Raw genomic sequence first — 230,686 nt, 5'->3', positions numbered from 1 at the left:
GGTGCTCTCCGCCTCGGTGGGCTCGTCCGCGTACTCAACGTAGACCGGCTCCGGGCCGGCCTCGCGCTGCGAGACCAGCTCCAGCCGGTGCTGGGCGGCCTGGCCCCTGGCCTGGGCCAGCAGGCCGTTGGCGAGGTGCACCACCTGCGGGGTGGAGCGGTAGTCGCGGACCAGCTTCACCACCGTGGCCTCGGGGTGGCGGGTGCGGAAGTTCAGCAGGTAGTCGGGAGTGGCACCGGTGAAGGAGTAGATGGTCTGGCTGGCGTCGCCGACCACGCAGAGGCTGGCGCCCGGGCCGGTCCACTGGTCGAGCAGGCGCTGCTGGAGCGGGGAGACGTCCTGGTACTCGTCGACCGTGAAGTGCCGGTACTGGGCGCGCACCCGGTCGGCGATCTCCGGGCGGTCCTCCAGGATCGCGGCGGTCAGCAGCAGGACGTCCTCGAAGTCGATCACCGCGCGGTCGCGCTTGGTCTGCTCGTAGGTGGCGTAGACCCGGGCGATCTCGGCCGGGTCGCGCGGGGCCTCGCGGCCGGCCTTGAGGACGGCGGCCGCGTAGTCGTCGGGGACGATCTGGGTGACCTTGGCCCACTCGATCTCGCCGGTGAGGTCGCGCAGCTCGGTGCGCTGGACCCGCAGGCCGCAGCGCCCGGCCGCCTCGGCGACCAGCTGGACCTTGCGCTCCAGCAGCCGGGGCACCTCGCCGCCGACCGCGCGCGGCCAGAAGTACTGGAGCTGGCGCAGCGCGGCGGAGTGGAAGGTCCGGGCCTGGACGCCCTCGGCGCCGAGCTCGCGCAGCCGGCCGCGCATCTCGCCGGCGGCCCGGGCGGTGAAGGTGACCGCGAGCACCTGCTGCGGCTGGTAGACGCCGCTGCGCACGCCGTAGGCGATCCGGTGGGTGATGGCCCGCGTCTTGCCCGTACCGGCGCCGGCCAGCACGCAGACCGGGCCGTGCAGGGCGGTGGCGACGGCCCGCTGCTCCGGGTCGAGCCCGGCCAGCACCGCGTCGGCGCCGACGGGGGCCGGGCGGTCGTCGTCGTACGGGCTGCCGCTCAAGAGGTCTTCCTGCATGCAGTCCATCCTCTCAGCCCGGCGGGGGCGAACGACCGGGTCGCGGGTGCGGCCGGTGCGGACATCCTGGCAGGACGGGGTGACAGCGGCGGAAAGTTGTCCACAGACCCGGTACGACCGGAGGATGATCCCTTCGCCACCCGGCGCGCGTACTCGCGGTCACGCCCGGCGCACACGGAATGACCGAGTCGTTCCGTGCGTTCATCCCGAAGACCGCACGCCCCCTCCCGAAGGAGACCCCACCGATGTCCGGCAGCGTCACGATGTACAGCACGACCTGGTGCGGGTACTGCACCCGGCTCAAGGGCCAGCTGCAGCGCGAGGGGATCGGCTACACCGAGATCAACATCGAGGAGGACCCGGCGTCGGCGACCTTCGTCGAGTCGGTGAACAACGGCAACCAGGTGGTGCCGACGGTGCTGGTGACCCCGGCCGGCGGTGGCGAGCAGATCGTGATGACCAACCCGAGCCTGCGTCAGGTCCAGGCCGCGCTGGCGGGCTGATCCGCACCCCGGAAGTGCCGGGGCCCGCGGTCCTGGACCGCGGGCCCCGGCACTTCCCGCCCCGGCACTTCCCGCCCCGGCACTTCCCGCACCGGCCCCGCCGACGGCGGGCGCCGACCTGCGGCGGGCCGGGTCAGGACACGTCCGCCCGCACGCCGTCGGCCGCCCGCAGCTCCGTCCGGGCGGTGTCCACCGGCGTGGCCGGTGCGGGCAGGGTGGTCCGCGCCCCGAGGTCGCCGATGCCGTAGACCAACCGGCAGCGGTCCGCCGAGTAGCGGGTCTCGATCACCCGGACCGGTCCGCGCCGGTCGTAGGTGACCCGGGTCTGCACCACCAGCGGCACCCCCGGCCCGCCCTGGAACCACTGCGCCTCCTCGGGCCCGGGCATCCGCGCGACCATGTGGTCCACCGCGCCGATCTCGGTGCGGCCGAGCGCGGCGAGCACCGCCTCGTCCCCGCCCTCGACCTGGTCGGGTTCCATCAGCGGGGTGCCGGCGGCCAGCCCGGCGCGGTAGTGGCTCTCCTCGATGGAGTAGGGCTCGCGGTCCAGCATCCGCAGCTGGCGGCGCACCACGATCGCCTCACCGGGCCGCAGGCCGAGCCGCTCCGCGATGTCCACCCGGGCCCGGACGATCAGCATCTCGAAGTCGGACGTCAACTCCCGGCCTGCCTCGGCGGCCTCTTTCGTGTAGATGTCGGTGGGCGCGGCCAGGCAGTCCCGCTGCCCGGGCAGCAGGCTGGGCCCGTAGGCGCGGTGGTCCAGTACGGGGTGCTCCCGCAGGTAGGTGCCCTTGCCCTGGAGCCGGACCAGCCGGCCCTCGTTGACCAGCACGTCCACCGCCAGCCGGACGGTGTTGCGGGCCACCCCGTACTGCTTCTCCAGCTCGCCCTCGACCGGGAGCGGGTCGTCGGCGGTGAACTCGCCGGCGGCGATCCGGCGGCGCAGGTCCGCCGCGAGCCTCTGGTACTTGGGGGATTGGGCACTGCCCCGTGGGATTGTCACCCGAGTGAATGTAGCGATCGGGCTTCGCCGATTTCAGCCGAACCCGCCGGAACCGGCCGATCCGGCGGATTCCCTGATTGCCCGGGAGCGGGCCGGGCAGAACCGGACGGGCCGCTTTCGCGAGGCCGCCGGGGCGATTGCGAGGTCGTTGCCGGTGCCCCGCCCGGCCCGGGCGGGGGCCCGGGGGCGGGGCGGTGACCAGTGCGGTACTCCCCCGCGGGCGCCGGCCGGTCGCGGCCCCGTCCGACCGGCCGGGAAAACAGGCAGGAAATAGGGGCGCTCGGCCGATAGCCTCGCGCCCCTAATTTCGATCACACGCCCCTTCGTGGACAACCGAAGGCGCGATTCCGCCGCCGCTCCCGGCGGGCCGCCCCTACCAGCGGGCCGCCGCCGGCAGCGGTTCGCCGTACCAGAGCTCGACCAGGTGCCGGGCGATCGAGATCCCGGAGGGGGGCAGGATCTCCCCCGCCGCCATGCCGGCCCGCAGCTCCTCGCGGGAGAACCAGCGCGCCTCGGCCAGTTCCTCGCCGTCCACCGTGATCGCGGTGCCGCCCGGATCGGCCCGCCCCATGAAGCCCAGCATCAGGCTGCTCGGGAACGGCCAGGGCTGGCTCGCCACGTAGGAGACCTCGGCGACCCGAACGCCGGCCTCCTCGAAGACCTCGCGGGCGACCGCCGCCTCGATCGACTCACCGGGCTCGACGAAGCCGGCCAGGGTCGACCAGCGGCCCTCCGGCCAGATCGCCTGCCGGCCCAGCAGGCAGCGGTCCTGCTCGTCGGTGATCATCATGATCACCGCCGGGTCGGTGCGCGGATAGTGCTCGGCCGCGCAGGACGTGCAGCGCCGCAGGTGGCCGGCCCCGGCCTTCTCGGTCGGGTGCCCGCAGCGCGAGCAGAAGCTGTGCAGGCGGTGCCAGTGCTCCAGCGCGACCGCGTGCACCAGCAGCCCGGCGTCGCGGTCGGAGAGCATCGCCCCCACCTCGCGCAGCCCGGCCGGCCGGGCGTCGCCGTCGAGGCGCCCCGGCAGGGTCTCGCCGGCCAGCGCGAAGTAGGAGACGCCGTCGTCGTCGGTGCCGAGGAAGTAGCGGTCGCCCTTCTGCGGCGCCTCGAAGGAGGGCAGCAGCACCAGCTCGGTGCCCTCCTCGGTGTCCACCACGAAGGCCTCGCCGCCGGCGATCGGCAGCACCTTGGTGGTGGGGTGGCTCCAGGCCGCGGCGAGCCAGGGCTCGTCGACCCGGTGCTGCGCGGCACGGTCGACACCGGCCCTGGCCAGCGCGAGGGCCTTCGGACGTTCGGTCTCAGGCACGGTGCTCACTTAAGGTTCCATCCCCACGTGAAGAATCGTCAGGTCCGTCACTCGCTCTCGCCGCCCGGCCGCCAGGTCTCCGCCAGGTCGCCCCACAGGTAGGCGGTGGCCTCCACACCCTTGCGCAGCAGGTCCAGCTCGACCTTCTCGTTGACGGAGTGCCAGCCGTCCGAGGGCACCGAGATGCCCAGGAAGAGCACCGGCGCGCCGAGCACGTCCTGCAGGTCTGCGGCCGGCCCGGAGCCGCCCTCACGGGTGAAGAGGATCTTCTTCTCGAAGGCCCGCCCCATCGCCCGGACGGTGGACTGCAGCGCCGGGTGGTCCAACGGGGTCAGGCACGGCCGGGTCGCGCCGGGGAAGACCAGCTCGTACCGGATGCCGTCGGGCACCCGGGCCGCGACCCACGCCCGGACGGCCTCGCGGATCTTCTCGATCTCCTGTCCGGCGACCAGCCGGAAGGAGAGCTTGAGGTGCGCCGAGGCCGGCACGATGGTCTTGCCGCCGGGCCCGGTGTAGCCGCCCCAGATGCCGTTCACCTCGGCGGTCGGCCGGGCCCAGACCCGCTCCAGGGTGCTGTAGCCGGCCTCGCCCTGCGTCCCGTACGACTTGGCGACCCGCAGCCACTGGGCCTCGTCGAAGGGCAGTTCGGCGAAGAGTTCGCGCTCGCGGTCGGTCAGCTCGACGATGCCGTCGTAGAAGCCCGGGACGTCCACCCGGCGGTCCGCGTCGTGCAGGGCGGCCGCCAGCTCCGCCGCGACCGAGGCCGGGTTGGGGACGGCTCCGCCGAAGGAGCCGGAGTGGATGTCGGTGCCCGGGCCGAAGAGGTCGATCTGGGCGTCGGCCAGGCCGCGCATGCCGGTGCAGACGGTCGGGGTGTCCTCGGACCACATCCCGGTGTCCGAGATGATCACCACGTCGGAGGCGAGCCGCGCGGCCTCGCGCCGGACCAGGTCGGCGAAGTGCGGCGAGCCGGACTCCTCCTCGCCCTCGATCAGCAGCTTGAGGTTGACGGCGGGCGCGCTGCGGCCGGTCGCGGCCAGGTGCGCCCGCACCCCCAGGGTGTGGAAGAAGACCTGGCCCTTGTCGTCCGCGGCACCGCGGGCGAACAGCCGGCGGCCGACCACGGTCGGGGTGAACGGCTCGGTCGCCCAGCCGTCCTCCTTGGCCGCGGGCTGGACGTCGTGGTGGCCGTAGACGAGAACGGTGGGCGCGGACGAGTCCCCGGACGGCCACTCGGCGAACACCGCCGGCAGGCCGTCGGTCTCCCAGACCTCCGCCACCGGGAAGCCGGTCTCCCGCAGCTTGTCCACCAGCCACTCGGCGGAGCGGCGGACCTCCCCGGAGCGGCCGGGGTCGGCGGAGACGGAGGGGATGGCGAGCCAGTCGGCGAGATCGGCCAGGAAGGCGCTCTCGTGCTGCTCGATGAAGGTACGGACGACGCTGTCCGGAGTTCTCGTCATACGGACGACTTTAGTTCGCCCGTGCGGGTGCTCGCCCCGGACGTCCGCTCGCTGGTCGGCGCGGGGCCTGTAACCTCCGTCACCTCCCGGCCGCGGAGGGCGACCGGGAGGTGACGGAGGCGGGACGGGCGGGGGCGCTCAGCCGCTGGTCCGCAGCAGGGCGATCCGGGAGCGGGTCAGCAGCGCGGCCAGCGCCACCGCGACGAGCGGCAGCACCACCAGCGTGATCCCCATGGTCGTCCAGGGGAAGACCACCACCGTCCGGTCGACGGCCTCCTGCGGGCCCGCCCCCGGGTAGGACTCGGCCATCCCCTCCACCTTGCGCAGGGCCACCGCGGGCACCACCCCGCAGATGGTCCCCAGCACCGCGCCCATCGCCGCGATCACCCCGCACTGGAAGCCGGAGAGCGTCCGGCGGATCCGCGGGGCCGCGCCGACCGCCGCCAAGGTGGTCAGGTCACGCTGGGAGTCGGCCGCCGCCAGGCCGGTGGCGATGCCGGCCGCGCCGAGCGCGACCAGGGCGGCGAACCCGGTGAGCGCCAGGATGACCAGGTCACCGTCGGCCCGGTAGCCGCGCTCGACCTCGAACTGGACGCCCTCGCTGATCCGGGTCACGGCGGCCAGCGCCTTCTGCTCGGACGCGTCGCCGGGCGGGCTCTCCGGGAGCCAGACCGAGCCGGCGTCGGTGCTGGTCAGGCCGAGCCGCTGGACCACCTGCGGGGCGATCACGGCCTGGCTGTAGGTGATCGGCTGCGGCGAGGTCACCAGCACGGCGTCCACGGTGACCTGGTGGACGGTCGGCCGGACCGGGGGTCCGCTGCGGCCCACCGGGCCGCCGGCCACCGGCAGGGCCGCCGCGGAGGGGGAGGCGGACGCCGACGGGGACGGGCCGGCCGACGGACCCGCCGAGGGGGACGCGGCCGGGGACTGCGTCGACGACGACGGCGACGCCGACGCGTCCGGGCCGGGCGACTCGTCCCGGTACGGCTCGGTCAGGTCCAGCGTGATCTTGCCGTCCTTGAGGTACTTCGGGTCGAAGACCAGTGCCTTGCCGGCCGCCAGGGCCTGCTCGGCGGACTGGTCGTGGACCGCGAACAGGTTGTGCAGCAGCGTGCTGTCACCCACCTGGACCGACCCGAACGCGCCGCCCCGGTAGCTGGTGGCGGTCTCCCGGCAGCGCGGGTCCTTGCGCAGCTCGCGGAACTGCTCCGGCGTGGTCGCCGGTGCCAGGTCGAGATCCTCGGCCGGGCAGCGGAGCTCCTTGGGCACCGACACCTCCACGCTGCCGCAGCCGCCCCCCATGGACGCCTGGCAGTCGCCCATGTAGTTGACCCGCTGGACGTCGGCCCGCTGCCCGAGCCCGCCGAGGTTGCGGTCGACGGCCGTGCGCAGCTGCGGCAGCAGCTTGCCGTCCGCGGCCGGCCCCCAGCCGGCGGCCAGCGTGACCGCCCCGGCCGGCGCCGTGGCGACGTACTCCCGCCGGTTCTGCTCGTCGTTGCTCGCCGCGTAGACGCCGACCGCGACCGACCCGGCCACCGCCGCCATCACGGCGGCCACGGCGGGCGCGGTCCGGCCGCGGTGGCGGACCGAGTCGCGCAGCGCCAGCCGCGGCCCGAGCGGCAGCCGGCCGCCGAGCCGGCCGAAGAGGCCGACCAGCATCGGGGCGAGGGCGACCATGCCGAGTTCGGCGACCATCGAGCCGCCGAGCACGGCCAGGCTGCGGCTGCCGATGCCGGCCGTCGAGCCGAGCAGGGCCAGCGCGGCGCCGCCCGCCAGCATCAGCAGGCCGAGCGCCGCCAGCCGCTTGCTCGGCGGCTTGACCGAGCCGCGGCCGGTGAGCGCCGAGACCACGTCCTGCCGGGAGGCCTGGACGGCCGGGACGACGGCCGCGAGCAGACCGGTGATCAGGCCGATGCCCATCACCGCGACCAGGTCGAGCGGCTGGACGTCGAAGTGCCCGAAGCGCTGGCCGGCGTACTTCTCCGCCCACGGGCGCAGCACGGCGACCAGGCCGACGGCGACCACCAGGCCGGCCGCCGCGCCGGTGATGCCGAGGACGACACCGCCGCCCAGCACTACCGAACGGATGTGCGCGCGTTCACCGCCGCCGGCGGCGAGCAGGCCGAGCTGCCGCCGGGAGCGCCTGGCCCCGACGGCGAAGGCGGGGCCCGCGAGCAGCACGATCTCCAGCAGCGCCATGCCCGCGACGGTGGCCATGATGACCACGGCGGTCCGGTCGAAGTAGTCGCCCCCGCCGCCGCGCTGGTCCATCTGGGCGTAGTAGGGCACCTCGGAGCGGGCCGGCGGGTCCAGCAGGACGGTGCGCGAGGCGACCGTGAAGCCGTACTTGTTGAGCTCCTTGACCTTCGGCCAGTCGAGCACCGCGCCCTGCGGGAGCTTCACCAGCCAGTGCTGGTCCTGCTCGGCGCCGCCGCTCCTGCCGTTCTGGCGGGCACCGGGCAGCGCGCCCAGCGGGGCGACCAGCTCGCCGGGGCGCGCGATCAGGGCGGTGCTGTTGAGCTCGTTCGGGTACTCGACGGCGGCGGTGATGGTGTAGGGCGTCTGCTCCAGTCCGCGCGGGCTGGTGCGGTCGCCGATCTTCAGGTGCGCACGGTCCAGGAAGTCGCGGGTCGCCGCGATCTCGTGGGAGGCGGCGGGCACCCGGCCCTCCAGCACGGTGACCCGGCCCTTCCAGACCGGGTCGGCCAGGTCGGCCTCGCCGGTCTGCACGAGGAGCAGGCCGTCGGCGCTGGTGGTGGAGACGTAGGGGCCGTCGACGACCGGGATCAGGGTGCTGCCGGCCGGCAGCAGCTCGCGGACCAGGGTGGCCGGCACGGTCTCCTGGCTGCGCTTCTGCTCCGCGCCGAGCGGCTTGCCCTGCTCCGGCCCGTCGGACGTGCTGCCCTGGCTGGGATCGGGCGCCTGGAGCACCGTCCGGCCGGCGCCGGACAGCCGGATGTCGGCGTCGGCCTGGCCCATGGTGCGGACCACCCGCTCGCCCGGGTCCAGTTCGGTGCTGCGGAAGACGATGTCGGCCCCGGCGACGCCGAGGACCGGCAGTGCGACCATCGCGACGACCAGGGCGCTGCGGCCCTTGGCGCGCAGGGCGTCGCGGCGGGCGATGCGCAGGGCGACCCGCCAGGCGGTGAGCTTCACTCCTGCACCGGGCCCTTCACGCTGTTGGTCGCCGCCGAGACCAGCAGGCTGGCGGCGTTCTGGCTGACGCTCTCGTCCACCATCCGGCCGTCCCGCAGGAAGACCACGCGGTCGGCCCAGGCGGCGTGCCGGGCCTCGTGGGTGACCATCATGGCGGCGGCGCCCGCGTCGCAGCGGGACCGCAGGACGGCGAGCACCGACTCGCCGGTGGTGGAGTCGAGGGCGCCGGTGGGCTCGTCGGCGAGGACCAGGCGGCGGTCGCCGATCAGGGCGCGGGCGATCGCGACCCGCTGCTGCTGGCCGCCGGACATGTCGTCGGGGAAGCGGTCGGCGAGCTCCGGGATGCCGAGCTCCTCCAGGGCGGCGAGCGCCTCGCGGCGGGCCGCCCGGCCGGAGACGCCGTCGAGCTCGCGGGGCAGCGAGATGTTCTCGGCGGCGGTCAGCGCGGGGATCAGGTTGTAGTCCTGGAAGACGTAGCCGATGGAGCGCCGGCGCACCCGGGCGAGGTCCTTGCGGGAGAGCCCGCCGAGGGCCACGCCCTCGACCAGCACCTGACCGCCGGTCGGGGTGTCCAGGCCGCCCGCCAGGGTGAGCAGGGTGGACTTGCCGGAGCCGGACGGCCCCATCACGGCGACGAACTCGCCGGGGTGCACCAAGAGGTCGACCCCGCGCAGGGCCTGGACCTCGGAGGCCCCCTGCCCGTGCACCCGGGTGACGTGGTCCAGGTGCAGCACCGCTCCCGTCGTGTTCCTGGTCGGATCGGTCACTGTTTCCCCCTCGTGGGTCGGGCTGTGGGTTCGGGCTCGGGTCGGAGCCGGTGGGAGCGCGCCGGCCCGGTGTGGCCGGGCCGCGGCTCGTGCGGTCGGGTGGCCGCGGGCGTCCGACCGGCTCGCGGGCCGCTCGGGGCGGCGGGGCGGCGGGTGCCGGGGCGGCCCGACGGGCGGGCTGAAGGGCGACGGCCTCCGCGCGGGGCGCGGGCGGCCGGCGGTCGCGGCCGGGTTCGGCGATCGCGGCGGGGACGCCGGGGCGGGGCCTCGGCGCCGGGGTCCTTCGTGGACGTGGGTACGGGTGCGGGGTTGCGGGTGCGGGGTGAGGCCCGGTCAGCCTCGGAAGGCGCGGCGGCCGGCGCGGACGGGCGGTGCGTCCTTCGCCGGCGCCGGCCCGGTCCTGGGTTCCTCGGGCGCCGGCCTGGCGGCGTGTGCCTCGGCGTGCTGGGCGAGGCGGGTCTCGCAGTGGTCCAGCCAGCGCACCTCCGCCTCGGCCTGGAAGATCAGTTGGTCGAGGACGAGGAGCCAGGCGAGGTCGGAGCCGTCCTGGCGGCCGGCCTGCGGCCCGCTCTCGCCGGCCAGCGCACGGCCCTTGAGCCGGGTGTAGTCCTGGAGCGCCTTGATGCTGTGCCGGCGCTGGCTCTGGACGACGGCGGGCACGTCCACCCCCGGGACGGTCACCGCCATGGCCAGCTTGATCGCCAGTTCGTCCCGCGGCGGGTTGGTCCTGGGCACCGGGGTGTCGAACCAGTTGCGCAGTTCCGCGCGTCCCTCCTCGGTGACGGCGTAGAACTGGTGGCCCTCCTCGTCCTCACCGGCGGGCACCACCAGGCCGTCGCGCTCCAGCCGTCCGAGCGTGGTGTAGACCTGCCCGACGTTGAGCGGCCAGGTCGATCCGGTGCGCGCCTCGAACTCGGCGCGCAGCTGGTAGCCGTAGCGGGGGCCTTGGTCGAGCAGGGCCAGCAGACCGTGACGAATGGACATACCGAGTATGTATACCCGGTATGCCCTCCGCACTCAAGCCGCGCCCGCCCCCGCCGGCCCGCCACCGGTCCACACCACCGGCCGAACCGAACCGGGCCCCGACCCGGCCCCGGCCCGTCGTCCGCCGATCGCCCTCCCGTCGCCCGCCGATTCCCGGCCCGGCGCACCGACCCGGTAGCGTCGTGCGGTGTGAGCCAGTTGCGCATCGCCACCTTCAACCTGTTGCACGGTCAGCCGCTGGCCCCCGACGGCAGCCCGCTGGACCTCCCGCCCACGGCCGGCGACCCGCTCGCCGAGGCGATCGCCGGACTGGACGCCGACGTGCTGGCGATCCAGGAGGTGGACCGCCACCAGGAACGCTCCGGCCTGACCGACCAGGCCGCCGTCGCCGCCAAGGCGATGGGCGCCGCCGACTGGCGCTTCGCCGCCGCCCTGCACGGCCGCCCCGCCCCGGTGGCCGGCTGGATCCAGGACCGTAGCGTCGGCGGCCTGCAGGTGTACGGCCCGACCGAGGTCGGCACCGCCACCGACCTGCCCTCGTACGGCACGGCGCTGCTCACCCGGCTGCCCGTGCACCACTGGCGGGCCCGCCGCTTCGCACCGGCGCCGTTCGGGCTGCCGCTGCGGGTGGCCGGCCGGCGCGGCCTCACCCCCGTGCCGGACGAGCCGCGGGCGGCCCTGGCCGCCGTGCTGGAGGGCGAGCGCGGCCCCTTCACCGTGGTCGCCGCGCACCTGTCCTTCGTGCCGGGCTGGAACATGGCGCAGCTGGCCGGCATCCGCCGGTGGATCGCCGACCTGCCGCAGCCCTACCTGGTGCTGGGCGACTTCAACCTGATCGGCGCGGTGCCGCGCACCGTGCTCGGCGGGGCCACCGCGCTGGAGCGCTCCGGCCCGCGCCGGATGCGCGAGCTGCGCGCCGCCCGGCGGGCCCGGCCGGCCCTCGCGGAGCCGCGCCGGCGCCGGGGACGCGAGCCCAGGGCGCGACTGCAGGGCTGGCACGACCTGGCCAGGATCCCCACCTACCCCTCGCACCGGCCGGCCGTGCAGTTCGACCACGTGCTCGCGGTCGGCGTGCCGCGCGGCGCGGTCGGGGCCGCCCTGGCACCGCGCACCGCGGTCTCCGACCACCGGCCGCTGGTGGTGGAGGTCGGACTCTGACCGCTGACGGGACGCCCGGTCAGCGGTGCGCCAGCTGGCCGTTCTGGTGCGGGAGCACCGCGGCCGGGGTGAGCGGGTCGTACTGGAGCAGCAGCATGGCGGCGTCGTCGCCGAGCTGCCGGCCGACGTGGCGGACCACGTCCTCGTGCACCCGGTGCAGCACCTCGGCCGGGTGGCCCAGAGCGTGCGCCGGGAGGCGCTCGGCGAGCGGGTAGAAGGCGCCGGCGCGGTCCCGGGCCTCGACCACGCCGTCGGTGAAGAGCAGCACCCGGTCGCCCGGGCTCAGCAGGACCCGCTGCACCGGCGGGCAGACGTCGGCCGGGTCCAGGACGCCGAGCGGCGGGACGGTCTCGTCCAGCCCCAGCACCCGCACGCCCTCGCCCTCCCGCAGCAGCAGCGGCGAGGGGTGACCGCAGTTGGCGATCTCGGCGGTGCCGTCCGGCCCGACCCCGATCAGCACCAGCGTGACGAACTCCTCCTCCACCCCGGTGTGGTCGTTCTCGTGCAGGGCCCGGTCGAGGCTGACGGCCAGCCAGCCCGCCACCTTGTCCAGGGCGGGCTCCTGGTGGGCGGCCTCCCGGAAGGCACCGAGCACGGCGGCGGCGGTCTCGACCGCGTTCAGGCCCTTGCCGCGGACGTCGCCGACCACCGCCCGGACGCCGTGCCGGGTGTTGACCAGCTCGTAGAGGTCGCCGCCGATCCGGGCCTGGGCGGCGGCGGCCGCGTAGTGGACGGCCGCCCGGACGCTGCCGACCCGGTCCGGGACCGGCCGCAGCAGCACCCGGCGGGCGACCTCGGCCACCAGCTGGGCGTCGGCCAGGGCCTTCTCCTGACGCAGGCGCAGGGTGGCGCTGACCCAGCCGATGGCGGCGACCAGGACGATGGCGAAGACGGTGGCGCTGTGCACGGACTCGCCGAGCGAGTCGCTGGAGAGGGCCATCAGGAAGGCCGCCGCCTCGGTGCAGAGCCCGATCAGCAGCGGGTACCAGGTGCGGCGGCTGACCACGGCGGCCAGCGCGGGGACTGCGGTGAGGGCCGGTTCGACCGTCACCCCGGTGTCGGTGAAGTAGTTCAGGGCGACCACCAGCGCCATGCCGATGAACGGCAGCGCGAGCGCCGTCCTCGGCCAGGTGCCGGTACCGCCCGGAGCGGCCCCCGGGGTCGGCCCCGCGAAGCGCTCTCTGATCCATCCGGTCGCGCTCAACTTCGGTCTCTCCAGCAGAAGGTGCGGGCGCCCCGAGGGTTGCCTGCGGTGATGACTGAGGGTCAGGAGGAAGGGGCCTTGCTGGCGGCCGGAGTACGAGGTGACCGGTTACCGACCCCACAATAGGCGCGAAACGCGCATGGAGCACAGGTTTCGCGTGATCGTGTGACGACTTGGAAGCTCTCTGTGACTCATTCTTCACTGTTCCCGATCAGGAGCCGTTCCAACTCTTTTCGGCCAGGAAGTCCTGCCGGTTGTTCGATCCGACCGCTGCGGACGTACAGGAACGAAGCCGTGACCTGCTCCGGCGGGACCCCGGCCTGTTCGGCCCAGGCCACCCGGTAGACCGCCAGCTGGAGCGGGTCCGCGGTCTCCTCCCGGTTGGTCTTCCAGTCCACCACTTCGTAGCGTGACACTCCCGCCGCTCCTGACTCACTGTCATCACTGCGGTACACCGCGTCGATCCGGCCGCGCACCGCCCGGCCCGCCAGCACCAGCTGGAACGGCGCCTCGACCCGGTACGGCGTCCGGCGCGCGTACGGGGTGCGCAGGAACGCCTCCTTGAGCAGCTCCAGGTCGCGTTCGTCCTCGATGCCGTCGTCGTCCGTGCCCGGCAGCGCGTCCGGCTCGACCAGCAGCAGCGGCTCGATCCTCGCCTGCACCCAGGCGTGGAAGCGCGTCCCGCGGCGGGCGGCCGGCTGCGGCGGCCGCGGCATCGGGCGGGCGAGGTCCCGGGCGAAGCCGTCCGGGTCGGCGGCGAGCCGCATCAGCTGGGTGGCGGACAGGGCCGCCGGCAGCGGCACGTCCCGGACGCTGCGCCGGGACCGCTCCAACTCGCCGAGCAGGGCGTCCAGGTCGCGGTCCCAGGAGTCGGTCCGGCGCTGGTCCTCGGGGGCCATCCGCTCGGGCCCGGGCGCCGGCTGCCCGGCGAGCCGGCGGCGCACCACGTCGGCGACCCGGCGCCGGGCGTGCTGGGCGTCCGGGTCCAGCGGCAGCGGCCAGGGGCGCTCCACCGAGGCGGCCAGCGCCGGGTTCTCGGCGTCCTTCGACGGCTCCTCGACCCAGTGCTCGATCTCGCCGTTGCCCGGCCGCTCGCAGTGCCGGCGGATGTCCAGCAGGAACTCGGACGGGCCACGGCGCCGCTTCTGGCTCGGCCCCCACCAGTGCCCGGAGGCCAGCAGCAGGCCGCGCGGGCGGGTGAACGCCACGTAGCCCAGGCGCAGTTCCTCGGTCGCGGCGTGCGCGGACATGGCGTTCTTGAAGGCGGTCATGCTCCGGCCGGTCCAGTCACCGCGCACGTCGGGCAGGGTGGCGGCGTCCCCGCGCAGTGCGTGCGGCAGGACCCGCTTGGTGCTGGTCCAGCGCTCGCGCGCGGTCGAGGACGGGAAGCTGCCCTTGACCAGCCCGGGCACCGCGACCACGTCCCATTCCAGCCCCTTGGACTTGTGGGCGGTGAGCACCTTCACGGTGTCCTCGCCGCCGGGCAGGCTGCTGTCCAGGCCGCGCTCGTACTCCTGGGCGGCGCGCAGGAACCCCAGGAAGGCCGGGAGCCCCGGATCCCCGTCCAGGTCGGCGAAGCCCGCCGCGACGTCCAGGAAGGCGTGCAGCGTCTCGCGGCGACGGGCGGCCAGGGCCAGCGGCGAGGCGGCCAGCTCGACCTCCAGTCCGGTGACGGTCAGCACCCGGTGCAGGACGTCCATCAGCGGGTCGGCCAGCGACCGGCGCAGCTCGCGGACCTCCCGGGCGAGGCGGGCGAACCGGATCCTGGCCTCGGGCGAGAAGGCCAGTTCGTCGGGCTGCTCGGCGTCCAGGAAGGTCTCCAGCGCGTCGGCCAGCGAGACCACCTCGGTCGGGTCGGTGTCGGCGACGGCCGCCGCCAGCGCGTCCACCCCCGCCGGGCGGCCGGTGCGGACCAGGTCGGCCGCGCGGCGCCCGAGCAGCGCCAGGTCGCGCGGGCCGATCCGCCAGCGCGGGCCGATCAGCAACCGGACCAGCGCGGCGTTGGCCGTCGGGTCCTGCAGCACCTCGCAGACCGCCACCAGGTCGGCCACCTCGGGCAGTTGCAGCAGCCCGCCGAGTCCCACCACCTCCACCGGGACCTCCCGCGCCACCAGCGCGGCGTGGATGTCGGGGAAGGCCGCCCCGCCCCGGCAGAGCACCGCGATCCGCCCCGGCGCGGTGCCGGTGCGCACCAGGTGGGCGACGGAGTCGGCCAGCCAGTCGATCTCCTCGGCGTGGGTGGGCAGCAGCGCGGCCCGGACGAAACCGTCCTGCTCGGCGCCGGGCGCGGGACGCAACGCCTCCACACCCTCGTGCATCGCCCGGAGCGGCTCGGCCAGCTCGTTGGCGAAGGCCAGCAGCCGGCCGCCGCTGCGGCGGTTCTCGCTGAGCGAGTAGCGGGCGGCCGGGGTGCCGTCGCGCCGGGGGAAGTGCAGGGGGAAGTCGTCCAGGTTCGCCACCGAGGCGCCGCGCCAGCCGTAGATCGCCTGGCAGGGGTCGCCGACCGCGGTGACCGGGTGGCCGCCCTCACCGGGCGCGCCCGCCGGCCCGCGGCCGAAGAGCCCGGCCAGCATCAGGCGCTGGGCCACCGAGGTGTCCTGGTACTCGTCGAGCAGGACCACCTTGTACTGCCCGCGCAGCACCGCCCCCACCTCGGGCCGTTCCTGGGCCAGCCGGGCGGCGGCGGCTATCTGGTCGCCGAAGTCCATCAGGCCGGCGGCCCGCTTGCGGCGCCGGTACTCCTCGACCAGCCGCAGCAGCTCCTGCCGGGCCCGCGCCGCAACCGGGACGGCCCGCAGGTCGTCGTTGGTCAGCCTCACCCCGGCCAGGGTGTCGAGCAGCGCGGAGTCCCAGGCGCGCAGCTCCGCCGGCTCGGTGAGGTGCTCGGCCAGCTCGCCGTCGAGTGCGATCAGGTCGGCGACCAGCGCGGAGAAGGTGCCGGTCAGCGCCGGGAACGGGCCGCGCTCGGAGCGCAGCACCTTGGCGGCCAGCTGGAACCGGGTGGCGTCGGCCAGGAGCCGGACCTCCGGCTCGATGCCGATCCGCAGCCCGTGCTCCTTGAGCAGCCGCCCGGCGAAGGCGTGGTACGTGGAGATCTCGGGCAGTCCCAGCGGCTCCTCGCCGGGGCCGCCGGTGTCGTCCGGCTCCAGGATGCGGGCGCTGTACAGGGCCGTCCGGACCCGCTCGGACAGCTCGCCGGCCGCCTTGTTGGTGAAGGTCAGGCCGAGCACCTCCTCCGGCCGGACCGCGCCCGAACCGACCAGCCAGACCACCCGGGCCGCCATCACCGTGGTCTTGCCGGAGCCCGCGCCGGCCACGATCACGGCCGGCTCCAGCGGCGCCCCGAGGGCCCGCATCTGCTCCGGGTTGAAAGGGATGCCGAGCAGCTCCTTGAGCTGGTCGGGGTGGTCGAGCACGGCATTCACCCCCCCACGCTAACCGGCGCCGCGGACAGCGGGTGCCGCCCGCCGGGCCGCCCGGTCGGCAGGGTACCGCCGGGCCGGGCCTCCCGACCGGCGGCGCGCCGTCCCGGCCGGGCCGATCGATCGGCCCGGCTACTCGATCAGCTGCGCGCCGTCCCGCTGCGCGGAGCAGCTGCGGCGGAAGGAGCACCGGTCGCAGCCGGTGCCGGTGGCCGGCACGAAGCGTTCGGCGAGGACCCGGCCGGCGGCGTCGGCCAGCAGGTTCTCGATCCACGGCTCGCCGTCCGGGGGTGCCTGCTGCTGGACCTTGGGACCGTCCGGCAGGGCCTTGTCGGCCGCCCGCAGGTGCACCAGCTCGGCCCCGCCGGGCATCGGCGGGCCCGCCTCGAAGCCGGGCAGCTCGTTGAGCGCGCCCGCCCGCACCGCCAGCTGGTAGACGGCGAGCTGCTTGTGCTCGGGCAGCGACTTCTCGGTGGGTATCTGCTTGCCGGTCTTGAAGTCGACGACGTAGGCACGCCCGGCGTCGTCCTTCTCGACCCGGTCCATCGAGCCGCGGATCTGCACCGCGACCCCGCCCACCTCCAGGGTGACGTCGAAGCCGTGCTCGGTGGCGACCGTGCTGCGGCCGCGCTCCAGGACGTGCCAGTTCAGGAAGCGCTCCAGCGCGGCCCGGGCCTCGTGCTTCTCCTGGTGGGACTTCCAGGGGGCGTCGAAGGCGAGCGCGTCCCAGACCGTGTCCAGCCGCTCCATCAGCACGGCGAGGTCCGCGGGGGTGCGGCCGGAGCCGACCTCGTCGGTGAGCGCGTGCACCACGTTGCCGAAGCCCTGGGCGGCGGAGCTGGTGGTGCGCGCCTTCACCTCCTTGTCCAGGAACCACTGCAGGGAGCAGTTCTCCAACTGCTCCAGGCCACTGCCGGAGAGCCGCACCGGTACGTCGGGCCGGCGCAGCGGGTCGGGGGCGGCGGTGGCGTCGTCCAGGCCCCACCAGCGGTCGGGGTGCGCCACCGGCACCAGCGGCAGGCCGTCCTCGTCGGCCGCGGCGGCCAGCCGGGCGAGCCGCTCGGCGGCGGCCCGGCGCAGCTCCGGGGAGCGGTGCGGGTCGACGGTCACCGCGCGCAGCTCGGCGACCAGCGCGGGCACCGAGAGCGGCCGGCGCGGGCGGTGGGTGACGTCCTCCACCACCACCTGCGGGGTGCGGCGCAGCACCCGGCCGGTCCTGGGGTCGAGCTCCTCGCGGTACAGCTCGCGCAGGAACCGGGAGGGTTCGTCGCCGTCCTCGGCGGGCGCCTTGACCGCGGTGACGATCAGCCGCTCCTTGGCCCTGGTCGCGGCCACGTAGAAGAGCCGGCGCTCCTCGCCGAGCAGGGCGGCCGGGGAGAGCGGCTCGGCGAGGCCGTCGCGGCCGATCCGGTCGGCCTCCAGCAGCGAACCGCGCCGGCGCAGGTCGGGCCAGAGGCCGTCCTGGACGCCGGCCACCACGACCACCCGCCACTCCAGGCCCTTGGAGCGGTGCGCGGTCATCAGCCGGACGGCGTCGGGGCGCACCGCGCGGACGGTCAGGGTGTCCGCGGCGATGTCCTGCGCCTCCAGCTCGGCGAGCAGGTCGAGGGCGCTGCGATGGCCCGTGACCTGCTCCTCGGCCCGGGCGGCGGTCTCGAACAGCGCGCAGAGCGCGTCCAGGTCGCGGTCGGCGTTGCGGCCGCCGGCGCCGCCGCGCAGGGCGGCCCGCTCCAGCCGCTCGCGCCAGCGGCGGCTGCCGTCCCAGAGCGCCCAGAGCGCCTCCTCGGCGGTTCCGCCGCCGGCCAGCAGCTCGCGGACCTTGCGCAGCAGCATGCCCAGGTCGCGGGCCCGGCGGGCGTACGAGGGGTCCATCGCGACCAGCCGCTCGGGCTCGGCCAGCGCCTCCCGGATCAGCTCCTCGGCGGGGCGGACGGTGGCGGCCGCCGGGCGGGCGGAGCCGCTCTGCTCGGCCGCGCGCAGCACCTGCCGCTCCTCCTCACGCAGCGCGCGGCCGAGCCGGCGCAGGTCGGAGCCGTCCATGCCGCCGAGCGGGCCGGTGAGCAGGGTACGGGCGAGGTCGGCGGTGAGCGGGCCCTGGGCGGCCGGACCGGCCGCCTGCTCGTCCGTCAGCCCCTCCTTTGGGTCATCCGCCGGACCGTCCTCGGGCCCCTCCTCGGGCCGGGAGTCGTCCTCGTCCTCGCCCCCGGCCCGGGCGGTGTCGGCGAACCGGCTACCGGGCCGGTCCAGCGCCGCCTGTTCCGCGCAGACCCGCAGGGCGAGCAGCAGCGGCGTCACCGCCGGCTCCTCGCGCAGCGGCACGTCGTCGCCGTCGATCTCCAGCGGGACGCCCGCCGCGCTCAGCGCACGCCGGACCCCCGGGATGGAGCGGCCGCCGGCCCGGACCAGCACCGCCATCTCGCCCCACGGCACGCCGTCCTCCAGGTGCGCGCGGCGCAGCAGGTCGGCGACGCTGTCCAGCTCGGTGCCGGGGGTGGCATAGGTGTACACCTCCACCCGGCCGCCCTCGCGGGAGGGCAGCAGGGCACGGTGCTGGGCGAGCTTGTCGGCGGGCAGCCGGCCCATCGGCATCCGGCGGGCCAGCTCCCGGGATGCGGCCAGCAGGACCGCGCCGGAGCGCCGGGACACCCGCAGCACCAGGACGTCGGCCGGGCTGCCGTCAGCCTTCGGGAAGGCCTGCGGGAAGTCGAGGATGCCGTTGATGTCGGCGCCGCGGAAGGCGTAGATCGACTGGTCCGGGTCGCCGACCGCGACCAGGTCGCGCCCGCCGCCGGCCAGCTGCCGCAGCAGCCGCACCTGGGAGGGGTCGGTGTCCTGGTACTCGTCGACGAACACCACGTCGTAGCGCCGGCGCAGCTCGTCGCCCACCTCGGGACGCTCGGCGAGCAGGACCGCCCGGTGCACCAGCTCGGCGTAGTCGAGCACGCCGCGCAGGTCCAGGACGTCCAGGTAGTCGGCCAGGAAGTGGGCGGCGGCGGCCCAGTCCGGGCGCTGCACCCCGTCGGCGAAGCGCTTCAGCTCGGCCTCGCCGAGACCGAGCTCACGGCTGCGGGCGAGCACCGCGCGGACCTCGTCGGCGAAGCCGCGGGTGGTCAGGCAGGCCCGCAGGTCGAGCGGCCAGCTGATCCGGCCGGCGCCGAGCCGGGCGTCCTCGGCGCCGCCGGCCAGCAGCTCGCGGACCATCACGTCCTGCTCGGGGCCGGAGAGCAGGCGCAGCGGCTCGGCGTAGGCCTCCGGGTCCTGGTGGGAGCGGAGGAGGGCGTAGCAGAAGGAGTGGAAGGTGGTCGCCTGCGGCGACCGGAGCACAGGCGCCTGCGGCGACCGGAGCACAGACGCGGGAACCTGCGGCGACCGGAGCACAGGCGCGGGAACCTGCGGCGACCGGAGCACAGACGCGGGTGCCTGCGGCGACCCGGGCGTAGCTGCCTGCGGCGCCCCGGGGGCAGGCGGCGTGGCTGCCTCGGGCGCCTGCCGCGCCGCCGGCACGGTCGCCCGCGGTGCGGCCGCGGCGGTACCGATCCGGGCGGACATCCGGTCCCGGAGCTCCATCGCGGCCTTGCGGCTGAAGGTCAGCACCAGGATGCGCTCGGGGTCGGTGCCCTGCTCGATCCGCCGGGCGACCGCCTCGACCAGGGTGGTGGTCTTGCCCGTCCCGGGGCCCGCGAGCACCAGCAGCGGGCCGCCGGCATGCTCGACCACCGCCTGCTGGTACGGGTCCAGCACGGGCGGGGCGGGCTGTGCGAGCGGGCTGCGCACCAAACGGTAGGGGGAGGTCACGAACGTCCTGGTGGATCGGGCTGCGGGGTCGGGCCGGGGCGGGCCCGCGGGCATGTCGCGACCGGCCGCCGGGGGCCGGCGCGGCCCGCCTGCGGGCAACAGTCGGGACGGGCCCGCCGGGGGCCCGCCCGTATCGAGCCTACGATCCTGCCCCGTCATTCCCGACCACGCACCCGGTTCGCCGAAGGTGGGGGCGCACTGTCGGCGGGGTGCGCCTGGTCACAGGAGTGCCGGGGTGCGACCGGGCGAGGACTCTCCGTCGTGGCCCTCGTCGCTGCCGTCCTACCGCCCGTCCCAGCGGGCCAGTTTCAGATCGACCCTGGGCAGGTCCTCGGCCGCCCGCGAGCCCCGGGCCGGCCCCCGCCCGGCGGTGCTGCGCAGCGGGGTCCCCTCCTCCCGGTAGCGGGCCAGCGCGCGCTGCTCGTGGCCGGGCAGCAGGGCGCCGTCCGCGCGGATCACCCGCCACCACGGCACCGCGCCGCCGTAGAGCGCCATCACCCGGCCGACCTGCCGGGGGCCGCCCTCACCGAGGTACTCGGCCACGTCCCCGTAGGTCATCACCCGGCCCGGCGGGATCCGCTCGGTGAGATCGAGCACCGCCTCCGCGAACGGGGGCAGCGCGCGCTCACCGTCGTTCCTCCCGCTGTCCGTCATCTGCGGCATTCTTCCCCATCCGGGCGATTCGCGGGCCTCGTGAGGGCGATTCGCCGCGCCCGATCCGGCCCCTGTCCAGCGCCGGACGCCACGGCATGCCACCATCTTCGGGGCGGTGAGTCGTGATACGAGGACAAGACCAGATGACGGGGACGGCAGACGTGGGCGTGGACGAGGACTCCGACGAGTCCGCCACCGACATGTCCGCAGGCCACGGCGACGGGTCGGCCGCCACGCCGGAAGTGTCCCTGATCAAGGAGGGTCGGTTCAAGACCCCCCGGCCGCCGAGATCGACGGGCGGCGCGGTGCCCCCGCCGGCGGCGCCGGAACCCGGGCCGGCCGACCTCCCACCGCCGACGATCGAACTGCCGGACCCGGAGGCGGAGCCCACCCAGCCGCTGCCCGAGCCGGAGCCCCGGCCGGAGCAGGAACCGGACCCGCGGCCGAAGCCCCGGCCGGGTGCCCCGGCCCCGCTGCCCGACCCGCTCGACGAGGCGCCGCACCTGGACGTCGACGAGCCGCTGCTGGCCGCCCGCGCCCACCGCCCCTCCGACCTGATCCGCTTCCTCGCCGGGGTCTTCGGGATCGTCGCGCTGTTCGTCCTGGCCAGCGTCGCGACCTCGACCACCAGCGGCATCGAGATCGACATCAGCTCCAACGCGGAGCGGATCTCCCCCGTCCTGTCCACCATCGCCGGGCTGGTCTCCAGCGTCGCGGTGCTGGCCGTCCCGCTGGCCTTCGCGGTCGAGCGCCTGATCAAACGCGACGGCCTGCGGGTCGCCGACGGCGTGCTCGCCTCCGTCCTCGCGTACGGCGTGTCGCTCGGCATCGACTGGTGGGTGGCCGAGGGCGCCTCGGAGACCATCCGCGACGCGCTGACCCGGCTGCCGACCGACAGCGCGGGCACCCTCACCGACCCGGTGCACGGCTACCTCGCGCCGGTCATCGCCTACATGACGGCCGTCGGCATGTCGAGCCGCCCCCGCTGGCGGGTGGCCCTGTGGGTGGTGGTCTTCCTCAGCGGCGCCACCGAGCTGATCAGCGGCTACACGACCCCGCTCTCGCTGCTGCTGACCGTCCTGATCGGCTGGTCCGTGGCGTACGGCACGCTCTACGCGATCGGCTCGCCGAACATCCGCCCGACCGGCCAGCACCTGATGATCGGCCTGCGCAAGGTCGGCTTCACCCCGGCCAGCGCGCACCGCGCGCCGGACGCCCCCGGCGGCACCCGCCGCTACTACGTGGCCCAGCAGAGCGGTCCCCCGCTGGACGTGCACATCGTCGACCGGGAACAGCAGGCCTCGGGCTTCTTCTACCGCGCCTGGCGACGGCTGCGGCTGCGCTCGGTGGCCGTCCGGCGCAGCCCGCAGTCGCTGCGCCAGGCCCTGGAGCAGGAGGCGCTGATCGCGTACGCGGCGGCCGCCTCCGGCGCGCAGGCCCCGCAACTGGTGGCCACCTCCGAGCTGGGCCCGGACGCCGCCATCCTGGTCTACGAGAACGTCGAGGGCCGGCCGCTGGACGACCTGGCGGACGAGGAGATCACCGACCAGGTGATGGCCTCGCTGTGGGAGTCGGTCGCCGCCCTGCACGAGCGCCGGATCGCCCACCGCCGGCTCACCGGCGAGTCGCTGCTGGTGGTGGACGACAAGACGGCCTGCCTGGTCAACCTCTCCGGCGGTGACATCGCGGCGAGCGACCTGACCCTGCGCATCGACGTCGCCCAGCTGGTCACCACCTTCGCCCTGCGGATCGGCCCGGAGCGGGCGGTGAGCGTCGCCAACCACGTGCTCGGCCCGGAGCGGGTGGCGGCCGCGCTGCCGCTGCTGCAGCCGGTCGGCATGAGCCGCTCCACCCGGGTCGACCTCAAGCGCCTCAGCAAGGAGCGCAAGGCCGCCGCGCAGGCCCGCGCCCTGGAGCAGGTCGCCGCTGGCGAGCGCACCCAGCAGCAGGCCGAGGAGGACATCGCGGTGGCCGGCGAGGACCTCCTCAGCCGGATCCGCGCGCAGATCCTGCAGATCGCCCCCGAGGCGCCGATGGAGCCGGCCAAGCTGGAGCGGCTGAAGCCGAAGACCCTGATCATGGTCATCGCGCTCACCTTCGCCGCCTACCTGGCGCTGACCACCATCAAGCCCGCGCAGCTCAAGCTCTCCCAGATGAACTGGGCCTGGGCGGCGCTGGCCCTGGCGGCCGCCGCGTTCAGCTACATCGCCGCTTCGATGAGCCTGACCGGCTTCGTGCCCGAGCGGCTGCCGTTCCGGCGGACGGTCGCGGCGCAGGTCGCCGGGTCCTTCGTGAAGCTGGTGGCGCCGGCCGCGATCGGCGGCATCGCGCTGAACACCCGCTACCTGCAGAAGTCGGGCATCCGGCCGGGCCAGGCGGTGGCGAGCGTCGGCGCCTCCCAGCTGGCCGGCCTGGCCGGGCACCTGCTGCTGCTGTTCAGCTTCGGCCTGATCACCGGCAGCCAGACCAACGGCGACCTCAGCGCCTCCCGCGCGGTGATCATCGGGGTGCTGGCGGCCGCCGTGCTGGCCCTGGTGGTGGCCGCCGTCGGCCCGCTGCGGCGCTTCGTGGTGACCAGGGTGCGCTCGCTGTTCTTCGGGGTCGTCCCGCGGATGCTCGACCTGATGCAGACGCCGACCAAACTGCTCACCGGCTTCGGCGGCATCCTGCTGCTCACCATGAGCTTCACCGCCTGCCTGGACGCCTCGGTGCAGGCCTTCGGCGGGGACATCAGCTTCTCGGCGGTGGCCGTGGTGTTCCTCACCGCCAACGCGGCCGGGTCCGCCATCCCCACCCCCGGCGGCATCGGCCCGGTGGAGTTCGCGCTGATCGGTGCGCTGACGGTGGCCGGGGTCCCGCCGGCGGTGGCCACCCCGGCCGTCTTCCTCTACCGGGCGCTGACCTTCTGGCTGCCGGTGCTGCCCGGCTGGATCGCCTACAACGTCCTGCAGCGCAAGGGCTCGCTCTAGGCGTTGCCCGGCCGGCCCGGGCAACCGCCACACGGAAGGGCCGCCGGCCTCCTGGGGATTCAGGAGGCCGGCGGCCCTTCCGGACGTTCGGGGACCTTCGCGGGGCCCGACCCCGGCCGGGGTCGCAGGGGGCCTAGTAGGCCGGCTTGTGCGGCTCGATCTGGCTGACCCAGCCGAGGATGCCGCCACCGAGGTGGACGGCGTCCGAGAAGCCCGCGGACTTCAGCACGGCCAGCACCTCGGCCGAGCGGACGCCCGACTTGCAGTGCAGGACGATCTTCTTGTCCTGCGGGAGCGTCTCCAGGGCGTTGCCCATGAGGAACTCGTTCTTCGGGATCAGCACCGCGCCGGGGATGTTGACGATCTCGTACTCGCCGGGCTCGCGGACGTCGATCAGGAGGATGTCCTCCTTGTCGTCCTGCCACTGCTTCAGCTGCTTCGAGGTGATGGTCGAACCCGCGGCGGCCTCCTGGGCCTCCTCGGAGACGACGCCGCAGAAGGCCTCGTAGTCGATCAGCTCGGTGACGGTGGGGTTCTCGCCGCAGAGCGCGCAGTCGGGGTCCTTGCGGACCTTGACCTGGCGGTAGTTCATCTCCAGGGCGTCGTAGATCATCAGGCGGCCGACCAGCGGCTCGCCGACACCGGCGAGCAGCTTGATCGCCTCGGTGACCTGGATCGAACCGATGGAGGCGCAGAGCACGCCCAGCACGCCGCCCTCGGAGCAGGACGGGACCATGCCGGCCGGCGGGGCCTCCGGGTAGAGGCAGCGGTAGCAGGGGCCGTGCTCGGCCCAGAACACGCTGGCCTGGCCGTCGAAGCGGTAGATCGAGCCCCAGACGTACGGCTTGCCGAGCAGCACCGCCGCGTCGTTCACCAGGTAGCGGGTGGCGAAGTTGTCGGTGCCGTCCACGATCAGGTCGTAGCCGGAGAAGATCTCCATCACGTTGGAGTTGTCGAGGCGGTCCTCGTGGAGGATCACGTTGACGTAGGGGTTGATCTCCAGCACGGACTCGCGCGCGGACTCACCCTTCGAACGGCCGATGTCGGACTGACCGTGGATGATCTGGCGCTGCAGGTTGGACTCGTCGACAACGTCGAACTCGACGATGCCGAGCGTGCCCACACCGGCCGCGGCCAGGTACATCAGCGCGGGGGATCCGAGGCCGCCGGCGCCGACGCACAGCACCTTGGCGTTCTTCAGCCGCTTCTGCCCGGCCATGCCCACGTCGGGGATGATCAGGTGGCGGGAGTACCTGCGGACCTCGTCGACGGTGAGCTCGGCGGCCGGCTCGACCAGGGGTGGCAGCGACACGGTGACTCCGATGGTCGTCAGTTCAGGTTCGGCCGCGCCGCCCGGATGGATCCGGCGCCGTCGAACGGTGGCATTGCTAGGCCAACAGTGTCATGCCAGCTCTGTATTCCGAGACAGCTCGTCCGATGGGCGAGACAGTGCACACCGGATCGTGGGACCGGGCCCCCGGCCGGGCGTCCGCGGACCGGCGGGCCGCCCCGGCAGGGCCGGACCGGGCCGGTGGCCGGGCCGCGGCGGGCCCGGGACCGGCCCCCGAACGGGCTCGCGGCGGCTTCAGACCCGGCAGGCGGTCTCCAGCCAGATGTCGCCCAGCGACTCCTCCAGCGGCACCTGTGTCCGCCAGCCGAGACGGTCCCTGGCCGTCCGGACGTCCGCCTGCCGCCACGGCACGGGCTCCGCCGCCGGCGAGCGCCCGTCGACCGCCCGGCCCTCGCCGGTGCGGGACTCCGCCGCCCGGTGGCCGGCCAGGTGGTGCGCCAACGGGTGCAGCAGGTGGTCGGCGGCGCCCGCCGACTGAGCCGGGAGCAGCGCCGGCCGGCTCTCCTCCGCCACCGTGCCCTCGAAGCCGGCCGTCCGGACCAGCATCTGGGCGGCGTCCCGGGCCCGGACGGCGTGCCCGCTGCCGATGTTGATCACGCCGGTGGCCGCCGAGACCGCCGCCGACTGGATGGCCCGCGCGACGTCCCGGACGTCGACGAAATCCCGGTATCCCGACAGGTCCGGCATCCGCACCACCGACTCGTCCCGCTCCAGGGCCCGTCGCAGCCCCTCCGACAACCGGCCGAACAGCGAGGCCGTCGGCGCCCCCGGGCCCACCACGTCGAAGACCCGCAGCACGGTGGCGTCCAGCCCGGAGGACAGCACCAGCTCCGTCCCGGCCAGCTTGGACACCCCGTACGGGCCGACCGGGCGCGGCTCGGCGCTCTCCGCGATCGGGATCCCGCCCGGCACCGGGCCGTACTCGGCGGCCGAGCCGACATGGACCAGCCGGGCCGGCTCCCGGCTGCGCCGGATCGCCTCGCAGACCGTGGCGACGGCCAGCGTGTTCGACCTGATCAGCACCCGGGAGCTGCCGTAGGTCGCCCCGGCGCAGTTGATCACCACCTGCGGCGCCACCGCGTCCAGGAACCTGGCCAGCGCACCCGGGCTCCCGGTGGTCAGGTCGAAGCGGATGTCGGCGGAGTCACGCCGGCCGAGCACCGTCACCTGCAACTCCTGGTCCACGAGCAGACGATCGGTGACCCGACGGCCGATAAAACCGTCGGCGCCCAGCAGCAGCACCCTCATCGGGGGCGTCCTTCCACGAAGCAAGGTCTCGGATGACCTGGCGGATCAGATGGGAATTCGGAGGTGGATCAGGGGTGGATCAGGGATGGATCGGGATGGATCGGGATGGATCGCGGGTGGATCGCGGGTGGATCGGGATGCGGCCGCCGGCGCTCGGACGGGAACCGGACGCGGACGGGCGGCCGGCAGCGCGGGCCGGCCTGCCGGGCGGCCCGGCGGCGGCTCGCGGCGCGGGCTCGCGGCAGGTGCCGGCGCCGCTCAGCGGTACGAGCCCGGCCGGCCCAGCACCACCCAGGCGTACGGCAGCAGCAGCGCCACGGCGGGCCCGGTGCCGAGCAGCAGCGCGCCGGCCGGGCCGTGCTCCACGAGCAGCGGCCGGCCGAGGCCCGTCCGGGCCTGGAGCAGCACCAGCAGCGCCGTACCGGCGGATCCGGCCACCAGGGCGGCGGCCGCCGCTCCCGCCCGGCCGCGGTGCAGCAGCAGGACGGCGAGCAGGAGCAACAGCCCCTGTCCGGCCTGGGCGGCCCACTGGACGGCGTCCGCGCGGTGCGCCACGGCGTGCAGCAGTCCGCCGGCCTGCGGCCCGGGCCGGGGCGCGACGGCGGTGAGCACCGCGAGGGCGGCGAAGGTCAGCACGGCCAGCACCGCCAGGTGCAGGCCGACCGCCACCGGCAGCACCGGGCGCAGCCGGGAACGGAAGTCGGTGATCGTCGCGGCCGTCCGCAGGTGTATCCGGCCGACGTGCCGGAACCAGCGGGCGGACCATTCGGCGGCCCCCAGCGCCGCCCCCGCCGCGACCACCATCGCCGCCTGGGCCGGGCCGGTCCCGGCCACCAGCGGCAGCAGCAGGGTGGCGGCGGCCGCCAGGCCGTACCCGAGGACGACCGGCCGCGGCCGCCGCCCTCGCCGCACCGGCCCGGCGCTCCAGGGGCTGACGCTCCACGCGCCGGGCCGGCCCGCCAGGTACTCCAGTCGCTCGGGGTCCCCGGGCTGCGGCCGGCTCTCCGGGCCGCCGGGCGGCGCGTACCCGGTCGCCCGGTGCCCGGCCGGCTCCGGCCCGGCCGGCGCGCGCACGGCGATGGCGGCGAGCCAGCCGCCCGCCGCCACCGCCACCAGCAGCCCGAGGGCGCCGGGCGGCCCCGGGCGCACGGCCCGGACGGCGGCCAGGGCGGCGCAGGGGAGCGCCGCCGCCAGGGCCGTCCACAGCGCCGCGCCGGAGCGCCGCCGCCAGGACTCGGCCGGTTCGGCGGCCCCGGGGTCGGGCGGGCGGCGCGGCACCCGGGCGTACAGCTCCTCGGCCAGCGAGAAGACGTCCGCGTGCCGGTAGCGGGCCGCCGCCCCCGCGCCGAGGCCGGCCTCCTCCAGACCGGCCGCGATCTCCAGCGGGTCGACCGCCTGCTCGCACAGGGCGCGGTGGCGCGTCATCAGCTCACGCACCGGGTCGCCGCCGCCCCCGGGCCGGCCCGGGGGCGGGGCCTCTTCCCCCGCCGCGCACCCGTCCGTCGGCGGGCCGGCGGGCGAGGCCACGGCCGGCGACGGCTCCTCGGACGGTTCACCGAACGGCGGCCCGCCCGACGACGGTCCGCCCGCAGGCGGTCCACCCGATAACGGACCGCCCGAGGCCGGCCCGTCCGGCAGCCGGGCGCCCTGGTGCCGGGCCCCCGGCACCCGCCCGCCCGGCGCCCGGCGGACCGTGGCGGGCGGCGCCCCGCGCGCTGGTTCCCGGCCGGTCATCAGACCACCTCCGCCAGCGCTTCCGGTTTGGCCTCCGGCTCGGCGCCGGCCGAGGTCCGCGGCTCCTCGGCGACCGCCCCGCCGGTGCCGGCCGGACCGGCCGCCATCCAGTACTCGGCGGGCCGGGCGAACGGCCGCAGCCGCTGCCCCGAGGCGCCGCTCCGGCCGTCCGGGTAGGCCGGCCAGTTCGAGACCAGCTCCAGGTAGATGTCGCGGAAGGCGGTGACCACCGGCTCCACGGCGAAGCGTTCCTGCGCGCGCAGCCTGCCCGCGAGGCCCAGACGCGAGCGGCGTTCCTCGTCACCCAGCAGGGCCAGGCAGGCGCCGGCCAGTGCCTGCGGGTCCCTCGGCGGCACCAGGAGTCCGGTCGGCCCGACCACCTCGCGGGCCACGCCGGTGTCGGTCGAGACCACCGCCCGGCCGCTCAGCATCGCGTCGGCGAGCAGCAGCGGGACCCGCTGGACCAAGGCCGTGAAGACCAGCACCGTGCCGCTCCGCCAGGCCTCGGCGGCGGAGGCCGGCCGGCCGGCGAACTCCACCGACCCGGTCAGCCCGAGCCGCCCGGCCAGCGCCTCGCAGTGCGCGAGGTAGCCCGGCGCCGCCTCCTCGCCGTGGACCAGCAGCCGGGCCGCGGGCAGTTCCGCGCGGATCCGGGCGAAGGCGTGCAGCATCAGCTCCGGGTCGCGCCCGGGCTCCAGCGGGCCGGCCCACACCACGGTGGGTGCCTGCGGCTCCGGCCCGGCGGCCGGCCGGGCCACCGCCGGGGTGCCCTCGTGGACGACCCTGGTGCGGGCCGGGTCCGCGCCAACCCGGCGCTGCCACTGCTCGTCGTGCGCGCTGCCCGGGGTGAGCAGGGCGGCCTGCCGGTAGGTCTCCTCGGTGAGCAGCCGGAAGAAGGTGAGCAGCAGGGCCCGGACCGGCCAACGGTAGGGCGCCTCCCGGTAGCCGGCGTACTGCTCGCGCAGGTGCAGGCCGTGTTCGGTGACCACGAACGGCACGCCGTGCAGCTGCTTGGCGACGAGCGCGGGCAGCGCCGCGGGGCCGGTGCCGATCACGTGGCAGACGTCCGCCGCGCCCAGGCCGCCGGGCCCGGTGCCGTACCAGGGGGCGGAGAGCGGCCGCAGGCACTGCTCCAGCAGATCGGCGGCGACCAGGACGTCCCGGACCATCGGCTGTCCGGCCGCGGTGTCGGCGCCGGGCGATCTCCAGGCGCGTTCCAGCACCCGCTGGGCCCGGCCCGAGGCGAGGAAGGCGGGCAGCGCGCCGTCCGCCCGGGCCAGCTCGGCCAGCCGCTGCAGCCCGGGGCCGAAGGAGCCGCGCTCCCGCGGCATCACCAGGGCCCGGACCAGTTGCTCGTACGCCCGCAGGTACTGGCGCCGGCGCAGGGCGGCGGGCCCGCGCCCGGCGGGCCGCACCCCCCACATCGGCAGTTCGTGGACGGCGTCGAAGCGCCTCTGGACGCCACCCGGCCCGCCGCCCGCCGCCGTGCTCCGGCCGGCCGGGCCGGCCAGCACGTACAGCTCGAACTCGTGCTCGCGCAGGCCCTCGGCCAGCCGGGCACTCCAGCCCGGACCGCCACGCTGCGCGTACGGCCGGGCGCCCTCGGTGAGCAGTGCGATGCGCACGAAGACCTCCAGAGCAGAGCGGATCAACGGATTGCTTCAGCAGTCGAGGGGCTGAGGAGCCGGATCGGCCGGCGACACCGCGATCCCGGAGGGGCACCGCTCATGGGCGGCCCGGACGTGCCGCCCGACGGGCCGCACGCCGGCCCGCCGGGCCCCCTCTTCCAGCCGCCCCCTGAGCACCCCGGCGGCTGCTGCTCCCCCACACCTGTTCGGTCCGACACCGAAAAGGTAGGACGGACCGCCGACGATCCATCGGCCACCTGCCCGCTTGCCACCTGAACGAGTGAACGGGCGTGACCAACCCTGATCCGGGGCGTTAGGCGCTCACGTTCTCGACGCCTCCGTCGACCTCGTCGTCCCCGCCTCCGACGGCCCCGCCTCCGGCGGCCTCGCCACCGGCGGCTCCGTCGACGCCGCCGGCCGGCTCACCGGCCGCGGCCCGGGGCCCGGCCGTCGCCGGCCCCGCGGACACCTCCGCGAGCAGCTCGCGGGCGGCCCGGGCCACCCGCGCCGGGTATTCCATCATCGCCACGTGCCCCGACTCGGGCAGCACCAGCAGGCGGGCGTCGGCGAAGGCCGCGCAGGCCCGCCGGGCGGAGCGGTACGAGACCAGCTTGTCCTTCAGCCCGTACACCAGCAGCACCGGCACCCGGACCTGCTCGGCCTGCCGCCAGAGCGACTGCTCGCCGCGCTCGGTGTAGGCGGAGACGATCCCGCGGGCCGAGCCGACCATCACCTGCATCGCGTACGGCAGCCCCGTCCGGCGGCGGTACTCGGCGACGGCGGCGGCCCGGCGGGCCTCCGGCACCGCGGCGACGTCCCCGTACACCAGCCGCAGCAGGCCCTCGGTGGCGTCCTCGACGCTGCGGCCGTTCGACGGCATCCGCCGCATCAGGGCCGGCACCCCCGGCACCGCGAGCAGGCCGGTCGGCCAGGCGGTGCGCTGCGGCGGCAACTCGGGCAGCGCCGGGGAGATCAGCGTCAGGCTGAGCACCAGGTCGGGGCGCAGGGCGGCGAGGCGGACGGCGACGGCCCCGCCGAGCGAGTTGCCGAACAGGTGCACCGGGCCCCGGCCGGAGGCCTCCAGGTAGCCGATCACGGCCCTGACGTGCCCGGACAGCGACAGGTTGCCGTCCGCGGGCGGGGCCGAGCGGCCGAAGCCGGGCAGGTCCAGGGCCTCCCCGTCGACCAGGTCGGAGAGCTCGTCCATCAGCTCGGTCCAGTTGTCGGACGAGCCGCCGAGCCCGTGCACGAACAGCGCCGGCGGCAGCTGCCCGCCGTCGCGCGAGCCGGTCCCCGCCGGCCCGCTCACCGCCAGTACCGCCCCGGGGATCTCGACCGTCCGGACCTCCGCGCGCGCCCGCGTCCCGCCCTCGGCCATCGGCTCCACCTGCTGCTCAGCGCTCATGGAGGACGATGGTAGTGAGCCCCGGGAAGGAAATCCCAGGCCCCGGGAAGGTACCGTTCCGGGACCGCACCACTGCCAACAGCCGTGGTCAGACCCGTATTGTGGGCTCTCCACAAGGGGGTTCCGTGCTTTTATCGGCTTCACCCGGCGCGGATGTGGTTACCCAAAAGTAGAATCAGTCACCTTGCCCGTGCTGTAGATCCCGTGAAGTGAGGAGCGCCGTGACGGCCATCCAGGAGGCGCAGGAGCGCCCGCGCGGTGCCCGCCTGCCGCGAAGCGCCCGCCGTGAACAACTGCTCGGCGCCGCCCAGGAGGTGTTCGTCGCCCAGGGCTACCACGCCGCGGCCATGGACGACATCGCCGACCGCGCCGGGGTCAGCAAGCCGGTGCTGTACCAGCACTTCCCCGGGAAGCTGGAGCTCTACCTCGCGCTGCTCGACAAGCACTGCGACGCCCTGGTGGAGGCGACCCGCACCGCGCTGTCGGCGACCACCGACAACAAGCAGCGGGTGGCCGCGACCATGGAGGCGTACTTCCACTACGTCGCCAGCGAGTCCGGTGCGTTCCGGCTGGTCTTCGAGTCGGACCTGACCAACGAGCCGGCCGTGCGCGAGCGGGTCGACCGGGCCGCCGACCTCAGCGCGACCCTGGTCAGCCAGGTCATCGCGGAGGACACCGACCTGCCCGAGGCGGAGGCCAAGCTGCTCGCGGCCGGCGTCTGCGGGCTGGCCCAGATCACCGCCCGCTACTGGCTCTCGCAGGGCCGGGAGATCCCGCACGACGAGGCCGTGCGACTGGTCGCCAGCCTGGCCTGGCGCGGTCTCAAGGGCTTCCCGATGCACCCGGGCGAGCAGGGCTCCGAGCCGGGCTCCGAGGACGACGCCGGGCCCGCTGCCGAACAGGCGATCTCCTGACCTTCACCTCAGCGCGCAGCGCGTGCTCTATGGTGAGGCTGTACGGCGCGGTGGCCACGAACGCCTGTTCCAGGGCGGTCCGGCTCCCGCGCGTGGATGGCTGCAACCCCGGAGGGACGGAAGCCGTGGAGGTCAAGATCGGCGTGCAGAACGCGCCCCGAGAGATCGTTCTCGAGAGCCCGCAGACTGCCGATGAGGTCGAGAGCGCGGTCGCGAAGGCGCTGGAGGGCACCTCGAAGCTCCTCACCCTGACCGACGAGCACGGCCGCCGCGTCATCGTCCCGGCCGAGCGCCTGGCGTACGTGGAGATCGGCGAGCCGACCGTCCGCAAGGTCGGTTTCGGCACCGTCTGAGACGGTCCACCGGTGCCCCGCCCCTCGTCGAGGGGCGGGGCACCGGTGCGTTCCCGGCCGGTGGCCCGGCTGCGGACCGTGCCCGTGCGGACACCGGGTGTACGAGCGTTCGCTTGCGGGTACGGGCCCGGGCAGCCGCACACCGCGATCCCAGGAGGCAGCTCTTGCTCGTCGAAACGGTCGCCTTCGTCCTGATCGGCCTGCTGGTCGGCGCCTTCGCGCTGGCCGGCCTCCCGGAGTACTTCCCGGCCTCGCGCACCCTGACCTTCGGCACCGCGGTGGTGGCCGCGCTGGTGAGCGGGGTGATAGCGCACTACGCCCTGGGCGGGGCGCTGCCCGCCGTGGTGCTGGCGATCTCGGCGACCGGTTCGGCCCTGCTGGTCTCGGTGCTCGCCCGGCCGGAGCGGGCGGCCCACCGCGCCGGTGCGCACCGCCACGGCGCCGCGCGGCACGCGGGCCGACGGCGAGCGGCCTGAGCGGCGCCGGCCACCCGGACCGGCCGGCCCCGGGCGGGGCGGCCGGCGGGCCGGTCAGGAGCGCACTCCCGGCGGCGGTGCGGGGTCAGGAGGCCAGGCCCAGGGCGGCCATCCGCTTGGTGTGCGCCTCGGTGATCCGGTTGAACATCTTGCCGACCTCGACCAGGTCGAAGCCCTGCACCTGGGCGCCGCCGACCAGCAGGTTCGACAGCGCGTCCCGCTCCGCCACCACCCGCTGGGCCTGGCTGAGCGCCTCGCCCATCAGCCGCCGGCCCCAGAGCGCCAGCCGGCCGCCCACCCGCGGGTTCTCGTCGATGGCCTGCCGCACCTTGTCCACGGCGAACTGGGCGTGGCCCGTGTCGGCCATCACGCCGAGCACCAGGTCGCGGGTGTCGTCGTCCAGCCGGACGGCCACCTCGCGGTAGAAGTCGGTCGCGATGGCGTCCCCGACGTAGGCCTTGACCAGGCCCTCCAGCCAGTCGGAGGGCGCGGTCAGCCGGTGGAAGCCCTCCAGCGGCTCGACGAAGGGGGTCATCGCCTCGTCCGGGTCCGCGCCGACCGCGGCGAGGCGGTCGTGCAGCAGCTGGAAGTGCTGGAACTCGGCGGAGGCCATCCGGGCCAGCGCGGCCTTGTCGGCCAGGCCGGGCGCGAACTTGGCGTCCTCGGCCAACCGCTCGAAGGCGCTCAGCTCGCCGTACGCGAGGGCGCCGAGCAGGTCCACCACCGCCGCCCGGTACCCCGGGTCCGCCGAGCGACTGGCCCAGTCACCGATCGAACCGGCCCCGACGTCGTGGGTCTCACCTTGGGTCTCCATGGCTCGCCACCTTAGCCCGCCGGGGCGGCGGCGGGCGGACGGCGGAGCGGTGTCCGCGCCGGGGTCCGGCCCGGCGGCGGACGGCGCGGACCGGGCCGCGGCGGACGGCGGCGCCGCGGGCGGGGCGGCCCCCGGCCGGGCCCGGCGGCCCGCGGCCCCGGCAGCCGTGTCACCCGCGTCACGTGTTCGAGTCGTCGCGTGACTGTATGGTGGTAGGGAGGCCCGTAGTGCTCGCATGGTTCCGCCGCTTCCGGCGGACCGGGCGAGCCCGCTCCGAACGGATGTCGTCCTTTCCGGACACGTCCCGCCAGGATGCCGGGCGCTCACGTACGCGGATGCCCGGTCGGAGAGCCGATCGGCTCCGACCTTGGCTTGGACCTCAAGCCTTGGCACCGCATCAGTGGCCGAGCGAGGGCCGCCGCGGACCGCGCCGAAGGCGCAGGTCCCGCGCCGGGTCCCTCACGGGAAATCCTCCCCCACGCCGCCGGGCGACGCGCCTTCACGGGCCGTCCGACCTCGGCCGGCCGCAGGGACCGGCGCGGTTGTGCGTCCACGCAGCTGTGACTGGGGCCGACCCGGCCCCGACGCAGCCGCGCGGCTGCCCGCCGCCCTCTCGCTCTCGGCCCTCCCACATGGAAGAGGCAGCACCCTGTCCACCACCGCTGAACCCACGAAGACCACGTTCCGTGAGCTCGGAATCCTCCCGGAGACCGCCGAGGCCCTGGAGGCCGTCGGCATCATCCACCCCTTCCCGATCCAGGAGATGACCCTCCCGGTCGCCCTGACCGGGCACGACGTCATCGGCCAGGCCAAGACCGGCACCGGCAAGACCCTGGGCTTCGGCCTCCCGCTGATCGAGCGGGTCGTCGTCCGCGCCGACATCGACGCCGGCCGGGCCACCGAGGACCAGCTCTGCGACAGCCCGCAGGCGCTGATCGTCGTCCCGACCCGCGAGCTGTGCACCCAGGTCACCAACGACCTGCAGACGGCCGGCAAGGTCCGCAACGTCCGCGTGCTCGCCATCTACGGCGGCCGGGCGTACGAGCCGCAGGTCGAGGCGCTGAAGAAGGGCGTCGACATCATCGTCGGCACCCCCGGCCGCCTGCTGGACCTCGCCGGGCAGCGCAAGCTCGACCTCTCGAAGGTCCGCGCCCTCGTCCTGGACGAGGCGGACGAGATGCTCGACCTGGGCTTCCTGCCCGACGTCGAGAAGATCCTGACCATGCTGCCGGCGAAGCGGCAGACCCTGCTGTTCTCGGCCACCATGCCGGGCCAGGTCATCAGCCTCGCCCGCCGGTACATGAGCCAGCCGACCCACATCCGGGCCGCGGCGCCGGACGACACCGGCCACACCGTGGCCAACACCACCCAGCACATCTTCCGCGCCCACTCGCTGGACAAGGTCGAGATGGTCTCGCGGATCCTGCAGTCCGAGGGCCGCGGGCTGGCGATGATCTTCTGCCGCACCAAGCGCACCGCGGCGGACGTCTCCGACCAGCTGACCCAGCGCGGCTTCGCCGCCGGCGCCGTCCACGGCGACCTCGGCCAGGGCGCCCGCGAGCAGGCCCTGCGGGCCTTCCGCGGCGGCAAGGTCGACGTCCTGGTCTGCACCGACGTCGCCGCCCGCGGCATCGACGTCGAGGGCGTCACGCACGTCATCAACTACCAGTGCCCCGAGGACGAGAAGACCTACCTCCACCGGATCGGCCGCACCGGCCGGGCCGGCGCGTCCGGCACCGCCGTGACGCTGGTGGACTGGGACGACATCCCGCGCTGGCAGCTGATCAACAAGGCCCTGGACCTGAAGTTCCCGGAGCCGGAGGAGACCTACTCCACCTCCCCGCACCTCTACGAGCTGCTGAAGATCGCCCCCGGGACCACCGGCGTGCTGCCGCGCGCCGAGCGGACCCGGGCCGGCCTCGGCGCCGAGGAGGTCGAGGACCTCGGCGAGACCGGCGGCCGCGGCTCGCGCTCGGCCGGCGGCCGGGCCCGGGGCGGCAAGCCCGCCGGCGGCTCCGGCCGCGGTCCGGCGGCCCCGGCCGCCGAGGCGGCCGAGGAGAAGCCCGCCCGCAAGACCCGTGAGCGTCGCCGCACCCGCGGCGGCTCCGCCTCGGCCGACGCGGTGGCCGACGCCGCCGTGGTCGAGGCCGTCGCCCCCGCGACCGCCGACGCCCCGGCCGCTGCCGAGGGTGAGGGCGCCCCGCGCCGTCGTCGCCGCCGCCCGCGCAGCGCCGCCGCCGGTGAGGGCACGGCCGCCGCGGTGACCGAGGGCGCCGCCGAGGCTCCGGCCAAGGCGGAGCCGACGGCCACCGCCGCGAAGGCGGAGCCCAAGGCGGAGGGTGAGGCCGCCCCGCGCCGCCGCACCCGCACCCGCCGTCCCGCCGCCGGCGGCGAGGCCGCTCCGGCGGTCTGATCCGGCTCGCACCGGGGCGGGCCGGCCCTTCGGGGCCGGCCCGCCCCGGCCCGTTCCCGGCGCCGGGCAGCGCCCCGCTGCTCCGTCCGGCGTACCCGCCCGCCCCGCCGCCGGCCGGGCCGCGTCGGTACGACCGCGCCGCCCGGCCCGGTGGCTAGGCTCGGAAGGTACTGCGACCGGCCCCGCCCTGGAGGAGAACGCACGATGAGCACCCCGCCGTTCCTGACCCTGCCCGGCTGCGCTCGCTCGCTGCGGCTGACCACCGCGCGCGGGGAGTTCGCCGCCCTGTGGTCCGACCCGGCCGGCGAGCCGCTCGGGACGGCCCTGCTGGTGCCCGGTTTCACCGGCAGCAAGGAGGACTTCGTCGCCCTGCTGGAGCCGCTCGCCGAGGCGGGCTACCGGGTGGTGGCGGTGGACCAGCGCGGCCAGTACGGGAGCGGCGGTCCCGACGACCCGGCCGCGTACGCCGTCGGGGCCCTGGGGGCGGACGTCCGGGCGCTGGGCGGCCTGCTGGAGGGCGGGGGGCCGCTGCACCTGCTGGGGCACTCCTTCGGCGGCCTGGTGGTCCGGGAGGCCCTGCTGGGCACCGAGGGGCCACTGCCCTGGAGCTCGCTGACGCTGCTCTCGACCGGCCCGGGGGCGATCGAACCCTCCGAGGCCGCCCGCACCAAGCTGCTGGTGGACGCCCTGCAGACGATGGACCTGGAGTCCATCTGGCAGATCCTGCAGCAGATGGAGGAGGGCAGCGGCGACCCGGCCCGCCGTCCGGCCCCGGACGTGGCGCGGTTCCTGCACGAGCGGTGGCTGGCCAACGTCCCGCAGGCGCTGATCACCACGGGCGGGCACCTGATCTCCGGCCCGGACCGGGTCGACGAGCTGGCCGCCGCCACTCCGGGCCTGCCCAAGCTGGTGCTCTCCGGGGTCCGGGACTACGCCTGGCCGGTGGAGGAGCAGTCCAGGATGGCGCTGCGGCTCGGGGCCCGCCGGGTGGTCATCGACGACGCCGGGCACTCCCCGAACGCCGAGCAGCCGGCTCGCACGGCCGCGGCGCTGGCCCAGTTCTGGTCCTGACCTGCACGGATCCGCCCCGGCGGATCGGCCGGAGCCCGTCCGGGAGCGGGGTGGAGCGACAGCTCGCGGACGGTTCCGCGCTTTCGCACGGGACAGAATTCGTTAGTTCCGGTAATATTTGAGTCTGTCCGGGAATCTTCGAGCATCCCGAGCCTGTTGAACCGACGACGGCCTGTTGGACCGACGGCCGTCGGTACGACTGCGCCGATCCACGCCAGTCAGCCGAAACCGGGACTTCACGGGCGGGCAACCACCCGGAATCAGCACCGCGCCACAGTGGTCCATGAGGTGCCGGCAGTCCCGGCGACCAGGGGGGCACGCTTGCAGCAGCAGACCGCCGAACGCACGACGCGACAGACCTTGAAGGGGCTGATCCCGACTCAGCCACAACCGCCCCGGTCCCCGGGGCCAGGAAAGGAGAGGCCCATGCGCTTCGAAATTCTCCGACTGGACGACGCCCAGGGCGCCGCCACCGACCGGCTGATCGCCGATGCCGAGACCGTGAACGAGCTGGTCCAGGCCGCGGCCCGGACCGGCGAGCGGCTGCTCATCCGCCCGTGCAAGACCATCTGACGCCGCCCGGCGCAGCCCCGGCCGGGGCCCCGGAGGCCGCTCCGGAAACCTGCGAAGCGCCCGCGTCCGACGTTCCGATACCCCACTGACGCCCCGTCACCGCACAGTCGATGACGGGGCGTCAGTGTGTTCCGGGCCGGGTCCGCGACGTTTGCCGCCGCCCGCCGCTGGACATCCCCTAGCCGGGACCGCCCGCACAGCCCGCCAGCGCGGGCGGCCGACGCACCGGCAGATGACGCGACGCACTCCGTACGGGTGATCGTCCTTGACGCGGCGGTCCGGAGGGAGGAGCGTTGTCGGCTATGAGGGGCGAGCCAAGCTGCCCGAGGTGCGCCGGTCGGGTCCGCGCCCCCGGTCTGTTCTCAGACACCTGGCAGTGCGACCGGCACGGAGCGGTGCACCCGATGCAGCCCGTACTGCCCCCGAGCGTGGAGGCACTGGGCGTGGCCGTGGCCCGCTCGCAGGTGCCCGTCTGGCTGCCCTGGCCACTGCCGGTCGGCTGGCTCTACACCGGGATCGCGCACGTCGGTGACGACCTTTCCGGGGCCAGGGCCACCGCCGTCGCCTGCGCCGGGCCCGCCCCGCTGGGCGGCTTCGGCGAACTGGTGCTGGTGGCCGAGGAGCTGGGCGTCGGCCTGGGCGCCCGCTACGCCGGACTGCCCGGCCCGGACCCGGGCGACTCGGTCTCGCTCTACAAGCCCGCCGACGCCAAGCTGCTGGCGGCCGGCCGGCCGACCCCGATGTTCCACGTCCCCGACGCCCCGGCCGACCGCGCGGTGTTCGCCGGCGAGGCCCGCGGCCTGTGGCTGTGGGCGATCGCCTGGCCCGAGCAGTCGGCCCTGGTGATGTACGACGAACTGGTGCTCACCGACCTGCGCGAGGCCGGTGCCGAGCTGGACCTGCTGCCCTGCGGCGCGCTCACGCCGCGCCTGCTGGGCTGACGGGCGCGCGTCCGCGGGCCCCGCCGGACGCGGCCGGCCGCCGGCGGGCGCTGACTATCCTGAGGCGGACCAGGCGAGCGTCGACCTCCAGGAGCCCTGACACCCGTGCGCATCGATCTGCACGCCCACAGCAACGCCTCCGACGGCACCGACAGCCCGGCCGAGCTGGTGGCCGCCGCCGTCGCGGCGGGCCTGGACGTGGTGGCGCTGACCGACCACGACACCGTCTCCGGCCACGCCGAGGCCACCGCGGCCGTGCGGGCGCTGCCCGCCGGAAGCCGGCTGGCCCTGGTGCCGGGAGCCGAGCTGTCCTGCCACACCGACGGCATCAGCCTGCACCTGCTGGCCTACCTGTTCGACCCGGCCGAGCCGGCCTTCGCCCGGGAGCGCGAGCTGGTCCGCACCGACCGGTTCCGGCGCGGCCGGGCGGTGGTCGAGCGCTGCCGGGAGCTGGGCGCGCCGATCACCTGGGAGCAGGTGGAGCGGATCGCCGGCGCGGGCTCGGTGGGCCGGCCGCACATCGCCAGCGCGCTGGTGGAGGCCGGCGTGGTGGCGACCGTCTCGGACGCCTTCACCGCCGACTGGCTGGCCAACGGCGGCCGGGCCGACGTCCGCAAGCACGAGACCGACCCGGTGGAGGCGGTCCGGCTGGTCCGGGCGGCCGGCGGCGTGCCGGTCTTCGCCCACCCGGGTGCGGTCAAGCGCGGGCGGACGGTCTCGGACGGGACCATCGCCGGCCTGGCGGCGGCGGGCCTGGCGGCGCTGGAGGTGGACCACATGGACCACGACGAGGAGACCCGTGCCCATCTGCGCGGCCTGGCCGCCGACCTGGGCCTGCTGACCACCGGCTCCAGCGACTACCACGGCAGCCGCAAGACCGTCCGGCTCGGCGAGCACACCACCGCCCCCGAGGTGTACGAGGCGCTGCTGGCGCAGGCGACGGGGGCCGTACCGGTCACCGCCTGACGTCCGGTCGGTCCACCGCTCGACGCGAGGCCGGGTCCGCGACCGCGCGCCGGCGCGGGCCCTCGGCGCGACCGGGACGGCGCCCGCCTGCCCGCGCCTCCGCGCGCCCGCACGAAGTCCGCCCGCGCGCCGTCAGGGCCTGCGGGTGCAGCGGGCGTTCCGCAACCGGACAATTCGGGCATGAGCTTCTTCGACGTCACGACGTTCGGGTCGTTGTTCGTCACCCTTTTCGTGATCATGGACCCGCCGGGCACCATCCCGATCTTCCTGGCGCTGACCTCCGGCCGGGCCCACAAGGTCCGTCGCCGGATGGCCTGGCAGGCCGCCGCCGTGGCGCTCGGCGTGATCACCGCCTTCGGCCTGTTCGGCCGGCAGATCCTGGACTACCTGCACGTCTCCGTCCCCGCGCTGCAGGTGTCCGGCGGCATCCTGCTGCTGCTGATCGCCCTCGACCTGCTGACCGGAAAGATCGAGGAACCGACGCAGACCAAGGAGGTCAACGTCGCCCTCGTCCCGCTGGGCACGCCGCTGCTGGCCGGCCCCGGCGCGATCGTGGCCGTCATCCTCGCCGTCCAGGCCGCGGACACCGGCGGGCAGGAGCTCGCGGTGTGGTGCGCCATCGTCGCGATGCACGTGGTGATGTGGCTGACGATGCGCTTCTCACTGCTCATCATCACCGTCATCAAGGAGGGCGGTGTGGTGTTGATCACTCGGCTGTCGGGCCTGCTGCTCTCCGCCATCGCCGTCCAGCTGACCGCCGACGGCGTCTTCGGGTTCATCGCCGAGCAGGGCTGAACGGCCCGCGGCGCGCCGGCCCGGGCCGGGCCTCAGTCCAGCGGGACGGCGCGGCGCTGCGGGTCCCGCAGGTCGGTCCCGTGCCGCAGCCAGAGCTCCTCCAGGGCGGCCGCGCCGTGCACCCGCTTCCAGCCGGCCTCGTTGGGGGTCATCGGCAGCAGCGGCAGGAACCGCACCGGGTCGGCCGGCTCCTCCAGCTCCAGGTCCGGCACCAGCCCGCCCGGCTCGGCCGCCAGCACCGAGGTGAACGGCGCGCCCGCCCAGAGCGGGGAGCCGAGGTCCAGCGAGCCGCCGGGCGCCACCACCAGCCCCTCCACCTGCGGCGTCGCCGCGAAGGTGGCCAGCGCCCTGAGGACGTCGTCGCGCCCGCCCCGGACGGTCAGCACCAGCTCGGCGCGGGGCCCGCGCACCGGATCGGCGACCACCGCGGTCGGGTCCGCCATCGGCGTCGCCGCCATCCCCAGCGTGGCGTAGCGGACCAGCCCCTCGGCGTCCGGGCCGAAGCGCAGCACCTCGATCCGGTCGGTGCCGAGGAAGGTCACCGCCGCCCGGCCGCCGGGCTCGCCGAAGGTGGTCAGCAGCCGGGCCTCGACGGCGGCCAGCACGGCCTCACGGGTGTGCCGGCCGGGGCCGTGCGGGTCACTGGACGGGTCGCCGAAGAGCGGGAAGTCGTGCGCCATGCCGGTGAGCGTAACCCGCCCCCGGGGACCGGCCGGTGAACACCCCAGCGGCCGGGCCCGGTCAGCTGTTAATGTGAGCAGCTGACCACCGGGGACTTCTGTCACCCGGGGCAGCGGCGTGAAGGAGGTGGTTGCGGTGGATACCAGCCGACCATGCAGTACCGGCAGCTCTACCCGGCCCGGACGCCTTCCCCGTACCCCTCACCTCTCCAGCTGAAACAGCTGCGTCTGCCGAGGTGACTGAGGCGGCGTCACATCGGGCCGGGAGAGCACCCTCCCCGGAGCCTCGTCGTCCCGCATCGCGCCCCAGCAAGGCCGAGGGCCGACCGCAGGCACCGGATTCCATCGGTGTTCCTCGCCGCCGCACCACGGCCCCTCCGACGTGCCGCCGTGCGACGGCTCCTGCCCAAGGAGCCTGCCATGTCGATGATCAACAACCTGCGTGCCGCCGTCCGTCCGCACCGCCGCCGCCCGGGCGACGACGCGTACGACTCGATCCACCCCGGCCAGTCGCCCTCGGCGGTCGTCGACTGCGCGGTCTACCAGGACGGCAAGCGGCACGGCGAGACCTGCAGCCCGCGCGAGGCCGCCCGCCGGGTCAAGGCCGCCAAGCAGCTCCAGGGCACCCCGGGTTCGTTCAGCTGGATCGGACTGCACGAGCCGACCGAGGCCGAGTTCGAGGGCATCGCGCAGCGCTTCGGCCTGCACCCGCTGGCCGTCGAGGACGCGGTGCACGCGCACCAGCGCCCCAAGGTCGAGCGCTACGACGACGTGCTGTTCGCCGTCTTCAAGACCATCCGCTACGTCGAGCACGACCAGCTCACCCCGACCAGCGAGGTGGTCGAGACCGGTGAGCTGATGGTCTTCGCCGGCCAGGACTTCGTGATCACCGTCCGGCACGGCGGGCACAGCTCGCTGCAGGAGCTGCGCCGGCGGATGGAGCAGGACGTCGACGGCGCGGACGGCACCGCGCTGCTCGCCAAGGGCCCGTCCGCCGTGCTGCACGCGATCGCCGACCACGTGGTGGACAACTACCTGGAGGTCGCCAACCGGCTGCAGAGCGACGTGGACGAGATCGAGTTCGACGTCTTCGCCAACAAGGGCGGCAAGGGCACCGACGTCGGCCGGGTCTACCAGCTCAAGCGCGAGGTGCTGGAGTTCAAGCGGGCGGTGACCCCGCTGCTGCGGCCGATGCAGCAGCTCTCCGAGCCGCTCCAGCGGCTGGTCGACCCGGACATCCAGAAGTACTTCCGGGACGTCGCCGACCACCTGGCCCGGGTGACCGAGCAGGTGCACGGCTTCGACGAGTTGCTGAACTCGCTGCTCCAGGCCAACCTGGCGCAGGTCTCGGTGGCGCAGAACGAGGACATGCGCAAGATCACCGCGTGGGCGGCCATCTTCGCCGTGCCCACCATGATCACCGGCGTGTACGGGATGAACTTCGACTACATGCCCGAGCTGCACCACAAGTACGGCTATCCGATGGTGCTGCTCGGTGTGGCGACCATCTGCGTCGGGATGTACCGGGGCTTCCGCCGCAACGGCTGGCTGTAGCCGCGCCGGACGGCGCGCCGCCGTCCGGCGCCGGGCGCGGACCCGCCGCGCCCGGCCGTCCGGGGCGGCAGCGGCAGCCCGGCCGATGTCCTCCGGGATCGGTGCGGCGGCTCAGCGCCGGCCGCCGCGGGCCACCAGCACCAGCCCCAGCAGGATCAGCGCCACCGCCGGGTAGGCGGCCACCGGCGGCCACTGGCCCAGCCAGAGGGCGGCGATCAGCGCGGCGCCCGGCGTCTCCAGCAGGATCGCCGTGGACGTCACCGACGGGCCGAGGGTGTTCACCACCCGGTTGCTCAGCGAGTGGCCGAGCAGTTGCGCACTCACCATCAGCGCCACGATCTGCCACCACACCCCGCCGGACCAGCCGGCCAGCGGGGTCCCCGCCACCAGGCAGATCGCCAGCAGGACGACCGACGTGGTCGCGTAGCAGACCAGCGTGTACGCCGTCGTACTGACACTCTTGCGGACCTCCGCGCCCAGCAGCACGTACCCCGCCGCGGCGAGCCCCGCGCCCAGCGCCAGCGCGTCGCCGAGCAGCGCCCGCGGGGAGAGGGAGAGGTCGACGCCGGTGAGCACCAGGACGCCGGCGAAGGCCACGCACATGCCCGCCCACACCAGGCGCGGTGCGCGGACCCCGAACACCCGCATCAGCAGGATCGTCCAGAGCGGCGTGGTGGTCACCAGCGCCGTCGCCGAGGCGACCGAGGTCATCCGCAGGCTGGGCATCCAGAGCGCGAAGTGCACCGCCAGCAGCGCCCCCGCCGCCATCGCGAGCAGCAGCGCCCGGCGGCCGATCCCCCGCAGCTCGGCCCGGTGGCGCAGCAGGGCGTACGGGCCCAGCACACCGACCGACATCAGGTTGCGCCAGAGCGCGATCGCCAGCGCGGGCGCGGCGGTCGCGCTGATCAGCGGGGCGGAGAGCGAGATGCCGCCGATCGAGACGGCGAGCAGCAGCAGGTCGGTCCTGGGCAGGGGGTGGCGGCCCGGCGCGGTGGCGGTGGTGACGGGAACGGCGGTGTCGGCGGCGTCGGACCGGACGGCTGGCACGGCTCTCCTCTGGTGGTCTGGCCGCGCGGTGGGTGGTCGCGGGTGACGGGGCCGGCGGTCGGCCGGACGTCACCAAGGTAAGGCCCTTTCCGGCCGGACGGAACTGTCGTCCTGACCGCTGAGACACCCGGTGGGCACCAGGCCGTACGCTGTCCGCCATGGACCGCACGCCTGCCGCCGCCGCGACCGCCGCCGACTTCCTGGACCGGGCCCTCCTGGAGGAGGCCGCGAAGAAGTCCGGGCTGCTCTGGGTCCGCGCCGAAGGGCAGCAGCAGAGCCGGGCCCTGTGGCACGCCTGGTACGACGGCGCGGTGGTGGTGGTCGGCGACGGCGGCGAGCAGCCGCTGCACGGTCTCACCGCCGGCGGCGCCGCCGAGGTGACCGTCCGCAGCAAGGACAAGTGGGGCCGGCTCACCGGCTGGACCGCCCGGGTCGCCGAACTCGCGCCCGGCAGCGAGGGCTGGCTCGGCGCGGTCGAGGAGCTCAAGGGCAAGCGGCTGAACGCGCCCGACACCGACACCATCGCCGACCGCTGGGCCCGCGAGTGCCGGGTGCTGCGGCTGGAGCCGGCCGGCGCCGAGGGACGGCAACTCACCGAGCAGCCCGGCTCGATGCCGGAGGGCTCGCTGGCCGCCGCACCGATGCCCTCGCCGGTCACCACCCGGCTGCCCATGCCGGCCGGCCTGCCCAAGCTGCTGCTCCGGCGCCGGGGGCGCTGACCCCGGCGGACGCCCCGCCATCGCACCCCGGGGTGGCGCCCCGTCACCACCCGGCCCGAGCCACGACGGCCGCCGCCGCGCCGTCACCACCAACGCGGTCACCGCCGGGCCGCCACCACCGGGCCGTGGCTCGGCGGGCTGCGCCCCGCCCGCCCGGGTAGCCTTGGCCGCGGGCGTCAGGGTGGGCGCCGCACGGGCAGCGAGGGAGTCGAGGAGCCATGGCAGGGGCAGGCAGCCGGGTCTTCATCTCCCACCTCTCGGGCGTGGCGGTCTTCGACCCCAACGCCGACCAGGTCGGCCGGGTCCGGGACGTGGTGGTCTCGCTGCGGATCGGCGGACGGCCGCCCCGGGTGCTCGGGCTGGTCGTGGAGGTGGTCGGCCGGCGCCGGATCTTCCTGCCGATGACCCGGATCACCAGCCTGGAGTCCGGCCAGGTGCTCACCACCGGCGTGATCAACATGCGCCGCTTCGAGCAGCGCCCCTCCGAGACCCTCGTCCTCGCCGAACTCCTGGACCGCCGCGTGGTGCGCACCAGGACGCAGGAGGAGGTCACCGTCCTGGACGTGGCGATGGTGCAGACCCGGGTCCGCGAGTGGGAGATCAGCAAGGTCTTCGTCCAGGTCGGCCGGCCCAGCCGGCTGCGCAAGGCCAAGGGCGAGACCCTCACCCTGGACTGGCACGACGTCACCGGCTTCTCACTCGCCGAGGAGGACCAGGGCGCCGCCAACCTGCTCGCCACCTTCGACCAGCTCCGCCCGGCCGACCTCGCCAACGTGATGCACCACCTGTCCGCCAAGCGCCGCGCCGAGGTGGCCGCCGCCCTCGACGACGAGCGGCTCGCCGACGTCCTGGAGGAGCTCCCGGAGGACGACCAGGTCGAGATCATCGGCAAGCTGAAGGACGAGCGGGCCGCCGACGTGCTGGAGGCGATGGACCCGGACGACGCCGCCGACCTGCTCTCCGAACTGCCCGGCGACGAGGCCGAGCGGCTGCTCCAGCTGATGGAGCCGGACGAGGCCGCCCCGGTGCGCCGGCTGCTGACCTACGAGGAGAACACCGCCGGCGGTCTGATGACCACCGAGCCGATCGTGCTGGAGCCGGACGCCACCGTCGCCGAGGCCCTCGCGCTGGTGCGGATCGCCGACAACAAGCCGGCCCTGGCCGCACAGGTCTTCGTCTGCCGGGCCCCGAGCGAGACCCCGACCGGCAAGTACCTGGGCACCGTGCACTTCCAGCGGCTGCTCCGCGAGCCCCCGTACACGCTGGTCGGCTCGCTGGTGGACGACGACCTGGACCCGCTGCCGCCGGACACCCCGCTCTCCCTCATCACCAGCTACCTGGCGACGTACAACATGGTCGCCGCCCCCGTCGTCGACGAGTCGGACCACCTGCTGGGCGCGGTCACCGTCGACGACGTGCTGGACCACCTGCTGCCGGACGACTGGCGCGACGCCGCCCTGCACACCCCCGACGACGGGACGTACGGCGGCGTGGACGACCACGGGACGTACGGCGACCGGGACCACGAGAGGCAGGCCACCGGTGGACGCTGACCGCAAGGGCCGGCGGGAGGACACGCCGCGCCAGCGCCTCCAGGGCGAGCTCCGGCACCTGCGCCAGTTGCGCGAGAAGCGCGCCCGCGAAGGCAGCCGGATGCAGCGCACCGAGAGCGGCAGCAGCGGCACCGCCGCGCGCAGCCGGCTGGACCAGCCGCGGACCGCCCGGCCGGGCCTCATCACGCTGCCCGCGTACGACCCGGAGGCGTTCGGCAAGCTCTCCGAGCGGATCGCGCGCTTCCTCGGCACCGGCCGGTTCATCGTCTGGATGACGGTGGTGGTCATCGTCTGGGTCGGCTGGAACACGGTGGGCCCGGTCGCCTGGCGCTTCGACGACTACCCGTTCATCTTCCTCACCCTGATGCTCTCGCTGCAGGCCTCCTACGCGGCGCCGCTGATCCTGCTGGCGCAGAACCGCCAGGACGACCGCGACCGCGTCAACATGGAGCAGGACCGCGCCCGCAGCGAGCGCAACATCGCCGACACCGAGTACCTCACCCGCGAGGTGGCCGCCCTGCGCCAGGGCCTCGGCGAGGTCGCCACCCGCGACTTCATCCGCTCCGAGCTGCAGTCGCTGCTCAAGGAGATCGACGAGCGCCGGGAGCCCTCCGAACTGCTGTGACCGGTGGCACGCTACCGGCGAGTCGGGCGCCGCCGCGGCGCGCCGTACCATCAAGGCATGGCCAACGAGACAGAGGTTGCGGCCGGCGTCACGGACGAGTCCGTACGGGCGGCGCTGGCAACCGTGAACGACCCGGAGATCAACCGACCGATCACCGAGATCGGCATGGTGAAATCGGTCGAGATCGCCGAGGACGGCGCGGTGCGCGTCGCGGTCTACCTGACCGTCTCCGGCTGTCCGATGCGCGAGACCATCACCACCCGGGTGACCGAGGCGGTCGCCGCCGTCCCCGGCGTCACCGCCGTCGAGGTCGAGCTCGACGTGATGAGCGACGAGCAGCGCAAGGAGCTCTCCACCCTGCTGCGCGGCGGGGCTCCCGAGCGGGAGATCCCGTTCGCCAAGCCGGGCACGCTGACGCGGGTGTACGCGGTCGCGTCCGGCAAGGGCGGCGTCGGCAAGTCCTCCGTGACGGTCAACCTGGCCGCCGCGATGGCCGCCGACGGCCTCAAGGTCGCGGTGGTCGACGCCGACATCTACGGCCACAGCGTGCCGCGGATGCTGGGTGTCGAGGGCCGTCCCACCCAGGTCCAGGACATGATCATGCCGCCGTCCTCGCACGGCGTGAAGGTGATCTCGATCGGCATGTTCACCCCGGGCAACGCCCCGGTGGTCTGGCGCGGCCCGATGCTGCACCGCGCGCTCCAGCAGTTCCTGGCCGACGTGTACTGGGGCGACCTGGACGTCCTGCTGCTCGACCTGCCGCCGGGCACCGGCGACATCGCGATCTCGGTGGCCCAGCTGGTGCCCAACGCCGAGATCCTGATCGTCACCACCCCCCAGATGGCCGCCGCCGAGGTCGCCGAGCGGGCCGGCACCATCGCGCTGCAGACCCACCAGAAGATCGTCGGCGTGATCGAGAACATGTCCGGCATGCCGTGCCCGCACTGCGACGAGATGATCGACGTGTTCGGCACCGGCGGCGGCCAGACCGTCGCCGACGCGCTCACCCGCTCGGTCGGCGCGACCGTCCCCGTCCTCGGCTCGATCCCGATCGACGTCCGCCTGCGCGAGGGCGGCGACGACGGCACCCCGGTGGTCCTCGCGGCCCCCGACTCCCCCGCCGGCGCCGCCCTGCGCTCCGTCGCCGGAAAGCTGGGCGGCCGCCAGCGCGGCCTGTCCGGTCTCTCGCTGGGGCTCACCCCGAAGAACAAGTTCTGATCGGGTAGCGGGCTGGTCAGCGGCCGGGGATAGCTCCGGTGCGCTGGCCAGCCCCTATCCCGTCGCCAGTTGTCACTGTTGCTTGGCGCTGGTTGACCTCACACGGCCCAGAGACGGCCCCGGGATCCTTCCCAGGACCGTCCCTGGGCTCTCGCTTGCAGTCGCAGGCTCGCCTCCCTGCCCAGTGCCGACATGAGCCGATAGGATATGAGCCACTGTCAGAACAGGGGGGTTCGTGAGAAAGTACGGCACAGAGGTAGGCCTCACGATTGTCGTTAGTCCACAGCTAGTGGGGCGACAAAAGGATCTGGAGACTGCAGATGTTCCCAGAGATCCCGCCTGCCATATTTACGTTGTAAGCCAAGCGAACCGAATCTCGATTCTTCCCGAGTCGGTCACCATCGCCAATGGAATCTGCAAAGCCACAGCGAGAAGGCAAGTCGAGGGGGCATTCAACCCACACGAATTCAGCTTTGCATGCACCGTCGAAGGCTTCAGCGGAGAGATCTCCTGGCATGCCGAGTACCCCTATGAGGATTTTTCCCTTGCGGACGCCGCAACGGGAGAAACGATCATCACCGGAAACGTGCACACCCTCCTGGTCGCACTCGGCGTCAAGCCCGAGTGGACCCAGCAAGAGATCCTCTACATTGGGCAGGCTTTCGGAAAAACCGGCGAGCGGCAAGCCTTTGACCGCCTCAGCAGTCATAGCACGCTGCAAAAAATCTACTCCGAACAGCGACCCGACCGCGAAACATGGCTGACCCTCTGCGCCATCACGGACGTTGCAACCCTATCCAGCATGCATCCAACGGACCCCGGCGTCGTGTCACACGAGGAGGATATGAATCACCTAAGCCGGATATTTAAAAAAGTAATTAACAATAAAGACTTCAATGGCCACGAAGGTGTGGCAATTGCGGAAGCTGGGCTAATTCGACACTTTCAGCCCAAATATAACATCATCTTCAAGAATAATTTCCCAGACCCGCAGCACGTCTCCCTTTCCGAATGCCTTGACCTAGAAGTCAATATGATCATCTTGGAATTCCATGGCATCAATGTGCACACTGCCTACGGATCCCCCACCGTCAATCCATCGGGGCTCCACTTTCCCCAGTACCCGCTTTTTGAGGCCGATGGTCGAGCCTCCCTTTTGGACTTCATGGAGGACCTCTAAATCGGATGAGCTGGGCACTGGTAGCCGATCTCATCGAAAAACCTAGCGACTCGTCGATCCCTCGCCGTAGTCCCAGCTTTTTCCAGTCCCCCGATACTCGGACACGGGAATTGGCATAGCCCCGCCGCGCATTCTCGCCGTGTAAAGAACGCCCTCAAGATGATCGATTTCATGAGCCACAAGCCGGGCCACGCCATCCTCGAAGATAGTGATCCGGCGCTGGCCGTCGATGTCCTGGTGCTCGACCGTGATGACACGCGGCCGCGGCACCATGCCGCGAACGTCGAAGAAGCTCCAGCAGCCTTCGTACTGCTCGTCGATCTCGGTAGACTCTTCGATCACGCGCGGGTTCAGCAGGGTGATGGTCTCGCCATCTGCGGTGCGAGCGATGGCCGCCGCACGGTCGATGCCGATCTGGGGCGCTGCCACGCCCAAGCCCTTGCTGAAGTTGTGGATGCCCGCAGCTCGCTCGGCGGCTGCGTTGAGCTCGGCAACCACGCGGCGGACGTCCTCCGACTCTGTCGGAAGGTCGAAGGGTCGGGCCTGTCCGGTGAGGATTGGGTCGCCGGCCTGGACAACTCCGATCGATCGCATCTTCTCGCTGGCGGTGTTGGCGGACACGGGCGCAGTCTCCTCAGGGTTGGGCCGGGCGCGGAACTTCTACTCCAGGCGGTACCGGGCGTGCAGTGGCGGGTCATCGGTGGTCCACGAGAAGACCTGCCGGTCCCCGGACGGGTCCCGACGGATCGCGGTCCGGAGGGGGAAGGCCTCAGCAGTCATGGTCGTCTCGGTGCCCCAGACGGCGGGGTCCAGCTCGGTCGGGAAGTTGAGCCGGACGCTCAGCCGCTCCGTGGGCAGCCGGACCGCGCGCTGGAACCAGGTGCCCCACTTGTCGTCGCTGACGGTGTACGAGTACTCGATCCAGGTGCTCTCTCCCGGATAGAGCGGGTACCGGCCGTCCTCGTTCTCGAACAGCAGCCAGAGTTCCTTGAAGGCGTCCCGGTCGTGTTGGACGCGCCAACCGACCGGCTCGTTACCCACCCGCGCACTGAGGTCGATCTCCTCCCAGGTGAGGGGGTTCTCCCGGTAGAGCCGGTTAGAGCGCTCCGGGCTACCTGGGTAGCGGTCGACCGAGATGCGAATCAGGTATCGGGCGATCGGGTCCGGACTCGCGTTGTAGAGCAGGCGGCGCTGGGTGGCACGGTAGGTGTGGCCGTCGTAGTACAGCTCGGCATCATCGTGCTTCACGATGACGCTCGTTGGCTGATTGTCACCCGCCACGGAATCCGGGTCCGCAGGATGGAGGCCCACCGCTTCGAGCCGGGCGGGCGGCTCGATCTCCCTGAACGCCCGGCGGAGCGCTCCGCCGGCGTGCAGCACCCGGTCAGCCTGTTCAGCGAAGGGTGCAGACGGCTTCTGGTGGCCGCTCTCCACCTTCGAGACGTAGGACGGCGTGTAGCCCACCGCCTTAGCCAACGCTGACTGCGACAGGCCCCGTACGTCCCTCCAGCGCTTCAACTCCGCGATGAATGGCTCTGCTCCTGGCGTCTCGCTTGGCATCTCGTCCCCCCCTGAGAACTGTGCCTGTGAGTGACCTGTGAGTGATCGACTCTCAGCCTGTAATCACTGTCCTGGCATGCGCTTTGCTGACTCTGCCAGACAGAAACCCCAGAGCTGAAAGGGAGTCACCATGCGAACCGCGGAGCCTCGCTCCACCTCATGGCCGCCACTTCGGCTAGCCCTCTCGACCGGCAAGCAGGGTCTCCAGGGCGCCCAGTCGTTCGGTCAGGTTCTCCACCTGCGCCTCAAGCTCCTCGACCCGGCCGGCCAGCCCGCGGCTCACGGGAACACTGGCAGCCGCCGCATCCTCGTCAGGTCGGCGGACGAACGTACCGCGCCCCTGGGTCGAGTAGACCAAGCCTTCCTCCCGGAGCACCCGCACCCCGCTGGATGCCGTCATGACAGCCACACCGAAGCGGTCGGCCAACTGCCGTGCAGATGGAAGCTTCTGGCCGGGCTGAAGTGCGCCGGAGCTGATCTCGTCACGGAGCGCGTCAGCGACCTGGACGTAGGGGGCGCGGTCGTCATCGCTGGAGACAGTCATGCCGTCCAGCCTATCCGCTGCCACGACCTAACACACCTAGGCCGATCCAGTTGACAGGTTGATACACCTAGGTCAGCATAGGTGTCAGAAGGAAGCCCACGGAAACCTGTGGAGCGGCGCCTTTCCGCCAAGTCAGCACGCCGCCCCACACCCCATGAAAGGGAGTTCCATCATGCCTGCAACGCTCGCTGCTCAGCCACTGTCCGCCGGTCCGGTCCGCTCGTCCGTGGACGTGTTCGGTGATGCCGACGCGCTGGAGACCGCCCCCCGTGTGGCGGTCCAGCTCACGATCAACCTGACGTTCGCGGAGATCCTGGGCCGCCTGCTCTTCACCCCGGGCTCCATGCTCATGGCCGAAGACCTGGACACCCTGGACGAGTCGAAGATCCTTGAGTGCCTGTGGTTCGCCGTCGCCCAGACGGACCTGGGTGCGGCAGAGGACTTCGCCGAGATGGCGATGGACATCTACACCGGCCGTCGCTCCTCCAACCTCAACGACTTCTCCATCCGTCTCGGGCACGCCATCACCCACCTCTTCGGGGTCACCGCCCCTGAGGCGCCCGGCACCCCGGTCCCTGGTCCGCGCGAGGTGCTGTGCTCCTCCCAGCAGGTCGGCCAGGGCGGGATGCGCGCATGAGCACCTCGGAACTGTCACCCGTCGCACTGCTGGCAGACCTGGCCGGGTACGGCTCGGACGAACCGCTCAGGGTGGTCCCGGTCGCCCGAGCACTGGGCATCTCCCCGGAGACCGCCTACCGGGAGGTCAAGTCGGGCCGTCTGCCGTCCTACCGGGTGGGCACCGGCCGGGGCACCATCCGCATCCGCCGCGAGGACTTCCGGGCCTATCTCAAGGCCCAAGGCATCCCGCACGGCGTGATCGCCAACGCTCGCTGAGCACCACCCGTTCACCGGTGAGCACCCGGTGAGCACCCGTGAGCGGGTGGTGGTCTCCTCCGCAAAAGCGGTGAGCGGCCACCGCCCACCGGGTGGGCACCGTGAGCGGCCGCCGCTCACAGGTGAGCACGGGTGAGCGTCCGTGAGCAACCGGTGAGCGCCACCCCGCCCACCGGTGGGCACCGGGACAGGCCTCACCCGGCGCGGGGCGGAGAAAGCGCTTTACCCGCCCCCGTCCGGTCGGCCTCTTCGACCGCCCGTCGACGCGGTGGTGGGCACCCCTGCCCACCCACTGCCCACCCGACTGCCCACCGACTGCCCACCGACTCTGCGGTGGGCGCCCACCCGACCGACCCCCCCACCTCTCTTTGCTGATCAGCAAAAGAGGGCGCCCACCGGACGCCGGTCAGTCGGCCGACCGCCCTGCCCGATCCGGTCACCGACAACAGCGCTTCTCCGGGCGGGCAGCAGGCCTCAACGGTCGCCCTCTGATCTGCCCCGACAGGCCGTTCGGCGGTTCCTTGGCCACCGCCGACCAGCCCCGCTCCCCCGCCCGTCCCGGAGAAGCGCCCTTCTCCCCGATCGGCACCCGACCGCCGCACCCGACCGGAGACACCGACCGATGCGCGACCCACCAGCCCCGCACCCGACCGACCACCCTTCCGCCTAGCAGCCGGAGAACCCCGATGACCGTCGAAACCCAGCCCCCGCCCGCGCCCGACGACGTCCGACCAACCCGGGCGGCGAACCCGCTCTACGACCCCCGACCCGACGCGGAGCGCCCCGCGAGGCCCGGCCCGGTGCCGGACCCGGAGGTGTTCACCGGGTGGGTCGGGCAGACCGTCCGGGACCTCGACCCGACCACCGAGGCCGACCCCGTCGCCATCCTGGTGAACCTGCTGTCCGCCGGTGGGGCCATCATCGGCCCCGGCCCGTTCCTGTGGATCGGCAACGACCGCCACCCCGCCCTGATCTGGGCCCTGACCGTCGGAGCCACCGCCGCCGGCCGCAAGGGTGCAGCCAGCAACACCGTCAAGCGGCTGTTCAAGGCCGCCGACCCGCAGTTCGTCGCCAACCACATGCCCTCCGGCCTGTCCTCCGGGGAAGGCCTGATCGAAGCCGTCCGCGACGGCGACCCCGACCCCAAGCCCGGCAAGGCCGCGAAGGGCGGTGAGGGCGTCGTGGACAAGCGGCTGTGGGTGGTGGAGTCGGAGTACGGCATCACCATGGCCCGCGCCCGCCGCGAGGGCTCCTCCCTCGGTGGGGTGCTGCGGCAGGCGTGGAACGGTGAAGACCTCGGTGTGATGAACCGTGAGGCGATGCGCTCCACCGCCCCGCACATCGCCCTGATCGGGCACATCTCCCCGCGTGAGCTGCGCGCCAAGATGCAGGACTCCGAGTTGGCCGGAGGCACGTACAACCGGTTCCTGCCGGTGTTCGTGCACCGCAACCTGTCGCTGCCCGACGCCACCGGCGCCCCCGAGCACCTGGTAGAGAGGCTGGCCGACACGTGGCGGACCGTGCTCGCCGATGCCCGCCGGGTCGGGGAGGTCAAGCTCACCGACGCGGCCGGACAGCTCTGGCGCGAAGAGGTCTACCCGGCCCTGTCCGGCGCCGATGATGACGACGGGCCCCTTGCCGAGTTCACCGCCCGCGCCGCCCCCTACGCCAAGCGCGCCGCCATGGTCTACGCCCTCCTCGACCACAGCGACCGCATCGAAGAGCAGCACCTGCGGGCCTCATGGGCCCTCATCCGCTACGCCCGCGCCAGCGCCGCCCACATCCTCGGCCCGGCCGCCGGCGGCACCGGCGACCCCAACCTCGACAAGCTGGCCGCCGCCGTCAAGGCCGCCGCCCCCGGCGGGCTCACCCAGTCCGAGGTGCAGGTCATGTTCAAGCGCCAGAACGCCACCCAGCGCAGCGAGTTGACCGCCCGGCTCTGCCAGCTGCCGGGCTTCGCCGCCGCCCAGGTGCCCAACGGCGGCCGCCACACCACGGTCTACCTCTACGCCCCGCCCGACTGACCGGCCCCGGTCCGGAAAGCCCGGAAAGATCGTAAAGCCCTCCCACCTGCGCAAACGCGCGGCGGAAAGCGGTCCGGAATGGTCCGCGAAGCCCCCGGCCCGCAACCACCGGACCCTTACCGGACCCCTTTCCGGACCATCGCGGACCACTTTCCGCCACACAAAACCCCAGCTCAGAACCCTTTCCAACCTTTCCGGCTTTTCCGGACCACCCCCAACCACCGAACGGAACGCCACACCATGCCCACCACCACCCCGGCGACACCCCGCCTGTCCAGAAAACTGGACACCCCCGAGCCCCGCGCCCGCTCCCCACCAAGTTCCGGCGGCGCCCCGGTGGCCGGTCCCGGGGTCGCTATCGATAGCAGGGCCCCCCGCTATCGATAGCAGCCCTGATAGCGCCCCCGACAGCGGCTGACCTGCCCGATAGCAGATAGCACCCCGGGGCACTGGAAGACCCGAAACGGCCCGAACCCCAGGTTCCGGCCTCCGCCGCAAGCGCTATCACCAGCCCCGGCCGGGCACCGAAGCGAAGGGAGCCGCCAGGGAGGCAGGGAGAACTCCCTCACCGCCTCCCTGATCCCCCTCCCCGCCCTGAGCAGCGCACTTCCCCTCCCAGGGAGGCAGGGAGGCACCCCGGGCCACTCGGCCGGACTCCCGAAAGGCGGCCCCCGTCGGCGGTGGGCGCCTCCCTCCCTCACCCAGAGCAACCCTTCCCGACCCAGGGGGCCGGCGGGCGTCAGGTGTCAGACGCGTCTGACGGCAGAGGGCCGATTTCCCCAGGTAGCGCGTGCGCGCGAGGCCCGTCTGACGCGTCTGACACCCCTCCTGACACCTCCTGACGGCAGACCTGACGCCCCTCTCTGACGGCCCTGACACCCCACCCCGGACCGACCTGACGGCCCTGGCACTCCACCGGACACCACCCACCGTGACCGACCCGCGCCCACGCTCGCCCAAACACCAAGAAGAGCACCGGCCCCCGACGGGGGTGCTCCTCTTGCTGGTCGCCCCGCCCGACCACCAGCCCGCCGCCCGACAGGCGCCAGTCACCGACTGTCGGCCGAAGCCCGAAACCCCGGGTAACGCGCGCGCGACCCCGACAGTCGGCGACTGGCACCCCGACTGTCACCCGCCCTGTCACCCCCGCCGCCAGAACCAGGTACCCCGCTCTTCCCACCACCGCGAGGAGAGACCGCTCATGACCGACCGCCAGCAGGGCACCGTGAGGTCCCTCGGTGAGCACCGCCGCGAGAAGGCCGGGCTCGCCGGCGCCCCGGCGGCCCTGCCCGCCCGCTACCTCAGCCCCGAAGACATCGCCTCCCTCTTCGGCGTCCCCCTGGAGACCGTCTACCAGTGGCGCCGCAAGCACACCGGCCCGCCCGGATTCCGCGTCGGCCGCCACGTTCGCTACGACCCCGCCGCCGTCGCCCGATGGGTCGCCGACCAGACCCACGACGCCGCGTGAACCGGTGCTACCGGTAGCGCCCCACCCCGCTACCGGTAGCACCCCCAGTAGCACCCCATAGCCCACCTGATCAGGTCGCTAGCAGCTAGCGACCCTCCCCAGCCACGCCCAAAAACAGCCCCGGAGCACCCTCATGCCCCCACCCACCGGCGCTACCGCCACCCGCCCCGAGACCCGCCACACCGAAGGACTCTGACCATGGCCGGACACATCCAAGACCGCTGGTACAAGACCGAGACCGCCCCCGACGGCAAGCCCCAAAAGGTCAAGACCGACCGGCACGGCACCGGCATGCGCTACCGCGCCCGGTACATCGGCCCGGACGGCACCGAGAAGAGTCAGTCCTTCCCCGACCGCCAGAAGCGCCAGGCAGACCAGTGGCTCGCCCAGATCGAGGCAGACATGTCCCGCGGGCAGTACATCGACCCGAATGCCGGGCGAGCGACCGTGAAGCAGTTCGCCGAAAAGTGGTTGGCCTCTCTCAATATGGATCCGCTGTCGTACGTCACCACCGAGCAGCGCATTCGGCTCCACGTGGTCTCCCACCTGGGCAGTCGCCCGCTGAGTTCGCTCCGGCCGTCGGACATTCGCGAGTGGTTGGTGAAACTGGCAGATCACGGGATGGCGCCCGCCTCACAGCGCGCGGTCTTCGCGAACCTCGGGACCATGCTGACCGCAGCTGTCGAGGACCGGATCATCCCGAGCAACCCGTGCCGGTCCACGTCAGTAAGGGCGCCGAAGTTGGCTGCCCGCCGGGTCGCACCCTGGACTCGGGATCGGGTGCTGGCTGTCCGGGCGTCCTTCCCGGAAGGGCAACGACCGATGGTGGACCTCGCCGGCGGATGCGGCATGCGCCAGGGCGAGATCTTCGGTCTCGCGGTGGACGACATCGACTTCGCGGACGGTGTGGTGCACCTAGTCCGACAGGTGCGCCTAATCAGGAACCGCCCCGTGTTCTCGCTGCCGAAGGGCGGCAAGATGCGAACGGTCCCGCTGCCCAACTCTGTGGCCCGGGTACTCCAGGCCCACGTCACGTCGTGCCCGCCGACCAGCGTCACCCTGCCCTGGCGCGGAGTGGACGGACCGCCGACAACCGCGCGCCTCCTGTTCGTGGATGCCAAGCAACGGAACCTGAACCGCAACCGGTTCAACGTCGACACGTGGCGGCCGGCCCTGTCGGCGGCGGGGATTCCCCGCGGCCGTGAGAACGGAATGCACGCACTCAGGCACTTCTACGCCTCCGTGCTGCTCGACGCCGGGGAGAGCATCAAGGCACTGAGCGAGTACCTGGGGCACCACGACCCGGGCTTCACCCTCCGGACCTACACGCACCTGATGCCGAGCAGTGAGAGGCGGACCAGGGAAGCCATCGACCAAGCCTTCGGAGGCGGCCCGGATCCCGATGACGGCCCGACGACGGCCCGAGAGCCTAGCTAGCGATGGATAACAGCAGGTCAGCGCCCCTTCGGGCTGACTTGAACAAGTTCTGACGCCGTCCTGACGGCGCCGAAGGGCGGGGCGGTGACACACCGCCCCGCCCTTCGCCGTTCTCCGGGGCGCGCGGGGCCTACGGGCGGGTGTAGGCCGTGAGGTCGGGGACGGTCGCGAAGCCCACGCCGTACGCGCTGACGCCCCTGCCGTAGGCACCGAGCAGGACCCCGGGGGCCTCGCCGGCGAGCACCCAGCCGTACTCGGACTCCCGGTAGCGGAAGGGCTGCGGGAGGCCGTTGACCGGGAGGCTGAGGGCGGACCAGCCGGGGCCCTCCAGGTCGTCGGCGAGGTCCCAGGCGAGGGCGGTCTGCTGGTCCATCCAGTCCTGGCGCAGGGCGCGGTCCAGCTGGCCGGGCCAGGTGGCGGCGAGCAGGCCGGAGCCGGCCAGCCAGGCGGCGGAGGAGGCCGAGGTGGCCTCCAGGGTGCCGGTGTTGTCGGCGCTGCGGCGCACGTCCCGGCGGGCCACCGTGACCACCACCGCGAAGCGGCGGACGTCCCGGGCCTCGTACTGCTTGGCGGGCTCCTCGCCGTGGCCGAGGGTGCCGTAGTCGACGCCGGCGCTCTGACCGGCCCGCACGCCGGAGCCGGCCTGCATCAGCCAGCGGCGGCCGGTCCAGCCCTCGTCCAGCCCGTACCAGGGGAAGTCCGCCGCCCGGTACGCCAGCAGCGGGTCCACCGGGCGGGCCCGGCCGCCCGGTACGGCGCCGGACGCCGCGCCGGCCTCCGGTCCGCCGGCCGTGGCCGTTCCCACCGCATGACTCGTCGCGTCCATCCCCGGGCCTCCTCAACGCCTGTTCCCTGCCGCGGCGCGCTCCGATGACGGCGTGCCACGGCGTGCCCGCCGCTCCGGTCCGGCCTGGAAACGGCCGTCCGGCGCGACGGAGACAATCAGCACAATAGCGGCGCACATGCCGACGCCCCGCTCAGCCGACCGGCCGGGCGGGGCGTTGGCGCGTCGTGCTCACGCCGGCGAGGGGCCGGGGATCAGGTCGCGTCCAGGTCGAACGGGGGGCGCTCGCCGGCGGCGAGCGGCGCGCCGCCGGCGGCGGCGGCCGACTCGACGGGCCCGGTCTTCTCCATGCTCACCGAGCCCGAGCGACCGTTCACCGACGGGGACGGCCGGTCGTCCAGGACCGACTTGATGTCGAGGCTGTCGCGGATGTCCTTGAAGCCCAGCGGGTCCTCGTTGCCGCCCATCAGCTGCTTGCGGACGAAGGTCTTCGGGTGCAGGTCCTCGAACTCGAAGTCCTTGAAGTCCGGGCCGAGCTCGCTGCGGATGTCCTCCTTCGCGCTGTCGGCGAAGGACCGGACCTTCCGGATGAAGCCCATCGTGTCCTGGATCAGCTTGGGGAGCTTGTCCGGGCCGAAGATCACGATGGCCATGATGACCAAGGTCAGGAGTTCAAGTGTGCCTATGTCTGTGAACACGCAAGCTCCCACACTCTCCGGTCGGCGTCCCTACAGGGTAATGGCCGTCGGCCGGTACCGGGGCCTCCAGGTGATGAAGCCGTGGTGAAGTCCCACCGATCGCCGCAGGTGGGGTCAGCGCGGCTGGCCGGGAGCGTCCCCGTGGTAGCCGCCGTTGTACGGCGCCCCGCCGTAGGGGCTGCCGCCGGCCGGGAGCCGGCCCGAGTCGCCGGGCGCGACCGCGGTACGGGTCGCCGCCACCGGCAGCACCGGGAAGTCGACCGGGACCTGCCCGCTCATCGGCACCGGGGCGCCGCCCACCGGGCCGCGCGCCGGGGTGACCGCCGTGCCGGGCCGGTCGTCGCCCACCGGGGCGGGCAGGCCGCCCACCCCGCCCAGGGTGACCGCGGCCACCGAGAAGGCACCGGCCGCGGCGGCCGCGAAGACGAAGCGGCGGGCCCGCGGCTGCACCGGGCGCCCGGCGGCCCCGGAGGGCTCCGGGGCGGACCGGGCGGGTGCCCCCGGCCCGGCGGCCGCCGCGGCTCCGTCCGGGCCCGCCTGGGGGCCGCGCCGGCCCATCAGGGGGCGCAGCACGGATCCGCGGCCGAAGGCTCTCGGGTCCACACCGGGCAGCGGGGCGTCCGCGCCGAGCGCGCCGCCGCCGAAGGAGGCACCCGCGCCGCGGCCGAACGAGCCGCCGGTGAGCCGGCTGCCGCCGAGCGTGCCGGTGACCGCCGCCAGGCCGCCGCCGGAGCCGCCGCGGCCGCCGTCCGGGTGATCGTCGTGGTCGTCGTGGCGCTCCCGGCCGTCCTGGTCCCGGCCCGGCGGGGCGTCGCCGTCCGGCTGCTCGCCGAGGGCGCCGACCGCGAGCAGCCGGGCCATCAGGGTGGAGGAGGGCGCCGGCGTGCCGGTGTGGGTCAGCAGGTGCTTGACCGCTCGGCCGGCGTCGGCCTCGGCCAGGCACTGCGGGCAGGTGGCCAGGTGGGCCTGGACGCGGTCGCGCGAGTCGTGGCCGAGCTCGCCGTCCACGAAGGAGGAGAGGCGCTCACCGAGATGGTGCTCCTCCGCGGGGGGTTCCGCGCTGCTGCGGACCGCGACCGGGAGCAGCCCGCTCTCCGGCCCGACGGGTACCTGCGGCGCCGCCGGCTCGGGATCGGCGCCACCGCGCCGCCCCAGCTGCGCCCAGCCGCCGCCACGGCGGGACGCCGCCCTGCCGGACGACTCGTGCGGACCGGACCGGCCGACACCGCTCACGACCGCCCCCGTCCACGCCGGTCGGTGGCTCCCGCGTCACCGCCGACCGCACCGACCGCCACCGGCTCGTCGGAGCCGCCGCGGCGCTCGCGCCCGGGGGCGGAGCCGGGGGCACGGTGCTTGAGCGCGGCGCGCAGGTGCGAGCGGCCGCGGTGGATGCGGCTGCGCACGGTGCCGAGCTTGACACCGAGGGTGGCCGCGATCTCCTCGTAGGAGAGGCCCTCGATGTCGCACAGCACCACGGCGGCGCGGAACTCGGGGGCGAGGGTGTCGAGCGCCTGCTGGACGTCGGCGTCGAAGTGGGTGTCGCTGAAGTGCTGGGCCGGGCTGGGCTCACGGCTGGGCAGCCGCTCGGCGGCGTCGTCGCCCAGGGCGTCGAAGCGGATCCGCTGGCGTCGGCGCACCATGTCCAGGAAGAGGTTGGTGGTGATCCGGTGGAGCCACCCCTCGAAGGTGCCCGGGGTGTAGGTGGAGAGCGAGCGGAAGACCCGGACGAAGACCTCCTGGGTGAGGTCCTCGGCGTCGTGCTGGTTGCCCGTCAGGCGGTAGGCGAGCCGGTAGACGCGGGCGCTGTGCGCCTCGACGATCTCCTCCCAGGAGGGAGGGGTCCAGGCCTGCGCGTCGGGGCCCTCGGCGAAGGTCGCCAGAGCAACGGGGGCCTCGGCGGTGGCGTCGGCCGGCTTGTCCAGGGGGGATTGCGCAGGCTGGTTCATCACGGGCTCCGGCGTACGGGCCGACGTGGTGCCGCGGTGGTGCCGCCGCACAGGGACGTCGCCCTCGGCCACACCTCCTCGGTCGGCTCTTCTGCCCAGCAGGGCCACCACCATATCCACCTCACCCGTCAGATCCGGATAAAAGTGCTCAACCCCTGGTCGAGCACCCCTGCCGTGCGTTGTCGGCCGTTCGGTACGCACTCCCATCGCCCGTTCCCGACTTCACCAACGGCCCGCCGCCGGACGCGGTTCCCGGGCGGCCAGTAATCTGTGCCAGGAAATATCGACATCCGGTCGGCACAGGGCCGGCACCCGGCGCTCCGAAAGAGGCAGCCATCACCGAGTTCGGGTCAGCGCACGCGGCCCTCGCGGACACCTACGTGGGTGAGGACGCCGTCCTGACCTACGCCAGGGCCCAGTCCGCGCGGACGGGCATCCGCGCGATCGGGCCGAGCGGCGGGGCGTGCCTGCGACTGCTGGCCGCCGCGCTCGACGCCAAGGCGGTGGCCGAGATCGGCACCGGGACGGGCGTGTCCGGGGTCTACCTGCTGCGCGGCATGCGGCCGGACGGGGTGCTGACCACCGTCGACTCCGAGCCGGTCCGCCAGCAGTTCGCGCGGGAGGCGTACCTCGCGGCCGGCTTCGCGGCCAATCGGGCCCGGTTCATCCCCGGGCGCGCCCTGGACGTGCTGCCACGCCTCGCGGACGGCCAGTACGACCTGGTGTTCTGCGACGGCGACCCGGCCGAGTCCCAGTCCTACCTTGCAGAATCGTTGCGCCTGCTGCGCCCCGGCGGCATGGTCTGCTTCGAGGGCGTCTTCCAGGAGGGCCGGCTCGCCGAGCCCTCCCACCGGGACGCGCAGACCCACGCGGTCCGCGAGCTGGTCCGCGACGTCCGGGAGAGCGACGACCTGCTGCCCGCCCTGCTGCCGGTCAGCGACGGGCTGCTCTGCGCGGTCAAACGCTGATCCGGCCCTGGCCCGGGCGGGTCGGCGACCGCGCGGGCCCGCCCGCGGACGCCAGGGAGCCCGGGCCGACGGTGTGTCGGCCCGGGCTCCGTGCACATCTCAAGGAGATGAGAGGGGAACACCCGCTGCGGTCAGCCGCAAGCCTTCTTCAGAGCCTCGCCCAGGGCGTCGGCCTCGTCCGGCGTGAGTTCCACCACCAGGCGTCCGCCGCCTTCCAGCGGAACGCGCATGATGATGCCCCGCCCCTCTTTGGTGACCTCGAGCGGGCCGTCACCCGTCCGCGGCTTCATGGCCGCCATGCTCGTTCCCCTTCCTGCAACCGCTCAGCTAAGTACCGGCTGTCCGTCCACCGCCGGTATCGAACGCATTGATCGGAAGCCATTATCCCGCATGCGGCGGCCTGATGACCAACATCACTCCGAGCACAACCGTGCCCGGACCCGCCGATAGCGGGAGATTTCATGCCAGAAGCCCCACCAGGACGGCGATACCGACGCCCGGGAAAGGTGCGATACCTCACACTCCCCAGGCGGCCGCCGGCTCCGGCATCCTGACACACACGACCCGCTCCACCCTCCACCCACCAAAAGCTGGGAGCCCACACCCTCATGTCCGACTCCGTGCTGTACGAGCTGGACGGTGGCCTCGCCGTCGTCACCATCAACCGACCGGACGCGATGAACGCGCTGGACACCCCCACCAAGGTGGCCCTGCGGGACACCGTCGCCGCCGTCGCCGAGGACCCGGCCGTGCGGGCCGTCCTGCTCACCGGCGCCGGCGAGAAGGCCTTCTGCGTCGGCCAGGACCTCAAGGAGCACCTGGGCCTGCTCAAGCGGGCCGAGGAGACCGGCGAGGGCGCGCTGCGGACGGTGGCCGAGCACTACAACCCGCTGGTCCGCGCGCTCGCCGGGATGCGCAAGCCGACCGTCGCGGCGGTCGGCGGGGTCGCCGCCGGCGCGGGCGCGTCGCTGGCCTTCGCCTGCGACTTCCGGATCGTGGCCGACACGGCGGGCTTCAACACCTCGTTCGCGGGCGTGGCGCTGACCAGCGACTCGGGCGCGTCGTGGACGCTGCCCCGGCTGGTGGGACACGCACGGGCGACCGAACTGCTGATGCTGCCCCGGACGGTCAGGGCCGCCGAGGCGCTGCAGCTGGGCCTGGCCACCAAGGTCGTCCCGGCCGCCGAACTCCAGGCCACGGCCAGGGCGTTCGCCCAGCAGCTGGCCGAAGGGCCGACGGTCGCCTACGGCGCGATCAAGGAGTCGCTGGCCTACGGCGCCTCGCACACGCTGGACGAGCTCCTGGACAAGGAGGACGAGCTGCAGACCCTGGCCGGCGGGAGCGCGGACCACCGGATCGCGGTCGACGCGTTCATCGCCAAGCGGCCGCCGGTCTACCTGGGCCGTTGAGACCGTCGGCGGTCCGGGCCTCCCCCGGGGCGGCCCGGACCGCCGACGCACGGGTGGCACGTGACGGCCCGGGCGGGCCGGCGGGCCCGGGCGGCTACGCCCGGCCGGTCCGGACGTGACAGTCCGCCAGGTGGTCGTTCACCAGCCCGCAGGCCTGCATCAGCGCGTACGCCGTGGTCGGGCCGACGAAGCGGAAGCCCTCCTTCTTCAGCGCCTTGGCCAGCGCCGTCGACTCCGGCGTCACGGCCGGCACCTCGGCCAGGGTCCGCGGCGCCGGCCGGTCCGGATCGCCGGCGAAGCCCCAGATCAGCGCGTCCAGCCCGCCGTCCAGCTCGCGGGCCACCTTGGCGTTGGCGATCGAGGCCTCGATCTTCGCCCGGTTCCGGATGATGCCGGTGTCCTGCAGCAGCAGCTCCACGTCGGCCGGGCCGAACCGCGCCACCTTCGCGATCTCGAAGCCCGCGAAGGCGGCCCGGAACCCCTCCCGGCGGCGCAGGACGGTGATCCAGGACAGCCCGGACTGGAACGCCTCCAGGCAGACCCGCTCGAAGAGCGCGTCGTCACCCCGGACCGGGCGGCCCCACTCCGTGTCGTGGTACTCCCGGTAGTCCTCCGCCGACTCGCCCCAGGCACAGCGCAGCAGGCCGTCCGGGCCCGCCAGCGTGCCGCTCAACGATCCGCCAGCGGCTCGTCGGACACCGGGCCGCCGGCGGCCGGCTGCGAGGTCTTCTCCAGCGAGGCGGCCGGGGCCACCACCTTGGCGAACTCCTCCAGGCCCGGCAGCGGCTCGGCGCCGGGCTCGGCGTCCGGGCCGGCCTCGACCGCGCCCCGCAGGGCGGCGGCGGCCTCCAGCTCCGCGATCCGCGAGTCCCGGTAGGCGAGCTCGGCACCGAGCCGGTCGAGCACGTCGTCCACCTCGTCCATCCGGTAGCCGCGCACCGCCATCGGCAGCCGGATCTCGTCCACGTCATGACGGCTCAACGGCCGGTCCTGCGGGAGCCGCGCGGCAAGCCGGTCCTGCACCGCCTCCGGCAGCGAACCGCCACCACCCAGCGCCACCAGCGCGGCGCCGCCGACCACCACGGCCATCGCCACCACGATCACCCAGAACACGAGCTGTCCTCCAGACGTCCGATCGGCCCCGCCAAGCGTGCCGACCCCTACAAAGTGCGAGCATGGTCCCCGAGTAGGCCGGGGGCCATCATCGCACCCGCAGCAGCTGAGGAGGAGACATCGGTGGCACTGCGCCTGGGACCGCGTGAATTCGGCGACGACGAGCTGGTGATCATGGCCATCGTCAACCGCACCCCGGACTCCTTCTTCGACCGGGGAGCCACCTTCGCGGACGAGGCCGCGTTCGCCGCCGCCGACCGCGCGGTGGCCGAGGGCGCGGCGATCCTCGACATCGGCGGGGTCAAGGCCGGCCCCGGCGACGAGGTCACCGTCGAGGAGGAACTGCGGCGCACCGTGCCGTTCGTGGCGGAGCTGCGCAAGCGCCACCCCGAGGCCGTGATCAGCGTGGACACCTGGCGGCACGAGGTCGGCGAGGCCGTCTGCGAGGTCGGCGCGGACCTGCTGAACGACGCCTGGGGCGGGGTCGACCCCGAACTCGCCGCAGTCGCCGCCCGCTTCGACGCCGGACTGGTCTGCACCCACGCCGGCGGCGCCGAACCCCGCACCCGCCCGCACCGGGTGGGGTACGAGGACGTGATGGCCGACATCCTCGACGTCACCGTCGGCCTGGCCGAACGCGCGGCCGCCCTCGGCGTCCGCCGGGACGCGCTGATCATCGACCCCGGCCACGACTTCGGCAAGAACACCCGGCACTCGCTGGAGGCCACCCGGCGGCTGCCGGAGATGACCGCCACCGGGTTCCCCGTCCTGGTCTCGCTCTCCAACAAGGACTTCGTCGGCGAGACCCTGGACCGCCCGGTGGACGAGCGGCTGCTCGGCACCCTCGCCACCACCGCCGTCTCCGCCTGGCTCGGCGCCCGGATCTACCGGGCCCACCAGGTCGCGGAGACCCGGCAGGTGCTGGACATGGTCGCCTCGATCAGGGGGAGCCGTCCCCCGGCGGTCGCGCGGCGGGGGCTGGCCTGATCCTCCCGGGCTCGGCCCGCCTCCGGGGCGCGCCGGTGCCGACGGTCGACGGCCCTGCCGGGTGACCGTACGCGGGGCGCCCTCCCGCGGGTCGTGGCTGCGGGAGGGGTGGTCCCGGCGGTCCCGGGGCAGGGCCGTTCCCCGGGTCAGATCTCGTGGTCCGGGCGGCGGGTCTCGGCGAGGATCTTCATGACCTCGTCGATGTCGTCGGTGATGTGGAACAGCTCCAGGTCCTTCGGCGAGGCCTTGCCCTCGGCGACCAGGGTGTTCTTCAGCCACTCGAAGAGCCCGCCCCAGTAGGCGCTGCCGAAGAGGACCACCGGGAACCGGGTGACCTTCTTCGTCTGCACCAGGGTCAGCGCCTCGAAGAGCTCGTCGAGGGTGCCGAGGCCGCCCGGCAGCACGACGAAGCCCTGGGCGTACTTCACGAACATCGTCTTGCGGACGAAGAAGTACCGGAAGTTCAACCCGAGGTCGACGAACTCGTTCAGGCCCTGCTCGAAGGGCAGCTCGATGCCGAGGCCCACGCTCAGCCCGCCGGCTTCCGAGGCGCCGCGGTTGGCGGCCTCCATCGCTCCCGGGCCGCCGCCGGTGATGACCGCGTAGCCGGCTTCGGCCAGGGCCCGGCCGATGGCCACGCCGGCCGCGTACTCGGGGGAGTCGACCGGTGTCCGGGCCGAGCCGAACACGCTGATCGCGGCGGGGAGTTCGGCCAGCGCGCCGAAGCCCTCGACGAACTCGGAGGTGATCCGCCAGACCCGCCAGGGGTCGGTGTGCAGCCAGTCGGTGGGGCCGGTGGTGTCCAGCAGCCGCTGGTCGGTGGTGCTGGTGCCGACCTGGTCCCGGCGCACCAGCACCGGGCCCTTCTGCTTCTCCGGCCAGGCCTTCTTCCGCCCCGGCGCGCCGACCTGCTCCGGGCCGTGCCCGTAGTGCTTCTCGTCTCCTGTGCCTGTCATGACGAAACCCTACGCCTGTCACCCCCCGTTTCGGGGGAACGGCGGAGGGTCGGTACGGGGACGGCAGGTGGCGCCCGGACGGACGCCCGGCAGCGGCGCGTCCGCCCGGCCGGGGCCCGGCACCGGCCGGGCGGACGCGCTCGGCGGGTCAGGCGCTCAGCCAGGCGGCGAGCCGCTCCTCCACCTCGGCGATGGCCCGGAGCGAGCAGTGCTCCTCCCGCTTGTGGGCGAGGTTCGGGTCGCCGGGGCCGTAGTTGACGGCGGGGACGCCCAGCGCGCTGAAGCGGGCGACGTCGGTCCAGCCGAACTTGGCGCGGGCGGTGCCGCCGGTGGCGGCCAGGAAGGCCCGGGCGGCGGGCTGCCCGAGGCCGGGCAGGGCGCCGGGAGCCGAGTCGGTCACGGTGACGTCGAAGCCGGCGAAGACCTCGCGCACGTGCGCCTCCGCGGCGGCCTCGTCGCGGTCCGGCGCGTAACGGAAGTTGACGGTCACCACGCACTCGTCGGGGATGACGTTGCCGGCCACCCCGCCGTCGATCCGCACCGCGTTCAGGCCCTCGTGGTACTCCAGGCCGTCGATCTCCACCAGGCGCGCCTCGTAGGCCGCGAGCCGGCCGAGCACCTCGGCGGCGTGGTGGATCGCGTTGTCGCCGAGCCAGCTGCGGGCGGCGTGGGCGCGGACGCCGGTGAGCCTGACCTGGACGCGCAGGGTCCCCTGGCAGCCGCCCTCGACCACGGCGCCGCTGGGCTCCAGCAGGACGGCGAAGTCGGCGGCCAGCCAGTCGGGGCGCTGGGCGGCCAGGTGCCCGAGGCCGTTGCGGGAGGCCTCGATCTCCTCGCAGTCGTAGAACACGAAGGTGAGGTCGCGGTTGGGCTCGGGCAGGGTGGCGGCGAGCCGCAGCTGGACGGCGACGCCGGACTTCATGTCGGAGGTGCCGCAGCCGTGGAGCAGGTCGCCCTCGACGTGGCTGGGCAGGTTGTCGGCGATCGGCACGGTGTCCAGGTGTCCGGCGAGCAGGACCCGCTCGGCCCGCCCCAGGTTCGTCCGGGCGACGACGTTGTTGCCGTACCGGTCGACGGTCAGGTGCGGGTACTCCCGCAGCGCGGCCTCGACGGCGTCGGCGAGCGCCTGCTCGTCACCGCTGACGGACGGGAAGTCGACCAGGCGCGCGGTCAGCGCGCCGCCGTCGAGGGTGAGGTCCAGGGGCGTGTTCGGGCTGCTCATGGTCGACAAGCGTATCGGCGGCCCCACCTGGGAGGCTCCCGCCCCGCCCGGGCCGGGCCGCGGGCGCAACCATGGACTACGCACACCCGTCCGAGTGGGTACGGTGTCGGGACGACCGACGGGCGAGAGGGGTGGCGGTGGCCAGGAACACGGATGACGGGCAGAGCGGTGGCAGGGCTGCCCGCCGTCGGGGCGCGCCGCTGCTGAAGGTGCTGATCGCCCTGGTGGTGCTCGGCGCGATCGCGGCCGGGGCGCTGTACTGGCTGAACCACGGGAAGATCGTCGCCGAGGGCTGTTCGGTGAAGACCCCGGCCGGCGAGGGGACGCTGGAGATCCCGCAGGCCGCCAACGCCGCGACGATCACCGCCGTGGCGCACGCGCGCGGACTGCCCGACCGGGCGGTGACCATCGCGCTGGCGACCGCGATGCAGGAGTCGAAGATCCACAACCTGTCGGGCGGCGACCGCGACTCGGTCGGCCTGTTCCAGCAGCGGCCCTCCCAGGGCTGGGGGACGGTCGACCAGATCAGCGACCCGGTGTACGCCACCAACAAGTTCCTGGACGGCCTGGTGAAGGTGCCCGGCTACACCCGGCTGCCGCTGACCGACGCGGCCCAGCAGGTCCAGAAGAGCGGCTACCCGCAGGCGTACGCCAAGCACGAGACCAAGGCGACGCTGCTGGCCTCGGCGCTGACCGGCCGGGAGGCCGCCTCGGTGAACTGCGTGGTCCACGAGTTCGCGGAGCCGGAGACCCCCACCCCGGCCGTGGCCGCCGCCGGGGACGCCGCCTCGCCGGCCGCGCCCGCCACCCCCGACCGGACCCAGCAGCTCACCGACCGGGTGCGCCGCGAGTTCGGCCGGACGGTGACCGCGGCCGGCGGCTACTCCTCCAGCATCAAGGGCGCCGAGAACGCGGTCGCGCTGACGCCCGAGCCGTCCGCGAGCACCGAGTCCGGCCCGGACGCGGCCCGGCAGAACGGCTGGGAGGTGGCCCACTGGGCGGTGACGCACGCCCAGCAGCTGGGCATCCGGACGGTCGCCTACGACGGGAAGATCTGGCGGATGGCCAAGTCCGCGGACGGCTGGAAGCCGCAGGCCTCGGGCACCTCGACCAGCCTGGTGCTGGTCTCGCTGGCCGCCGGCACCGCGAAGAGCTGATCGCGTCCGGGACGGCCCGGACGGGGCGCGCGGCGGGTTGACGCACGGGCGATCGAGCCCCCGCCGTCCGGGTGATTCCGGTCAACCCCGCAGGTGGGCCACCACTCCTGCGGGCAGGCCCGCCCGGGGGAGCGCCGACGCCCCGGCGACGGGCGCCGGTCCGTGCGCGGCAAGGGAAGTGACGATTCTTCACCCGTCGCCAGGGCAGGCGTAATGCCCCGAATGCCGGAATAGCGATGATGTGATCTTTAGCGACTCTTTGCATTACGGCCCCGAAACCTTCTCGCTCCTCAAGCGGTAATCAGCACGTCCGCCCGGCGGACGGGATTCACCCACACCTCTTAGGAGCACCATGTCTCTCCCCCTCAAGCGCCGGATCGCCCAGGCCGCGCTGCTCGTCGCGGCCGGCGCCACGCCTCTGGTCGCTGCAGGGTCCGCATCCGCCGCCGCCGACCTGGTTCCGAGGACCGACCTGGGCGCGCCCCTGACGCAGCTGGCCTCGCCGGACGCGGGCTCCACCCTCCAGCACACCACCCACGAGCTCGGCAACGCCGCCGGCACCACCGGCGCCGCCACCGTCGCCGCGGGCGTGCCGGCCACCGCCGACGCGACCGGCAACATCGTCGCCGACACCCTGCCCGAGGCGAACGAGAAGACCGGTTCGCTGACCGCCCCGGTCGACAAGACCGCCGCCACCACCGGCGCCCTGTCCGGCGTGGCGAGCCAGGTCGCCCCCGCGCTGGCCGGCAAGCTCGGCCACGCCGCCACCGGCCGCAGCGCCGAGGCCCCGGTCGGCGGCCTCGGCCAGACCACCGCGGTCACCCAGAGCCTGCCCGGCGCCGGCGGCCTCGCCAACAGCGTCCCCGGTGCCGACACCCTCACCGGCGCGCTGCCCACCAGCTCCCTGCCCACCAGCGGTCTCACCAAGGCCCTGCCCGGCGCGGACCTGCTCGGCCTCGGCGAGCACGGTGCGGCCAACCGCCTCGGCGGCGTGCCGGACCTCGGCGGCAGCTCGCCGCTCGGCAGCCTGACCGGCGCCCTCGGCCCGGTCAGCGGCCTGCTCGGCGGCATCGGCGGCGGCGGCCTCGGCTGACCCCTCCGGTCGGAACGCACGGGGCGCACAGCGGCCCCGACAGCACACGGCGCGGGGGCCGGGAGCGATCGCTCCCGGCCCCCGCGCCGTGTGCTGTTCCCGCGGTTCAGCCGCGCAGCCGCTCCACGGCTGCCGCCACCCGCTCGTCGGTCGCCGTGAACGCGACCCGGACGAACCGCTCACCGGCCGGCCCGTAGAAGTCCCCGGGCGCCACCAGGATGCCCAGGGCGGCGAGTTCCGCCACCGTCTCCCAGCAGGGCCGGTCCTGGGTCGCCCACAGGTACAGGCTGGCCTCGGAGTGCTCGATCCGGAACCCGTAGGCCTCCAGCGCCCCGCGCAGGGCCGCCCGGCGGGCCGCGTAGCGCCCGCGCTGCTCGGCCACGTGCGCGTCGTCGGCGAGCGCGGCCGCGGTGGCCGCCTGCACGGGCGCCGGCACGATCATGCCGCCGTGCTTGCGGATCTCCAGCAGCTCCCGCACCACCACCGGGTCACCCGCCACGAAGGAGGCGCGGTAGCCGGCCAGGTTGGACCGCTTGGACAGCGAGTGCACGGCGAGCAGGCCCTCGTGCCCGTCGCCGCAGACCTCCGGGTGCAGGACGGAGACCGGCTCCGCCTCCCAGCCCAGCTCCAGGTAGCACTCGTCGCTGACCAGCAGCACCCCGTGCTCCCGGGCCCAGGCCACGGCGGTGCGCAGCTCGTCCGCGCCGAGCACCCGGCCGGTCGGGTTGGACGGCGAGTTCAGCCAGAGCAACCGGACCCGGGCCGGGTCCAGCTCGTCCACCGAGTCGTACTCGACCGGCTCCGCGCCGCAGAGCCGGGCCCCGACCTCGTAGGTCGGGTAGGCCAGCCGCGGGTAGGCGACCTGGTCGCCCGGGCCGAGGCCGAGCTGGGTCGGCAGCCAGGCCACCAGTTCCTTGGAGCCGACGGTCGGCAGCACGGCCTGCGGGCCGATCTCCGCGCCGACCCGGCGGTGCAGCCAGCCGGCGATCGTCTCGCGCAGCTCCAGCGGGCCCCAGACGGTCGGATAGCCGGGCGTGTCGGAGGAGGCGGCCAGCGCCTTCTGGATCACCTCGGGGACCGGGTCCACCGGGGTGCCGACCGAGAAGTCGCAGATCCCGCCGGGGTGGGCGACCGCGGTCCTCTTGTACGGCTCCAGGCGGTCCCATGGGAACTCCGGCAGGAGGTCCGACAGCTTGTTCTTCATGAACGGGCGGCGCGCCGCCCCGGAGTGACCCGGGAGCGGCGCGCTCGTGTCGTTACTGCTCACAGCTCAGCTGCCACCGATCAGTGGTCGGTGTTCTGCGGCGGCAGAGCGGCGATGAACGGGTGGTCGCGCTCGATCAGGCCGAGCTTCGAAGCACCACCGGGCGAACCGAGGTCGTCGAAGAACTCGACGTTCGCCTTGTAGTAGTCCTTCCACTCCTCCGGAGTGTCGTCCTCGTAGAAAATCGCCTCGACCGGGCACACCGGCTCGCAGGCGCCGCAGTCGACACACTCATCCGGGTGGATGTAGAGGGACCGCTCGCCCTCGTAGATGCAGTCAACCGGGCACTCTTCGATGCACGCCTTGTCCTTGACGTCGACACAAGGCTGCGCGATGACGTAGGTCACGCTGTCGTTCCTCCTCGGAAGGGCTGGCCGCCCCAAACTGTATTGCTCGCGTGCGCGGGTGAGCGCGTGTCGTCGATGCCCGCCCCTAGTATCGCGGGTCAGGGACCGCAAATGCACAGGAGGTGCCCAGATGGCGGGTGGAGGTACGGCCGAAGGTCGGCCGGAGGTCCGGATAGACCGCTCTGACGTGGGACGACGCGTCTCGGCGCGGCGCCTTTCGGAGTTCGTGGACGACAGGCCGGTGTTCCGCGATGTGATCGGTGTGCTCACATCCTGGGACGATGCCGGGCTCACGGTGGCCCCGCGCGACGGCGCGCCGGTCACCTTTCCGGAAAGCGTCCTGGTCGCGGGCAAGACCGTCCCGCTGTTCCCGGCCCGCCGCGCCCCGCTGCCCGCCACCGCACCCGTCGACCTGCAGCGGATCGCCGCCCGCGGCTGGCCCGCCGTCGAGCAGCAGCAGCTCGGCGACTGGACGCTGCGCGCCTCCGCCGGCTTCACCCGCCGGGCCAACTCCGTCCAGGCGCTCGGCGACCCGGGGCTGCCGCTGCCGCAGGCCCTGGAGGCCGTCCGGCGGTGGTACGAGGAGCGCGGGCTGCCCGCCTGGTTCGAGGTGACCACGCCCGGCTCCCCGGACGACCTCACCGCCGAACTGGACCGGCTCGGCGCGGCCTACTCCCCCACCCTGGTGCGCACCGCATCGCTCGCCGCACTGGCCCGCGCCGGCCAGGGACGCCCGGGCACCCCCGCCGCCGAGAGCTGGCGCAGGGTGCGGCTGTCGCGCACCGCCGGCCCCGACTGGATGTCGCTGTACCGCCGGGTGACCGGTGACCCGGCGGTCGAGGCGGCCGCCCGGCAGGTCGTCCACGGCGGCCCGTCCGTCTGGTTCGCCGACGTCCCCGGCCCCGGCGACACCCCGCTGGCCATCGGCCGCTGCGTGATCGACGGCGACTGGGCCTGCTTCGGCGCCGTCGAGGTCGCCCCGCACGCCCGGCGGGCCGGGCTGGCCACCGCGCTGATGGCGGTGCTGGCCGCCCGCGCCGCGGAGGAGGGCGCCACCGGCGGGTACCTGCAGGTGGAGGCCGAGAACAGTGGTGCGATCACGCTCTATGACGGACTCGGCTTCACGACCAGTCACACTTACCACTACGCCCGCCTTCCCCAGCGGTAACCGTCAGCAGCCTTCACCACGAAAGCCGTCGCAGCCACCGTGACCGAGCAGAGCAGAGCACGCTTCCGATCCACGGCCCGGGCCGAGCACCCCGACCCGGTGCTGCTCTGCCTGCTGGCAGCAGCCGAACACACCCTGGGCCCGCGCCCGGCCGGCCCGGACGCCGAGGAACCGCCCACCCTGGACGCGCTGCTGGCGGCCTGCCAGGCCGCGATCGAGCGGCACGCCGCCGCGGTGCGCCAGGCCGTCGCCGAACGGGCGCCGGGCACCCCGGAGGAGACGGCGGCGCTGCTCGCGGCCGTGCTCGGCGGCCGGGAGCGGTTCCACGGCCGGCAGTCCGACTACCGCCGCCTGGAGTCCTCGCTGCTGCCCGACGTGCTGCGGCGCCGGCGCGGGCTGCCGATCATGCTGGCGCTGGTGTGGAGCGCGGTCGCCGCCCGGGCCGGGCTGACCGTCCACGGCGTCGCGCTGCCCGGCCACTTCATCGTCGCGGTCGGCGGCCCCGCGGGCGGCGACGACTACGTGCTCGCCGACCCGTTCCACGGCGGCCGGCTGCTCGACCTCGACGACGCGGCCCGGCTGGCGCACCGGGCCGGGCACGCCTTCTCCCCCGAACTCCTCACCCCCGCGCAGCCGCTGGACATCGTCCTGCGGGTGCTCGGCAACATCCGCAACTGGGCCGCGGACCGCCCCGAGCACGCCCGCACCCAGCTGTGGGCCACCGAGCTCTCGCTGCTGCTCCCCCGCCATCCGGCCCAGTTGCGACTGGAGCGCGCCGAACTGCTCGTCCGTACCGGCGACTTCCTGGCCGGGGCGGCCGAGATGGACTCCTACGCCCAGATCCTGGACGCCTTCGACCCGGACACCGCCACCCGGGTCCGCCAGGACGCCCGGGCGGCCCGGCACCGCCTTAATTAGGCTCCCTCGCCTCCGGGGCGCTCGCGGCCGTGCCCTCCCGCCGGTCGACGAACTGCCGGGTGACCCGTACGCGGGGCCGGCCTCCCGCAGGTCACCGTTTGCGGGTCGGGCCGGTCGGCCCGGGTGGGGTCAGAGCCAGCCCTTCTCCCGGGCGATCCGGACGGCTTCCGCCCGGTTGCGGGCGTCGGTCTTCTGGATCGCCATCGAGAGGTAGTTGCGGACCGTCCCCTCCGACAGGTGCAGGCGGCCGGCGATCTCGGCGTTCACCGCGCCGTCCGCGGCGGCGGCGAGGACGTCGCGTTCCCGGGCGGTGAGCGGGTTGGCGCCCTCCGCCAGGGCGGCCGCGGCCAGTGCCGGGTCGATCACCCGCTCTCCGCGCAGCACCCGGCGGATCGCCTCGGCGAGTTCGGAGGCCGGGGCGTCCTTCACCAGGAAGGCGTCGGCGCCGGCCTCCATCGCGCGGCGCAGGTAGCCCGGGCGGCCGAAGGTGGTGGCGATCACGATCTTCGTCTGCGGGCGCCGGGACCGCAGCAGGGCCGCGGCCTCGATCCCCGTCATGCCCGGCATCTCGATGTCCAGCACGGCGACCTGCACCTCGTGCGCGACCGCCGCGTCCACCACCTCGTCCCCGCGCGCGACCTGCGCGACGACGTCGATGTCCCCCTCCAGCCCGAGCAGTGCGGCCAGCGCCTCCCGGACCATCCCCTGGTCCTCGGCGAGGAGCACGCGCACGGACTGCCCGCCGGTCTGATTCTCACTCATGCGACGACCTTAGACCGGCCGGTGCCGGCCGCCGCGGGCGAGCCGCGGCCGGCGGTCTCTCGAGCCCGCGGCCCCTCAGGCCGGCGGCGAGGGCTCGGAGACCGTCCGCAGCGGCACCAGCGCCCGCAGCCGGAAGCCCCGCCCGCGCGCCCCCGGGCCGGTCTCCAGCCGGCCGCCGACCAGCGTGAGCCGCTCCTCCAGGCCGGAAAGGCCGTTCCCCGGGCCGGACTTGCCGGGCCCGGGACCGTTGTCGGTGATCTCCAGGACGGCGTAGCGCTCGCCGTCGCCCTCCCAGGTCCGGTCGGCGCCGACCGTGCAGAGCGTGGCGCCCTCGCCGTGCCGCACCACGTTGGTGACGGCCTCCCGCAGGGCCCAGGCCAGCACCCCGGACTCGTCCGGGCCGAGGCCGGGCCAGCCGTCGAGCACCGAGGGGGCGGCCTCCAGAGTGACCTGGGCGGCCGCCAACGCCGTCCGGGCCGCGGCGAGTTCGACCGGCAGGGTGGGCCGGCGGAAGCCGCTGACCGCCTCCCGGACGTCCACCAGGGACTGCCGGGCCACCGATTCGATGTCGGCCACCTGCGCCCGCGCCGCCTCCTGCTTGTCCTGGTCCAGGAAACGGCCGGCCAGCTCGCTCTTGAGCGTGATCAGCGACAGCGAGTGGCCCAGCAGGTCGTGCAGGTCCCGGGCCAGGCGCAGCCGTTCCTCCGAGGCGGCCAGGTGCGCGACGGCCGCCCGGGCCTCGCGCAGCTCCTGCATGGTGGCGATCAACCGCTGCAGGCCGGTCATCGCGAGGCCGCCGAGGAAGCACGGCAGGATGATCGCGGCCAGGGTGTCCGGGTCGGCGCGGACGAGCAGGGCGACGGCGAGGGCCAGCGCGGTGGTGACGCCGACCCCGCGCAGGCCGAGCCGCGGCGGCAGCACGATCGCCACGCAGACCGAGGCGTAGGTGAACAGCGTCAGCCAGGCCTCGCCGAGCCCGAAGGAGGTGGCCACGGCCAGCACCAGCATCAACGCGACGAAGGAGTACTTGCCGTGCCAGTCGGCCGGCTTGGTCGAGCGGAGGGCCACCAGCGAGAGGTAGGCGCCCAGGAAGACCGCGAGCGCCGCCCAGCCCACGACGGTGGCCGCCGTACCGTGCGTGCCGCCGGTCAGGTCCTTGACCGGGTAGACCAGGTAGATCATCCAGAGCGACATCCAGGCCAGCTTGACCAGGAGTTGGCGCCGGTTCTGCACGGCGGCGCCGGGGAAGTTGACGTAGGGCGCGTGCTCCTGGCCCCCCTCCCCGTGGTCGTCGGGGTGGCGGGCCGGGAGCGAGGTGGACATGGCCGACATCATGCCTGCTTGGTGTCCTGGCGGTACAGGTAGGCCGCCGCCGCCACGAACAGCGCGAGGAAGCCCGCCAGTCCGGCCACCGCGACCGTGTCCAGGGTGTGCCCGGGCCGGGTGAAGGAGGCCGACTGGTTGTACAGGTAGACCGGGTTGAACCGGGCGAAGGCCTTCAGCGAGTCGCTCACCGGGAACCAGGTGCCGCCGAACAGCGCCATCAGCATGTAGACGATCATCACCATCGGCTGCACCGCGTCGGGCTGGGCGGCGTAACCGAGGGCCACGCCGAGGGCGGCGAAGACGAAGCTGCCCAGCCACAGCGCCAGGCCGAGCCCGAGCCACTGCGCGGCGCCCAGCCGGACGCCCTCGACGGCGCCGATCGCGAACACCACCGCGATGGCGGGCAGGGTGGTGACCGCGCAGGCGGCGATCTTGCCCACGGTGTACGCCCGCCCGGGCAGCGCGGTCAGCCGCAACTGCCTGGTCCAGCCGCTCTTGCGCTCCAGCGAGATCCGCTGGGCGCTGCCGGTGAGCACCGCGCCGACGGCGCCGAAGGTGGCCATGGACACCATGAAGTACGACTTGGCGGGAACGCCCCCGGCGACCTCGCCGCCGCTGTAGGCGTTGATGAAGAAGACGTACAGCAGGGCCGGGTAGAGCACCGTGAACATCAGGTACCGCTTGTTGCGCAGCGTGCGCAGGATCTCCAGCTGGATCAGGGTGGTCATCGCACGCTCTCCTTCACGGTCTCGGCGCCCTCGGCGTCCTCGGTGTCCTGAGCCCCGGTGATGGTCAGGAAGGCCTGCTCCAGCCCCAGTCCGGTGACCTCCAGTCCGCGCGGGAACAGGCCTGCCCGGTAGAGGCCGGCGACGTCCGCGTCGGCGTCGGTGCTGCGGATCCGGACCGTCCGGACGCCCTCGACCCGGGCGGTGACGTCCAGCGCGACGACGCCCGGCAGCGCGCGCAGCACCTGCTCGTCCACGTCGCGGGCGCCGTCGGCGCTGTGCAGCTCGAAGGTGATCCGGCGGGCGCCCGCCCTGGCCTTGATCTCGGCGGAGGTGCCGTCGGCGATCAGCCGCCCCCGGTGCAGCACCAGCACCCGGTCGGCGACCGAGTCCGCCTCCTCCAGGTAGTGGGTGGCGAAGAGCACCGTCCGCCCGGCGTCGGCCTGGGCCCGCATGCCGGCCCAGAAGGCCTGCCGGACGGAGACGTCCAGGCCGGTGGTGGGCTCGTCCAGCACGATCAGGTCGGCGGCGCCGGCGACGGCGAGGGCGAAGCGCACCCGCTGTTCCTGGCCGCCGGAGAGCTTGTCGACCTTGCGCTCGGCGATCTCGGTGATCCCGGCGTCGCGCAGCACCTCGTCGACGCCCCGCCCGCGCGGGTGGACGGCGCAGGCGAACTTCACCAGCTCGCGCACCTTGACGTCGCCCATCAGGCCGCCGCTCTGCAGCATCGCGCCGACCCGGCCGGCCTGCACGGCCGCCCGCGGCGTGCCGCCGAAGAGCGAGACGCTGCCCCGGTCGGGCTCGCGCAGGCCGAGCAGCAGGTCGAGGCTGCTGGACTTGCCGGCCCCGTTCGGGCCGAGCAGCGCCACCGTCTCGCCGGGGCGCAGCACCAGGTCGAGGCCGTTCACCGCCTTGACCCGGCCGTAGCTCTTGCTGACCTGCCGGAAGGCGGCGACCTCACCGCCCCCGTTCAGTTCCGTCCCGCTGCTCATCCGTCCGGTCCTCTCCTGGCGGGCCGCCCCTCGGCCCGACACCGGTAAGAGTCCCGCTCAGGGGGTGTGCGGCGGCAGTGTGCGCCGTCGTGTCCTCGGCATGACGGATGTCATGGCCGGTGATGGCGGGCGGTGCCGGCCGGCACCGCCCGCCACGACCGGGTCAGCCCGCCAGCGCGCGCCGGATGAAGTCGACCTGGAGCAGCAGCAGGTTCTCCGCGACCTCCTCCTGCGGGGTCATGTGGGTGACCCCGGAGAGCGGCAGGACGGTGTGCGGGCGGCCGGCCGCGAGCAGCGCGGAGGAGAGCCGCAGGGTGTGCGCGGCCACCACGTTGTCGTCCGCCAGCCCGTGGATGATCATCAGCGGCCGCTCCAGGCCGGCCGCGTAGCCGGTCAGCGAGTTGGCCGCGTACACCTCGGGGCGCTCGGCGGGGTGGCCGAGGTAGCGCTCGGTGTAGTGGGTGTCGTAGAGCTCCCAGTCGGTGACGGGGGCTCCGGCGACGGCCGCGTGGAAGACGTCCGGGCGGCGCAGCACGGCGAGCGCCGCGAGGTAGCCGCCGTAGGACCAGCCCCGGATCGCGACCCGGCCGAGGTCCAGCGGGAACTCCTCGGCGAGCGCCGCCAGGGCGTCGGCCTGGTCGTCCAGGGTGGCGCCGGCGAAGTCGAAGGCGATCGACTTCTCCCACTCGGGGCTGCGCCCGGGGGTGCCGCGCCCGTCGGCGACGATCACGGCGAAGCCCTGGTCGGCGAACCACTGCGAGTTCAGGTGCGGGTTGTGGGCCTGGACGACGCGCTGCCCGTGCGGGCCGCCGTACGGGTCCATCAGGACGGGCAGCAGGCCGTCCCGCTCGCGGTCGTAGCCGGTGGGCAGGAAGACGGCGGCGGGGATCCGCCGCTCGCCCGCGAAGCGGAAGACCGGGCGGGCGGTGATCACCGGGGTCTCCGCGTACGAGTCGATGACGGCGATCTCGTCGACCACGACGCCCTCGGGCAGGTCGCGGCCGACCTGGACGACGGCGCCGGGGCGGCCGTGCTCGGCGGTGGAGCGGACGGTGACGCCGGCGGCGTGCACCGCGGTGGTGACGGAGGTGAACGGCTCGCCGTTGGCCGACTCCCAGGAGAGCCGCTTGCCGTCCTGCGAGATCCGGCCCACCGCGACCCAGCCGGGCTCGGGGTCGGTCTCGGCGGCGCCGCCGGAGGCGGTGAAGAACACCTCCTCGTCGGTGATCGCGAGGACCGAGCGGACGTGCAGGTCGGCCCCGGTGACGGCGTGGTCGCCGACCACCAGTGCCCGGGCGCCGCCCTCGTCGCTGATCCGGACCAGCTTCCCGTCCGGTGTCCAGGCCGGTACGCCGCCGAACGCCTCCAGCCAGGCCTCGTCCTGCTCGGCGTGCAGCACGGTGGTGGCGCCGGTCTCGACGTCGACGCCGAGGATCTGCTGGCTGCGCTGGTCCCGCGCCTGGACGAGGAGCAGCGGGGGCCCGCCGGCCGACCAGTGCACCCGCGCCAGGTAGGGGAAGGCCTCCTGGTCCCAGTCGACCTCGACCCGGGTGCCGTCGAGGCCGAGCACCCAGAGGCCGACCTCGGCGTTGTCCGTGCCGGCGGCCGGGTAGGCGATCTCGGCCGGTGCGCTGCCGGGGTTGGCCGGGTCGGCGATCCACCAGCGGGCCACGGGGGCGTCGTCGGCCCGCTCGACCAGCAGCCGGTCGCTGTCCGGCGACCACCAGTGACCGCGGTCGCGGCTCATCTCCTCCTGGGCGATGAACTCGGCCTGACCCCAGGTCAGGCCGGGGCCGTCCGGCTGGGCGAAGGCCCAGTCGGCACTGCCGTCCGTCCGGGTCAGCCGCAGCTCGCCGGCGGTGGTGGCGTACGCGACGTAGGCGCCGTCGGGCGAGGGCCGGGGGTCGAGCAGCGGGCCCTCGGCGGGCAGCTCGCGGGCGCTGCCGGTGGTGAGATCGGTGACGAACAGCCGTCCGGAGAGGGCGAAGGCGGCGAGCCGGCCGGCGCCGTCCAGGGCGTAGCCGACGATGCCGGCGGAGCCTTCGCGGCTGCGCTCGCGGCGGGCCCGCTCGGCCGGGGAGAGGTCCTCCTCGCCGCCGCCGAGCAGGGCGACGGGGTCGGCGGCGATCTGCTCCCGGCCGGTGGCGGTGTCGAGGGTCCAGAGCAGGTTCGCCCGGTCGCTGCCCGACCGGGAGCGCAGGAAGACGACCCTGGAGCCGTCGGGTGCGACGGTGAAGGACCGGGGGGCTCCGACGGTGTAGCGCAGGGTCCGCGCGTACTGCCGGGGGAAGGTGTCCGCAGGGGTATCGGAGGTCATGGCACCAGACCCTACGACCTTCCGGCGCCGCCGCCCGGCTCATTGCGATCACTCGTTCGGAGCATCCCCGCGAAGAAGGCCCGGAGGGTGCCCGCACCCCTTCCCACCGGCCCATGCGCCCCACTGACGCCCCTGTGCCCCGGGTGATGCCGCCTCACGGTACGTAACGCGGTGCTCACCCGTCGGGTATGACTTGATCCATCGAGTGATCGTCAGGCCCCGTCCCGGGCCCGGCCCACCCGAACCGCTTGTCCCGCACGGTCCCGACCGCCACCCTCCCCCAGGCGTGGCGCACCCGAGAAGGGGTGTGAGCCGTCATGGCTTTGTCCATCTCCGCCGTCATGCTGATGCTGGTCATCGTGGTGGTGCTGATCCGCCGGTCCAATCTGAAGCTGGCGCACGCGATCATCTGCGCACTGCTCGGCTTCTACCTGGCGTCCAGTTCGATCGCTCCCTCGATCAGTGAGGTCACCAGCAATCTCGCCGGGATGATCAACGGCCTGAAGCTCTGACCGCGCCCGGCCCGGCGCCGGGCCGGGCGGTGGTTAGGCTGCACCCATGACCGCGAATCCCGGCCGCCGCCTGCTCCTGGTGCACGCCCACCCCGACGACGAGTCGATCGGCAACGGGGCGACGATGGCGCGCTACGCCGCCGAGGGCGCCCTGGTCACCCTGGTGACCTGCACCCTCGGCGAGGGCGGCGAGGTGATCCCGCCCGAGCTGGCCCGTCTGACGGCGGACCAGGACGACGCGCTCGGCCCGTACCGGATCGGCGAGCTGGCCCACGCGATGCGTGCGGCCGGCGTCGCCGATTTCCGCTTCCTCGGCGGCGCCGGGCGCTACCGGGACTCCGGGATGATGGGCGTGCCCGACAACGACGTCCCCGGCTGTTTCTGGCGGGCCGACCTCGACGAGGCCGCCGGGCACCTGGTGGCGGTGGTCCGCGAGGTCCGCCCGCAGGTGCTGGTGACCTACGACGAGAACGGCGGGTACGGGCACCCCGACCACATCCAGGCGCACCGGGTGGCGATGCGGGCCTACGAGCTGGCCGCCGACCCGGGGTTCCGCCCCGAGCTGGGCCCGGCCTGGCGGATCGCCAAGGTGTACTGGAACCGGATGCCGCGCTCGGTGCTGGAGCGCGGCCTGGCCGAGACGGCCGCGAAGGCGCCCTTTCCCGGTGTCGCGCGGCCCGCGGACGTGCCAGGGGTGGTGGACGACGACCTGGTCACCACCGTGCTGGACGGCGTCGGGTACGCCGACCGGAAGGCCGCGGCGATGGCCGCGCACGCCACCCAGATCACCGTGGCGGGGGACTTCTTCGCGCTGAGCAACGATCTGGGCCAGCCGCTGATCGCGGCCGAGTACTACCAGTTGGTCCGCGGCGAGGCGGGTCCCGGCCGACCGGAGACCGACCTCTTCGCGGGGCTGGACACCGGGGCCGGCACCGACGGCGCCCCCGCCGCGGCCGCCGGCTCCACCGCCCCCGTCACCGAGGAGACCGTCCGATGATCGAGCGCGCCCCGGCCCCGGCCCCCGCCGCCGCCCCGCGCCGCCCCTCGCTGCCGGCCCGGGTGCTCGGCACCCGGGCCGAGCGGCTGGCCGAGGCCCAGCCGCCGACGGCCGGCCGGGTGACCGCGTACGTCGTGCTGTTCGTGCTGGGCGCGCTGGTCTCGCTGTGCGGAAGCTTCGTGCAGACCTTGTGGACGCCGGCCGGCCTGCTGCTGGCCCTGGCCGCCACCGGCGCGGTGTTCTACGGCGGCCTGCGGGTGACCGGGACCAAGCTCGGCGCGGGCATGCCGCTGGCCGGCTGGTTCCTCGCCCTGATGGTGCTGATGGTGCCGCGCCCCGAGGGCGACTACGTGCTCTGGCCGACCCTCTCCTCCTACGTCTACCTGTTCGGGGGCTCGGTCCTCGGGGTGATCTGCGCCACCCTGCCCACTCGCTCGGGGGGCTTTCTCGGGGTGCCGGGACCACGTCGCTGAGCCCTGGCGGGGCCCACCGGTAGCGTGTCCGTACACGATCCTCACGACGAGCAGTCAGGACCGCGCGACCGTAGTCTCATACCGGAGGAACCGGACGTATCAGGTTCTATCCGAAGCAGTTCGCCGCTCAGTTCTTCCCAGTATGGTGGTGCCGCAACAAGCCGCCCCCGCCCCCGACCACTGCCGGGCGGGACCGGCGGGAGAGAATCAGCCAAGACGAAAGAAGCTGGTGTCGGAGGGGACGTTGTCCCGGTCCATGGTCCGGTGGCATCCGCCGGACGGACGGACGGGCACCCCACAACCCGCGGTCGCGCCCCACGGCAGCGACCGCGAACCCGGAGCAGAGCAGCATTGAGCAGCCGCGAATCTGACAACGCCTACCCGACGCCCCGGCGCACGGGCCCGGACGCCTACCCTTCGGGCACCCCGCCCTACGGCACGCCTGGCCTGCCGGGCGGCGCCGAACGGGCGGGCTCGGGCCAGTCCGACACGGCCGGCTCCAAGCCGGCCGAGGGCGGCGACGCCCCGAAGACCGAGACGACGCTGACCACCCGGGTCCGGATCAACATCCCCGGCTCGCGCCCGATCCCGCCGGTCGTGGTCCGCAGCGCCGTCAAGAACGAGGAAGCACCGGAGGCGGGGCCCGCCGAGGCCCCCGAGCCGCCCGGCCCCCGGCACCGCTCGGCCGCCCCCTCCTCCCCCGTGCTCGGGGTGATGGACGGCAGCGCCAGGACGGCCACCCCGCCGAACCTCCCGCCCGAGTGGCAGACCGGCGAGCCAGCCGGCCAGTCGGAGGCCGAGTCGACCGGCGAGTGGTTCCGGCCCCGGCAGAAGAAGGGCGCCGCCGACCCGGCCCCCGCACCGGTGACCGCGGGCGCCCCCGCGGCCGCCCCCGGCCGGCCCGCCGAAACCCGCGGCACCGAGCCCGGCCGTCCGAACGGCGCCCGGCCGGACCCGGCCCGACCCGGCGCTCTCCGCTCCGAGGCCGGCCGCCCCGGTCCCGGCCGCCCGGACGCCGGACGCAAGGAGCCGGGCCGCCCGAGCGGCCCGCGCCCGACGCCGGGCCCGACGCCCACCGGTGCGCCCGCCTCGCCGTTCGCGAACACGGGCGGCCCGGACGGCACGGCCAACCCGTTCGACGACGGCATGCCCGTCGATCCCTTCGCCGCGGACCCGTTCGCCACCGACCCCTTCGGTACCGACCCGTTCGCGGGCGGGCAGGGGGCCTCCGGCGCCGCGGACCGCTTCGGGCCCGGCGGCGCCGACCAGCTGCCGCCCCGCCCGCGCCCGCAGGGCGCCGGCCGGCCGCAGCCGGCCGCGCAGGAGGACACCGCGGTCGGCGGCTTCGAGCCGATCCGTGACGAGGCCCCGCCCGCCGCCATACCCGGGCCGCCGCAGTCCGGCCTGCCCGGCACCGGCCCGTACGCGCCGGCCCCGGGCGGCATGGGCGGCGACCCGTTCGCCACCGGCCCCCAGGGGGCGGGCACGGACCCGTTCGCCACCGCCGCACCGGGCGGCCGCTTCCCCGGCGGCCCCGCCGGGGCTCCCGACCCGTTCGCCCCGGCCGCGCCGGGACGCCCGTTCGACCAGGGCGCGGCGTTCGGCTCCGAGCAGCCGTTCCCGCCGGGCGCACCGTACCCGGACGGCTCCGGCCGCCCCGGGCCCGGCTCCCCGGCCGCTGCCCCCGCCGGCGGCCGCCCGGCCCCGGCCGCGCCCACCGGCGAGAAGCCCGCCGACAAGGCGGCCGACAAGCCCGCGCCCAAGCCCGCGCCGGCCAAGCGGCGCGGCAAGGCGTCGAAGCTGGTGGTGTACGGCATCGGCTTCCTGCTCTTCGCCGGCGCCGCCGCGTACGGCACCGGGCTGATGCTCAACCAGGCGGACGTGCCCAAGGGCACCGTGGTGCTCGGCACCGACATCGGCGGCAGCAGCCGTGACCAGGCGATCCACCAGCTGGAGGACACGGTCGGCAAGGCCGGCCAGCAGCCGGTGAAGCTGAAGATCGGCGAGCAGACGCTCGACCTCGACCCGACGGCCGCCGGGCTGAGCTTCGACACCACCGGCACGGTGGACGGGCTGACCCAGCACAGCTACAGCCCGGTCGACGTGATCAACTCGCTGAAGGGCGGCGAGAAGGCCGTCCCGCCGCTGGTCAAGGTCGACCGCGCCAAGCTCAAGGCCGCGCTGGACGCGCTGGCGGCCGGCTCCGGCCAGGGGCTGCAGGAGGGCTACGTCAAGTTCACCGAGGCCGGCGAGGTCGTCGTGGTGCCCGGCAAGGCCGGTCAGGCCGTGGACTCCACCGCCGCCGTCGACCAGGTCGAGCAGGCCTACCGGGACCGCGCCGCGGGCAAGCCGGAGACCCCGATCAACCTGCCGGTGGCCGCGGCCCAGCCGAAGGTCTCCCCGCAGGCCCTGCAGGCCGCCGCGGACAGCCTGGGCAAGTCCGTGCTGAACGGCCTCGTGCACGTCACGGCGGGCGCCAAGAAGTTCGACTTCGGCAAGGCGACGGCCGCCAAGGCCCTCACCCTGGCCCCGGACGCCTCCGGCAACATCGTTCCCAAGTGGGACTACGACCAGCTGGGCGGCGCGATCGGCGGCATCTTCGACAAGCTGAAGGCCCGCAAGGCCGGCGCCCTGGCGCCGATCACCGCGCAGGACGTGGCGGACGGCATCACCTCCGTCCTGGACAAGACGGGCGACAAGGACCGCACCTTCAAGTTCACCACCACCTGACGTATCGTCATGGGCAGCGAGAGCCGGGGTCCCGATCGGGGCTCCGGCTCCTCGCTTTGACGGGCCCCGGCTACGCAGTGACACCATTTTGCTCACCCAGTGTCATCGCGGCGGCGAATAAGGCGTGCACTTACCGCCAGTGGCGGGAATTCGCCAGGTGCGTCCGATAAACGGACGGATGAGTACGCCCCGATACGTCCGAAAAGTCCGAGGTATTCACTGTACTTCAGCTGTTATTCAGCCACCCTCACAGTGTCCGGACAGCGCATAACAGCACCCGCGTTACGGATATGTGAACAGCTATTGTCCATATTTGCCCCTGTACGCCCGCGCGCCGGACACGGCGTCAAGTCCCCTTTGACAACGACCTGATGGATCTTGCAGGACGAAGTGGAAATGTCGCTTCCGTGAACTTCCGACCCCTTGACGTTCGATAAACGGCTTGCCAGAGTCCGTTCAACCAACTTCTTGCGGCCGCTACATCCCGGGCGGGAGCTCCACCACCATGACCAACCCCACTAAGGCGTCGGCCGAGTCCGAGACGGTCGTCTCGCCGGCCACCCCTGATGCCGCCGGCGCCGCGCCGGCGAAGGCGTTCCAGGGGCTCTCGCCCCGCACCATCGCCTGGCGCCGGTTCCGGCGCGACCGCACCGGTGTGATCTCCGCCCTCGTCGTGCTGTTCTTCGTGCTGGTCGCGCTCGCCGCACCGCTGATCTCCGCGATCTACGGCAAGGACCCGTACACGCTGTACGGCCAGGACCACAGCGGCCTGCTCAACGACTACGGCTTCCCGATCGCGCCCAACGGCGGCATGAGCGGTGAGTACTGGTTCGGCCTGGAGCCCTCGCTCGGCCGGGACGTCTTCACCCAGCTCGTGTACGGCATCCGCACCTCGCTGCTGATCGCCCTGGCCGCGACCGTGCTGAGCACCGCCATCGGCGCCGCGATCGGCGTCGCGGCCGGCTACCTGGGCGGCAAGTTCGACTACTTCGTCGGCCGGACCATCGACGTGCTGATGTCGTTCCCGTCCACCCTGTTCTTCATCGCCTTCATGCCGGTGGTCTTCGCGGCCTTCTACCGTCCGGACGAGAGCATCCCCTCCTGGGCCCGGGCCTTCGTCCTGGTCGTCGTCCTGGTGGTGTTCGGCTGGGCGGGCCTGGCCCGACTGCTGCGCGGCTCGGTCCTGTCGCTGCGCGAGCGGGAGTTCGTCGAGGCCGCCAAGGTCACCGGCGCCTCCCCGATGCGGATCATCTTCAAGGAGATCATGCCGAACCTGGGGACCCCGATCCTCATCCAGGCGACGCTCTCCCTGCCCGCCCTCGTCACCGCCGAGGCGGCCCTGTCCTTCCTCGGCGTCGGCATCATCGAGCCGACCCCGGACTGGGGCCGCATGATCCAGCGCGGTACCGAGATCTACGGCGACGACATCACCTATCTGATCTTCCCCGGCCTCTCGATGGTGATCTTCGTGCTCGCCTTCAACCTGCTCGGGGACTCGGTCCGGGACGCACTCGACCCGAAGACCAAGCGCTGACGCACCGTCGCCAAGGCGCCGCACACCCTCACATCGATCATTCAGCGCAGGCTTCGGCAGTCCGCCGTGCCTCCGTGCCCACCAGCCGGTTACCGAACAGGCAGGACGACATGATTTCTCGCAAGACCCTCCGGGCCGCGGCCGCGGTACTCACCGTCGGCACCCTCACCCTCACGGCCTGCAGCAGCGGCGGTGGCGGTGGCTCGAAGAGCTCCGACGCCAAGGGCGGCAAGCTCTCCGACCAGGCCCAGGTCAGCGTCGGCACCGCCGCCGACTCCCAGGGCCCGGCGAAGGCCGTCGAGGGCGCGAAGGCCGGTGGCACGGTCAAGGACATCGAGCGCGACGACTTCGAGCACCTCGACCCGGCCCAGGTGTACACCAACACCGGCTCCAACTTCTCCCAGCTGATCACCCGCGGCCTGACCGGCTACAAGCAGGAGGGCAGCAAGGTCACCCTCGTCGGCGACCTCGCCACCGACGCCGGCAAGCCCTCCGACGGCGGCAAGACCTGGACCTTCACCCTGAAGGACGGCGTCAAGTGGGAGAACGGCGAGGCCATCACCTCCGCCGACGTCAAGCACAGCATCGAGCGCACCTTCGCGCCGTTCATCACCCAGGGCGCCAGCTACGTCCAGCAGTGGCTGACCGACCAGGACTACCGCAAGGCCTACGAGGGCCCCTACGGCGGCAAGCACCTGGACAACGTCATCGCCCAGGACCCGAAGACCATCGTCTTCAAGTTCGACAAGCCGCACGCGGACTTCAACTACGCGATGGCCATGACCACCTACGCGGTCGTCTCCGAGAAGGGTGACACCAAGGAGGAGTACGACAAGAAGCCGCTCTCCAGCGGCCCGTACAAGATCGTCGACCGGGTCACCGACAAGACGCTGACCCTGGAGCGGAACACCAACTGGGACGCGAAGACGGACCCGATCCGCAACGCCTACCCGGACAAGTGGAACTTCGAGTTCGGCTTCCAGGCCATCCCGGCCACCGACAAGCTGATCGCCGCCGACAAGGGCGAGGACCAGACGACCATGTCGTTCTACGCCTCGACCGCCGGTGACCGCCTGCAGAAGGTGCTCGGCGACGCCAGCCTGAAGGACCGTCTGGTCAAGGGCAACAGCCCCTACGCCGACTACTACTGGATCAACAACAAGCGGATCACCAACCAGAAGGTCCGCGAGGCGCTCATCCAGGCCTGGCCGCTGCAGCAGATCCGCCAGACCGAGGGTGGCCCGGACACCGGCGACTACTCGCGCTCGCTGCTGAACCCGACCGTCGCCGGCTTCCAGGAGACGGACGTCTGGGGCAAGATCGCCAAGCCCGAGGGTGACCCCGACAAGGCCAAGGCCCTCCTCAAGGAGGCCGGCGCCGAGAACCAGAAGATCGTCTACGCGTACAACAACACCCCGAAGCAGCAGCAGATCTCGGTCGTCATCGAGTCCGCGCTGAAGAAGGCCGGCTTCGACGTCGTCATCAAGCCGATCGACACCAAGACCTGGTACGACGAGATCAGCAAGGTCGACAAGGAGATCGACGTCTTCTGGGGCGGCTGGGGCGCCGACTGGCCGACCGGCGCCACCGTGCTGCCGGTGCTCTTCGACGGCCGCACCATCGCCGACGGCTCGCAGAACTACTCCAACTTCAACGACCCGGAGATCAACGCCGAGATCGACCGGATCATGGCCCTCTCCGACTCGGCCGAGCAGAACAAGGCCTGGGGCGCGCTGGACAAGAAGATCCTGGAGAAGGCCCCGGCCATCCCCGGCATCACCAACAAGTTCTACATCCTGCACGGTTCCAAGATCGGCGGCGCCGAGTACGACCCGCTGGGCCAGATCATCAGCCCGAACAAGGTCTTCCTGAAGCCGTGACCCTGCTCCACCGGTAGTCCCACGGTGTCCGCCGCCCCGACCGGGCGGCGGACACCGCGCCACCCGACCGCATCCGACCGGGCGGCACCCAGCACCCAGCCACCCAGCTGCCGGCCGCCGACCGCCCCCGCTCAGCCCGGCTCTGACACCCGATCAGGAGATCACGCTCCCATGTTCCGCTTCCTTGTGCGCCGGATGCTAGGTGCGGGCGCGATCCTATTGATCATCAGCGCCATCACCTTCTGCCTCTTCTACGCCGTGCCGGCCGACCCCGCACGGTCGTTCTGCGGCAAGATCTGCTCCCCCACGGACCTGGAGACCGTCCGGACCAACCTGGGGATGAACGAGGCGCTGCCGCTGCAGTACTGGCACTGGTTCGTGGCGCTGTTCGTCGGCCGCACCTACCCCGCCTGGGGCGACTGCGCGGCCCCCTGCCTCGGGTACTCGTTCACCAACCACGAGCCCGTCCTGGCCACCATCCTGGACCGCTTCCCCACCACCATCTCGCTGACCCTCGGCGCGGCCGTGGTCTTCCTGGTGCTGGGCGTCGGCGCCGGCATGCTCGCCGCGCACAAGCAGGGCAGCCTCCTCGACAAGTCGGCCAGCGCCATCTCGCTGACCTTCTCCTCGATGCAGATCTACTTCATCGGCACCCTGGCGATGTACTTCCTCGTCCGCCAGACCGGCCTCCTGCCCGAGCCGCACGACGGCTCCATCACCCAGGACCCGGCGGCCTGGTTCAGCGGCCTGCTGCTCCCGTGGATCGTGCTCGCCCTGATCTTCACCGCGAACTACACCCGGATGACGCGCTCGTCGATGATCGAGCAGCTCTCCGAGGACCACGTCCGCACCGCCCGCGCCAAGGGCATGCCCGGCCGGACGGTCTTCCTGCGGTACGCCTGGCGCGGCTCGCTCGGCCAGATCATCACCATCCTGGGCATCGACCTCGGCTCCCTGCTGGGCGGCGCGATCATCACCGAGACCACCTTCAACCTGCACGGCATCGGCCGGCTCTCCATCGACGCGGTGGTCGACAACGACCTGCCGATGCTGATGGCCGTGGTCGTCGTCGCCGCCGGGCTGATCGTCCTCTTCAACATCATCGTGGACGCCGCGTACGCCCTCATCGACCCCCGAATCCGACTGGCATGAGCACCGTGAACCCCGCCGCGCGCCGCACGACCCACCGAGGAGTCCGCCCGTGACCACCCAGGCCCAGTCCCAGGCCTCGACCGACCGGAGCTCGTCCGGGCCGTTCCTCTCCGTCGACGACCTCCAGGTGCGCTTCAGGACCGAGGACGGCGTCGTCAAGGCCGTCGACGGCCTCTCCTTCGACCTGGAGAAGGGCTCCACGCTCGGCATCGTCGGCGAGTCCGGCTCCGGCAAGTCGGTGACCAACCTGGCCATCCTCGGCCTGCACCACCGCAAGGCCACCGAGATCACCGGGTCCATCAAGCTGGACGGCGAGGAGCTGGTCGGCCGCACCGACCGCGAGCTGGAGCACCTGCGCGGCAAGAAGATGGCCATGATCTTCCAGGACCCGCTGACCGCCCTCTCGCCGTACTACACGATCGGCCGGCAGATCGGCGAGACCTTCAGCAAGCACACCGGCGCGAGCAAGAAGGAGGCCCGGGACCGGGCCGTCGAGATGCTCACCCGGGTCGGCATCCCGCAGCCCTCGCTGCGGGTCGACGACTACCCGCACCAGTTCTCCGGCGGCATGCGCCAGCGCGCGATGATCGCCATGTCGCTGGTCTGCGACCCCGACCTGCTGATCGCCGACGAGCCGACCACCGCCCTGGACGTCACCGTCCAGGCACAGATCCTCGACCTGCTGAAGGACCTCCAGCAGGAGCTCGGCACCGCGATCATCATGATCACCCACGACCTCGGCGTGATCGCCCGCACCGCCCACGACGTGATGGTCATGTACGCCGGCCGGGCCGTGGAGCGCGGCACCGTCCGCGAGGTCCTGAAGGCCCCCCAGCACCCGTACACCTGGGGCCTGCTGTCCTCGATGCCCAGCCTCGGCGGCCCGCTGGACGTGCCGCTGCGCCCGGTGCGCGGCACCCCGCCGAGCCTGATCAACATGCCCAAGGGCTGCCCCTTCAACCCGCGCTGCGACTACCAGGAGCAGGCCGTCGGCGGGAAGTGCTCCACCGAGCGCCCGCTGCTCGCGCCCGCCACCGGGCACGCCACGGCCTGCCACCTCACCCTGGAGCGGCAGCAGGACATCTTCATCAACCAGATCCAGCCGCGGCTCGGCTGAACGGGACGGGCAAGAGACCATGAGCGACCAACTGACCCTCGGCAAGGCCGAAGGCTCCCCCGCCGGCCCGGCCGGTGAGCCGCTGCTGCAGATGAGCGGCCTGCAGAAGCACTTCCCCGTCAACGGCGGGTTCATCTTCAAGCGCCGGATCGGCTCGGTGCACGCGGTCGACGGCGTCGACCTGACGGTGCACGCCAACGAGTCGGTCGGCCTGGTCGGCGAGTCCGGCTGCGGCAAGTCCACCACCGGCCGCCTGGTCACCCGGCTGCTGGAGCCGACCGGCGGATCGATCCGGTACGCCGGCCAGGACATCACGCACGCCTCCCGCAAGGAACTGGCGCCGGTCCGGTCCGAGATCCAGATGATCTTCCAGGACCCGTACTCCTCGCTGAACCCCCGGCACACCGTCGGCGCCATCATCGGCGCCCCGATGGAGATCAACGGCATCAAGCCGGCCGGCGGCATCCAGCGCCGGGTGCAGGAGCTGCTGGAGACGGTCGGCCTCAACCCGGAGCACTACAACCGGTTCCCGCACGAGTTCTCCGGCGGCCAGCGCCAGCGCATCGGCGTCGCCCGCGCGCTCTCGCTGAGCCCCAAGCTGATCGTCGCCGACGAGCCGGTCTCCGCGCTCGACGTCTCGATCCAGGCCCAGGTGGTCAACCTGCTGCAGCAGCTGCAGAAGGACCTCGGCATCGCCTTCCTGTTCATCGCGCACGACCTCTCGATCGTGCGGCACTTCTCGCAGCGGGTGGCGGTGATGTACCTCGGCAAGATCGTCGAGATCGCCGACCGCAAGTCGCTGTACGAGAGCCCCCGGCACCCGTACACCCACGCGCTGCTCTCGGCCGTCCCCGAGGCCGACCCGGACGACCACCGCGAGCGGATCCGGCTGACCGGCGACGTGCCCTCGCCGATCAACCCGCCGTCCGGCTGCCGCTTCCGCACCCGCTGCTGGAAGGCCCAGGACAAGTGCGCCACCGAGGAGCCGCCGCTGGTGCAGCTCTCCGGCAGCCTGGACAGCCACCTGACGGCCTGCCACTTCCCGGAGGGCCCCAGCACCGCCGAGCTGTCCGCGAAGGCCGCCACGGAGCTCCTGCCGAGCCAGCGCGAGGGCGGCCTGGTCTGACCGGCGGCGCCGGCCGTACCACCTGAACCGAGGCCCGGGGGGGCGCCCCCCGGGCCTCGGCCGTTCCCGGCGCCGGCTCCCCGCGCCCCGGCCCGGCACCCGCGGCGGACGCCGGAGGGCCGCGGTCGCCCGACGGCGGCCGCGGCCCTCCGGCTCGTCCCCGTGCGGTCAGCCGGCCCCCACCACGTCCCGGACCTCGGCGAAGTGGCAGGCGGAGTCGTGCGCCGCCGGGCCCTTCAGCAGCTCCGGCACGGCCAGCAGCGGCTCCTCGGTGGAGCAGCGCTCCTCGGCCTTCCAGCAGCGGGTGCGGAAGCGGCAGCCCGACGGCGGGTTGGCCGGCGAGGGCAGGTCGCCGCTGAGCAGGATCCGCTCGCGGTTCTCCCGGCCGGTCGGGTCCGGCACCGGTACCGCGGAGAGCAGCGCCTGGGTGTAGGGGTGGGTCGGGAAGGAGTAGATCTGCTCCTCCGTCCCGATCTCGACCATCTTGCCGAGGTACATCACGCCGACCCGGTCGGAGATGTGCCGGACGATGGAGAGGTCGTGCGCGATGAACATGTACGACAGGTCGAACTCGGTCTGCAGCTGCTCCAGCAGGTTGATCACCTGCGCCTGGACGGACACGTCCAGCGCCGAGACCGGCTCGTCGCAGATGATGATCTCCGGCTTGAGCGCCAGCCCGCGGGCGATGCCGATGCGTTGACGCTGGCCGCCGGAGAACTGGTGCGGGTACCGGTTGATGTACTCCGGGTTGAGCCCGACCACGTCCAGCAGGTCCTGGACGGCCTTGCGGCGGTCGCCCTTCGGCGCCACCTCCGGGTGGATCTCGAAGGGTTCGCCGATGATGTCGCCCACCGTCATCCGGGGGTTCAACGAGGTGTACGGGTCCTGGAAGACCATCTGGATGTTCCGGCGCACCGCCTTCAGGGCCGAGCCGGACAGCCGGGAGATGTCCTCACCCTTGAACAGCACCTGGCCGGCCGTGGCCCGTTCCAGGTTCATCAGCACCTTGGCCAGCGTGGACTTGCCGCAGCCCGACTCGCCCACGATGCCGAGCGTCTCACCGCGGTGGAGGTCGAAGGAGATCCCGTCGACCGCCTTGACCGCGCCGACCACGCTCTTGAACAGGATGCCCTGGGTCAGCGGATAGTGCTTGACCAGGCCCTTGACCTCCAGGATGGGCTCAGCCATGGAGGGTCTCCTTCCAGAAGTGGCAGGCGCTGCGGCGGCCCGGGAGGTCCGCGCCCTCCGCGTCCAGCACCGGTACCAGCTGGGGCAGTTCGCTGCGGCAGAGATCCGTCGCCCGCTCGCAGCGCGGGTTGAACGCGCAGCCGGCCGGGACCTTGAGCAGGTTCGGGGGCAGGCCCTTGATCGCGTAGAGGTCCTGGCCCTTCTGGTCCAGGCGCGGGATCGAGCGGAGCAGGCCCTTGGTGTACGGGTGCGCCGGGTCGGCGTACAGCTCGTGCACCGGCGCCGTCTCCACGATCCGGCCCGCGTACATCACGGCGATCTTGTCCGCGACGTCGGCGACCACGCCGAGGTCGTGGGTGATCAGGATCAGACCCATGTTGAACTCGGCCTGCAGCTCCGCGAGCAGGTCCATCACCTGGGCCTGGACGGTGACGTCCAGCGCGGTGGTGGGCTCGTCCGCGATGATCAGGTCAGGCTCCAGGGCCAGCGCCATCGCGATCATGATGCGCTGGCGCATACCGCCCGAGAACTGGTGCGGGTAGTCGCCCACCCGCTGCTTCGCGGCCGGGATCCGCACCCGGTCCATCAGCTCGATCGCCTTGGCCTTCGCCTCCTTGCGGGAGGCGCCCTGGTGCACCCGGAACATCTCGCCCAGCTGGTACCCGACGCTCAGCACCGGGTTCAGCGAGGACAGCGCGTCCTGGAAGATCATCGCGATCTTCCGGCCACGGATGGCCCGCCGGTCCTTGGGGTTCATCCGGAGCATGTCCTCGCCCCGGAACCGGATCGCACCCGCGGTGATCTTGCCGGGCGGCATGTCCAGGATGCCCATGATCGCCTGCGCGGTCACCGACTTGCCCGAACCGGACTCGCCGAGGACGGCCAGCGTCTCACCGGCCGAGACCGAGTAGCTGACGCCGTTCACGGCCTTGGCGATGCCGTCCCGCGTGTGGAACTCGATGTGCAGGTCGTCGACCTCCAGCAACGGGGTGCCCGGCACCAGGTTCTCCCGTCCGCCGGTCACCTCCATCAGGCCGGCCTCGTGGGTGCTGCTGTTCTTCGACAGCGTCGACAGCCTTGACGGCTTCGAATCGTTCGGCACTGCGGTCATAGCCCGCGGCCCTCCTCAGCGCAGCTTCGGGTCGAGGGCGTCGCGCACCGCGTCGCCGAGCATGATGAACGCCAGCACGGTGATGCTCAGCACCACGGCCGGGAAGAGCAGCACGTGCGGCGCGCTCAGGAAGCGGGCCTGCGCGTCACTGATCATCAGACCCCAGGAGATCGCCGGGGACTGGATCCCGATCCCCAGGTACGACAGCGCGGCCTCGGCCCCGATGTACACACCGAGGTTGATGGTGGAGACCACGATGACGGGCGCCACCGCGTTGGGCAGGATGTGCCGCCCGAGGATGCGCGAGGTGCCGGCGCCGAGGGCCTTGGCCGCCACGACGTAGTCGTTGTGCTTGTTGGACAGCACCGCCGAGCGCATCAGCCGGTAGATCTGCGGCCAGCCGAGCACCGCCATCACCATCGAGACCGTGAAGGCGTTCCCCTTCTGGAAGTTCGCCATGATCAGCATGCCGCCGAGCAGCAGCGGGATGGCGAAGAAGATCTCGGTGACCCGGGACAGCAGGCTGTCCCAGAACCCGCCGACCCAGCCCGCCAGCAACCCCAGTGCGCCGCCCACCAGGACGACCAGCGTCGTGGTGAGCATGCCGACGACGATCGAGTTGCGGGCGCCCCAGACCGTCCGGGTGTAGACGTCGCAGCCCTGGACGTCGAAGCCGAACCAGTGGTCCGCACTGGGCCGCTTCAGCGAGTCGGCCAGCTGGCAGAAGCCGGCCGACTGCGGGTCCTTGCCGGTGAACAGCTGCGGGGCGACGGCGAGCGCCACCATGAACGCCACCAGCAGGGCGCCGATCAGGAACAGCGGGTTGCGGCGCAGGTCGTACCAGGCGTCCGTCCAGAGGCTGGCGACCCGCTCGGTGTCGGCCTTCCCGCGCTTCCCGGGCTTCCCGGGGGCCGTCGCGGGGGTCTGCGCCGGGGCGTCGGCCGGGGCCTCGGTCAAGGTCGCCGCCGGGGCCTGCCCCGGCTCCTGGCCGGAGGCCGTGGGCGATTCTCCGACGGCCTGACCCGGGATGCTCACCGGGTCGGCCGGCTCCGCGGCGGGGACGACCAGGTCGTCGCTCTTCGTCGGCTCACTCATAGCGAATCCTCGGGTCCAGGACGGCGTACAGCAGGTCGACCACCAGGTTGGCGAACAGGTAGACCAGCACCAGGGCGCTCACGATGCCGACCACGATGGTCCGCTCGCGCAGGTAGACGGACTGGAAGAGCTGGTGGCCGACGCCGGGGATGTTGAAGATGCCCTCGGTGATCACCGCACCGCCCATCAGCCCGCCGAGGTCCATGCCCAGGAAGGTGACGATCGGGATCAGCGCGTTGCGCAGTCCGTGCCTGACCACCACCCGGAACGGGCTGAGCCCCTTGGCCACCGCCGTACGGACGTAGTCGGCCCGCATGACCTCGATCAGGCTGGCCCGGGTGAGCCGGGCGACGTACGCCAGCGAGGTGGACGCCAGCACGTAGGCCGGCATCAGGTAGGACCGGAACCCGGCCTCCTCGTTGAACGACACCGGGAAGAAGTCGAAGCCGTAGTCGGTCTTGAGCTTGACCCCCAGCACCAGCTGCAGCACGAAGCCGATGACGAAGACCGGGATCGAGATGACCATCAGGGTGGAGATCATGACCACGTTGTCGATGAAGCGGCCGCGCTTCAGGGCGGCGGCCACACCGGCCGTGACGCCCACCGCCATCTCGATGCCCAGCGCGGTCAGCGCGAGGTTGATGGTGTAGGGGAAGGCCGCGGACATCACGTCCACCACCGCGTTGCCCCGGTAGTCCTCGCCGAAGTCGCCGGTGAACAGGTGGGACAGGTAGTACCAGTACTGCACGAAGAACGGGTCGTTCAGGTGGTAGCGCTCCTGGAGCACCGCCACGACCGTCGGATCGGCGCGTTTCTCACCGGCCAGTGCCGTAATGGGATCGCCAGGCAGCAGGAAGACCAGTGCGTAGATCAGGAACGTCGCGCCGAGGATCACAGGTATGGCCTGGATGATCCGGCGGACCACATAGCGGCCCACGGGGCCTCCTCGTGGCTAGGGGCACGGCCGCGAAGGGTGGCGCGGGGGTCACCCGCGCCACCCGTCGGGGCGTGCCGTCAGCTGGATGTCGGTCAGGCCAGTTCGACGTTGGCCAGGTCCATCTGCCCCTGGGCGTTGACCTTCACGTTCTTGACCGTCTTGGTGTACGCCGCGGACGACATGTACGTGTAGATCGGGATGTACGGGACGTCCTTGATCAGGACGTCGTCGGCCTGCTGGTACAGCTTCAGGCTCTCCTCGTCCGTCTTCGCACTGTCGGCCTTGGCCAGCAGCGCCTCGAACTCCTCGTTGACGTAACCGCCGTAGTTGGAGCCGTTGTCGATCGCGATCTTGGAGAAGATCGGCCGCAGGTAGTTCTCCGCCGACGGGTAGTCCATCGACCAGGCCATGCGGAAGGCGCCGCTGTACTGCTTGTCGCCCAGCGCGGTGAGGATCGCGCCGAACTTCTCGAACGGCTTGTAGGTGACCTCGACGCCGAGGTTGGCCTTCAGCTGGTTGCCGACCGCCTCGATCCACTCCTTGTGGCCGCCGTCGGCGTTGTAGCCGATCTCCATCGTGTTGCCGGGCAGGCCGCCGGCCTGCGTGAAGAGCGCCTTGGCCTTCGCCGGGTCGTACTTGGCGACGTCACCGAGGGCGCCCTTGCGGTAGCCCGGGATGATCGGGCTGATGAAGTCGTCGGCCGGCTTGCGGGTGCCGCTGAAGATGGTCTTGGTGATCGACTCGCGGTCGATGGCCATCGAGATCGCCTTGCGGACGTCCGCGTTGGCGAACGCCGGGTTGGTGGCGATCGGGAAGCCGATGTAGCCGACCCCGGACTCCGGCTTGTAGATGTAGCGGTCGCCGAACTCGCTCGCCACGGTGGCCATCGCGGAGACCGGGAGCTTGTCGGTGATCTGGATGGTGTCGGCGCGGAGGTCGTTGTACGCCGTCTCCAGCTTCTCGTAGATCTTGAAGGTGACGGTGTCCAGCTTCGCCTTGCCCTCGGCGGCCGGGAAGTTCTCGTACCGCTTCACCTTGATCTGCTTGTTGTGCTCCCACTTCCCGTCGATCTGGAAGGGGCCGTTGCCGATCGGGGCGTCGTCGAAGGCCTTCGGGTCGGTGAAGAAGGCGGCCGGCAGCGGGAAGAACGCGTTGTAGCCCAGCATCGTCTTGAACTGGGAGAACGGCGCCTTCAGGGTGACCGTGAAGGTCTTGTCGTCGACCACCTTCAGGCCCTTGAGCTCCTTGGTGGCGGGCGTCTTGCCCTTGCCCGGGGCCAGCTCGTCGGAACCGAGGATCTTGTCGAAGAAGGGCAGCGCCTCCTGGGCGTTGTCCTGGTTCGCCCCGTAATTCCAAGCGTCCACGAAGGATTTCGCGGTAACCTTCTCACCGTTGTGGAAGGTGTAGCCGTCCTTCAGCTTGATCGTCCAGGTCGTGGCATCCGGCGATTCGATCGACTCGGCGACGCGCAGCTTCGGCACGCTGGTGTCGTTGTCGTACTCGACCAGGCCGGAGAACAGCGCGTTGAGCACCTCGGAGCCCTCGGACTCGGCCGTGTTCTGCGGGACCAGACCGTGCTGGGGCTCACCCAGTTCGACACTGATGGAGCCGCCCTTCTTGCCCGACCCACCACTCGCCTGATCCGTCGCAGACTTGCCACCACTGGTGCTGCAGGCGGAGATCGCAAGCGCGGTGCACGCCGCCAGGGCGGTCCAGCGCATGGTCTTGGTGAGCCTCATTCAACTGCTCCTCGATTTAGGGGCTTACGAACGAAACAGCACCCACGCCACTCGGTGTGCCGGGCATGGGGGATCAACGTCAGCGCCGAACCACCGAGTTGATGGTGTGACCACTGACACGCGCAGAGCAACTATCGATCACCCGGCCCCCCTGGCGGAATCGCCCTTACATCTCTTTTCAGTTACATGCTCAGACCAAGTCGTGACAATGCTCGCCAAATTCCGCCATATCACGCGCGGAACAATTTCTTCCGCCTTCCGAATAGCGGACGAAGGACACCGGAATTCGGCACATTACGCGGCGTAATATCCAAAAGCCCCTCGGAGTCCGGACCAGCATTCGGGAGTTCTCCCAGCACAAGCGGCAGGGCGCGCCCTCCGACGAGGACGCGCCCTGCGTGCACAGCTGTGAAGAACTCAGTCCGGTGGTGTCAAACCGGTTTTCCCGTCACCCGGGCCGGAGCCGGCTTCCGGGGTGCCCCCGGCACCGGGGGCCCCAGGGGCGCCAGGGGGGCCCTGGGGGCCTGGAGTGCCCGAGGAGGGCCCGCCCGCAGCCGGGCCGTCGGTCACCGCTCCGGGGGCCTCCGGCAGGCCCGTCCCGGGCGCCGCAGGGCCCTGTCCGATCCCGCGCTCCGCAGGGCCCTGCCCACTTCCGCGCTCCGCAGGGCCCAGCTCGATCCCGCGCTCCGCCGCGCTCTGCTCGATCTCGCGCTCCGCCGCGAAGTGACAAGCCGACTCGTGCTTCGCGAGCCCCCCGAGCCAGGACGGCGTGGCCAGCAGCGGCACCTCCGTCGCGCAGCGCTCCTGGGCCTTCCAGCAGCGGGTGCGGAAGCGGCAGCCCGACGGCGGGTTGGCCGGCGAGGGCACGTCGCCGGTGAGGACGATCCGGTCCCGGTCCTCCCGCGCCGTCGGGTCCGGCACCGGCACCGCGGAGAGCAGCGCCTGGGTGTACGGGTGCGTGGCGTGGTCGTAGATCTCCAGGTCGGTGCCGATCTCGACCATCTTGCCGAGGTACATCACGCCGACCCGGTCGGAGATGTGCCGGACGATCGAGAGGTCGTGCGCGATGAACATGTACGACAGGTTGAACTCGGTCTGCAGCTGCTCCAGCAGGTTGATGACCTGCGCCTGCACGGAGACGTCCAGCGCCGAGACCGGCTCGTCGCAGATGATGATCTCCGGCTTGAGCGCCAACCCCCGGGCGATGCCGATCCGCTGGCGCTGGCCGCCGGAGAACTGGTGCGGGTACCGGTTGATGTACTCCGGGTTGAGCCCGACCACGTCCAGCAGGTCCCGCACCGCCTTGGCGCGGTCGCCCTTCGGCGCCACCTCCGGGTGGATCTCGTACGGCTCGCCGATGATGTCGCCCACCGTCATCCGGGGGTTCAACGAGGTGTACGGGTCCTGGAAGACCATCTGGATGTTCCGGCGCACCGCCTTCAGGCCGGCGCCGGAGAGATGAGAGATCTCCTCGCCCTTGAACCGCACCGAGCCCGCGCTGGCCGGCTCCAGGTTCATCAGCACCTTGGCCAGCGTGGACTTGCCGCAGCCCGACTCGCCGACGATGCCCAGTGTCTCCCCCTGGACGAGGTCGAAGCTGATGCCGTCGACCGCCTTGACCGCGCCGACCTGCTTCTTGAACACGACGCCCTTGGTGAGCGGGAAGTGCTTGACCAGGTCCCGGACTTCGAGGATCGGCTCGCCACGCCGGACGGGCTTGTCGAACGCGATCTCCTCCGGCGCGGCCGCGCTGCCCAGCGCGCTAGCTCCGTGAGCCATGGAGGGTCTCCTTCCAGAAGAAGCAGGCGCTGCCCCGGCCCGGCTGCTCGGTGCCGTCGTCCGCGGTGACCTTGAACAGCTCCGGCACCTCGCTGCGGCAGATGTCCTGGGCCCTCGGGCAGCGCGGGTTGAACGCGCAGCCCGGGGGGATCCGGAGCAGGTTGGGCGGCAGGCCCTTGATGGCGTAGAGCTCCTGGCCCTTCTGGTCCAGGCGCGGGATCGAGTCCAGCAGGCCCCTGGTGTACGGGTGCGCGGGGCTGGCGTACAGCTGGTGCACGGGGGCGGTCTCGACGATCCGGCCGGCGTACATGACCGCGATCTTGTCCGCGACGTCGGCGACCACGCCGAGGTCGTGGGTGATCAGGATCAGGCCCATGTGGTACTCGGCCTGCAGTTCCGCGAGCAGGTCCATCACCTGGGCCTGGACGGTGACGTCCAGGGCGGTGGTGGGTTCGTCCGCGATGATCAGGTCAGGCTCCAGGGCCAGCGCCATCGCGATCATGATGCGCTGGCGCATACCGCCCGAGAACTGGTGCGGGTAGTCGCCCACCCGGTCCTTGGCGGCGGGGATGCGCACCCGGTCCATCAGCTCGATCGCCTTGGCCTTGGCCTCCTTGCGGGAGGCGTCGGTGTGGGCGCGGAACATCTCGCCCAGCTGGAAGCCGACGGTGAGCACCGGGTTCAGCGAGGAGAGCGCGTCCTGGAAGATCATCGCGATCTTCTGACCGCGGATCTTGCGCCGCTCCTCCTTGCCCATGGTCAGCATGTCCCGGCCCCGGTACCGGATCTCGCCCTTGGGGATGCGGGCCGGCGGCATGTCCAGGATGCCCATGATCGCCTGCGCGGTCACCGACTTGCCCGAACCGGACTCCCCCAGCACGGCGAGCGTCTCGCCGGCGCTGACGCTGTAGTTGACCCCGTTCACGGCGCGGGCGACGCCCTCCCGGGTCACGAACTCCACGTGCAGGTCCCGGACGTCGAGCAGCGGCCCGTCGTAGGGGGCCTGCCGGGCGCTCTTGGTGGTGTCGACGGCAGTGGTCACGATCGTCCCCTCGCTCAGCGCAGCTTCGGGTCGAGGGCGTCGCGGACCGCGTCGCCCAGCATGATGAAGGCCAGCACGGTGATCGACAGCGCGGCCGCCGGGAAGAACATCACGTACGGGGCGGTGCGGATCACCTTCTGCGCCGAGGAGATGTCGATGCCCCAGGAGATGGTGGGCTCCTGCAGACCGATGCCGAGGAAGCTCAGCGTGGCCTCGACGGCGATGTAGCCGCCGAGCGCGATGGTCGCGACCACGATCACCGGCGCCACGGCGTTGGGCAGGATGTGCCGGAGCATCAACCGGCCGGTACCGGCCCCGAGCGCCTTGCCCGCCATCACGTAGTCGGCCTGCTTGACCGTCAGCACCGCGCCGCGCATCACCCGGGCGATCTGGGTCCAGCCCAGGACGGCCAGCGCGATCACCACGCTCCACACCGTGCGGGCGGAGAAGGCGCCCAGCAGCACCAGCGCGCCCAGCAGCAGCGGGATGCCGAAGAAGATGTCGGTGATCCGGGAGATCACCGCGTCCGCCCAGCCGCCGAAGTAGCCGGCGAGCATGCCGGTCAGCCCGCCGAGGAGGGTGACCAGGGCGGTGACGCAGATGCCGACCGTGATGGACGCGCGCGCCCCGTAGATCACCCGGGCGTAGATGCTCCGGCCCTGCCCGTCGTAGCCGAACCAGCCCGCGCCGAAGAAGTCCGTCCAGTCCGGCCGCTTGAGGTAGTCGTTGACCAGGTCGGAGGCGCGCGGGTTGGTGTCGGTGAACGCCCAGGGGAAGATGGCCATGATCACCAGCAGCAGGATCAGCACCACCGAGATCAGGAAGATCGGCCGGGTCCGCAGGTCCCGCCAGGCATGGCCCCAGAGACTGCGGGCCTCCTCGCGCTTGGCCGGGTCCGGCTCGATCAGCGTGTCCTCTTCGACCACCCGGCCCTGCTCGCCCGCGTAGTCCAGGTGGTCGACACCGGGCTTCGGGTGGGGCTCGAACCCGCTCTCGTCGTGGATGTCAGGCATAACGGATCCTCGGGTCCAGGACCGCGTACAGCAGGTCGACGAGCAGGCTGGCGACCAGGTAGACGATCACCAGGACGGTCACGATGCCGACCACGGTGGGCCCTTCCTTCTGGTTGATCGCCCGGTACAGGACGTTGCCGATGCCCTGCACGTTGAAGATGCCCTCGGTGACGATCGCGCCGCCCATCAGCGCCCCGAGGTCGGTCCCGAGGAAGGTGACCACCGGGATCAGCGAGTTGCGCAGCAGGTGGCGGGTGATGATGGTGCGCCGGGGCAGGCCCTTGGCGGTGGCCGTGCGGATGTAGTCGGCCCGGAGGTTCTCGCCGATGGACGTCCGGGTGAGCCGGGCGACGAACGCCAGTGACAACGACCCCAGGACGATGGCGGGCAGGATGAGTTGGGAGAGGTCGGTGGAGTCCTGGACGGTCGGGGTGACCCAGCCCAGATTGGTCGCGAAGATGGTCTGCGCGATGTAGGCCAGCACGAAGACCGGGATCGAGATCACGACCAGGGTGAGGACCAGCACCACCGTGTCGACGACGCTCCCGCGGCGCAGGCCCGAGAGCACCCCCAGCGTCAGGCCGACGACCAGCTCGAAGACGAAGGCCATCAGCGCGAGCCGGATGGTGACGGGGAACGCGTCCGCCATGATCTCGGACACCGGACGGCCGGTGAAGCTCGTCCCGAAGTCGCCCTGGAACAGGTTGCCCATGTAGTGCAGGTACTGCTTCCAGATCGGCTGGTCCAGGTAGTACTTCTGCCTGAGGGCCGCCACCTGGGCCGGGTCGGCGGCCTTGTCGCCGAAGAGCGCCACGATCGGGTCGCCCGGCAGGGAGTAGACCATCAGGAAGATCAGCAGAGTCGAGCCGAAGAACACCGGGATCATCTGCAGCACTCGCCTGAGTACGTAGCTGCCCATCGCGCCTCCTTCCTAGAGGACTGAGTGCCCGGGCCCCGCCCTCCGTGCGGGGAGGACGGGGCCGGCGGGGGTGGGCCCCTCCTGCCCCGCGGGCCCGCTCCCCGGGCCTGCCGGGGGCGGGTGGCCGCGGGAGGGTCAGCCCTTGACCTCGACCTGGGTCCAGGCCGGGTTGCCGAAGGAGTCGAACACGACGTTCTGCACGTTCGTGGAGTAGCCCGAGTTGGTGCGGTAGTACCAGAGCGGGATGGCCGGCATGTCCTGCTGGAGCACCGCCTCGGCCTGCTGGTAGCCGGTGGCCGAGGCCTGGATGCTGTCCGCCTGGTCGGCCTGGGTGGCCAGCTTGTCGAACTCGGGGCTGCTGTAGCCGAAGTCGTTGGACGCGGCGCCGGTGCGGTAGACGTCGGCCAGGAAGTTGGCGTTCAGCGGGTAGTCCTGCACCCAGCCGGTACGGAAGGCGCCGGTGACGGTGTGGCCGGTGATCGCCGCGCGGGCGGTCTTGAAGTCGACCTTCGGGTCGCCGACGCAGTCCACCCCGGTGTTCTGGCGGATCGAGTTGCAGACCGCGTCGACCCACTCCTTGTGGCCGCCGTCCGCGTTGTACGTGATCGTCAGCTTGTTCCCGGGGACGCCGCCGCCCTCGGTGATCAGCTGCTTCGCCTGGGCCGGGTCGAAGTTGCAGAAGTTCCCGCAGTTGCCCTGCTTGTAGCCCTCGACGCCCTCGGCGACCCAGGCGGAGGCGGGGGCGCGCGAGCCCTGCAGCACCGTCTTGGTGATGGTGGCCCGGTCGATGGCCATCGAGAGGCCCTGGCGGACCTTCGCCTTCTCCGGCCCGGCCCAGTCGGGCTGGTACAGCGGGAAGCCGATGTTCTGGATGGCGCCCTGCGGGGAGTCGATCGCCCGGTCGCCGAGGTCGTTCTTGTACGTCGCCAGCGCGGAGGGCGGCACCTGGTCCATCACGTCCAGGTTGTTGGACTGCAGGTCCGCGTACGCCGCCTCGGCGGTGGTGTACATCTTGAAGACGACGCCACCGTTCTTCGGCTTGTCCACGCCCTGGTAGTTCGGGTAACTCTTCGTCACGACCTGGGAGTTGTGCGCCCAGCTGACGAACTGGTACGGCCCGTTGCCGATCGGGTTCTGGCCGGCGGCGGCCGGGTCGTTGTAGAAGCTGTCCGGCAGCGGCGAGAAGGCGATGTAGCCGAGCTTGTACTCGAAGTACGAGACCTTGGTGGTCAGCTTGATGGTGAAGTGCGTGTCGTCGGTGACGGTCAGCCCGGACATCGTCGTGGCGGTCGGCGCACCGCTGTCCGGGTGGACGTCCTTGTAGCCCTGGATGTCGGAGAACCACGAGCTGTTGATCTGGTTGTTGGTGGTCGTCGCGGCCCAGTTCCAGGCGTTCACGAAGTTGCTCGACTTGACCGGCGTGCCGTCGTGGAAGGTCCAGTTGGACTTCAGCGTCACGTTGAAGGTCTGCGAGTCACTGGTGTCGATCGAGTCCGCCACCTGCATCCGCAGCGTCGCGTTGCTCGGGTCGTAGTCGACCAGCCCCTTGAAGAGGTTCTGGATGATGCGACCGCCGCCCGCCTCGTTCGCGTTCGCGGGCTGGAGCGGGTTCTGCGGCTCGCTGCTCTGGTAGCTGAAGGTCTTGCTGGCATCCGACGAGCTGCTGCCGCCTCCCCCGCTACTGCCACACCCGCTGGCCACCAGGGCCACCGAAGTCGCAGCGGCGAGGACCCATCGAACGCGGGTGGCTTCGGGCATGGAGGTCCCTCCTCAGGGTGTCTTGTCGCATCACACCCCATGAGAAGCGCGCCGTTTCGGCGGCGCGACCCGGATACCGCCGGATGGGTGCGCAGCGCCACCGGCAGGGGGCCACCCGAGGGAGCCGGACGGCCGAACCGACCCGGAAAGACCGAAGGACCCGCAGCCGAGGCTGCGGGTCCTTCGGGAAAGAGCCAGGTCAGGCGGCGACCGGCGCCACGACCTCGGCGAAGTGGCAGGCGGAGTCGTGCGCCGCCGGGCCCTTCAGCAGCTCCGGCACGGCCAGCAGCGGCACCTCGGTGGAGCAGCGCTCCTCGGCCTTCCAGCAGCGGGTGCGGAAGCGGCAGCCCGACGGCGGGTTGGCCGGCGAGGGGATGTCCCCGGAGAGGATGATCCGCTCGCGGTTCTCCCGGCCGGTCGGGTCCGGCACCGGAACCGCGGAGAGCAGCGCCTGGGTGTACGGGTGCGTGGCGTGGTCGTAGATCTGCTCGTCGGTGCCGATCTCGACCATCTTGCCGAGGTACATCACGCCGACCCGGTCGGAGATGTGCCGGACGATGGAGAGGTCGTGCGCGATGAACATGTAGGACAGGTTGAACTCGGTCTGCAGCTGCTCCAGCAGGTTGATGACCTGCGCCTGCACGGAGACGTCCAGCGCCGAGACCGGCTCGTCGCAGATGATCACCTCGGGCTTGAGCGCCAGACCCCGGGCGATGCCGATCCGCTGGCGCTGGCCGCCGGAGAACTGGTGCGGGTACCGGTTGATGTACTCCGGGTTGAGCCCGACCACGTCCAGCAGGTCCTGGACGGCCTTGCGGCGGTCGCCCTTCGGCGCCACCTCCGGGTGGATCTCGTACGGCTCGCCGATGATGTCGCCCACCGTCATCCGGGGGTTCAGCGAGGTGTACGGGTCCTGGAAGACCATCTGGATGTTGCGACGGACGGCCTTCAGGGCCTGGCCGGACAGCCGGGAGATGTCCTCACCCTTGAACAGGACCTGGCCGGAGGTGGCCTGCTCCAGGTTCATCAGGACCTTGGCCAGGGTCGACTTGCCGCAGCCGGACTCGCCCACGATGCCGAGCGTCTCGCCCTGCATCAGGGTGAAGCTGATGCCGTCGACCGCCTTGACCGCGCCGACCTGCTTCTTGAAGAGGATGCCCTGGGACAGCGGGTAGTGCTTGACCAGGTCCTTGACCTCCAGGATGGGCTCAGCCATGGAGGGTCTCCTTCCAGAGGTGGCAGGCGCTCGCGCGACCGGCGATCTCGGCGTCGTTCTTGTCCATCACCTGGTGCAGCGCCGGGATCTCGGTGCGGCACAGGTCGGTGGCCAGCTCGCAGCGCGGGTTGAACGCGCAGCCGGCCGGGACCTTGAGCAGGTTCGGGGGCAGGCCCTTGATCGCGTAGAGGTCCTGGCCCTTCTGGTCCAGGCGCGGGATCGAGCGGAGCAGGCCCTTGGTGTACGGGTGCGCCGGGTTGGCGTACAGCTCGTGCACCGGCGCCGTCTCCACGATCCGGCCCGCGTACATCACGGCGATCTTGTCCGCGACGTCGGCGACCACGCCGAGGTCGTGGGTGATCAGGATCAGACCCATGTTGAACTCGGCCTGCAGCTCCGCGAGCAGGTCCATCACCTGGGCCTGGACGGTGACGTCCAGCGCGGTGGTGGGCTCGTCCGCGATGATCAGGTCAGGCTCCAGGGCCAGCGCCATCGCGATCATGATGCGCTGGCGCATACCGCCCGAGAACTGGTGCGGGTAGTCGCCCACCCGCTGCTTCGCGGCCGGGATCCGCACCCGGTCCATCAGCTCGATCGCCTTGGCCTTCGCCTCCTTGCGGGAGGCGCCCTGGTGCACCCGGAACATCTCGCCCAGCTGGTACCCGACGCTCAGCACCGGGTTCAGCGAGGACAGCGCGTCCTGGAAGATCATCGCGATCTTCCGGCCACGCAGCTTGCGGCGCTCCTCGTTGCTCATCTTGAGCATGTCCTGGCCGCGGAAGAGGATCTCACCGGAGGTGATGCGGCCGGGAGGCATGTCCAGGATGCCCATGATGGTCTGCGCGGTGACGGACTTTCCGGAGCCCGACTCGCCGAGGACGGCGAGGGTCTCGCCGGCCGCGACGGAGTAGTTCACGCCGTTGACGGCCTTGGCGATGCCGTCCCGGGTCACGAACTCGACGTGCAGGTCCTTGACCTCCAGCAGCGGCGTGCCGGGGGTGAGGCGCCCGCTCTCGGGGGCGACCTTCGGGTCTATGACGGTGGTCATGATGCGTCCGCCTCTCTCAGCGCAGCTTCGGGTCGAGGGCGTCGCGCACCGCGTCGCCGAGCATGATGAAGGCCAGAACGGTCAGGCTCAGCATGCCGGCGGGGAAGAAGAGCGCGAACGGGGCGGTGCGGATGACCTTCTGGGCCGAGTTGATGTCGATGCCCCAGGAGATGGTCGGGTCCTGCAGACCGATGCCGAGGAAGCTCAGCGTCGCCTCGGTGGCGATGTAGCCGCCGAGCGCGATGGTCGCGACCACGATCACCGGGGCGATCGCGTTCGGCAGGATGTGCTTGACCAGGATCCGCGAGGTGCCGGCGCCCAGGGCCTTGGCGGCCGTGACGTAGTCGGCCTGCTTGACCGTGATGACCGAACCGCGCATCACGCGGGTCATCTGCGTCCAGCCGAGCGCGACCAGGGCGAAGACGACGCTCCAGATCGTGCGCGAGGTGAAGGCGTTGAGGATCACCAGGGCGCCGAGCAGCAGCGGGATGCCGAAGAAGATGTCGGTGACGCGGGAGATGATCACGTCGACCCAGCCACCGAAGTAGCCGGCCAGCATGCCGGTGATGCCGCCGAGGATGGTGACACCGGTGGTGACGCAGATGCCGACCACGACCGAGGCGCGAGCGCCGTAGATCACCCGGGCGTAGATGCTGCGGCCCTGGCCGTCGTATCCGAACCAGTCCGCCTGGAACAGGTGGCTGTAGTTCGGCTTGGTCAGGAAGTGGGTTCGCAGGTCGCCGGCGCGCGGGTCCACCGAGGTGAACAGGCCGGGCGCGATGGCGATCACGATCAGCAGCAGGATCAGCAGCGCCGAGAGCACGAAGATCGGGCGGCGGCGCAGGTCGTGCCAGGCGTCCGAGCCGAGGCTGCGGGCCTTCTCGGGCTTGGGCTCCGCCGTACCGCCCGCGCGCTGCGCGGGGATGTCGGCGGACTTCTTCTGGATCAGGTCAGGCATAACGGATCCTCGGGTCCAGGACCGCGTAGAGCAGGTCGACGATCAGGCTGGCGGCCAGGTACACGAGCACCAGGACGACCACGAAGCCGGAGACCGTGCCGCCCTCCTTGAGGTTGATCGCGTGGTAGAGCGCGTTGCCGACGCCCTTGACGTTGAAGATTCCCTCGGTCACGATCGCGCCGCCCATCAGGGCGCCCAGGTCGGTGCCGAGGAAGGTGACGACCGGGATCAGCGAGTTGCGCAGCAGGTGGGTACCGATCACCCGGCGCTTGGGCAGGCCCTTGGCCACCGCGGTGCGCATGTAGTCGGACCGGACGTTCTCCACGATCGAGGTACGGGTCAGCCGCGCGACGTAGGCCAGCGACAGCGAGCCGAGCACGAAGGCGGGCAGCAGCAGCTGGCCCAGGTTCATGGAGTCCTGGACGGTCGGGGTGACCCAGCCCAGGTTGGTGGCGAAGACCGTCTGGAAGACGAAGCCCAGCACCGGCACCGGGATCGAGATCAGCAGCAGGGTCAGGACCAGGGTGCCCTTGTCGAAGGCCTTGCCCCGGCGCAGGCCGGAGAAGAGACCGATGGTCACGCCGAGCAGGATCTCGATGGCGAAGGCCATCAGCGCGAGCCGGATGGTCACGGGCATCGCTTCGGTGATCACGTCGAGGACCTTGCGGCCCGACATGGTCTCGCCGAAGTCACCCATGAACAGCTTGCGCATGTAGTCGAAGTACTGCTCGACCAGGGTCTTGTCGAGGCCCAACCGGTGCTTGAAGGCGGCGAGCTGAGCCGGATCCGGCGCCTTGTCGCCCCACATCGCACTGACCGCGTCTCCGGGAAGCGCACGCACCATCAGGAAGATGAGCGTGACGGTCCCCAGGAAGACCGGGATCATTTGGAGCAGTCGCCTCGCGACAAAGCGCCCCATCGTTCCTCCATGTTTGTCTCTGACGGGCCGTCATCCCGGGTCAGAGGTGAGTCGGCGTGCCAACGGCCGGTGCCAGTCCTGCCCTTGTGGGGATGGGACGGGCACCGGCCGCTACCTGTTCAGCCGTGCGGTGCCGGGCTGAACTACTTCTGCTTGACCTCGACGCCGGTGAAGACCGGGTTGCCGAAGGAGTCGAACTTCACGTTCTGGACGTTGTTGGACCAGCCGGAGTTGGTCTTGTAGTACCAGAGCGGGATGGCCGGCATGTCCTTGGCCAGGACGGCCTCGGCCTGCTGGTAGAGGTCCGCGGTCTTCTCGACCGAGGTGGCCTGGTCGGCGGCCTGGGCCAGCTTGTCGAACTCCGGGCTGGAGTAGCCGGCGTCGTTCGCGGAGGCGCCGGTGCCGTAGACGTCACGCAGGAAGTTGGCGTTCAGGGGGTAGTCCTGGACCCAGCCGGTGCGCATCATGCTCGGCACGGCCTTCTTGCGGATGATGTCGCGCGAGGTCTTGAAGTCGGGCTTCGGGTCACCGAGGCACTCGACGCCGGTCGACTGGCGGATCGAGTTGCAGACCGCGTCGACCCACTCCTTGTGACCACCGTCGGAGTTGTAGATGATGGTGATCTTGTTGTTCGGCACGCCGCCGCCGGCCTGGATGAGCTCCTTGGCCTTGGCCGGGTCGAACTTGCAGGCGTCGCCGCAGGCGCCGGCCTTGTAGCCCATGACGCCCGGGGCGACCCAGCTGTCGGCGGGCTGACGCGAGCCGTTCAGCACGGTCTTGGTGATGGTGTCGCGGTCGATCGCCATCGACAGGCCCTGGCGGACCTTGGCCTTGTCGACGCCGGCCCAGTCACCCTGGTACAGCGCGAACGAGATGTTCTGGATGGCGCCCTGGGCCTGGTCGACCGCGCGGTTGCCGAGGTCGGTCTTGTAGGAGGCCAGGTCGGTCGGGTCGACCTGGTCCAGCACGTCCAGGGTGTCCGAGGTCAGGTCCTTGTAGGCCGCCTCGCCGGACGAGTAGTTCTTGAAGACGATGCCGCCGTTCTTCGGCTTGTCCGTGCCGGCGTACTTGTCGTACGCGGCCAGGGTGATCGCCTTGTTGTGCTCCCACGAGACGAACTTGTAGGGGCCGTTGCCGACCGGCTTCTGGCCGTAACCGGCCGGGTCCGCGAAGAAGCCGGTGGGCAGCGGGAAGAAGGCCGAGTAGCCGAGCTTGTACTGGAAGTACGAGACCGGGCCGGTCAGCTCGATGGTGAAGTGGGTGTCGTCGACGACCTTGAGGCCGGACATCGCGTCGGCGGTCGGGTCACCCTTCTCCGGGTGCACGGCGTCGTAGCCGGCGATGTCGGAGAACCAGTCCGAGTTGATCTGGTTGTTCTTGGTGTTGGCCGACCAGTTCCACGAGTCGACGAAGGACTTCGCGGTCACCGGGGTGCCGTCGTGGAAGGTCCAGCCGGACTTCAGGGTGACGGTGTAGTTCTTGGCGTCAGTGGTCTCGATCTTGTCGGCCACCTGGTTGCGCAGGGCGCCCGAGGTCGGGTCGTAGTCGACGAGGCCCATGAAGAGCTGCTTCACGATGCGGCCGCCCTGGTTCTCCATGGCGTTGGCCGGCTGGAGCGGGTTCTGCGGCTCCGCGCTCTGGTAGCTGAAGACGCCCTGGGCGTTGACGGCACTGTCGGAGCTGCCACCGCTGGACGAACCGCTGCCACAAGCAGTTGCGGCGAGGGCGACCGCAACAGCTGCGACGACCCACTTGGCCTGGCTGGCACCGCGCACGGTGTGCCTCCTGAAATCCGTGTTTGCAAACGTGGAGAGCACCGGAAGGAGTGGCCGGCAACAGCGCCTGGCCGGCGGTGCTTCCTCGCTCGAGGTTCGGCGCGCACCCCTGCGCGTAACCCTTGCCCGAGCCTGACTGCACCCACTATCCGTCACACACGGAGACGAAAGTGACGAATACGGATCTCAATTAGGTCACATGAACGGTCGGTAAGTTTCGAAAATCGGACATATGAGACATAGCCAGACAGGTATTAAACGGACAGTTGTCATGTATGACGGATTGTCACGTTCGCTCAGCGGACATTCGGGCGTGATAGAGGCCTCAGAGGTGCTACGCGCGTCGACAGCGCTCCGTTAACAGACAGCGTTCACTTAACAGTCGGGATTGCGGTTAACGCGGCCCCTCGCCGGCGCCCGGGGGGGCACAAAGCAGAAACCGCCGCGGGCATGACACGACAGACGGGCCCATCGATCCGTGGACGATCCGATCGGATGGCACGGGGCGGTCCGGGAAGGCCGGGAGCCCCCGGGCGGGCCCCTCGGCGCCGCCGCGGGCACGCAGAACGGCCGCCGTCCCGCTCCCCTGTCGGGGGAGCGGGACGGCGGCCGGTGGCGCTACGACCGTGGCGTCAGGACACCGCGGCGAACGTCAGCACGCCGGAGCGGGCGTCAGTTCTTCTTGGCGCGCGAGGCCGTACGGCCGCGCTCCTTCTGGTCCAGGACGACCTTGCGGATGCGCACGGTCTCCGGGGTCACCTCGATGCACTCGTCCTCGCGGCAGAACTCCAGCGACTGCTCCAGCGAGAGCTTGCGCGGCGGCACCAGGTTCTCGGTGGTGTCGGAGGAGGCCGCACGCATGTTGGTGAGCTTCTTCTCCTTGGTGATGTTGATGTCCATGTCGTCCTGGCGCGAGTTCTCGCCGACGATCATGCCCTCGTACACCTCGGTGGTGGGCTCGACGAAGAGCGTGCCGCGCTCCTGGATGCCCATCATCGCGAACGGCGTCACGACACCGGCGCGGTCGGCGACCAGCGAACCGTTGTTGCGCATCCGGAGCTCGCCGAACCACGGCTCGTGGCCCTCGAAGATGGAGTGCGCGATGCCGGTGCCGCGGGTGTCCGTCAGGAACTGGGTGCGGAAGCCGATCAGGCCGCGCGACGGGACGATGAACTCCATGCGGACCCAGCCGGAGCCGTGGTTCGTCATGGTCTCCATGCGGCCCTTGCGGGTCGCCATCAGCTGGGTGATGGCGCCGAGGTACTCCTCGGGGCTGTCGATGGTCATCCGCTCGACCGGCTCGTGGGTCTTGCCGTTGATGACCTTGGTGACGACCTGCGGCTTGCCGACGGTCAGCTCGAAGAGCTCCCGGCGCATGGTCTCGACCAGGATGGCCAGCGCCAGCTCGCCACGGCCCTGGACCTCCCAGGCGTCGGGGCGCTCGGTCGGCAGCACGCGGAGCGAGACGTTACCGATCAGCTCGCGGTCCAGGCGGTCCTTCACCATGCGGGCGGTGACCTTGTGGCCCTTGCCGCCCTTGCCGACCAGCGGCGAGGTGTTGGTGCCGATGACCATCGAGATGGCCGGCTCGTCCACCGTGATCAGCGGCAGGGCGACCGGGTTCTCCAGGTCGGCCAGGGTCTCGCCGATCATGATGTCCGGGATGCCCGCGACGGCGCAGATGTCGCCGGGGCCGGCCACCTCGGCCGGCTTGCGGGTGAGCGCCTCGGTCATCAGCAGCTCGGTGATCTTGACCTGCTGGACGGAGCCGTCGCGCTTCATCCACGCGACCTGCTGGCCCTTGCGCAGCTCGCCCTGCTCGACGCGGCAGAGCGCGATACGGCCGAGGAAGTTGTCGGCGTCCAGGTTGGTGACGTGCGCCTGGAGCGGGGCGTCCTCGTCGTAGACCGGGGCCGGGACGTGCTCCAGGATGGTGGAGAAGAACGGCTCCAGCGAGTCGCTGTCGGCCGGCACGGTCCCGTTCTCCGGCTTGGTCATCGAGGCGACGCCGTCACGCGCACAGGCGTAGACGATCGGGAACTCGATCTGCTCCTCGGTGGCGTCGAGGTCCAGGAAGAGGTCGTAGGTCTCGTTGATGACCTCGTCGATCCGGGAGTCCGGACGGTCGGTCTTGTTGATGCAGAGGATGACCGGGAGCTTCGCGGTCAGGGCCTTGCGGAGCACGAAGCGGGTCTGCGGCAGCGGACCCTCGGAGGCGTCGACCAGGAGGACGACCGCGTCGACCATCGACAGGCCGCGCTCGACCTCACCACCGAAGTCGGCGTGGCCGGGGGTGTCGATGATGTTGATCGTGATCGGCGCGCCACCCTCCTTGGGGTGGTACTTGACGGCGGTGTTCTTCGCGAGAATGGTGATGCCCTTCTCGCGCTCCAGGTCGTTGGAGTCCATCATTCGGTCGTCGAGGTGCTGGTGGGCGGCGAAGGCGCCGGCCTGCTTCAGCATGGCGTCGACCAGCGTGGTCTTGCCGTGGTCGACGTGGGCGACGATGGCAACGTTGCGGATGTCATTGCGCGTGGGCATGCGGAGCGGATTCTCCCGGAGTCGTGGGTTACGGCGCCCGGCTGCGTGACGCCGACCTGCGATCCCTGTTGATCGCCGCCGCCCGTTCCGCCTGCTACTACCGGTCCACCCGCCGGGCAGACACGCCACGGCTTTCTCCTATGGTACTGGGAACCACCCAGCTGGGCCGAAACGGCCACTTGCCCCCGGCCCCGGAGCGGGGGTGTCGTCGGTCACCCGGCACGGTCGTGACCGTCCGGACGGGTCCGGGAGAGGGCCTCCGGGCCGCGTCCTGCGGTCGCGCCCGGACAGCGGTCGGAACTGGTCGACGGCGGTCAGGTCGACGTCGATCGCGAACGGCGGCGCGAGCTTCAGTTGCTCGGAAGGGCCCGGTCCGGCATCTTCTCGCGAGTCATCGTCGCTCCACGGGCGGGAGTCCGGCCCTGGCACTCAGCGTATCGGCACGGTTCCCGTCCGGGTTCACGCTTTCGTGGGGATTGGTTCGTGGGGATTGGTCAGGTCGTGGCCAGGAATCCGAGGTCCTGGTAGCGCGGCCGGGCGAAGCCGTACGCTCCCGCGCCGGCCACGCCGTTGCGGACGGCGACCAGGTCGGGGCGCTGGTAGAGCGGGACGGAGTGGCCCAGCTCCCAGATCCGGGCGTCGGCCTGCTGGAGCAGGGAGCGCTCGGCGGCCGGGTCGAGTTCGGCCGCGGCCCGGTCGAAGAGGAGGTCGATCTCCGCGGTGCCGGTCCGGGCGTAGTTGGAGCCGAGCCTCGGGGCGCCGTCCGGACCGGGCTGCGGCTTGGCGTAGACGGCCCGCTCGTCGGTGGCCGGGGAGGCGGTGGCGGGCCAGGAGAACAGGGCGAGGTCGAAGTCGCCCGCGGCCAGCGGGCCGCTGACGAAGCTGTCGACGGGGACGGCCTTGGAGTGCAGCGCGATGCCGGCCCCGGCCAGGTCCGCGGTCAGCGCCTCGGCGGTGCGCCGGGCGGTGGCCGAGCCCTCGGGCAGCAGCAGGGTGAGGCTGAGCTCCTTGCCGTCCTTGGACCGGGTGCCGGAGCCCGCGCTCTTCCAGCCGGCCTCGTCCAGCAGCCGGGTCGCCGGGACGTCCCCGGCCGCGCCGCTGTTGTCCTGGTACCCGTCCTGGCCGACCGCCAGCAGGTGGTTGCCGAGCGGGGTGGCCGGCAGGCCGAGCGGGGTGAGGGCGGCGTCGGCGGTCTTGCGGCGGTCGACGGCCCGGGCCAGCGCCCGGCGGACGGCCGGGTCGGTGAGCGGCGCCCGGGACGCGTTGAGGGTGAGTTCGGTGAGGGCCGGGGCGGCCGCCCGGTGCAGCGAGAGCCCGGGCAGGGACTCGGCCCGCTTGAGCGCCTGCGCGGAGGCCACGGCCAGCGCGACGCCGGCCGAGTCGGGCGGCGCGGCTGCGGCCGAGGGCGCGGAGGCGGAGGCGGAGGCGGAGGCGGAGGCGGAGGCGGAGGCGGAGACGGAGACGGACGCCGCAGTCTGCGAGGACGGTACGGCGGCCCCGGACGGCACGGTGGTGGCCGCGGCCTGGGCGAGCGCGGGCTCCGGACCGCCGGCCCGGTCGACCGCCTCGGTGAGCGTCGCGATGTCGAGCTTGCCCTGGTCGAGGGCGTCCAGCCGGGCGGCCGCGGGGGTGGCGAGGAAGTCGATCCGCTCGGCCTTCGGCGCGTCGCCCCACCACTTCGGATTGCGGACCAGCGCCGCCCGGCCCGCCGTCCGGTCCCAGTCGGCGAGCAGGAAAGGTCCGCCGGAGGTGTGGAACTCCCCCGCGAGCGGTTGGTTGAACGCCTCCGGGGAGCCGGTGGCGGAGGCCGGGTAGAGCGGGCCGAAGAGCGCCCGCCACTGCCCGTAGGGCTGCTTGAAGGTGACCTTGACCTCGCCGGGGCCGGCGCCCTGGGTGATCGAGTCGATCGCGTCGTACCCGGCCGGCCGGGCCGCCTGGTAGGCCGGGTTCACCCCGGCCAGGGCGCTGCGCTGGGCGCTGAAGTCGGCGACCGAGAGCGGGGTGCCGTCGCTCCAGACCGCCTTGGGGTTGAGCCGGTAGGTGACGACCTGCGGGGTCTGCCCGGCCGGGGTGGACTCGGCGGAGAGCAGGTAGTCCGGGTCGGCGGTGGGGCGGGCGTGCTCGTCGAAGCGGAAGAGCGAGGGCAGCACGGCCCGGGCGATCAGCTCGGAGTCGGCGGTGGCCGCCGGCTGGTACACGTTGAGCGTGCTGGGGACGGCGTCGACGGCCCAGCGCAGGGTGCCCCCCTCGCGGACCTGGGCGCGGTCGGCGGCGCTGACGTCGGAGGCGGCCACGGCGGTAGGCGCCGGGTCGTCCGAACAGCCGGCCAGCATGCCGGTGAGGAGCAGCGCGGCGGCTGCGGCGGTGATCTGGCGGGCGCGCATGCTCGGCTCCGTCGGCTGGTCGGGTGACCCGATGACCGGGGTGGGTCACCACTCAACGCGACGGCGGCGCCGGGCGCGGGCCCGACACGGCGGACGGCCGCGCCGAAGCACCCGCGTGGCGGACAGCCGGGGTGCGGCGGGCCGGGCGGCCGGCGAGGGGCGGCCGGCGGGCCGCCGCGCCGGTCAGGGGCTCAACTCGAACCAGACGATCTTGCCCTTGGGGGTGCGGCGACTGCCCCAGCGCTCCGCGAGCAGACTGACCAGCTGCAGGCCGCGGCCGCCCTCGTCGGTCTCCTGGGCGCGGCGCTGGCGGGGCTGCGCGTAGCCGTCGTCCCAGACCTCGCAGACCACCGTCCGGTCGCGCAGCAGCCGCAGCCGGATGTCGCCCCGGCCGTGCCGCAGGGCGTTCGTCACCAGCTCGCTGACCAGCAGCTCGGTGGTGTCGACCAGCTCGTCCAGGCCGCGGGCCAGCAGCCAGCTGCAGGCCAGCTCGCGGGCCTTGGCGACCGAGGTCGGCTCGGGCGGCAGGCGCCAGTCGCCGACGGAGTCCTCGGGGAAGGCGTGCACCTTGGCCATCAGCAGGGCGATGTCGTCCTCGCCGTGGTGCGGGTTGAGCTCGCCGAGGACGTGGTCGCAGAGGTCCTCCAGGCTCTTGGCGCCGGCCGACAGCGCCTGCCGGAAGGCGCGCAGGCCCTCGTCCAGCTGGTGCTTGCGGGACTCGACCAGGCCGTCGGTGTACAGGCCGAGCAGGGCGCCGTCCGGGAGGGTCAGCTCGACCTCCTCGAAGGGCTCGCCGCCGACGCCGAGCGGCAGGCCGGGCGGGACGTCGAGCATCCGGGCGCTCTCGCCGGGGCTGAGCAGGACCGGCGGCAGGTGGCCGGCGTTGGCGAAGACGCACCGCCGGGTGACGGCGTCGAAGACGGCGTACACGCAGGTGGCCAGGTAGACCTCGCGGGCCTCCTCGTCGGCGGGCGAGGTGAGCCGGCCGTACGGGGTGGTGCCGGCGGCCGGGGCGGAGTCGTCGCCGAGCCCGCGGGCGATCTCGTCCAGGGCGGTGAGCACCTCGGCGGGGTCGAGGTCGAGCATCGCGAGGGTCCGGACCGCGGTGCGCAGCTGGCCCATCGCGACGGCGGCCCGCAGGCCGCGGCCCATCACGTCGCCGATCACCAGGGCGGTGCGGTTGCCGGGCAGCGGGATGATGTCGAACCAGTCGCCGCCGACCTCGGTGTTGTTGTTGCTGGGCAGGTAGCGACAGGCGATCTCCAGGCCGCTGGCGGCCGGGTTGCCCGGGGGCAGCAGGCTGCGCTGCAGGATCAGCGCGCGCTCGTGCTCACGGCGGTACAGCCGGGCGTTGTCGATGCAGACGGCGGCGCGGGCGACCAGTTCCTCGGCGATCGCGACGTCGCGGGCGTCGAAGGGCTCGCTGCCGATCGCGCGGGAGAGCTGGACCAGGCCGAGCACCTGGTCCCGGGCGACCAGCGGGACGATCAGGGTGGAGCGCAGCAGCGGGTCCGGCCCCGGCTCGGGGGCGACGCTGCGCCCGGTGCGCAGGGCCCGGGCGTGCGGGGAGCGGCGCGGGTAACAGAGCGTGCCGCCGGCCTCGGCCACCGGGAACCCGGCCACCGAGCCGAGCACCGAGGAGGCGCCGCCGACCACGCTGGAGACGGCGACCCGGCGCAGCTCGCCGCAGCCGTCGGTGAGCACCGGCTCGCCGAGCCGGGCCGACCGCGGGGCGTTCTCGCCGGTCAGCAGCGCGGTGTAGAGGTCGACGGTGGCCAGGTCGCAGAACGGCGGGACGACGACGTCCAGCAGTTCCTTGGCGGTGGTCTCCAGGTCGAGGGTCGAGCCGATGTGCGCGCTGGCCTCGTTGAGCAGTGCGAGATTGCGCCGGACCCCGTCGGCCTCGCGCTCGGCGACGTGGCGGCTGGTGACGTCCGAGACCTGCCCGGCGACGCCCATCGGCTGCCCGCCCCCGCCGTCGAGGCGGTAGAGCGAGATGGCCCAGAGCCGGTTGCCCTCGACGGCGGGGGCGTGGAAGCGCAGGTCGAACACGGGCTCGCCGCTGTCCAGCACCTTGCGCAGGGCGGCGGCCAGGCGGTCGGCCTCGGAGGGCGGGAAGAGGTCGTACGGGGTGAGGCCCTCCAGGTCGCCGGGGCCGAGGCCGACGCCGGAGGCGAAGGCGTCGTTGACGCGCTGCAGGCGCAGCCGGGCGTCGAAGAGCACGAACCCGGTCGGGGTCTGCCCGAAGACGGCCTCCGAGGCCGCCAGGTCGGTCTCGATCCGGCGCAGCCGGCCGAGGTCGACGGCCAGGCAGGTCGCGCCGGAGGCGGGCAGTGCGCTGTCGGGCATCAGGTACAGCTCGGCGAGGCTCTCGGCGCCGGTGGCGTCGCGATAGGGGGCGGTGCCGACCCACTCCTCGCCGCGGAGGATGTTCTCCAGCCTGGCCCGGCCGCGGGCCCAGAGCTCGCGCGGCACGAAGGTGGTGATCGGGTCGGCGCCGACCGCCTCGGCGGCGGGCAGGCCGAAGAACTCGGCGGCGCGGTCGCTCCACTGGCTGATCCGGCCGTCCGGGCCGATCGCGAAGGTGGCGACGCGGATGTAGTCGTAGATCGATCCGGGCTGGCCGTGGCCCCAGCGGGCCAGGTTCGCGGGCGCGGGCCTCGGCAGTCCGCCGGGAGCGGTGGACTGTCCGGGCACGGCGACATGACCGCTGCTGATCGGCGCGCTCCGCGCCGGGGTGCTGTTCAACGGACCGACCCCTCCAACCCGCGACCGTCCGGATGTCGAGAAGACCGAGTATTCATCATCGAGGGGTGAGCGCACACGCCCTCAACATCACAACATCAGATCGGGCGAAGGTTTTTGTCCGGACGCCCGCGCAACCACAATGCCACGCCCGCGCCCCCTGCTGTCGTGCGCGCCCCCTCGGACCGCCGTACGCCATGTCATGTCCCGATCTACTCGCGTCACCTCTCGTCCGGCTCCATACCCGGGAGCGCCTGTTCGAACCAGACGACCTTGCCGATTCCTTCGGCCCGCGCCCCCCAGCGAAGGGCCATCCGGCGGACGAGTTCCAGCCCCCGGCCGCCCTCGTCGGCCTCCGCCGCGTGCCGCTCCCGGGGCGGGTCGGGCAGCGGGTCGGAGATCTCCACCAGCAGGGTGTTGCCCAGCGTCAACCGGACGCCGATCGGTGCGCTCGCATAGCGGACGGAATTGGTGACCAGTTCGCTGACCAGCAGCTCGGCCGTGTCGGTGAGCTCCTCCACGCCCCACTCGGCCAGGGTGGCCCGGACCAGCCGGCGCGCCCGGGCGACGGCGGTCGGCTCGGCCGGCAGGGTCCAGCCGGCCGTGGGGGTGCCGGCCTGCCCGTGGCCCAGCCGGGCCAGCAGCAGGGCGACGTCGTCGGGCTCCCGGCCCTGCTCCATGGTGCCCAGCACCGCCTCGCAGGCCTGCTGGATGGACGCGTACGGCTCCTCCAGCACCGTCAGCAGCCGGCCCAGGCCGACGTCGAGGTCCTTGTCGCGGGACTCCACCAGCCCGTCGGTGCAGAGCGCCAGCAGACTGCCCTCCGGGATCTTCAGCTCGACCGATTCGAAGGGCACCCCGCCGACCCCGAGCGGCGCCCCCGAGGGCAGCTCCAGCACCCGGCCGACCCCGCCCGGCAGCGGGCCGCCGGTGCGGGTCGGCTCCTCGGCGGCCTCCCTCGGGACGATCAGCACCGGCGGGATGTGCCCGGCCTTGGCGACCACCAGCCGGGCCGTCGCCGGGTCGAAGACGGCGTAGATGCAGGTCGCCAGCAGGGCCTCGTCCGGGCTCTGGGCGAGGTCGTCGGTCAGCTCGTGGACGTGCCGCAGCAGGACGTCCGGCGGCAGGTCCAGGCCCGCCAGGGTGCGCACCGCCGTCCGCAGCCGGCCCATCGTGGCGGCGGCCCGCAGGCCGTGACCCATCACGTCGCCGACCACCAGCGCAGTACGGTCGCCGGGCAGCGGGATGACGTCGAACCAGTCGCCGCCGACCTCGGTGCCGCTGCTGCCCGGCACGTACCGGTAGGCGACCTCCACCCCGGTCGGCTGCGGCACCTGCTGCGGGAGCAGGGTGCGCTGCAGGGTGAGCGCCGCGGTGCGCTCCCGGGCGTACAGCCGGGCGTTGTCCAGCGAGCTGCCGGCCCGGTCGGCCAGCTCCACGGTGAAGGCGAGGTCGTCGCGGTCGAAGCCCTCGCGGTAGCCGGCCCGGCTGACCAGCAGCAGGCCGATCACGATGCCGCGGGCCCGCAGCGGCACCACCAGCATCGAGTGCACCCCGAGTTCCTGGGCGGCCTGCATCTTCGGGTCGGCCGGGTAGGTGACGTCGCTCAGCTCGTCCGCGCCGGACAGCAGCTCGGGCACGCCGGTGCGCAGCACCCGGCCGCAGGCGGAGTCCTCCGCGAAGGTGATCCTGGCCCCCCGGCGGAGCATCACCTCCACCTCCGGGCCGTCCTGGACCGAGGCGGTGCCGAGCTGCAGCAGGGAGGTGCGGCGGTCGTGACCGTGCCGGGGCAGGTCGTCCCCGTGCGCGACGGCCTGCAGCAGGATCACCGCCGCGTGGTCGGTCAGCCGGGGCACCACCGCGCTCGCCAGCTCCTGGGCGATCCGGGCGGCGTCCAGCAGGTCGCCGACCCGGGAGCCGAACTCGTTGAGCAGCGACAGCCGGCGGCGGGCGTGCTCGACCTTGGCCACCGCCCGGTACCGCTCGGTCACGTCCATCACGGTGCCGGAGATGCCGAGCACCCGGCCCGCCCGGTCGGTCATCCGGCTGTAGGAGATCGAGCGGAACCCGGCGCGGGCCGTCACCGGGGAGGCCAGGGTGACGTCGATGACGGGCTCGCCGGTGGCCAGCACCTGCCGCTGGATGGCGGTGATCTCGTCGGCGGCCCGCTCGGGCAGCGTCTCGCCGGTGGTCCGGCCGGTGTGCTCCTCGATCGGGACGCCGTTCATGTCGGCCAGGGTCTGGTTGACCGCGGTGTAGCGCAGGTCGGTGTCGAGCACCGCGATGCCCAGCGGGGACTGCTCGAACAGGGCGTCGCGCACCGCGAGGTCGCGCTCGACGGCCTGCAGGGCCCGCGCCTCGGTCAGCGCCACCTGGAGGAACGGGGTGCCGTCACCGTCCACCAGCAGCGAGATCCGGGCCTCGACGGCGACCGCGGGGCCCTCCCGGTGGCGGATCTCGGTCAGCCCGTGCCAGGCACCGGTCCGCAGCGTCGCCTGGATCGCCGCCCTGGTCCGGGCGACCTGCTCCTCGTCGCCCAGCAGTTCGTCGATCCGGCGGCCCACCAGCAGCTCGCTCGGCCAGCCGAGCAGGTCCTCCGCCGCCGGACTCCACAGCACCACCCGGGCGGAGGTGTCCAGGATCGCGATGGCCACCTTGACCACGTCGAAGAGGCTGCCCTCGGTCCGCAGCGGCGGCCCCTCCACCGGCGGCCCGGTGTCGGGGAACGCCAGCCCGGGACCGCCCCGGGTGCCCACCGTCGGGGGCCCCGGGTGGACGAGGGGCAGCGTGGTGCGGGGGCCGGCCGTGTCCTCGCGGCGGCGGGCGGCCGGGCCCGCGGCCCGGGTGCCGGAGCGCAGCCGGGCCCGCGCGGAGGCGCCTCCCGCCTGCGCGCGGCGCAGCGGGCCCAGGCCGGTGGGGGCCACGTGCCGCGGCCCCCGTCGGGGAAGGCCCTGGGCTCGTCGTTCTCCCTCGCCATTACCCGTACTCGACACCGACGGGGCCTCCGCCTCTCGGGCTGCGCACCTCGGCGGGGTGCCGGGGCGCGGAATGTCGTGGCCGATCCCAGGTCACGACCGGATCCGCCGGAACGGCCGACTCACCGATGGTGACGAATGCTGCCGAACAGTGACATACCCCGCGGAAACCGTGGCTATCCCGGCAGCCGTCCGGTGGTTTCCGATTGGCCTACCCGGCCCGCCGCGGTCGGTGCCGTGAGCGGGTCGCGGCGCGGGCGCCGGCGGGCGGCGGGCTCCCGAGGGGCCCGGAGGTGTGTCTGCGTCCGGGGTGTCCGGGAGCGCTCAGGAGGGCGCTGCGAGCCGCCGACGGGCCGGTACCGGCCCGGACGGGTCAGCCCCGGGCCAGCAGGCGGGCGACGTACGGCAGGACCTCACGGTCGTGCTCCAGCCACTCGACGTCGCCCAGTTCGCCCGGACCCAGCCAGCGCAGCTCGGAGTGGTCCTCCAGGGGCTGCGGCTCGCCCGACAGCAGCTCGGCCGCCCAGAACCGCAGCTCCAGCCCGGCCCGCACCGTCCAGCTGCCCGGCAGCGGCTCCAAGGCCTTGGCCCTGACGCCCAGTTCCTCCAGCAGCTCGCGCTCCAGCGCCTGCTCCTCGGACTCGCCGGGCTCGGCCTTGCCGCCCGGGAACTCCCAGCCTCCGGCCACCTCGGGCGGCGCGCTGCGCCGTGCGGCCAGCACCCGGCCCTGGTGGATGAGTGCGCCGCCGACGACGATCCGGATCTCCATGGCCACGACCCTATGCGGCCTCGGACTCCACCCAGTACAGCTGCTTGTGGCCGCGGGCCTCGAACTCGGCGGCCAGCCGCTCGGCCTCCGCCCGGTCCAGTCCGCCGGCGACCAGGTAGCGATTGCCGTTGTCGTCCTGCCGCATCACCCGGTACGTCTCCACCCGGGTGAGGGTAGCGGGCCCGGCCCGCGTGGGGGTCGAGCCGGGCCGGCCCTGGGCACGACGCTAGGCGCCGACCGCTACCGGCAGGTACGGGACTGGTTAACAGTGCGTAAGACCGGGGCCGGCGACGGCCGGACGGCCCCGGGCACGTCCCTGCGGCACCGGCCCCGCGTCAGACCTGGAGGTCGCCGGGGTGCTCGCCGGTGGACAGGCCCAGGGCCGCGCGGACGGCCTTCGCCTCGCCGACCGAGTCGCGCAGCAGGGCCTTCGCCCGCTGCACCGCCCGCGCCAGCTCCGCACCGTCCCGCGCCGTCTTCACCGCGTGCCAGGCCTCCACGGCGGCCGGCTTGCTGGCCACCATGGCCTCGCCCGGGCCCTTGGCCGCCTCCGGCCACGCGATCGCGGCCAGCTTCTCGCCCTCCTGCTGGGTGGCCTCGGCCATCGTCGCGGCCCACGCCCGGTAGTCCGCCGGGGCGTCCGCCACCTCGTCCTCCGGGATGTCCTCGGCCGCGGCGTTGAGCGGCTTCACCGCCTCCAGGTAGGCGAGCTGGGCCGGCGTCAGGGTGGTGCGGTCGGTCCGCAGCGAACCCTTGTGCGAGGCCTCGACGTCCTCCAGGACGCAGATCAACGAACCGCCGGAGGCCCGCCAGCTCCCCCGGGTCGGGTACATGTAGCTCAGGCCGACGCCGTCCGGGACGGCCCAGTCGTCCAGCACGTAGCTGTCGAAGACCGGCTTGCAGAGCGCGTCGGCCGACTTGAGGATCTTGTCCTCGCCCGGGTAGCCGCCGCCCTCGGCGGGCGCGATCGCCGCGGTGCCGGCCGCCTCCGAGTGGTGCGGGAGCGAGCAGGGCACCTTGGTCACCCAGGACACCTGCTGGTCGGCGTCGCCGGCGCCCGGCGCCGGGTTGTAGCAGTCGCCCTTGGCGACCTTGTCCCAGGTGACCGAACCGCGCGGGCCGACCGGCCGGCCCGGCGTGCTGCCGTCCTGGTCGTCGAGGGCCAGGCCGAAGGCCGTCAGCGCGCCCAGCAGCAGGCCGAGGACGCCCAGCACCACCCCGGCCACCGCCATGCCGCGGCCCCGCTCCTGCCGCTTGTGGATCTGCACCAGGGCGATCACCCCGAGCACCAGGGCGACCGGCGACAGGCAGGTCAGCGCCGTCACCAGCGAGCCGATCGCCAATCCGTTGGTGGGCCGCGGCGGGTACGCGTACATCCCCTGGAACCCGGACACCGCGCCCGGGGTGACCGCGCCCCAGCCGGTGGCCGGCGCGGTCCAGCCCGGCGGCGACTGGGCCCAGCCCGCGGGCGGCTGCGGCCGGTCGGCGGGCGGCGGGGTGGGCCCTGCGGCGTGGCCGAAGACCCCCGGGGCGGCGGTCTCGGCCTCGCTCGGCGGCGCCCACGGGTCGAAGGGCTCGGGAGCGACGGGCGGGCCGGCCGGCACGGCGTCCACCGGCCCCGCGGGCGCGGGCGGGGCGGCTTGCGCCGCGGCGGGCGCGGCAGAGGCGGGCGGGGCGGGCGCGGGGGCGGGCGGAGCGAGCGCGGGGGCGGGTGATGCGTCGGTGCGGGCCGTCGGAACGTCGGCCGTTCCGGTGGGCGACGTATCGACGGCGGGTGACCCGACCGCGGGCGCCTCCACCGCGGGTGCCGGGGCGGCGGGGCCGCAGGCGCCGTCCTCCGGGGAGCCCGGCCCGGCCTTCGACATGTTCGGCGACACCTTGAGCTCCCCCGGCCCGCCACTGGCGGGCACCAGTTCGACGACTGACCGACGCGCGACTCTATCGGACCAGCTCACCGGACCTTCACGGGCCCGTCACGTCCGCCCGGGGCAGTCTCACGCCCGGGCCAGCACCTCCCCGTGCAGCACCGCGAACCAGCCGTCCTCGGCCGCCGCCCAGCTGCGCCAGGCCGCCGAGATCCGCTCCAGGTCGGCCTGCTCGGCGAAGCCCTCGGCCAGGGCCGTCCCGGCGATCGCCGACTTCAGGATGCGGTCCGCCCACATGCCGCCCCACCAGGCACGCCGGTCGGGCGTCGCGTACGTCCAGGTGGAGGAGCCCGCCTCGACCTCGGTGAAACCCGCCGCCCTGGCCCAGGACAGCAGGCGGCGCCCGGCGTCGGGCTCACCGCCGTTGGCCCGCGACACCCGCTGGTACAGGGCGGCCCAGTCGTCCATCCCGGCCGGCCGCGGGTACCAGGTCATCGCGGCGTAGTCGGCGTCCCTGGCCGCCACCGTTCCGCCGGGCGCCGTGACCCGACGCATCTCGCGCAGCGCGGCGACCGGGTCGGCCACGTGCTGCAGCACCTGATGGGCGTGCACCACGTCGAACTCGCCGTCCTCGAAGCGCAGTCGGTGGACGTCGGCGACCTCGAACACCACGTTGTCCAGCCCGCGGGCCGCCGCGTTGGCCGCGGCCTGCTCCAGCACCTCGGCCGAACTGTCCACCGCGACCACCCGCCCGCCGGGGCCGACCAGTTCGGCCAGGTCCGCGGTGATCGTGCCCGGCCCGCAGCCGACGTCCAGCAGGGCCTGGCCCGGACGCAGCGAAGGCAGCAGGTAGGCCGCCGAGTCGGCGGCCGACCGGGACCGGTGCGAGCGCAGCACCGACTCCTGATGGCCGTGGGTGTAGGTGTTCTGATGCTCGGTCATGACGCCCCCTCGGATCCGGCCGGACCGCTTTCCGGCCGTTCCGACGCTACTCCGCGTCTCGCCCAATGAGAATATTGGTCTCAGCATAAGAGACGATTGAAAAATGGACTGCCCCCGGACGGCCCTCCTGCTGGAGAATCGGGGCATGGGAAAGACCTACGAACGGATCGACGGACGGCTGCGCGCTTTCATCGAGAGCCAGCCGGTCTTCTTCACCGCGACCGCCCCGCTGGCGGACGACGGCCATGTCAACGTCTCCCCCAAGGGGCGCTCCGGCACCCTGGTCGTCATCGACGAACTCACCCTGGCCTACCTGGACTTCGGCGGCAGCACCGCGGAGACCATCGCCCATCTGCGGGAGAACGGGCGGATCACCCTGATGTGGTGCGCCTTCACCGGGCCGCCCACCGTGGTGCGGGTGCACGGGCGCGGCGAGGCCGTGTTCCGCGACGACCCGCGGTTCGCCGGCCTGGTCGGCCGCTTCGACCCGGCGGCCGACGGCAGTGCCCTGCGGGCGATCGTGCTGGTCCACGCCGAGCGGGTCAGCGACTCCTGCGGCTTCGCCGTCCCGCTGATGGAGTACCGGGAGGACCGCAGCCTGCACTCGGACTTCTTCGACCGCAAGACCGATCCCGAATTCGCCGCCTACTGCGAGGGCAAGGACCACGTCGGCACCAGCATCGACGGGATGCCCGCCCTGCCACTGCCGCTGCCCCCGCGCCCGGCGGCCTGACGGGACTCGCGGGCCCGGCGGGGCCCGGCGGGGCCCGGCGGGGCCCGGCGGGGCCCGGCGGGGCCCGGGGCGGCCCGACGGGCCCGGCGGAGCCGTACGGCAGGCCCGACGGCAGGCCGAAGCCCCCGCCGGAGCCGCTCCGGCGGGGGCGATGGTGCGGCGACGGTTACGGCGTGACGGTGAACCAGGTCGAGCGGGACTTCTTCCACTCGGGGTGGGTCAGGTCCTTGGCCTCGGTGCCGTCGTTGTACAGGTCGGCGGAGCCGTCGTCCGTGATCAGCTGCACCCGGGCGCCGGACACGGTGAGGTCGGGGACGTCCACCACAGCCTCCCAGCCGCCCGCGTCCGTGGTCGGCAGGTCGAGCAGCTTGACCGGGGCCGTGCCGGCCAGGCCGTCCCAGCGGTAGAGCGCGTACGGGTCGGAGTTGTCGTCCGCGGCCCAGGAGCCGGCCACGATCAGGTACTGGCCGGCCGCGTTGCGGCGGATGTCCCGGACGGACAGGCCGCCCAGGTTCAGCTCGATCGGCGTGCCGAAGGTCGCGTGCACCGAACCGCCGGGCAGCTGGTTGAAGTTGGTGACCGGCACCAGCAGCGCCTTGCCGTTGGTGACGGCCGGCGTCAGCGGGGCGCGGAACCCGACGAAGGCGGTGGTGGTGCTGCCCGGCGCGAACTCCAGGCCCTCGACGTTGAAGCCGTCGATCTGCTTGGGGATCTCGCCGGCGGCGGCGCCGGCCGCGAAGCCGTAGTGGTTGCCGTTGGCCTTGTCCCAGTTGATCAGGTCGTCGCGCAGGCCGGTGTACTTGCCGCCCAGGGTGAGCTGGGTGGTGGCGCCGGAGCCGGTGACGTTGGTGGTGAAGACGGTGCGGCGGTCGGCCTTGATCTCGCCGTCCTTGTTGTTGCCGAGCGAGCCCGTCCAGTAGATGGTGTTGCCGACCCGGGTGGCGCCCTCGATGTCGATCTCCTTGGAGACACCGAGCGCGGAGGTGAAGTCCCAGGTGCGCACCGGCGCGCCGGAGGCGTTGCGGTCGTACAGGCGCAGCACGTTGGACTCGTCGTCCGCCACCACGATGTAGCCGTTGCCCGCGTCCACGGCCGCCGAGGCGTCGCTGGACCCGGTCAGGTAGCGGGCGTCGGCGGAGTGCTGGACGGCCGCCGAGGCCGCGTAGTGCAGGGTCTTGGTGGCGGTCTTGCCGCCGAGGCCCGTCACCTTGATCGTCAGGTCCGTGTAACCGACACCCCGCGCGGCCACGTTGAGGACGCGGCTGCCGGTCGTGCCGGCCACCGTGACGTCCGTGGTCTTCGCCACCGCGGTCTTGGTGCTGGCCGAGGCCGCGACGGTCAGCGCGGAGACGTCCGCACCGCTCTGGGCGATCGTGACGGTGACGGTCGGGTCACCGGTCGCCCCCACCGCGCCGGAGAGGTAGCCGGCGGAGAGCGCGATGGTGGGGGTTCCGTAGGTCACCGCGAGCGCGGGGGCGGCGGGGATGACGACGGCGGGCAGTGCGGCGGCCAGGGTGAGCGCGGCGGCGAGGCCGAGCGGACGGCGCGGGTACGACACTGGTGGGGCCCTTCTACGGCGGGGCGGTGCGAGGTCCGGACCAGGCTGAGGTCCCCGGGCGAACGCCGCCCCTACAACACCGGGCCGGCGGGCGAACACCGTCCTTCCGCTGGTGACGCCCCGCCGGGACGCACCGCCGGCCGGTGCCCGCGCGGGCCCGGCGCACCGGTGGGCGGTCAGGCCGCGGCGGCCACCTGGCCGGACGGCGCCGGGCCGGGAACCGGCCGGGGTCGGGGGGCGGCTGCGGGTGGCCGTCCGCGCCCGGTCGTACCGTTGGCCGTGCACCGGAGTAGAACGGATCCCGCACCCATGGCCCCAACCCGCCCGTACGTCCTGCTGAGCGCCGCGATGTCGCTGGACGGGCACCTCGACGACGCCTCGCCGGAGCGGCTGCTGCTCTCCAACCCGGCCGACTTCGACCGGGTCGACGCGCAGCGCGCCGACAGCGACGCGATCCTGGTCGGCGGCAACACCCTGCGCGCCGACAACCCCCGGCTGCTCGTCAACGACCCGGGCCGGCGGGCCGCCCGGGTCACCGACGGGCGCCCCGCGTACCCGCTGAAGGTGACGCTCAGCGCGAGCGGCGCGCTCGACGCGGACCTGCGGTTCTGGCACACCGGCGGCGGCAAGGTCGCCTACACGACGGAGGCCGGGGCCCGGCGGCTGCGGCCGGCCCTGGACGGCCTGGCCGAGGTGGTCGCGCTCGGCGCCGAGGTCGGGCTGGGCGCGGTGCTGGACGATCTGGGCGCCCGCGGGGTGCGGCGGCTGATGGTGGAGGGCGGCGGCAGCGTGCACACCCAGTTCCTCGCCCAAGGCCTCGCCGACGAGCTGCAGCTGGTGGTCGCCCCGCTGCTGGTCGGCCAGGCCGCGGCGCCGCGGTTCGTGCACCCGGCCGCGTTCCCGGGCGGCCCGGCCCGGCGGATGCGGCTGCTGGAGGCACGTACGGTGGGTGATGTCGTCCTGCTCAGGTACGCCCCGAAGGAGCCCGCACCGTGACCGCTGACCAGCGAGCCGTCGATCTCGCCCTGCTCGGCCGGGCCGTCGAGCTCTCGAAGCTGTGCCCGCCGTCCGAAACGGCCTTCTCGGTGGGCGCGGTGGTGGTCGGCGCGGACGGGACGACCGTCAGCGAGGGCTGGAGCCGGGAGGGCGACCCGCTCGTGCACGCCGAGGAGTCCGCCCTGGCGAAGCTCCCCGCCGGGGACCCGAGGCTGCTGGGCGCGACGGTCTACAGCTCGCTCGAACCCTGCGGCCGGCGCGCCTCCCGGCCGCTGACCTGCTCGCAGTTGCTGATCGCGGCGGGGGTCGCCCGGGTGGTGGTGGCCTGGCGCGAGCCGGACCTGTTCGTCACCGACTGCCAGGGCACGGCCCTGCTGGAGGCGGCCGGGATCGAGGTCGTGGAGCTGCCGGAGCTGGCGGCGGCGGCCCGGGCGGTGAACGCGCATCTGATCGGCTGAATTGTTTGTATCATTTTGAAACAAACATCGGCCCTCCGAGGAGTACCACCGTGCCCGTCATCACCGAGCTGTCCGCCCGAGCCCTCCTGCTGGACATGGACGGGACCCTGGTCGACTCCGACGCCGTCGTCGAACGCTGCTGGCGCCGCTGGGCCGCCCGGCAGGGCCTGGACGGCGACGCCGCGATGCGCGTCGTGCACGGCCGCCAGGGCCACCTCTCGATGGCGATCCTGCTGCCGGACCGCCCGATGGAGCAGAACATCGAGGAGAACCGGCTGATGCTCGCCGAGGAGACCGCCGACACCGACGGCGTCGTCCCCGTCCCCGGGGCGCCCGCCTTCCTCGCCTCGCTGGCCGGCCTCCCGCACGCCCTGGTGACCTCCGCCGACGAGGGCCTGGCCCGGGTCCGGATGGGCGCGGCCGCGCTGCCGCTGCCGCCGGTCCTGGTCACCGCCGAGTCCGTCGGCGCCAGCAAGCCCGACCCCGAGGGCTTCCTCAAGGGCGCCGCCGCCCTCGGCTTCGCCCCGGCAGACTGCCTGGCCTTCGAGGACTCCGAGGCCGGCGTCGCCGCCGCCCTGGCGGCCGGCATGCAGGTGGTCGGCATCGGGCCCCGGGCCGCCGCCCACCGGCCGACCGTCCAGGCGGACTCGCTGGAGCAGGTCGAGGTGACCGCCGACGCCGACGGCCGGCTGACCGTCCGGGTCGGCTGAGCCGACCCGAGCCGGGTCGGCGGTCCGACCCGTCGCGACCGGTCGGACCGCCGGCGGGCTCACTGCAACCGGCCCAGCGACGCCCGCAGCCGGCGGGCGTCCCGCAGGCGCTGCTCGTAGGTCGCCCCCAGCACCAGGAGCAGCAGGCCGGCGAAGGCGAGCGGCACCCAGCGCGGCAACAGGCCGAGCACCTGCACCACGGCCGGGGCCAACTCGTGCACGGCGACCAGCAGCAGCGTCGCCCCGCCCAGCAGCAGCGGGCACCGCAGCCGCAGCCGCCCGCCCAGCACCGTCACCGCCAGCGCGGCCGAGCCGAGCAGCAGCGGGCGCAGCCGGCCCCCGTCCGCCCACACCGCCAGCAGGCTGGGCAGCAGCCCGAGGCCGAGACCGGGACCGTAGGCCGTCCAGGACCCCGCCTCGGGGAACCGCCGCCGGTGCAGCACCCCGATCACCAGGGCCGCCACGGCCACCGTGAGGGTGTACGCCTCCGGCGTGCCCACCCCGGAGAGCGCCAGCCGGATCCAGGACGAGCCGATCAGCAGCGCGGTCGCGGCGACCGACGCCGCGCGGCGCCGGTCGGGCCGCAGCGCGACCCCGAGCATCGCGACGCCGGCCACCGCGAGCGCGAACGCCAGTCGCCCGGGCGCCGTGGCGGTGGCGGTCAGCAGCAGGGCGAACCCGCCGAGGGCGTAGCCGGTACGCTCCACCGCCCGCGAGACACCGCCTCCGGCCCACGCCGCCACCGGGGCGGAGGCGACCGCCACCGCGAGCACCGCCAGCAGCACGTCCGCATGGGCCGCCCCCGCCGTGGCGGTGACGGCGGCGGCCTCGGCGCCCAGTGCCGCCGTGGCGCAGGCGGCGGTCACCGCGGGTCGGACGGCGAGCCACCGCCCCGTGGGCACCGAGGCGGCGCGGACCGTCAGGGCGGCCGAGAGGGCGGCGAGCACGGCGAGCACCGCGATGGTCGCCACCCGGTCGGCCGGAGCCCAGAGGAGCGCGAGCACCGCGGCCGTGACCAGCGCCGCCACGGTGGCCGGCCGCACCGGGCGTGAGACGGCGTACCCCACGGCGGCGACCGCGGACCCCGCCGCGACGGCGACCGCGACACCGTACGGCAGCCCGAGGGCCACCGGCAGCAGTGCGAGGGCGGGGACACCGACCAGCGCGGTGGCCGTGGCGAAGGCGCGGCCCGGTTCGGCCGGGCCGGAACCGGAACCGGGGGCCGCAACGGCGGCGGCCTCATGGGGAGAGGCCGGGATGGGCGAACCCGGACCGGGGGAAGCCGGACCGGGGGAGGCCTCAGCGGACGGCAGGCCGAGGTCGGCCCGCGTCAGGCCGTACGCGGTCAGCACGGCGAGCACGGCCAGCAGCAGCCAGAGACCGGTGCCGGCGGCCGGTGCGAGCGACCACTCCCAGGATGCTGACGGCCCGTCCGCCCAGGCCGCCGGGATGTGCCGGATCGGTGCGAGGACAGCCGGCACGATCTCGCCCAGCGCCGGCGCCGAGGCGACCAGCAGGACCAGCACGGCGGAGTGGAACAGCCCGAGCGGGACGACCCGGCCCGGCGGCCGGTCCGACGCGGGAGCCGGCGCGCCGGACCTCGCGGAGCCGCTCACCGAACCCCGCAGCAGCGCGCCCGTCGCCACGGCGAGCAGCCCGGCCGGCGCCGCGTAGGCGACCGCTCCCCACTCCCGGGCCAGCGCCGCGGCGACGGTTCCACCGCCGGCGGCCAGGAGCGCGGCGCCGCCGAGGGCGGCCGCCACCCGCCGACCGCCGGCCGGCAGGCCGGGTTGCGCGCGGCGCGGGTGGCGCAGCGACACCGCCAGCGCGAGCAGCGCGAAGCAGCCCAGCGGCAGCCAGGCCCAGGCGACCACGGTCCACCGCTCGTCCGCTGCTGCCGCCGGGTGGCGCGGCTGCAGCACGGCCGACAGTGAGGCCTGCCCCGCGAGGAACGCGCCCAGCCCACCCCAGAGCGCGGCCGTCGCGCCGACGGCTTGGCGGAACACCGGGCCGGCGGCCGGAAGAGACCTGGCCTCACCACGGCCGGCCACCGCCCGGAGCACCGCGAGGTCGACCGCGGCCGTGGCCACCATCGCCGTGGCCGCCGCGTCGACGCCGTCCAGTCCGAGCGCGTGGACGGCGAGCAGCCCGGGCAGCCGCCCGAGCAGGAACCCGGCCGCCACCGGGAGGCGCAGCCGCAGCAACCATCCGTACGCCGCCGCTCCGGCGCTGGTCAGCGCGGTGGCCGCCGCCCAGTAGGCGGGTGCGGCGACGGCGTCCAGACCCAGCAGGCCGGCGGCCCGCGCGGCGAAGAGGTCCAGCAGCACCAGGGCCAGCCCCACGGCCGCCGAGGTCTGGGCCGTGGCGGACAGGCCGCGGCGGCGCAGTCGCGGGGGCAGTGCGAGGGCGCATCCGGTCAGCACGGCCAGCACGGCGGCGCGCCCGCCGATCCCCAGATACCCCCAGCTGACCACGGTGAAGACCAGCGCCGCGATGGTCACCAGCAGGCCGCCGAGCACCAGCAGGACGGTCTGCGCGGACCGCCCGGACACCTCCGGGCGCCCGGTCGCGGGCGGAGGCGGACCCCACGGGGGCTGCGGGCCCGCCGGGACGCCCCCGGGCTCGTCCCGGCGGGCCCGCAGCCCGGCGAGCAGGTCGTCCCGCTGCCGGAGCAGCACCAGCCGCTGCGCCTCGACGCTCTGCAGCGCGAGCGTCACCTGCCACAGCGTCGCGGCGGCCGGGCCGTCCAGCGGAAGCCGGCACCGACCACAGCGGGCGGGCCGCTCGGCCTCGAACGGCGCCCCGCAGTCAGGGCACGACGGCACCCGGCCGGGAGCGGCGGGGCCGGTGGAGGGTGTGCTGGTCATGCCCAGAGTGTCCCGGCCGAACGGGCGCCGCACATGAGTACGGGTACTCAAACACCGCGCGAGGGGCCCCACGAACGGCCGGCCCGGGCCCTAGGCTGCCCCCATGACGACCCCCGCCTTCTTCGTGGTCACCACCACCCACGACGCCGAGGACGCGGCGCGCGCGCTCGCCGCCGCCGTGGTCGGCGAACGGCTGGCCGCCTGCGCCCAGCTCCACCCGGTCACCTCGGTCTACCGCTGGGAGGGCGAGGTGCGGACCGAATCCGAGTGGCGGGTCGACTTCAAGACCCGCGCCGAACTCTTCGACCGGCTCGCGGCGTTCGTCACGGCGCACCACACCTACGACACCCCGGAGATCATCGCCGTCCCGGTCCTCGCCGGCAGCCCCGCCTACCTCGACTGGGTACGGACCGAGACCGCCGGCTGACCGCCCGGGCGGGTCGGCGGCGGCGACCCGGCAGCAAGGAGGGTTCGCGCCGCCGACACCGGGCGGGCGTACAGTTTCCTGTACCCAGCGGAGGAGTCGGACCATGAAGACGATGACCTATTCGGAGTCCCGTGCTCGCTACGCCGAGGTACTGAACGCGGTGACCGACGACCGCGAGGAGATAGTGATCACTCGCGCCGGACACGAGCCCGTGGTCATCGTCTCCCTGGAGGACTACCAGTCCCTCAAGGAGACCGCATACCTGCTGCGGAGCCCCGCCAACGCCCGCCGCCTCCTGGCCTCCTTCGAGGAGCTGGAGAACGGCGGAGGGACCGTACGGGAGCTGACGGACCCGTCGTGAAGATCACCTTCTCCTCCCAGGCCTGGGAGGACTACCTGTGGTGGCAGGCCCAGGACCGCAAAGTCCTCAGGCGGATCAACACCCTCGTCGCGGACGTCGCGCGCAACGGCAACGAGGGCATCGGCAAACCGGAGCCGCTCAAGCACGGCTTCCAGGGCTACTGGTCGCGTCGGATCAACGACGAGCACCGCTTGATCCACAAAGCCACCGAGGACTCGGTCCTGATCGCCCAGTGTCGCTATCACTACGAGGGCTGAGCCGAGGTCGCCCGTCACCGAAGGCAGGGCGAGCCCCCGTCGTCACCGACCTGGCGCCGGAACGTCCAGCGCCCCTCCGGCACGGCGACGGAGAAGGGGTCGGACCCGACCGGGTCCGACCCCTTCCGTGGTGCACGCCTGACCGGTCGCCCGACCTGCCGCACGCGTACGGCTACACGTTGAAGCGGAACTCCACCACGTCGCCGTCCTGCATGACGTACTCCTTGCCCTCGATGCGGGCCTTGCCCTTGCTGCGGGCCTCGGCGATCGAGCCGCACTCGACGAGGTCGTCGAAGGAGATGATCTCCGCCTTGATGAAGCCCTTCTGGAAGTCGGTGTGGATCACACCGGCGGCCTCGGGGGCGGTGGCGCCCTTCTTGATCGTCCAGGCCCGGGTCTCCTTGGGGCCGGCGGTGAGGTAGCTCTGCAGGCCGAGGGTCTCGTAGCCGACGCGGCCGAGGGTGGCCATGCCGGTCTCCTCCTGGCCCATCGACTGGAGCAGCTCCAGCGCCTCGTCCTCGTCCATGCCGATCAGCTCGGACTCGATCTTCGCGTTGAGGAAGATCGCCTCGGCGGGGGCGACCAGGGCGCGCTGGGCGTCCTTGAACTCCTCGTCGGTGAGCTCGTCCTCGTCGACGTTGAAGACGTAGAGGAACGGCTTGGTGGTGAGCAGGTGCAGCTCGCGGACCGAGGAGGAGTCGAAGCCGGCCTCGAAGAGGGTCCGGCCCTCCTCCAGGATCTTCTGGGCGGCCTCGGCGGCGGCCAGCGTGGCGGCCGACTCCTTCTTCAGGCGCGACTCCTTCTGGAGCCGGGGCAGCACCTTCTCGATGGACTGGAGGTCCGCGAGGATCAGCTCGGTGTTGATGGTCTCGATGTCGTCCTTCGGCGAGACCTTGCCGTCCACGTGCACCACGTCGGGGTCGACGAAGGCCCGGATGACCTGGCAGATCGCGTCGGACTCACGGATGTTCGCGAGGAACTTGTTGCCCAGGCCCTCACCCACGGAGGCGCCGCGGACGATGCCCGCGATGTCCACGAAGTCGACGGTGGCCGGCAGGATCCGCTGCGAGCCGAAGATCTCGGCGAGCTTGTTCAGCCGGGCGTCCGGAACGCCGACGACGCCGACGTTGGGCTCGATGGTGGCGAACGGGTAGTTGGCCGCCAGCACGTCGTTCTTGGTCAGGGCGTTGAAAAGGGTCGACTTGCCGACGTTCGGCAGGCCGACGATTCCGATCGTGAGCGACATGAAGCGCAGTCCCGTGGGCTCGGAGGGAGTGGAGCGGCCACCGTACGGGCCGATCCCCCAGTCTACGGGCTGGCGCTCAGCCGACCGGCTCAGGCTCCAGGAACTCCAGGCGGTTGCCGAGCCCGTCGGCGGCGTGGAAGCGGCGGTACCCGGGGAAGTTCCCGTCCCGGACCACGTGATGGCCGTGGGCGACGAGCCGGGCGGCCAGGCCGTCCAGGCCGTTCACCAGGATGCCGGGGTGCGCCTTGGCGGACGGGGTGAAGTGGGCCACCACCCCGAGGTGCACCTCGACGCCGCCGCCCCGGAACCAGCAGCCGCCGCGGGCCGCCAGCACCGGCGGCTTATCGATCTCGGTCATGCCGAGCACGCCCACCCAGAACTCCCGGCACAGCTCCTCGGCCCCGGCCGGCATGTCGAGCTGCACGTGGTGCAACCGCTCGAAGCCGAAGTCCGCCGTCATGGTTCCTCCCCGTACGCACGATGACGGACCATCATACGACTGCGCCGGACGGAGACACGGAGCAAGCTCCCGATCACCATTACACAGTGTGGCGTTGATCGGACCGTACGTTGGCCAGGTGGAGCAGAGCATCCGTACCCAGCCGCCAGGGCCCCGACGCCGACCGCCGAACGGCGGAGCCGGGGCCGCCGTACCGGGCCCCGGCCGGGCCCCCGAGCGGGCCGCCGCCGAAGGGCCGGACCGGCCCAGGCTGCGGGCGGCCTCCGGGGTCCGGGACGGCGCCCGCCCGGCGACCGGCCCCCGGCTGAGACTCCGGCTGCCCCTGGGCGGCAGGTCCCGGGGGGAGCGGCCGCGCGGCGGCCGGCCGGCCCGGCTGACGGCGGTGGGCACCGGGGTGCTGGCGGTGGCCGGCACCGTACTGGGGGCCGGCGTCGACCGGCTGGTCTTCGGCGGCCTCGGCGTGCTGTTCGGGGTCGGCTACCTGGTGGTCTGCTTCCAGCTGGCGGTACGGGTGCGCCCGGCCGATCTGCTGGCCGCGCCGATCAGCGGGCCGATCGCCTTCGCGGCGGCGCTGCTGCTGCTCGGGCCGGTGTCCAGCTCCGGGGTGACCGCGCAGGTGGTGGCGCTGGCGACCGGGCTGGCGCTGCGGGCCGGCTGGCTGTTCGGCGGCACGGGGCTGGCCGCGGCGATCGTACTGGCGCGCTTCGTGGCGCAGCGCCGCATCCAGCGCAACCGCTGACCGTTCCGGCCCGCCCGGGCGGCTCCACCCGGGCGGGCCGGAAACGGCGGACCGGGCCTGCGGCGGCGCCGCCCCCGGTGCGCGTCCGCGCCCCCGTCGTCACCCGGCCGGTCAGCCGGCCTTGGCCGCCGCCATCGCCGCGCCCACGATGCCCGCGTCGTTGCGCAGCTCCGCCGGGACGACCTCGGCCTCGCGCTTCTTGAGCAGCGGCAGGAACTTCTCGTGCTTGCGGCTGACCCCGCCGCCGATGATGATCAGCTGCGGCGAGAACAGGCCCTCCACCAGGTCCAGGTACTCGTCGACCCGCACGGACCACTGCTCCCAGGTCAGCTCGTGCCGCTCCTTGGCGGCCGAGGAGGCCCGGCGCTCGGCGTCCTTGCCGCGCAGCTCCAGGTGGCCCAGCTCGGTGTTGGGCACCAGGACGCCGTCCGCGAAGAGCGCGCTGCCGATGCCGGTGCCGAAGGTGAGCACCAGCACCACGCCGTCCCGGTCCTTGCCCGCGCCGTGGGCGGTCTCGGCCAGGCCGGCCGCGTCCGCGTCGTTCAGCAGCGTGGCGGGCAGGTCGAGGGCCTCCCGGAAGAGACCCTCCGCGTCCAGGCCGATCCAGCCCTTGTCCACGTTGGCGGCCGTCCGGGTGTGGCCGCCGACCACCACCCCGGGGAAGGTCAGCCCGACCGGGCCCTGGTGGCCGAAGTGCCGGACGACCTCGCAGACCGCGGCGACGACGGCCTCGGGCGAGGCCGGGCGCGGGGTCAGCACCTTGTGGCGCTCCTCGGCCAGCACTCCGCGCCGTAGGTCCACCGGGGCACCCTTGATGCCGGAGCCGCCGATGTCCACGCCGAATACGTTCGCCGTCATGCGTCGTCCCTTCTGTCCACAGGCCTGTGCAACCGTACGGAAGGCCGTTCCGGCACCAACGTACGAGAGGCCGGTCGGCCCCGCCTGCTGATACCCGCGGACGGGCAGCACGACGCCCGGGGCCCCGTGGGGCTCCCGGGCGTCGGACGGACTGCGGACGGGCGGTGGTCAGAGCTTGCCGGCGGCCTCGGCGCGCAGGTCGCGGCGGAGCTCCTTGGGCAGCGAGAAGATCAGGTGCTCCTCGGCGGTCTTCACGATCGAGACGTCGGCGTAGCCGCGCTCGGCGAGGAAGGCCAGCACTCCGTCGACCAGGATCTCGGGCACCGAGGCGCCGCTGGTGAGGCCCACCGTGGTGACGCCCTCCAGCCAGGACTCCTCGATCTCGTCGGCGAAGTCCACCAGGTGGGCGGCCCTGGCGCCGTACTCCAGGCCGACCTCGACCAGGCGCACCGAGTTGGAGGAGTTCTTGGAGCCGACCACGATCAGCAGGTCGACGTCGGGCGCCATCTGCTTGACCGCGACCTGGCGGTTCTGGGTGGCGTAGCAGATGTCGTCGCTGGGCGGGCTGACCAGCAGCGGGAAGCGCTTCTTGAGCTCGCCGACGGTGGCCATCGTCTCGTCGACCGAGAGCGTGGTCTGGGAGAGCCAGACGACCTTGCTCTCGTCACGCACGGTGACATTGGCGACATCCTCGGCACCGTCCACCAGGTGGATCCGGTCCGGGGCCTCCCCCATCGTGCCGACGACCTCCTCGTGGCCCTCGTGGCCCACCAGCAGGATGTCGTAGTCCTCCTCGGCGAACCGGACGGCCTCCTTGTGGACCTTGGTCACCAGCGGGCAGGTCGCGTCGACGGTGGCGAGCCTGCCGGCCTTCGCCTCGTCGTGGACGGACGGCGCGACGCCGTGCGCGGAGAAGACCACGATGGAGCCCTCGGGCACCTCCTCCGTCTCGTCGACGAAGATCGCGCCCTGCTTCTCCAGGGTCTGCACGACGTACTTGTTGTGGACGATCTGCTTGCGGACGTAGATCGGCGCCCCGTACTGCTCAAGGGCCTTCTCCACGGCGATGACGGCGCGGTCGACACCCGCGCAGTAGCCCCGGGGGGCGGCGAGCAGGACGCGGCGCTGAGCAGTGGTGGACATGGCTCCCATGGTACGGGCGTCGTCGAGCCGCGCCGACGGGCGCCACGTACGGGGCCGGGCGCGGCCGGAATGCTCAAATGTGGAGTTTATGGACACCAGCGGCGAGACGGTCGGGCCCGGCGGACTGCGGCGCAGCCTGGGCGTGCGGGACCTGATGGTCTACGGCCTGCTGTTCATCGCCCCGATGGCACCGGTCGGCGTGTTCGGGGTGCTGGACGCGAAGAGCCACGGCGCGGTCGCGGCGGTCTACCTGGCGGCGACCGTCGCGATGGGGTTCACCGCCTTCTCGTAAGCCCGAATGGTGCGCGCGGTGCCGAGGACCGGATCGGTGTTCGCCTACGCGCGGGCCGGGCTGGGCGAGGGGCCCGGGTTCGTGGCGGGCTGGATGGCGATGCTGGACTACCTGCTGATCCCGGCGGTCGCGTACCTGTTCTCCGGCATCGCGCTGAACTCGCTGGTGCCGGACGTCTCCCGCTGGGTGTGGACGACGCTGGCGGTGCTGGTCACCACCGCGCTGAACCTGGCCGGCGTGCGGACGGCGGCCGTGGTGGGCTTCGCGGTGCTGGCGATGGAGATCGCGGTACTGGCGGTGTTCCTGGTGGCGGCGGTGGTGGTGCTGGTGCGCGACGGCGCGGCCCGGGACTGGCTCTCGCCGCTGACCGGGGTCGGGGGCTTCTCCCTCACGGCGGTGCTCTCGGCGGTCAGCGTGGCCGTGCTGTCGTTCCTGGGCTTCGACGCGATCGCCTCCTTCGTGGAGGAGGCGGTGGGCGCCTCGGCCGCGGTCGCCAGGGCGGTGCTGTGGTGCCTGGTGCTGGCCGGGCTGCTCTTCGTCGCCCAGACCTACCTGGCGGCCCTGCTGGAGCCGGACTCCCCGCAGCAGCTGGCGGCCGACCCGGCGGCCCAGGGCGCGGCCTTCTACCGGACGGTGGACATCGCGATCGCGCCCTGGCTGCACACCCTGGTCGCGGTCAGCAAGGCGATCGGCGCCGCCTTCGCCGCGCTGGCCGGGCAGGCCGCGGCGGGGCGGCTGCTGTTCGCGATGGGCCGCGAGGGCCGGCTGCCGCGCGCCCTGGCCGCGGTCGACGGACGGACCGGTGTGCCGCGGCTCGCCCTGCTGACGGCGGCGGTGGTCACGCTGGTCGCGGCGGTCTGGGCGGCCCGCCGGGACGACGGGCTGGACCAGCTGACCTCGGTGGTCGACATCGGCGCGCTGACCGCCTTCGTCCTGCTGCACGCCTCGGTGATCGGCTGGTACACCGTCCGCCACGGCTCCCGGGACCGGCTGCGGCACCTGGTCGTCCCGGTGCTGGGCATCGCGGTGACGGTGGCGGTGATCGTGGAGGCCGCGCACACCGCCCAGTGGGTGGGCGCGGCCTGGCTGGCCGCCGGGCTCGCGGTGCTGTTCGTCCAGGACCGGACCGCTGTCGGCCGGCGGCGCTAGCCTCGTCGGTATGGCCAACACCAGCTCACCCGAAGCCCCGATCCCGGTCGGCAAGGTATCCGCGCTGATCGGCAGCTGGATCGAGCGCCTCGGCGCGGTCTGGGTCGAGGGCCAGATCACCCAGCTGAGCCGCCGCCCGGGCGCGGGTGTGGTGTTCCTGACCCTGCGCGACCCGGAGCGGGACGTCTCGCTGACCGTCACCTGCTTCCGGGCCGTCTTCGAGCAGGTCGCGGACGTGGTGCAGGAGGGCTCCCGGGTCCTCGTGCACGCCAAGCCCGAGTGGTACGGCGCGCGCGGGACGCTGTCGCTGCGGGCGGGCGAGATCCGGCTGGTCGGGCTGGGCGAGCTGCTCGCCCGGCTGGAGCAGCTCAAGCGCAGGCTCGCCGCCGAGGGCCTGTTCGCGGCCGACCGCAAGCGCCCGCTGCCGTTCCTGCCGCAGTGCGTCGGCCTGGTCACCGGGCGGGGCTCGGCGGCCGAGCGGGACGTCCTGGAGAACGCCCGGCGGCGCTGGCCGGCCGTCCGGTTCGAGGTCCGCAACGTCCCGGTGCAGGGCGCCGCCGCGGTGGCGCAGGTGTCGGCGGCGGTCCGGCAGCTGGACGAGCACCCCGAGGTGGACGTGATCATCGTGGCCCGCGGCGGCGGCAGCGTGGAGGACCTGCTGCCGTTCTCGGACGAGCAGCTGGTGCGGCTGGTCGCGGCCGCCCGGACGCCGGTGGTGAGCGCGATCGGCCACGAGCCGGACCAGCCGCTGCTGGACTTCGTCGCCGACCTGCGGGCCTCGACCCCCACCGACGCCGCCAAGCGGGTGGTGCCGGACGTCGGCGAGGAGCTGGCCAAGGTCCGCCAGCTGCGCGACCGGGCCCGGCGCCAGGTCACCGGCCGGGTCGAGCGCGAGCAGCACGGCCTGGACGGCGTGCGCAGCCGCCCGGTGCTGGCCGCGCCGCAGCGGATGCTGGACGGGCGTACGCACGAGGTGACGGCCATGCTGGAGCGCGCCCGGCGCACCCTCGGCCACCGGCTGGACGCCGCCGAGTCGGACCTCGGGCACACCCTGGCCCGGGTGGTGGCGCTCTCGCCGGCCGCCACGCTGGAGCGCGGGTACGCCGTGCTGCAGCGGGCGGACGGCACGGTGGTGACCGATCCGGCCCAGGTCGCGGCGGGCGACGCGCTGCACGCCCGGGTGGCGGCCGGCGGCTTCGGGGTGACGGTCGACCCGGAGGGCTGACCCGCCCCCGGGCGGCGCACCGTCGGTTCGCCGCCGGCGCGGCCGGGTGCCCGGCGCGGCGGCCGTTCTGTCGGCCCCGCCCCCTAGGCTGGCCCCATGGCAGACCAGGAGAACCAGCAGGAGAGCGGGCAGCCGCGGACGGCCGACGACGCTCTCGGGTACGAGCACGCCCGGGACGCGCTGCTGGAGGTCGTCCGGCAGCTGGAGACCGGCGGGACGTCGCTGGAGGAGTCGCTGGCCCTCTGGGAGCGCGGGGAGCAGCTGGCGAAGGTCTGCCAGCGCTGGCTGGACGGCGCCCGGGCCAGGCTCGACGCGGCGCTGGCCGCCGAGGAGGCCGCCGACCAGGGGTGACCGGGAAGCGGAGTGACACGTGTCACATCACCCCGGGGAACAGTTGAATGTTCACTCATGTTGTCAACGGGTGATCGGCTCCCCGGCCGACCCCCCATACCGCTCAGCATGAGGTGCACAAGCATGACGACTGCAGCCAACGACGCTCTGGTGCTCGACGCCGCCGCCCAGGACCTCCTCTTCCGCGAGGCCCGCACGGCCAACACCTTCACCGACGAGCCGGTCAGCGACGAGCAGATCCAGGCCGTCTACGACCTGGTGAAGTACGGCCCGACCGCGTTCAACCAGCAGCCGCTGCGCATCGTCCTGGTCCGCTCGGCCGAGGGCCGCGAGCGCCTCGTCAAGCACATGGCGGACGGCAACAAGCCCAAGACCGCGAGCGCCCCGCTGGTCGCCATCCTGGCCGCCGACAACGAGTTCCACGAGGAGCTCCCCTCGCAGCTCCCGCACTTCCCGCAGGCCAAGGACATGTTCTTCTCCGAGCGCCCGGTGCGTGAGTCCTCCGCCCTGCTCAACGGCGCCCTGCAGGCCGCCTACTTCATCATCGGCGTGCGCGCCGCCGGCTTCGCCGCGGGCCCGATGACCGGCTACGACGCCGACGGGCTGAACAAGGAGTTCTTCGGCGACGGCGACCACTCGGTGCTGGCCGTGGTCAACATCGGCAAGCCGGCCGAGGACGCCTGGTTCCCGCGCTCCCCGCGCCTCGCCTACGACGAGGTCGTCACCACCGTCTGATCCGCCAACCGCCCCCGGGCGGACGCACCGAAGGGCCCCGGCCGGTCGAAACTCCTCGACCCGCCGGGGCCCTTCGGCTTGCGGTCCGCCGGGCGCACGCGCCTCACTTCAGCGCGTCGGCCAGCTGCTCCAGTTCCTCGTACGAGGCGGTGCCGGTCACCAGCGTGGTCGCGTTGCCGCTCTGGACGGCCAGCGCCCGGGCCTTGCGGCCCTGGACCTTGTCCCAGCTCGCGCCGTCCACCGTCGCGGTGCCGTCCGGCTCGCCGCCGGCCACCATGGCCGCCAGCACGTCCGCGCGCGGCGCGTCGCTCTGCTCGACGGCCGCGTACTGCCCGGACGGGGTCACGAAGCCCAGGTGCCAGGTGTTGTGCCCGTTGTTGCCGGCCCGGCTGCCGTCCCGGTACTCCACCGAGGTGGCCTTCCACCTCTCCGGCAGCCCCTCCGGCGACAGCAGCGGGAACGGCGCGTCCCGCTTGGCGGAGGACGCGGCGGCGCGGTACTCGACCGCGTGCACGCCGTCGCCCTCGGAATGCGGCATGAACGCGTACCCGACCGCGACCACACCACCGATGGCCACCATCGACAGGACCATGTCCCGTACCGTCTGCCGGCCCCTCATGCTGCTCTTCCCTGCCATCCCCACATGGTGACCCATCGCGCCCGGGGCCCCCGCACCCGGGGTACCCGCGAACGGGTGAACAGGGACATACCGCCCCGGAGCCGGCGCAGCGGGGACCCGCGCCACAGACAGTGCTCCGGCAGGAAGATACGATCGCAGCACCCTCACCACGGCGTTCGACCGGGCAGTAGTCGGGCGCTTACCGGCCGTCGCGTACAGAGAGGTATCGACGATGACCACGCACGCGGTACACAGCAACTTCCCGAACACCCTCCCGCAGTCTCTCGAGGTGGCCCCCGAGGCCCCCGACCGCAACCTCGCGCTCGAACTCGTCCGGGTCACGGAGGCCGCCGCGATGGCGGCCGGCCGCTGGGTCGGCCGGGGCGACAAGAACGGCGCCGACGGCGCCGCGGTCAAGGCCATGCGCACCCTCGTCTCCACCGTCTCGATGAACGGCATCGTCGTCATCGGGGAGGGCGAGAAGGACGAGGCCCCGATGCTCTACAACGGCGAGCGGGTCGGCGACGGCACCGGCGCCGAGTGCGACGTCGCGGTGGACCCGGTCGACGGGACCACCCTGACCGCCAAGGGCATGGCCAACGCCGTCGCCGTGCTGGCCGTCGCCGACCGCGGCACCATGTTCGACCCGAGCGCCGTGTTCTACATGGACAAGCTCGTCGCCGGCCCCGAGGCCGCCGAGTTCGTCGACATCACCGCCCCGCCTGCCGTCAACATCCGCCGGGTCGCCAAGGCCAAGGGCAGCGCCGTCGAGGACGTCACCGTGATGATCCTGGACCGCCCCCGCCACGACGACCTGGTCCGCCAGGTCCGCGAGGCCGGCGCCCGGATCAAGTTCATCTCGGACGGCGACGTGGCCGGCGCCATCATGACCGCCCGCGAGGGCACCGGCGTGGACCTGCTGCTGGGCATCGGCGGCACCCCCGAGGGCATCATTGCGGCCTGCGCGATGAAGTGCATGGGCGGGGTCATCCAGGGCCGACTGTGGCCCAAGGACGACGCCGAGCGGCAGAAGGCCCTCGACGCCGGGCACGACCTGGACCGGGTGCTCACCACGAACGACCTGGTCAGCGGCGAGAACGTGTTCTTCGTGGCGACCGGCATCACCGACGGCGAGCTGCTGCGCGGTGTGCACTACCGCCAGGAGACCGCCACCACCAGCTCGCTGGTGATGCGCTCCAAGAGCGGCACCATCCGGGAGATCCACTCCACCCACAAGCTCTCGAAGCTGCGGGCCTACAGCGCGATCGACTTCGACCGCGCGAACTGACCGGACGGACCGACGGCGCCCGGGGTCACGGACCGGAGTCCGGACCGGGACGAGAGTCCTGACAGAACGTGAGCAGCGGCCTCGGCGGAATCCCCCTCCGCCGAGGCCGCTGCCGTCTCCGTACCGGTCTTCGACCCCTCCCCGTCCGGCCCCGCGGCCACTGCGTCCCGACCGTCGCGCTCCGGGCCCGGCCCAGCCGGGCGGTCCCGCTCAGCCCGCTATCCGGCGGGTGGCCGGCACCCGGGCGGCTTCGCGGAGCTCCACGTCCCGGCGGCGCCGGCGGGCCAGCACCACCCGGCGCTCGGCGGCCGTCAGGCCGCCCCACACCCCGTACGGCTCCGGCTGGACCAGCGCGTGCTCGCGGCACTCCAGCAGGACGGGGCAGCGGGCACAGACCCGCTTCGCCTGCTCCTCGCGGGCCAGCCGGGCCGCCGTCGGCTCCTTGGACGGTGCGAAGAACAGCCCCGCCTCGTCCCGGCAGCAGGCGGCGCCCGTGTGCCAGGGGTTGTCCTCGTCGTGCGACGGCGACGGCGCGGGCTGCGGCGCGGCGGCGACAGGACGAATGGTGCGGGACTCGATCGGATGCAGCACGGCGTACTCCTGACGAGGCTCAGTCTCGGGGGAAGGCTCGCGTCCCTGCCCGGCTGCCCCGTGCCACACCCCCCGGGGGCCGGCCCAGGCCGCCTCCGGTGTCACAGCCGTACAAGAAACGATGTGCGTGAGGAACTACCCCGCCCCATCCGGATTCATGCACACCGCACGCAACTGACTACGGAGTGCACTCGACGCAATGTCGAGTGCCTGCCGGGGAGTTGACGGAGAGTTGACGGAGAGTACGGACGGCGGGGGCGGACGGCGGGGTTCCCCCACCGCCGCGCCGCCCCCGCCGCGTCCCGTCCTGCCGCCCTGCTCCGGTCCTGCCGTCCCGTTCCCGTCCTGCCCCGCTGCCCTGTTCCCGCCGGCGCCCCCGCCGGCGCCGTCCCGCTGCGGCCCGATCGTCCGCCGACGCGCGCCGGGAGGCAGGGCCGGCTCAGGTGCCGAGCTGCTTGCGCACCCACTCCTTGAGCTTCTTGCCCTTGCGCGGCTTGGCCTCGCAGCCGCCGAACACCGCGGCGCCCTTCACCCGCACCACCGGTGCGTACGGGTCGGCCGCCGTCTGCTCCTTCACGTCGAAGCCGCCGAAGATGCCCACCCCGCCGCCGTGCAGGCTGACGTTCTCCGGCACCTTGATCTCGACCCCGCCGAACACCGCGGCCACCTCGATCACCACCTCGGGCGACTCGAACACCGCGTCCGTGAGGTCGATCTCGATCCCGCCGAACACCGCGACCGCGCGCAGGTGCGAGCCGACCCGCCAGCGGCCCTTGCGGGACGCCCCGCCGAAGACCGCCAGCATCGTCGGCGCCTCCTGCCGGGCCGGCGGCCGCGGCACGGGCACCGGAGCGCCCAGCGGGGGCTTCTCGAAGGAGATCGACCCGTGCGCGGGCAGGTCCCGGGTCAGCGGCGCCAGCTCGCCCAGGGTCTTCGCCCCGTACGCCGCCTCGATCCGCTCGGCGTGCTCGTCGACGTTCAGCCGGCCCTCCGCGTAGGCGTCGCGGAGCAGCTCGGCGACCCGCTCGCGGTCGGCGTCCGAGGCGCGCATCTCCGCCTCCGCCACCGGGGCGCCGGCGTCGGTCCGCGCGGGTGCGCGCACGGGCTCGGGCTTGGTCATCGGTACGGGCGCGTGCCCCTGGTCGTCCTGCGGCTGGTCGTCCTGCGACGGCGAGTTGTCCACGGGGAAAGACTAGTCACCACGGGCCGCTCCCGAACGGCAGTTCCCCCGGTTCCGCGTGACTCCCGTCACGCAGGCGGACCTGTGCGCGTGCGGTGTTCCTCCGCCGCCTACCCTTGAGGGTGCTTCGCCGCCGCAGCCGGATCACCCTAAGGACCGCCCCCATGGCTCCCACGCCAGACTTCGACTACACCGACCTGCTCCCCCTCGGTGCGGACCCCACGCCCTACCGGAAGATCACCTCCGAGGGCGTCTCCACCTTCGAGGCCGGCGGCCGCCGCTTCCTCAAGGTCGAGCCCGAGGCCCTGCGGCTGCTCACCGCCGAGGCGATGCACGACATCTCGCACTACCTGCGCCCCGCGCACCTCGCCCAGCTGCGCCGCATCCTGGACGACCCCGAGGCCAGCCCCAACGACCGCTTCGTCGCGCTGGACCTGCTGAAGAACGTCAACATCTCGGCCGGCGGCATCCTGCCGATGTGCCAGGACACCGGCACCGCGATCGTCATGGGCAAGCGCGGCCAGAACGTCCTCACCGAGGGCCGCGACGAGGCCGCCATCGCCGGCGGTGTCTTCGACGCTTACACCAAGCTCAACCTGCGGTACTCGCAGATGGCCCCGCTGACCATGTGGGACGAGAAGAACACCGGCAGCAACCTGCCCGCCCAGATCGAGCTGTACGCCACCGACGGCGACGCGTACAAGTTCCTGTTCATGGCGAAGGGCGGCGGCAGCGCCAACAAGTCGTACCTGTACCAGGAGACCAAGGCCATCCTCAACGAGGCCTCGATGCTCAACTTCCTGGAGCAGAAGATCCGTTCGCTCGGCACCGCGGCCTGCCCGCCGTACCACCTGGCGATCGTGGTCGGCGGCACCAGCGCCGAGTTCGCGCTCAAGACCGCCAAGTACGCCTCGGCCCACTACCTGGACGAGCTGCCCACCAGCGGCTCCGCCAGCGGCCACGGCTTCCGCGACCTGGAGCTGGAGGCCAAGGTCACCGAGCTCACCCAGAAGATCGGCATCGGCGCCCAGTTCGGCGGCAAGTACTTCTGCCACGACGTCCGCGTCATCCGCCTCCCGCGGCACGGCGCCTCGCTGCCCGTCGCGATGGCCGTCTCCTGCTCCGCCGACCGCCAGGCGCTCGGCAAGATCACCGCCGAGGGCGTCTTCCTGGAGCAGTTGGAGACCGACCCGGCCAAGTACCTGCCGGACACCACGGACGAGCACCTCGACGACGACGTGGTGCGGATCGACCTCGACCAGCCGATGTCCGCCATCCGCAGCGAACTCTCCAAGTACCCGGTGAAGACCCGCCTTTCGCTCACCGGCACGCTCGTGGTCGCCCGCGACATCGCGCACGCCAAGATCAAGGAGCGGCTGGACGCGGGCGAGGGCATGCCCAAGTACCTCCAGGACCACCCGGTCTACTACGCGGGCCCCGCCAAGACCCCCGAGGGCTTCGCCTCCGGCTCCTTCGGCCCCACCACGGCCGGCCGGATGGACTCCTACGTCGACCAGTTCCAGGCCGCCGGCGGCTCGATGGTCATGCTCGCCAAGGGCAACCGCTCCAAGCAGGTCACCGACGCCTGCGCCAAGCACGGCGGCTTCTACCTCGGCTCCATCGGCGGCCCCGCCGCCCGCCTCGCCCAGGACTGCATCAAGAAGGTCGAGGTCCTGGAGTACGCCGAGCTGGGCATGGAGGCCGTCTGGCGGATCGAGGTGGTGGACTTCCCCGCCTTCGTCGTGGTCGACGACAAGGGGAACGACTTCTTCCGCGAGACCACCGAGGGCCCGCTGATCACCAGCCTGCGGGTGCGCTCGGCGGAGTAGCCCGGCGGGCTCCCGCGGCCCCCGGCGAACGAACGCCGCCGCCCCGGACTCCTGGAGTCCGGGGCGGCGGCGTTCGGTGCGGTCGGGGTGGGCGGCAGGACGCGGCGACCGCCGGTGGCACGGCCATATCCGATAACCACCGGAATGCGCCGACGGACTCCTCCGGAAAAGGCGTTCCCCCACCTGCGGCGACGCGCCCACCAGGGACGGCGCCTTCCGGATCGTCCGAGGCCGGCGGCCCGGTGCCCGTCCTTACGGCCGGCTGGTGATCGACCCGAGCGGCTCGAAGGGCCGCTCGGTGCCGTTGTCGTCGCCGGACTTCGGCTCCACCGGAGTTCCGTAATCCCCGCCCTGGAGGCCGAAATCGACAGACTCCTCGTCCGTCGGCGGGGCATACTCGGCCGGGGCCGTCGTGGCGACGGCTGCGTCCGCCACGGTCTCCTGCGCCGCCGCGACCGTCGTGGCGGCAATCGACTCGGCAGGTGTCTGCGGGGTTTCCGCCGACACGGAGGGCGTGCTCTCGTCGTGGGCCATGGGATGGCCCCCTTTCACATCATCCGTCAGATCCGAGCGCTCCCGGCCTGACTGGTCAGGGCGCGCGGACAGTATCGTAGAGACCGTTAAATGTCTTATAAACATCGCACCGCCAACCCTCCGGTCCACCGTTTGCGCCATGCCGCCTAAGCTGACGCCCTACGGCGGACCGTCGAGCGCTCCGAGCGAGAAACTTCATCACAGGCCATCGGGGGATTTCATGGAGCATCGGGAAACGCCGCACTCCCATGCGCTGCGCTTCCAGGTGCTCGGTCCCGTCCAGGCCTGGCGCGGTGAACACAGCCTGGCCCTGGGCTCACCCCAGCAACAGGCGATCCTCACCGCACTCCTGCTCCACCACGGCCGGCCGGTCACGACGCAGGACCTGGTGGACGGACTCTGGGGGGACCGCCCGCCGCCGCAGGCGGTCGCGGCGCTCCGCACCTACATCTCGCGCCTGCGCGCGGTCATCGAACCGAATCGTGAGACGCGGGCCCCCGCCGAGCTCCTGGTGTCGGTGAGCGACGGCTACGCCTTGCGGATCCCGGCGGCCTCGGTGGACCTCGCCGTGTTCGACGCCAAGTCCGCCGAGGCCGCGACCGCCAGGGCCGCGGGCGACCTCCCGGCGGCCCACGACATGCTCGTGTCGGCCCTCGCCCTCTGGCGCGGCCGCCCGCTCGCCGGAGTGCCGGGGCCCTACGTCGAGTCCCAGCGGATCCGGCTGGCCGAGCGTCAGGTGACGGTGTGGGAGGAGCGGTGCGCCGCCGCCCTGGACATCGGCCTGCACGCCGAGGTGGTGTCGGAGTTGAGCACCCTCAGCGCCGAGCACCCCCTGCGCGAGCGGCTCCGCGAACTGCTGATGCTCGCCCTCTACCGCTGCGGCCGCCAGGCCGAGTCGCTGGGCGTCTACGCGGACACGCGAAAGCTGCTGATCGAGGAACTCGGCGTGGAGCCCGGGACCGGTCTGGCGTCCATGCACGCCCGGATCCTCTCGGCCGACCCGGCGCTGATCCCCGTCGTCCGGGAAGCACCGCACAGCATCGACCCGGAGGCCGCCGCACCGTTCACCCCACCGGCCCAACTCCCGGCTGACATCTCCGACTTCAGCGGGCGGACGAAGCTGGTCGACGAGTTGCGCGAGGTCCTCGGCAGGGCCGCCGGCCAAGCCGTGGTCGTCACCTCCCTCGCCGGCATCGGCGGTGTGGGCAAGACCACCCTGGCCGTCCACGTGGCGCACAGCGTCCGTACCGACTTCCCCGACGGACAGCTCTACGTCGACCTGCGGGGCGCCGGGGCATCACCCGCCGATCCGGCCGTGGTCCTCGGTGACTTCCTCTACGCCCTGGGCGCCGGCGACGTTCCGGACTCGCTGGAACAGCGGGCCGCGCTCTACCGCTCGCTGCTGGCCAAGCGCCGGATGCTCATCCTGCTCGACAACGCCCAGGACGTCGAGCAGTTGACCCCGCTGATCCCGGGCGTCTCAGGCTGCGCGGTCCTGGCCACCAGCCGCTCCCGGCTCGCCGGAATCGCCGGCGCCCACCTGTTCGACGTCGAGGAACTGACGCCCGCGGAGGCCCTCGCCCTGTTCTCGGCCATAGTCGGCGAGCAGCGCGTGGCCGCGGAGCCCGAGGCCGCCCTGGCCGTGGTCACCGCCTGCGGCTTCCTGCCCCTCGCCGTCCGGATCGCGGCGGCCCGGCTCGCCAGCCGGCCCCGCTGGAGCGTCTCCGACCTGGCCCGCCGGTTAGCCGACCAGCGTCGGCGACTGGACGAACTCCAGCTGGGCAACCTGGCCGTGGAGACGACGATCGGCCTCGGCTACGGACAGCTCCAGCCGGACGAGGCGCAGGCCTTCCGGCTGCTCTCCCTGGTCGACGCCCCCGACCTCCCGCTGAGTTCGGTCGCGGCGCTCCTCGGCGTCAGCGAGACCCGGGCCGAGAACCTCGCCGAAGCCCTGGTCGAGGCGAACATGCTGGAGTGCTTCACCCCCGGCCGCTACCGCTACCACGACCTGCTCCGGCTGTACGCGCAGCGCCAGAACCAGAAGCTGAGGAACAGCGCGGAACAGCAGTCCGCGGTCCTGCGGCTGCTGGACCTGCTGCTGGCGAGCGTGCTCAACGCGGCGCATTCGATCGAACCCGACGACCTCCTGCCGGAGCCCCTGAACCCGCTCAGCTCCCCCGGCCTCGGCTTCGGTACCGGCGCCGAGGCCCAGGGCTGGCTGAGGTCGGAGATCGCGCTGCTCCTGAGCACCGTCGAAGCAGCCGTCCAGGGACCGGCGGTCCTGCTCAGGCCCGCGGTGGACCTGCTGATCGTGTTGAACAGCACGTTCGAGGACCCCACCCACGGGCAGCGCATCCGCCGGATCCTGCAGGCGGCCGACGCCAACGCGCAGGCGCACGCGGACACCGCGGCCCTGGCCCGGGTCCGCTTCGCCCTGGGATTCCTGCAGCACCTCACCAGTGAGTTCCACAACGCGGAGGTCTCGCTCCGCGACAGCCTGGAGCTCCAGGGCAGCAACGACGTGACCGTGCTCCGCTCCATGGTCGCGAACATGCTGGGCATCACCCTCAGCATCGCGAGCCAGCCCGCCGAGGCCCTCCCCTTCCTCCAGGAGGCGCTCGGCATCAGCCGCGCCATCGGCCCGCTGAGCGGGGTGGCCCGGCTGCTCGGAAACATCGCCCGGGCGCAGCTCGACATCGGCGAGGCCGAATCGGCGATCCGCTCGGTCCAGGAGGCGGTGGAGACGGCCCGCGCCTCCGAGAACGCCCCCTGCCTGGCGGACATCCTGTACCAACTCGGTGTCGTGCTGTCCTCCACCGGGGATCCCGGCGGGGCCGCCGTCCACCTGCGGGAGGCCCACCAGCTCTACCAGTCGCAGCAGAACCGGCTGCGGGAGGCGTACACGCTGACCCGCCTCGCCAGCAGCCTGCTCGCCGACCGGCAGGTGCCGGCGGCGGCCGAGGCCGCCGAGGAGTCACTGGCGATCGCGCAGGAGATGGACTCCGCCTACTGCCAGGGCCTGGCCAACGCCGCCCTCGGCGAGGCGCTGCTGCAGCTCGCGCAGCCCGCCCGCGGGCTGGCCTGCCTGCAGGAGGCGTACGCGATCTTCACCCGGCTCGGTGTGCCTGAGGCCTCCCCCGTGCTGGACCTCGTCTCCCGACAGCAGCAGCACACCGAGCCTTCCTCTCCCCCGGCGCCGTGACCCTCCACCCCCGTCCCCCGACAGGAGGGCCCTCCCCCCGGTCGCGTGCGCGGTGTCCCCGCAGCCCCCCGGCTGCGGGAACACCGTCGACGCTTCCCCGGCGCTGGTTCCCACTGTGCACCCCGGTGATTGACGTTCGATAAACGCCGCATCGGCGCGGGAAACAGCAGGTGGGAGCGGGTGGGCGGACGCGCCGTGCGGCGTGCGGGTGCGATCCGCACCACCCCGGACTGCTTCTGCACGCTGCCGACGCCCGAGCCGTATCGGCCCTTCGGCTACGAGTTGGCCAAAAAGGAGCCCCACGGCGTAGTGATCACGCATATTCTCAAGGATCAGTGCATACAACAGGCAGTCAGGAGCGCACCGGGCGCGGCCGGTCCACGGCCGGCCGGGCAGCACGGAGTGACGCAGGGAGCGTGACGGACCGCCACCGGCAGTAGGCCGGCGAGGAAGTTCGGTGCCGGCGAAGGCGGCGCCCGGCCTCGTACTGCCGACCGGCGGCCAGGGTGGAAGGGTGCCTCGCAATCGTGACGACCGGACAGCTCTCCGATCCGACGCCCGCCGGCGCGTCCTCCGACGCCCTGCTGTGCGGGTCGCGGCCCGCCGGCCCCTCCCTCCCCGCATCAGCACCCGCACCCGGCGTCCCGGCCGCCGCACCCTCCGCACCCGCCGGCGGCACCGCCGCGGGCACCGCCGACGAGCTGCGCCGCCGGGGCGTGCGCGCCCTGCAGGCCGTCGCCTTCGACAGCATCGGCACCGGCTACAACGAGGCCTTCCCCGCCAAGGGCGGCCAGCTCGCCTGCGGCGAGTGGCTGCTGGACGAGCTGGAGACCGGCGCCGAGGTGCTGGACGTCGGCTGCGGCACGGGCGAGCCGACCGCCGGCCGGCTGCTGGCCGGCGGCCTGCGGGTCACCGGCATCGACCTCTCCGACGGGATGCTGGCGTTGGCCCGCCGCACCGTCCCGGAGGCCGTCCACCACCGGATCGACATGTACGACCTGGCGACCGAGCGCGCCGCCACCGCCTGGGACCTGCCCGGCCTCGGCCCGGCGGCGGCGGGCCGGTTCGCGGCCGCGACGGCCTTCTTCTCCCTGATCCTGCTGCCGCAGGACGAAGTCCCCACCGTGCTGCGGCGGATCCGCCGGCTGCTGCGCCCGGGCGGCCTGCTGGCACTGGGGATGGTGGAGGCCGATCTCGACCATGCCGCCCTGCCCTTCCTCGGCACCACCCTGAGAATCACCGGCTACCTGCGCGAGGACCTCGAACGGGTGCTCACCGGCGCGGGGTTCGCCGTCGAGGAGCAGTTCGGGATGCCGTACGCACCGGCCAGCACCTCACTGCCGCCGGAGGAGCAGCTGTTCCTGCGCTGTCGGCGCGTCGGCTGAGCCGGCGCCGGCCACCGCCCCCGGCCGGCGCCGCCACCGGACCTCGCTTTCCTCCCACTACCCCAGGACAGGCAGCCGTGCGCGACCAGCTCAAGCCCGAGACCGGGCAGCCACCTGCCGTGCCGGCACAGCGGCGACCGCCCCCCGTCGGCGCCGACCCCAACGACGCCGAGGACGTCGACGGAGTAGCCGGGCAGGTGGCCGAGCGGCTCGCCTACCTGGACGCCGCCACCCGCCGGATCAACAGCGCCCTGGACCTCGCCTCCACCCTGCGCAACCTGTGCCGGGTGCTGGTCCCCGCGCTGGCCGACGCCGCCGTGGTCCACCTGCGCGACCCGCTCCCCGACGTCGAGCGTGACCCGGGCTGCCCGACCCGGCTGCTCATCCACCACAGCCACGGCACCCGGCTCGGCCGCCGCTCCGGCGCCGGACCGAGCACGCCCGTCCCGCCGGACGGCGCGCTCTGCCGGGCGATGCTCAGCCGCGACCGGGTCGAGCCGGCGGTGCTCGGGACCCGCTCGGACGCCCGGATCCGGCCGCTGCTGCGGGAGTTGTACGGCTCCCGGACGGCCGGACGGCTGGCGGCCGGCACCTCCGTGCTGGCCCTGCCGCTGCGCGGGCGCAAGGCGGTGCTCGGCCTGCTGGTGCTGATCCGCCGCCCGCCCAAGGGTGCCCCCGGCGGCGTCGGGCGGCCCGGGCCGCCCGACGGCGGCGTCGGGCGGCCCGGGCCGCCCGACATCGCCGCGCCCGCCGACGGCCCCGCCTTCGCGGCCGGACCGGCCTGGGGCGACCCCGACATCGGGGAGCACGGCCGCTTCGACCCGGCCGACACCGCCACCGCCTCGCACCTCGCCACCCAGGCCGGCCTGGCCGTCGACACCGCGCTGCGCTACTCCCGCGAGTGGGAGATCGCCGACGAGCTGCAGCGCAGCATGCTGCCCACCCACCTGCCGCAGCCGCACGGCGTCCGGCTGGCGCACCGCTACCTGCCGGGCGAGCGCGGCGCGCAGGTCGGCGGCGACTGGTACGACGCGGTGCCGCTGCCCGGCAACCGGGTGGCGCTGATCGTCGGCGACGTGATGGGCCATTCGCTCACCTCGGCGGCCATCATGGGCCAGCTGCGGACCAGCGCGCAGACCCTGGCCGCCCTGGACCTGCCCCCGCACGAGGTGCTGTACCACCTGGACGAGCAGGCCCAGCGCCTCGGCCGGGAACAGCACCTGGCCACCTGCGTGTACGCGGTCTACGACCCGATCGCCAACCGGGTGGTGCTGGCCAACGCCGGCCACGTCCCGCCGGTGCTGGTCCAGCCGGACGGCAGCGCCGAGCTGCTGGACCTGCCGTCCGGGGCACCGATCGGGGTCGGCGGCGTCGACTTCTCCTCGGTGGAGCTGCCGGCCCCGCCGGGCTCCGCCCTGCTGCTGTTCACCGACGGCCTGGTGGAGACCCGCCGCCGCCCGATCAGCACCGGCCTGGAGCTGCTCCGGGCCCGGCTCGCCACCTCGCACCGGCATTCGCCGGAGCACCTGTGCCAGGACGCCCTGCGGATCCTGCCGCCGGGCGACCGGGGCGACGACATCGCGCTGCTCGCGGCCTCCTTCGACGGGATCCCGGCCGAGGACGTGGCGCACTGGTACCTGCAGCCCCGGCACGAGACGCCCGGCCGGGCCCGCCGGCTGGCCGCGCACACGCTGCGCCGCTGGGGGCTGGAGCACCTCACGGAGTCGACCGAGCTGATGGTCAGCGAGCTGGTCACCAACGCCGTCCAGCACGCGACCCGCCCGGTGACGCTGAGCCTGGTCCGCACCTCGCGGCTGCGCTGCGAGGTGGGCGACGACAGCCCGCTGCTCCCGCGCCGTCGCCGGGCCGCGCCGGACGAGGAGCGCGGCCGGGGCCTGCAGATAGTGGCCCGGTGCGCGGACCGCTGGGGGGCGACCCGGCTGGGCGCGGGCAAGGTCGTCTGGTTCGAGCAGCGACTGCCGTAGGCCCGGCGTGAGCCGGGGCTACGGGGCGGGCCGGCGACGCGGGCCGGGCCCGGCCGTGGGGGCGGCCGGTGGGGGCGGCCGCTACTCCACGATCCGGACCGGGAGCTCCCGCAGGGCGTCCCGCAGGGTGGCCGCGAAGCGGTCGTACTCGGCGGTGCGGGCGGAGCCCGGGCGGGTGGCCAGTCCGATCCGGCGGCCGGGGGCGGGATCGGCGAAGCGGACGGAGGCCAGCCGGTCGGTGCGGCCCGCCTCGACGTCCAGGGCGGTGGCCGGCAGCAGGGTGACGCCGAGGCCGCCCGCGACCAGCTGGACCAGGGTGGAGAGGCCGGCGGCGCGGGTGCTGCCGCCCTGCGGGAGGTCGGCGCCGGCCTCCCGGCAGATGTCCAGGGCCTGGTCCCGCAGGCAGTGGCCCTCCTCCAGCAGCAGCACGTCCAGGTCGAGCAGGACGTCGCGCGGCACGCTGGCCCGGCCGGCCAGCGGGTGCCCGGGCGGGGTGACCAGGACGAAGTCCTCGTCGAAGAGCGGGATGTCCCGGGTGGGCGAGCTGCCGCCGGAGGGCAGCGCGAGCAGCAGGACGTCCAGCCGGCCGGCCGCCAGTCCGTCCAGGAGCGAGGGGGTGCGCTCCTCGTGGACGTGCAGTTCGAGGTCGGGGTAGCTGGTGCGGACCAGTCGCAGCAGGGCGGGCAGCAGGTAGGGCGCGACGGTCGGGATGACGCCGAGGTGCAGCGGCCCGGTGAACGGCCGGCGGGCCGCCTCGACCTCCTCGGTGAGGGCGTGCAGCGAGGACAGCACCCGGCGCGCGTGATCGAGGACACGCTCGCCCAACGGGGTGATGATGACCTTGCGGGTCGTACGCTCCACGAGCTGCGCGCCCAGCGCGTCCTCCAGTGCGGCGACCGCCCCGGACAGGGCCGGCTGGCTGGTGCCGCTGGCCGCCGCGGCGTCCCGGAAGTGGCGGTGCTCGGCCACCGCCGCGAATGCCCTGAGCTGGGCGACCGTGGGTGTGCGGGGCCCCCGCGGGGCGGTGCCGGCTGTGCCGCTCGCCACACCGGCGTCGGGTTTGCGCGGCCGGCCCCGGCGAGGGTTGGGCTGCTGGGTATTGATAGCTCTCTCCGATCAGATGAATCGAGTCTAGCTATTTCCGCGATCAGTGCCCGCCGTGTCACTGTGGATCACGTCCGGAACTGTCGAATCATAGGCAATACGGGCAGATACCCTCACATCTCACACCCAGGAGAAGCGAACGTGCTCACGATCGGTGACAAGTTCCCCGAGTTCGAACTCAACGCCTGTGTCGACCTCGACGCCGCGAACGCGTTCGCCGAGATCAACCACAAGTCCTACGAGGGCAAGTGGAAGATCGTCTTCTTCTGGCCGATGGACTTCACCTTCGTCTGCCCGACCGAGATCGCCGCGTTCGGCAAGCTGAACGAGGAGTTCGCCGACCGCGACGCCCAGATCCTCGGCGTCTCCGGCGACTCCGAGTTCGTCCACCACGCCTGGCGCAAGGACCACAAGGACCTGCGCGACCTGCCCTTCCCGATGCTGGCCGACGTGAAGCACGAGCTGATGCAGGCCTGCGGCGTCGAGGGCGCGGACGGCACCGCCCAGCGCGCGGTGTTCATCGTGGACCCGAACAACGAGATCCAGTTCGTCATGGTGACCGCCGGCTCCGTCGGCCGTAACCCCAAGGAGGTCCTGCGGGTGCTCGACGCCCTGCAGACCGACGAGCTGTGCCCGTGCAACTGGAACAAGGGCGAGGCCACCCTGGACGCCGACCAGCTGCTGGCGGGCTGACCGATGGCCCTCGACGACCTGAAGGCGGCACTCCCCGAGTACGCCAAGGACCTCAAGCTCAACCTGAGCGCGGTCATAGGCAACTCCGACCTCCCCGCCCAGCAGCTCTGGGGCACCGTGCTGGCCTGCGCCATGGCCACCCGCAGCCCCTCCGTCCTGCGCGAGCTGGAGCCCGAGGCCAAGGCCAACCTCACCCCGGCCGCGTACGACGCCGCCAAGGGCGCGGCCGCGGTGATGGGGATGAACAACGTCTACTACCGGACGCTGCACCTGCTCTCCGACAAGGAGTACAGCAGCATGCGGGCCGGCCTGCGGATGAACATCATCGGCACCCCGGGCGTCGAGAAGGCCGACTTCGAGCTCTGGTGCTTCGCGGTCTCCGCGATCAACGGCTGCGGCCAGTGCCTGGACTCGCACGAGGCCGTGCTCCGCAAGCACGGCGTCGAGCGCGAGGTGATCCAGGCCTCGATGAAGATCGCCGCCATCCTCCAGGGCGTCGCCGCGACCCTCGACTCCGAGGCCGTCCTGGCGAGCGTCACCGCCTGACGCACCGCCGACAGCGACACCGAAGGGCCCGCCGGAACCGGCGGGCCCTTCGGCATGCATCCCTCGGGAGGCCGGCCGGCCGCTAGTGAGCCGGGTCGGACACCGCCGCCGGCTCGCCCGCCGTGCGGGCGGCCGCAGCCTCGCGGGCCGCCTCCAGGGCGACGAAGACCTCCTGGCCGGCCTCGTTGCGGCGGCGCAGGTGGGTGACCACGGTGTTGGTGACGGCGATCAGCGGGACGGCGACGATGGCGCCGCCGATCCCGCCGACGATCGAGCCGGCCGCGACCCCGAGCACCACGCCGAGCGGGTGGACCCGGACGGCGCGGCCGAGGATCAGCGGCTGCAGGATGTGCCCTTCGAGCTGCTGCACGGCGACCAGCACCACCAGCACCATCAGCGCCGTGAACGGGCCCTCGGTGACCGCCGCGATCAGGACCGCGATGGTGCCGGTGACCAGCGCCCCGACCAGCGGGACGAACGCCCCGAGGAAGATGATCACCGCCAGCGGCAGGGCCAGCGGGACGCCCAGCAGCTCGATGCCGATCCCGATGCAGACCGCGTCGATGAAGGCCACGCAGACGGTGCCCCGGACGTACGCGGTGAGCGTCGCCCAGGCCTTGGGGCCGGCGCCGGCCATCGCGTAGCGCGAGTGCCTCGGCAGGCCGCGCAGCGCCCAGTTCCAGATCTTCTCGCCGTCGTACAGCAGGAAGAAGGTGGTGAAGAAGGCGAGCAGCATCGCGGTCAGCACCTCGACGGCGATCTGCGCGCCGGTGATGCCGGCGGACGTGATCTGCTCCGAGTTGGCGTTGATCGCGGTGGTGATCTGCTTCGCGAAGTCGTTGATCTGCTGCTGGGTCAGGTGCAGCGGCCCGGTCACCAGCCAGTCCCGGAGCTTGTCGACGCCGTCCTGGACCCGGACGGTGACCGACGGGAGGTTGGTGGTCACCTGCCAGACCACGAACCAGCCGACCAGGCCGATGCCGGCCAGGCCGCTGAGGAAGGTGCCGGCGGCGGCCAGCGAGCGCGGCACCCCGCGCCGGCGCAGCCAGGAGACGGTGGGCTCCAGCAGGGCCGAGATCAGCAGCGAGGCGAGCACGGCGAAGGCGACCAGCCGCAGCATGTCGACGACCCGGAAGACCACGTACAGCGCGGCGCCCAGCAGCAGCAGCCGCCAGGTCGACTCGGCGGCCACCCGCAGGCCCCACGGGACGGCCTCGGCCGGGGTGGCGGGGCGGCCGGGGTGCACCTCGCGGCCGAAGGCGCCGTGGGTGGGCAGGTAGGGCACCGGTGGTTCCTCGGTCTCGGGGCGCCGGGGCGGCGGGATCTGCTCCTCGTGCGCGGCCGGGCCGGCCGGCCGCGCACCGGTGGCGGCGGGTTCGGCGGCGATCGCCGCTCGCCGGCGGCGCTCGATCCCGGCGGCCGCCCTGGCCACCAGGGCCAGCCCGGTGGCCGCCGCCCTGAACGCTTTTCCGCCCCGTGCCATCTGGACCTACCCGCTCCCCGTCGGACCGCCGTTCCGGGCGGTACGCCGTGGGTGTCGCCACGGCTGTCGGTGAAGACGCTACCCGGCCGGTGCGGGGCAGGTCCGGGTGGCCGGTGGGTTGGTGTCCCGAGCCGGCGGTCATCGGGCGGGAAAATCGTCACAAACCCATCGAAACTGGTGGTTTCAGGCGCCCGAGGGCAGGGGAGGTACCCGAACGAAGGAGCACTCCGGGCCGACGGCGGGCCGACGGCGGGAGTGGTCCGTCGGACCAACCGCCGGCGGACCGGCAGGTGCAGGAAGCAACCAGGACCCCTTCCCGCGCCCCGCGTCCGCACCCAGGACCGCACCGTCCGCGCGCACTGGTCAGCGCAGCCCGGGCGGCGCGGCCCGCCCGACGGACGGTCCTCGCACCATGGAGCGCCGGGAACGGCAAGGCCCCCGACCGTACGGTCGGGGGCCTTGCCGGACAGCGTCGGGGCCGGCCGGCAGGAGCTGCCGGGCGACTCCTGGCACCGGGGCCGGTGCCGGGTACCAGTGGCCTAGTACCAGTGGTGCGACTGCCAGAACGACCAGGCACCGCAAGGGCTGCCGTAGCGGCTGTTCATGTAGCCGAGACCCCACTTGATCTGCGTCGCGGGGTTGGTGCGCCAGTCGGCGCCGGCCGAGGCCATCTTGCTGCCCGGCAGCGCCTGGACCAGGCCGTACGCGCCGGAGCTCGCGTTGGTGGCCGTGTAGTTCCAGCCGCTCTCGCGCTTCACGATCTGGCTGAAGCACTGGAACTGCGTGTCGTTCCCGATGATCTGCTGGGCGAGCTCCTGCACCGAACCCGGGCTGACCGAGACCGGCGGGGCCGAGCTCTCGACCGCGGCCATCGCCGAGCGCGCCTTGGAGCGGTTCGCGGCGGCCTCGTCGGCCTTCCGCTTCTCCTCGGCGGCCTGGGCGGCCTGGGCGGCGGCCTTGTCCGCGTCCGCCTTGGCCTGGGCGTCGGCCGCGGCCTTCTGGCGCGCGGCTTCCTCCGCGGCCTTCTTGGCGGCAGCGTCGGCGGAGGCCTGCTGGGCGGAGGCCTGGTGGCTGAAGTTGTCGCTTATGGTCTGCGCCTGGGCGCCTGAGGGGACGTCGGCAAGCAGGGTCGCGCCTGCGACATCGACCGTCTGAGCGGCCTTGCCCTCGCTGCCCGAGGCCACACCCGCGACGGCACCGACTGCGGTGACGACGGTGGCGGAGGCCACAGCGACTCCCCGGACCGAGATCCGAGTCACATGGTTTCCTTCCAGCATCGCCCATGCGTGACCGTACGGGCGCAACATGCCCCTTGGCACTGTCCTCCGCCGAGCTGGTCACGGGAGGTGCTGGCCCGGCGCCCGGCCGAGGTGGTCGGCAGGACGTGTGAATCGGGCGGCGTACGGCTCAGGTTTTCAGTTGTCCTCCCACCGACCGGAGTTGGCGGGCATTTCGCACACATCGTCACCGTCTGGGTGACGCGGACCCCGGCGAAGGGGCCCTGTCGTGCCGTACGCGGGGCCTGACAGGGAACTCACCATGCCGCACCGGGCATCTCCGGCGCAATTCCCGTCTGCGTGGCGCATCTCACAATCCTCCGGGGCGAGGAATTTCGCCGTTCGGCGGACAGCTGGCGGTCCGATGTGATGACAAACGTGGGGCCCGCCCTCTCAAGGGCGGGCCCCACGCTGCGAATTGACCCACTATGAACCGTTACACCCGATTTGCCCGACCTGCGCCGGGCCAGGACCCGGGCCGCTCCGAGCCGCTCCGGCCTAGGGCTGGATGTCCTCCAGCATCTCGGTGACGAGGGCGGCGATGGGGGAGCGTTCGGAGCGGGTGAGGGTGATGTGGGCGAACAGCGGATGGCCCTTCAGCTTCTCGACGACGGCGACGACGCCGTCGTGGCGGCCCACTCTGAGGTTGTCGCGCTGGGCGACGTCGTGGGTGAGGACGACGCGGGAGCCCTGGCCGATCCGGGAGAGGACGGTGAGGAGCACGTTGCGCTCCAGGGACTGGGCCTCGTCGACGATCACGAAGGCGTCGTGCAGGGAGCGGCCGCGGATGTGGGTGAGGGGCAGGACCTCCAGCATGCCGCGGGAGATGACCTCCTCGATCACGTCGGGGCTGGTGACGGCGGAGAGGGTGTCGAAGACGGCCTGGGCCCAGGGGCTCATCTTCTCCGACTCGGAGCCGGGCAGGTAGCCGAGTTCCTGGCCGCCGACGGCGTAGAGCGGGCGGAAGACCATGACCTTGCGGTGCTGCTGGCGTTCCAGCACGGCTTCGAGTCCGGCGCACAGGGCGAGGGCGGACTTGCCGGTGCCGGCGCGTCCGCCCATGGAGACGATGCCGACCTCGGGGTCGAGGAGCAGGTCGAGGGCGACGCGTTGTTCGGCGCTGCGTCCGCGCAGGCCGAAGGCTTCGCGGTCGCCGCGGACCAGGCGTACGCGGCCGTCGCCGGCGACGCGGCCCAGGGCCCGGCCTCGTTCGGAGGTGAGGACGAGTCCGGTGTGGACGGGGAGGTCCTGGACGCCGTCGACCTCGACGGTGTGGTCGTGGCCGGCGCCGAAGAGGGCGTCGACCTGGTCGCCGGTGACGTGGAGTTCGGACATGCCGGTCCAGCCGGAGGTGGCGGCGAGTTCGGCGCGGTACTCCTCGGCGAGCAGGCCGACCGAGCTGGCCTTGATGCGCAGGGGGAGGTCCTTGGAGACGACGGTGACGTCGTAGCCCTCGGCCTGCAGGTTGCGGGCGACGGCGAGGATGCGGGTGTCCGCCTCGCCGCCGCCGATGCGGTAGCCGGCGGGCAGTATCGACGTGTCCGAGTGGTTGAGTTCCACCCGGATGGTGCCGCCGAGTTCGCCCACCGGGATCGGCTCGTCGAGGCGGCCGTGCCGGATCCGGTAGTCGTCGAGCAGGCGCAGTGCCTGGCGGGCGAAGTAGCCCAGCTCGGGGTGGTGCCGCTTGGCCTCCAGCTCGGTGACCACGACCACCGGCAGGACGACCTCGTGCTCCTCGAAGCGCGTCATGGCGAGAGGGTCTGCCAGGAGCACGCTGGTGTCGAGAACGTACGTGCGCCGGTCTGGTGTCCGGCGGCTCTTGGAACTGACCACTAGGCCTCCAGGGCGGATGACCCTGCGTCACCCGCGGCATACCGGCCCCCGCGGCCCCGGTGGCCTAGGTACCGGTCTGATCCGAGTATTCCCAGGCGAGGGGGTGTGCATTCGCGCCGGGAAGAACTGACGGATCATTCCTGGTGAACGTTTGCCCACACCCCCGGCGGGTACGTCAGCCCTTCGGACGCCCCACAGGCCGTCAGCTCCCGAGGAACCCCGGGATCGGGTGCCGGACGGGCCCGGGTCGACCCGGCCGGCGGCGGGACGCGGCGGCGGGACGGGTCGGTCCAGGGACGGGCGGCGGCAAGGCGCCCGGGCGGATCCCCGGTCAGAGTCCGAGGCGCCGGTTGCGCTGCTGGAAGTCGCGCAGCGCCCGCAGGAAGTCGACCTTGCGGAAGGCCGGCCAGTACGCCTCGCAGAAGTAGAACTCGCTGTGGGCGCTCTGCCAGAGCAGGAAGCCGGACAGGCGCTGCTCGCCGGAGGTGCGGATCACCAGGTCGGGGTCGGGCTGGCCCTTGGTGTAGAGGTGCTCGGCGATGTGCTCGACGTCCAGCACCTCGGCCAGCTCCTCGATCGAGGTGCCGCGGCCGGCGTGCTCCTGGAGCAGCGAGCGGACGGCGTCGGCGATCTCGTGCCGGCCGCCGTAGCCGACCGCCACGTTGACGGTGATCCCGTCGATGTGGGCGGTGTCCTGGGCGGCGCGCTTGAGCACGTCGGCGGTGTGCTGGGGGAGCAGGTCGAGGGCGCCCACCGGGTTGACCTTCCAGCGGCGGGCGTCGGCGAGGCCGGTGACGGCGTCCTCGATGATCCCGAGCAGCGGGACGAGCTCCTCGGCCGGCCGGGAGAGGTTGTCGGTGGAGAGCATCCACAGGGTGACGACCTTGACGTGGGTCTCGTCGCACCAGCCCAGGAACTCGCTGATCTTGTCGGCGCCGCGCTGGTGGCCGTACGCGGTGGTGCCGCCGGTGGCCTTGGCCCAGCGCCGGTTCCCGTCGAGGATCACGCCGATGTGGTGGGGCGTGCGGGCGAGGTGCACCTCGACCCGGCGGCCGTACAGGCCGTACATACCGTCCAGCAGGGTGCGCAGACCCGGCGTGCGTTCGACGACATCGCGCAGACCCATGGCTTCCGGCCCCTCCGTGCTCATTCCCTTGGGGTGCGTACAACCCCCGCGCGCAGCCTACTCCCGCGCGGTGCCACTCGGTAAAGCCGCAGGTCCCGGTCCGGTTACGGTCCGGTAGCGCCGGGTGTACGGCGGCGGGTCGGCGGGCGAACCCGGTCGGATACGGAATGGTCTCCGCTTCCTTAAGGGACCCGTAAGTCGGTTCCGGGTGCTTGACGACCCCCATTGGTCTAGTCCAGCTTGTGTGTCCAAGGGCGAGCGCACTCCCCACGCCGCCCCACCCCCACAGCTTTTCGCGGACCTCCCCTCCCCCACAACGCGGCCGCCGCGCCCCCCACCGCGGCGGCCGCTCCCTCCTCCCCCAGGAGCGTCGACAGCATGGCCCGTACGCTGAACCAGCCCGCGCACAAGCGCCGGCGAAGCACCCTGCCCGCCCTCGCGGCCGGCACCACGGCCCTCGCGCTGGCCGGCACCGGCCTGGCCCTGTTCGCGGGCGGCGCCAGCGCCGCCGTCGGCAACGTGGCGGCCAACGGCGGCTTCGAGAGCGGCCTCACCGGCTGGAGCTGTGTCGGCGCCACGAGCGCGGTCAGCACCCCGGTCCACTCCGGCACCGGCGCGCTCAAGGCGACCCCGGGCGCCGGCGACACCGCCGAGTGCCGCCAGACCGTCTCCGTGCTCCCCAACACCAGCTACACGCTGAGCGGTTGGGTCCAGGGCCCGTACGTCTACCTCGGTGCCAGCGGCACCGGCGGCACCGACCCGAGCACCTGGTCGAACCAGAGCACCTGGAACCAGCTCAGCACCACCTTCACCACCGGCGCCAGCACCAACACCGTCACGCTCTACGTGCACGGCTGGTACGGCCAGGCCGCCTACGGCGCCGACGACATCACCCTGACCGGCCCGGCCGGCACCGCCTCGCCGACCCCGACGGTCACCCCGACCGCCTCGCCGACCGCGACCAGCTCGCCCACGGCCACCAGCTCCCCGACGGCCACCAAGTCGCCGACCTCCACGGCCTCCCCCACGGCCACCGCCTCGCCGACCGCGACCGCCACGCCCACCGCGACGGCCACGCCCACCCAGCCCGCCACCGGGCTGCCCAAGCACGCGGTGACCGGCTACTGGCAGAACTTCGACAACGGCGCCACCGTCCAGCGCCTGCGCGACGTGCAGAGCGCGTACGACATCATCGCGGTGTCCTTCGCCGACGCCACCGCCACGCCCGGCGGGATCAGCTTCACCCTGGACCCGAAGCTCTCCACCGCGCTCGGCGGCTACACCGACGCCGACTTCAAGGCCGACATCGCGGCCAAGCGCGCGGCCGGCAAGAAGGTCGTCCTCTCGGTCGGCGGGCAGAACGGCGCGATCAGCGTCGCCAACGCCGCCGCCGCGACCACCTTCGCCAACAACGCGTACGCGCTGATCCAGCAGTACGGCTTCGACGGGGTCGACATCGACCTCGAGAACGGCGTCGACGCCACCTACATGGCGCAGTCGCTGCACACCCTGGCGGGCAAGGTCGGCTCCGGCTTCATCCTGACCATGGCCCCCGAGACCATCGGGATGTACAGCACCGCCGGCAACTACTTCCAGCTGGCGCTGAACGTCAAGGACATCCTGACCGTCGTCAACACCCAGTTCTACAACTCGGGTGGCATGAACGGCTGCGACGGCAAGGTCTACAACCAGGGCAGCATCGACTTCATCACCGCCCAGATCTGCACCCACATCCAGGGCGGCCTGCGGCCCGACCAGGTCGGCATCGGCGTCCCGGCGTCCACCAAGGGCGCGGGCAGCGGCTACGTCTCCTCCACCGTGGTCAACAACGCGCTGGACTGCCTGGCCACCGGCAACCACTGCGGCAGCTTCGTCCCGCCGGCCAAGTGGCCGACCATCCGCGGCGTCATGACCTGGTCCACCAACTGGGACGCGGCCAACAACAACGACTTCTCCAACAACGTGGGCAGCTACGTCCACAACATGCCGTAACTCTCCCCGGCGCGCCGCTCCTTGAGGGTGGAGTCCGCGCGCCCACGGCGGGGCCCGTCGCACCTACCAGGTGCGGCGGGCCCCGACCGCGTCCGGGCCGGCGCACCCGGCGCGACGGCGCCCGGCCCCCGGGGGCCGGGGCCGGGGCCGGGGTCAGCGCTGGGCCAGCAGGACGGCGCCGAGCGTGCCCAGCAGCATGAACGGGCCGTACGGAATCTCCAGCCCGCGCACCGGCCGGCGCCGGACCAGCTCCACGCCCGCCCGGCCGGTGCCCCAGAGCGCGCCCAGCGCCGAGGCCAGGAAGAGCGCCACGAAGGCGGGGCCCCACCCGTAGAAGCCGAGCAGCGCCCCCAGGCCGAGCGCCAGCTTCGCGTCACCGAGGCCGATCTGGCCGAACCAGGCCGGCAGCTCGAACAGCGCGCCGGCCACCAGCGCCACCAGCAGGCAGCGCAGCAGCACCCCGGGGTGCCCGTCCGCGAACGCCGCCGGCACCAGCAGCAGGGCGACGCCCGCCCCGAGGCAGCCGGTCACGCGGTCCGGCAGCCGACGCACCGCGCCGTCCACGAAGCCGAGCGGCACCCCGCAGAGCACCGCCCAGAGCAGCAGCAGGCCCTCCGCCGGCGCGGCCGCCGCCAGCACCAGGGCCGCGGCACCCGCCGCGGCCAGCTCGACCTGGCCCGCGCCCGGGCCGAGCCGCCCGCCGCACCCGCGGCACCGGCCGGTCGGCGCCAGCGCCGCCACCGGCCGCCCGCAGGCCGGGCAGGCCGTCCGCAAGGGCTCCTCCGCCGTCGGCACGGCGTGGCGCACCACCACCGCGCGCAGCAGCGGAGCCGCCGCCAACCCGGCCACCGCACCCAGCACCGGACCGATCACGGCCACCCCCAGTTCCTCGCCACCGGACCGTCAAGTCCCCCGGCCCGTGCACCCGGGCCTGTCCGTCCGGGCACCGCGCCCGCTCCGTTAGAGTCTGGTGCTTTCCACGCGACACCACATATCGGGGGATGTCTTGAAGAGCTTGCACACCGTCCTGCGCGCGGCCGTTCCGGCCGCCGCCCTGGCCCTGCTGCTGACCGGCTGCGGCCCGGAGAACGGCAACGACCCGGTCGACCCGGGCGCGGCCGGCGCGGCGCCCACCGCCACGGCGGGCGGCGACGCCCCGGCCGGGACACCGACCGCGGGCAGCACCGCCGGGGCGGGCGGCGGCGCCGGCGGCGGCCCGAGCGCGGGGGCGGGCGCCTCCGGCGGCGCCGGCGGCTATGCCGACCCGCTCGGCCCGACCGCCACCGGCACCTACACCGGCAGGAACAAGGCCGAGCTGACACCGGTCACGGTGGTCAAGGGCAACCTCGCCGACCTGGCCCCGCTGAAGCTCGCCCCGGGCGACACCAACGGCCGGACGCCGTACTACATCACCGTGTCGTACACCAACCGCTCCGGCGCCACGGTGGCCGACGACTACTTCATGCAGCGCGTCACGGTGAAGACCGCGGAGAACGGCGACGCGATCTTCCAGGCCGGCACCACCAGGTCGATCGCGGCCTGCGCGGCCGGCGAGAAGCCCGCGCCGCTGCCCGACGGAAAGACCCAGAAGTCCTGCGGGATCTACCTCCTCCCGAACAACGCCGCGCCGAAGTTCCTCGTCTACGGCGCCATCATGGACACCAAGCCGCTGGTCTGGAAGCTCGGCTGAGTCCGGGTACCGGGGCCTGACGCCCCGACCGCTGCCCGGGCAGGGCGCCGGGATCGCGGCGGCCGGCCTCCTCCGCCGGAGGGCCGGCCGGCCCCCCGGGACGCCGCCGGCCGGGCGGCGCGTCCACGTGGCAGACGACACGCCCGTACGCGGCCCCCGGACCCGTAAAGTAAGCAGGCATGCAGGTCATCCAGTCCAGCAAGCTCGCCAATGTCTGCTACGACATCCGCGGCCCGGTGCTCGACGAGGCGATGCGACTGGAGGACCAGGGCCATCGCATCCTCAAGCTGAACACGGGCAACCCCGCGCTGTTCGGCTTCGACGCGCCCCCCGAGATCCTCCAGGACATCCTGCGCAACCTCTCCACCGCGCACGGCTACGGGGACTCCAAGGGCCTGCTCTCGGCCCGCCGCGCCGTGGTCATGCACTACGAGGAGCGCGGCCTGCACGGGCTGACCGTCGAGGACGTCTTCCTCGGCAACGGCGTCTCGGAGCTGATCCAGCTCGCGATGACCGCCCTGCTGGACGACGGCGACGAGGTGCTCGTCCCCGCGCCGGACTACCCGCTGTGGACGGCCTCGGTCAGCCTGGCCGGCGGAACCGCCGTGCACTACCGCTGCGACGAGCAGGCGGAGTGGTACCCGGACCTGGTGGACATCGAGTCCAAGGTCACCGACCGCACCCGGGCGATCGTGGTGATCAACCCGAACAACCCGACCGGTGCCGTGTACCCGCGCGAGATCCTGGAAGGCATCGTCGAGATCGCCCGCCGCCACCAGCTGGTGGTCTACGCGGACGAGATCTACGACAAGATCCTCTACGACGACGCCGAGCACATCCCGCTGGCCACCCTGGCGCCGGACCTCTTCTGCGTCACCTTCAACGGACTCTCCAAGGCCTACCGGGTGGCGGGCTTCCGCTCCGGCTGGATGGTGCTCTCCGGTGACCGGCAGCGGGCGGCCAGCTACGTCGAGGGCCTCACCGTGCTGGCCTCGATGCGGCTCTGCGCCAACATGCCGGCCCAGCACGCGGTGGCCGCGGCGCTCGGCGGCCGGCAGTCGATCAAGGACCTGATCCTGCCCGGCGGCCGGCTGCTGGAGTCGCGCGACGCGGCGTACAAGCTGCTGAACGAGATCCCGGGCGTCAGCTGCGTCAAGCCGAAGGGCGCGCTGTACGCGTTCCCGCGGCTCGACCCGAACGTCTACAAGATCAAGGACGACGCGCAGATGGTGCTGGACCTGCTGCGCTCGCAGCGGATCCTGCTGGTCCAGGGCACCGGCTTCAACTGGCCCGAGCCGGACCACTTCCGGCTGGTCACCCTGCCGCGCGCGGAGGAGATCACCGACGCGGTGACCCGGATCGGCGACTTCCTGAGCGGGTACACCCAGCCCTGACCGGCTGTCGCCCCCTACCGTGCGGGGGATCGTGACCGTGCGGGGGATCGTGCGCGGGGCCCCGCGCACGCCGGCGGACCGGGCCCGGACACGCCCACGGCCGGAGACCCGATCCGGACGAACCCCCCACCCGGTCGAGGCGGGGGTTCGTCCGGCCGGGGCTCCGGCCGTGAGGGCCGGCCGGCGTGCTCCGCCGGCCGGCCGCGAGCGGTCAGCCCAGGCGCTTGACCAGGGCCCGGTACTCGTCCCACAGCTCGGTGGGGGTGTGCTCGCCGAACAGCTCCAGGTGGGCCGGGACGAGCGCGGCCTCCTGGCGCCAGATGTCGGCGTCCACGGTGAAGAGCAGCTCGCGGTCGTCCTGCGAGAGCTCCAGGCCGGACAGGTCGAAGGCCTCCTGGGTCGGCAGCACGCCGATCGGGGTCTCGACGCCCTCGCCGGTGCCGTCCAGCCGCTCGACGATCCACTTCAGGACCCGGCTGTTCTCGCCGTAGCCCGGCCACACGAACTTGCCCGCACTGTTCTTGCGGAACCAGTTCACGTAGTAGATCTTCGGCAGCTTCGAGGCGTCGGCCTGCGCGCCCAGCTTCAGCCAGTGGCCGAAGTAGTCGCCCATGTTGTAGCCGCAGAACGGCAGCATCGCGAACGGGTCGCGGCGCAGCTCGCCGACGGTGCCCTCGGCGGCGGCGGTCTTCTCCGAGGCGATGTTCGCGCCCAGGAAGACGCCGTGCTGCCAGTCGAAGGACTCGGTGACCAGCGGGACGGCGGTGGCGCGGCGGCCGCCGAACAGGATGGCCGAGATCGGCACGCCGGCCGGGTCCTCCCACTCCGGGGCGATCGTCGGGCACTGCGCGGCCGGGACGGCGAAGCGGGCGTTCGGGTGGGCGGCCGGGGTGCCGGACTCCGGCGTCCAGTCGTTGCCGCGCCAGTCGGTCAGGTGCGCCGGCGGCTCCTCGGTGAGGCCCTCCCACCACACGTCACCGTCGTCGGTGAGCGCGACGTTGGTGTAGACGGTGTTGCCCCAGAGCGTCTCGATGGCGTTGGCGTTGGTGTCCACGCCGGTGCCGGGCGCGACGCCGAAGAAGCCGGCCTCGGGGTTGATGGCGTAGAGCCGGCCGTCGGCGCCGAAGCGCATCCAGGCGATGTCGTCGCCGATCGTCTCGACCTTCCAGCCCGGGACGGTCGGCTGGAGCATGGCGAGGTTGGTCTTGCCGCAGGCGGACGGGAAGGCCGCGGCGACGTACTTGGGCTCGGCCTCGCCCGAGGGGCCGGCCGGCGGGGTGAGCTTGAGGACGAGCATGTGCTCGGCCAGCCAGCCCTCGTCGCGCGCCATGGTGGAGGCGATGCGCAGGGCGTAGCACTTCTTGCCGAGCAGGGCGTTGCCGCCGTAGCCGGAGCCGAAGGACCAGATCTCGCGGGTCTCCGGGAAGTGCGAGATGTACTTGGTGGTGTTGCACGGCCACGGGACGTCCGCCTGGCCCTCGGCGAGCGGTGCGCCGAGGGTGTGCACGGCCTTGACGAAGTCGCCGTCCTCGCCGAGCTGGTCGATCACGGCCTGGCCCATGCGGGTCATCACGCGCATCGACACGGCGACGTAGGCGGAGTCGGTGATCTCGACGCCGTACGCGGCCAGCGGGGAGCCGACGGGGCCCATCGAGAAGGGCACCACGTACATGGTGCGGCCCTTCATCGCGCCCTTGAACAGGCCGTTCGTGCCCTGGAACAGCTCCCGCATCTCGGCGGGCGCCTTCCAGTTGTTGGTCGGGCCGGCGTCCTTCTCCTGCTCGGAGCAGATGTAGGTGCGGTCCTCGACGCGGGCCACGTCCGTGGGGTCGGAGGCCGCGTAGTAGGAGTTCGGCCGCTTCTCGTGGTTGAGCTTCTTGAAGGTGCCCTGGGCCACCAGCAGGTCGGCGAGGCGCTGGTACTCCTCCTCCGAGCCGTCGCACCACTCGATGCGGTCGGGCTGGGTGAGCTCCGCGATCTCGCTCACCCAGGCCAGCAGACGCTTGTGGCGGGTGGGCGCGGATGCGCTGAGAGCAGAGTTCTCGTACGACACGATCGCTCCGTTTCACGCCGTCTCGGCACCGAGACGGCGTAGCGGGGGGTTTGAGGGTGCTTGCAGCGTAGCTCCGCCATTCGGGGCTGAACACGGCACCTCGGCGAGTTTGACGCGATTTTTACTCCTAACTGGCAGATTACTGGTTGGTAATCCGGCAGTGGCGTCCCTCCGCGGACCGTCGGGTGCCATCCCCGATTACTCCAAAACGTCCAAGAGTGACCATCGCCACTACCTACGATTCAGTAACCTACGGACCCGTAGGTAGCATGGCGCGCATGACTGCGGATCAGAGCACCGCCCTTGGGGCATTCATCGCTGAGGTCAAGCCCAAGTGGCGCGGGTGGCTGCACGCCGGGATGTTCCCGGCCTCGGTGGCCGCCGGCATCGTGCTGATCTGCCTCGCCGGATCACCCTCGGCGAAGATCGCCTGCGCGATCTACTCGGTGAGCGCCTGGCTGCTGTTCGGCGTCAGCGCGGTCTACCACCGCTTCACCTGGGGCCCGCGCGGCGACGCCGTGCTGCGGCGCCTCGACCACGCGAACATCTTCCTGATCATCGCGGGCTCGTACACCCCGTTCACCATCCTGCTGCTGGACGGCGGCCGGCGGCAGACGCTGCTCTGGGTGGTCTGGGGCGGAGCGCTCGCGGGAATTGCGTTCCGGGTCTTCTGGGTCGGCGCCCCGCGCTGGCTCTACACGCCCTGCTACCTGGCGCTCGGCTGGGCCGCGGTGTTCTTCCTGCCGGACATGATCCGCACCGGCGGCGCCGCGGTGATCACCCTCATGATCGTCGGCGGCGTCCTCTACAGCCTCGGCGGCGTGGTCTACGGGCTGAAGCGGCCCAACCCGTCACCGCGTTGGTTCGGGTTCCACGAGGTCTTCCACGCCTTCACACTCGGCGCCTTCATCTGCCAGTACGTAGGCGTCTCGCTGGTGGCCTACACGGTGGCCGGCTGACCCGGCGCGGCGCGCGGCCCTGGCGTCCAGCGCCTCCTGCGCCCGCCGGCAGCGCTCGCAGTGCGCCGCCTGCGGGCGCGCCGCCGCCCGGCGGGCCGCCGCGCGCGGCAGGTGCGCGAGCCGGAAACGCCGTGCCACGTGCACCATCACCAGCAGCACCTCGACGCCGGCCACGCCGAGCACCAGCGCCGCCCCGTTGATCAGGTACGCCGCCACGACGGCCAGCGCGGCCGCCACCACGACGACCGCCCCCCACACCTGCGCCCCCGTCGAACCCTTCTTCGGCATCGGCCTTCCCTTCCCGTGCGGGCTCGTGGCCGGCTCCTGCCGCCCCACCCCTTCTCCGCTCCCGGTGGCTCCCGGTCGCCATTGACCGATTGCCACATTCTATCTACCGACAGTGATCCGAGGGCCGGTCGGGACGGCTAACGGGGGGTCAACGCTGCGTCAATTTCCTGTGCGTGACAGTGATTTAGCATACCGGTCACCGAACGCGACGGTTCACGCACAGCAACCGCGCCGTGCGTCGGCCCGCGAACGGCCACGGACGCCGGCCACGGCTCCGATCCCAGCCCCGGCGCGCGGGCCCGGGCACGGCGAAGCGGCGGACCGGTGACGTACCGGATCCGCCGCTCCGCACCGCACCGCAGGCGCTACCCGCGCAGCCTGCGCCGCAGTGCCAGGCCCGCCCCCGTGAGCGCGGTGACGCCCAGGGCCGCGGCCGCCGCGGCGGCCGGCAGGGTGCTGCCACCGCCGCCCGTCGTCGGGGCGGCGGCGTCCGGCCGGTAGCCGCCGCCCTCGCCCGCCCGGTCGTAGGCCGACCCGGGCAGCTTGTCGCCGTACCGCTGGTGCACCAACCGCTGGTACGCCGCCAGGTCGATCCCCCCGGCGCCGACCGAGCGCCGGGCCTCGTCGTCCAGCGGCAGCACCCGGCCCCCGCGCAGCACGTACCAGGCGTTGATCTGCGGCTCCCGGAACGCCGTCCCGCCGCCGCCGCTCGCCGCCAGCGCGGGGTAGTCGCTCTCGTCGCCGCCGGAGGCGACGTTGACCACCCGCCACCCGCCGGCCTCGCGGACCGTCCAGACCGAGGCGACCTGGCCGTCCGCCGAGACGGCCCGGGTCGCCGCGAACTCGGCCTTGGCGACCGGTGCGCCCGGCGTACCGGCCACGAAGTCCCGGTCGAGGGTGTAGACGGCGACGGTCTCGCCGGACAGCCGCGGCGCGGCCGCGGCCGCCGCCTTCGCCTCCTCGGCCGCGCCCAGGGTGAGCCCGCCGGTGGGCGGCACGCCCTTGCGGGCGAAGAAGTGCCCGAGCCTGTCGAGCACGGCCGGGCTCTGCGCCTCGGCTCCGGCCCGCGCCAGCTCGGCGGCGGCGACCGGCACGGGCGCACCGGCCCCGGCGGCGGGAGCCCCGGCGGCCTGCGCGCCCGGCGCGACGGCGATCCCGAGCGCGAGCAGGACGGTGACCCAGGCGGTCCTGGCGGCGATCGTGCGTACGGCGGCTTTCCTGATCTCGGTCATGTCGCCCCTCACGCGCCGATCCGGTACAGGGAGTGGGTCCAGGAGAACGAGCCGTTGCTCACGTAGTACGAGTAGTCGGCCCAGTTGTAGCGGTTGTTGGACGGCCACGGGTCGCCCCAGTAGACCCAGTTGCTCGCCGTGTCGAAGCCGTACAGCACGTGCATGTGACCACCGCCCGAACTCCACTGGATCCGGGTCTCGATCGGGCGGTTGGCGTTCACCTCGGTCTGCACGGTGCTGTAGCGCAGGTAACCGGTCACGTAGGAGCCGGGGTTGATGCCGATCCAGCTGAGGCCGTTCTGCACGTCGCCCAGCGTGGCCTGGCTGTTGGGGCAGGTGGAGTTGACCGAGCGACCGAAGGCGGCGTTGCAGAACTGGTTCTGGCTGTAGGAGTAGCCGAACCAGGTGGCGATGGTGTTGCCGCTCGCCGCCCAGCACCAATTGGTGTTCTGCTGCTGCTGCATGGTGATGTTGAGCTTCTTGAAGGTGCCGGCCAGATCGGCCGTGGCACCCGTCGCGGCGGCGGGCCGCACCTGGGTGAGGGCCTGGCCGGCGGCGGGTGCCGCGGCCAGGGCCGGGGTGGCGGCGGCCGCCGTGAGCGCCGGAGCCAGCACGCCGAGCGCGAGCGCGGCGACCGTACGGCGTAGCCGTGTCCGATGAACTGCCATGGGGGAAGGCCTCCTTGCATCCGCAGAGGAGAGGGTGTGGGGGGAGCGTCCGGACGCTGATGGGAAGCATCGGGCCGTCGCCGCCGGGCGGTCAACGGCCGAGCGGGCGCCCGGCGCCCAGGTGTGAACGGGACCGCGAGGGTGTGAACGGCCCGGCGTCCTCCCCGGCCCGGCAGGTCCCGGCCGGTGACAACCCGGGCCGCCACGTGTGAATATTCACGCCCGGCCGGACACCACCGCTGCCCGCGCCCCGCGAGCCGACCAGCAGACCAGCCGCCCCCAGGAGTGGACATGCAGCGGACCGGCACACCCCCCGATCTCGCCACCGCGCTGCGCACCGGGCCGTTCCACCTCGCCCTGCGCACCGCCATCACCGCCCGGGGCCTCGCGCTGCACCGGGTGCGCGAGCACCTCGCCCAGCGCGGCATCCAGGTCGGACTGACCACCCTCAGCTACTGGCAGCAAGGCAGAAGACGCCCGGAGAGACCCGAATCGCTGCGCGCGGTAAGGGCGTTGGAGGAGCTGCTGGAGCTCCCGGCGCACTCGCTGACCCGGCTGCTCGGCCCCCGCCGCGCCTCCCTGCCCGAGGCCGGCGACTCCCCGGCCGCCCCCGCGCTGCTCCCGTACCGGGACCTGATCACCCCGGCCGCCGCGGTCGACGACCTGCTCGCCGCCCTCCCCGGCCCGCCCGACAGCGGTCTGCACACCATCACCCACATCGAGCGGGTCCGGCTCGGTCCGGACCGCCAACTGCGGCGCCGCGACTCGCTGCACGCCGTCCGGGCGCACCGGGACGGCATCGACCGCTACCTCGCCCTCTACCAGGGCGACCCGGGCTGCGACATCTCCCGGGTGCGGGTCCGCGCCGAGGAGAACTGCCGGCCGGGCCGGATCCGGCGGGACCAGGCGGCCAACCTGCTGGTGGTGGAGCTGCTGCTGGACCGCCGGCTACGGGCCGGCGACACCCACCTGCTCGGCTACGGCTTCGACGACGCCCCGGCCGCGGAGCCCGGGCGGGAGTACGTCCGGGGCTTCAACTCCGGGACGGGGCAGTACGTCCTGCAGGTCAGCTTCGACCCGGCCGCCCTGCCCGTCCGCTGCCATCGGTTCGCCTGCCACTCCCCCGGCGAACAGCCTTACGAGGAAGAGGAGTTGACCCTCGACGGGCATCGCTGCGTGCACCTGTTCGCGTCCGGTCTGCGCCCCTGCCTGCTGGGCGTGCGCTGGGACTGGGACTGACGGGCGGCGGACCCCCGCCCGCCATCGGCCGAAGCGCGGCGGCTCCTCGCCATGGGCCGCCGGCCCGCCGGCCCGTCGGCCCGTCGGCGGCCGGCCCGTCGGCGGCCGGCCGCAGCACGGTGCTCCCCGCCGGGTACGCGGGGAAGCCGCCCCCTGCATGCGGAAGTCGTCCGGGGAGGTGCTCGGCGTCCAGGGCGTGGCCCGTCCTCCCCGCAGCGGTCCGCGCCCGCAGGAGGCCCGCCTCACCCGGCCCTGACCCCCAGCCGCTCGGCCAGCACGGCCGCGTCCGCCGTCGGCGCGTCGCAGGTGAAGTGCCGGCAGACGTACCCGGCGGGCGCGCCGCCGACCAGTGGGCGGTCGGCCAGCAGCGGCACGTCGGTCGGCCCGGGCTCGCCGAGGGCGACCACCGCGCCGGGGGCGGTCGCCAGCAGCGCCGTGCGGTGCAGCAGGGCAGTGGCCGGGTCGCCCGCCGGGCCGACCACGGCGACCTCGCGCGGCCCGTCCGTCCAGGCCTCGGCGGCGGCCAGGCCCCAGCCGATGAAGCGCGGGGCCCGCGAGGCGAGCGCGCCGACGATGGCGAGCGCCCGCCCGGCCGCCGTGCGGTGGGTCTCGGAGCCGGTGTAGGCGGCGTAGGTCAGCAGCGCGTTGGCCGCGGCCGTCCAGCCGGACGGGGTGGCGTTGTCGGTCGGGTCCTGCGGGCGGCGGATCAGCTCCTCGGCGTCGTCCGCCGTGTCGTACAGGGCGCCCGAGGCCGGGTCGGCGAAGTGCGCCAGCACGGTGTCCAGCAGCAGACCCGCCAGGTCCAGCCAGGCGCTGTCGCCGGTGACGGCGAACAGGGCGAGGAAGCCCTCGGCGGTGTCCGCGTAGTCCTCCAGGACACCGGCGTTGCGCTCGTTGCCGCGGCCGTCGCGGGAGGTGCGCAGCAGCCGGCCGTCGGGCCGCAGGTGGACCTCGATCAGCAGGTCGGCGGCGGCCTCGGCGGCCGTCACCAGGTCCGGCCGCTCCAGCAGGGCGCCGGCCTCGGCCAGGGCGGCGATCGCCAGGCCGTTCCAGGCGGCCACCACCTTGTCGTCCCGGGCCGGTGCGGGCCGCCGCGACCGGGCGGCGAGCAGCCCGGCCCGGATCCGCTCGTACGCGGCCGGGTCGGCCGGGTCGGCGGGCAGTTGGAGCACCGAGGTGCCGTGCTCGAAGGTCCCCTCCGGGGTGACCGCGAAGAGCTCCGCGGCGGTGGCGCCGTCCTCGGCGCCGAGCACCTCGGCCAGTTGCTCCGGGGTCCACGCGTAGTAGGCGCCCTCAACCGACTTCCCGGTGGCCGGATCCAGGCTGTCGGCGTCCAGTGCGGAGGCGAACCCGCCCTCGGGGGTGCGCAGTTCGCGCAGCAGGAAGTCGGCGGTGCCGAGCGCCACCCGGCGGGCGAGGGCATCGCCGGTGGAGCGCCACAGGTGCAGGTAGGTCCGCAGCAGCAGCGCGTTGTCGTACAGCATCTTCTCGAAGTGCGGCACCACCCACTCGGCGTCCACCGAGTACCGGGCGAAGCCGCCGCCGAGCTGGTCGTGGATGCCGCCGCGGGCCATCGCCTCGCAGGTCCGGGCGGCCATCTCCAACGCCACCCCCGACCCGGTGCGGGCGTGGTGGCGCAGCAGGAACTCGACCGCCATGGACGGCGGGAACTTGGGCGCCCCGCCGAAGCCGCCGCGCGCGGCGTCGAAGCCGCGGCTGAGCCCCACCAGCGCCTGGTGCAGGTCGGCCTCGCCGGGCGGCTGGTGGACGCCGGAGCCGACGGTGTAGACGGCGGCCCGCTCGGCCAGGTCGGCCCTGATCCGGGCGGCGACCTCGCCGACCTCGTCGCGGCGCTCACGCCAGGCGGCGTCCACGCCCTCCAGCACCTGCCGGAAGCCGGGCATCCCGTGCCGGGGCTCGGGCGGGAAGTACGTGCCGAAGTAGAACGGGTCCTTGTCCGGCGTCAGGAAGACGGTCATCGGCCAGCCGCCCTGGCCGGTCGCCGCCTGGACGGCCTCCATGTAGACGGCGTCGACGTCCGGCCGCTCCTCGCGGTCGACCTTCACCGCGACGAAGTGCTCGTTGGCGTACTCGGCGACCTTCTCGTCCTCGAAGGACTCGTGGGCCATCACGTGGCACCAGTGGCAGGCCGCGTAGCCGACGCTCAGCAGCACCGGAACGCCCCGCCGACGGGCCTCCTCGAACGCCTCGGGGCCCCAGGGCCACCAGTCCACCGGGTTGTCGGCGTGCTGGAGCAGGTACGGCGAGGTCGCGTCAGCGAGACGGTTCGGCATGGCTCCATCCTCGCGCATCCCGGTGGCCGGAGGCCGCCGGACCCGGCGGCGCGGGGCGCCCGGCTGCCGGCGCAGGGCGTCCGGACCGGCGGCGCCGGGTCGGGGTCGGGCCGTGCGCGGCGGGCTGACGGACGCCCCCGTGCACCGTGCACGGAAGGCCGCCGCCGGCCCCCGGCCGGGTACGGAGGGCGGCCGTCGCCGGGGCACGGCGGTCCGTACGCGGTGGACGCGGATGATCCGGTTTCGCCGCGATGACCTTTCCATAACGGACCGATATCTTTACGAAAGCTAATCAATACTGCGGCACCCGAGCATCGAATTAATGGATCCGCCCGGGATCGGTGCGACGATCCGAGACGTTCGGAGGGGTGGCAATGGACCTGCCGATTAGCGATTTTTCGACCGGAGTACTGGTACAGAAATACGGCGGCAGTTCCCTGGCCACGGACGCCCAGGTGCGGGCGGTCGCCACCCGCGTCGCGGCCGCGCACCGCTCGGGCCGGGCGGTGGTGGTGGTCGCCTCCGCGCGGGGCAAGACCACCGACGCCCTCCTGCGGGCGGCGTACGACCTCAACCCGGACCCGTCCTGGCGGGAGCTGGACCTGCTGCTCGCCACCGGCGAGGCCGCGTCGGCCTCGCTGCTCGCCATGACCCTGCAGCACCTGGGCGTGCCGGCCGTCGCCCTGGCCGGTACCCAGAGCGGGATCCTGGCCGGCGGCGAGCACGGCGCCGGGGTGATCGTGGCCATCGACACCGAACTGGCCCTGCGGCACCTGCGCGCCGGGAAGGTCGTGGTGGTGGCCGGTTTCCAGGGCGCCGACGCCGACGGCGACATCGTCACGCTGGGAAGGGGCGGCTCCGACACCACGGCCGTCGCGATCGCCGCCGAGCTGGGCACCGGCCGCTGCGAGATCTACACGGACGTCGAGGGCGTCTACACCGCCGACCCCCGGATCGCCGCCGCCGCGCGGATCATGCCGGTCGTCGACATGGGCGTGATGACCGAGATGTCACTCGCCGGCGCGAAGGTCATGCACTCCCGCGCGGTGGAACTGGCCGCGCTGTACGGCGTGGACATCCACGTCATGCACTCATCGCTGGAAGGACCCGGAACGGTTATCCGCGGGGGAATTGGAGAAGAAATGCTGGAGACGAGCACTGCTGTCCAGGCAGTCGTACATGATACGGATGTTGCCCGTGTGGCGATGCGCGTCGAAAGGATCGACGCCCATTCCGTCGCCGAGGTTTTCCGATTCCTGGCGCACAAGTCCATTCCGGTCGGCATGGCCGCGCTCTCCGAGGGCGACGAGGGCGGGTTCTCGGTCGGGATGACCGTCCGCCGCTCCGACGTGCCGGACCTGCGGAAGTCACTGCGCGAGATGGCGGTCCGCTGGGGCGGCTGGGTCGAGGTCAACGAAGAGGTCGGGATGCTCTCCGTGGTCGGCACCGGGCTGCTCAGCCGCCCCCAGTACGCGGCCCGCATGCTGTCCGCGCTGACCAGCGCCGACATCCCCGCGAGCGCGGTGGTCACCTCCCAGCTCCGGATCTCCGCCACCGTCCCCGACAGCGACGTGGTCCGCGGGGTCGGCGTGCTGCACAGCGAGTTCGGGCTCGACGCGGAGGCCAGGGACCTGCGACCGGCCAACCAGTTCTGACGCGCCCGCCCCCGTACAACGGGGGGACGCGCCTTCCCCTCACCAAGGAGAGTGCCGATGGCCCTCAACACGTCGTTCGCCCGCCAGGTGCGGCTGAAGCGCCTTCACCGCCACCACCCGGACCGGCTGTTCGTGGTCCCGCTGGACCACTCGATCACCGACGGGCCGGTCACCGGCGGCAACCGGGTCGACAAGCTGGTCGGCCGGCTCGCCCGCAACGGCGTGGACGCGGTGGTCCTGCACAAGGGCAGCCTGCGCCACATCGACGCCGAGTGGTTCACCAGCACCTCGCTGATCGTCCACCTCAGCGCGAGCACCGTGCACGCCCCCGACCCCAACGACAAGTACCTGGTCGCGAGCGTCGAGGAGGCCCTGCGTCTCGGCGCCGACGCGGTCAGCGTGCACGTCAACCTCGGCTCCCACGAGGAGCGCCAGCAGGTCTCGGACATGGCCAAGGTGGCGGACGCCTGCGACCGCTGGAACGTCCCGCTGCTGGCCATGATGTACCCGCGCGGCCCCAAGATCGACAACCCGGCCGACCCGGCGCTGGTCGCCCACGCCGTGACGCTCGCCGCCGACCTCGGCGCCGACCTGGTGAAGGCCCCGTACGTCGGCTCGGTCGAGGCGATGGCCGAGATCACCGGCACCGCCTCCGTCCCGGTGATCGTCGTCGGCGGCCCGCGCAACGACGACGAGGGCGCCGTCCTCACCTACGTCGAGGACGCGCTGCGCGGCGGCGCGGCCGGCGTGGCGATGGGCCGCAACGTCTTCCAGGCGGCCGACCCCGGCGCCGTCGCCTACAAGCTCGCCGAGCTGATCCACGGCGACTTCCCGCCCACCACCGCGGGCCCCCGGCCCGGCGGCAACTGACCACTTTCCCGTTCCACGTCGCTCAGCACCCAATGAGGAGAACCCTGTGAAGCTCAGCTGGCTCGACATCCGCAAGACCGACGAAGCCAAGGCCGCGATCCTCCAGGAGGCGCTGCACTACCGTCTGGACGGCATCGTCGCCGACGACCCCGCCGAGTTCGAGCAGCTGCCGCCGACCGTGCAGAAGGTGCTCTTCCCGCAGGGCAAGCCGCTGCCCGAGAGCTTCGGCAGCGCCGACATCGTGATCGTCGACCCCGCCCAGCACGGTGAGCCGGCCGAGCTGGCGCTGCGTCACCCCGAGGTGGAGTTCGGCCGCTTCGTCGAGATCATCGACGCCGACACCCTGGAGGACGCCTGCCAGTCCGCCCGCACCGAGAAGTGGAGCCTGCTCCTCTTCCGCGACCCCACCAAGATCCCGCTGGAGATCGTGATCGCGGCCGCCGCCAAGTCCACCGGCAGCCTGATCACCATCGCCCAGGACGTCGAGGAGGCCGAGATCATCTTCGGTGTCCTGGAGCTCGGCTCCGACGGCGTGATGATGGCCCCGGCCAAGGTGGGTGACGCGGCCGCGCTGCGGAACTCGGCCGAGTTCGAGTCCCCCAACCTGGAGCTGACCGAGCTGACGATCACCGCCACCAGCCACATCGGCATGGGCGAGCGGGCCTGCGTCGACACCTGCTCGCACTTCCGCGAGGACGAGGGCATCCTGGTCGGCTCGCACTCCAAGGGCATGATCCTCTGCGTCAGCGAGACCCACCCGCTGCCGTACATGCCGACCCGCCCGTTCCGGGTGAACGCCGGCGCGATCCACTCGTACACCCTGTCCAAGGGCGAGCGCACCAACTACCTGAGCGAGCTCCGGACCGGCAGCAAGATCACCGCGGTGGACGTGAAGGGCCAGACCCGGATCATCACCGTGGGCCGGGTCAAGATCGAGTCCCGTCCGCTGATCTCCATCGACGCGGTGGCGGCCAACGGGCAGGCCGTCAACCTGATCCTGCAGGACGACTGGCACGTGCGGGTGCTCGGCCCCGGCGGTGTCGTCCTCAACAGCACCGAGCTGAAGCCGGGCGACATCGTGCTGGGCTACCTGCCCACCGAGGACCGTCACGTCGGCTACCCGATCAACGAGTTCTGCCTGGAGAAGTAGGCCCCGGACCGACCCGCCGCCGTGCCGCCGGAATCCACCGGCGGCACGGCGGCGCCGTTTCCGGCCCCGGACCGACGGCCGCCGCACCCCGCCGGGCACACGGCCCCGGACAGCAGGAAGCCCCGCCGGAGGAGTCCTCCGGCGGGGCTCGGTGCTGCGGGCCCAGGTACTGCGGTGCGAGGCAATGCGGCGCCCGGCGCTGCGGGCGGCGGCGCGTCAGCCGTCGGTGACCCGGACGATCCTCTGCTCGGCCACCGGCGCGTAGTGCTCGGTGAAGAGCCGGCCGACGAGTTCGCCCCGGCTGGAGACGCCGACCTTCTCGAACACCGCCTTCACGTGGTCGCGCACGGTGTGCGGGGACAGGAAGAGCTGCTTGGCGATCTCCCCGGTGGCCAGGCCGCGGGCTATGAACTGGGTGATCTCCAGCTCCCGCTCGGAGAGTTCGTAGGCGTCCACGATCAGCGGCACGATCTCGGAGGCCTTGGCCGGTTCGATGACGACCGCCGAGGCGCCGAGCACCCCGCCGGCCTCCCGCAGGCAGGAGGCGTGGCAGACCAGCCAGCGCCCGGACCTGGTCCGGGCCCGGACCCGGGCGGTGCCCCGGCCGCGGTCCTGCGCGATCGCCCGGGCCTGGGCGGCCGTACTGCTGATCCAGGCCGGGACCTTGATGCCCAGTCCGGCGTCCGTGGACGGCCCGGCCGGGAGGTCCTCCAGGTGCTGGCGGGCGTCGTCGTTGATGGAGATCAAGGTGCCCCGGGCGTCGAAGAGCAGCAGGCCGGGCCCGTGCTCGGCGCCCGGCAGGCGCTCCGGCAGGGATTCCACGACCGGCTGGTCGTAGGAGCGCAGCCGCCGGGCCAGCGGGCTGACCAGGCTCTCGACCAGCCGGGCCTCGGCCCGGCCGAACGAAGCCCGGCCCTTGGAGCGGAACAGGCTGATGTGCCCGCGCGGGCGGCCGCCGATCCGCAGCACCGCCCGCAGCTCGTCGTCGAGCCCGCGGGGCCGCATGAAGTCGTGGTAGAGCACGCTGCGGCCGGGCAGGTCGCCGGTGCTCTCCCGCAGGCCGGCCACCGGCACCTCGGCCCGGGCCAGGTCCCTGAACAGGTTCACGCTCTCGGTGAACAACTCGCAGCCCCAGTAGACCGCGCAGCCCTCGTCGTCGAGGTTCTCGGCGCGGATCGGCGCGGTCATCAGCCCGGTGACCGGGTCGGTGGCCCGCCACACCGCGGCGTCGTAGGGCACCAGCTTGCGCAGGTGACGCGAGGCCTCGCCGAACATGGCGAGCGCGTCCGGCGCCCGTAAGGCGCTGTCGAGCAGCTCGTCACGGCCGGCCATCAGCCGGGAGGTGGTTACTTTGCTCACGCTGCGATCCTCCTGCCTTCGGGACCGGTCCACCATCCCCCAAGTGAGGGGGGCCACGGCCCGTCCGGCGCAGGGGTCGTGGGCGTACGTGCGGCCGCGCGCCCCGCTAGCGGCACCTTTCGGCCAACCCCCAAAATGCGGGATTGATTCCCCCGGCCGTCTGTTCAAGGCTTAGGGAGAGTAACGGTCGCCGCCGGGGGAACGGCGGCTCCACCATGCCCGAATATCCGAGCATGGGCATGGACACGTCATGGCAAACTGTGGGCATGGTCGAGAGATTTCGTGAAGGACGACGGCACAGCTGCTCACCGTTCGCCCACCGTGACTTCACCGGCCCCAGGCCGGCAGAACCTACAACAATCAACAATCAGCGCGGCGGACCAGCACGGTACGCCGCCGCACGACCCCGCGGCGACCGCACCGGCGCCGGCGGGGAGCGGCACGGGGCGGGGGCGGCAACCCGGCCGAAAACGCACCATGGATCCGTGAGTGGCTGACGGCAAGGCGCGGCAAGCAGGTGGCGTCATTTCGATCATGACTGTGCATCGCATCGATGGGGGAGAGCGCATGTCGGACGGCTTCCGTTTCCGAATACTCGGACCACTCGCGGTGGAGTTCTCCGGGCAGCCGATCCGGCTGGGAGGAGCGCGGCAACAGGCGCTGCTCACCATCCTGCTGCTGGAGGCGAACCACGTGGTCCCGATCGAACGCCTGGTCGACGCGATCTGGAACGACGCACCGCCGGCCTCCGCCAAGAACCAGGTCCGGATCTGTGTCTCGGGGCTGCGGCGGCTCTTCGCCGACCGGCATCCGGGTGCCGTCATCGAGACCAGGGCGTCCGGCTACATCATCAAGGTCCCGAACGGCGCCCTGGACCTGGGCGAGTTCGGCGAACTCACCTTCCGCGGACGGGCCGCCGGAAACACCACCGAGGCGGTCGAACTCCTGCGCAAGGCCATCGGCCTGTGGCGCGGCCCGATCGGGTCGGGGCTCGACAGCCGGCTGGTGGAATCACTGGCGACCAAATTCCACGAGGAACGGCTGTCCGCCCTGGAGGACTGCTACGACCTGGAGCTCAAGCTCAACAGACACCGGCAGATCGTCGGGGAACTCTCCGGCCACGTCGCCGAGCATCCCTTCCGGGAGAAGATGTGCGGTCAGCTCATGCTGGCCCTCTTCCGCTCCGGCCGGAAGGTCGAGGCGCTCGAACTGTTCCGCAGCACCCGGCGCAAGCTCTCCGAGGAGATGGGGATCGAACCCGGGGAAAGCCTGCGGGAGTTGCAGTACTCCATTCTGAACAGTGACACCCCCGGGCCGGCCGGGCCCGAGCCCACCCAGCTCCTCAACCTGCGGCTGCCCCCGGCCCGGGACAAGATCTCGTCCTCCTCCGTGCACAATCCGCTCTCCATTTCCGAGCACCGCAGGACCGAGGACCGGCTGGAGCGGCTGGAGCGCGAGCACGCACAACTCCGCGCCGAGCACGCCGTGTTCAAGCGGGCGATCTCACTCTGGGCGAAGTTCTGGGAAACCCAGGCCTGAGCCCGCCCGACTCCGGCGCCGGACGGCCCGCGGGCCGGTCCCGGCGCCGGCCCGCGGCCCGGGCGGCGGCGGAGTGCGACACCGCACCGGAGCGCCGGCGGACCCCGCTGCCGAGTGGGCCCCCACAGCCGCGCCCGCCTCCGAATCCACGGACCGGCCCGCCCCACCCCCCCAGTTGAGGGATCCACCCCCCGCCGACTCCCCCCATTCAAGGGATGGGTTGTGCCTCCCCCGGAGCGAAGAATCCAGGTGGAAGGTACAGCACATCGCTCGAAGGGGAAGAACTGTGGGGATTGCACAGGAAGGCCAGGTCGAATTCCGCTCCGCGCCGGCCGGGGTGGCACAGGAACTGGCCCATGCCGTACGCGGCGCGGTGCTGTCGCCGGGTGACGAGGGCTTCGCCACCGAGTGTGCGGGGTTCAACCTCGTCGCCGCCCACCGCCCGGCCCTGGTCGTCGTCGCCGAGGGAGCGGCGGACGTGCAGGCGGCGGTCCGCATCGCGGGCCTGCACGGCCTGCCGGTGACCGTCCAGTCGACCGGGCACGGCATCAGCGCGCCGGCCGACGGCGGACTGCTGATCTCCGTCCGGCGGATGAACGGCGTGGCGGTCGACCCGATCGCGCGGCTCGCCCGGGTGGAGGCCGGCACCCCGTGGCACAAGGTCATCCGGTCGGCGGCCGCCCACGGCCTGGCCCCGCTCAACGGCTCCTCGCACCTGGTCGGCGCGGTCGGCTACACCCTCGGCGGCGGCCTCGGCCTGCTCGCCCGCCGGTACGGCTACGCCGCGGACCACGTGACCCGGCTGGAGATCGTCACCGCCGACGGCGAGCTGCGGATGGTGACGCAGGATCAGAACGCCGCGTTGTTCTGGGCGTTGCGCGGCGGCAAGGGCAACTTCGGGGTCGTCACCGCGATGGAGTTCGAGCTCGTCCCGGTCACCCGGCTGTACGGCGGCGGCCTGTTCTACGACGGCGAGGACACCAGCGACGTCCTGCACACCTGGCGGGCCTGGACCAGGGACCTGCCGGAGGAGATGACCTCCTCGGTGGCCCTGCTGCGGCTCCCCGACCTGCCGGTGGTGCCGGCGCTGCTGCGGGGCCGGCTGGTGGTGCACGTCCGGATCGCCTTCCAGGGTTCCGCCGCCGACGGCGAGCAGCTGATCCGGCCGCTGCGCACGGTCGCGCTGCCCGTCCTCGACACCGTCGGCGACATGCCGTACACCGCCGTCCAGGAGATCCACCAGGACCCGACCCACCCGCTGCCGTACCACGAGCGCTCGATCGTCCTGCGGGAGCTGGACCACCAGGCGGTGACCCGGCTGCTGGCCCTGGCCGGCCCCGGCTCCGGCTGCGGCGAGCTGATGGTGGAACTGCGCCACCTCGGCGGCGCGCTCGGCCGCCCCCCGGCGGTGCCCAACGCGGTCGGCAACCGGGACGGCGCCTTCACCCTGTCCACCCTGACCCCCGCCATACCCGGGGACCCGGCGGCCGCCGAGGTCGCCGGCAGCGAGGTGCTGGAGGGCCTGACCCCCTGGGGCACCGGCGGCCGCTACCTCAACTTCCTGGGCGGCCCGGCCACCACCGGCCCCGACCAGGTGCGTGCCTGCTACGACGCCGAGACGTACCGCCGGCTGGCGGACATCAAGGCCGTGTACGACCCGCAGAACCTTTTCCGTTTCAACCACAACATCGTGCCCAGCGAAGGGCTCTCCCAGTGACCACTGACCCAGCCGTGCAGCAGCAGTCCGCAGCTGCCACTCCCATCACTCTCCCCGCTCCCGCGGCCCCCGCCATCAGCGCCCGTTCCACCGGACTACGCCTGGGCGCCCTCTTCGGCCCCGCCGTCTTCGGCGTCACCGCGGCCGGCGTGGCCCTCCCCAAGGTCACCGCCGCACTCCACACCACCCCGGCCGCCACCGCCTGGGTCCTGACCATCCACGCCCTCGCCCTCGGCATCGGCACCGCCCTGTTCGGCCGCCTCGGCGACGCCCTCGGGGTCCGCACCACGCTGCTCGCCGGCTCGGTGGTGCTGCTGCTGGGTACCGGGATCTGCGTCTCCTCGACCAACCTCGGCACCCTGGTGGCCGGCCGCTTCGTCCTGGCCGCCGGATCCGGGGCGATGACCTCCGGCGCGCTGACCCTCGCCGCCTCCGGCGACCCGGCGAGCCGGCCCAAGGTGCTGGCCGGCTTCGGCGGGACGATGGCCGCCTTCTCCGCCAGCGCGACGCTGATGGGCGGCATCATCACCCAGTGGCTGAGCTGGCGGCTGACGGTCGTGCTGCCGGTGCTGTCGCTGCTCGCCGTCCCGTTCTGCCTGCGCCTGGCCACCCGGCCCGGCTCGCGCAAGCCGGTCGACATCACCGGCGCCGTACTGCTCACCCTCACCTCGGCGGCGCTGCTGGTGCTGATCCAGTCCCCCGCCCTGTCGCTCTCCACCCCGGTGGTGCTGGTCACCGCCCTGCTGGTGATCCTGGGCGCGGGCGCGCTCGCCGTGCGGGTGCGCAGCCTGCCGACCGGCTTCGTCCCGAAGTCGCTGGCCGGCGACCGGCTGTTCCTGCTGTCCGCCGCCGTCGGCGTGGGCGTGTACGGCGGCCTGTTCGCCGCCATGTACGCCGTGCCGCAGGTGCTGGTGAAGTCCTACGGCTGGAGCGTGCTCACGGTCGGCTTCGCGCTGCTCCCCGGCGCGGTGATCGGCGCGGTGCTCTCCCGGGCCGCCGGCCGGATCTCCGGCAACGGCGGCAGCCGGCTGCTGGCCGGCGCCGCGGCGGCCTCGGCCGTACTGCTGGCGGCCGCCGGGATCTACGGCGGCGGGGCGATCCTGCTGGTGGCCGGCGCCTCGCTGGGCTTCGCCGCCTTCGCCGTGACCCAGGTGGTGACGACGGGCCTGATGTCGGCCCGGATCCCTCCCGCGCAGCGCGGCGGGGCGATGGGCCTGCTGAACCTGACCTTCTTCGTCGGCGGCGCGGTCGGTTCGGCCGCGGCCGGTGCGCTGTCCAAGTCGATGACGCTGACCAGTGCGCTGGGACTGGTGGCCGCGCTGCCGCTGGTGGCCGCGCTGATCGCGCTGACGCTCAACGGCAGCGCCGCGCAGGCCAAGCAGGCCTGACCCGCCGGCATCCAGTTCGTACCGGAACCACAACTCGTCCATCCCGCTCCCCGGTGCCGGAGACCGCCCGTGCGGTCTCCGGCACCGGCATGTCCGTATCCGGTCGGCGCACTCCCGATACCCAGGTGATAACCGCCCGATAGGCGGAGCACAAAGCATGGGAGAACACCTGTCCCGCGCGTCGAGAGAGTGGTTCACCGATGAGCTCAGACGACTTTGACAGCCACCTGCGGAAACTGATGGCCTGGCACTTCGGCGATGCCACCGGATCGCCGTTCTGGCTCGGGAAACGGGCCACCCTCGGCTTCGACCCGGTCAGCGACGTGCAGGGTGCGACCGATCTGCTGCGGTTCCCCGACATCAGCTCCGAGCTGCGCAGCGTCCCGGCCGGGGACCTGATCCCGCAGGGCCTGGCGGACCAGCCCTTCCGGGTGTACGACTCGGGCGGCACCACCGGCGCCCCGAAGCGCATCGTGGACAGCGGCTACCGTTCGCGGCTGCTGGAGTGGGCGCACGGCCGGCTGGTCGCCCAGGGCGTGCCCGCCACCGGCAACTGGCTGCACCTGGGCCCGAGCGGCCCGCACGTCATCGGCTTCGACGTGTCGCGCTACGCGGCGCTCGGGAACGGCATCTTCTACACCGTCGACCTGGACCCGCGGTGGGTCAAGCGGCTGCTCGGCAGCGGCCGGCCGGAGCAGGCCGAGGAGTACATCCAGCACCTGCTCGACCAGGCGGAGACGATTCTCCGCAGCCAGGACGTGGCCGTCCTGAGCACCACGCCCCCGCTGCTGGAGGCGATCTGCGCCCGCGAGGAGCTGTACGAGCTGGTGCTGGCCAAGGTCCGGGGGATCATCTGGGCCGGCACCTCGATCAGCGCCGAGAGCCTGCGCCTGGTCGAGGAGGTGTTCTTCCCCGGCACCGCCGTGGCCGGCATCTACGGCAACAGCCTGATGGGGGTGGCGCCACAGCGCGAGCGGCTGGCCGGCGACGAGTACCCCTGCGTCTTCGAGGCGTTCCCGGAGACCACCCGGCTGGAGCTGGTCGACGAGCAGGGCAAGGAGGTCGGCTACGGCGAGCGCGGCCGGGTCCGGCTGCACCTCGTCGCCGAGGAGATGTTCCTGCCGAACATCCTGGAGCGCGACAGCGCCGTCCGGATCGCACCGACCTCCCCGGGCGGGCCGGACGGCCTGGCCGACGTCCAGACCTTCGGCACCATCGACGATGTGGCCGTCATCGAAGGGGTGTACTGATGAGCGTGGTCCGCATCGACCCGGTGACCGGCGGCCGGCCCGTGCCGAGCAGCGACCGCTCCACGCTGCTGGGCGTGACCGGCGAGCCGCTCGCCGACATCGGCCAGGCCCCCCGGCTGCTCGCCCAGGCCGCGCTGAACGAACTGCGCCGCAACGCCGACGGCGTCCCGCCCGGCGCCGAACTGCTCGTCGAGGCGGCCCGGCTGTTCGCGAGCGCCGACCTCGACGGGGAGAGCATCGACGACTACGTCAACCGCGTCACGCTGAGCACCGGGCTGACCGCGGCCACCGTCCGGCTCGCGGTCGAGGACCTCGTCAAGGAGATCGTCGCACTGCCCGCGACCACCGCGGCGGAACTGCCGGTGACCGACTTCGGCTCCGGCTTCCGCACCCGCTGGGTGCCCCGCGGCCGGGTCTTCGCCGGGGTGATGGCCAGCAACCACCCGGTGCCCAACGCCACCTGGGTGCAAGCGGTCTACCACGGCTACAGCGTGCTGGTGCGGCCCGGCAGCCGCGACCCGTTCACCCCGCGCCGGCTGGTCGCGGCGCTGCTGCGGGCCGGCCTGCCGGCCGACCGGCTGGCGTTCCTGCCCAGCTCCCGCGAGGTCGGGGAGTTCCTGCTGCGCAAGGCCGACCGGGGGATCATCTACGGCGGCCGGCAGGCCGTCGAGACCTGGCAGGGCGACGACAGCATCGCGGTGCGCGGACCCGGCAGCACCAAGGCCTTCCTGGACGCCGACCTCGACGACGCGCTGCTGGACCACCTGGTCACCTCCGCCTCCTTCGACGGCGGCACCCGCTGCACCAACCTCTCCGCGGTGCTCACCACCCGGCCGGTGGCCGAGGTCGCCGACCGGCTCGCCCGGCGGCTGAGCACCCTGCCGGTGCTGCCCGCCGACCACCCGGACGCCTCGCTGCTGGTGCTGGACGCCCACCGCGCCGAGCAGATCCGCCGCCAGACCGCCGAACTGCGCACCGAGCTGACCGACCACTCGGCCCGCCACGACGCGCACGAGCCCTTCGTCCGGCTGGAGAACGGCTCGCTGCTCCCCCGGCCGCTGGTGCTCTCCGCGGACCGGGCCGGCCACCCGGCCGTCGGCACCGAACTGCCCTTCCCCTTCATCGTGGTGGCACCCTGGACCGAGGCGGACGGCACCGCGCCGCTGCGCGAGTCGCTGGTGCTCAACCTGCTGACCGAGCGGGAGGACCTCGCCGAGCGGGCCCTGCTGGAGCCGACCGTCCGCAAGGTCACCCGGGGCACCGTGCTGCCCTGGACGGCCGTGCCCGGGATCCCGCACGACGACAACTACACGCAGTTCCTGCTGGAGCCGAAGGGCGTCGTGAGCGGCGATATCGATTCGAAAGCCGGGCGACACCTCGCGTCGACATGATTCCTGGCGTCAGGCAACCGAGCAACGGACCGAGGAAGGCGTTGTGGGGATGAATCGACGTGACATGGTGAAAGCCACGGTGGGCGTGGCCGCGGCCGCCGCCAGCGGCGTGGTGGCGTTCAACGGCACCGGCGTCGGAGCGCGGGCCGCGGCCGAGGGCTCCGGCCCCGTCGCCGCGGCCGGCCCGGCGGACCATGTCGAGACGTACAAGGGCCGGACGATACGGGTGGCCGCCGCGAGCGGCGAGCACACCCCGGTGTTCATCGACGACCGGCCGCTGCATGTGATGAAGCTGGGCGAGAACGCGTACATGAGCTCGCTCTGCCACTACGGCCTGGAGGCCTCGCCGCTGGTCGCGGCCCGCCGCGCGGTCGACGAGCTGCGCGGCGCGCAGCTGCTGGCCGCCAAGGACTCCGGCTCCACCGACCACCACCACGCCGCATGAGCGGTCACGAGCAGGAGAAGCGACGCGTGGGCGTACGCAAGAACCACCTTCACATGAGCCGCGCGGAGAAGCGCCGGTTCGTCAACGCGGTGCTGGAGATCAAGCGCCGGGGCATATTCGACCAGTTCGTGCAGCTGCACATCCAGGTCAACTCCGACGACTACCTGGCGAAGCTGGGCGGCAAGCGGATCGGGCACGTGAACCCGGGCCTGTTCCCCTGGCACCGCCAGTACCTGATGAACTTCGAGCGGGAGCTGCAGAAGGTCGACCCCCGGGTCACCCTGCCGTACTGGGACTGGACCACCGACCAGGGCGCCGACTCCCCGCTGTGGGACGAGGAGTTCATGGGCGGCAACGGCCGGCCCGGCGACAACCGGGTGATGACCGGCCCGTTCGCCCGGGACAACGGGTGGAAGATCAACATCAGTGTGGTGTCCGACGGTTCGGAGCCCGCGCCGGTGAACGGCCACTACACCACGGACGACCGCGACTACCTGGTCCGGGACTTCGGCACGCTCACCCCGAACCTGCCGACCCCCAAGGAGCTCCAGGACACCCTGGACCTCCCGGTCTACGACTCGTTCCCGTGGAACCACACCTCGGGCCGCGAGACGCCGTTCGCCAGCTTCCGCAACCACCTGGAGGGGTACGCCAAGTTCCCCTGGGAGCCGGCCTTCGGCAAGCTGCACGGCGCCGGTCACGTCTGGGTCGGCGGCCACATGATGTACATCGGCTCGCCCAACGACCCGGTGTTCTTCCTGCACCACTGCTTCATCGACAAGCTCTGGTCGGTCTGGCAGCGGCAGCACCCGGACGTCCCGCACTACCTGCCGCTGGAGCCCACCCAGGACGTGCCGGACGTGCACACCAAGCTCCCGCCGTGGAACACCCTCACCCCGGGTGACCTGACCGACCACCGTCGGTTCTACCAGTACGACGACGACTGCGACTGAGCCCGAGCGCTCCGCCCCGCCCGCACCCGGGGCGCGGCGGCCCGGTCACGGGCGTGCGGGGCGGGACCGACCAGGTCCCGCCCCGCACCCGTGCGCGCACGCGCCGCGCGCGGGCCGGCACGGCCCCGGGCACCGGCCCGGCGCGCGGGTCACTCCTCGGTGGCGTCCGGCTCCTCGACGAAGTTCACGCGCTTGAACTGCTTGTTCATCGACTTCACCAGGAACCAGGTGGCGACCGCGAGCGCGGCGAAGACCACGAAGCCCAGCAGGCCGGGGGTCACCTTGGTCTCGTCCAGGGCGAGCCCGGTGGCCAGGTCGGTGAGGTTCACGGGGTTGCTCATCTCTCCATGGTGACCCGGCCCGCTCGGGGCCGGGCCACCGGGGTGGTGCGTGTCGGAGCCGGCCGGTCAGTTGCCCGGCTCGGCGGCCAGGCTGCGGGTGCGCAGACCGGCGAAGAGGTCGTCCTCGGGCAGGTCGGTGTCGATCAGCGAGCGGGACAGCTCGTAGTCCTCGGTCGACCAGACCTCGCGCTGGACGTCCAGCGGGACGCGGAACCACGGCCCGTCCGGGTCGATCTGGGTGGCGTGGGCGATCAGCGCGCGGTCCCGGGTCTCGAACCAGTCCCCGCACTCCACCCGGGTGGTGATCTCGCGCTCCTTGCGGCCGCTCTTCTCCCAGCCCGCGATCCACTCGCCGTAAGGCGACTCGTGGCCGTGCTCGGTGAGGTAGGCGTGCAGCGCCCGGATCCGGCCCATCGGGAAGCCGTGGTTGTAGTAGAGCTTCAGCGGCTGCCAGGGCTCGCCCGACTCCGGGTAGGCGTCCGGGTCCCCGGCGGCGTCGAAGGCCAGCATGGTGATCTTGTGGGTCATGATGTGGTCGGGGTGCGGGTAGCCGCCGTTCTCGTCGTAGGTGGTGATCACCTGCGGCTTGAACTCACGGATCAGCCGCACCAGCGGCTCGGCCGCCTCGGCCACGTCCTTCAACGCGAAGCAGCCCTCGGGCAGCGGCGGCAGCGGGTCGCCCTCGGGCAGGCCCGAGTCGACGAAGCCCAGCCAGGCCTGCTTCACCCCGAGGATCTCGCGTGCCGCGTCCATCTCCTTGCGGCGCACCTCGTGGATGTTCTCCTCGACGAACGGGTCCCCCTGGAGCTTGGGGTTGAGGACCGACCCGCGCTCACCGCCGGTGCAGGTGGCCACGAGCACGTCGACCCCTTGCTCGACGTACATGGCCATGGAGGCGGCACCCTTGCTGGACTCGTCGTCCGGGTGGGCGTGCACCGCCATCAGTCGCAACTGCTCAGTCAACGCCTGGTTTCCTTCCACCAATAATCTGGGCCGCCCACCGTCCGGGCCGCGCAGTTTCCGGGGCCGCGCCGTCGCGGGACCCACCGCCGACAGGTGCCGGCACGACGGGCCCCCCGCCCCCGCCGGACCGGCCGCGGGCGTGCCCCTCCTATAGTGACGGACTGGAGGAGCCTTACATTCCCGGCACCACCCCGGCGGGCCCCTCCCACGAGAGGACTGAGCCAGCATGAGCGTCGGCACCACCACTGGGCAGCCGCCCGCGGGCCGCTACGGCCGTACCGGCGACCGCGAGGCGGACCGCAGGCTGAAGGCGGTCGGCGCCGTCTGCGGCGTGGTGCTGCTGGGGCTGGTCGGCTGGTTCGGCGCCTCGTACCTGCTGCGCGAGACGGCCATGAACGGCCTGGTGCCGACCTTCCAGGCCGTCTCGGACTCCGAGATGCAGATCCATCTGCAGGTGAGCAAGAGCAACGGCACCGCCGGGGCGTGCACGGTCCGCTCGCAGGCCGCGGACGGCACCGTGGTCGGCCAGAGCGACTTCCCGGTGCCGGCGGCCGGCAGCGACTACGACGCCGTCCTGACCCTGCGGACCACCGCCCGGGGGACCACCGCCCAGCTGCTGGGCTGCACCCCGGCCAAGTAGGCCCCGCGGGCCGCCGCGCTCCTCCTGCGGCCCCGGACCGGCCCGGCCGCCCGCTCTTCCGGCCCTGCCGCCCGGGCCTCTTTGAATCTCACCCGATCGGGCGCATATTCGATCGGGGGAGCGGGAATCCGTCCACCAGTCCCGGTCACCTTCGCGCAACCTTGTGGTCAACAGCGCGTCAATGCCCCTCCCGCCAGGTGACGGAAATTGTTAGGCTCGTGGTTTCGCCCCTTCCGCGCCGGATGGTACGGGAGTGGGCGTTGCTTTGTAGTTAAGACCGATATCACCACCACCACCCGTGCCGACGGCCCTGTCCCGCGGCACCGCCCAGTACCTACGAGGAGCACCCGTGACCCAGACCAGCGAAAACGTGACCTGGCTCACTCAGTCCGGCTATGACCAGCTCAAGGCCGAGCTGGAGCACCTGACCGGCCCCTGGCGCGTCGAGATCGCCCAGAAGATCGAGGCGGCGCGCGAAGAGGGTGACCTCAAGGAGAACGCCGGCTACCACGCCGCCAAGGAGGAGCAGGGCAAGGGCGAACTGCGCGTGCGCCAGCTCACCCAGCTCCTGGAGCGCGCCAAGGTCGGCGAGGCCCCCACCGACACCGGTGTGGTGGCCCCCGGCATGGTCGTCACGGTGGCCTTCGACGGCGACCCGGACGACACCATGGTCTTCCTGCTCGGCTCCCGCGAGGCCGCCGGCGACCTGGACATCTACTCGCCGCAGTCCCCGCTCGGCCGCGCCATCGACGGCCGGAAGGTCGGCGACGACGCCACCTACGAGCTGCCCAACGGCAAGAAGGCCTCGGTCCGGATCGTGGAGGTCAAGCCGTACACCGGCTGACACCCCCGGGCCCGACGGGCCCGGATCGCGTGCGCAACCGCCGAGGGCGGCCGTGGAGAGGACTCCACGGCCGCCCTCGGCGCGTCGGGTGCGGTGCGGCCGGTCAGCCGACCGCGGAACGGTACTTGCGCACGGACAGCCAGGAGAAGACGGCCATGATGATCAGCGACCAGATGATCGAGACCAGCGTCGCGTGCTGCATCGGCCAGACGTCGTCCACCGGCCCGACCTGGTTGCCGAACAGGTCGCGGCAGGCCTGCACGGTCGCGCTGAACGGGTTCCAGTACGCGATCGGCTGGAGCCAGCCCGGCATGCTGCTGATCGGCACGAACGCGTTCGAGATGAAGGTCAGCGGGAACAGCCAGATCAGGCCGGCCGAGGTGGCCGCCTCCGGGCTGCGCACCGACAGGCCGATCAGCGCGCCGATCCAGGAGAACGCGTAGCCGAGCAGGAGCAGCAGCGCGAACGCGCCGAGCGCCTTCGGGAAGCCCTCGTGGATGCGCCAGCCGACCCCGAACGCCACCAGGGCCAGCACCAGCAGCGTGAAGGCCGTCTGGACGAGGTCCGCGAGGGTCCGGCCGACCAGGACGGCCGAGCGGGCCATCGGCAGCGACCGGAACCGGTCCACCAGGCCCTTGGTCATGTCCTCCGCGATGCCCGCCGAGGCGCCGGCCACCGCGAAGGTCACGGTCTGGGCGAAGATGCCGGCCATCAGGAACTGGGTGTACGTGTCCGAGCTGGCCTCGGCGCCGGGGATCTGGATCGCCCCGCCCATCACGAACGAGAACAGCAGCACGAACATCACCGGCTGCATCAGGCCGAAGACCACGATCTCCGGGATGCGGGTCATCCGGCGCAGGTTGCGCTTGGCGACCACCCAGGAGTCGTGCAGGGTGGCGGCCAGGCCGTGCCGCTGCTTGGGAACGGCGCCGCCGATGGCGTGTTCGGTGACCGTCGTCATCTCAGGCGTCCTTCCCGGCCGCGACGGCCTGCTTGTCCCGGCCGGGCCGGCCGGTGTCCGCCCCGCCGCCCGCGCCGCCGTTCTCGGCGTCCTCCGCCGTGGTGGCGTGGCCGGTGAGGGAGAGGAAGACGTCGTCCAGCGTCGGCCTGCGCAGGCCGATGTCGTCGATCTCGATCGAGCGGGTGTCCAGCTCGCGGATCACGTCGGCCAGCACCTTGGCGCCGCCGCTGACCGGGACGGTGATCCGGCGGGTGTTCTTCTCCACCGCCGGGTCGCCCTTGGCGTACGGGGTGAGGGCCTCCAGGGCCTCGCTCACCTGGTCGCGCCGGTGCACGACGACCTCGACGCGCTCGCCGCCGATCTGCGCCTTGAGCTGGTCGGCGGTGCCCCGGGCGATCACCTTGCCGTGGTCGACCACCGCGATGTCGTGGGCGAGGCGGTCGGCCTCCTCCAGGTACTGGGTGGTGAGCAGCAGCGTGGTGCCCTGCTCGACCAGGGTCTCGATGACCTCCCAGAGGGCGAGGCGGTTGCGCGGGTCCAGCCCGGTGGTGGGCTCGTCCAGGAACATCACCGGCGGGCGGACGACCAGCGCGGCCGCGAGGTCGAGCCGGCGGCGCATGCCACCGGAGTAGGTCTTGGCGGTGCGGTCGGCGGCGTCGGTGAGGTTGAACCACTCCAGCAGCTCCAGGGCGCGGGCCTTCGCGTCCCGGACGCTCATCTGGTAGAGCTCGCCCACCATCTGGAGGTTCTCACGGCCCGTCAGGTACTCGTCGACGGCGGCGTACTGGCCGGAGAGCCCGATCAGGCTGCGGACCTTGTTGGGGTGCTTGAGCACGTCGACCCCGGCGACCACGGCGTGGCCGGAGTCGGGGCGGAGCAGGGTGGTGAGGACCCGGACGGTGGTGGTCTTGCCGGCGCCGTTCGGGCCGAGCAGTCCGAGCACCGTGCCCTCGGGGACGTCGAGGCTGACGCCGTCCAGGGCTCGTACGTCACCGAAGGTCTTCACCAGGTTCTCGGCTTGGATGGCTGGCGCCATGGGCCTGCTTCATCTCCTCTGACTGGATGCGGTGGGCGGTGCTTCTCAGGCGTGCTGTTCAGGCGTGCTGTTCAGTGCTGTCGAGCCGGTGCTGTTCGCGGGGGACGCGGGATTCTCCACACCTGGGAGCATTTGCCCCATTTTGTGCCCACATAGGGCTACCCGAGCCACCCCGCCTTCATGCATGCGCTCGCACATGCGATCGGGCGGAAACGCGATACATCGCGAGAATGGCAGCTTGCGATATATCGCGTCAAGGTTCAGGGCCCCGCCATCCTGACAGGCACCACTGACAACCGGGTGTCCGACACGTGGACGGCAGCCGAGGGGCCGGCCCGGCGGCCCGGCCCGCCGTCAGTGCGAGACGACGTACCCCGCGTCCCGCAGCTCGCTCACCACCAGGTCGCAGTGCTCGGGGCCCTTGGTCTCCAGGTGCAGGTCCACCTCCACCTCGGTCAGCCCCAGCCGCGGGTCGATCCGCACATGGGCCACGTCCAGGACGTTGGCGTCCACCCGGGTGAGCACCCCCAGCAGGTCCGCCAGCGAGCCGGGCCGGTCGGTCAGCCGGACCCGCAGCGACAGGTAGCGGCCGGCCACCGCCAGCCCGTGCCGCAGCACCCGCTGCATCAGCTGCGGGTCGATGTTCCCGCCGGACAGCACCGCCACCACCGGCCCCTCGAAGGAGTCCGGCCGCTCCAGCAGCGCCGCGACCGGGCTGGCCCCGGCCGGCTCCACCACCAGCTTCAGCCGCTCCAGGCTCAGCAGCAGGGCCCGGGAGAGCGAGTCCTCGGAGACCGTGCGGATGCCGTCCGCCAAGGTGTTGATCACCTCGAAGGGGATGTCCCCCGGGCGGCCGACCATGATCCCGTCGGCCATCGTGGCCACGTGCTCCAGCGACATCGGGCGCCCCGCCGCCAGCGAGGGCGGGTAGGCGGCCGCGCCCGCCGCCTGGACGCCGATCACCCGGACGTCCGGCCGCAGCGGCTTGACCGCCGCCGCGATCCCGGCCAGCAGGCCGCCGCCGCCCACCCCGACCAGGATGGTCCGCACCTCGGGGCACTGCTCCAGGATCTCCAGCCCCACGGTGGCCTGGCCGGTGATCACGTCCCAGTGGTCGAAGGGGTGGATGAAGACCGCACCGGTGGTGTCGGCGTACCGCTGCGCGGCCTGCAGCGCCTCGTCCACGTTCGCGCCGTGCAGCCGGACCTCGGCGCCGTAGTCACGGGTCGCCGCGACCTTCGGCAGCGGGGCCGCCACCGGCATGAACACCGTCGAGCGGACCCCCAGCAGCGAGGCCGCCAGCGCCACCCCCTGCGCGTGGTTGCCGGCGCTCGCCGCCACCACCCCGCCCGCACGCTCGACCGGCGAGAGCCCGGCGATCCGGACGTAGGCGCCGCGCAGCTTGAACGACCCGGTGCGCTGCAGGTTCTCGCACTTCAGCCGGACCGGGGCGCCGACCAGCCCGGAGAGGTACCGGCTGCCCTCCATCGTGGTGACCCGGGCGACCCCGGCGAGCATCTTCTGGGCGCCGCGGACGTCGTCGATGGTGATCGGCCAGCTCTGCATGCCGCCAGCGTACGGCCGCGCGGGCCGCCGCCGGGGACGCACGCACGGTTCCCGGCGCGGGTCCGCCCGCGTACGCTGCTGGTCCCGAGACCGACCGGCGCCAGGTGGGCGGACGGAGGAGCGGCGTCCGCGCCGCACCCGCAGCGCGTCTGAGCCAGCCCACCGCGCGCCGGCCGGCCGAGCCTCCCTCACCGCACACCGATCGTGAGCCGCGATGACGACGACCTCGCCCAGGGCCACCCCCCGTACCGACCCCGTGCACACCCAACTGCAGTACCAGGTGGCGGTCTTCGCCCGCCGACTGGAACAGGTCCGGACCTCCGACGGGGTCGGGGCGCTGGACCGCGCCGCCTATCTGCTGCTCGACCGCCTGGAGCGGCACGGGCCCGCCAACATCAAGACCCTGGCCGACTGCCTGGGCATCGACTCGTCGACGGTCACCAGACAGGTCGCCCCGCTGGTCGGGGCCGCCCTGGTCGGCCGGGTACGGGACCCGGCCGACCGACGGGCCGTACGGCTCGCGCTGACCCCGCTCGGCGCCGATCGGCTGGCCGAAGTCAGGTCGGGCCGCGAGGAGTTGATCCGCCGTCTGCTGGACGGCTGGCCAGCCGAGGAGCAGCGGGCGTTCTGCGCCCTGCTGGCCCGCTTCAACGGCAGCCTGGAGTCGTACGCGGCCGGAGCGGAGGCCTTCCCGGCCGGGCCGTGAGCGCCGCCCGCCGGAGCGGGCGGGGCCGGGGTCCCGACCGGGTGGGGCGGGCCCCCGACCGGGTGGGGCCGGCGGCCGGCCCCACCGGGGGCGGCCTAGCGGCCGAGCGCCTGCTGGAGGTCGGCCAGCAGGTCGTCGATCGACTCGATGCCGACCGAGACCCGGACCAGGTCCGAGGGCACCTCCAGGGCCGAGCCGGCCACCGAGGCGTGGGTCATCCGGCCCGGGTGCTCGATCAGCGACTCGACCCCGCCCAGCGACTCGCCGAGGGTGAACAGCTGCGCGCGGTTGCAGACGTCGACCGCCGCCTGCTCGCCGTCCTTGAGCCGGAACGAGACCATGCCGCCGAAGGCCTTCATCTGCTTGGCGGCGATGTCGTGGCCCGGGTGCTCGGCCAGGCCCGGGTACAGCACGTGGCTGACCTTCGGGTGCCGGGTCAGCAGCTCGGCGATCCGCTCCGCGTTGGAGCTGTGCCGGTCCATCCGGACCCCGAGGGTCTTGATGCCCCGCAGCACCAGCCAGGAGTCGAACGGTCCGGCCACCGCGCCCATCGCGTTCTGGTGGTAGGCGATCTCCTCGCCCAGCCCGGCCTCGGCCGCCACCAGCGCGCCGCCGACCACGTCCGAGTGGCCGCCCATGTACTTGGTCGTCGAGTGCACCACGACGTCCGCGCCGAGCGCGATCGGCTGCTGCAGGTACGGGCTGGCGAAGGTGTTGTCCACGACCAGCAGCGCGCCCGCGCCGTGCGCGATCTCGGCGAGCGCCGCGAGGTCGGTGATGCCCAGCAGCGGGTTGGACGGGGTCTCCACCCAGACCGCGCGGGTGTTCGGGCGCAGCGCGTCCCGGACGGTCGACAGGTCCTGGGTGTTGGCCACCGAGAACTCGACGCCCCAGCGGGTCAGCACCTTGGCGAACAGCCGGAAGGTGCCGCCGTAGGCGTCGTTCGGGATGACGATGTGGTCGCCCGGCTTGAGGACGGTGCGCAGCAGGGTGTCCTCGGCGGCGAGGCCGGAGGCGAAGGCCAGCCCTCGGCTGCCCCCCTCCAGCGCGGCGAGGCACTCCTCCAGCGCGGTGCGGGTCGGGTTGGCGGATCGGCTGTACTCGTACCCGCCCCGGAGGCCGCCCACCCCGTCCTGCTTGTAGGTGGACACCTGGTAGATCGGCGTGACGACGGCCCCGGTCTGGGGATCTGCTTCCTGACCCGCGTGGATGGCGAGGGTCTCGAAGCCGTGGGGAAGCTGGTGCTCGGTCATAGCACCGAGGGTAGTGGGCGAATGGTGCGAAGTCCGGTCGGAGCGGGAGCCCGGCGCGACCCCCGGTACCGGACCGCCCCGCTCCGCGGCGGCCGCACGGCGGACCGCCCGCGAGGACGGCCGGAATCCGCCGCGCCGGCCGAGCGTTGCAAGCACTGCAACCCGTCCCTCGACAGCTGGAGCAGGCCGTGCTGTTCAACCGCCACAAGACCGAGCTCGTCTCCGCCGAGCAGGCGCTGCCCGGCCGGGCGGCCGCGCCGTTCACCCTCACCCAGCCGCACACCGTCCTCGGCAACCCGCTCACCGGCCCGTACCCGGCCGGTCTGGAGGTCGCCGACTTCGGCCTGGGCTGCTTCTGGGGCGCCGAGCGCACCTTCTGGAAGCTGCCCGGCGTCTGGACGACCCTGGTCGGCTACCAGGGCGGCCACACCGAGAACCCGACGTACGAGGAGGTGTGCAGCGGGCGGACGGGCCACACCGAGGCCGTCCGGGTGGTCTACGACCCCGCCGTCCTCCCCTACGAGACGCTGCTGAAGACCTTCTGGGAGGCCCACGACCCGACCCAGGGCAACCGTCAGGGCAACGACGTGGGCACCCAGTACCGCTCCGCCGTCTACACCCACTCCCCCGCCCAGGCGGCCGCCGCCGACGCCACCAGGGACGCCTTCCAGCCGGCCCTGTCCGCGATCGGCCTGGGCCCGATCACCACCGAGATCGCCCCGGCGGGCCCGTTCTACCCGGCGGAGCCGTACCACCAGCAGTACCTCTCGGACGCCAAGAACCCGAACGGCTACTGCGGCCTGGGCGGCACGGGCGCGAGCTGCCCCATCGGGGTGGCCCGCACGGACGGCTGAACCGTCCGGTCGCCGGACGGTCCGGCCGCCGGGCCGTCCGGCCCGAGGGCCAGGGGCGTACCGGGCGATGCCGCGTGACGGCGTCGCCCGGTACGGCTTCACCGGGCGGCCCCGGGACCCGACCGACCGGACCGCGGGCGAGGTCGTCCACGCGGTGTCCGGTCTCGCCGCGCTCGGGGATCCACCGCCAGCCGGCCGGGCCGCGGTGACAGCCCCCGCGAGGGGGCGCAGACTGAGATGACCAGCAGGGCGGTCCCGGAGACCGCCGGACGGACGCGGTCACCCGCCCTCGGCAGAGGAGCAGCCATGTCCGGTCTGATCCGTATGAGCCTGGACTCACCCGAGGAGGTCCGTCCCTTCGACGGGGGTATGGGGCACGTGGCCCTGGTCAACCTCGAAGCCGGCGCGGTGGGGCGCGGGGTCTTCGAGCCCGGGTGGCGGTGGACCCAGCACATCAAGCCGCTCGCCGGGACGGACACCTGTCAGGCCTCGCACATGGGGTACGTCGTCTCCGGCCGCATGAAGATCGTCATGGACGACGGCGAGGAGGCCGAGTTCGGCCCCGGCGACGTCATGATCTGCCCGCCCGGCCATGACGCCTGGGTGCTCGGGGACGAGGCCTGCGTCGTGCTCGACTGGCAGGGGTTCGCAGACTACGCCAAACGCTGAGTCCGCCCCCGCCACGTCGCACCGCCGGGCCTGGTGCGGGGCAGGGCCGGCTCAGCCCCGCCGGACCTCGTGCAGGAAGCAGCCGAACTCCAGCGCCCGCACGTGCACCAGCGCGACCTCGGGGTCGGCCAGCAGCTCCCGGGCCGCACCTTCGGCGGTGTCGGGGGTGACGACCGTGCCGCCCAGGATGTGGCCCCGGCGGTCGTAGGCGCGCAGCACCCGCTCGGAGCCGTGGAAGCCCGCCGGCCAGGCGGGGCCCGCGCCGGGGCAGGCCTCGGCGTGGACGAAGACCGGGCCGACCTCGTCGTAGGGGCCCGGTTCGGCCCCGGTCTCCTGCGCCCAGCGCCGGAGCGGCGCGTAGCCGAGCAGGGCGATCCGCTCACCGGGCCTGGCCCGGGTGAGGCAGCAGCGCAGCGGGGCGCCGCCGTCCTCGTCCACCGAGAGGACGGGCGGGCGCCCCGCGTCGTCGCGGGCGCGCAGCTGCGCGAGCACCACCGGATCGATCGGCCCGACCCGCAGGGCAGTCGTCGTTGTCATGCCTGCCAGCCTGCGCGATCCGGGCCCGGCCCACCGGCGGGATCCGGTCATCGCGCTCGCAGGCCGGCGATCAGCCAGTCGAAGGCGGGGCCGAGGCCGGGCGGGACGGGATTGCCGTTGATGATCGCGATCAGATGCCAGTACCGCTCGGTGCGCGGGTCGTTGCCGGTCTCCAGCCGCTCCAGCAGCCAGGTCCGGAACCGCGGCCCGTCGGTGCGGGCGAACAGGTCGGCGAAGGCCGCCGCCAGCTCGTCGACGACCGGCCGGGCGGCGGCGGAGCCGGGCGCGATGCCTGCCTCCCGGGCCTCGGTGGTCCGCGCCAGCACGGTCATGACGAGCCTCCCGTCCTCGTCGGTGCCGGTGCGGGCCCCCTCCGCGCGCTCCCGGGCCTGGTAGGCGGCCATCCGCCGGACGGCGGCGCGGAAGTCCGCGTCCTGGACGAGTTCCCCGAGTTCGAGCCAGGCGTCGGCCTGCTCGGCGGTGGGGTCCTCGGGGAGCTCCGGCAGGGTGGCGCGCATCTTGGCGAGGAATTCGGGGCCCGCGTCGAGCCCGTCGAAGGCCTGCTCGACGAAGTCCTGGACCAGTCGGCGGCGCTCGCGGTCGGAGAGCTTGGCGATCTTGTTCATGAGTTCCAACTCCTCTGGACTGGACCCGCGTCCGGCCACCGCTCGCAGGACGGCCCGGCGCAGCCGCAGGGTGCGGATCTGTGCGTCCAGGGCCTCCAGGTGCACGGCGGCGACCTCGGCGACGGTGGTCTCGCGGGCCAGCAGGCGCTGGACGGTGGCGAGATCGACACCGAGGTCGCGCAAGGTCCGGACGAGGTCCAGCCGGGCGCGCGCGTCGTGGTCGTAGAGCCGGTAGCCGGCGGGTGTGCGGTCGGTCGGCGGCACCACGCCCTCGTCGGACCAGAACCGGATGGTCCTGACCGGCAGCCCGGTCAGGGCGGCCAGTTCGCCGATGGTGTGCAGGGTGTCGCCGTCCATGTCCGCCACCTTGGGCCTTCCAGTCGCTGGAGACTCAAGTCTGGGGCGGGAACGGCCCCGGGAGGGGTGGAACCGGTCAGACCGCGCTGCCGGCCTTCCAGGCCGCCCAGGTCATGTTCCAGCCGTTCAGGCCGTTGGACGGCTCGACCGTCTTGTCGCCGGAGTTCACGACCTCGACCACGTCACCGACCATCGAGCTCTTGTAGAACTTGTAGCCGTTGGTGGACGGGTCCTCGCCGCCCTTGGCGTCCTGGAGGCCGACGCAGCCGTGGCTGGTGTTCTGGCCGCCGAAGATCGCCGCGGGGGACCAGTAGTTGCCGTGGATGAAGGTGCCCGAGGTGGTGAGGCGCTGGGCGTGCGGCACGTCGGGGATGTTGTACTCGTCGCCGAGGCCGACCGTGGTGGAGTCCATCTTGGTCTGCTGGAACTGCTCGGAGATGACCATCCTGCCGCCCCAGGTCTTGTGCTCCGGGGAGCCGCCCGAGATCGGGTAGGTGGCACTGACCTGCCCGTCGGTGGTGACGGTGAGGGTCTTGGCGGCGAGGTCGACGACGCTGGTCTGGCTGCGGCCGACGGTGAAGCGGACGTCCTTGGACTGGGTGCCGTAGTAGCCCTTGGCGCCCTCGACGTCCTTGAGGCGGAGCTTGAGGGTGACCTTGGTGCCGGCCGCCCAGTAGTCCTCGGGCCGGAAGTCGAGGCGGGTGCTGGAGAACCAGTGCCCGACTATCTCGACCCCCGGCTGGGCCGTCACGGTTATCGCCTTCTGGACGGCCTCCCGGTCGGTGATCGGCTTGTTGAAGTTGATCGAGACCGGCATGCCGACGCCGACCACGGAGCCGTTCTCGGGGGTGAAGTACCCGACGAAGGTGTTGGCGGGGGTGGTCGTGGTGAAGGTGGTGTTGACGTCCGACTCCAGCCCGTCGGCGTCGGTGGCGGCGGCCGCGACGGTGTACTTGGTGCCGCTGGTCAGCGTGCCGGTGGAGGTCCAGCTGGCCGAGTCGGCGGCGAGCCTGCCCTCGACGGCCTGGCCGGTGGAGTCGGCGAGCCGGACGGAGCTGAGGGTGCCGGCCGTGACGGTGACCGTGACCGGCTGGGTGAAGCTGGCGTTGGCGGCCTCGTCGGCGGGCAGCACGGTGATCTTCGCGACGGAGGTCTTCGGCGAGTTGCTCGCGCTGCCGGTGGCGCTCGCGCCGGCGGTGGCCCCGCCCGAGGCGCCGGCGCCGGTGCCCGTACCGGCCGCGCCGGTGCTCTTGGTGTCGTTGCAGGCGGCGATCAGCAGGACCGGTGCGCCGAGCAGCCCGGCGAGCACTCCGCGGCGGGTCCAGGTGCCTTCGGTGGTGCCTTCGGTGGGCCGGTTTCGTCGCTCGCGTGCCGTCACGTCGTCGTCTCCCTGCTGCTCACCTTCGGGGCATTACGGATAGAAAGAGGCGTTCTGTCCTTCCGCGGTTGCACCGCCAACGGGAAGAGATCGTATGAGAACACTTATCTTCATGCCAAACATGGACAAACCGCCCGACCTGTGCAGTCACAGGCCGGGCGGTCGTCACAGCAGCTCAGCGGGTTTCCCGCTCAGCGGAAGGTGTCCGGAGTCACTCCGCGGACGCGGACTCCTCCACCGTGTACTCGTCCCAGCCCTCCCCCTCCGGGTCGAACTCGGTCTGCGCGGACTCCCAGGTGGCCGAGGCGAGCTCGACCCCGGGGACGTCGCCGAGCAGCGCGACCGGGTCGATGAAGTGGGCGAGCGAACCCGACGGGTCCACCTCGATGGCCTCGACGGACTGCGTCCGCTCCTCGTCGTCGAGGTACTCGTCGTTCTCCACCTGGGCCAGGGCGGCGGTCTTCAGGGCCTGCTCATCGGTGATCTCCGCGATGAGCTCGATGCTGAGCCGGACGTAGCGCGGGGCGTCCTGGCCGGTCAGTTCAGTGCTGGTCATGCGTGCGAGGTTACGGGAACACCGGGCCGGGCGGGCGCGGGCGGCGCACCCGTCCGGGCACACGGGAAGGCCGGCCCCTCCGAAGAGGGACCGGCCGTCTCGCCTCCGCCGGGGCTCCCCCACCCGGGAGCCGCGGAGACGCGCCTTTCGGCGCGGTTGGGTGCCGTGGGAGCCGCCGCACCCTGTTGATCCGGCAGTACCGGACAGGGGCGGGACGACGGCGTCCCCCACGGGCAGACACGGCGGGCCGGGTCAGGGCCGACCGACGTGTCCCAGATGACCGCGGTTGCCGGGGAGCCGCTCCCGGCGGTTGCTGTCATCTCGCTTCGGCATCTTGCCGTTGACCAATACGATGCACGACCGTTGTTAACCGGATGCTGCGCGCAGGTGACGCCGGTGTACCACTTCACGGGGTGGACGAAGTTTCACGGTCCGGACGGACCGCCGCCCCTGACCCCCGATCAGTGCCGGCGGTCCGGCCGATCGGGGGTCAGGGGCGGGGGCGCCGCACCGAAGGGGCCGCCCGGCGCGCGGCGGCCCCTTCAGTGCGCGGTGCGGATCAGTGCGCGGTGCGGATCAGTGCGCGGTGCGGATCAGTGCGCGGTGCGGCTGGTGAGGAAGCCCAGCAGGTCCTGACGGGTGACGATGCCCTGCGGCTTGCCCTCCACCAGCACCACGGCGGCGTCGGCCTTCTCCAGCACCGTCATCAGGCTGGTCACGGTCTCGCCCGAGCCGACCACCGGCAGCGGCTTGGACATGACCTTCTCCAGCTTGTCGCCGAGGTCGATCTCCTTCGCGAAGAGACCCTCCAGCAGCAGCTTCTCCGCCACCGAGCCGATCACCTCGCCCGCCATGATGTCCGGGTGCCCGGCGCCCGGGGAGACCACCGGCATCTGCGAGACGCCGTACTCCTGCAGCACCCGGACGGCCTCGGCGACCGTCTCGCTGGGGTGCATGTGGACGAACTGCGGGATGCCCTCGTGCTCGATGGCGTCCTTGCGGCCCAGCACCTCGCCGATGGAGGCCTCGTCGGTGGCGGACGGCAGGAAGCCGTAGTCGGCCATCCAGTCGTCGTTGAAGATCTTGGAGAGGTAGCCGCGGCCGCCGTCCGGCAGCAGCACCACGACCACGTCGTCCGGGCCGAGCCCGCGGGCGACCTCCAGCGCGGCCACCACGGCCATCCCGCAGGAGCCGCCGACCAGCAGGCCCTCCTCCTTGGCGAGGCGGCGGGTCATCTGGAACGAGTCCTTGTCGGAGACGGCCACGATGCCGTCGGCGACGCTGCGGTCGTAGGCGGTCGGCCAGAAGTCCTCACCGACGCCCTCGACCAGGTACGGCCGGCCGGTGCCGCCCGAGTAGACCGAGCCCTCCGGGTCGGCGCCGATCACCTTGACCTTGCCGCCGGACGCCTCCTTCAGGTAGTTGCCGGTGCCGGAGATGGTGCCGCCGGTGCCGACGCCCGCCACGAAGTGGGTGATCTTCCCCTCGGTCTGCTCCCACAGCTCGGGGCCGGTGGAGTAGTAGTGCGAGGCCGGGTTGTCGGGGTTGGAGTACTGGTCCGGCTTCCAGGCGTTCGGGGTCTCCCGGACCAGGCGGTCGGAGACGTTGTAGTACGAGTCCGGGTGCTCCGGTGCGACGGCGGTCGGGCAGACCACGACCTCGGCGCCGTACGCGCGGAGGGTGTTGATCTTGTCGGTGGAGACCTTGTCCGGACAGACGAAGATGCAGTGGTAGCCCTTCTGCTGCGCGACGATCGCCAGACCCACGCCGGTGTTGCCGGAGGTCGGCTCGACGATCGTCCCGCCGGGCTTGAGCGCGCCGGAGGCCTCGGCGGCCTCGATCATGCGCATCGCGATCCGGTCCTTGACCGAACCGCCGGGGTTGAAGTACTCGACCTTCGCCAGCACCGTCGCGCTGATCCCGTCGGTGACCTTGTTCAGCTTGACCAGCGGCGTGTTGCCGACCAGGTCGATGATCGAGTTGTGGTACCGCACGGGGGTCCTCCCGGTCTGTGGCCCTGCAGGTTTTCGGTACTTCAAAGACTATGGCCACGGATGGCCCACGCTCACCGATAGCGCGCGGTCAGGACGGGTACTCAGGGGTACACAGACACTGGAACGGCCCCGTCGGGGGCGACGCAAGGACGCGAAGGGGGGGACCGGATGCCAGGCGCGACACAGTCGCGGGCCCGGGTGGCCCGGCGGATCGCCACGGCGGCGGCGTACGGCGGGGGCGGGCTCGGACTGCTCGGGGTGGGGCTGGTCGGAATCCTCCTGACCGAGAGCAAGCTGGCCGTCCGGGCGGTCGGGATCCTGGACGGCGACCCGCCCAAGGCCGACGGGGTGTACGGGGAGGCCTTCGCGGAGCCCGGCGGGGACGTCCCCCCGCTCACCCTGGCCTTCCTCGGCGACTCGACGGCCGCCGGGCTCGGCGTGCTCCGCGGGCGGGAGACGCCCGGCGCGCTGCTGGCGGCCGGGCTGGCGTCGGTGGCCGAGCGGCGGGTACGGCTGCTGAACGTGGCGAAGTCCGGCGCCCGCTCCGCCGACCTGGCCCGGCAGGCAGAGCTGGCGCTGCCGCACCGCCCCGACCTCGCGGTGATCATGGTGGGCGCCAACGACGTGACCCGGCACAGCCCGGCCGCGCAGTGCGTGCGCCAGCTCGGGGAGGCCGTCGAGATGCTGCAGGCGGCCGGCTGCCAGGTGGTGGTCGGCACCTGCCCGGACCTGGGGACGATCAAGCCCGTCCGGCCCCCGCTGCGCTGGGTGGCCCGACGGCTGAGCCGGCAGCTGGCGGCGGCGCAGACCATCGCGGTGGTGCAGGCCGGCGGACGGACCGTCTCGCTGGGCTCGCTGCTCGGCCCCGAGTTCGCCGCCCGCCCGGAGATGTTCGCCTCCGACCGCTACCACCCCTCGGCGCAGGGGTACGCGACCGCGGCGATGGCCATGCTGCCCTCGCTCTGCGCCGCGGTGGACCTGTGGCCGGTGGAGGACGGGCCGGGCGAGGACGGCCCGGTGGAGGGCGAGGCGGTGCTGCCGGTGGCGGTCGCCGCCGCGGCGGCGGCCGGGCAGTCCGGCGCGGAGGTCGAGGCGGTCGGGCCGGACGGCGGCGCCCGCCGCTGGGCCCTGATCCGGCACCGGCTGCGGCTCGGCCTGCCGGACCCGGGCTCGCCCGCGGGAATCCCGGACGGGTCGGAGCAGGGCGGGCCCGCTCCGGCCCCGCGGCCCGCCGCGGCCCGGCCCGGGGACGCGGGTCCGGCGTCGGCCAACTCACACGCGGGGGCAGGTGACGCCTGAGCTACCAAGCGGTAACTTTCCTCCCGGGTGTCCACCCCGGCCCGGCCGGTCGCCCGGACACCAGGTAGCCGAAGGTCACTCAACGAGGAGCCCGTCATGCCCGAAGCCGTCATCGTCAGCGCAGCCCGTTCGCCGATCGGCCGGGCGTTCAAGGGCTCGCTCAAGGACGTCCGCCCGGACGACCTGACCGCCCACATCATCGCCACCGCGCTGGCCAAGGTGCCCCAGCTGGACCCCCGCGACATCGACGACCTGATGCTCGGCTGCGGCCTGCCCGGCGGCGAGCAGGGCCACAACCTGGCCCGCATCGTGGCCGTCCAGATGGGCATGGACTACCTGCCCGGCGCCACCATCACCCGCTACTGCTCCTCCTCCCTGCAGACCACCCGGATGGCACTGCACGCCATCAAGGCGGGCGAGGGCGACGTCTTCATCTCCGCGGGTGTCGAGACCGTCTCGCGCAGTGTCAACGGCACCTCCGACGGCATCCCGGGCACCCTCAACCCCTTCTTCGACGACGCGCTGGCCCGGACCGCCAGGCGCGCGGAGGAGGGCGGCGGCGAGTGGCACGACCCGCGCGCCGACGGCCTGGTCCCCGACGCCTACATCGCGATGGGCCAGACCGCCGAGAACCTCGCCGCCCTCAAGGGCATCACCCGCGCCGACCAGGACGAGTTCGGCGTCCGCTCGCAGAACCTGGCCGAGGCCGCCATCGCCTCCGGCTTCTGGGCCCGCGAGATCACCCCGGTCACCACCCCCGACGGCACCGTGGTCTCCACGGACGACGGCCCGCGCGCCGGCGTCACCCTGGACGCGGTGTCCGGCCTGAAGCCGGTCTTCCGTCCCGACGGCACCGTGACCGCCGGCAACTGCTGCCCGCTGAACGACGGCGCCGCCGCCCTGGTGATCATGTCCGACACCAAGGCCCGCGAGCTGGGCATCACCCCGCTCGCCCGGGTGGTCTCCACCGGCGTCAGCGCGCTGTCCCCCGAGATCATGGGCTACGGCCCGGTCGAGGCCTCCCGCCAGGCCCTGCGCCGGGCCGGCCTGTCGATCGGCGACATCGACCTGGTCGAGATCAACGAGGCCTTCGCCGCCCAGGTGATCCCGTCCTACCGCGACCTGGGCGTCGACATCGACCGCCTCAACGTCAACGGCGGCGCCATCGCCGTCGGCCACCCCTTCGGCATGACCGGCGCGCGCCTCACCACGACGCTGATCAACTCCCTCCAGTGGCACGACAAGCAGTTCGGCCTGGAGACCATGTGCGTCGGCGGCGGCCAGGGCATGGCCATGGTCATCGAGCGCCTCAGCTGAGCAACGCCCCCTCGGGGCCGGGCGCGTCACCCATTCGCCATGACGCAGAGTAATTGAGGGCCGGATCACATTCTGACCGTGATCCGGCCCTCGATCTGCTCCGATCCGGTTCGAAAATCGACACTCCGAAGTGGATCAACTCCGCTGCGTAGAACGGCGTTACCTAACAATTTGAGGACAAGTACGAAAGTCACGGACATATCGGACATCTGCCTCTGCAGTAACTCGCCCCCATGCGGCAGTGTGGAGACGTAACCCCGTTCCACTCCTCCCTAGGAGTACGTTCCGTGAGCGCCGTCTACACCGTTCTGCTGCTGATCCTCATCGCCGTGTCGACCTCCGTGCTGGTCCATCTCCGCGGCATCTCCCGCCACCTGGCCGCACGTTCCACCGCCACCGCCGAAACCCCCGTCGACGAGGCCGCGATACGCCGGGCCGTCACCGAGGCGCTGGCCGCCGACCGCGAGCGGGAGATCACCGAGGCCCGGGCGTTCTGGGCCGAGCAGGAGGCCCGCGCGGCCGAGGACGCGCCGCTCTTCGACACCCCGGGCGGGACCGGCGGCGAGTGGCCGCTGTTCTTCCCGCGTCCGACCGGCCCGCTGGAGGCCGCCGACAACGCGGGCACCATGGACCCGGAGTTCGGCGAGGCGCTGCGCTCCGCGCTGGAGGACCTCATCAACGACGGCGACGCCGGCGGCGCGACCGCGGGCGGCACCGGCGGTGGCGCGCCGCGCCCCGGCCACCCGAGCCACCCCGGCCACCCGGCCGGGATCGCGGCCGGCGAGGCCGGCGGCGACGCCAAGGCCCGCCGGGAGGCCGATCTGCTGGCCACCGGCCTGGAGGCCGGCCTGCTCGACGCCGAGCCCGCCGTGGAGGCCGAGCCGGCCACCGCCCCGGACCCGCGCCGGCACCCCTCGCACCCCGACTTCGTGCCCAGTCAGGCCCCGTCCCGCGAGTGGACCGACACCCGGCTGACCGCCCTCGCCGACGAGGGCGTCGCCCTCACCGACGTCCGGCCCGGCCCGCTCGGCACCCTGGACGTGTACGCCTTCGCCGACGGCACCACCCTCTGCGTGGCCCCCGGCGACCGCGAGGCGGCCTACCGGCTGATCGACGCCGTGCGGGCCGGCGAGGACGTCCGGTTGCTGGGCGGCTCCCGCTTCTCCGGCTCGTACTCGCTGACCTTCTCCACCGACGAGGAGACGGTCTACGTCCTGGCCGACCGGGTGGTCGCCAGCATCTGACGCGGTACCAGAGGGCCGGCCGGGTCTCGGGGTTACGCCCCGGCCCGGCCTTCTGCCGTTCCGGGCCGGGGCCGGCGCCGTTCCGGCGCCGGGCGACCGGTTCAGGCGCAGAGCTCCGTGGTGGCGGCGACCGCCGCCAGGGCCTCGGCCAGCACCGCGGCGCCGTCGGCCGGCGCGCCGGCGGGCAGGGCCCCGAGCGGCACCGGCAGGACCACCGGTACGGACCTAGTCGCGAGGCCGGCCACGGGCTCACCGGCGGCCAGGGCAGCCGCGAGATCGTGCCCGGCGACGGCCAGCTGGTCCCCCGCCGCGAACGCCCCGGCGTCCGGGAAGGGCCGCGGCTGCAGGCCCTCCAGGGCCTGCGCGACGGCCGCCAGCGTCCGGGCCAGCGCGAGCCCGGCCGCCGCCCGGGAGAGATGGCCCGGGACGGCCGCGAGCAGCCGGCTCTGCGGCATCGCGCGGAAACGATCCGCCAGACGGTCGACGGCTTCGGTCAGGGGTGTCGGTTCGGGCATACCGCGAGCCTAGCCGCGCCCCGGGGGCCCGTACGCCGACGGACCCCGGAGCGCGTGCTCCGGGGTCCGTCGGCGTACGGGCCGGCCGGTCGGGCGGCCGGCCCGGGACCGGCGGGGGTCGCGCCCCGCCGGACGGTGCCGGGCCGCGGCTAGTCGTCGCCGCGCAGGATCGCGATCAGGCGCAGCATCTCGATGTAGATCCACACCAGCGACAGGGTGAGCCCGAAGGCGGCCCGCCAGGCCTCCTGCTGGGGCGCGCCCTGCAGGATGGCCTCCTCGATCTCCGCGAAGTCCAGCGACAGGAAGAAGGCACCGAGGGCGATGCCGATCAGGCCGACCGCGATGCCGAGCGGCCCGGAGCGCAGGCCCATGTCCGCGCCGAAGAAGGAGGCGATCATGTTGATCAGCAGCAGGCCGACGAAGGCCATCGCGATGGTCAGGCCGATCCGCGTGTAGCGGGGGGTGACCCGGATCCGGCCGCTCTTGTAGGCGACCAGCATCGCGGCGAAGACCACCGCCGTGCCCAGCACGGCCTGGATGGCGATGCCCGGCCAGACGGTGTTGAACACCCTGGTGACGGCGCCGAGGAAGAAGCCCTCCAGACCCGCGTAGGTCAGGATCAGCGCGGGGCTGACGCTGCGCCGGAAGGTGACGACCATGCCGACGACGAAGGCGGCGAAGGCGGCGGCGATCGCGACGCCGTAGTTGGCGTCGGGCAGCGCGAACCACGCCACGGCGCCGGCGGCGACGAGGGTGAGCAGCGTCATGGCCGTACGGGCGACCACGTCGTCCAGCGTCATCCGCCCGGTGGCCAGCGGACCGGCCGAGGGCGCCCGGTACATCTCGGCCAGCTGGTCGTCGGTCAGCGGGGGCTGCCCGGGGGCCTGCTGCGCGTACGGGTTGTTGCCGTAGGGATTGCCGGCGTAGGGATTGTTGCCGTAGGGGCCGCCGACGGGCTGGCCGCCGGCCTGCGGCGCCTGCTGCGTGGTGCCGAACCCCGCGTATCCGGAGTCGCGGGTGAAGGACCCCTCCCGCGAGAAGACCGGGTTGCTGCTTCTCATGCTCATTCCCTCCGGGGCGGCACGGCGCTGCCCACGGGTCAAGGGTAATGGCTTGGCAAAGTTCGGCGGGTACGCCTCCAGGAGGAAATCCGCCGGGGCGTCGCGGGGGCCGGCGCCGAACGCCCCCGCGATCCGAGTGTGGTGCCCGGAGCCGGACTCGAACCGGCACGGCCTCGCGGCCAAGCAGTTTTAAGCTGCCCGTGTCTGCGTTCCACCATCCGGGCGTGAGCCGCTCCGCACCGTGCGGGCCACGCCCTGAGCCTAGTCGCCCGGATCCCTCTTTCGCATGTTCGCAGCCAGGGAATTTGTCATGTTTCCTTGCCATCTGACGAACTGTTCGCAATTCGGCCACGGCAGGCGAGTGATCCGGCCAGCGCCCGTCCTCAGGGTCCGTGTCATACCGCAGGATGAGGCGGCCCACCTGGACGTACGCCCAGCGGCGGTAGGGCCAACCGTTCCCCGGATCGACGAAAACCATGATCACGTGGCGGAGCATGGAGGTAAGGCCCGGGCCCGTGCCCCGCCCGTCCCACCACCCCCTCGTTCCCCAAGGAGTTCCCCGTGACCACGACGACCGCAACCGCCGTCCGCACCGGCCAGGCGGCCGCCCGCGCCACCGGCCTCAACAAGGTCTACGGGGAGGGCGAGACCAGGGTGGTCGCGCTCGACAACGTCAGCGTCGTCTTCCCGCAGGGCGAGTACACCGCGATCATGGGCCCGTCCGGCTCCGGCAAGTCCACCCTGATGCACTGCATGGCCGGGCTGGACACCGTCTCCTCCGGCTCCTCGATGATCGGCGACACCGAGCTGGTCGGCCTCAAGGACAAGCAGCTGACCCAGCTGCGCCGCGACCACATCGGCTTCATCTTCCAGGCCTTCAACCTGCTGCCGACGCTGACCGCGCTGGAGAACATCACCCTCCCGATGGACATCGCCGGCCGGAAGGCCGACAAGCAGTGGCTGGACCGCGTGGTCGAGACCGTCGGCCTCTCCGGCCGCCTCTCGCACCGCCCCTCCCAGCTCTCGGGCGGCCAGCAGCAGCGGGTCGCCTGCGCCCGCGCGCTGGCGAGCAAGCCCGACATCATCTTCGCCGACGAGCCCACCGGGAACCTCGACTCCCGCTCCGGCGCGGAGATCCTCTCCTTCCTGCGCAACTCGGTGCGCGAGCTGGGCCAGACCGTGGTGATGGTCACTCACGACCCGGTGGCCGCCGCCTACGCGGACCGCGTGGTCTTCCTCGCCGACGGCCGGATCGTCGACGAGCTGCTCTCCCCGACCGCCGACAGCGTGCTGGACCGGATGCGCCGGTTCGACGCCAAGGGCCGTACGAGCTGACGGGCCGGCGGACCACCGCCCCCGCCCGCCCGTACCGACTCCTTCACCCTGGACGCATCCATGTATCGCACCGCACTGCGCAACGTGCTGGCCCACAAGGGCCGCCTGCTGATGACGGCCCTGGCCGTCATGCTGGGCACGGCCTTCGTGGCCGGCACCATGGTCTTCTCCGACACGTTCGGCAAGGCCATGTCCAACAGCTACTCCAAGAGCTTCTCGGACGTCTCCGTCCAGGTCACCGACCCCGCCGCCGGCAACGAGGCCCGCGCCCGGGAGAAGAGCGAGCGCAGTCCGGCCGCGCTGACCGACGCCACCGTCCGGCAGATCGCGGCGCTGCCCGGCACCGCCGCCGCCCGCGGCGTGGTCGGCGGCTTCACCGGCGTCGCCGACAAGAAGGGCAACCTGATCGGCGAGGCGTGGACGGCGCGCGGCGCCAACTACGCCCCCGGCCCCGACGGCAAGGACACCCGCTACCCGATCGCCGAGGGTCGCGGACCGCAGGCCGCCAAGGAGGTCGCCCTCGACCGGGGGACGGCCGACAAGGCCGGCTACAAGGTCGGCGACACCGTCCGGGTGGCCTCCAACGGCCCGGTCCTGGACGCCACCCTGACCGGCATCTTCGACACCGACGACCCCCAGGTGGTCTCCGGCGGCACCCTCACGCTCTTCGACCGCGCCACCGCCCAGCAGCTGCTGCTGACCCCGGGTCAGTACAGCAGCATCGTGGTGACGGCCAAGCCCGGTACCGGCGAGAGCGCCCTGGTCGACGCGGTCCGCCCGGTGATCCCGGCCGACGGCGACCGGTTCAGGATCGAGACCGGCCAGGAGCTCAAGGACGAGCAGACGAAGATGATCGCCGACGGCACCAACAGCATGAAGACGATGCTGCTGGTCTTCGCCGCGATCTCGCTCTTCGTCGGCATCTTCATCATCGCCAACACCTTCACCATGCTGATCGCCCAGCGCACCAAGGAGCTGGCGCTGCTGCGCGCCGTCGGCGCCAGCCGCAAGCAGGTCACCCGCTCGGTGCTGGTCGAGGCGCTGGTGATCGGCGCGGTCTCCTCGGTGGCCGGCCTGGTCGCCGGCATCGGGATCGGTGCCGGCATGCAGGCGCTGATCGGCGCCATCGGCACCGGGATGCCCTCGGGCCCGCTGGTGATCGCGCCGCTGACGATCGCGGTCGCGCTGCTGGTCGGCGTCCTGGTGACGGTGCTCTCCGCCCTGCTGCCGGCCGTCCGGGCCGCGCGGATCGCCCCGGTGGCCGCGATGAGCAGCGGCGACCAGCCCAGCACCCAGAAGAGCCTGGTGATCCGCAACGCGATCGGTTCGGTGCTGGCCGGCGGCGGCCTGGCCCTGGTCGCCTACGGCGCCTCCACCGGCAACGACTCCGGCCGGGCCCCGGTCGGCCTGGGCGCCGCCCTCGCGCTGATCGGCGTCTTCGTCCTGCTGCCGCTGCTCTCCCGCCCGGTGATCGCGCTGGTCGGGCCGGTGCTCGGCAAGCTGTTCGGCACGCCCGGCAAGCTGGCGCGGCAGAACGCGGTGCGCAACCCGCGCCGCACCGCCGCCACCGCGGCGGCCCTCACCATCGGCCTGACCCTGGTGAGCGCCCTGACCGTGCTCGGCGCCTCGGTCGGCGGAGCCGTCGACAAGGCCGTGACCAGCGCGATGAAGGCGGACTACAACGTCGCCATGGCCAACGGCATGGCGCTGTCCCCGCAGGTCCCGGCGGAGATCGCGAAGACCTCCGGGGTGAGCGCCTCCTCGGCGCTGACCGCCGTCTACTGGCAGCTCGACGACCGCACCCGGTCGATCACCGGCATCGACGCCCGGAGCGCGGACCAGCTGCTCTCCCTCACGTACACCAGCGGCTCCGGCGCCGGCCTCGGCAAGGGCGAGATCCTGGTGGACGGCGACCTCGCGAAGAGCAAGGGCCTGGCACCCGGCAGCACCGTCGCGGTGACCTACCCGGACGACACCAAGGGCACCTACAAGGTCGGCGGCGTCTTCGAGAAGAACGAGATGCTCAGCCCGGTGGTCCTGGACAACGCCGAGATCGCCAAGCACGACCAGGACCCGTACATCACCGACGTCCTGGTGAAGGGCGCCGGCGGCGAGAGCGGTTCGCTGAAGCAGTCCCTGAAGGACGCCACCGGCTCCAACCCGGTCATCGAGGTGAAGACCAAGCAGGACGTCCGGGACGAGTTCAGCCAGATCATCACCTTCGCGCTGAACATGATGTACGGCCTGCTGGCGATGTCCGTGATCGTCGCGATCCTCGGCGTCATCAACACGCTGGCCATGTCGGTCTTCGAGCGCAAGCGCGAGATCGGGATGCTGCGGGCGATCGGCCTGGACCGCACCGGCATCAAGCGGATGGTCCGTCTGGAGTCCGTGGTGATCTCGGTCTTCGGCGCCCTGGTGGGTGTCCTGCTCGGCTGCTTCATGGCCTGGGCGGTCAACGGCACCATGAAGTCCAGCATCTCCGGGCTGACCACGGTCGTCCCGTACGACAAGATGGCGCTCTTCCTGGCGCTGGCCGGGCTGGTCGGCCTGGTGGCGGCGTTCTGGCCGGCCCGCCGGGCGTCCAGGCTCGACATCCTGGACAGCATCAAGACCGACTGAGCCGGGCGGGCGGCGCGCCGCCGCACCGGACGGCACGAGGCGGAGGACCTCGTCCGGCCCCTGAGGGGGCGGGGCGGGGTCCTCCGCGTCCGTCCCGGGCCGGTGGCCGCTCGACGGCCCCGCCCGGGCGCCCCGCGCACCGCCGCGGCGCCACGCCACGGCGGTGCGGCGGCGGACATGCGAGAAGGACCCCGCCTCGGCCCCTGAGGGAGGGGGCGGCGGGGTCCTTCTCGTATCGGTCCGTCTCGCTACTGCTGTACTCCGCCCGGTCGCACGGCCGGCTGAGCACCACGGAGGTCGTGGTCCGGCGACACTGCCGGGCGGAGGGCCTCCGACACATACCCGGGCGCTCCCACGCCCGGGCCGGGTCGTTACTTGCTGGTGGCGAGTTCCTTCTCGGCGGGCTTGGCCTCGACCGGCTTGGGGGCCGGCGCGGTCGCCTCCTGGAAGGCCTCGAACGGCTTCTCCATCTCGGCGAGGCCGACGGTCTCGCGCTTGAGGAACATCGCGAGGGTCCAGTCGGTGAAGACCCGGACCTTGCGGTTCATGGTCGGTACCCGGCTGCCGTGGTACAGGCGGTGGAACCACCAGGCCGGACGGCCCTTCAGCTTGTACTTGCCGAAGAGGATCGCCACGCCCTTGTGCAGGCCGAGACCGGCCACCGCACCGAGGTTCTTGTGCTTGTACGTGGCCTGCGGGAAGCCCCGCATGCCCGCGATCACGTTGTCGCCGAGGACGATCGCCTGACGGACGGCGTGCTGCGCGTTCGGCGGGCACCAGGCGCCCTCGCCGACGGCGAGGTCAGGCACCTGGGCGTTGTCGCCGGCGGCCCAGACGTAGTCGAAGCCCTGGACCTGGAGGGTCGGCGCGGTGTCGACGTGGCCACGGGGGCCGAGCGGCAGGCCGAAGTGGTTCAGGACCGGGTTGGGCTTGACGCCCGCCGTCCACACGATGGTGGAGGCGTCGGCCTCGACGCCGTTCTTCAGCACGACGTGCTGGTCGACGCAGGAGTCCATCGAGGTCTCGATGTAGATCTCGATGTTGCGCTCTTCGAGCTTTTCCTTGGTCCACAGACCGAGGTCCGGGCCCATCTCCGGGAGGATGCGGTTGGCCGCCTCCACCAGGATGAAGCGCATGTCGTCGCGGCTGACGGTCTTGTAGATCTTCGCCGCGTCCCGCGCCATGTCCTCGACCTCGGCGATGGTCTCGACGCCGGCGAAGCCGCCGCCGATGACCACGAAGGTGAGGGCCTTGCGACGGACGTCCGGGTCCGTGGTGGACTCGGCCTTGTCCAGCTGCGCCATGACGTGGTTGCGGAGGCTGATCGCCTCTTCGACCGTCTTCATGCCGATGCCGTGCTCGGCCAGGCCGGGGATCGGGAAGGTGCGGGAGACCGAGCCGGTGGCCACGACGAGGTAGTCGAAGGGCAGCTCGTAGGTCCCGCCGGCCGGCGGCGCGATGGTGGCGACCTTGCGCGCGTGGTCCACGCCGGTCACGTGACCGGTGAGCACCTCCGCGTTCTTGAGGGCGCTGCGCAGCGGCGCGACGAGGTTGCGAGGCGCGACGTTGCCGCCGGCCGCCTCGGGGAGGAAGGGCAGGTACGTCATGTACGACCGCGGGTCGACGACCGTGACGGTCGCCTCCCCGTAGCGCATCTTCTTGAGGATGCGCATCGCGGCATACAGGCCGACGTAACCACCGCCGACAATGAGGATGCGAGGACGCTCCGTGGTGCTCATATCCGAAAGTATCCAGCACCGTCCGAGGCGCCCTTCGTGAGGCCCGTCACAGGGGTCTGGACACCCTGTGCTACACTACGCGGCCACTCGGGGCGGGGCGGGACTTCCGCTCACTCGTAACAGCTGTTGCCTGTGAGCACAATCGTTCGATCGACCCGCGTGAGCAGCAACGATCCGTGCGGCGCTTGGGTTCCCCACTGCCGATTGCGATTCCACCGCCGGAGCGCGGGACGGCCTGCGAACCAGCGGCCTACGCCTGCGGACGACCTTCGGTCCCACATATCGGACGTAGCGGACCCCTCAGTGCACCGAAAGCGGGGATCGCCATGTGAAGAAATTCACGAACTTTCTCGCCCGGCCCCGCGCGCGGCGCGGCCCCGGGCGCCGATCAGGCGCTCCGGGGCCGGAAACGTAAGCCCCGCAAGGGGCGGGCGGGGCCGACAGGGGCCCGCAGGTCGGACTCGGACGGGGCCCGGAGGGCACCCGGCCGTCAGGCCCGGACGACGCTCCAGGCGATGCCGTCCAGGATGTCGTGCTCGCTGACGACCACCTCGGCGGCGCCGGTCCGCCCCATGATCTCCAGCAGCTCCAGCGCACCGGCCGCGATCACGTCGACCCGCCCCGGATGCATGGCGGGGATCGCCGCGCGCTCGGCGTGCGTGGAGGCCAGCAGCCGCCCGGCGATCTCCGCGACCTGGTCGCGCGAGATCCGCGAGTGGTGGATCCGCTCCGAGTCGTACTCGGGCAGCTCCAGTGCGATCGCGGACACCGTGGTGACGGTGCCGGCCAGGCCGACCAGGGTGGCCGCCCCGGTCAGCCGGACGTCCTCGGCGGCCTTGTCCAGCTCGCCCCGGATGTGCGCCTTGGCGGCGGAGATCTGCCCCAGCGTGGGCAGCTCGGCGCCGGCGAAGTGGCGCTCGGTGAGCCGGACGCAGCCGATGTCCACCGAGCGGGCCGCCTGCACGTCGTCCGTGCCCAGCACGAACTCGGTGGAGCCGCCGCCCAGGTCGAAGACCAGGTAGGGCGAGGGGAACTGACCGCCGGTGAGCTCCTTGGTCGCGCCGACGAAGGAGAGCCGCGCCTCCTCGTCCCCGCTGACCACCTCGGGGGCCACGCCCAGGATGCCCCGGACGCCCTCGGTGTACTCGTCGCTGTTCTCGGCGTCGCGCGAGGCGCTGGTCGCCACGAAGCGGATCCGCTCCGGAGCGACCCCGTAGGAGCTGATCACCTCGGCGTACTCGCGGCAGGCCGCGAAGGTCCGCTCCAGCGCCTCGGGGGCGAGCCGGCCGGTCCGGTCGACGCCCTGGCCGAGCCGGTTGATGACCATCCGGCGGTCGAGGTCGGTGATCGCACCGGTCTCCGGGTCGAGGTCGGCGACCAGCAGGCGGATCGAGTTGGTGCCGCAGTCGATCGCGGCCACCCTGGTGGTGGTCATGCGCCCTCCTCCTCGGCCGCGCGCTTCTTCGCGGCGCGCTCGGCCGCCAGCTGCTCCTTGGCGGCGATCACGGCCGCGTGGTCCTCGGCGGTGGCCCGCTGCTCGGCGACCCGGGCGGCGCTCTCGGCCACCTCGGCGGCGGAGACGCACGGGCCCTTGGCCCACCAGTCCTCCAGCATCCCGATCGCCTCGTCGCCGAGCGGGTTGACCCCGGGCCCGGCCGCCAGCGAGTGGCCGACCAGCACGTGCAGGCACTTCACCCGGTCCGGCATGCCGCCGGCGCTGGGGAAGTTCTCCAGCACCTCGATCGCGTCCCGGCGGGCGATGTAGTCCTCGTGCGCCGACCGGTAGGCGGCGGCCAGTTCCGGGTCCTCGGCGAGCCGGGCGGTCTGCTCCTTCATCACGCCGTCCGCCTCCAGGGTGCCGATCAGCGAGGCGGCCTTGGGGCAGGTCAGGTAGTAGAGGGTGGGGAACGGCGTGCCGTCCGCGAGGCGGGGGGCCGTCTCCACGACGTCCGGGTTGCCGCAGGGGCAGCGGTGGGCGACGCCGCGCAGGCCGCGCGGAACCCGTCCGAGCTGGGCGGCGATCGCGGCGACGTCGGAGTCCGCGACGGCCGCACCGGGGGTGGCGGCGGAGGCGGAGGGGGTGTTCTCAGTGGTCATGGGGAGAGCTGTCTCTAGCGGGGGCAGGGGCGGGGGCGGCGGCCGGGGCCGCGGGCGGGGCCAGGGCGGCCGTGTCGGCGGCGTCCACGGAGTCCCAGACGCTCGCGTACCAGGGCTTGGCGGCTTTCGCCGGGCCGGCTGCGCCGGCCGAGGAGGAGGACTTGGTGGCGCCGGCGGCCGGGTCCACGGAGATGAACGGGGTCTCCCCCGGCATCGCGTAGTGCAGCCGGGCCCGGGCCTGCGCCTTGACGAACTCCGGGTCCTGCCAGCGGGCCTTCTCCCGGCGGAGCTGCTCGACCTGCTGCCGGGCGTGCTCGGCCCGGGCGCGCTGGGCGGAGATCTCCGAGCGCTGGGAGATGAACTGGCGGGTGGGGTAGGCGAGGATCGCCACCAGGGAGCAGAGCACCAGGACGAGCACGGTCGCCCGGCTCGTGAATCGCGGGCGCGCCGCGAAGCCCGGAATCTTCCAGCCTGCCATCTCCCGTTACCCCTCCTGGTCGCGCCGGTGCCCCGGCCCCCACCCTACGGGGTGAGAGCCGGGGCACCGGTGCAGCGGCTGTGTGTCCGCCCCCGTGCTCCGGGGGCGTCTCCCGCCGAGGGCGTCGGCCCTCGTGGCGGGATCAGGCCTCGTACTTGTAGCGCGGGAAGGCGCCCCGGCCGGCGTACTCGGCGGCGTCGTCGAGGATCTCCTCGATGCGCAGCAGCTGGTTGTACTTGGCGACGCGCTCGGAGCGGGCCGGGGCGCCGGTCTTGATCTGGCCGCAGTTGGTGGCGACGGCGAGGTCGGCGATGGTGACGTCCTCGGTCTCGCCGGAGCGGTGCGACATCATGCAGCGGTAGCCGTTGCGCTGGGCCAGCTCGACGGCGTCCAGGGTCTCGGTGAGCGAGCCGATCTGGTTGACCTTCACCAGCAGCGCGTTGGCGGTGCCGGTCTCGATGCCCTTGGCGAGGCGGACCGGGTTGGTGACGAACAGGTCGTCGCCGACCAGCTGGACCTTGTCGCCGAGCTTGACGGTCATGGCCTTCCAGCCGTCCCAGTCCTGCTCGTCCAGCGGGTCCTCGATGGAGACCAGCGGGTACGAGGCGACCAGGTCGGCGTAGTAGTCGATGAGCTCGGCCGAGGTGAGGCCCTTGCCCTCGAACTGGTAGGCGCCGTCCTTGAAGAACTCGGAGGCGGCGACGTCCAGCGCCAGCGCGACGTCCTTGCCGGGCACGTAGCCGGCCTTCTTGATGGCCTCGACGATGAGGTCGAGCGCCTCGCGGTTGCTGTCCAGGTTCGGGGCGAAGCCGCCCTCGTCGCCCAGACCGGTGGAGAGGCCGCGCTCCTTCAGCACGCCCTTGAGCGTGTGGTAGACCTCGACGCCCCAGCGGACGGCCTCGGAGAAGGACTCCGCGCCGATCGGAGCGATCATGAACTCCTGGATGTCGACGTTGGAGTCCGCGTGCGAGCCGCCGTTGAGGATGTTCATCATCGGGACGGGCAGGACGTGCGCGTTGGGACCGCCGAGGTAGCGGAACAGCGGCAGGTCCGAGGCCTCGGAGGCGGCGTGCGCCACGGCGAGCGAGACGCCGAGGATGGCGTTGGCGCCGAGCGAGGACTTGTCCGGGGTGGCGTCCAGGTCGAGCATGGCCTGGTCGATCAGGCGCTGCTCGGTGGCGTCGTAGCCGACGAGCTCCGGGCCGATCTGCTCGATGACGGCCAGGACGGCCTTCTCCACGCCCTTGCCGAAGTAGCGGTTCTTGTCGCCGTCGCGCAGTTCGAGCGCCTCGAAGGCACCGGTGGAGGCGCCGGACGGGACAGCGGCACGGCCGGTGCTGCCGTCGTCGAGGCCGACCTCGACCTCGACCGTGGGGTTGCCACGCGAGTCGAGAATCTCACGGGCTACGACGACATCAATGGACGGCACGAGGCATCTCCTAGCGGAAGCAGGTATCCGCGGACCGTTGTGGAGTCCGGCGGACGATTGCGGAGTCGTTACGACCAGAGCCTAACCGCACGGGCTCTCCCGGCCACGTCGACCTCGGTCCCGTCTCAGCGTGTGGCCCGGCTACCCGCCGGTAGTTCACCTGGATGCCCCACGGGATGCACCCGGAGCGGGGCGAAAGGGGGCGAAGGGGGCCGTACCGGACGGCACGGCCCCGCGCGCCGTGCTCAGCCGAGGTTCAGGACCTGGCCCGGCAGGATGAGGTCCGGGTCGCCGCCCACCACGGTGCGGTTGCCGTCGTACAGCGCGCCCCAGCCGCCGGCCACGCCCTGGCTGCCGGCGATCCCGCCGAGGGTGTCGCCGGGCTGGACGGTGTAGGCCCGGCCGGTCGTCGCGGCGGCGGGGGTGACCGGCGCGGCGGGAGCGGCCTCGGCCGCGGGGGCGGCCGCGGCGGCGGTACGGGCCTGCGGCGTGTCGTCGTCGGCGTGGCGGTCGTAGACGTCCTGGTGGCTCGTCCAGTGCCAGCCGCCGTCCACCTGGTACCAGAAGACCTTGTTGGCCGCGTCCCAGCCGGTGCGGCCGGAGAAGTCCGGGTCCTGGGCCTCGCCGCGGCCGGACGGGGAGCCCTGGCCGTCCGTCGAGACCTTCGCCCGGGTGGCCCGGGCCGGCTTCGACTGCGCCGGCTTGGCGGGCTTGGCGGCGGGAGCGGGCTGCACGCTCCGGGTGCCGGCGTCCTGCGAGGCGCTCTGCGTGGTGGCGTCGGCGGTGTCGACCTGGGCGGAGGCGCCGCCCTTCGTCAGGCCGGCCTTGACCGAGCAGACCGGCCAGGCACCCGGGCCCTGCGAGGAGAGGACCTTCTCCGCGACGGCGATCTGCTGGCCCTTGCTGGCCTTGTGCGCCTGCGGGGCGTACTGGCCGCCGCCGTAGGCCTTCCAGGTGCTCTGGCTGAACTGGAGTCCGCCGTAGTACCCGTTGCCGGTGTTGATGCTCCAGTTCCCGCCGCTCTCGCACTGGGCGACCTTGTCCCAGACGGACACGGGGGCCGCGTGGGCGCCGGTGGCGGCGAGGAGCGGCATCGCGAGTCCGACCCCGGCGACGCCCGCCACGGCGATCGCCTTCTCGGCCTGGGTACGACGACGGTGACGACCGTTACCAACGAACAGCATGGACATGTCCCTCTCCGCACGCCTGCGAGGTGAGCTGTCGGGTTCGGACCGGGAGGTGGCCCGGCCGCCTCGGGCGGAATCCTTCTTCCACCTGATGCGGCTTCACCCCAAGCCGTGGGGAACGGCAGAAAATCCTGGGTCCCCCGCCCCTGCCCAAGGGTCTGGTCGGTTTCCCGGACGCGCGGCGGGCAGGACTCGGCGTTCCGCGCACGGGTGTTCGCAGCTGCGAACACCAGGGAGAGTAGACAGATCCTCACATCAATCACAAGCTCATATCGCATACATCACACGGAAATTACGACAGTCGGCGGATCGTTCACAAACCACGCCCATTTGTCCGTATTGATGCGTGTTCTGAGCGTCCGTGAGCGATCCTGTCCGACACGCCGTCAGCGTTTCCCGGCCGGTCAGAGCGCCTTCGCCGGAGTGAATTCGACCGGGAGTTCACGAAGCCCACGCATGATCAGCCCACCACGCCAGCGAAGTTCCTCCGGTTCCGCCGCAAGCCGCAGATCAGGCAGCCGGGTGAGCAGCGTGGCCAGCGCGGCCTGGCCTTCCAGCCGGGCCAGCGGTGCGCCGATGCAGTAGTGGATCCCGTGGCCGAAACCGAGATGCGGATTGTCCTTCCGGGCGATGTCGAGGGTGTTCTCGTCCGCGAAACGCGCCGGATCGCGGTCCGCCGCCGCCAGCACCACCAGCACCGGGTCGCCGACCGGGATGTCCACCCCGCCGATCGTCAGCGGGTGGGTCGCGAACCGCCAGGTGGCCAGCTCCACCGGACCGTCGTAGCGCAGCAGTTCCTCCACCGCCGTGGCCAGCAGCCCGGTCTCCCCCGCCGCCACCGAGTCCTGCAGCAGGGCCCGCTGCCCGGGGTGGCGCAGCAGGGCGTACAGGCCGTTGCCGATCAGGTTGACCGTGGTCTCGAAGCCCGCGAACAGCAGGATGAAGGCCATCGCGGCGGCCTCGTTCTCGGTGAGGTGCTCACCGTGGTCACTGGCCCGGATCAGCCCGGAGATCAGGTCGTCGCCCAGGTCGGCCCGCTTGCGGTGGATCAGCTCCAGCAGGTAGGAGCGCATCCGCTTCACCGCGCGGGCCACCCCGCCGCGCGGACCGCCGCCGTGCCGGATCATCATGCCCGCCCAGTCGCGGAAGTCGTCCTGGTCCTGCGGCGGGACGCCGAGCAGGTCGCAGATCGCGTAGATGGGGAGCGGGAAGGCGAACTCGTGGATCAGGTCGGCCGAGCCGCGCCCGGCGAAGGAGTCGATCAGCCGGTCGGTCAGCTGCTGCACCCGCGGCTCGAACTCCGCCACCCGGCGCGGCGTGAACGCCTTCGACACCAGCCGCCGCAGCCTGGTGTGGTCCGGCGGGTCGATGTTCAGCAGGTGCGTCATCAGGTCGGCGCTGCGCTCGCCCGGGATCCCCACCCGCCCGGTGCGGTGCGCCTGCTCGCTGTGGTGCGCCGGGTTCTTCGAGAGCCGGCCGTCGGCCAGCGCCTGCCGGGCGTCCGCGTACCGGGTGACCAGCCAGGCGTCCACCCCGCTCGGCAGCGTGGTGCGGTGCACCGGGGAGTGCTCGCGCAGCCACGCGTACGCGGGGTAGGGGTCGGCGGCGAACTCCCACGTGAAGAGGGGAGGCTGGGCGGGGTTCGGCTGATCCGGCATGTCCTGACCGTATCCGGTGGCCGGCAGGCGTGAGCCTGGTCACCTGATGGGTAATCCCTGTTGCGGAGGGTCGTGACGTGCCTAGGATCCTCCGACATGTCTTTGGTGGGCGCCGGTGCGGTGTCGCCCACAGGGAGGAGCGCACCCATGCGGGTAGCCGGGGCAGTGGTGGTCATCGCGGTACTGGACGGCGGTTCGGGCGCCGACCTGGCCCGCCGGTTCACGGCCGCCGGCGCCGCCGGGGTGCTCATCGCCGACCAGCACCCCAACCGGGCCGAGGACCTCGCCGCCGAACTCGACCGCCCGGGCTGCCCGGTGGTCGGGGTGTGCGGCGACATCCACCGCCCCAGCGACGTGGCCGCCCTGGTCGACACCGCGGAGAAGCACCTCGGCCCGATCGACCTGTTCTGCGTGGCCGGGCCCGACGGCGAGCGGATCGTCTCGCTGGCCGAGCTGCCCGACCACCTCGACCGGCTCGCCGAACTGCTCGCCCTCGTCGGCGAGGCGATCAGCGAGGTCATCCCGCCGCAGCGCCGGGCCGCGGACGACCAGGCGCTCACCGGCACCGCCGCGGGCACCGAGCGCGGCTGAGGCCGGCCCCGCCCCATCCCGACCGGCCGCACCGCGTGCGGCCGGCTACCCGCGCCCGTGCCGCCGCGCGCCGGGGCCGCCGGTGTCAGTCCGCCCGGTTCAGTCCGTCAGGCCCTCCGCCGCCCGGACCTCCCGGCGGTAGCCGCGGGCACTCGCCCGGAGCGCCGCGTCCACGTCCACGCCGGCGTCGTGCGCCCGCTGCGCCACCGCGAGCAGCAGCCGGCCCGCCGACTCCGCGGTCAGCTCCGCCGGCAGCTCGTACGGGGCGTCCGGCACGGCGGTGAAGCCCGCACGCCGCACCCGGGAGACCAGCTTCGCCGCGTACGCCAGCGCCGGCAGGCCGGCCGGCACGCCGTCCAGGACGGACTCGCGCTGCTTCTCGGCCGCCTTCAGCTGCTCCCAGTTCGCCTCGACCGCGGCCGTCCCCTCCGCCTCGACGTCGCCGAAGACGTGCGGGTGGCGGTACATCAGCTTCTCGACGATGTCGCCCGCCACGTCGTCGATCGAGAACGGGTCCTCGGGGTGCTCCTCGGCGATCCGGGAGTGGAAGAACACCTGCAGCAGGACGTCCCCCAGCTCCTCGCGGAGCGTCTCGCGGTCACCCTCCTCGATCGCCTCGACCAGCTCGAAGGCCTCCTCCACCAGATACTTCACCAGGGAGGCGTGGGTCTGCTCGGCGTCCCACGGGCAGCCGCCGGGCGACCGCAGCCGGTCCATCACCGAGGCCAGGTCGAGCAGCCGCGCGCCGGGCAGGTCGTACGACCCGGGCAGCAGCTCGATCTCGGGCACCGCCCCGGCCTCCTCGACCGCGAGGCGGGCGAGGGCGTCCGTCAGGCCCGGGTCGCCGTCCGGGCTGCCCAGCCAGACGGTGACCCGCTCGGACCCGGCGGACAGCCGGCGGGCCAGCGCCGGGGCGGTGCCGCGCTCGACGATCTCCACCTGGACCCCCGCCTGCCGGACGGCCGCCAGCTGCGGGTGCTCCGGGTCCGCCGCCAGCACCAGGTCCGCGCCGCGCAGGGCCTCCCAGGCCGGCCAGGACATCAGACCGGGGGCGACCCGGTGGGTGGTGGTGAGCAGGATCAGCTTCGGGGCTGCCGTAGACGTGGTCACCCTCCGAACCTACCGGTCCGCGGGCGGGCCCCGGGCACCGCCGCCGAGCGGTGGACGGCGGGCGCCCCGGGCCCGGCGGGCGGCGGCCTCGGCGGGTCGGCGGGTCAAGGGTCGGCGGGTCGGCGGGTCGGGCTCAGCGGTCGGGCCGGTCCGGTGCGAGGACGACCCGCTGCGCGTCCCAGCTGCCGTACCGGGGATTGACCCGGACGTGCAGGGCGGCCGCCGCCTCGGCCAGTGCCCGCCGGACCTCGGTGTCCCCGGCCTCCGTCCCGGCGTCCTGCCCCCGGGCCGCCGCCAGCCGGCGGATGCCCACCTGCTGCAGGTAGTACCGGTCGACCTCGACCGCGGGGACGCCCCGGGCGGCCAGCAGCTGTTCGAGCCGAGCCGAGCCGCCCGCCCAGACCTCGTCCGCGGCGCGGGCCGCAGCCGCCTCGCCGGCGCCGACGCTCAGCCCGCGGTCGGCCAGCGCCCGGGACACCAGGGCGTCCAGCACCAGCTGGGTGACCGCCCGGCGCGCCAGCCCCTCCGCCCCCGCGTCGGCGTCCCCCGGCGAGGCCGCGGTGACCGTGCGCAGCTCGGCCACCCGCTCCTGCACCGCCGTGAGGCTTATCCGCTCGCCGTCCAGCACCGCCGCGGCGCCCGCCTGCACGGGCCCGCCGCAGGAGCAGAGCAGCAGCGCGCCGAGGCCGGCCGCGAGCACGGGCAGCGCCCGGGCGGCGGGGGCGAGCGCGCGACGGACGGTGGCCAGGCGGTTCATGGCGGGAGCCTCCCCAGAGGGTGCGGCGGGGTGCGGACGGGCCCGGACCGGCGGTGCTGACCGACCGTGCGGGCGGAGCGGGCGGAGCGCGTACGGTCGGCGCGGCTTCGGCGCGCGGGCCTCCGGGCGGGAGCGCTCGGCGCGCACGGCGGCCGCTCGCGCACCTGGGCGCGCGTCGGCGTACCCGCGCGGGGCGGATGCGCCCGGAGCGCCGGGCGTGCCCCGAGCGTAGGTCGACCGGTGCCCGCCGTCGGGGACCGTGCTCCGAACGGGCGAACCCGGCCCGTCGCGGGTCCGGCCGGTCAGCGCCCGGTCGCGTACGGGTTGCCGGGGGCCGGCGTGGGCCAACCCGCCGAGCGGGGGTCGAAGGCCGGCGGGGTCGCCGGCGGCTGGCCGGGGGCGGGCACCCGGCCGGGGGCGACATCCAGCAGCACCGCCGGCGGGTTCCCCGTCCGGCGGTGCTGCTGGAGCTGGTCGAGGCTCTGCCGCAGGCGTCGGACGTCCGGGTGGTGCGGGCCGAGCAGCCGTTCGCGGTCGAGCAGCAGCTGGAGCAGCCACTGCCAGGCGCTCTCCGGGTCGCCGGCGGCGGCGAGCAGCAGTCCGATCCGCTCGCGCAGGTCGTGCACCCGCTCGGGAGCGGAATCGAGGCCGGCGTCCAGCCGGGCCGAGTGGGCCGCGAGCAGTGCCTGGTACTCGGCCAGCGCCCGCGCCGGCTCGCCGAGCTGTTCCAGGCAGTCGGCCGCCCGGTACCGGTGGTCCAGGCCCTGCGGCCCGTGCGGCCCGCCCTCGGCGGTGCCGGCCAGCAGCAGGTACTCGGGCAGCGCGTCCCGGAACCGGCGTTCCTGCAGCAGGGTCCGGGCGTAGATGGTCCGGATGGTGTGGACCAGCGGCGCGCCGTCGCCGTGCTCGGCGCGGGCCCGCGGCAGCAGCCGGGCGGCCAGGTCGATGACCTCGGCGTGGCGCTTCGCAGCGACCAGGTCGGACAGGTCCGCGCAGGCCGCGGCGAGGTCGCCGACAGCCGGGGGCTGCGCCACCGGGCCGTGCGCGGCCTGCGGCCACGACTGCGGGCCGGCCGGCGAGGGGTGCGCGCCCCGGGCGGGGTCGCCGGGCAACGCCGTCATCATCAGCGGCCGCGGCTTCGTGCGTCCCGGTGAGGCGGCGCCGGGCCGACCCGCCGGGTCCGGCTGCCGGGAGAGCACGGACTCCGCCGGGGGTGGCGGGACCGCCGTCGGAGGCCCGACCGGGACGGGCGCCGGCCGCGGATGCCCCGGGTAGCGGAACGGGCGGGTGGGGTCGGGCACCGGACCGTACGGCGGCTGGGGCTGCGGCCCGGCCGGCGGCGGGAGCATCGGCAGCAGCCGGGCGTAGACCTGCTGGGCGTCGGCCGGGCGGTCGGCCGGCTGCTTGGCGAGCAGGTCAAGGACCAGCGCCTCCAGCGGGGCGGGCACCTCGGGGCGCAGCTCGCGCAGCGGTACCGGCGGCTCGTCCACGTGGCGGCGCAGCACCCCGAGGGCGGTGGGCGCGCGGAACGGCTCCTCGCCGCAGAGCATCTCGTGCAGCAGGCAGCCGAGGGCGTAGAGGTCGCTGCGGGCGTCGGCGGTGGCGGCGAGGGCCTGTTCGGGCGCCATGTAGGCGGGGCTGCCGATCGGCACGCCGGTGAGGGTGAGCCGGGTGGCGTCGGCCTCCACCGCGGTGGCGATGCCGAGGTCGAGCAGCACCACCCGGCCGTCCTCACGGACCATCACGTTGCTGGGCTTGATGTCCCGGTGCACCACCGGGACGGCGTGCACCACGGCCAGCGCGGCGCAGAGCTGGGCGGCGACGGCGGTCGCGTGCCCGATCGGGAAGGGCGCCTCCTCGGCGATCAGGTCGGCCAGGCTCAGCCCGGGGACGCGCTGCATCACCAGGTGGAGCTCGCCGTCGTCCTCCCCGGCGTCGAAGACGGTGACCAGGCCGGGGTGGTCGAGCGCGGCGGTGATCCGGCACTCGCGCAGGAAGCGGCGGCGCAGTTCCTCGCCCCGGCTCCGGCGGTGCGGCTCGGTGGTGCCGGCCGGCAGGAGGTGGTCGGTGTGCAGCAGCTTGACGGCGACCCGGCGGTCCAGCCGCTCGTCGTACGCCGCCCAGACCTGGCCCATTCCGCCGTGGCCGATCTTCTCCGCGAGCCGGTAGCGACCGCCGACGACTCTCGGCCCGGTCACGGCCGGCCTTCGCGGGACTGCCGGCGCAGCAGCTCGCCGAGCTGCTGGAGGTCGTCGGCGGTACGGGCCGGGGCGGGCGCCGCGGCCGGCGGCTCGGCGGTGAGAGGCGCGACGGGCGCGGCGGGGGCCGGGGTGGCCGCCGGGGCGTGGTACCGGGCGACCAGGGCGTACGGGTCGGCCTCGGCCACCGGCGCGGGCGGACCGGTCGTGGGCAGGGGCGCACCGGGCAGCGGTGCGGTGGGCGGCGGGTACCAGGCGCTCTGGACGGGCTGGACCGGCTGGTAGTAGGGCGCGGGCACGGCCAGGACCGGCGAGGGCCACAGCGCCCGGCGGTCCATCGCCAGGTAGTGCAGGGGCGCGCCCAGCCAGAGCAGCACCATGGCGACAGCGCCGGTGGTGTCGGCGGTGTTCTCGTGCTTGGCGCCCCCGGCGAGCGCGATGCTGACCAGGAAGACCACGAAGACCAGGCAGAACAGCACCGCGCCGATCACGTCGACCACCCGCTTGCGCCGTACGGCCAGCAGCAGCGACGGGACGACGCCGAGGAATCCGACGGTCAGCAGCGGTGCCAGGCAGCAGAGCACCCGGCCCGGCGCACCGAACCGGCCGGGGGGCCGCTGGTCCGCACCACCGGGTGCGGGACCGCCGGCCGGCGGTCCGAACTGGCCCGGGTAGTGCCCTGCCATGTGCGCTCCTGAACGGTGGTGACGGTGGTTCACGGGGTGGGTGCGAGCCCCCGCACACGCTACCCTCCGGGCCGACACGCCGGTGGGGTTCCGGCACCGCCGCCGGCGCCGGCCGATGCCACGGACCCCCGCCGCTCGCCCGTCACTCGCCCGCGGGCAGCTCCAGGGTGCCGTCCGCCAGACCGTCCGTCAGGCCCTGGGCGAGGGTGCGGCCGAGGGCCGCCGCCCGGTGCAGGGCGGTGTCGAAGGCGGCGATCCGGGCGAAGGCGGCGCCGAGGACGCGCTGCCGCTCCGGGGGGAGCCTCGGCAGCTCGACCCGGCGGATGTCGAGCCGGGCGGTGGTGGAGGCGTGGCTGGCGGCGCGGCGGGTGAGCGCGGTGGAGCGCAGCTGGCCGGCCAGGAACTCGGCGTCGATCAGCGCCGGGTCGGGCCGCAGCAGGTGCAGCTGGCGGCCGAGCGCGACGCCGTCCAGCGGGCCGCCGGGCAGCACGACCCGGGCGACGCCCCCGCCGAGGGCGGGCACCAGGACGTCGCCGGACCGGGTGAGGACGGGGGCGTCCGGGGCGCCGGGGTCGGTCACGGCGGCGGGCGGGTTGCCGGTGATCAGGTCCTGGTCCGTCAGCAGGGGGACGCCTTCGGCGCCGTGGCCGGCGGGCCGGCCGGGCGCGCCCGGTCCGGAGGAGAGGACCTCCAGCGCGCCGCTCCGGATCAGCTCGCCGACGGTGACGACGGCCGGCGGATGGCCGGGCTGCCGGGCGGGGCCGGCCTCGGGCAGGGCGGCATCCTGTTCGGCGATCCCGGCCAGCAGTTCGGTCAGCCGTCCGCGCAGGTGGGCGAGGGCGGGGGCGTCGCCGGCCGGGGCGGCGGGCGGGACGTGCCGGGCGGGCGAGAGGTCGGTCTCGTCGTCCAGCAGGTCGATCGCGGCCATCACCCGGTGGGCGCCGGGCCGGTCGGCGGGCACCGGCCGGCCGGTGACGGCGGCTTCGTCGAAGGCCTGCCAGGTGGCGGTCACGGTGGCCCGCAGCTCGGGCCAGTCGACCCGGTCACGGCCGCCCTCGCCGGCGCCCTGGGGCGGGGCCGCGTCGAGCAGCAGCACCTGTCGGAAGTCGTCGCCGGGCGCCGGCCGCCGCAGCACCCACAGGTGCAGCGGCACCCCGTACGGCGGGGCGGCGCCGGCCGGCAGGGCGATCACGGCGCGCAGCGCGCCGGAGCGCAGCAGTTCGGCGCGGACCCGGCGGCCGGCCCGCCGGGAGGCGACGGTGGGCGGCAGCAGCAGGGCCGTCAGGCCGCCGGGGCGGGTGTGCGCCAGGCAGTGCAGCACCCAGGCGAGTTCGGACTCGCCGCGCGGGGGCAGCTGCCCGGCGGGCCAGCGGGAGTCGTACTGCAGCTCGTCGTGCCCCCAGTCGCGTTCGTTGTACGGGGGCTGGCAGAGCACCGCGTCCACGGCGAGGCCGGGGTGCGCGTCGGCGCGCAGCGAGTCGCCGGCCCGCAGGTCCAGCGGGAGCGGGCCGGGCTCGGCGGCCCGCGTGTGCAGGGCGAGCCGGAGCAGCGCGAGGGCGGCCGCCACCGGGTCGAGGTCCTGACCGTACCGGGCGACGGCGGGCGGCAGGGCGAGCAGGACGGCGCCCAGCCCGGCGGCCGGGTCGAGGGCGGCCGCGCCCGGGGCGGCGAGGACGGGCCCGGCGACGGCGGCCAGCAGTCCGGCCGCCTCGGGCGGGGTGGGGCTGAGCTGGCGGGTGTTGGCCTCGGCGTGCCGGGTGAGCAGCCGCTCGAAGGCGGCGGCCGGGCCCGCGGGGGCGTGGGCCGCCGGGCCGGCGGCGGGCCCGGCGAGTACGGCGAGCAGCCGGACGAGGTCCAGGTAGGTGCTGCCGAGGAGGGAGGGCAGGCCCAGCCGGGTGGCGCCTTCGATGCCGAAGGTCCGGGCGGCGGCCTGGGCGAGTGCCCGGGGCAGGGCGGTGGCGAGGCGCGTGTCGGGCTCCGTGGCGAAGGCGGACCAGGCCTCGGGCTCACGGTGCAGCAGGAGGAGGAAGGCCCCGGCCGGGACGAGGGGGGCGGCGGGGTGGCCGGCCGGGTCGCGCAGGGTCTCCAGCTGTCGCCAGGCGCGTTCCAGGGCGGGCAGTTCGGCGATCTTGCCCTGGCCCTGCAGCCAGCTCTCGACCTCCGTCAGGGCGAAGGTCGGACTGGCGTCGGTGCCGCCGACCGGCTGCGGGAAGTCCGGGTGGCGGCGGCGCCAGTTGCTGACGGCGGCCCGGCCCACTCCGGCGAGCCTGGCGATCTCGACCGCGGTCACCTCGGGGCGGTCCGGCATGAGGGCTCCTTCGGCGCGTGGTGCGGGGTTGCAGGGTGCGGGTGCGGGTGCGGTGCGGGCGAGGGCGCGGCCCGGGACGCGAGACCGGTGTGACCACACAGCATAGCGAGCGTGAACACTCGGACCCGTTCACACGTGAACAGAGAGGTTTATTGGATTGCCGTTGACATTGTTCACAGCCAGTGGTGTGATCTACCCATCGCCTCCAGCGGCAGCCGCCGCAGCGGAGACGCCCACCTCACCGATCGGGAGAGCCCGCCATGTCCTTCACCGCCACCGCCCGCCGCCGCTCCGCCGCCCTCCTGCTCGGCGCCGCACTGGTCACCCTGAGCGCCACCGCCTGCACCTCGGGCGCCTCCGTCTCGACCACCCCCAAGCAGACGGCCGCCGCCCCGGCCGCCGACGCCGCGAAGCCGGCCGACAGCGGCAAGCCGGCCGACCAGGGCGCGGCCAAGGCCCCGGCGGCCGCCAAGGTCGGCGACACCATCGCGCTCAAGGGCATGGAGAAGAGCAACACCGCCGACGTCACGGCGCTGAAGGTGGTCGACAACGCCGAGAGCGGCGACGAGTACCTCAAGCCCGCCGACGGCAAGCGCTGGGTGGCCGTCCAGTTCCAGATCAAGGCCACCGGCACCAAGGCCTACAGCGACGCCCCGCTCGGCGCCGCGAAGGTGGTGGACACCCAGGGCCAGTCCTACGGCCCGAGCTTCACCGACACCACCGCCGGGCCCAGCTTCCAGACCCCCACCAACATCGCCCCCGGCGAGACGGGTAAGGGCTTCATCACCTTCGAGGTCCCGAAGGACGCCAAGCTCGACAAGATCCAGTTCGGCCTGGACGCCGGCTTCGCCGACCAGACCGGCCAGTGGAAGATCGGCTGATCACCCCTCACCACCGGGGATGCCCGGCGCACCGCCCCGGCGGAGCCGGGGCTCAGGCCCCGTCCGGCGAAAGGACCGGGCCCGCCGCGAGGAACTCCCGGGCCCCGGCCCGCACGGCGGCCCAGTCGGTGGCACAGGTCCGGGTACGGGCCCGCTCCAGCCACCCCGCCCGGTCCCGGTGCTCACGGCGGAGCTGCTCCAGGTCCAGCTCGACACCGGCCGGCGGACCGGAAGCCTCCAGGGTCGCGACGCGCTGCTCCATCGCCGCCAGCAGCGCGCCGTCCAACTCGGCGACAGCGGCGAGGAAGTCGTCGGTCGGCAGGACGAGCCGCCCGGCCGGCGACGCGGCGAACCCGATCCGGTGGCCGGGCTCGTGCGTCCAGTCGAGAGTGATCCGGTCCCCGGCCTCGTCGACCGTCCGCCACCAGCGCATCTGCGGAGCGTTGACCAGCGGGCCCGTGTACATCGACCGGCGCCCGTGCCAGTCGGCGGCCGCCTCGGCCTCCGGGGTGAGGTCCTCCTCGTCCCAGAGCGGATGGCTGGAGAGGTCGCCCGACACGAACGCGAGCAGGTCCGACGGCACCGGCTCCAGCACGTCCGCCAGGATCTCCAGGACGTCTTCCCAGATCCGGACCACGAAGTGGTCCGCGTACGGGCGGACTTCGCCGCCGGTCTCCTCGCGCCACCGCCGCAGGGTGGACTCCGAGTACCGCAGCAGCTCCTGGCCGCCCGCCTCGATCCAGTACCAGCCCTGGGTCAGCGCGAACCAGTGCAGGGTCCGGTGGTGCTCACCGCCCCACGGGCCGACATCCTCCGACGCCCGTAGCTCGAACCGGAACCGCAGTCCGCCGTCCAAGAGCCGTCCTCCCTCCCGCCGGGTGCCGCCAGCCTCAGAGCGCGAACACGGGACGGGTGGAGAAATCCTCGCAGAGGCCGTCCCCGTCCGGGCCGTGGACGAACTCGGCCATGAACGGGTTGTGGTTGGCCGTGGCCAGCGGCAGCCAGGCCAGCAGGGTGCCGTAGCCGCCGCACACCGACTCGCCGCCGTCCCCGCCGTGGACGGCGCCGACGCCGCTGCTCAGTTCGGTGCGGTAGACGTCGT

General features: G+C 73.1%; 190 protein-coding genes, 1 tRNA gene, 5 pseudogenes and 1 riboswitch (2 of these 197 cut by a window edge). Of the genes and pseudogenes, 84 read left to right on the top strand and 112 right to left on the bottom strand.

All coding sequences use genetic code 11. The features are described from left to right. Positions 1-1,068 carry the beginning of an ATP-dependent DNA helicase UvrD2 gene (locus J2S46_RS25310; protein ID WP_229912596.1) on the bottom strand. It extends 1,182 nt beyond the left edge of the window, so only the first 1,068 of its 2,250 coding nucleotides appear in the window; it begins with the start codon at positions 1,066-1,068; its stop codon lies off the left edge, out of view. Between the two features lie 245 nt (positions 1,069-1,313). Between J2S46_RS25310 and J2S46_RS25305 the strand changes: the two genes are divergently transcribed. Further along, complete coding sequence (locus J2S46_RS25305; protein ID WP_073926227.1) at positions 1,314-1,571, top strand: mycoredoxin; 258 nt, start codon at positions 1,314-1,316, stop codon at positions 1,569-1,571. Positions 1,572-1,704: 133 nt separating this feature from the next. On the opposite strand, the gene J2S46_RS25300 is transcribed toward J2S46_RS25305, so the two are convergent. The 6 genes from J2S46_RS25300 to J2S46_RS25275 form a co-directional block, all read right to left on the bottom strand. Further along, on the bottom strand, positions 1,705-2,574 hold the full coding sequence (locus J2S46_RS25300) for a GntR family transcriptional regulator (RefSeq protein ID WP_191289419.1): 870 nt from the start codon (positions 2,572-2,574) through the stop codon (positions 1,705-1,707). Positions 2,575-2,947: 373 nt separating this feature from the next. Beyond that, a complete protein-coding gene (gene nudC / locus J2S46_RS25295; RefSeq protein WP_191289418.1) occupies positions 2,948-3,889 on the bottom strand; it encodes an NAD(+) diphosphatase in 942 nt (313 codons plus the stop codon). Positions 3,890-3,927: 38 nt separating this feature from the next. Further along, the gene (locus J2S46_RS25290; RefSeq protein WP_191289417.1) at positions 3,928-5,340 is read right to left on the bottom strand and encodes a M20/M25/M40 family metallo-hydrolase; all 1,413 of its coding nucleotides are present in this window, start codon (positions 5,338-5,340) and stop codon (positions 3,928-3,930) included. A 138-nt stretch (positions 5,341-5,478) separates the two neighbouring features. Continuing rightward, positions 5,479-8,496, bottom strand: coding sequence for an FtsX-like permease family protein (locus tag J2S46_RS25285; RefSeq protein WP_191289416.1), 3,018 nt, complete (start codon positions 8,494-8,496; stop codon positions 5,479-5,481). Then, positions 8,493-9,263, bottom strand: a complete 771-nt coding sequence (locus tag J2S46_RS25280) for an ABC transporter ATP-binding protein (RefSeq protein ID WP_229912595.1) — start codon at positions 9,261-9,263, stop codon at positions 8,493-8,495. Before J2S46_RS25280 ends, J2S46_RS25285 begins: the two co-directional genes overlap by 4 nt. Positions 9,264-9,596: 333 nt before the next feature. Next, positions 9,597-10,247, bottom strand: a complete 651-nt coding sequence (locus J2S46_RS25275) for a PadR family transcriptional regulator (RefSeq protein ID WP_191289415.1) — start codon at positions 10,245-10,247, stop codon at positions 9,597-9,599. A 189-nt stretch (positions 10,248-10,436) separates the two neighbouring features. Between J2S46_RS25275 and J2S46_RS25270 the strand changes: the two genes are divergently transcribed. Further along, on the top strand, positions 10,437-11,405 hold the full coding sequence (locus J2S46_RS25270; protein ID WP_191289414.1) for an endonuclease/exonuclease/phosphatase family protein: 969 nt from the start codon (positions 10,437-10,439) through the stop codon (positions 11,403-11,405). Between the two features lie 19 nt (positions 11,406-11,424). Here the strand turns inward: J2S46_RS25270 and J2S46_RS25265 are convergent, their stop codons facing one another. The 4 genes from J2S46_RS25265 to J2S46_RS25250 form a co-directional block, all read right to left on the bottom strand. Beyond that, positions 11,425-12,609, bottom strand: a complete 1,185-nt coding sequence (locus tag J2S46_RS25265; protein WP_191289413.1) for a PP2C family protein-serine/threonine phosphatase — start codon at positions 12,607-12,609, stop codon at positions 11,425-11,427. A 191-nt stretch (positions 12,610-12,800) separates the two neighbouring features. Then, entirely contained in the window at positions 12,801-16,034 is a 3,234-nt protein-coding gene (locus J2S46_RS25260; RefSeq protein WP_229912594.1) for an ATP-dependent helicase, read from the bottom strand. A 129-nt stretch (positions 16,035-16,163) separates the two neighbouring features. Further along, positions 16,164-19,748, bottom strand: a complete 3,585-nt coding sequence (locus tag J2S46_RS25255) for an ATP-dependent helicase (protein ID WP_370882331.1) — start codon at positions 19,746-19,748, stop codon at positions 16,164-16,166. 360 nt (positions 19,749-20,108) lie between these two features. After that, on the bottom strand, positions 20,109-20,480 hold the full coding sequence (locus J2S46_RS25250; protein ID WP_307351237.1) for an MGMT family protein: 372 nt from the start codon (positions 20,478-20,480) through the stop codon (positions 20,109-20,111). 143 nt (positions 20,481-20,623) lie between these two features. Between J2S46_RS25250 and J2S46_RS25245 the strand changes: the two genes are divergently transcribed. Next, complete coding sequence (locus J2S46_RS25245; RefSeq protein WP_229912591.1) at positions 20,624-23,449, top strand: lysylphosphatidylglycerol synthase transmembrane domain-containing protein; 2,826 nt, start codon at positions 20,624-20,626, stop codon at positions 23,447-23,449. A gap of 133 nt (positions 23,450-23,582) precedes the next feature. Here the strand turns inward: J2S46_RS25245 and moeZ are convergent, their stop codons facing one another. The 5 genes from moeZ to J2S46_RS25220 all read right to left on the bottom strand — a co-directional run bounded on the left by moeZ (position 23,583) and on the right by J2S46_RS25220 (position 30,815). Continuing rightward, on the bottom strand, positions 23,583-24,761 hold the full coding sequence (gene moeZ, locus J2S46_RS25240) for an adenylyltransferase/sulfurtransferase MoeZ (RefSeq protein ID WP_073926238.1): 1,179 nt from the start codon (positions 24,759-24,761) through the stop codon (positions 23,583-23,585). Between the two features lie 273 nt (positions 24,762-25,034). Further along, on the bottom strand, positions 25,035-26,048 hold the full coding sequence (locus J2S46_RS25235) for an NAD-dependent epimerase/dehydratase family protein (RefSeq protein WP_191289410.1): 1,014 nt from the start codon (positions 26,046-26,048) through the stop codon (positions 25,035-25,037). Positions 26,049-26,306: 258 nt separating this feature from the next. Continuing rightward, the gene (locus tag J2S46_RS25230) at positions 26,307-27,473 is read right to left on the bottom strand and encodes a hypothetical protein (protein ID WP_191289612.1); all 1,167 of its coding nucleotides are present in this window, start codon (positions 27,471-27,473) and stop codon (positions 26,307-26,309) included. A 308-nt stretch (positions 27,474-27,781) separates the two neighbouring features. Next, positions 27,782-29,407, bottom strand: coding sequence for a DUF3492 domain-containing protein (locus tag J2S46_RS25225; protein WP_191289409.1), 1,626 nt, complete (start codon positions 29,405-29,407; stop codon positions 27,782-27,784). Between the two features lie 316 nt (positions 29,408-29,723). Further along, entirely contained in the window at positions 29,724-30,815 is a 1,092-nt protein-coding gene (locus tag J2S46_RS25220; RefSeq protein WP_191289408.1) for an alpha/beta fold hydrolase, read from the bottom strand. A 221-nt stretch (positions 30,816-31,036) separates the two neighbouring features. Here J2S46_RS25220 and J2S46_RS25215 point away from each other — a divergent pair, with 221 nt between their 5' ends. From J2S46_RS25215 to J2S46_RS25205, 3 genes are all read left to right on the top strand, one after another. Further along, a complete protein-coding gene (locus J2S46_RS25215) occupies positions 31,037-31,729 on the top strand; it encodes a TetR/AcrR family transcriptional regulator (protein WP_191289407.1) in 693 nt (230 codons plus the stop codon). 125 nt (positions 31,730-31,854) lie between these two features. Further along, positions 31,855-32,082 carry a DUF3107 domain-containing protein gene (locus J2S46_RS25210; protein WP_191289406.1) on the top strand — a complete coding sequence of 76 codons (228 nt, stop codon included), beginning with the start codon at positions 31,855-31,857 and terminating at the stop codon, positions 32,080-32,082. A gap of 164 nt (positions 32,083-32,246) precedes the next feature. After that, positions 32,247-32,558 carry a hypothetical protein gene (locus tag J2S46_RS25205; protein ID WP_191289405.1) on the top strand — a complete coding sequence of 104 codons (312 nt, stop codon included), beginning with the start codon at positions 32,247-32,249 and terminating at the stop codon, positions 32,556-32,558. A gap of 85 nt (positions 32,559-32,643) precedes the next feature. Here J2S46_RS25205 and J2S46_RS25200 read toward each other — a convergent pair whose 3' ends face one another. Then, positions 32,644-33,372 (bottom strand): ferritin-like fold-containing protein, encoded by a 729-nt coding sequence (locus tag J2S46_RS25200; protein ID WP_191289404.1) that lies wholly within the window; start codon positions 33,370-33,372, stop codon positions 32,644-32,646. A 544-nt stretch (positions 33,373-33,916) separates the two neighbouring features. Between J2S46_RS25200 and J2S46_RS25195 the strand changes: the two genes are divergently transcribed. The 6 genes from J2S46_RS25195 (at position 33,917) to J2S46_RS25170 (ending at position 40,131) form a co-directional block, all read left to right on the top strand. Beyond that, the gene (locus tag J2S46_RS25195) at positions 33,917-35,785 is read left to right on the top strand and encodes a DEAD/DEAH box helicase (RefSeq protein WP_370882239.1); all 1,869 of its coding nucleotides are present in this window, start codon (positions 33,917-33,919) and stop codon (positions 35,783-35,785) included. Positions 35,786-35,989: 204 nt separating this feature from the next. After that, positions 35,990-36,856, top strand: a complete 867-nt coding sequence (locus J2S46_RS25190; RefSeq protein WP_191289403.1) for an alpha/beta fold hydrolase — start codon at positions 35,990-35,992, stop codon at positions 36,854-36,856. Between the two features lie 426 nt (positions 36,857-37,282). Next, complete coding sequence (locus J2S46_RS25185; protein ID WP_190209534.1) at positions 37,283-37,429, top strand: DUF8834 family protein; 147 nt, start codon at positions 37,283-37,285, stop codon at positions 37,427-37,429. Between the two features lie 302 nt (positions 37,430-37,731). Then, positions 37,732-38,370 carry a DUF6758 family protein gene (locus J2S46_RS25180; RefSeq protein ID WP_073926248.1) on the top strand — a complete coding sequence of 213 codons (639 nt, stop codon included), beginning with the start codon at positions 37,732-37,734 and terminating at the stop codon, positions 38,368-38,370. Between the two features lie 105 nt (positions 38,371-38,475). Further along, positions 38,476-39,336 carry a PHP domain-containing protein gene (locus J2S46_RS25175; RefSeq protein ID WP_191289402.1) on the top strand — a complete coding sequence of 287 codons (861 nt, stop codon included), beginning with the start codon at positions 38,476-38,478 and terminating at the stop codon, positions 39,334-39,336. Between the two features lie 180 nt (positions 39,337-39,516). Continuing rightward, positions 39,517-40,131 carry a MarC family protein gene (locus J2S46_RS25170; RefSeq protein WP_073926250.1) on the top strand — a complete coding sequence of 205 codons (615 nt, stop codon included), beginning with the start codon at positions 39,517-39,519 and terminating at the stop codon, positions 40,129-40,131. 32 nt (positions 40,132-40,163) lie between these two features. On the opposite strand, the gene J2S46_RS25165 is transcribed toward J2S46_RS25170, so the two are convergent. After that, on the bottom strand, positions 40,164-40,811 hold the full coding sequence (locus tag J2S46_RS25165) for a suppressor of fused domain protein (RefSeq protein WP_191289401.1): 648 nt from the start codon (positions 40,809-40,811) through the stop codon (positions 40,164-40,166). Positions 40,812-41,231: 420 nt separating this feature from the next. On the opposite strand from J2S46_RS25165, the gene corA reads away from it, so the two are divergent. After that, complete coding sequence (gene corA, locus J2S46_RS25160; RefSeq protein ID WP_191289400.1) at positions 41,232-42,365, top strand: magnesium/cobalt transporter CorA; 1,134 nt, start codon at positions 41,232-41,234, stop codon at positions 42,363-42,365. A 111-nt stretch (positions 42,366-42,476) separates the two neighbouring features. Here the strand turns inward: corA and J2S46_RS25155 are convergent, their stop codons facing one another. Next, the gene (locus J2S46_RS25155; RefSeq protein WP_191289399.1) at positions 42,477-43,412 is read right to left on the bottom strand and encodes a DMT family transporter; all 936 of its coding nucleotides are present in this window, start codon (positions 43,410-43,412) and stop codon (positions 42,477-42,479) included. A gap of 158 nt (positions 43,413-43,570) precedes the next feature. On the opposite strand from J2S46_RS25155, the gene J2S46_RS25150 reads away from it, so the two are divergent. The 5 genes from J2S46_RS25150 to J2S46_RS25130 all read left to right on the top strand — a co-directional run bounded on the left by J2S46_RS25150 (position 43,571) and on the right by J2S46_RS25130 (position 48,707). Beyond that, positions 43,571-44,131, top strand: coding sequence for a hypothetical protein (locus J2S46_RS25150; protein WP_191289398.1), 561 nt, complete (start codon positions 43,571-43,573; stop codon positions 44,129-44,131). Between the two features lie 218 nt (positions 44,132-44,349). Next, positions 44,350-45,684 carry a magnesium transporter MgtE N-terminal domain-containing protein gene (locus J2S46_RS25145; RefSeq protein WP_191289397.1) on the top strand — a complete coding sequence of 445 codons (1,335 nt, stop codon included), beginning with the start codon at positions 44,350-44,352 and terminating at the stop codon, positions 45,682-45,684. A gap of 100 nt (positions 45,685-45,784) precedes the next feature. Further along, positions 45,785-46,309 carry a DUF1003 domain-containing protein gene (locus J2S46_RS25140; RefSeq protein ID WP_073926379.1) on the top strand — a complete coding sequence of 175 codons (525 nt, stop codon included), beginning with the start codon at positions 45,785-45,787 and terminating at the stop codon, positions 46,307-46,309. A 57-nt stretch (positions 46,310-46,366) separates the two neighbouring features. Further along, positions 46,367-47,527 carry an Mrp/NBP35 family ATP-binding protein gene (locus J2S46_RS25135; protein ID WP_073926253.1) on the top strand — a complete coding sequence of 387 codons (1,161 nt, stop codon included), beginning with the start codon at positions 46,367-46,369 and terminating at the stop codon, positions 47,525-47,527. 235 nt (positions 47,528-47,762) lie between these two features. Continuing rightward, the gene (locus J2S46_RS25130; RefSeq protein WP_191289396.1) at positions 47,763-48,707 is read left to right on the top strand and encodes a hypothetical protein; all 945 of its coding nucleotides are present in this window, start codon (positions 47,763-47,765) and stop codon (positions 48,705-48,707) included. Positions 48,708-48,749: 42 nt separating this feature from the next. Here the strand turns inward: J2S46_RS25130 and J2S46_RS25125 are convergent, their stop codons facing one another. The 4 genes and pseudogenes from J2S46_RS25125 to J2S46_RS25110 form a co-directional block, all read right to left on the bottom strand. Continuing rightward, on the bottom strand, positions 48,750-49,328 hold the full coding sequence (locus tag J2S46_RS25125) for a peptide deformylase (RefSeq protein WP_229912590.1): 579 nt from the start codon (positions 49,326-49,328) through the stop codon (positions 48,750-48,752). Positions 49,329-49,367: 39 nt separating this feature from the next. After that, positions 49,368-49,955 (bottom strand): hypothetical protein, encoded by a 588-nt coding sequence (locus tag J2S46_RS25120; RefSeq protein WP_229912631.1) that lies wholly within the window; start codon positions 49,953-49,955, stop codon positions 49,368-49,370. 156 nt (positions 49,956-50,111) lie between these two features. Next, a pseudogene (locus tag J2S46_RS25115) lies at positions 50,112-50,267 on the bottom strand (helix-turn-helix domain-containing protein); the annotation flags it as partial. Between the two features lie 175 nt (positions 50,268-50,442). Next, positions 50,443-50,811 carry a GntR family transcriptional regulator gene (locus J2S46_RS25110; RefSeq protein WP_191289395.1) on the bottom strand — a complete coding sequence of 123 codons (369 nt, stop codon included), beginning with the start codon at positions 50,809-50,811 and terminating at the stop codon, positions 50,443-50,445. A 172-nt stretch (positions 50,812-50,983) separates the two neighbouring features. Between J2S46_RS25110 and J2S46_RS25105 the strand changes: the two genes are divergently transcribed. The 5 genes from J2S46_RS25105 (at position 50,984) to J2S46_RS25085 (ending at position 56,634) form a co-directional block, all read left to right on the top strand. Further along, complete coding sequence (locus J2S46_RS25105) at positions 50,984-51,448, top strand: hypothetical protein (RefSeq protein WP_191289394.1); 465 nt, start codon at positions 50,984-50,986, stop codon at positions 51,446-51,448. After that, entirely contained in the window at positions 51,445-51,705 is a 261-nt protein-coding gene (locus J2S46_RS25100; RefSeq protein WP_191289393.1) for a helix-turn-helix domain-containing protein, read from the top strand. Before J2S46_RS25105 ends, J2S46_RS25100 begins: the two co-directional genes overlap by 4 nt. A 686-nt stretch (positions 51,706-52,391) precedes the next feature. Continuing rightward, positions 52,392-53,729 (top strand): YfjI family protein, encoded by a 1,338-nt coding sequence (locus J2S46_RS25095; protein WP_191289392.1) that lies wholly within the window; start codon positions 52,392-52,394, stop codon positions 53,727-53,729. A gap of 1,201 nt (positions 53,730-54,930) precedes the next feature. After that, positions 54,931-55,197 (top strand): helix-turn-helix domain-containing protein, encoded by a 267-nt coding sequence (locus J2S46_RS25090; RefSeq protein ID WP_191289391.1) that lies wholly within the window; start codon positions 54,931-54,933, stop codon positions 55,195-55,197. 198 nt (positions 55,198-55,395) lie between these two features. Beyond that, the gene (locus J2S46_RS25085; protein WP_191289390.1) at positions 55,396-56,634 is read left to right on the top strand and encodes a tyrosine-type recombinase/integrase; all 1,239 of its coding nucleotides are present in this window, start codon (positions 55,396-55,398) and stop codon (positions 56,632-56,634) included. Positions 56,635-56,764: 130 nt separating this feature from the next. Here the strand turns inward: J2S46_RS25085 and J2S46_RS25080 are convergent, their stop codons facing one another. From J2S46_RS25080 to sigE, 4 genes are all read right to left on the bottom strand, one after another. Beyond that, a complete protein-coding gene (locus J2S46_RS25080) occupies positions 56,765-57,460 on the bottom strand; it encodes a hypothetical protein (RefSeq protein ID WP_370882238.1) in 696 nt (231 codons plus the stop codon). A gap of 212 nt (positions 57,461-57,672) precedes the next feature. Then, entirely contained in the window at positions 57,673-58,116 is a 444-nt protein-coding gene (locus J2S46_RS25075) for a sec-independent translocase (RefSeq protein ID WP_191289389.1), read from the bottom strand. 114 nt (positions 58,117-58,230) lie between these two features. Beyond that, the gene (locus J2S46_RS25070) at positions 58,231-59,349 is read right to left on the bottom strand and encodes a zf-HC2 domain-containing protein (RefSeq protein ID WP_191289388.1); all 1,119 of its coding nucleotides are present in this window, start codon (positions 59,347-59,349) and stop codon (positions 58,231-58,233) included. Continuing rightward, complete coding sequence (sigE, locus tag J2S46_RS25065) at positions 59,346-60,062, bottom strand: RNA polymerase sigma factor SigE (protein WP_370882237.1); 717 nt, start codon at positions 60,060-60,062, stop codon at positions 59,346-59,348. The genes J2S46_RS25070 and sigE overlap by 4 nt, the downstream gene beginning before the upstream one ends. A gap of 266 nt (positions 60,063-60,328) precedes the next feature. Between sigE and J2S46_RS25060 the strand changes: the two genes are divergently transcribed. After that, positions 60,329-61,030: an O-methyltransferase gene (locus J2S46_RS25060; RefSeq protein ID WP_370882330.1), complete on the top strand. Its 702-nt coding sequence runs from the start codon at positions 60,329-60,331 to the stop codon at positions 61,028-61,030. 131 nt (positions 61,031-61,161) lie between these two features. On the opposite strand, the gene J2S46_RS25055 is transcribed toward J2S46_RS25060, so the two are convergent. Then, positions 61,162-61,329 carry a DUF3117 domain-containing protein gene (locus J2S46_RS25055; RefSeq protein ID WP_014137929.1) on the bottom strand — a complete coding sequence of 56 codons (168 nt, stop codon included), beginning with the start codon at positions 61,327-61,329 and terminating at the stop codon, positions 61,162-61,164. A gap of 309 nt (positions 61,330-61,638) precedes the next feature. Here J2S46_RS25055 and J2S46_RS25050 point away from each other — a divergent pair, with 309 nt between their 5' ends. After that, the gene (locus J2S46_RS25050) at positions 61,639-62,439 is read left to right on the top strand and encodes an enoyl-CoA hydratase-related protein (RefSeq protein ID WP_191289386.1); all 801 of its coding nucleotides are present in this window, start codon (positions 61,639-61,641) and stop codon (positions 62,437-62,439) included. A gap of 94 nt (positions 62,440-62,533) precedes the next feature. Here J2S46_RS25050 and J2S46_RS25045 read toward each other — a convergent pair whose 3' ends face one another. Both J2S46_RS25045 and J2S46_RS25040 read right to left on the bottom strand, forming a co-directional pair. Continuing rightward, on the bottom strand, positions 62,534-63,112 hold the full coding sequence (locus tag J2S46_RS25045; protein WP_191289385.1) for a DNA-3-methyladenine glycosylase I: 579 nt from the start codon (positions 63,110-63,112) through the stop codon (positions 62,534-62,536). Next, positions 63,109-63,552 carry a DivIVA domain-containing protein gene (locus tag J2S46_RS25040; RefSeq protein ID WP_190209556.1) on the bottom strand — a complete coding sequence of 148 codons (444 nt, stop codon included), beginning with the start codon at positions 63,550-63,552 and terminating at the stop codon, positions 63,109-63,111. Before J2S46_RS25040 ends, J2S46_RS25045 begins: the two co-directional genes overlap by 4 nt. 174 nt (positions 63,553-63,726) lie before the next feature. On the opposite strand from J2S46_RS25040, the gene folP reads away from it, so the two are divergent. Beyond that, on the top strand, positions 63,727-64,539 hold the full coding sequence (gene folP, locus J2S46_RS25035) for a dihydropteroate synthase (protein ID WP_073926382.1): 813 nt from the start codon (positions 63,727-63,729) through the stop codon (positions 64,537-64,539). A gap of 146 nt (positions 64,540-64,685) precedes the next feature. Here folP and J2S46_RS25030 read toward each other — a convergent pair whose 3' ends face one another. Next, a complete protein-coding gene (locus tag J2S46_RS25030) occupies positions 64,686-65,495 on the bottom strand; it encodes an LOG family protein (protein WP_073926260.1) in 810 nt (269 codons plus the stop codon). Positions 65,496-65,643: 148 nt separating this feature from the next. Beyond that, positions 65,644-66,717 carry a succinyl-diaminopimelate desuccinylase gene (gene dapE, locus J2S46_RS25025; RefSeq protein ID WP_191289384.1) on the bottom strand — a complete coding sequence of 358 codons (1,074 nt, stop codon included), beginning with the start codon at positions 66,715-66,717 and terminating at the stop codon, positions 65,644-65,646. Positions 66,718-66,854: 137 nt separating this feature from the next. Between dapE and J2S46_RS25020 the strand changes: the two genes are divergently transcribed. After that, a complete protein-coding gene (locus J2S46_RS25020; RefSeq protein WP_191289383.1) occupies positions 66,855-67,874 on the top strand; it encodes a VldE C-terminal domain-containing protein in 1,020 nt (339 codons plus the stop codon). Positions 67,875-68,226: 352 nt separating this feature from the next. Beyond that, a complete protein-coding gene (locus J2S46_RS25015; RefSeq protein ID WP_191289382.1) occupies positions 68,227-68,967 on the top strand; it encodes a hypothetical protein in 741 nt (246 codons plus the stop codon). Between the two features lie 106 nt (positions 68,968-69,073). On the opposite strand, the gene dapC is transcribed toward J2S46_RS25015, so the two are convergent. Together dapC and fdxA are read right to left on the bottom strand one after the other, a co-directional pair. Then, positions 69,074-70,171, bottom strand: a complete 1,098-nt coding sequence (dapC, locus tag J2S46_RS25010; protein WP_191289381.1) for a succinyldiaminopimelate transaminase — start codon at positions 70,169-70,171, stop codon at positions 69,074-69,076. Between the two features lie 80 nt (positions 70,172-70,251). Then, on the bottom strand, positions 70,252-70,578 hold the full coding sequence (gene fdxA, locus J2S46_RS25005) for a ferredoxin (protein WP_191289380.1): 327 nt from the start codon (positions 70,576-70,578) through the stop codon (positions 70,252-70,254). 130 nt (positions 70,579-70,708) lie between these two features. On the opposite strand from fdxA, the gene J2S46_RS25000 reads away from it, so the two are divergent. After that, positions 70,709-71,746 carry a GNAT family N-acetyltransferase gene (locus tag J2S46_RS25000; protein WP_191289379.1) on the top strand — a complete coding sequence of 346 codons (1,038 nt, stop codon included), beginning with the start codon at positions 70,709-70,711 and terminating at the stop codon, positions 71,744-71,746. Positions 71,747-71,785: 39 nt separating this feature from the next. Then, a complete protein-coding gene (locus J2S46_RS24995; RefSeq protein ID WP_191289378.1) occupies positions 71,786-72,664 on the top strand; it encodes a transglutaminase family protein in 879 nt (292 codons plus the stop codon). Positions 72,665-72,793: 129 nt separating this feature from the next. Here the strand turns inward: J2S46_RS24995 and J2S46_RS24990 are convergent, their stop codons facing one another. The 5 genes from J2S46_RS24990 to J2S46_RS24970 all read right to left on the bottom strand — a co-directional run bounded on the left by J2S46_RS24990 (position 72,794) and on the right by J2S46_RS24970 (position 78,786). Next, positions 72,794-73,426, bottom strand: a complete 633-nt coding sequence (locus J2S46_RS24990; RefSeq protein ID WP_073926265.1) for a response regulator transcription factor — start codon at positions 73,424-73,426, stop codon at positions 72,794-72,796. A 75-nt stretch (positions 73,427-73,501) separates the two neighbouring features. Next, positions 73,502-74,749: a sensor histidine kinase gene (locus tag J2S46_RS24985; RefSeq protein WP_191289377.1), complete on the bottom strand. Its 1,248-nt coding sequence runs from the start codon at positions 74,747-74,749 to the stop codon at positions 73,502-73,504. A gap of 8 nt (positions 74,750-74,757) precedes the next feature. After that, positions 74,758-75,480, bottom strand: coding sequence for an ABC transporter permease (locus tag J2S46_RS24980; protein WP_191289376.1), 723 nt, complete (start codon positions 75,478-75,480; stop codon positions 74,758-74,760). After that, a complete protein-coding gene (locus tag J2S46_RS24975) occupies positions 75,477-76,469 on the bottom strand; it encodes an ABC transporter ATP-binding protein (RefSeq protein WP_191289375.1) in 993 nt (330 codons plus the stop codon). The genes J2S46_RS24980 and J2S46_RS24975 overlap by 4 nt, the downstream gene beginning before the upstream one ends. Before the next feature lie 163 nt (positions 76,470-76,632). Beyond that, positions 76,633-78,786: a S9 family peptidase gene (locus J2S46_RS24970; RefSeq protein WP_191289374.1), complete on the bottom strand. Its 2,154-nt coding sequence runs from the start codon at positions 78,784-78,786 to the stop codon at positions 76,633-76,635. Between the two features lie 317 nt (positions 78,787-79,103). Here J2S46_RS24970 and J2S46_RS24965 point away from each other — a divergent pair, with 317 nt between their 5' ends. The 9 genes from J2S46_RS24965 to J2S46_RS24925 all read left to right on the top strand — a co-directional run bounded on the left by J2S46_RS24965 (position 79,104) and on the right by J2S46_RS24925 (position 90,307). Further along, on the top strand, positions 79,104-79,298 hold the full coding sequence (locus tag J2S46_RS24965; RefSeq protein WP_073926270.1) for a DUF2304 family protein: 195 nt from the start codon (positions 79,104-79,106) through the stop codon (positions 79,296-79,298). Positions 79,299-79,344: 46 nt separating this feature from the next. Then, a complete protein-coding gene (gene mshB, locus J2S46_RS24960; RefSeq protein WP_191289373.1) occupies positions 79,345-80,295 on the top strand; it encodes an N-acetyl-1-D-myo-inositol-2-amino-2-deoxy-alpha-D-glucopyranoside deacetylase in 951 nt (316 codons plus the stop codon). Further along, the gene (locus J2S46_RS24955) at positions 80,292-80,768 is read left to right on the top strand and encodes a DUF6113 family protein (RefSeq protein WP_229912589.1); all 477 of its coding nucleotides are present in this window, start codon (positions 80,292-80,294) and stop codon (positions 80,766-80,768) included. Before mshB ends, J2S46_RS24955 begins: the two co-directional genes overlap by 4 nt. 351 nt (positions 80,769-81,119) lie before the next feature. Beyond that, positions 81,120-83,498 carry a peptidoglycan binding domain-containing protein gene (locus J2S46_RS24950; protein WP_191289372.1) on the top strand — a complete coding sequence of 793 codons (2,379 nt, stop codon included), beginning with the start codon at positions 81,120-81,122 and terminating at the stop codon, positions 83,496-83,498. Between the two features lie 505 nt (positions 83,499-84,003). Next, entirely contained in the window at positions 84,004-85,032 is a 1,029-nt protein-coding gene (locus tag J2S46_RS24945; RefSeq protein WP_191289371.1) for an ABC transporter permease, read from the top strand. A gap of 110 nt (positions 85,033-85,142) precedes the next feature. Further along, a complete protein-coding gene (locus J2S46_RS24940) occupies positions 85,143-86,912 on the top strand; it encodes an ABC transporter substrate-binding protein (protein WP_191289370.1) in 1,770 nt (589 codons plus the stop codon). A gap of 171 nt (positions 86,913-87,083) precedes the next feature. After that, positions 87,084-88,064: an ABC transporter permease gene (locus tag J2S46_RS24935; RefSeq protein ID WP_191289369.1), complete on the top strand. Its 981-nt coding sequence runs from the start codon at positions 87,084-87,086 to the stop codon at positions 88,062-88,064. A 49-nt stretch (positions 88,065-88,113) separates the two neighbouring features. Beyond that, positions 88,114-89,181, top strand: a complete 1,068-nt coding sequence (locus J2S46_RS24930) for an ABC transporter ATP-binding protein (RefSeq protein WP_191289368.1) — start codon at positions 88,114-88,116, stop codon at positions 89,179-89,181. Positions 89,182-89,200: 19 nt separating this feature from the next. After that, positions 89,201-90,307 carry an ABC transporter ATP-binding protein gene (locus tag J2S46_RS24925; RefSeq protein ID WP_191289367.1) on the top strand — a complete coding sequence of 369 codons (1,107 nt, stop codon included), beginning with the start codon at positions 89,201-89,203 and terminating at the stop codon, positions 90,305-90,307. 168 nt (positions 90,308-90,475) lie between these two features. On the opposite strand, the gene J2S46_RS24920 is transcribed toward J2S46_RS24925, so the two are convergent. The 23 genes and pseudogenes from J2S46_RS24920 to J2S46_RS24810 form a co-directional block, all read right to left on the bottom strand. Then, complete coding sequence (locus J2S46_RS24920; RefSeq protein WP_307351182.1) at positions 90,476-91,495, bottom strand: ABC transporter ATP-binding protein; 1,020 nt, start codon at positions 91,493-91,495, stop codon at positions 90,476-90,478. Further along, a complete protein-coding gene (locus tag J2S46_RS24915) occupies positions 91,488-92,525 on the bottom strand; it encodes an ABC transporter ATP-binding protein (protein ID WP_307352813.1) in 1,038 nt (345 codons plus the stop codon). The genes J2S46_RS24920 and J2S46_RS24915 overlap by 8 nt, the downstream gene beginning before the upstream one ends. Before the next feature lie 96 nt (positions 92,526-92,621). Continuing rightward, positions 92,622-93,701: an ABC transporter permease gene (locus J2S46_RS24910; protein WP_191294835.1), complete on the bottom strand. Its 1,080-nt coding sequence runs from the start codon at positions 93,699-93,701 to the stop codon at positions 92,622-92,624. Continuing rightward, positions 93,694-94,638 carry an ABC transporter permease gene (locus J2S46_RS24905; protein ID WP_073926278.1) on the bottom strand — a complete coding sequence of 315 codons (945 nt, stop codon included), beginning with the start codon at positions 94,636-94,638 and terminating at the stop codon, positions 93,694-93,696. Before J2S46_RS24905 ends, J2S46_RS24910 begins: the two co-directional genes overlap by 8 nt. A 92-nt stretch (positions 94,639-94,730) precedes the next feature. Then, positions 94,731-96,377 carry a peptide ABC transporter substrate-binding protein gene (locus tag J2S46_RS24900; protein ID WP_191294834.1) on the bottom strand — a complete coding sequence of 549 codons (1,647 nt, stop codon included), beginning with the start codon at positions 96,375-96,377 and terminating at the stop codon, positions 94,731-94,733. A gap of 690 nt (positions 96,378-97,067) precedes the next feature. Then, positions 97,068-98,156 (bottom strand): annotated as a pseudogene (locus J2S46_RS24895) (ABC transporter ATP-binding protein); the annotation flags it as partial. After that, on the bottom strand, positions 98,140-99,198 hold the full coding sequence (locus J2S46_RS24890; RefSeq protein ID WP_191294830.1) for an ABC transporter ATP-binding protein: 1,059 nt from the start codon (positions 99,196-99,198) through the stop codon (positions 98,140-98,142). The gene J2S46_RS24890 and the pseudogene J2S46_RS24895, both read right to left, overlap by 17 nt. 14 nt (positions 99,199-99,212) lie before the next feature. After that, positions 99,213-100,211, bottom strand: coding sequence for an ABC transporter permease (locus tag J2S46_RS24885; RefSeq protein WP_191294831.1), 999 nt, complete (start codon positions 100,209-100,211; stop codon positions 99,213-99,215). Beyond that, the gene (locus J2S46_RS24880; RefSeq protein ID WP_191294832.1) at positions 100,204-101,130 is read right to left on the bottom strand and encodes an ABC transporter permease; all 927 of its coding nucleotides are present in this window, start codon (positions 101,128-101,130) and stop codon (positions 100,204-100,206) included. Before J2S46_RS24880 ends, J2S46_RS24885 begins: the two co-directional genes overlap by 8 nt. Before the next feature lie 135 nt (positions 101,131-101,265). Continuing rightward, a complete protein-coding gene (locus tag J2S46_RS24875) occupies positions 101,266-102,888 on the bottom strand; it encodes a peptide ABC transporter substrate-binding protein (RefSeq protein ID WP_191294833.1) in 1,623 nt (540 codons plus the stop codon). Positions 102,889-103,087: 199 nt separating this feature from the next. Continuing rightward, entirely contained in the window at positions 103,088-104,104 is a 1,017-nt protein-coding gene (locus J2S46_RS24870; RefSeq protein ID WP_307351172.1) for an ABC transporter ATP-binding protein, read from the bottom strand. Beyond that, positions 104,097-105,152 (bottom strand): ABC transporter ATP-binding protein, encoded by a 1,056-nt coding sequence (locus J2S46_RS24865; protein WP_073926283.1) that lies wholly within the window; start codon positions 105,150-105,152, stop codon positions 104,097-104,099. Before J2S46_RS24865 ends, J2S46_RS24870 begins: the two co-directional genes overlap by 8 nt. A gap of 16 nt (positions 105,153-105,168) precedes the next feature. Continuing rightward, the gene (locus J2S46_RS24860; RefSeq protein ID WP_073926284.1) at positions 105,169-106,110 is read right to left on the bottom strand and encodes an ABC transporter permease; all 942 of its coding nucleotides are present in this window, start codon (positions 106,108-106,110) and stop codon (positions 105,169-105,171) included. Further along, positions 106,103-107,029: an ABC transporter permease gene (locus J2S46_RS24855; RefSeq protein ID WP_073926285.1), complete on the bottom strand. Its 927-nt coding sequence runs from the start codon at positions 107,027-107,029 to the stop codon at positions 106,103-106,105. The genes J2S46_RS24860 and J2S46_RS24855 overlap by 8 nt, the downstream gene beginning before the upstream one ends. A 143-nt stretch (positions 107,030-107,172) precedes the next feature. Next, positions 107,173-108,804 carry a peptide ABC transporter substrate-binding protein gene (locus J2S46_RS24850; RefSeq protein ID WP_191293973.1) on the bottom strand — a complete coding sequence of 544 codons (1,632 nt, stop codon included), beginning with the start codon at positions 108,802-108,804 and terminating at the stop codon, positions 107,173-107,175. Positions 108,805-109,476: 672 nt separating this feature from the next. Next, a complete protein-coding gene (gene typA / locus J2S46_RS24845; RefSeq protein ID WP_073926287.1) occupies positions 109,477-111,345 on the bottom strand; it encodes a translational GTPase TypA in 1,869 nt (622 codons plus the stop codon). A 494-nt stretch (positions 111,346-111,839) separates the two neighbouring features. Beyond that, entirely contained in the window at positions 111,840-113,729 is a 1,890-nt protein-coding gene (locus J2S46_RS24840; protein WP_191293972.1) for an ABC transporter family substrate-binding protein, read from the bottom strand. A 183-nt stretch (positions 113,730-113,912) separates the two neighbouring features. Then, positions 113,913-116,477, bottom strand: coding sequence for a SpoIIE family protein phosphatase (locus tag J2S46_RS24835; RefSeq protein ID WP_370882236.1), 2,565 nt, complete (start codon positions 116,475-116,477; stop codon positions 113,913-113,915). Positions 116,478-116,695: 218 nt separating this feature from the next. Next, positions 116,696-119,398, bottom strand: a complete 2,703-nt coding sequence (locus J2S46_RS24830; protein WP_229913309.1) for a SpoIIE family protein phosphatase — start codon at positions 119,396-119,398, stop codon at positions 116,696-116,698. A 424-nt stretch (positions 119,399-119,822) separates the two neighbouring features. After that, complete coding sequence (locus J2S46_RS24825) at positions 119,823-120,218, bottom strand: NUDIX domain-containing protein (RefSeq protein ID WP_191293970.1); 396 nt, start codon at positions 120,216-120,218, stop codon at positions 119,823-119,825. A gap of 10 nt (positions 120,219-120,228) precedes the next feature. After that, a complete protein-coding gene (locus J2S46_RS24820) occupies positions 120,229-120,381 on the bottom strand; it encodes a hypothetical protein (RefSeq protein WP_190214574.1) in 153 nt (50 codons plus the stop codon). A gap of 172 nt (positions 120,382-120,553) precedes the next feature. Beyond that, positions 120,554-122,083, bottom strand: a complete 1,530-nt coding sequence (locus J2S46_RS24815; RefSeq protein ID WP_307351169.1) for a DUF4190 domain-containing protein — start codon at positions 122,081-122,083, stop codon at positions 120,554-120,556. Between the two features lie 129 nt (positions 122,084-122,212). Continuing rightward, positions 122,213-123,025 (bottom strand): methyltransferase domain-containing protein, encoded by an 813-nt coding sequence (locus J2S46_RS24810; protein ID WP_191293968.1) that lies wholly within the window; start codon positions 123,023-123,025, stop codon positions 122,213-122,215. A 145-nt stretch (positions 123,026-123,170) separates the two neighbouring features. On the opposite strand from J2S46_RS24810, the gene J2S46_RS24805 reads away from it, so the two are divergent. Further along, on the top strand, positions 123,171-123,758 hold the full coding sequence (locus J2S46_RS24805) for a pyridoxamine 5'-phosphate oxidase family protein (protein ID WP_191293967.1): 588 nt from the start codon (positions 123,171-123,173) through the stop codon (positions 123,756-123,758). 166 nt (positions 123,759-123,924) lie between these two features. Here J2S46_RS24805 and J2S46_RS24800 read toward each other — a convergent pair whose 3' ends face one another. Beyond that, a complete protein-coding gene (locus J2S46_RS24800) occupies positions 123,925-125,316 on the bottom strand; it encodes a DUF3616 domain-containing protein (RefSeq protein ID WP_370882235.1) in 1,392 nt (463 codons plus the stop codon). Positions 125,317-125,625: 309 nt separating this feature from the next. Here J2S46_RS24800 and J2S46_RS40915 point away from each other — a divergent pair. Further along, positions 125,626-126,770: pseudogene (locus J2S46_RS40915) on the top strand (dihydrofolate reductase family protein). 95 nt (positions 126,771-126,865) lie between these two features. Further along, positions 126,866-127,480: an HAD-IA family hydrolase gene (locus J2S46_RS24785; RefSeq protein ID WP_370882329.1), complete on the top strand. Its 615-nt coding sequence runs from the start codon at positions 126,866-126,868 to the stop codon at positions 127,478-127,480. A gap of 59 nt (positions 127,481-127,539) precedes the next feature. Here the strand turns inward: J2S46_RS24785 and J2S46_RS24780 are convergent, their stop codons facing one another. Next, positions 127,540-130,347, bottom strand: a complete 2,808-nt coding sequence (locus J2S46_RS24780; RefSeq protein WP_191293963.1) for an SCO7613 C-terminal domain-containing membrane protein — start codon at positions 130,345-130,347, stop codon at positions 127,540-127,542. 103 nt (positions 130,348-130,450) lie between these two features. Between J2S46_RS24780 and cutA the strand changes: the two genes are divergently transcribed. From cutA to J2S46_RS24765, 3 genes are all read left to right on the top strand, one after another. Further along, positions 130,451-130,774, top strand: coding sequence for a divalent-cation tolerance protein CutA (gene cutA, locus J2S46_RS24775; RefSeq protein WP_191293962.1), 324 nt, complete (start codon positions 130,451-130,453; stop codon positions 130,772-130,774). Positions 130,775-130,877: 103 nt separating this feature from the next. Continuing rightward, entirely contained in the window at positions 130,878-131,135 is a 258-nt protein-coding gene (locus J2S46_RS24770) for a type II toxin-antitoxin system Phd/YefM family antitoxin (protein ID WP_191293961.1), read from the top strand. Next, positions 131,132-131,392 (top strand): Txe/YoeB family addiction module toxin, encoded by a 261-nt coding sequence (locus J2S46_RS24765; protein WP_191293960.1) that lies wholly within the window; start codon positions 131,132-131,134, stop codon positions 131,390-131,392. The genes J2S46_RS24770 and J2S46_RS24765 overlap by 4 nt, the downstream gene beginning before the upstream one ends. A 172-nt stretch (positions 131,393-131,564) precedes the next feature. Here J2S46_RS24765 and ychF read toward each other — a convergent pair whose 3' ends face one another. Then, complete coding sequence (gene ychF, locus J2S46_RS24760) at positions 131,565-132,638, bottom strand: redox-regulated ATPase YchF (protein WP_190214545.1); 1,074 nt, start codon at positions 132,636-132,638, stop codon at positions 131,565-131,567. A gap of 76 nt (positions 132,639-132,714) precedes the next feature. Beyond that, positions 132,715-133,098 (bottom strand): VOC family protein, encoded by a 384-nt coding sequence (locus J2S46_RS24755; protein WP_191293959.1) that lies wholly within the window; start codon positions 133,096-133,098, stop codon positions 132,715-132,717. A gap of 118 nt (positions 133,099-133,216) precedes the next feature. Here J2S46_RS24755 and J2S46_RS24750 point away from each other — a divergent pair, with 118 nt between their 5' ends. Further along, on the top strand, positions 133,217-133,837 hold the full coding sequence (locus J2S46_RS24750; protein ID WP_191293958.1) for a DUF6542 domain-containing protein: 621 nt from the start codon (positions 133,217-133,219) through the stop codon (positions 133,835-133,837). Between the two features lie 111 nt (positions 133,838-133,948). Here J2S46_RS24750 and ppgK read toward each other — a convergent pair whose 3' ends face one another. Both ppgK and J2S46_RS24740 read right to left on the bottom strand, forming a co-directional pair. Next, entirely contained in the window at positions 133,949-134,695 is a 747-nt protein-coding gene (gene ppgK, locus J2S46_RS24745; protein WP_191293957.1) for a polyphosphate--glucose phosphotransferase, read from the bottom strand. Positions 134,696-134,863: 168 nt separating this feature from the next. Continuing rightward, on the bottom strand, positions 134,864-135,847 hold the full coding sequence (locus J2S46_RS24740; protein WP_191293956.1) for a 4-hydroxy-3-methylbut-2-enyl diphosphate reductase: 984 nt from the start codon (positions 135,845-135,847) through the stop codon (positions 134,864-134,866). Between the two features lie 79 nt (positions 135,848-135,926). On the opposite strand from J2S46_RS24740, the pseudogene J2S46_RS24735 reads away from it, so the two are divergent. The 4 genes and pseudogenes from J2S46_RS24735 to J2S46_RS24720 all read left to right on the top strand — a co-directional run bounded on the left by J2S46_RS24735 (position 135,927) and on the right by J2S46_RS24720 (position 139,590). Further along, a pseudogene (locus J2S46_RS24735) lies at positions 135,927-137,279 on the top strand (APC family permease). Positions 137,280-137,289: 10 nt separating this feature from the next. Further along, entirely contained in the window at positions 137,290-138,504 is a 1,215-nt protein-coding gene (xseA, locus tag J2S46_RS24730; protein ID WP_191293955.1) for an exodeoxyribonuclease VII large subunit, read from the top strand. A 96-nt stretch (positions 138,505-138,600) separates the two neighbouring features. After that, positions 138,601-138,855: an exodeoxyribonuclease VII small subunit gene (locus J2S46_RS24725; RefSeq protein WP_191293954.1), complete on the top strand. Its 255-nt coding sequence runs from the start codon at positions 138,601-138,603 to the stop codon at positions 138,853-138,855. A 123-nt stretch (positions 138,856-138,978) separates the two neighbouring features. Beyond that, positions 138,979-139,590 carry a malonic semialdehyde reductase gene (locus tag J2S46_RS24720; protein ID WP_191293953.1) on the top strand — a complete coding sequence of 204 codons (612 nt, stop codon included), beginning with the start codon at positions 138,979-138,981 and terminating at the stop codon, positions 139,588-139,590. Positions 139,591-139,693: 103 nt separating this feature from the next. On the opposite strand, the gene J2S46_RS24715 is transcribed toward J2S46_RS24720, so the two are convergent. Next, positions 139,694-140,227 carry a DUF4245 domain-containing protein gene (locus J2S46_RS24715; RefSeq protein ID WP_191293952.1) on the bottom strand — a complete coding sequence of 178 codons (534 nt, stop codon included), beginning with the start codon at positions 140,225-140,227 and terminating at the stop codon, positions 139,694-139,696. Positions 140,228-140,441: 214 nt separating this feature from the next. Here J2S46_RS24715 and glpX point away from each other — a divergent pair, with 214 nt between their 5' ends. Continuing rightward, a complete protein-coding gene (gene glpX / locus J2S46_RS24710; RefSeq protein WP_073926308.1) occupies positions 140,442-141,497 on the top strand; it encodes a class II fructose-bisphosphatase in 1,056 nt (351 codons plus the stop codon). 210 nt (positions 141,498-141,707) lie between these two features. Here glpX and J2S46_RS24705 read toward each other — a convergent pair whose 3' ends face one another. Both J2S46_RS24705 and J2S46_RS24700 read right to left on the bottom strand, forming a co-directional pair. Further along, complete coding sequence (locus J2S46_RS24705) at positions 141,708-142,088, bottom strand: WhiB family transcriptional regulator (protein WP_191293951.1); 381 nt, start codon at positions 142,086-142,088, stop codon at positions 141,708-141,710. Positions 142,089-142,527: 439 nt separating this feature from the next. Further along, positions 142,528-143,271, bottom strand: a complete 744-nt coding sequence (locus tag J2S46_RS24700; RefSeq protein ID WP_370882234.1) for a DUF1707 SHOCT-like domain-containing protein — start codon at positions 143,269-143,271, stop codon at positions 142,528-142,530. 161 nt (positions 143,272-143,432) lie between these two features. Between J2S46_RS24700 and J2S46_RS24695 the strand changes: the two genes are divergently transcribed. Next, the gene (locus J2S46_RS24695) at positions 143,433-145,097 is read left to right on the top strand and encodes a fumarate hydratase (protein WP_191293950.1); all 1,665 of its coding nucleotides are present in this window, start codon (positions 143,433-143,435) and stop codon (positions 145,095-145,097) included. Between the two features lie 252 nt (positions 145,098-145,349). Here J2S46_RS24695 and J2S46_RS24690 read toward each other — a convergent pair whose 3' ends face one another. Beyond that, the gene (locus J2S46_RS24690) at positions 145,350-145,631 is read right to left on the bottom strand and encodes a hypothetical protein (RefSeq protein WP_191293949.1); all 282 of its coding nucleotides are present in this window, start codon (positions 145,629-145,631) and stop codon (positions 145,350-145,352) included. A gap of 220 nt (positions 145,632-145,851) precedes the next feature. On the opposite strand from J2S46_RS24690, the gene J2S46_RS24685 reads away from it, so the two are divergent. The 3 genes from J2S46_RS24685 (at position 145,852) to J2S46_RS24675 (ending at position 152,203) form a co-directional block, all read left to right on the top strand. Beyond that, positions 145,852-148,833, top strand: a complete 2,982-nt coding sequence (locus J2S46_RS24685; protein ID WP_191293948.1) for an AfsR/SARP family transcriptional regulator — start codon at positions 145,852-145,854, stop codon at positions 148,831-148,833. A 701-nt stretch (positions 148,834-149,534) separates the two neighbouring features. Next, positions 149,535-150,218, top strand: a complete 684-nt coding sequence (locus J2S46_RS24680; protein ID WP_191293975.1) for a class I SAM-dependent methyltransferase — start codon at positions 149,535-149,537, stop codon at positions 150,216-150,218. Between the two features lie 77 nt (positions 150,219-150,295). Further along, positions 150,296-152,203, top strand: a complete 1,908-nt coding sequence (locus J2S46_RS24675; RefSeq protein WP_229913308.1) for an ATP-binding SpoIIE family protein phosphatase — start codon at positions 150,296-150,298, stop codon at positions 152,201-152,203. An 81-nt stretch (positions 152,204-152,284) separates the two neighbouring features. Here the strand turns inward: J2S46_RS24675 and J2S46_RS24670 are convergent, their stop codons facing one another. Further along, positions 152,285-153,172, bottom strand: a complete 888-nt coding sequence (locus tag J2S46_RS24670; protein WP_370882233.1) for a LysR substrate-binding domain-containing protein — start codon at positions 153,170-153,172, stop codon at positions 152,285-152,287. 276 nt (positions 153,173-153,448) lie between these two features. Here J2S46_RS24670 and J2S46_RS24665 point away from each other — a divergent pair, with 276 nt between their 5' ends. Then, entirely contained in the window at positions 153,449-154,000 is a 552-nt protein-coding gene (locus J2S46_RS24665) for a peroxiredoxin (RefSeq protein WP_073926313.1), read from the top strand. Between the two features lie 3 nt (positions 154,001-154,003). Beyond that, positions 154,004-154,546, top strand: a complete 543-nt coding sequence (locus tag J2S46_RS24660; RefSeq protein ID WP_191293946.1) for an alkyl hydroperoxide reductase — start codon at positions 154,004-154,006, stop codon at positions 154,544-154,546. An 82-nt stretch (positions 154,547-154,628) separates the two neighbouring features. Here J2S46_RS24660 and J2S46_RS24655 read toward each other — a convergent pair whose 3' ends face one another. From J2S46_RS24655 to J2S46_RS24640, 4 genes are all read right to left on the bottom strand, one after another. After that, positions 154,629-156,029, bottom strand: coding sequence for an AI-2E family transporter (locus J2S46_RS24655; protein ID WP_191293945.1), 1,401 nt, complete (start codon positions 156,027-156,029; stop codon positions 154,629-154,631). Between the two features lie 539 nt (positions 156,030-156,568). Beyond that, complete coding sequence (locus J2S46_RS24650) at positions 156,569-157,288, bottom strand: aggregation-promoting factor C-terminal-like domain-containing protein (RefSeq protein ID WP_229913307.1); 720 nt, start codon at positions 157,286-157,288, stop codon at positions 156,569-156,571. Positions 157,289-157,804: 516 nt separating this feature from the next. Further along, positions 157,805-159,139 carry an RNA 5'-3' helicase PhoH2 gene (gene phoH2 / locus J2S46_RS24645; RefSeq protein ID WP_307351150.1) on the bottom strand — a complete coding sequence of 445 codons (1,335 nt, stop codon included), beginning with the start codon at positions 159,137-159,139 and terminating at the stop codon, positions 157,805-157,807. Between the two features lie 331 nt (positions 159,140-159,470). Continuing rightward, entirely contained in the window at positions 159,471-160,265 is a 795-nt protein-coding gene (locus tag J2S46_RS24640; RefSeq protein WP_073925253.1) for an isoprenyl transferase, read from the bottom strand. 378 nt (positions 160,266-160,643) lie between these two features. Here J2S46_RS24640 and J2S46_RS24635 point away from each other — a divergent pair, with 378 nt between their 5' ends. After that, on the top strand, positions 160,644-162,257 hold the full coding sequence (locus J2S46_RS24635; RefSeq protein ID WP_191291202.1) for a chitinase: 1,614 nt from the start codon (positions 160,644-160,646) through the stop codon (positions 162,255-162,257). Between the two features lie 153 nt (positions 162,258-162,410). On the opposite strand, the gene J2S46_RS24630 is transcribed toward J2S46_RS24635, so the two are convergent. Next, positions 162,411-163,136 carry a prepilin peptidase gene (locus tag J2S46_RS24630; RefSeq protein ID WP_229912888.1) on the bottom strand — a complete coding sequence of 242 codons (726 nt, stop codon included), beginning with the start codon at positions 163,134-163,136 and terminating at the stop codon, positions 162,411-162,413. 127 nt (positions 163,137-163,263) lie between these two features. Here J2S46_RS24630 and J2S46_RS24625 point away from each other — a divergent pair, with 127 nt between their 5' ends. Further along, on the top strand, positions 163,264-163,947 hold the full coding sequence (locus tag J2S46_RS24625; protein WP_191291201.1) for a hypothetical protein: 684 nt from the start codon (positions 163,264-163,266) through the stop codon (positions 163,945-163,947). A gap of 179 nt (positions 163,948-164,126) precedes the next feature. Further along, positions 164,127-165,341: a pyridoxal phosphate-dependent aminotransferase gene (locus tag J2S46_RS24620; RefSeq protein WP_190210643.1), complete on the top strand. Its 1,215-nt coding sequence runs from the start codon at positions 164,127-164,129 to the stop codon at positions 165,339-165,341. Positions 165,342-165,552: 211 nt separating this feature from the next. Here J2S46_RS24620 and J2S46_RS24615 read toward each other — a convergent pair whose 3' ends face one another. Beyond that, on the bottom strand, positions 165,553-167,394 hold the full coding sequence (locus J2S46_RS24615) for a phosphoenolpyruvate carboxykinase (GTP) (protein WP_191291200.1): 1,842 nt from the start codon (positions 167,392-167,394) through the stop codon (positions 165,553-165,555). A gap of 278 nt (positions 167,395-167,672) precedes the next feature. Between J2S46_RS24615 and trhA the strand changes: the two genes are divergently transcribed. Beyond that, positions 167,673-168,353, top strand: coding sequence for a PAQR family membrane homeostasis protein TrhA (trhA, locus tag J2S46_RS24610; RefSeq protein ID WP_229912887.1), 681 nt, complete (start codon positions 167,673-167,675; stop codon positions 168,351-168,353). Here the strand turns inward: trhA and J2S46_RS24605 are convergent. The 3 genes from J2S46_RS24605 to J2S46_RS24595 form a co-directional block, all read right to left on the bottom strand. Then, entirely contained in the window at positions 168,246-168,641 is a 396-nt protein-coding gene (locus J2S46_RS24605; RefSeq protein ID WP_191291198.1) for a hypothetical protein, read from the bottom strand. The genes trhA and J2S46_RS24605 overlap by 108 nt on opposite strands. 365 nt (positions 168,642-169,006) lie before the next feature. Next, positions 169,007-169,873 (bottom strand): hypothetical protein, encoded by an 867-nt coding sequence (locus J2S46_RS24600; protein WP_191291197.1) that lies wholly within the window; start codon positions 169,871-169,873, stop codon positions 169,007-169,009. Between the two features lie 8 nt (positions 169,874-169,881). Then, positions 169,882-170,541 (bottom strand): papain-like cysteine protease family protein, encoded by a 660-nt coding sequence (locus J2S46_RS24595; protein WP_191291196.1) that lies wholly within the window; start codon positions 170,539-170,541, stop codon positions 169,882-169,884. A 291-nt stretch (positions 170,542-170,832) separates the two neighbouring features. On the opposite strand from J2S46_RS24595, the gene J2S46_RS24590 reads away from it, so the two are divergent. Then, positions 170,833-171,780 carry a hypothetical protein gene (locus J2S46_RS24590; protein WP_191291195.1) on the top strand — a complete coding sequence of 316 codons (948 nt, stop codon included), beginning with the start codon at positions 170,833-170,835 and terminating at the stop codon, positions 171,778-171,780. A 242-nt stretch (positions 171,781-172,022) separates the two neighbouring features. On the opposite strand, the gene J2S46_RS24585 is transcribed toward J2S46_RS24590, so the two are convergent. After that, on the bottom strand, positions 172,023-174,074 hold the full coding sequence (locus J2S46_RS24585) for a thioredoxin domain-containing protein (RefSeq protein ID WP_191291194.1): 2,052 nt from the start codon (positions 174,072-174,074) through the stop codon (positions 172,023-172,025). 374 nt (positions 174,075-174,448) lie between these two features. Between J2S46_RS24585 and J2S46_RS24580 the strand changes: the two genes are divergently transcribed. From J2S46_RS24580 to J2S46_RS24570, 3 genes are read left to right on the top strand one after another with little or no spacing between them, the layout of a single operon-like run. Then, entirely contained in the window at positions 174,449-175,729 is a 1,281-nt protein-coding gene (locus J2S46_RS24580) for an aspartate kinase (protein WP_191291193.1), read from the top strand. Between the two features lie 57 nt (positions 175,730-175,786). Then, positions 175,787-176,599 (top strand): 2-amino-3,7-dideoxy-D-threo-hept-6-ulosonate synthase, encoded by an 813-nt coding sequence (locus J2S46_RS24575; protein ID WP_191291192.1) that lies wholly within the window; start codon positions 175,787-175,789, stop codon positions 176,597-176,599. Positions 176,600-176,645: 46 nt separating this feature from the next. After that, the gene (locus J2S46_RS24570) at positions 176,646-177,749 is read left to right on the top strand and encodes a 3-dehydroquinate synthase II family protein (protein WP_191291191.1); all 1,104 of its coding nucleotides are present in this window, start codon (positions 176,646-176,648) and stop codon (positions 177,747-177,749) included. 216 nt (positions 177,750-177,965) lie between these two features. On the opposite strand, the gene J2S46_RS24565 is transcribed toward J2S46_RS24570, so the two are convergent. Beyond that, positions 177,966-179,108: a helix-turn-helix domain-containing protein gene (locus J2S46_RS24565; RefSeq protein ID WP_370882232.1), complete on the bottom strand. Its 1,143-nt coding sequence runs from the start codon at positions 179,106-179,108 to the stop codon at positions 177,966-177,968. A 567-nt stretch (positions 179,109-179,675) separates the two neighbouring features. On the opposite strand from J2S46_RS24565, the gene J2S46_RS24560 reads away from it, so the two are divergent. The 7 genes from J2S46_RS24560 to J2S46_RS24530 all read left to right on the top strand — a co-directional run bounded on the left by J2S46_RS24560 (position 179,676) and on the right by J2S46_RS24530 (position 187,791). Further along, positions 179,676-180,647, top strand: coding sequence for an AfsR/SARP family transcriptional regulator (locus tag J2S46_RS24560; protein WP_191291190.1), 972 nt, complete (start codon positions 179,676-179,678; stop codon positions 180,645-180,647). Positions 180,648-180,933: 286 nt separating this feature from the next. Further along, positions 180,934-182,364, top strand: a complete 1,431-nt coding sequence (locus J2S46_RS24555) for an FAD-binding oxidoreductase (protein WP_229912886.1) — start codon at positions 180,934-180,936, stop codon at positions 182,362-182,364. Next, on the top strand, positions 182,361-183,752 hold the full coding sequence (locus J2S46_RS24550) for an MFS transporter (protein ID WP_229912885.1): 1,392 nt from the start codon (positions 182,361-182,363) through the stop codon (positions 183,750-183,752). Before J2S46_RS24555 ends, J2S46_RS24550 begins: the two co-directional genes overlap by 4 nt. Positions 183,753-183,952: 200 nt before the next feature. Continuing rightward, positions 183,953-185,002, top strand: a complete 1,050-nt coding sequence (locus J2S46_RS24545) for a class I adenylate-forming enzyme family protein (RefSeq protein ID WP_229912884.1) — start codon at positions 183,953-183,955, stop codon at positions 185,000-185,002. Then, positions 185,002-186,393, top strand: a complete 1,392-nt coding sequence (locus J2S46_RS24540) for an aldehyde dehydrogenase family protein (protein WP_191291189.1) — start codon at positions 185,002-185,004, stop codon at positions 186,391-186,393. Before J2S46_RS24545 ends, J2S46_RS24540 begins: the two co-directional genes overlap by 1 nt. Positions 186,394-186,442: 49 nt before the next feature. Continuing rightward, entirely contained in the window at positions 186,443-186,838 is a 396-nt protein-coding gene (locus J2S46_RS24535) for a tyrosinase family oxidase copper chaperone (protein WP_229912883.1), read from the top strand. Between the two features lie 26 nt (positions 186,839-186,864). Further along, positions 186,865-187,791: a tyrosinase family protein gene (locus J2S46_RS24530; protein WP_229912882.1), complete on the top strand. Its 927-nt coding sequence runs from the start codon at positions 186,865-186,867 to the stop codon at positions 187,789-187,791. 149 nt (positions 187,792-187,940) lie between these two features. Here the strand turns inward: J2S46_RS24530 and J2S46_RS24525 are convergent, their stop codons facing one another. Then, positions 187,941-188,132 carry a hypothetical protein gene (locus tag J2S46_RS24525; protein WP_191291186.1) on the bottom strand — a complete coding sequence of 64 codons (192 nt, stop codon included), beginning with the start codon at positions 188,130-188,132 and terminating at the stop codon, positions 187,941-187,943. A gap of 66 nt (positions 188,133-188,198) precedes the next feature. After that, positions 188,199-189,095: a mycothiol conjugate amidase Mca gene (mca, locus tag J2S46_RS24520; RefSeq protein ID WP_191291185.1), complete on the bottom strand. Its 897-nt coding sequence runs from the start codon at positions 189,093-189,095 to the stop codon at positions 188,199-188,201. A 226-nt stretch (positions 189,096-189,321) separates the two neighbouring features. On the opposite strand from mca, the gene J2S46_RS24515 reads away from it, so the two are divergent. Both J2S46_RS24515 and greA read left to right on the top strand, forming a co-directional pair. Continuing rightward, the gene (locus J2S46_RS24515) at positions 189,322-189,735 is read left to right on the top strand and encodes a DUF4307 domain-containing protein (RefSeq protein ID WP_191291184.1); all 414 of its coding nucleotides are present in this window, start codon (positions 189,322-189,324) and stop codon (positions 189,733-189,735) included. 349 nt (positions 189,736-190,084) lie between these two features. Next, positions 190,085-190,579 carry a transcription elongation factor GreA gene (gene greA, locus J2S46_RS24510; RefSeq protein ID WP_190210622.1) on the top strand — a complete coding sequence of 165 codons (495 nt, stop codon included), beginning with the start codon at positions 190,085-190,087 and terminating at the stop codon, positions 190,577-190,579. Positions 190,580-190,682: 103 nt separating this feature from the next. Here the strand turns inward: greA and J2S46_RS24505 are convergent, their stop codons facing one another. The 3 genes from J2S46_RS24505 to ilvA all read right to left on the bottom strand — a co-directional run bounded on the left by J2S46_RS24505 (position 190,683) and on the right by ilvA (position 194,142). Beyond that, a complete protein-coding gene (locus J2S46_RS24505) occupies positions 190,683-191,540 on the bottom strand; it encodes an ABC transporter permease (RefSeq protein WP_191291183.1) in 858 nt (285 codons plus the stop codon). A 1-nt stretch (position 191,541) separates the two neighbouring features. Next, a complete protein-coding gene (locus J2S46_RS24500) occupies positions 191,542-192,576 on the bottom strand; it encodes an ATP-binding cassette domain-containing protein (RefSeq protein ID WP_191291182.1) in 1,035 nt (344 codons plus the stop codon). Positions 192,577-192,930: 354 nt separating this feature from the next. Continuing rightward, a complete protein-coding gene (ilvA, locus tag J2S46_RS24495; protein ID WP_191291181.1) occupies positions 192,931-194,142 on the bottom strand; it encodes a threonine ammonia-lyase in 1,212 nt (403 codons plus the stop codon). A gap of 214 nt (positions 194,143-194,356) precedes the next feature. On the opposite strand from ilvA, the gene J2S46_RS24490 reads away from it, so the two are divergent. After that, positions 194,357-194,848 carry a MarR family winged helix-turn-helix transcriptional regulator gene (locus J2S46_RS24490; protein ID WP_191291180.1) on the top strand — a complete coding sequence of 164 codons (492 nt, stop codon included), beginning with the start codon at positions 194,357-194,359 and terminating at the stop codon, positions 194,846-194,848. Between the two features lie 95 nt (positions 194,849-194,943). Here the strand turns inward: J2S46_RS24490 and J2S46_RS24485 are convergent, their stop codons facing one another. Beyond that, on the bottom strand, positions 194,944-196,101 hold the full coding sequence (locus tag J2S46_RS24485) for a cystathionine gamma-synthase (protein WP_191291179.1): 1,158 nt from the start codon (positions 196,099-196,101) through the stop codon (positions 194,944-194,946). A gap of 188 nt (positions 196,102-196,289) precedes the next feature. On the opposite strand from J2S46_RS24485, the gene msrA reads away from it, so the two are divergent. Together msrA and J2S46_RS24475 are read left to right on the top strand one after the other, a co-directional pair. Beyond that, the gene (gene msrA, locus J2S46_RS24480; protein ID WP_191291178.1) at positions 196,290-196,955 is read left to right on the top strand and encodes a peptide-methionine (S)-S-oxide reductase MsrA; all 666 of its coding nucleotides are present in this window, start codon (positions 196,290-196,292) and stop codon (positions 196,953-196,955) included. 306 nt (positions 196,956-197,261) lie between these two features. Beyond that, a complete protein-coding gene (locus tag J2S46_RS24475; protein WP_191291177.1) occupies positions 197,262-197,624 on the top strand; it encodes a cupin domain-containing protein in 363 nt (120 codons plus the stop codon). A gap of 51 nt (positions 197,625-197,675) precedes the next feature. Here J2S46_RS24475 and J2S46_RS24470 read toward each other — a convergent pair whose 3' ends face one another. The 5 genes from J2S46_RS24470 to J2S46_RS24450 form a co-directional block, all read right to left on the bottom strand. Beyond that, on the bottom strand, positions 197,676-198,161 hold the full coding sequence (locus tag J2S46_RS24470; protein ID WP_191291176.1) for a DUF1203 domain-containing protein: 486 nt from the start codon (positions 198,159-198,161) through the stop codon (positions 197,676-197,678). Positions 198,162-198,208: 47 nt separating this feature from the next. Next, positions 198,209-199,144, bottom strand: coding sequence for a helix-turn-helix domain-containing protein (locus tag J2S46_RS24465; protein WP_191291175.1), 936 nt, complete (start codon positions 199,142-199,144; stop codon positions 198,209-198,211). Positions 199,145-199,220: 76 nt separating this feature from the next. Further along, the gene (locus tag J2S46_RS24460; protein ID WP_229912881.1) at positions 199,221-200,522 is read right to left on the bottom strand and encodes a L,D-transpeptidase; all 1,302 of its coding nucleotides are present in this window, start codon (positions 200,520-200,522) and stop codon (positions 199,221-199,223) included. Between the two features lie 211 nt (positions 200,523-200,733). Further along, a complete protein-coding gene (locus J2S46_RS24455; RefSeq protein WP_191291174.1) occupies positions 200,734-201,078 on the bottom strand; it encodes a hypothetical protein in 345 nt (114 codons plus the stop codon). 593 nt (positions 201,079-201,671) lie between these two features. Beyond that, complete coding sequence (locus tag J2S46_RS24450; RefSeq protein ID WP_191291173.1) at positions 201,672-203,072, bottom strand: cystathionine beta-synthase; 1,401 nt, start codon at positions 203,070-203,072, stop codon at positions 201,672-201,674. Positions 203,073-203,240: 168 nt separating this feature from the next. Between J2S46_RS24450 and J2S46_RS24445 the strand changes: the two genes are divergently transcribed. The 3 genes from J2S46_RS24445 (at position 203,241) to J2S46_RS24435 (ending at position 206,932) form a co-directional block, all read left to right on the top strand. Continuing rightward, the gene (locus J2S46_RS24445) at positions 203,241-204,371 is read left to right on the top strand and encodes an SGNH/GDSL hydrolase family protein (protein WP_191291172.1); all 1,131 of its coding nucleotides are present in this window, start codon (positions 203,241-203,243) and stop codon (positions 204,369-204,371) included. A 96-nt stretch (positions 204,372-204,467) separates the two neighbouring features. Then, the gene (locus tag J2S46_RS24440; protein WP_191291171.1) at positions 204,468-205,688 is read left to right on the top strand and encodes an acetyl-CoA C-acetyltransferase; all 1,221 of its coding nucleotides are present in this window, start codon (positions 204,468-204,470) and stop codon (positions 205,686-205,688) included. A 287-nt stretch (positions 205,689-205,975) separates the two neighbouring features. Further along, positions 205,976-206,932, top strand: coding sequence for a hypothetical protein (locus tag J2S46_RS24435; RefSeq protein ID WP_191291170.1), 957 nt, complete (start codon positions 205,976-205,978; stop codon positions 206,930-206,932). Between the two features lie 101 nt (positions 206,933-207,033). Here the strand turns inward: J2S46_RS24435 and J2S46_RS24430 are convergent, their stop codons facing one another. The 3 genes from J2S46_RS24430 to J2S46_RS24420 all read right to left on the bottom strand — a co-directional run bounded on the left by J2S46_RS24430 (position 207,034) and on the right by J2S46_RS24420 (position 208,732). After that, on the bottom strand, positions 207,034-207,447 hold the full coding sequence (locus J2S46_RS24430; protein WP_191291169.1) for a hypothetical protein: 414 nt from the start codon (positions 207,445-207,447) through the stop codon (positions 207,034-207,036). A 149-nt stretch (positions 207,448-207,596) separates the two neighbouring features. After that, a complete protein-coding gene (locus J2S46_RS24425; protein ID WP_191291168.1) occupies positions 207,597-208,508 on the bottom strand; it encodes a Bax inhibitor-1/YccA family protein in 912 nt (303 codons plus the stop codon). A gap of 139 nt (positions 208,509-208,647) precedes the next feature. Beyond that, positions 208,648-208,732 (bottom strand) — tRNA-Leu (locus J2S46_RS24420). A gap of 337 nt (positions 208,733-209,069) precedes the next feature. Between J2S46_RS24420 and J2S46_RS24415 the strand changes: the two genes are divergently transcribed. Continuing rightward, the gene (locus J2S46_RS24415) at positions 209,070-209,843 is read left to right on the top strand and encodes an ABC transporter ATP-binding protein (RefSeq protein WP_073925156.1); all 774 of its coding nucleotides are present in this window, start codon (positions 209,070-209,072) and stop codon (positions 209,841-209,843) included. 60 nt (positions 209,844-209,903) lie between these two features. Further along, positions 209,904-212,465 (top strand): ABC transporter permease, encoded by a 2,562-nt coding sequence (locus tag J2S46_RS24410; RefSeq protein ID WP_191291167.1) that lies wholly within the window; start codon positions 209,904-209,906, stop codon positions 212,463-212,465. A 371-nt stretch (positions 212,466-212,836) separates the two neighbouring features. Here the strand turns inward: J2S46_RS24410 and J2S46_RS24405 are convergent, their stop codons facing one another. The 7 genes and pseudogenes from J2S46_RS24405 to J2S46_RS24375 all read right to left on the bottom strand — a co-directional run bounded on the left by J2S46_RS24405 (position 212,837) and on the right by J2S46_RS24375 (position 221,053). Beyond that, entirely contained in the window at positions 212,837-214,204 is a 1,368-nt protein-coding gene (locus J2S46_RS24405; RefSeq protein WP_190210605.1) for an NAD(P)/FAD-dependent oxidoreductase, read from the bottom strand. A 490-nt stretch (positions 214,205-214,694) separates the two neighbouring features. Continuing rightward, the gene (locus tag J2S46_RS24400) at positions 214,695-215,639 is read right to left on the bottom strand and encodes a Ppx/GppA phosphatase family protein (RefSeq protein ID WP_191291166.1); all 945 of its coding nucleotides are present in this window, start codon (positions 215,637-215,639) and stop codon (positions 214,695-214,697) included. Next, positions 215,636-216,294, bottom strand: a pseudogene (locus J2S46_RS24395) (DUF501 domain-containing protein). Before J2S46_RS24395 ends, J2S46_RS24400 begins: the two are co-directional and overlap by 4 nt. After that, a complete protein-coding gene (locus J2S46_RS24390) occupies positions 216,291-216,779 on the bottom strand; it encodes an FtsB family cell division protein (RefSeq protein WP_191291164.1) in 489 nt (162 codons plus the stop codon). The pseudogene J2S46_RS24395 and the gene J2S46_RS24390 overlap by 4 nt, the downstream one beginning before the upstream one ends. 142 nt (positions 216,780-216,921) lie before the next feature. Then, entirely contained in the window at positions 216,922-218,208 is a 1,287-nt protein-coding gene (gene eno / locus J2S46_RS24385) for a phosphopyruvate hydratase (RefSeq protein ID WP_073925150.1), read from the bottom strand. Positions 218,209-218,453: 245 nt separating this feature from the next. Next, a complete protein-coding gene (locus J2S46_RS24380; RefSeq protein ID WP_191291163.1) occupies positions 218,454-219,398 on the bottom strand; it encodes a LysM peptidoglycan-binding domain-containing protein in 945 nt (314 codons plus the stop codon). Then, positions 219,398-219,570, bottom strand: a riboswitch (cyclic di-AMP (ydaO/yuaA leader). (Overlaps the previous gene by 1 nt.) Positions 219,571-219,799: 229 nt before the next feature. Then, positions 219,800-221,053 (bottom strand): cytochrome P450 family protein, encoded by a 1,254-nt coding sequence (locus tag J2S46_RS24375; protein ID WP_191291162.1) that lies wholly within the window; start codon positions 221,051-221,053, stop codon positions 219,800-219,802. 147 nt (positions 221,054-221,200) lie between these two features. Here J2S46_RS24375 and J2S46_RS24370 point away from each other — a divergent pair, with 147 nt between their 5' ends. Beyond that, a complete protein-coding gene (locus J2S46_RS24370; protein WP_191291161.1) occupies positions 221,201-221,644 on the top strand; it encodes an SDR family NAD(P)-dependent oxidoreductase in 444 nt (147 codons plus the stop codon). Positions 221,645-221,743: 99 nt separating this feature from the next. Here the strand turns inward: J2S46_RS24370 and J2S46_RS24365 are convergent, their stop codons facing one another. The 5 genes from J2S46_RS24365 to J2S46_RS24345 all read right to left on the bottom strand — a co-directional run bounded on the left by J2S46_RS24365 (position 221,744) and on the right by J2S46_RS24345 (position 228,703). Then, positions 221,744-222,754: a nucleoside triphosphate pyrophosphohydrolase gene (locus J2S46_RS24365; protein ID WP_370882231.1), complete on the bottom strand. Its 1,011-nt coding sequence runs from the start codon at positions 222,752-222,754 to the stop codon at positions 221,744-221,746. A gap of 133 nt (positions 222,755-222,887) precedes the next feature. Beyond that, positions 222,888-223,511 (bottom strand): SurA N-terminal domain-containing protein, encoded by a 624-nt coding sequence (locus J2S46_RS24360; protein ID WP_191291160.1) that lies wholly within the window; start codon positions 223,509-223,511, stop codon positions 222,888-222,890. A gap of 302 nt (positions 223,512-223,813) precedes the next feature. Beyond that, a complete protein-coding gene (locus tag J2S46_RS24355; RefSeq protein WP_307351128.1) occupies positions 223,814-225,709 on the bottom strand; it encodes a serine/threonine-protein kinase in 1,896 nt (631 codons plus the stop codon). Continuing rightward, complete coding sequence (locus tag J2S46_RS24350; protein WP_191291159.1) at positions 225,706-226,395, bottom strand: hypothetical protein; 690 nt, start codon at positions 226,393-226,395, stop codon at positions 225,706-225,708. Before J2S46_RS24350 ends, J2S46_RS24355 begins: the two co-directional genes overlap by 4 nt. Positions 226,396-226,537: 142 nt before the next feature. After that, the gene (locus J2S46_RS24345) at positions 226,538-228,703 is read right to left on the bottom strand and encodes an N-6 DNA methylase (RefSeq protein ID WP_191291158.1); all 2,166 of its coding nucleotides are present in this window, start codon (positions 228,701-228,703) and stop codon (positions 226,538-226,540) included. A 260-nt stretch (positions 228,704-228,963) separates the two neighbouring features. Between J2S46_RS24345 and J2S46_RS24340 the strand changes: the two genes are divergently transcribed. Continuing rightward, a complete protein-coding gene (locus tag J2S46_RS24340; protein WP_191291157.1) occupies positions 228,964-229,584 on the top strand; it encodes a DUF4352 domain-containing protein in 621 nt (206 codons plus the stop codon). 52 nt (positions 229,585-229,636) lie between these two features. Here the strand turns inward: J2S46_RS24340 and J2S46_RS24335 are convergent, their stop codons facing one another. Together J2S46_RS24335 and J2S46_RS24330 are read right to left on the bottom strand one after the other, a co-directional pair. Continuing rightward, positions 229,637-230,440, bottom strand: a complete 804-nt coding sequence (locus J2S46_RS24335) for a DUF5984 family protein (RefSeq protein ID WP_229912880.1) — start codon at positions 230,438-230,440, stop codon at positions 229,637-229,639. Between the two features lie 34 nt (positions 230,441-230,474). Next, a protein-coding gene (locus tag J2S46_RS24330) for a formylglycine-generating enzyme family protein (RefSeq protein WP_191291156.1) crosses the window boundary here: on the bottom strand, positions 230,475-230,686 show its 3' portion. The gene runs 586 nt beyond the window's last position; 212 of the gene's 798 nt are visible here — the last part of the coding sequence; its start codon lies beyond the right edge, outside the window; its stop codon occupies positions 230,475-230,477.

It is taken from the genome of Kitasatospora herbaricolor, from assembly GCF_030813695.1.
Classification (GTDB): Bacteria; Actinomycetota; Actinomycetes; order Streptomycetales; family Streptomycetaceae; genus Kitasatospora; species Kitasatospora herbaricolor.
This window is presented reverse-complemented; position numbering and strand designations above follow the sequence as displayed.

Bases quoted from the DNA above. Each gene is read 5' to 3' on its own strand.
- J2S46_RS24345 (WP_191291158.1), bottom strand. From the start codon at position 228,703: ATGCCGGACCGCCCCGAGGTGACCGCGGTCGAGATCGCCAGGCTCGCC.
- J2S46_RS24505 (WP_191291183.1), bottom strand. From the start codon at position 191,540: ATGACGACGGTCACCGAACACGCCATCGGCGGCGCCGTTCCCAAGCAG.
- J2S46_RS24590 (WP_191291195.1), top strand. From the start codon at position 170,833: ATGCAGCGGACCGGCACACCCCCCGATCTCGCCACCGCGCTGCGCACC.
- J2S46_RS24500 (WP_191291182.1), bottom strand. From the start codon at position 192,576: ATGGCGCCAGCCATCCAAGCCGAGAACCTGGTGAAGACCTTCGGTGAC.
- J2S46_RS25080 (WP_370882238.1), bottom strand. From the start codon at position 57,460: ATGGACGCGACGAGTCATGCGGTGGGAACGGCCACGGCCGGCGGACCG.
- J2S46_RS24350 (WP_191291159.1), bottom strand. From the start codon at position 226,395: ATGGCAGGGCACTACCCGGGCCAGTTCGGACCGCCGGCCGGCGGTCCC.
- J2S46_RS24965 (WP_073926270.1), top strand. From the start codon at position 79,104: ATGGCTTTGTCCATCTCCGCCGTCATGCTGATGCTGGTCATCGTGGTG.
- J2S46_RS25290 (WP_191289417.1), bottom strand. From the start codon at position 5,340: ATGACGAGAACTCCGGACAGCGTCGTCCGTACCTTCATCGAGCAGCAC.
- J2S46_RS24740 (WP_191293956.1), bottom strand. From the start codon at position 135,847: ATGGGAGCCATGTCCACCACTGCTCAGCGCCGCGTCCTGCTCGCCGCC.
- cutA (WP_191293962.1), top strand. From the start codon at position 130,451: ATGACGACCCCCGCCTTCTTCGTGGTCACCACCACCCACGACGCCGAG.
- J2S46_RS24860 (WP_073926284.1), bottom strand. From the start codon at position 106,110: ATGCCTGACCTGATCCAGAAGAAGTCCGCCGACATCCCCGCGCAGCGC.
- J2S46_RS25235 (WP_191289410.1), bottom strand. From the start codon at position 26,048: ATGAGGGTGCTGCTGCTGGGCGCCGACGGTTTTATCGGCCGTCGGGTC.
- J2S46_RS24605 (WP_191291198.1), bottom strand. From the start codon at position 168,641: ATGCCGAAGAAGGGTTCGACGGGGGCGCAGGTGTGGGGGGCGGTCGTC.
- J2S46_RS24855 (WP_073926285.1), bottom strand. From the start codon at position 107,029: ATGGGGCGCTTTGTCGCGAGGCGACTGCTCCAAATGATCCCGGTCTTC.
- J2S46_RS24685 (WP_191293948.1), top strand. From the start codon at position 145,852: ATGGAGCATCGGGAAACGCCGCACTCCCATGCGCTGCGCTTCCAGGTG.
- mshB (WP_191289373.1), top strand. From the start codon at position 79,345: ATGACCGCGAATCCCGGCCGCCGCCTGCTCCTGGTGCACGCCCACCCC.
- J2S46_RS24455 (WP_191291174.1), bottom strand. From the start codon at position 201,078: ATGACCAGCACTGAACTGACCGGCCAGGACGCCCCGCGCTACGTCCGG.
- J2S46_RS24945 (WP_191289371.1), top strand. From the start codon at position 84,004: ATGACCAACCCCACTAAGGCGTCGGCCGAGTCCGAGACGGTCGTCTCG.
- J2S46_RS24840 (WP_191293972.1), bottom strand. From the start codon at position 113,729: ATGCGCGCCCGCCAGATCACCGCCGCAGCCGCCGCGCTGCTCCTCACC.
- J2S46_RS24360 (WP_191291160.1), bottom strand. From the start codon at position 223,511: ATGAACCGCCTGGCCACCGTCCGTCGCGCGCTCGCCCCCGCCGCCCGG.
- J2S46_RS25055 (WP_014137929.1), bottom strand. From the start codon at position 61,329: ATGGCGGCCATGAAGCCGCGGACGGGTGACGGCCCGCTCGAGGTCACC.
- J2S46_RS24410 (WP_191291167.1), top strand. From the start codon at position 209,904: ATGTATCGCACCGCACTGCGCAACGTGCTGGCCCACAAGGGCCGCCTG.
- J2S46_RS25105 (WP_191289394.1), top strand. From the start codon at position 50,984: ATGCCTGCAACGCTCGCTGCTCAGCCACTGTCCGCCGGTCCGGTCCGC.
- dapC (WP_191289381.1), bottom strand. From the start codon at position 70,171: ATGAAGAACAAGCTGTCGGACCTCCTGCCGGAGTTCCCATGGGACCGC.
- J2S46_RS24430 (WP_191291169.1), bottom strand. From the start codon at position 207,447: ATGCCCGAACCGACACCCCTGACCGAAGCCGTCGACCGTCTGGCGGAT.
- J2S46_RS24585 (WP_191291194.1), bottom strand. From the start codon at position 174,074: ATGCCGAACCGTCTCGCTGACGCGACCTCGCCGTACCTGCTCCAGCAC.
- J2S46_RS25245 (WP_229912591.1), top strand. From the start codon at position 20,624: ATGACGGGGACGGCAGACGTGGGCGTGGACGAGGACTCCGACGAGTCC.
- J2S46_RS24925 (WP_191289367.1), top strand. From the start codon at position 89,201: ATGAGCGACCAACTGACCCTCGGCAAGGCCGAAGGCTCCCCCGCCGGC.
- J2S46_RS24600 (WP_191291197.1), bottom strand. From the start codon at position 169,873: ATGACCGAGATCAGGAAAGCCGCCGTACGCACGATCGCCGCCAGGACC.
- J2S46_RS24540 (WP_191291189.1), top strand. From the start codon at position 185,002: ATGAGCGTGGTCCGCATCGACCCGGTGACCGGCGGCCGGCCCGTGCCG.
- J2S46_RS24440 (WP_191291171.1), top strand. From the start codon at position 204,468: ATGCCCGAAGCCGTCATCGTCAGCGCAGCCCGTTCGCCGATCGGCCGG.
- J2S46_RS24375 (WP_191291162.1), bottom strand. From the start codon at position 221,053: ATGCCGGATCAGCCGAACCCCGCCCAGCCTCCCCTCTTCACGTGGGAG.
- J2S46_RS25190 (WP_191289403.1), top strand. From the start codon at position 35,990: ATGAGCACCCCGCCGTTCCTGACCCTGCCCGGCTGCGCTCGCTCGCTG.
- J2S46_RS24535 (WP_229912883.1), top strand. From the start codon at position 186,443: ATGAATCGACGTGACATGGTGAAAGCCACGGTGGGCGTGGCCGCGGCC.
- J2S46_RS24405 (WP_190210605.1), bottom strand. From the start codon at position 214,204: ATGAGCACCACGGAGCGTCCTCGCATCCTCATTGTCGGCGGTGGTTAC.
- folP (WP_073926382.1), top strand. From the start codon at position 63,727: ATGGCCATCGTCAACCGCACCCCGGACTCCTTCTTCGACCGGGGAGCC.
- J2S46_RS25305 (WP_073926227.1), top strand. From the start codon at position 1,314: ATGTCCGGCAGCGTCACGATGTACAGCACGACCTGGTGCGGGTACTGC.
- J2S46_RS25050 (WP_191289386.1), top strand. From the start codon at position 61,639: ATGTCCGACTCCGTGCTGTACGAGCTGGACGGTGGCCTCGCCGTCGTC.
- sigE (WP_370882237.1), bottom strand. From the start codon at position 60,062: ATGAACCAGCCTGCGCAATCCCCCCTGGACAAGCCGGCCGACGCCACC.
- J2S46_RS24445 (WP_191291172.1), top strand. From the start codon at position 203,241: ATGCCAGGCGCGACACAGTCGCGGGCCCGGGTGGCCCGGCGGATCGCC.
- J2S46_RS25095 (WP_191289392.1), top strand. From the start codon at position 52,392: ATGACCGTCGAAACCCAGCCCCCGCCCGCGCCCGACGACGTCCGACCA.
- J2S46_RS24655 (WP_191293945.1), bottom strand. From the start codon at position 156,029: ATGGCACGGGGCGGAAAAGCGTTCAGGGCGGCGGCCACCGGGCTGGCC.
- J2S46_RS24545 (WP_229912884.1), top strand. From the start codon at position 183,953: ATGAGCTCAGACGACTTTGACAGCCACCTGCGGAAACTGATGGCCTGG.
- J2S46_RS24900 (WP_191294834.1), bottom strand. From the start codon at position 96,377: ATGAGGCTCACCAAGACCATGCGCTGGACCGCCCTGGCGGCGTGCACC.
- J2S46_RS24390 (WP_191291164.1), bottom strand. From the start codon at position 216,779: ATGGCAGGCTGGAAGATTCCGGGCTTCGCGGCGCGCCCGCGATTCACG.
- J2S46_RS24955 (WP_229912589.1), top strand. From the start codon at position 80,292: ATGATCGAGCGCGCCCCGGCCCCGGCCCCCGCCGCCGCCCCGCGCCGC.
- J2S46_RS24990 (WP_073926265.1), bottom strand. From the start codon at position 73,426: ATGAGTGAGAATCAGACCGGCGGGCAGTCCGTGCGCGTGCTCCTCGCC.
- J2S46_RS25150 (WP_191289398.1), top strand. From the start codon at position 43,571: ATGGACCGCACGCCTGCCGCCGCCGCGACCGCCGCCGACTTCCTGGAC.
- ychF (WP_190214545.1), bottom strand. From the start codon at position 132,638: ATGTCGCTCACGATCGGAATCGTCGGCCTGCCGAACGTCGGCAAGTCG.
- J2S46_RS24370 (WP_191291161.1), top strand. From the start codon at position 221,201: ATGCGGGTAGCCGGGGCAGTGGTGGTCATCGCGGTACTGGACGGCGGT.
- corA (WP_191289400.1), top strand. From the start codon at position 41,232: ATGTCGATGATCAACAACCTGCGTGCCGCCGTCCGTCCGCACCGCCGC.
- J2S46_RS25180 (WP_073926248.1), top strand. From the start codon at position 37,732: ATGAGGGGCGAGCCAAGCTGCCCGAGGTGCGCCGGTCGGGTCCGCGCC.
- ilvA (WP_191291181.1), bottom strand. From the start codon at position 194,142: ATGCAGAGCTGGCCGATCACCATCGACGACGTCCGCGGCGCCCAGAAG.
- J2S46_RS24475 (WP_191291177.1), top strand. From the start codon at position 197,262: ATGTCCGGTCTGATCCGTATGAGCCTGGACTCACCCGAGGAGGTCCGT.
- J2S46_RS24485 (WP_191291179.1), bottom strand. From the start codon at position 196,101: ATGACCGAGCACCAGCTTCCCCACGGCTTCGAGACCCTCGCCATCCAC.
- J2S46_RS24865 (WP_073926283.1), bottom strand. From the start codon at position 105,152: ATGACCACCGTCATAGACCCGAAGGTCGCCCCCGAGAGCGGGCGCCTC.
- J2S46_RS25110 (WP_191289395.1), bottom strand. From the start codon at position 50,811: ATGACTGTCTCCAGCGATGACGACCGCGCCCCCTACGTCCAGGTCGCT.
- J2S46_RS25230 (WP_191289612.1), bottom strand. From the start codon at position 27,473: ATGACGCGCCACCGCGCCCTGTGCGAGCAGGCGGTCGACCCGCTGGAG.
- J2S46_RS24660 (WP_191293946.1), top strand. From the start codon at position 154,004: ATGGCCCTCGACGACCTGAAGGCGGCACTCCCCGAGTACGCCAAGGAC.
- J2S46_RS24690 (WP_191293949.1), bottom strand. From the start codon at position 145,631: ATGGCCCACGACGAGAGCACGCCCTCCGTGTCGGCGGAAACCCCGCAG.
- J2S46_RS24380 (WP_191291163.1), bottom strand. From the start codon at position 219,398: ATGTCCATGCTGTTCGTTGGTAACGGTCGTCACCGTCGTCGTACCCAG.
- J2S46_RS24970 (WP_191289374.1), bottom strand. From the start codon at position 78,786: ATGACCTCCGATACCCCTGCGGACACCTTCCCCCGGCAGTACGCGCGG.
- J2S46_RS25140 (WP_073926379.1), top strand. From the start codon at position 45,785: ATGCAGCGCACCGAGAGCGGCAGCAGCGGCACCGCCGCGCGCAGCCGG.
- J2S46_RS24715 (WP_191293952.1), bottom strand. From the start codon at position 140,227: ATGGCAGGGAAGAGCAGCATGAGGGGCCGGCAGACGGTACGGGACATG.
- J2S46_RS24755 (WP_191293959.1), bottom strand. From the start codon at position 133,098: ATGACGGCGGACTTCGGCTTCGAGCGGTTGCACCACGTGCAGCTCGAC.
- J2S46_RS25090 (WP_191289391.1), top strand. From the start codon at position 54,931: ATGACCGACCGCCAGCAGGGCACCGTGAGGTCCCTCGGTGAGCACCGC.
- J2S46_RS24780 (WP_191293963.1), bottom strand. From the start codon at position 130,347: ATGACCAGCACACCCTCCACCGGCCCCGCCGCTCCCGGCCGGGTGCCG.
- J2S46_RS24720 (WP_191293953.1), top strand. From the start codon at position 138,979: ATGACGACTGCAGCCAACGACGCTCTGGTGCTCGACGCCGCCGCCCAG.
- trhA (WP_229912887.1), top strand. From the start codon at position 167,673: ATGACTGCGGATCAGAGCACCGCCCTTGGGGCATTCATCGCTGAGGTC.
- J2S46_RS24725 (WP_191293954.1), top strand. From the start codon at position 138,601: ATGGCAGACCAGGAGAACCAGCAGGAGAGCGGGCAGCCGCGGACGGCC.
- J2S46_RS25000 (WP_191289379.1), top strand. From the start codon at position 70,709: ATGGCGGGTGGAGGTACGGCCGAAGGTCGGCCGGAGGTCCGGATAGAC.
- glpX (WP_073926308.1), top strand. From the start codon at position 140,442: ATGACCACGCACGCGGTACACAGCAACTTCCCGAACACCCTCCCGCAG.
- J2S46_RS24490 (WP_191291180.1), top strand. From the start codon at position 194,357: ATGACGACGACCTCGCCCAGGGCCACCCCCCGTACCGACCCCGTGCAC.
- J2S46_RS25200 (WP_191289404.1), bottom strand. From the start codon at position 33,372: ATGGAGACCCAAGGTGAGACCCACGACGTCGGGGCCGGTTCGATCGGT.
- J2S46_RS24915 (WP_307352813.1), bottom strand. From the start codon at position 92,525: ATGGAGGTGACCGGCGGACGGGAGAACCTGGTGCCGGGCACCCCGTTG.
- J2S46_RS24870 (WP_307351172.1), bottom strand. From the start codon at position 104,104: ATGGCTGAGCCCATCCTGGAGGTCAAGGACCTGGTCAAGCACTACCCG.
- J2S46_RS24340 (WP_191291157.1), top strand. From the start codon at position 228,964: ATGTCCTTCACCGCCACCGCCCGCCGCCGCTCCGCCGCCCTCCTGCTC.
- J2S46_RS24810 (WP_191293968.1), bottom strand. From the start codon at position 123,025: ATGACCGAGCATCAGAACACCTACACCCACGGCCATCAGGAGTCGGTG.
- J2S46_RS24575 (WP_191291192.1), top strand. From the start codon at position 175,787: ATGGCCCTCAACACGTCGTTCGCCCGCCAGGTGCGGCTGAAGCGCCTT.
- J2S46_RS24920 (WP_307351182.1), bottom strand. From the start codon at position 91,495: ATGGCTGAGCCCATCCTGGAGGTCAAGGGCCTGGTCAAGCACTATCCG.
- typA (WP_073926287.1), bottom strand. From the start codon at position 111,345: ATGCCCACGCGCAATGACATCCGCAACGTTGCCATCGTCGCCCACGTC.
- J2S46_RS24560 (WP_191291190.1), top strand. From the start codon at position 179,676: ATGTCGGACGGCTTCCGTTTCCGAATACTCGGACCACTCGCGGTGGAG.
- J2S46_RS24985 (WP_191289377.1), bottom strand. From the start codon at position 74,749: ATGTCCACCTCGCTCCCGGCCCGCCACCCCGACGACCACGGGGAGGGG.
- J2S46_RS24880 (WP_191294832.1), bottom strand. From the start codon at position 101,130: ATGGGCAGCTACGTACTCAGGCGAGTGCTGCAGATGATCCCGGTGTTC.
- J2S46_RS24695 (WP_191293950.1), top strand. From the start codon at position 143,433: ATGGCTCCCACGCCAGACTTCGACTACACCGACCTGCTCCCCCTCGGT.
- J2S46_RS24980 (WP_191289376.1), bottom strand. From the start codon at position 75,480: ATGACCACCCTGATCCAGCTGGAGATCCTGCGCACGCTGCGCAACAAG.
- J2S46_RS24875 (WP_191294833.1), bottom strand. From the start codon at position 102,888: ATGCCCGAAGCCACCCGCGTTCGATGGGTCCTCGCCGCTGCGACTTCG.
- xseA (WP_191293955.1), top strand. From the start codon at position 137,290: ATGGCCAACACCAGCTCACCCGAAGCCCCGATCCCGGTCGGCAAGGTA.
- J2S46_RS25145 (WP_191289397.1), top strand. From the start codon at position 44,350: ATGGCAGGGGCAGGCAGCCGGGTCTTCATCTCCCACCTCTCGGGCGTG.
- J2S46_RS25135 (WP_073926253.1), top strand. From the start codon at position 46,367: ATGGCCAACGAGACAGAGGTTGCGGCCGGCGTCACGGACGAGTCCGTA.
- J2S46_RS24635 (WP_191291202.1), top strand. From the start codon at position 160,644: ATGGCCCGTACGCTGAACCAGCCCGCGCACAAGCGCCGGCGAAGCACC.
- J2S46_RS24940 (WP_191289370.1), top strand. From the start codon at position 85,143: ATGATTTCTCGCAAGACCCTCCGGGCCGCGGCCGCGGTACTCACCGTC.
- J2S46_RS25220 (WP_191289408.1), bottom strand. From the start codon at position 30,815: ATGAGCGCTGAGCAGCAGGTGGAGCCGATGGCCGAGGGCGGGACGCGG.
- ppgK (WP_191293957.1), bottom strand. From the start codon at position 134,695: ATGACGGCGAACGTATTCGGCGTGGACATCGGCGGCTCCGGCATCAAG.
- J2S46_RS24805 (WP_191293967.1), top strand. From the start codon at position 123,171: ATGGGAAAGACCTACGAACGGATCGACGGACGGCTGCGCGCTTTCATC.
- J2S46_RS24620 (WP_190210643.1), top strand. From the start codon at position 164,127: ATGCAGGTCATCCAGTCCAGCAAGCTCGCCAATGTCTGCTACGACATC.
- dapE (WP_191289384.1), bottom strand. From the start codon at position 66,717: ATGAGCAGCCCGAACACGCCCCTGGACCTCACCCTCGACGGCGGCGCG.
- J2S46_RS25185 (WP_190209534.1), top strand. From the start codon at position 37,283: ATGCGCTTCGAAATTCTCCGACTGGACGACGCCCAGGGCGCCGCCACC.
- J2S46_RS24400 (WP_191291166.1), bottom strand. From the start codon at position 215,639: ATGACCACCACCAGGGTGGCCGCGATCGACTGCGGCACCAACTCGATC.
- J2S46_RS24975 (WP_191289375.1), bottom strand. From the start codon at position 76,469: ATGAGCAGCGGGACGGAACTGAACGGGGGCGGTGAGGTCGCCGCCTTC.
- J2S46_RS24580 (WP_191291193.1), top strand. From the start codon at position 174,449: ATGGACCTGCCGATTAGCGATTTTTCGACCGGAGTACTGGTACAGAAA.
- J2S46_RS24470 (WP_191291176.1), bottom strand. From the start codon at position 198,161: ATGACAACGACGACTGCCCTGCGGGTCGGGCCGATCGATCCGGTGGTG.
- J2S46_RS24815 (WP_307351169.1), bottom strand. From the start codon at position 122,083: ATGTCGAAGGCCGGGCCGGGCTCCCCGGAGGACGGCGCCTGCGGCCCC.
- J2S46_RS24595 (WP_191291196.1), bottom strand. From the start codon at position 170,541: ATGGCAGTTCATCGGACACGGCTACGCCGTACGGTCGCCGCGCTCGCG.
- J2S46_RS24825 (WP_191293970.1), bottom strand. From the start codon at position 120,218: ATGGAGATCCGGATCGTCGTCGGCGGCGCACTCATCCACCAGGGCCGG.
- J2S46_RS24885 (WP_191294831.1), bottom strand. From the start codon at position 100,211: ATGCCTGACATCCACGACGAGAGCGGGTTCGAGCCCCACCCGAAGCCC.
- J2S46_RS24425 (WP_191291168.1), bottom strand. From the start codon at position 208,508: ATGAGAAGCAGCAACCCGGTCTTCTCGCGGGAGGGGTCCTTCACCCGC.
- J2S46_RS25030 (WP_073926260.1), bottom strand. From the start codon at position 65,495: ATGACAGGCACAGGAGACGAGAAGCACTACGGGCACGGCCCGGAGCAG.
- J2S46_RS24770 (WP_191293961.1), top strand. From the start codon at position 130,878: ATGAAGACGATGACCTATTCGGAGTCCCGTGCTCGCTACGCCGAGGTA.
- J2S46_RS24910 (WP_191294835.1), bottom strand. From the start codon at position 93,701: ATGAGTGAGCCGACGAAGAGCGACGACCTGGTCGTCCCCGCCGCGGAG.
- J2S46_RS24525 (WP_191291186.1), bottom strand. From the start codon at position 188,132: ATGAGCAACCCCGTGAACCTCACCGACCTGGCCACCGGGCTCGCCCTG.
- J2S46_RS25015 (WP_191289382.1), top strand. From the start codon at position 68,227: ATGTCTCTCCCCCTCAAGCGCCGGATCGCCCAGGCCGCGCTGCTCGTC.
- J2S46_RS24465 (WP_191291175.1), bottom strand. From the start codon at position 199,144: ATGGACGGCGACACCCTGCACACCATCGGCGAACTGGCCGCCCTGACC.
- J2S46_RS25100 (WP_191289393.1), top strand. From the start codon at position 51,445: ATGAGCACCTCGGAACTGTCACCCGTCGCACTGCTGGCAGACCTGGCC.
- J2S46_RS24640 (WP_073925253.1), bottom strand. From the start codon at position 160,265: ATGGGTCTGCGCGATGTCGTCGAACGCACGCCGGGTCTGCGCACCCTG.
- J2S46_RS25275 (WP_191289415.1), bottom strand. From the start codon at position 10,247: ATGTCCATTCGTCACGGTCTGCTGGCCCTGCTCGACCAAGGCCCCCGC.
- J2S46_RS24935 (WP_191289369.1), top strand. From the start codon at position 87,084: ATGTTCCGCTTCCTTGTGCGCCGGATGCTAGGTGCGGGCGCGATCCTA.
- J2S46_RS25250 (WP_307351237.1), bottom strand. From the start codon at position 20,480: ATGACGGACAGCGGGAGGAACGACGGTGAGCGCGCGCTGCCCCCGTTC.
- J2S46_RS25085 (WP_191289390.1), top strand. From the start codon at position 55,396: ATGGCCGGACACATCCAAGACCGCTGGTACAAGACCGAGACCGCCCCC.
- J2S46_RS24515 (WP_191291184.1), top strand. From the start codon at position 189,322: ATGAGCGTCGGCACCACCACTGGGCAGCCGCCCGCGGGCCGCTACGGC.
- J2S46_RS25170 (WP_073926250.1), top strand. From the start codon at position 39,517: ATGAGCTTCTTCGACGTCACGACGTTCGGGTCGTTGTTCGTCACCCTT.
- J2S46_RS25165 (WP_191289401.1), bottom strand. From the start codon at position 40,811: ATGGCGCACGACTTCCCGCTCTTCGGCGACCCGTCCAGTGACCCGCAC.
- J2S46_RS24785 (WP_370882329.1), top strand. From the start codon at position 126,866: ATGGACGGGACCCTGGTCGACTCCGACGCCGTCGTCGAACGCTGCTGG.